Source organism: Bradyrhizobium sp. USDA 4516 (assembly GCF_054055915.1).
In genome coordinates this window covers 5,584,608-5,815,293 of record NZ_JBSRXT010000001.1, presented here as the reverse complement: position 1 = coordinate 5,815,293, position 230,686 = coordinate 5,584,608, and the positions used below count along the sequence as shown (strand labels likewise).

General features: G+C 64.6%; 197 protein-coding genes and 2 pseudogenes (2 of these 199 only partly in view). 91 read left to right on the top strand and 108 right to left on the bottom strand.

What is annotated here, in order from left to right:
* From ACVI1L_RS26495 to ACVI1L_RS26480, 4 genes are all read right to left on the bottom strand, one after another.
* Positions 1–3,263: the 5' portion of an autotransporter domain-containing protein gene (locus ACVI1L_RS26495; RefSeq protein ID WP_456784266.1), read on the bottom strand. It extends 625 nt beyond the left edge of the window; the window shows 3,263 of its 3,888 coding nt (coding positions 1–3,263); the start codon lies at positions 3,261–3,263; its stop codon lies off the left edge, out of view.
* A gap of 246 nt (positions 3,264–3,509) precedes the next feature.
* Entirely contained in the window at positions 3,510–4,454 is a 945-nt protein-coding gene (locus ACVI1L_RS26490; RefSeq protein ID WP_253590479.1) for a DMT family transporter, read from the bottom strand.
* A gap of 233 nt (positions 4,455–4,687) precedes the next feature.
* On the bottom strand, positions 4,688–5,527 hold the full coding sequence (locus tag ACVI1L_RS26485) for an aldo/keto reductase (RefSeq protein ID WP_168859178.1): 840 nt from the start codon (positions 5,525–5,527) through the stop codon (positions 4,688–4,690).
* A gap of 266 nt (positions 5,528–5,793) precedes the next feature.
* Positions 5,794–7,278 (bottom strand): aldehyde dehydrogenase family protein, encoded by a 1,485-nt coding sequence (locus ACVI1L_RS26480; protein ID WP_456784265.1) that lies wholly within the window; start codon positions 7,276–7,278, stop codon positions 5,794–5,796.
* 118 nt (positions 7,279–7,396) lie between these two features.
* Between ACVI1L_RS26480 and ACVI1L_RS26475 the strand changes: the two genes are divergently transcribed.
* Positions 7,397–8,482 carry a substrate-binding domain-containing protein gene (locus ACVI1L_RS26475; RefSeq protein ID WP_057017575.1) on the top strand — a complete coding sequence of 362 codons (1,086 nt, stop codon included), beginning with the start codon at positions 7,397–7,399 and terminating at the stop codon, positions 8,480–8,482.
* Positions 8,483–8,576: 94 nt separating this feature from the next.
* Here ACVI1L_RS26475 and ACVI1L_RS26470 read toward each other — a convergent pair whose 3' ends face one another.
* From ACVI1L_RS26470 to ACVI1L_RS26445, 6 genes are all read right to left on the bottom strand, one after another.
* On the bottom strand, positions 8,577–9,476 hold the full coding sequence (locus tag ACVI1L_RS26470; RefSeq protein WP_253640373.1) for an SMP-30/gluconolactonase/LRE family protein: 900 nt from the start codon (positions 9,474–9,476) through the stop codon (positions 8,577–8,579).
* A 195-nt stretch (positions 9,477–9,671) separates the two neighbouring features.
* Complete coding sequence (locus ACVI1L_RS26465) at positions 9,672–10,097, bottom strand: globin family protein (protein WP_057017511.1); 426 nt, start codon at positions 10,095–10,097, stop codon at positions 9,672–9,674.
* A gap of 115 nt (positions 10,098–10,212) precedes the next feature.
* Positions 10,213–11,007 carry an ABC transporter ATP-binding protein gene (locus ACVI1L_RS26460; RefSeq protein ID WP_057017512.1) on the bottom strand — a complete coding sequence of 265 codons (795 nt, stop codon included), beginning with the start codon at positions 11,005–11,007 and terminating at the stop codon, positions 10,213–10,215.
* 10 nt (positions 11,008–11,017) lie between these two features.
* Positions 11,018–11,920 carry a nitrate ABC transporter permease gene (gene ntrB / locus ACVI1L_RS26455; RefSeq protein ID WP_456784264.1) on the bottom strand — a complete coding sequence of 301 codons (903 nt, stop codon included), beginning with the start codon at positions 11,918–11,920 and terminating at the stop codon, positions 11,018–11,020.
* A gap of 61 nt (positions 11,921–11,981) precedes the next feature.
* Positions 11,982–13,292, bottom strand: coding sequence for a CmpA/NrtA family ABC transporter substrate-binding protein (locus tag ACVI1L_RS26450; RefSeq protein ID WP_456784263.1), 1,311 nt, complete (start codon positions 13,290–13,292; stop codon positions 11,982–11,984).
* Between the two features lie 343 nt (positions 13,293–13,635).
* Positions 13,636–14,550 (bottom strand): intradiol ring-cleavage dioxygenase, encoded by a 915-nt coding sequence (locus ACVI1L_RS26445; RefSeq protein WP_076827021.1) that lies wholly within the window; start codon positions 14,548–14,550, stop codon positions 13,636–13,638.
* Between the two features lie 169 nt (positions 14,551–14,719).
* Between ACVI1L_RS26445 and ACVI1L_RS26440 the strand changes: the two genes are divergently transcribed.
* The 3 genes from ACVI1L_RS26440 (at position 14,720) to ACVI1L_RS26430 (ending at position 19,093) form a co-directional block, all read left to right on the top strand.
* Positions 14,720–15,994: a serine hydrolase domain-containing protein gene (locus tag ACVI1L_RS26440; protein ID WP_456784262.1), complete on the top strand. Its 1,275-nt coding sequence runs from the start codon at positions 14,720–14,722 to the stop codon at positions 15,992–15,994.
* Positions 15,995–16,177: 183 nt separating this feature from the next.
* Complete coding sequence (locus ACVI1L_RS26435) at positions 16,178–17,686, top strand: sensor histidine kinase (RefSeq protein ID WP_456784261.1); 1,509 nt, start codon at positions 16,178–16,180, stop codon at positions 17,684–17,686.
* An 87-nt stretch (positions 17,687–17,773) separates the two neighbouring features.
* Positions 17,774–19,093, top strand: a complete 1,320-nt coding sequence (locus ACVI1L_RS26430; RefSeq protein WP_057017518.1) for a dicarboxylate/amino acid:cation symporter — start codon at positions 17,774–17,776, stop codon at positions 19,091–19,093.
* Between the two features lie 51 nt (positions 19,094–19,144).
* Here ACVI1L_RS26430 and ACVI1L_RS26425 read toward each other — a convergent pair whose 3' ends face one another.
* Complete coding sequence (locus ACVI1L_RS26425; RefSeq protein WP_156436237.1) at positions 19,145–19,459, bottom strand: hypothetical protein; 315 nt, start codon at positions 19,457–19,459, stop codon at positions 19,145–19,147.
* A gap of 564 nt (positions 19,460–20,023) precedes the next feature.
* On the opposite strand from ACVI1L_RS26425, the gene ACVI1L_RS26420 reads away from it, so the two are divergent.
* Both ACVI1L_RS26420 and ACVI1L_RS26415 read left to right on the top strand, forming a co-directional pair.
* The gene (locus ACVI1L_RS26420; RefSeq protein WP_016844123.1) at positions 20,024–20,419 is read left to right on the top strand and encodes a helix-turn-helix domain-containing protein; all 396 of its coding nucleotides are present in this window, start codon (positions 20,024–20,026) and stop codon (positions 20,417–20,419) included.
* A 521-nt stretch (positions 20,420–20,940) separates the two neighbouring features.
* The gene (locus tag ACVI1L_RS26415) at positions 20,941–21,258 is read left to right on the top strand and encodes a hypothetical protein (RefSeq protein WP_456784260.1); all 318 of its coding nucleotides are present in this window, start codon (positions 20,941–20,943) and stop codon (positions 21,256–21,258) included.
* Between the two features lie 39 nt (positions 21,259–21,297).
* Here ACVI1L_RS26415 and ACVI1L_RS26410 read toward each other — a convergent pair whose 3' ends face one another.
* From ACVI1L_RS26410 to ACVI1L_RS26375, 8 genes are all read right to left on the bottom strand, one after another.
* The gene (locus tag ACVI1L_RS26410; RefSeq protein WP_076827029.1) at positions 21,298–22,380 is read right to left on the bottom strand and encodes an isocitrate/isopropylmalate dehydrogenase family protein; all 1,083 of its coding nucleotides are present in this window, start codon (positions 22,378–22,380) and stop codon (positions 21,298–21,300) included.
* A 109-nt stretch (positions 22,381–22,489) separates the two neighbouring features.
* Positions 22,490–23,560, bottom strand: a complete 1,071-nt coding sequence (locus ACVI1L_RS26405; RefSeq protein WP_057017522.1) for an alcohol dehydrogenase — start codon at positions 23,558–23,560, stop codon at positions 22,490–22,492.
* An 84-nt stretch (positions 23,561–23,644) separates the two neighbouring features.
* Positions 23,645–24,613, bottom strand: coding sequence for an ABC transporter ATP-binding protein (locus tag ACVI1L_RS26400; RefSeq protein WP_057017523.1), 969 nt, complete (start codon positions 24,611–24,613; stop codon positions 23,645–23,647).
* On the bottom strand, positions 24,610–25,596 hold the full coding sequence (locus ACVI1L_RS26395; protein WP_057017524.1) for an ABC transporter ATP-binding protein: 987 nt from the start codon (positions 25,594–25,596) through the stop codon (positions 24,610–24,612). The genes ACVI1L_RS26400 and ACVI1L_RS26395 overlap by 4 nt, the downstream gene beginning before the upstream one ends.
* Entirely contained in the window at positions 25,593–26,465 is an 873-nt protein-coding gene (locus ACVI1L_RS26390; protein ID WP_076827031.1) for an ABC transporter permease, read from the bottom strand. Before ACVI1L_RS26390 ends, ACVI1L_RS26395 begins: the two co-directional genes overlap by 4 nt.
* Positions 26,452–27,402: an ABC transporter permease gene (locus ACVI1L_RS26385; protein ID WP_057017526.1), complete on the bottom strand. Its 951-nt coding sequence runs from the start codon at positions 27,400–27,402 to the stop codon at positions 26,452–26,454. Before ACVI1L_RS26385 ends, ACVI1L_RS26390 begins: the two co-directional genes overlap by 14 nt.
* Positions 27,403–27,408: 6 nt before the next feature.
* Positions 27,409–28,950 carry an ABC transporter substrate-binding protein gene (locus tag ACVI1L_RS26380; protein WP_456784259.1) on the bottom strand — a complete coding sequence of 514 codons (1,542 nt, stop codon included), beginning with the start codon at positions 28,948–28,950 and terminating at the stop codon, positions 27,409–27,411.
* A 117-nt stretch (positions 28,951–29,067) separates the two neighbouring features.
* Complete coding sequence (locus ACVI1L_RS26375) at positions 29,068–30,300, bottom strand: CaiB/BaiF CoA transferase family protein (protein WP_057017528.1); 1,233 nt, start codon at positions 30,298–30,300, stop codon at positions 29,068–29,070.
* Positions 30,301–30,453: 153 nt separating this feature from the next.
* On the opposite strand from ACVI1L_RS26375, the gene glgA reads away from it, so the two are divergent.
* The gene (gene glgA, locus ACVI1L_RS26370) at positions 30,454–31,881 is read left to right on the top strand and encodes a glycogen synthase GlgA (protein ID WP_057017576.1); all 1,428 of its coding nucleotides are present in this window, start codon (positions 30,454–30,456) and stop codon (positions 31,879–31,881) included.
* 180 nt (positions 31,882–32,061) lie between these two features.
* On the top strand, positions 32,062–33,120 hold the full coding sequence (locus tag ACVI1L_RS26365) for a class I SAM-dependent methyltransferase (RefSeq protein ID WP_057017529.1): 1,059 nt from the start codon (positions 32,062–32,064) through the stop codon (positions 33,118–33,120).
* A gap of 111 nt (positions 33,121–33,231) precedes the next feature.
* On the opposite strand, the gene ACVI1L_RS26360 is transcribed toward ACVI1L_RS26365, so the two are convergent.
* The 5 genes from ACVI1L_RS26360 to ACVI1L_RS26340 all read right to left on the bottom strand — a co-directional run bounded on the left by ACVI1L_RS26360 (position 33,232) and on the right by ACVI1L_RS26340 (position 41,107).
* Positions 33,232–34,863, bottom strand: coding sequence for a L,D-transpeptidase (locus tag ACVI1L_RS26360; protein ID WP_057017530.1), 1,632 nt, complete (start codon positions 34,861–34,863; stop codon positions 33,232–33,234).
* Between the two features lie 264 nt (positions 34,864–35,127).
* Positions 35,128–36,366, bottom strand: coding sequence for an MFS transporter (locus ACVI1L_RS26355; RefSeq protein WP_456784258.1), 1,239 nt, complete (start codon positions 36,364–36,366; stop codon positions 35,128–35,130).
* Positions 36,367–36,454: 88 nt separating this feature from the next.
* Entirely contained in the window at positions 36,455–36,997 is a 543-nt protein-coding gene (locus ACVI1L_RS26350; RefSeq protein WP_168857915.1) for a PRC-barrel domain-containing protein, read from the bottom strand.
* Between the two features lie 60 nt (positions 36,998–37,057).
* The gene (locus tag ACVI1L_RS26345; RefSeq protein ID WP_456784257.1) at positions 37,058–39,259 is read right to left on the bottom strand and encodes an amylo-alpha-1,6-glucosidase; all 2,202 of its coding nucleotides are present in this window, start codon (positions 39,257–39,259) and stop codon (positions 37,058–37,060) included.
* Between the two features lie 84 nt (positions 39,260–39,343).
* On the bottom strand, positions 39,344–41,107 hold the full coding sequence (locus ACVI1L_RS26340) for an ABC transporter ATP-binding protein (RefSeq protein ID WP_456784256.1): 1,764 nt from the start codon (positions 41,105–41,107) through the stop codon (positions 39,344–39,346).
* Positions 41,108–41,420: 313 nt separating this feature from the next.
* Here ACVI1L_RS26340 and ACVI1L_RS26335 point away from each other — a divergent pair, with 313 nt between their 5' ends.
* The 6 genes from ACVI1L_RS26335 to ACVI1L_RS26310 all read left to right on the top strand — a co-directional run bounded on the left by ACVI1L_RS26335 (position 41,421) and on the right by ACVI1L_RS26310 (position 47,373).
* Positions 41,421–42,488: a glycosyltransferase family 4 protein gene (locus tag ACVI1L_RS26335; protein ID WP_057017535.1), complete on the top strand. Its 1,068-nt coding sequence runs from the start codon at positions 41,421–41,423 to the stop codon at positions 42,486–42,488.
* 302 nt (positions 42,489–42,790) lie between these two features.
* Positions 42,791–44,044 (top strand): ABC transporter substrate-binding protein, encoded by a 1,254-nt coding sequence (locus tag ACVI1L_RS26330; RefSeq protein WP_456784255.1) that lies wholly within the window; start codon positions 42,791–42,793, stop codon positions 44,042–44,044.
* A 16-nt stretch (positions 44,045–44,060) separates the two neighbouring features.
* Positions 44,061–44,930, top strand: coding sequence for a branched-chain amino acid ABC transporter permease (locus tag ACVI1L_RS26325; protein WP_028334343.1), 870 nt, complete (start codon positions 44,061–44,063; stop codon positions 44,928–44,930).
* On the top strand, positions 44,930–45,916 hold the full coding sequence (locus tag ACVI1L_RS26320) for a branched-chain amino acid ABC transporter permease (RefSeq protein WP_057017537.1): 987 nt from the start codon (positions 44,930–44,932) through the stop codon (positions 45,914–45,916). The genes ACVI1L_RS26325 and ACVI1L_RS26320 overlap by 1 nt, the downstream gene beginning before the upstream one ends.
* Before the next feature lie 10 nt (positions 45,917–45,926).
* A complete protein-coding gene (locus ACVI1L_RS26315; protein ID WP_057017538.1) occupies positions 45,927–46,676 on the top strand; it encodes an ABC transporter ATP-binding protein in 750 nt (249 codons plus the stop codon).
* A complete protein-coding gene (locus ACVI1L_RS26310) occupies positions 46,669–47,373 on the top strand; it encodes an ABC transporter ATP-binding protein (protein ID WP_199805251.1) in 705 nt (234 codons plus the stop codon). The genes ACVI1L_RS26315 and ACVI1L_RS26310 overlap by 8 nt, the downstream gene beginning before the upstream one ends.
* Before the next feature lie 120 nt (positions 47,374–47,493).
* On the opposite strand, the gene ACVI1L_RS26305 is transcribed toward ACVI1L_RS26310, so the two are convergent.
* Together ACVI1L_RS26305 and ACVI1L_RS26300 are read right to left on the bottom strand one after the other, a co-directional pair.
* Complete coding sequence (locus tag ACVI1L_RS26305; RefSeq protein WP_057017540.1) at positions 47,494–49,437, bottom strand: alkyl/aryl-sulfatase; 1,944 nt, start codon at positions 49,435–49,437, stop codon at positions 47,494–47,496.
* Between the two features lie 49 nt (positions 49,438–49,486).
* Positions 49,487–51,307: a flavin-containing monooxygenase gene (locus ACVI1L_RS26300; protein WP_082653805.1), complete on the bottom strand. Its 1,821-nt coding sequence runs from the start codon at positions 51,305–51,307 to the stop codon at positions 49,487–49,489.
* Positions 51,308–51,430: 123 nt separating this feature from the next.
* On the opposite strand from ACVI1L_RS26300, the gene ACVI1L_RS26295 reads away from it, so the two are divergent.
* The gene (locus ACVI1L_RS26295; protein WP_057017541.1) at positions 51,431–52,219 is read left to right on the top strand and encodes an IclR family transcriptional regulator; all 789 of its coding nucleotides are present in this window, start codon (positions 51,431–51,433) and stop codon (positions 52,217–52,219) included.
* Between the two features lie 209 nt (positions 52,220–52,428).
* Here the strand turns inward: ACVI1L_RS26295 and ACVI1L_RS26290 are convergent, their stop codons facing one another.
* From ACVI1L_RS26290 to ACVI1L_RS26275, 4 genes are all read right to left on the bottom strand, one after another.
* The gene (locus ACVI1L_RS26290) at positions 52,429–53,532 is read right to left on the bottom strand and encodes an ABC transporter ATP-binding protein (protein WP_456784254.1); all 1,104 of its coding nucleotides are present in this window, start codon (positions 53,530–53,532) and stop codon (positions 52,429–52,431) included.
* 15 nt (positions 53,533–53,547) lie between these two features.
* Positions 53,548–54,573, bottom strand: coding sequence for an ABC transporter substrate-binding protein (locus tag ACVI1L_RS26285; protein WP_456784253.1), 1,026 nt, complete (start codon positions 54,571–54,573; stop codon positions 53,548–53,550).
* Positions 54,574–54,596: 23 nt separating this feature from the next.
* Positions 54,597–56,339 (bottom strand): ABC transporter permease, encoded by a 1,743-nt coding sequence (locus ACVI1L_RS26280; protein ID WP_057017578.1) that lies wholly within the window; start codon positions 56,337–56,339, stop codon positions 54,597–54,599.
* Positions 56,340–56,950: 611 nt separating this feature from the next.
* Positions 56,951–57,313 carry a darcynin family protein gene (locus tag ACVI1L_RS26275; protein WP_016846500.1) on the bottom strand — a complete coding sequence of 121 codons (363 nt, stop codon included), beginning with the start codon at positions 57,311–57,313 and terminating at the stop codon, positions 56,951–56,953.
* 77 nt (positions 57,314–57,390) lie between these two features.
* Between ACVI1L_RS26275 and ACVI1L_RS26270 the strand changes: the two genes are divergently transcribed.
* The 9 genes from ACVI1L_RS26270 to soxA all read left to right on the top strand — a co-directional run bounded on the left by ACVI1L_RS26270 (position 57,391) and on the right by soxA (position 65,652).
* Positions 57,391–58,014 (top strand): TetR/AcrR family transcriptional regulator, encoded by a 624-nt coding sequence (locus ACVI1L_RS26270; RefSeq protein ID WP_253624113.1) that lies wholly within the window; start codon positions 57,391–57,393, stop codon positions 58,012–58,014.
* 100 nt (positions 58,015–58,114) lie between these two features.
* On the top strand, positions 58,115–59,512 hold the full coding sequence (locus ACVI1L_RS26265; protein WP_456784252.1) for an MFS transporter: 1,398 nt from the start codon (positions 58,115–58,117) through the stop codon (positions 59,510–59,512).
* Positions 59,513–59,665: 153 nt separating this feature from the next.
* Positions 59,666–60,115, top strand: a complete 450-nt coding sequence (locus ACVI1L_RS26260) for a (2Fe-2S)-binding protein (RefSeq protein ID WP_016846497.1) — start codon at positions 59,666–59,668, stop codon at positions 60,113–60,115.
* A gap of 10 nt (positions 60,116–60,125) precedes the next feature.
* Positions 60,126–62,312: a molybdopterin cofactor-binding domain-containing protein gene (locus ACVI1L_RS26255; RefSeq protein WP_456784251.1), complete on the top strand. Its 2,187-nt coding sequence runs from the start codon at positions 60,126–60,128 to the stop codon at positions 62,310–62,312.
* 58 nt (positions 62,313–62,370) lie between these two features.
* Positions 62,371–63,642, top strand: a complete 1,272-nt coding sequence (locus tag ACVI1L_RS26250; protein ID WP_253587485.1) for an NAD(P)/FAD-dependent oxidoreductase — start codon at positions 62,371–62,373, stop codon at positions 63,640–63,642.
* A 13-nt stretch (positions 63,643–63,655) separates the two neighbouring features.
* Positions 63,656–64,084, top strand: coding sequence for a sulfur oxidation c-type cytochrome SoxX (gene soxX / locus ACVI1L_RS26245; RefSeq protein ID WP_168857914.1), 429 nt, complete (start codon positions 63,656–63,658; stop codon positions 64,082–64,084).
* A 13-nt stretch (positions 64,085–64,097) separates the two neighbouring features.
* The gene (locus ACVI1L_RS26240; protein ID WP_076827069.1) at positions 64,098–64,562 is read left to right on the top strand and encodes a SoxY-related AACIE arm protein; all 465 of its coding nucleotides are present in this window, start codon (positions 64,098–64,100) and stop codon (positions 64,560–64,562) included.
* Positions 64,562–64,882 carry a thiosulfate oxidation carrier complex protein SoxZ gene (gene soxZ / locus ACVI1L_RS26235; protein WP_168857889.1) on the top strand — a complete coding sequence of 107 codons (321 nt, stop codon included), beginning with the start codon at positions 64,562–64,564 and terminating at the stop codon, positions 64,880–64,882. Before ACVI1L_RS26240 ends, soxZ begins: the two co-directional genes overlap by 1 nt.
* Positions 64,879–65,652, top strand: coding sequence for a sulfur oxidation c-type cytochrome SoxA (soxA, locus tag ACVI1L_RS26230; protein WP_253624118.1), 774 nt, complete (start codon positions 64,879–64,881; stop codon positions 65,650–65,652). Before soxZ ends, soxA begins: the two co-directional genes overlap by 4 nt.
* Positions 65,653–65,773: 121 nt before the next feature.
* Here soxA and ACVI1L_RS26225 read toward each other — a convergent pair whose 3' ends face one another.
* Positions 65,774–66,547: a ferredoxin--NADP reductase gene (locus ACVI1L_RS26225; RefSeq protein ID WP_141341369.1), complete on the bottom strand. Its 774-nt coding sequence runs from the start codon at positions 66,545–66,547 to the stop codon at positions 65,774–65,776.
* Positions 66,548–66,693: 146 nt separating this feature from the next.
* Here ACVI1L_RS26225 and ACVI1L_RS26220 point away from each other — a divergent pair, with 146 nt between their 5' ends.
* The 3 genes from ACVI1L_RS26220 to ACVI1L_RS26210 all read left to right on the top strand — a co-directional run bounded on the left by ACVI1L_RS26220 (position 66,694) and on the right by ACVI1L_RS26210 (position 70,448).
* Positions 66,694–67,890 (top strand): amidohydrolase family protein, encoded by a 1,197-nt coding sequence (locus ACVI1L_RS26220; RefSeq protein WP_456784250.1) that lies wholly within the window; start codon positions 66,694–66,696, stop codon positions 67,888–67,890.
* A 386-nt stretch (positions 67,891–68,276) separates the two neighbouring features.
* The gene (locus ACVI1L_RS26215; RefSeq protein WP_229192289.1) at positions 68,277–69,677 is read left to right on the top strand and encodes a selenium-binding family protein; all 1,401 of its coding nucleotides are present in this window, start codon (positions 68,277–68,279) and stop codon (positions 69,675–69,677) included.
* Between the two features lie 102 nt (positions 69,678–69,779).
* On the top strand, positions 69,780–70,448 hold the full coding sequence (locus ACVI1L_RS26210; RefSeq protein ID WP_456784249.1) for a hypothetical protein: 669 nt from the start codon (positions 69,780–69,782) through the stop codon (positions 70,446–70,448).
* A gap of 191 nt (positions 70,449–70,639) precedes the next feature.
* On the opposite strand, the gene ACVI1L_RS26205 is transcribed toward ACVI1L_RS26210, so the two are convergent.
* From ACVI1L_RS26205 to ACVI1L_RS26170, 8 genes are all read right to left on the bottom strand, one after another.
* Entirely contained in the window at positions 70,640–71,095 is a 456-nt protein-coding gene (locus ACVI1L_RS26205) for a MarR family winged helix-turn-helix transcriptional regulator (protein WP_229192287.1), read from the bottom strand.
* A gap of 14 nt (positions 71,096–71,109) precedes the next feature.
* Positions 71,110–71,814 carry an ABC transporter ATP-binding protein gene (locus ACVI1L_RS26200; RefSeq protein ID WP_038383941.1) on the bottom strand — a complete coding sequence of 235 codons (705 nt, stop codon included), beginning with the start codon at positions 71,812–71,814 and terminating at the stop codon, positions 71,110–71,112.
* Complete coding sequence (locus tag ACVI1L_RS26195) at positions 71,811–72,602, bottom strand: ABC transporter ATP-binding protein (RefSeq protein WP_456781298.1); 792 nt, start codon at positions 72,600–72,602, stop codon at positions 71,811–71,813. The genes ACVI1L_RS26200 and ACVI1L_RS26195 overlap by 4 nt, the downstream gene beginning before the upstream one ends.
* A complete protein-coding gene (locus ACVI1L_RS26190) occupies positions 72,599–74,488 on the bottom strand; it encodes an ABC transporter permease (protein WP_456784248.1) in 1,890 nt (629 codons plus the stop codon). Before ACVI1L_RS26190 ends, ACVI1L_RS26195 begins: the two co-directional genes overlap by 4 nt.
* Before the next feature lie 216 nt (positions 74,489–74,704).
* Positions 74,705–75,919, bottom strand: coding sequence for an ABC transporter substrate-binding protein (locus ACVI1L_RS26185; RefSeq protein ID WP_456784247.1), 1,215 nt, complete (start codon positions 75,917–75,919; stop codon positions 74,705–74,707).
* 28 nt (positions 75,920–75,947) lie between these two features.
* Positions 75,948–76,532 (bottom strand): amino acid synthesis family protein, encoded by a 585-nt coding sequence (locus tag ACVI1L_RS26180; RefSeq protein WP_016842455.1) that lies wholly within the window; start codon positions 76,530–76,532, stop codon positions 75,948–75,950.
* Between the two features lie 16 nt (positions 76,533–76,548).
* Complete coding sequence (locus ACVI1L_RS26175) at positions 76,549–77,451, bottom strand: UPF0280 family protein (RefSeq protein ID WP_456784245.1); 903 nt, start codon at positions 77,449–77,451, stop codon at positions 76,549–76,551.
* Complete coding sequence (locus ACVI1L_RS26170) at positions 77,448–78,887, bottom strand: 6-hydroxynicotinate reductase (protein ID WP_456784243.1); 1,440 nt, start codon at positions 78,885–78,887, stop codon at positions 77,448–77,450. Before ACVI1L_RS26170 ends, ACVI1L_RS26175 begins: the two co-directional genes overlap by 4 nt.
* 275 nt (positions 78,888–79,162) lie before the next feature.
* On the opposite strand from ACVI1L_RS26170, the gene ACVI1L_RS26165 reads away from it, so the two are divergent.
* The 9 genes from ACVI1L_RS26165 to ACVI1L_RS26125 all read left to right on the top strand — a co-directional run bounded on the left by ACVI1L_RS26165 (position 79,163) and on the right by ACVI1L_RS26125 (position 92,763).
* Complete coding sequence (locus ACVI1L_RS26165; RefSeq protein ID WP_253609740.1) at positions 79,163–79,630, top strand: (2Fe-2S)-binding protein; 468 nt, start codon at positions 79,163–79,165, stop codon at positions 79,628–79,630.
* Positions 79,630–83,172: a molybdopterin cofactor-binding domain-containing protein gene (locus tag ACVI1L_RS26160; protein ID WP_456784242.1), complete on the top strand. Its 3,543-nt coding sequence runs from the start codon at positions 79,630–79,632 to the stop codon at positions 83,170–83,172. The genes ACVI1L_RS26165 and ACVI1L_RS26160 overlap by 1 nt, the downstream gene beginning before the upstream one ends.
* 61 nt (positions 83,173–83,233) lie before the next feature.
* The gene (pncB, locus tag ACVI1L_RS26155) at positions 83,234–84,538 is read left to right on the top strand and encodes a nicotinate phosphoribosyltransferase (protein WP_028343682.1); all 1,305 of its coding nucleotides are present in this window, start codon (positions 83,234–83,236) and stop codon (positions 84,536–84,538) included.
* A gap of 108 nt (positions 84,539–84,646) precedes the next feature.
* The gene (locus ACVI1L_RS26150) at positions 84,647–85,942 is read left to right on the top strand and encodes an O-acetylhomoserine aminocarboxypropyltransferase (RefSeq protein WP_283063064.1); all 1,296 of its coding nucleotides are present in this window, start codon (positions 84,647–84,649) and stop codon (positions 85,940–85,942) included.
* 5 nt (positions 85,943–85,947) lie between these two features.
* A complete protein-coding gene (locus ACVI1L_RS26145; RefSeq protein WP_253624129.1) occupies positions 85,948–86,727 on the top strand; it encodes an alpha/beta fold hydrolase in 780 nt (259 codons plus the stop codon).
* A gap of 787 nt (positions 86,728–87,514) precedes the next feature.
* The gene (locus ACVI1L_RS26140; protein ID WP_253624130.1) at positions 87,515–88,495 is read left to right on the top strand and encodes a helix-turn-helix domain-containing protein; all 981 of its coding nucleotides are present in this window, start codon (positions 87,515–87,517) and stop codon (positions 88,493–88,495) included.
* Between the two features lie 55 nt (positions 88,496–88,550).
* A complete protein-coding gene (locus ACVI1L_RS26135; RefSeq protein WP_456784241.1) occupies positions 88,551–89,525 on the top strand; it encodes a helix-turn-helix domain-containing protein in 975 nt (324 codons plus the stop codon).
* A 210-nt stretch (positions 89,526–89,735) separates the two neighbouring features.
* Positions 89,736–91,163, top strand: a complete 1,428-nt coding sequence (locus ACVI1L_RS26130; RefSeq protein WP_253626007.1) for a DUF1254 domain-containing protein — start codon at positions 89,736–89,738, stop codon at positions 91,161–91,163.
* A gap of 58 nt (positions 91,164–91,221) precedes the next feature.
* Positions 91,222–92,763, top strand: coding sequence for a DUF1254 domain-containing protein (locus tag ACVI1L_RS26125; protein ID WP_456784240.1), 1,542 nt, complete (start codon positions 91,222–91,224; stop codon positions 92,761–92,763).
* A 146-nt stretch (positions 92,764–92,909) separates the two neighbouring features.
* On the opposite strand, the gene ACVI1L_RS26120 is transcribed toward ACVI1L_RS26125, so the two are convergent.
* The 4 genes from ACVI1L_RS26120 to ACVI1L_RS26105 all read right to left on the bottom strand — a co-directional run bounded on the left by ACVI1L_RS26120 (position 92,910) and on the right by ACVI1L_RS26105 (position 97,593).
* Positions 92,910–93,932 carry a S1C family serine protease gene (locus ACVI1L_RS26120; RefSeq protein WP_456784239.1) on the bottom strand — a complete coding sequence of 341 codons (1,023 nt, stop codon included), beginning with the start codon at positions 93,930–93,932 and terminating at the stop codon, positions 92,910–92,912.
* 258 nt (positions 93,933–94,190) lie between these two features.
* The gene (locus ACVI1L_RS26115) at positions 94,191–94,640 is read right to left on the bottom strand and encodes a hypothetical protein (RefSeq protein WP_057017567.1); all 450 of its coding nucleotides are present in this window, start codon (positions 94,638–94,640) and stop codon (positions 94,191–94,193) included.
* An 8-nt stretch (positions 94,641–94,648) separates the two neighbouring features.
* Positions 94,649–96,250, bottom strand: a complete 1,602-nt coding sequence (locus ACVI1L_RS26110; RefSeq protein WP_168859085.1) for a GMC family oxidoreductase — start codon at positions 96,248–96,250, stop codon at positions 94,649–94,651.
* 119 nt (positions 96,251–96,369) lie between these two features.
* Entirely contained in the window at positions 96,370–97,593 is a 1,224-nt protein-coding gene (locus ACVI1L_RS26105) for a cytochrome P450 (protein WP_456784238.1), read from the bottom strand.
* A gap of 235 nt (positions 97,594–97,828) precedes the next feature.
* Here ACVI1L_RS26105 and ACVI1L_RS26100 point away from each other — a divergent pair, with 235 nt between their 5' ends.
* Positions 97,829–99,463, top strand: a complete 1,635-nt coding sequence (locus ACVI1L_RS26100) for a flavin-containing monooxygenase (protein WP_456784237.1) — start codon at positions 97,829–97,831, stop codon at positions 99,461–99,463.
* Between the two features lie 197 nt (positions 99,464–99,660).
* Here ACVI1L_RS26100 and ACVI1L_RS26095 read toward each other — a convergent pair whose 3' ends face one another.
* The 11 genes from ACVI1L_RS26095 to ACVI1L_RS26045 form a co-directional block, all read right to left on the bottom strand.
* Complete coding sequence (locus ACVI1L_RS26095) at positions 99,661–102,963, bottom strand: carboxyl transferase domain-containing protein (RefSeq protein WP_456784236.1); 3,303 nt, start codon at positions 102,961–102,963, stop codon at positions 99,661–99,663.
* Between the two features lie 82 nt (positions 102,964–103,045).
* Positions 103,046–103,930: an ABC transporter permease gene (locus ACVI1L_RS26090; protein ID WP_028343670.1), complete on the bottom strand. Its 885-nt coding sequence runs from the start codon at positions 103,928–103,930 to the stop codon at positions 103,046–103,048.
* Positions 103,927–104,883: an ABC transporter permease gene (locus tag ACVI1L_RS26085; protein WP_057015154.1), complete on the bottom strand. Its 957-nt coding sequence runs from the start codon at positions 104,881–104,883 to the stop codon at positions 103,927–103,929. Before ACVI1L_RS26085 ends, ACVI1L_RS26090 begins: the two co-directional genes overlap by 4 nt.
* A gap of 3 nt (positions 104,884–104,886) precedes the next feature.
* Positions 104,887–106,434 carry an ABC transporter substrate-binding protein gene (locus ACVI1L_RS26080; protein WP_057015153.1) on the bottom strand — a complete coding sequence of 516 codons (1,548 nt, stop codon included), beginning with the start codon at positions 106,432–106,434 and terminating at the stop codon, positions 104,887–104,889.
* On the bottom strand, positions 106,431–107,456 hold the full coding sequence (locus ACVI1L_RS26075) for an ABC transporter ATP-binding protein (RefSeq protein WP_456784235.1): 1,026 nt from the start codon (positions 107,454–107,456) through the stop codon (positions 106,431–106,433). The genes ACVI1L_RS26080 and ACVI1L_RS26075 overlap by 4 nt, the downstream gene beginning before the upstream one ends.
* On the bottom strand, positions 107,453–108,529 hold the full coding sequence (locus ACVI1L_RS26070) for an ABC transporter ATP-binding protein (RefSeq protein ID WP_057015151.1): 1,077 nt from the start codon (positions 108,527–108,529) through the stop codon (positions 107,453–107,455). The genes ACVI1L_RS26075 and ACVI1L_RS26070 overlap by 4 nt, the downstream gene beginning before the upstream one ends.
* Positions 108,529–110,961, bottom strand: a complete 2,433-nt coding sequence (locus ACVI1L_RS26065) for a CaiB/BaiF CoA transferase family protein (protein WP_456784234.1) — start codon at positions 110,959–110,961, stop codon at positions 108,529–108,531. The genes ACVI1L_RS26070 and ACVI1L_RS26065 overlap by 1 nt, the downstream gene beginning before the upstream one ends.
* A 173-nt stretch (positions 110,962–111,134) precedes the next feature.
* On the bottom strand, positions 111,135–112,571 hold the full coding sequence (locus tag ACVI1L_RS26060) for an amidohydrolase family protein (protein WP_456784233.1): 1,437 nt from the start codon (positions 112,569–112,571) through the stop codon (positions 111,135–111,137).
* 139 nt (positions 112,572–112,710) lie between these two features.
* Positions 112,711–113,736 carry an ABC transporter substrate-binding protein gene (locus ACVI1L_RS26055; protein WP_057015162.1) on the bottom strand — a complete coding sequence of 342 codons (1,026 nt, stop codon included), beginning with the start codon at positions 113,734–113,736 and terminating at the stop codon, positions 112,711–112,713.
* Positions 113,737–113,780: 44 nt separating this feature from the next.
* On the bottom strand, positions 113,781–114,557 hold the full coding sequence (locus ACVI1L_RS26050) for an ABC transporter permease (protein WP_050425957.1): 777 nt from the start codon (positions 114,555–114,557) through the stop codon (positions 113,781–113,783).
* Between the two features lie 2 nt (positions 114,558–114,559).
* A complete protein-coding gene (locus tag ACVI1L_RS26045; protein WP_456784232.1) occupies positions 114,560–115,414 on the bottom strand; it encodes an ABC transporter ATP-binding protein in 855 nt (284 codons plus the stop codon).
* A 201-nt stretch (positions 115,415–115,615) separates the two neighbouring features.
* Here ACVI1L_RS26045 and ACVI1L_RS26040 point away from each other — a divergent pair, with 201 nt between their 5' ends.
* Positions 115,616–116,374, top strand: coding sequence for a GntR family transcriptional regulator (locus ACVI1L_RS26040; protein WP_225163303.1), 759 nt, complete (start codon positions 115,616–115,618; stop codon positions 116,372–116,374).
* Between the two features lie 162 nt (positions 116,375–116,536).
* On the opposite strand, the gene ACVI1L_RS26035 is transcribed toward ACVI1L_RS26040, so the two are convergent.
* Positions 116,537–116,956 (bottom strand): nuclear transport factor 2 family protein, encoded by a 420-nt coding sequence (locus ACVI1L_RS26035; protein WP_057015148.1) that lies wholly within the window; start codon positions 116,954–116,956, stop codon positions 116,537–116,539.
* A 155-nt stretch (positions 116,957–117,111) separates the two neighbouring features.
* Between ACVI1L_RS26035 and ACVI1L_RS26030 the strand changes: the two genes are divergently transcribed.
* Together ACVI1L_RS26030 and ACVI1L_RS26025 are read left to right on the top strand one after the other, a co-directional pair.
* The gene (locus ACVI1L_RS26030; protein WP_057015160.1) at positions 117,112–118,374 is read left to right on the top strand and encodes an amidohydrolase family protein; all 1,263 of its coding nucleotides are present in this window, start codon (positions 117,112–117,114) and stop codon (positions 118,372–118,374) included.
* A gap of 238 nt (positions 118,375–118,612) precedes the next feature.
* On the top strand, positions 118,613–119,827 hold the full coding sequence (locus ACVI1L_RS26025; RefSeq protein ID WP_076824326.1) for a mandelate racemase/muconate lactonizing enzyme family protein: 1,215 nt from the start codon (positions 118,613–118,615) through the stop codon (positions 119,825–119,827).
* A 193-nt stretch (positions 119,828–120,020) separates the two neighbouring features.
* Here the strand turns inward: ACVI1L_RS26025 and ACVI1L_RS26020 are convergent, their stop codons facing one another.
* The 3 genes from ACVI1L_RS26020 to ACVI1L_RS26010 form a co-directional block, all read right to left on the bottom strand.
* Positions 120,021–121,256, bottom strand: a complete 1,236-nt coding sequence (locus ACVI1L_RS26020) for an ABC transporter substrate-binding protein (RefSeq protein WP_456784231.1) — start codon at positions 121,254–121,256, stop codon at positions 120,021–120,023.
* A 347-nt stretch (positions 121,257–121,603) separates the two neighbouring features.
* Positions 121,604–123,643, bottom strand: a complete 2,040-nt coding sequence (locus ACVI1L_RS26015) for a hydantoinase/oxoprolinase family protein (protein ID WP_456784230.1) — start codon at positions 123,641–123,643, stop codon at positions 121,604–121,606.
* A 7-nt stretch (positions 123,644–123,650) separates the two neighbouring features.
* A complete protein-coding gene (locus ACVI1L_RS26010; RefSeq protein ID WP_076824321.1) occupies positions 123,651–125,303 on the bottom strand; it encodes a hydantoinase B/oxoprolinase family protein in 1,653 nt (550 codons plus the stop codon).
* Between the two features lie 266 nt (positions 125,304–125,569).
* Between ACVI1L_RS26010 and ACVI1L_RS26005 the strand changes: the two genes are divergently transcribed.
* The 4 genes from ACVI1L_RS26005 to ACVI1L_RS25990 are packed head-to-tail and all read left to right on the top strand — an operon-like array spanning position 125,570 to position 128,792.
* Positions 125,570–126,037, top strand: a complete 468-nt coding sequence (locus ACVI1L_RS26005) for a DUF305 domain-containing protein (RefSeq protein ID WP_456784229.1) — start codon at positions 125,570–125,572, stop codon at positions 126,035–126,037.
* 12 nt (positions 126,038–126,049) lie between these two features.
* Entirely contained in the window at positions 126,050–127,507 is a 1,458-nt protein-coding gene (locus ACVI1L_RS26000; protein ID WP_456784228.1) for a YncE family protein, read from the top strand.
* A complete protein-coding gene (locus ACVI1L_RS25995; protein WP_057015143.1) occupies positions 127,504–128,031 on the top strand; it encodes an RNA polymerase sigma factor in 528 nt (175 codons plus the stop codon). The genes ACVI1L_RS26000 and ACVI1L_RS25995 overlap by 4 nt, the downstream gene beginning before the upstream one ends.
* Entirely contained in the window at positions 128,028–128,792 is a 765-nt protein-coding gene (locus ACVI1L_RS25990; RefSeq protein WP_456784227.1) for an anti-sigma factor family protein, read from the top strand. The genes ACVI1L_RS25995 and ACVI1L_RS25990 overlap by 4 nt, the downstream gene beginning before the upstream one ends.
* Before the next feature lie 114 nt (positions 128,793–128,906).
* Here ACVI1L_RS25990 and ACVI1L_RS25985 read toward each other — a convergent pair whose 3' ends face one another.
* From ACVI1L_RS25985 to ACVI1L_RS25950, 8 genes are all read right to left on the bottom strand, one after another.
* A complete protein-coding gene (locus tag ACVI1L_RS25985; protein WP_076824329.1) occupies positions 128,907–130,142 on the bottom strand; it encodes an MFS transporter in 1,236 nt (411 codons plus the stop codon).
* Between the two features lie 251 nt (positions 130,143–130,393).
* Positions 130,394–131,239: a CmcJ/NvfI family oxidoreductase gene (locus ACVI1L_RS25980; RefSeq protein WP_456784226.1), complete on the bottom strand. Its 846-nt coding sequence runs from the start codon at positions 131,237–131,239 to the stop codon at positions 130,394–130,396.
* Between the two features lie 430 nt (positions 131,240–131,669).
* Positions 131,670–132,611: an ABC transporter substrate-binding protein gene (locus ACVI1L_RS25975; RefSeq protein ID WP_456784225.1), complete on the bottom strand. Its 942-nt coding sequence runs from the start codon at positions 132,609–132,611 to the stop codon at positions 131,670–131,672.
* Complete coding sequence (locus tag ACVI1L_RS25970; RefSeq protein ID WP_106328824.1) at positions 132,608–133,702, bottom strand: LLM class flavin-dependent oxidoreductase; 1,095 nt, start codon at positions 133,700–133,702, stop codon at positions 132,608–132,610. Before ACVI1L_RS25970 ends, ACVI1L_RS25975 begins: the two co-directional genes overlap by 4 nt.
* 32 nt (positions 133,703–133,734) lie before the next feature.
* Complete coding sequence (locus ACVI1L_RS25965) at positions 133,735–134,907, bottom strand: acyl-CoA dehydrogenase family protein (protein ID WP_456784224.1); 1,173 nt, start codon at positions 134,905–134,907, stop codon at positions 133,735–133,737.
* Entirely contained in the window at positions 134,901–135,698 is a 798-nt protein-coding gene (locus ACVI1L_RS25960) for an ABC transporter ATP-binding protein (RefSeq protein ID WP_229193070.1), read from the bottom strand. Before ACVI1L_RS25960 ends, ACVI1L_RS25965 begins: the two co-directional genes overlap by 7 nt.
* Positions 135,692–136,708 (bottom strand): ABC transporter permease, encoded by a 1,017-nt coding sequence (locus ACVI1L_RS25955; protein ID WP_253587502.1) that lies wholly within the window; start codon positions 136,706–136,708, stop codon positions 135,692–135,694. The genes ACVI1L_RS25960 and ACVI1L_RS25955 overlap by 7 nt, the downstream gene beginning before the upstream one ends.
* On the bottom strand, positions 136,686–137,780 hold the full coding sequence (locus ACVI1L_RS25950; protein WP_253640415.1) for an ABC transporter substrate-binding protein: 1,095 nt from the start codon (positions 137,778–137,780) through the stop codon (positions 136,686–136,688). Before ACVI1L_RS25950 ends, ACVI1L_RS25955 begins: the two co-directional genes overlap by 23 nt.
* Positions 137,781–138,256: 476 nt before the next feature.
* On the opposite strand from ACVI1L_RS25950, the gene ACVI1L_RS25945 reads away from it, so the two are divergent.
* Both ACVI1L_RS25945 and ACVI1L_RS25940 read left to right on the top strand, forming a co-directional pair.
* The gene (locus ACVI1L_RS25945; protein WP_456784223.1) at positions 138,257–139,243 is read left to right on the top strand and encodes an ABC transporter substrate-binding protein; all 987 of its coding nucleotides are present in this window, start codon (positions 138,257–138,259) and stop codon (positions 139,241–139,243) included.
* A 335-nt stretch (positions 139,244–139,578) separates the two neighbouring features.
* Positions 139,579–140,358: an SDR family oxidoreductase gene (locus ACVI1L_RS25940; RefSeq protein ID WP_456784222.1), complete on the top strand. Its 780-nt coding sequence runs from the start codon at positions 139,579–139,581 to the stop codon at positions 140,356–140,358.
* A gap of 163 nt (positions 140,359–140,521) precedes the next feature.
* Here ACVI1L_RS25940 and ACVI1L_RS25935 read toward each other — a convergent pair whose 3' ends face one another.
* A complete protein-coding gene (locus ACVI1L_RS25935) occupies positions 140,522–140,821 on the bottom strand; it encodes an HU family DNA-binding protein (RefSeq protein ID WP_021077434.1) in 300 nt (99 codons plus the stop codon).
* A 434-nt stretch (positions 140,822–141,255) separates the two neighbouring features.
* Here ACVI1L_RS25935 and ACVI1L_RS25930 point away from each other — a divergent pair, with 434 nt between their 5' ends.
* The 4 genes from ACVI1L_RS25930 (at position 141,256) to ACVI1L_RS25915 (ending at position 146,539) form a co-directional block, all read left to right on the top strand.
* Positions 141,256–142,869, top strand: a complete 1,614-nt coding sequence (locus ACVI1L_RS25930) for an ABC transporter substrate-binding protein (protein ID WP_456784221.1) — start codon at positions 141,256–141,258, stop codon at positions 142,867–142,869.
* A 237-nt stretch (positions 142,870–143,106) separates the two neighbouring features.
* Positions 143,107–144,084, top strand: coding sequence for an ABC transporter permease (locus ACVI1L_RS25925; protein WP_038383993.1), 978 nt, complete (start codon positions 143,107–143,109; stop codon positions 144,082–144,084).
* A gap of 2 nt (positions 144,085–144,086) precedes the next feature.
* Complete coding sequence (locus ACVI1L_RS25920; RefSeq protein WP_016843116.1) at positions 144,087–144,917, top strand: ABC transporter permease; 831 nt, start codon at positions 144,087–144,089, stop codon at positions 144,915–144,917.
* Positions 144,914–146,539 (top strand): ABC transporter ATP-binding protein, encoded by a 1,626-nt coding sequence (locus ACVI1L_RS25915; protein ID WP_229191497.1) that lies wholly within the window; start codon positions 144,914–144,916, stop codon positions 146,537–146,539. Before ACVI1L_RS25920 ends, ACVI1L_RS25915 begins: the two co-directional genes overlap by 4 nt.
* 16 nt (positions 146,540–146,555) lie before the next feature.
* Here ACVI1L_RS25915 and ACVI1L_RS25910 read toward each other — a convergent pair whose 3' ends face one another.
* The 3 genes from ACVI1L_RS25910 to ACVI1L_RS25900 all read right to left on the bottom strand — a co-directional run bounded on the left by ACVI1L_RS25910 (position 146,556) and on the right by ACVI1L_RS25900 (position 150,685).
* Positions 146,556–147,773, bottom strand: coding sequence for a fructose 1,6-bisphosphatase (locus ACVI1L_RS25910; protein ID WP_456784220.1), 1,218 nt, complete (start codon positions 147,771–147,773; stop codon positions 146,556–146,558).
* A 143-nt stretch (positions 147,774–147,916) separates the two neighbouring features.
* Positions 147,917–149,104, bottom strand: a complete 1,188-nt coding sequence (locus ACVI1L_RS25905; RefSeq protein ID WP_456784219.1) for a 6-phosphofructokinase — start codon at positions 149,102–149,104, stop codon at positions 147,917–147,919.
* Between the two features lie 213 nt (positions 149,105–149,317).
* Complete coding sequence (locus tag ACVI1L_RS25900; protein WP_456785614.1) at positions 149,318–150,685, bottom strand: NAD(P)/FAD-dependent oxidoreductase; 1,368 nt, start codon at positions 150,683–150,685, stop codon at positions 149,318–149,320.
* A 77-nt stretch (positions 150,686–150,762) separates the two neighbouring features.
* On the opposite strand from ACVI1L_RS25900, the gene ACVI1L_RS25895 reads away from it, so the two are divergent.
* The 4 genes and pseudogenes from ACVI1L_RS25895 to ACVI1L_RS25880 all read left to right on the top strand — a co-directional run bounded on the left by ACVI1L_RS25895 (position 150,763) and on the right by ACVI1L_RS25880 (position 154,893).
* On the top strand, positions 150,763–151,617 hold the full coding sequence (locus tag ACVI1L_RS25895; RefSeq protein ID WP_456784218.1) for a VOC family protein: 855 nt from the start codon (positions 150,763–150,765) through the stop codon (positions 151,615–151,617).
* A gap of 115 nt (positions 151,618–151,732) precedes the next feature.
* Positions 151,733–153,056 (top strand): annotated as a pseudogene (locus ACVI1L_RS25890) (ABC transporter substrate-binding protein).
* A 164-nt stretch (positions 153,057–153,220) separates the two neighbouring features.
* Positions 153,221–154,072 carry a carbohydrate ABC transporter permease gene (locus ACVI1L_RS25885; RefSeq protein WP_229191509.1) on the top strand — a complete coding sequence of 284 codons (852 nt, stop codon included), beginning with the start codon at positions 153,221–153,223 and terminating at the stop codon, positions 154,070–154,072.
* Positions 154,069–154,893 (top strand): carbohydrate ABC transporter permease, encoded by an 825-nt coding sequence (locus tag ACVI1L_RS25880; RefSeq protein ID WP_456784217.1) that lies wholly within the window; start codon positions 154,069–154,071, stop codon positions 154,891–154,893. The genes ACVI1L_RS25885 and ACVI1L_RS25880 overlap by 4 nt, the downstream gene beginning before the upstream one ends.
* Here the strand turns inward: ACVI1L_RS25880 and ACVI1L_RS25875 are convergent.
* Positions 154,890–155,567, bottom strand: a complete 678-nt coding sequence (locus ACVI1L_RS25875; RefSeq protein WP_456784216.1) for a cysteine hydrolase family protein — start codon at positions 155,565–155,567, stop codon at positions 154,890–154,892. The genes ACVI1L_RS25880 and ACVI1L_RS25875 overlap by 4 nt on opposite strands.
* Positions 155,568–155,791: 224 nt before the next feature.
* On the opposite strand from ACVI1L_RS25875, the gene ACVI1L_RS25870 reads away from it, so the two are divergent.
* Positions 155,792–156,805: a formamidase gene (locus ACVI1L_RS25870; RefSeq protein WP_456784215.1), complete on the top strand. Its 1,014-nt coding sequence runs from the start codon at positions 155,792–155,794 to the stop codon at positions 156,803–156,805.
* A 63-nt stretch (positions 156,806–156,868) separates the two neighbouring features.
* On the opposite strand, the gene ACVI1L_RS25865 is transcribed toward ACVI1L_RS25870, so the two are convergent.
* A complete protein-coding gene (locus tag ACVI1L_RS25865; protein WP_456784214.1) occupies positions 156,869–157,939 on the bottom strand; it encodes a YeiH family protein in 1,071 nt (356 codons plus the stop codon).
* An 86-nt stretch (positions 157,940–158,025) separates the two neighbouring features.
* Here ACVI1L_RS25865 and ACVI1L_RS25860 point away from each other — a divergent pair, with 86 nt between their 5' ends.
* Positions 158,026–158,997, top strand: a complete 972-nt coding sequence (locus ACVI1L_RS25860; protein ID WP_225164370.1) for a LysR family transcriptional regulator — start codon at positions 158,026–158,028, stop codon at positions 158,995–158,997.
* Here the strand turns inward: ACVI1L_RS25860 and ACVI1L_RS25855 are convergent.
* The 3 genes from ACVI1L_RS25855 to ACVI1L_RS25845 all read right to left on the bottom strand — a co-directional run bounded on the left by ACVI1L_RS25855 (position 158,945) and on the right by ACVI1L_RS25845 (position 162,025).
* Entirely contained in the window at positions 158,945–159,166 is a 222-nt protein-coding gene (locus ACVI1L_RS25855; RefSeq protein ID WP_038377517.1) for a hypothetical protein, read from the bottom strand. The two genes, ACVI1L_RS25860 and ACVI1L_RS25855, sit on opposite strands and share 53 nt — an antisense overlap.
* A 149-nt stretch (positions 159,167–159,315) precedes the next feature.
* Positions 159,316–160,554: an ATP-binding protein gene (locus tag ACVI1L_RS25850; protein WP_229191502.1), complete on the bottom strand. Its 1,239-nt coding sequence runs from the start codon at positions 160,552–160,554 to the stop codon at positions 159,316–159,318.
* A 199-nt stretch (positions 160,555–160,753) separates the two neighbouring features.
* Positions 160,754–162,025: an allantoate amidohydrolase gene (locus ACVI1L_RS25845; RefSeq protein ID WP_456784213.1), complete on the bottom strand. Its 1,272-nt coding sequence runs from the start codon at positions 162,023–162,025 to the stop codon at positions 160,754–160,756.
* Positions 162,026–162,398: 373 nt separating this feature from the next.
* On the opposite strand from ACVI1L_RS25845, the gene ACVI1L_RS25840 reads away from it, so the two are divergent.
* From ACVI1L_RS25840 to ACVI1L_RS25820, 5 genes are read left to right on the top strand one after another with little or no spacing between them, the layout of a single operon-like run.
* The gene (locus tag ACVI1L_RS25840; RefSeq protein WP_310881794.1) at positions 162,399–163,508 is read left to right on the top strand and encodes a BMP family ABC transporter substrate-binding protein; all 1,110 of its coding nucleotides are present in this window, start codon (positions 162,399–162,401) and stop codon (positions 163,506–163,508) included.
* Positions 163,505–164,614, top strand: coding sequence for an ABC transporter permease (locus ACVI1L_RS25835; RefSeq protein WP_057015254.1), 1,110 nt, complete (start codon positions 163,505–163,507; stop codon positions 164,612–164,614). Before ACVI1L_RS25840 ends, ACVI1L_RS25835 begins: the two co-directional genes overlap by 4 nt.
* A gap of 1 nt (position 164,615) precedes the next feature.
* Complete coding sequence (locus ACVI1L_RS25830; protein ID WP_456784212.1) at positions 164,616–165,542, top strand: ABC transporter permease; 927 nt, start codon at positions 164,616–164,618, stop codon at positions 165,540–165,542.
* A gap of 19 nt (positions 165,543–165,561) precedes the next feature.
* Positions 165,562–166,245 (top strand): biuret amidohydrolase, encoded by a 684-nt coding sequence (gene biuH, locus ACVI1L_RS25825; RefSeq protein WP_057015253.1) that lies wholly within the window; start codon positions 165,562–165,564, stop codon positions 166,243–166,245.
* Positions 166,242–167,774 (top strand): ABC transporter ATP-binding protein, encoded by a 1,533-nt coding sequence (locus tag ACVI1L_RS25820; RefSeq protein ID WP_456784211.1) that lies wholly within the window; start codon positions 166,242–166,244, stop codon positions 167,772–167,774. Before biuH ends, ACVI1L_RS25820 begins: the two co-directional genes overlap by 4 nt.
* A gap of 13 nt (positions 167,775–167,787) precedes the next feature.
* Here ACVI1L_RS25820 and ACVI1L_RS25815 read toward each other — a convergent pair whose 3' ends face one another.
* From ACVI1L_RS25815 to ACVI1L_RS25805, 3 genes are all read right to left on the bottom strand, one after another.
* A complete protein-coding gene (locus ACVI1L_RS25815; protein ID WP_456784210.1) occupies positions 167,788–168,876 on the bottom strand; it encodes a mechanosensitive ion channel family protein in 1,089 nt (362 codons plus the stop codon).
* Between the two features lie 203 nt (positions 168,877–169,079).
* Complete coding sequence (gene puuE / locus ACVI1L_RS25810) at positions 169,080–170,018, bottom strand: allantoinase PuuE (protein WP_456784209.1); 939 nt, start codon at positions 170,016–170,018, stop codon at positions 169,080–169,082.
* A gap of 1 nt (position 170,019) precedes the next feature.
* Entirely contained in the window at positions 170,020–170,433 is a 414-nt protein-coding gene (locus ACVI1L_RS25805) for a DUF3830 family protein (protein ID WP_016843084.1), read from the bottom strand.
* Positions 170,434–170,629: 196 nt separating this feature from the next.
* Between ACVI1L_RS25805 and ACVI1L_RS25800 the strand changes: the two genes are divergently transcribed.
* The 4 genes from ACVI1L_RS25800 (at position 170,630) to ACVI1L_RS25785 (ending at position 174,852) form a co-directional block, all read left to right on the top strand.
* Entirely contained in the window at positions 170,630–171,364 is a 735-nt protein-coding gene (locus tag ACVI1L_RS25800) for an SDR family NAD(P)-dependent oxidoreductase (RefSeq protein WP_168857967.1), read from the top strand.
* A gap of 1,129 nt (positions 171,365–172,493) precedes the next feature.
* Positions 172,494–173,342: an Npun_R2479 family HD domain-containing metalloprotein gene (locus ACVI1L_RS25795; RefSeq protein ID WP_057015250.1), complete on the top strand. Its 849-nt coding sequence runs from the start codon at positions 172,494–172,496 to the stop codon at positions 173,340–173,342.
* Between the two features lie 226 nt (positions 173,343–173,568).
* A complete protein-coding gene (trpS, locus tag ACVI1L_RS25790; protein ID WP_456784208.1) occupies positions 173,569–174,570 on the top strand; it encodes a tryptophan--tRNA ligase in 1,002 nt (333 codons plus the stop codon).
* A gap of 78 nt (positions 174,571–174,648) precedes the next feature.
* On the top strand, positions 174,649–174,852 hold the full coding sequence (locus tag ACVI1L_RS25785) for a hypothetical protein (RefSeq protein ID WP_456784207.1): 204 nt from the start codon (positions 174,649–174,651) through the stop codon (positions 174,850–174,852).
* Positions 174,853–174,864: 12 nt separating this feature from the next.
* Here ACVI1L_RS25785 and ACVI1L_RS25780 read toward each other — a convergent pair whose 3' ends face one another.
* The 3 genes from ACVI1L_RS25780 to ACVI1L_RS25770 form a co-directional block, all read right to left on the bottom strand.
* Complete coding sequence (locus ACVI1L_RS25780) at positions 174,865–175,734, bottom strand: aldose 1-epimerase family protein (RefSeq protein ID WP_316398473.1); 870 nt, start codon at positions 175,732–175,734, stop codon at positions 174,865–174,867.
* 111 nt (positions 175,735–175,845) lie between these two features.
* On the bottom strand, positions 175,846–176,613 hold the full coding sequence (locus ACVI1L_RS25775) for an enoyl-CoA hydratase-related protein (protein ID WP_456784206.1): 768 nt from the start codon (positions 176,611–176,613) through the stop codon (positions 175,846–175,848).
* Between the two features lie 86 nt (positions 176,614–176,699).
* Positions 176,700–177,125, bottom strand: coding sequence for a MarR family winged helix-turn-helix transcriptional regulator (locus ACVI1L_RS25770; RefSeq protein ID WP_168857975.1), 426 nt, complete (start codon positions 177,123–177,125; stop codon positions 176,700–176,702).
* Between the two features lie 310 nt (positions 177,126–177,435).
* Here ACVI1L_RS25770 and ACVI1L_RS25765 point away from each other — a divergent pair, with 310 nt between their 5' ends.
* From ACVI1L_RS25765 to ACVI1L_RS25730, 8 genes are all read left to right on the top strand, one after another.
* Complete coding sequence (locus tag ACVI1L_RS25765) at positions 177,436–178,335, top strand: CHAD domain-containing protein (protein ID WP_233475682.1); 900 nt, start codon at positions 177,436–177,438, stop codon at positions 178,333–178,335.
* 165 nt (positions 178,336–178,500) lie between these two features.
* A complete protein-coding gene (locus ACVI1L_RS25760; RefSeq protein ID WP_253603054.1) occupies positions 178,501–178,773 on the top strand; it encodes a helix-turn-helix domain-containing protein in 273 nt (90 codons plus the stop codon).
* Positions 178,770–180,785, top strand: a complete 2,016-nt coding sequence (hyfB, locus tag ACVI1L_RS25755) for a hydrogenase 4 subunit B (RefSeq protein ID WP_456784205.1) — start codon at positions 178,770–178,772, stop codon at positions 180,783–180,785. Before ACVI1L_RS25760 ends, hyfB begins: the two co-directional genes overlap by 4 nt.
* On the top strand, positions 180,776–181,732 hold the full coding sequence (locus ACVI1L_RS25750) for a respiratory chain complex I subunit 1 family protein (protein ID WP_229192883.1): 957 nt from the start codon (positions 180,776–180,778) through the stop codon (positions 181,730–181,732). Before hyfB ends, ACVI1L_RS25750 begins: the two co-directional genes overlap by 10 nt.
* Positions 181,732–182,394, top strand: a complete 663-nt coding sequence (locus ACVI1L_RS25745; protein ID WP_016843065.1) for a hydrogenase-4 component E — start codon at positions 181,732–181,734, stop codon at positions 182,392–182,394. The genes ACVI1L_RS25750 and ACVI1L_RS25745 overlap by 1 nt, the downstream gene beginning before the upstream one ends.
* On the top strand, positions 182,391–183,839 hold the full coding sequence (locus ACVI1L_RS25740; protein WP_057015242.1) for a hydrogenase 4 subunit F: 1,449 nt from the start codon (positions 182,391–182,393) through the stop codon (positions 183,837–183,839). Before ACVI1L_RS25745 ends, ACVI1L_RS25740 begins: the two co-directional genes overlap by 4 nt.
* A gap of 18 nt (positions 183,840–183,857) precedes the next feature.
* Complete coding sequence (locus ACVI1L_RS25735; RefSeq protein ID WP_456784204.1) at positions 183,858–185,369, top strand: hydrogenase large subunit; 1,512 nt, start codon at positions 183,858–183,860, stop codon at positions 185,367–185,369.
* Positions 185,370–185,381: 12 nt separating this feature from the next.
* Positions 185,382–185,915 carry an NADH-quinone oxidoreductase subunit B family protein gene (locus ACVI1L_RS25730; protein WP_057015240.1) on the top strand — a complete coding sequence of 178 codons (534 nt, stop codon included), beginning with the start codon at positions 185,382–185,384 and terminating at the stop codon, positions 185,913–185,915.
* Positions 185,916–186,125: 210 nt separating this feature from the next.
* Here ACVI1L_RS25730 and ACVI1L_RS25725 read toward each other — a convergent pair whose 3' ends face one another.
* Positions 186,126–187,136: a LacI family DNA-binding transcriptional regulator gene (locus tag ACVI1L_RS25725; RefSeq protein WP_456784203.1), complete on the bottom strand. Its 1,011-nt coding sequence runs from the start codon at positions 187,134–187,136 to the stop codon at positions 186,126–186,128.
* A gap of 98 nt (positions 187,137–187,234) precedes the next feature.
* On the opposite strand from ACVI1L_RS25725, the gene ACVI1L_RS25720 reads away from it, so the two are divergent.
* The 4 genes from ACVI1L_RS25720 (at position 187,235) to ACVI1L_RS25705 (ending at position 192,021) form a co-directional block, all read left to right on the top strand.
* Positions 187,235–188,107, top strand: a complete 873-nt coding sequence (locus ACVI1L_RS25720) for a phytanoyl-CoA dioxygenase family protein (protein WP_057015238.1) — start codon at positions 187,235–187,237, stop codon at positions 188,105–188,107.
* Positions 188,108–188,247: 140 nt separating this feature from the next.
* Positions 188,248–189,594, top strand: a complete 1,347-nt coding sequence (locus ACVI1L_RS25715; RefSeq protein WP_456784202.1) for an MFS transporter — start codon at positions 188,248–188,250, stop codon at positions 189,592–189,594.
* A 3-nt stretch (positions 189,595–189,597) separates the two neighbouring features.
* Positions 189,598–190,458 (top strand): sugar phosphate isomerase/epimerase family protein, encoded by an 861-nt coding sequence (locus ACVI1L_RS25710; RefSeq protein WP_456784201.1) that lies wholly within the window; start codon positions 189,598–189,600, stop codon positions 190,456–190,458.
* 57 nt (positions 190,459–190,515) lie between these two features.
* On the top strand, positions 190,516–192,021 hold the full coding sequence (locus ACVI1L_RS25705) for a hypothetical protein (RefSeq protein WP_456784200.1): 1,506 nt from the start codon (positions 190,516–190,518) through the stop codon (positions 192,019–192,021).
* 15 nt (positions 192,022–192,036) lie between these two features.
* On the opposite strand, the gene ACVI1L_RS25700 is transcribed toward ACVI1L_RS25705, so the two are convergent.
* Positions 192,037–192,822 carry a division plane positioning ATPase MipZ gene (locus tag ACVI1L_RS25700; RefSeq protein WP_057015235.1) on the bottom strand — a complete coding sequence of 262 codons (786 nt, stop codon included), beginning with the start codon at positions 192,820–192,822 and terminating at the stop codon, positions 192,037–192,039.
* Here ACVI1L_RS25700 and ACVI1L_RS25695 point away from each other — a divergent pair.
* Positions 192,821–193,057 carry a hypothetical protein gene (locus ACVI1L_RS25695; RefSeq protein ID WP_168857948.1) on the top strand — a complete coding sequence of 79 codons (237 nt, stop codon included), beginning with the start codon at positions 192,821–192,823 and terminating at the stop codon, positions 193,055–193,057. The genes ACVI1L_RS25700 and ACVI1L_RS25695 overlap by 2 nt on opposite strands.
* Positions 193,058–193,063: 6 nt before the next feature.
* Here ACVI1L_RS25695 and ACVI1L_RS25690 read toward each other — a convergent pair whose 3' ends face one another.
* Entirely contained in the window at positions 193,064–193,852 is a 789-nt protein-coding gene (locus ACVI1L_RS25690) for a crotonase/enoyl-CoA hydratase family protein (RefSeq protein ID WP_076824401.1), read from the bottom strand.
* Positions 193,853–193,956: 104 nt separating this feature from the next.
* Here ACVI1L_RS25690 and ACVI1L_RS25685 point away from each other — a divergent pair, with 104 nt between their 5' ends.
* The 4 genes from ACVI1L_RS25685 (at position 193,957) to ACVI1L_RS25670 (ending at position 197,601) form a co-directional block, all read left to right on the top strand.
* Positions 193,957–194,526, top strand: a complete 570-nt coding sequence (locus ACVI1L_RS25685) for a TetR/AcrR family transcriptional regulator (protein WP_057015234.1) — start codon at positions 193,957–193,959, stop codon at positions 194,524–194,526.
* Between the two features lie 37 nt (positions 194,527–194,563).
* Entirely contained in the window at positions 194,564–195,322 is a 759-nt protein-coding gene (locus ACVI1L_RS25680; protein WP_456784199.1) for an SDR family NAD(P)-dependent oxidoreductase, read from the top strand.
* A 109-nt stretch (positions 195,323–195,431) separates the two neighbouring features.
* A complete protein-coding gene (locus ACVI1L_RS25675; protein ID WP_456784198.1) occupies positions 195,432–196,355 on the top strand; it encodes a glutathione S-transferase family protein in 924 nt (307 codons plus the stop codon).
* 211 nt (positions 196,356–196,566) lie between these two features.
* Positions 196,567–197,601 carry an LLM class flavin-dependent oxidoreductase gene (locus ACVI1L_RS25670; RefSeq protein WP_456784197.1) on the top strand — a complete coding sequence of 345 codons (1,035 nt, stop codon included), beginning with the start codon at positions 196,567–196,569 and terminating at the stop codon, positions 197,599–197,601.
* An 84-nt stretch (positions 197,602–197,685) separates the two neighbouring features.
* Here the strand turns inward: ACVI1L_RS25670 and ACVI1L_RS25665 are convergent, their stop codons facing one another.
* Complete coding sequence (locus ACVI1L_RS25665) at positions 197,686–199,257, bottom strand: porin (protein ID WP_057015232.1); 1,572 nt, start codon at positions 199,255–199,257, stop codon at positions 197,686–197,688.
* A gap of 737 nt (positions 199,258–199,994) precedes the next feature.
* Positions 199,995–203,000, bottom strand: coding sequence for a DEAD/DEAH box helicase (locus tag ACVI1L_RS25660; RefSeq protein WP_456784196.1), 3,006 nt, complete (start codon positions 202,998–203,000; stop codon positions 199,995–199,997).
* 261 nt (positions 203,001–203,261) lie between these two features.
* Here ACVI1L_RS25660 and ACVI1L_RS25655 point away from each other — a divergent pair, with 261 nt between their 5' ends.
* From ACVI1L_RS25655 to ACVI1L_RS25640, 4 genes are all read left to right on the top strand, one after another.
* On the top strand, positions 203,262–203,531 hold the full coding sequence (locus tag ACVI1L_RS25655) for a hypothetical protein (protein ID WP_456784195.1): 270 nt from the start codon (positions 203,262–203,264) through the stop codon (positions 203,529–203,531).
* Positions 203,532–204,010: 479 nt separating this feature from the next.
* The gene (locus ACVI1L_RS25650; RefSeq protein WP_456784194.1) at positions 204,011–204,478 is read left to right on the top strand and encodes a hypothetical protein; all 468 of its coding nucleotides are present in this window, start codon (positions 204,011–204,013) and stop codon (positions 204,476–204,478) included.
* 14 nt (positions 204,479–204,492) lie between these two features.
* Complete coding sequence (locus ACVI1L_RS25645; RefSeq protein ID WP_456784193.1) at positions 204,493–204,780, top strand: hypothetical protein; 288 nt, start codon at positions 204,493–204,495, stop codon at positions 204,778–204,780.
* 169 nt (positions 204,781–204,949) lie between these two features.
* The gene (locus ACVI1L_RS25640) at positions 204,950–206,089 is read left to right on the top strand and encodes a hypothetical protein (protein WP_456784192.1); all 1,140 of its coding nucleotides are present in this window, start codon (positions 204,950–204,952) and stop codon (positions 206,087–206,089) included.
* Between the two features lie 10 nt (positions 206,090–206,099).
* Here the strand turns inward: ACVI1L_RS25640 and ACVI1L_RS25635 are convergent, their stop codons facing one another.
* The gene (locus tag ACVI1L_RS25635) at positions 206,100–206,330 is read right to left on the bottom strand and encodes a hypothetical protein (protein ID WP_456784191.1); all 231 of its coding nucleotides are present in this window, start codon (positions 206,328–206,330) and stop codon (positions 206,100–206,102) included.
* A gap of 282 nt (positions 206,331–206,612) precedes the next feature.
* Here ACVI1L_RS25635 and ACVI1L_RS25630 point away from each other — a divergent pair, with 282 nt between their 5' ends.
* The 3 genes from ACVI1L_RS25630 (at position 206,613) to ACVI1L_RS25620 (ending at position 209,761) form a co-directional block, all read left to right on the top strand.
* Positions 206,613–207,242, top strand: coding sequence for an FMN-binding negative transcriptional regulator (locus tag ACVI1L_RS25630; protein ID WP_456784190.1), 630 nt, complete (start codon positions 206,613–206,615; stop codon positions 207,240–207,242).
* A 666-nt stretch (positions 207,243–207,908) separates the two neighbouring features.
* Positions 207,909–208,589, top strand: a complete 681-nt coding sequence (locus tag ACVI1L_RS25625; RefSeq protein WP_456784189.1) for an HAD family hydrolase — start codon at positions 207,909–207,911, stop codon at positions 208,587–208,589.
* A gap of 263 nt (positions 208,590–208,852) precedes the next feature.
* The gene (locus ACVI1L_RS25620) at positions 208,853–209,761 is read left to right on the top strand and encodes a TauD/TfdA dioxygenase family protein (protein ID WP_456784188.1); all 909 of its coding nucleotides are present in this window, start codon (positions 208,853–208,855) and stop codon (positions 209,759–209,761) included.
* A 187-nt stretch (positions 209,762–209,948) separates the two neighbouring features.
* On the opposite strand, the gene ACVI1L_RS25615 is transcribed toward ACVI1L_RS25620, so the two are convergent.
* From ACVI1L_RS25615 to ACVI1L_RS25520, 20 genes are all read right to left on the bottom strand, one after another.
* Positions 209,949–210,191, bottom strand: coding sequence for a DUF2274 domain-containing protein (locus tag ACVI1L_RS25615; protein ID WP_456784187.1), 243 nt, complete (start codon positions 210,189–210,191; stop codon positions 209,949–209,951).
* Positions 210,192–210,195: 4 nt separating this feature from the next.
* Positions 210,196–211,407, bottom strand: coding sequence for a TrbI/VirB10 family protein (locus ACVI1L_RS25610; RefSeq protein WP_456784186.1), 1,212 nt, complete (start codon positions 211,405–211,407; stop codon positions 210,196–210,198).
* Positions 211,404–212,429, bottom strand: coding sequence for a P-type conjugative transfer protein TrbG (gene trbG / locus ACVI1L_RS25605; protein ID WP_456785613.1), 1,026 nt, complete (start codon positions 212,427–212,429; stop codon positions 211,404–211,406). Before trbG ends, ACVI1L_RS25610 begins: the two co-directional genes overlap by 4 nt.
* A gap of 5 nt (positions 212,430–212,434) precedes the next feature.
* Positions 212,435–213,118, bottom strand: coding sequence for a conjugal transfer protein TrbF (gene trbF, locus ACVI1L_RS25600; protein ID WP_456784185.1), 684 nt, complete (start codon positions 213,116–213,118; stop codon positions 212,435–212,437).
* Between the two features lie 93 nt (positions 213,119–213,211).
* Complete coding sequence (trbL, locus tag ACVI1L_RS25595) at positions 213,212–214,438, bottom strand: P-type conjugative transfer protein TrbL (protein WP_456784184.1); 1,227 nt, start codon at positions 214,436–214,438, stop codon at positions 213,212–213,214.
* A complete protein-coding gene (trbK-alt, locus tag ACVI1L_RS25590; protein WP_456784183.1) occupies positions 214,435–214,803 on the bottom strand; it encodes a putative entry exclusion protein TrbK-alt in 369 nt (122 codons plus the stop codon). The genes trbL and trbK-alt overlap by 4 nt, the downstream gene beginning before the upstream one ends.
* Entirely contained in the window at positions 214,803–215,534 is a 732-nt protein-coding gene (gene trbJ / locus ACVI1L_RS25585) for a P-type conjugative transfer protein TrbJ (protein ID WP_456784182.1), read from the bottom strand. Before trbJ ends, trbK-alt begins: the two co-directional genes overlap by 1 nt.
* Positions 215,531–217,972 carry a conjugal transfer protein TrbE gene (gene trbE / locus ACVI1L_RS25580; protein ID WP_456784181.1) on the bottom strand — a complete coding sequence of 814 codons (2,442 nt, stop codon included), beginning with the start codon at positions 217,970–217,972 and terminating at the stop codon, positions 215,531–215,533. The genes trbJ and trbE overlap by 4 nt, the downstream gene beginning before the upstream one ends.
* 10 nt (positions 217,973–217,982) lie before the next feature.
* Entirely contained in the window at positions 217,983–218,246 is a 264-nt protein-coding gene (locus ACVI1L_RS25575) for a VirB3 family type IV secretion system protein (protein WP_456784180.1), read from the bottom strand.
* Entirely contained in the window at positions 218,246–218,569 is a 324-nt protein-coding gene (locus ACVI1L_RS25570) for a TrbC/VirB2 family protein (RefSeq protein WP_456784179.1), read from the bottom strand. Before ACVI1L_RS25570 ends, ACVI1L_RS25575 begins: the two co-directional genes overlap by 1 nt.
* Before the next feature lies 1 nt (position 218,570).
* Positions 218,571–219,485 carry a P-type conjugative transfer ATPase TrbB gene (gene trbB, locus ACVI1L_RS25565; RefSeq protein ID WP_456784178.1) on the bottom strand — a complete coding sequence of 305 codons (915 nt, stop codon included), beginning with the start codon at positions 219,483–219,485 and terminating at the stop codon, positions 218,571–218,573.
* Between the two features lie 230 nt (positions 219,486–219,715).
* Positions 219,716–221,044 carry an MFS transporter gene (locus ACVI1L_RS25560; protein ID WP_456784177.1) on the bottom strand — a complete coding sequence of 443 codons (1,329 nt, stop codon included), beginning with the start codon at positions 221,042–221,044 and terminating at the stop codon, positions 219,716–219,718.
* Between the two features lie 132 nt (positions 221,045–221,176).
* The gene (locus ACVI1L_RS25555) at positions 221,177–221,602 is read right to left on the bottom strand and encodes a ribbon-helix-helix domain-containing protein (protein WP_456784176.1); all 426 of its coding nucleotides are present in this window, start codon (positions 221,600–221,602) and stop codon (positions 221,177–221,179) included.
* A gap of 6 nt (positions 221,603–221,608) precedes the next feature.
* Complete coding sequence (locus tag ACVI1L_RS25550; RefSeq protein WP_456784175.1) at positions 221,609–223,594, bottom strand: conjugal transfer protein TraG; 1,986 nt, start codon at positions 223,592–223,594, stop codon at positions 221,609–221,611.
* A gap of 36 nt (positions 223,595–223,630) precedes the next feature.
* Positions 223,631–225,394, bottom strand: coding sequence for a relaxase/mobilization nuclease domain-containing protein (locus ACVI1L_RS25545; RefSeq protein ID WP_456784174.1), 1,764 nt, complete (start codon positions 225,392–225,394; stop codon positions 223,631–223,633).
* Positions 225,395–225,615: 221 nt separating this feature from the next.
* Positions 225,616–225,819: a hypothetical protein gene (locus ACVI1L_RS25540; protein ID WP_456784173.1), complete on the bottom strand. Its 204-nt coding sequence runs from the start codon at positions 225,817–225,819 to the stop codon at positions 225,616–225,618.
* Positions 225,820–225,951: 132 nt separating this feature from the next.
* Positions 225,952–226,689 (bottom strand): transposase, encoded by a 738-nt coding sequence (locus ACVI1L_RS25535; RefSeq protein ID WP_456784172.1) that lies wholly within the window; start codon positions 226,687–226,689, stop codon positions 225,952–225,954.
* Positions 226,690–227,257: 568 nt separating this feature from the next.
* The gene (locus ACVI1L_RS25530) at positions 227,258–227,947 is read right to left on the bottom strand and encodes a lytic transglycosylase domain-containing protein (protein ID WP_456785612.1); all 690 of its coding nucleotides are present in this window, start codon (positions 227,945–227,947) and stop codon (positions 227,258–227,260) included.
* Positions 227,948–228,144: 197 nt separating this feature from the next.
* Positions 228,145–228,657 (bottom strand): S26 family signal peptidase, encoded by a 513-nt coding sequence (locus ACVI1L_RS25525; RefSeq protein WP_456784171.1) that lies wholly within the window; start codon positions 228,655–228,657, stop codon positions 228,145–228,147.
* On the bottom strand, positions 228,654–229,118 hold the full coding sequence (locus ACVI1L_RS25520; RefSeq protein WP_456784170.1) for a DUF2840 domain-containing protein: 465 nt from the start codon (positions 229,116–229,118) through the stop codon (positions 228,654–228,656). The genes ACVI1L_RS25525 and ACVI1L_RS25520 overlap by 4 nt, the downstream gene beginning before the upstream one ends.
* 158 nt (positions 229,119–229,276) lie before the next feature.
* On the opposite strand from ACVI1L_RS25520, the gene ACVI1L_RS25515 reads away from it, so the two are divergent.
* Positions 229,277–229,627 (top strand): transposase, encoded by a 351-nt coding sequence (locus ACVI1L_RS25515; RefSeq protein WP_456785611.1) that lies wholly within the window; start codon positions 229,277–229,279, stop codon positions 229,625–229,627.
* 75 nt (positions 229,628–229,702) lie between these two features.
* On the opposite strand, the gene ACVI1L_RS25510 is transcribed toward ACVI1L_RS25515, so the two are convergent.
* The gene (locus ACVI1L_RS25510) at positions 229,703–229,981 is read right to left on the bottom strand and encodes a helix-turn-helix transcriptional regulator (RefSeq protein ID WP_456784169.1); all 279 of its coding nucleotides are present in this window, start codon (positions 229,979–229,981) and stop codon (positions 229,703–229,705) included.
* 672 nt (positions 229,982–230,653) lie between these two features.
* Here ACVI1L_RS25510 and ACVI1L_RS25505 point away from each other — a divergent pair.
* Positions 230,654–230,686 (top strand): annotated as a pseudogene (locus ACVI1L_RS25505) (HipA domain-containing protein) (its annotated part continues 387 nt past the right edge of the window); the annotation flags it as partial.

Here is a 230,686-nt window from a genome sequence, read left to right as displayed (position 1 = left end):
AACAGATCAGAGCGGCCCCAGCCGAGACCGTTGACGCTGAAGCTGCTCGCGCCGCCGGCGAGCGCAAAGCCGGCAATGGTGTTCGGCGAGAAGCGGTAGTCGGCGCCAACCGCGGTGCCATAGAGGCTGCTGCTGGTGTTGTTCGAGCCCAGCACCGCATTGCCGCTGGTGGTCTGCGAGCCGCCATAGCCCGCCGCCCATACGCTCCAGCGCTGCTCGAAATCGACCAGCCGCGGCGGCGCCTTGGTGTAGATCGCGGCCAGCGCATCGCGCGGCTCGCTCTGGCGCGCCGCATAGGCGAGCGGCATGCTCTTCTCGGCGAACGGCGTCGCCCCCGCGCCGCCGCCAAACCCACCATCGCGCCCGGCGACGAACGGATCGGTCAGCAGACCGAGGAACAGGCCCATCGCGTTGAACGTCGCCTGCTGCGAACCGGTCGCGCCCTCGCCCGAGGCCTGCGTCAAGCCGGCCGGCGACAGCCCGGCGAACACCGCGTTGATACCGCCATTGGCGTTGAAGAAGTTCTGCAGTGTGGCGGCGACGTTCTGCTGATTGACGTTCAGCTTCGACTTCGCGCCGTAATCGAGCGTGAAGTTCAGATAGGTGTTGCTCGCGTCATAGCCGAGCGTCGCGACGAGGTTCGACGGCAGCCCGGTTGAATCGATACCGGCGAACGTGCCGTTGCGGCCGCCGGCCGCCGACAGGATGGTGTATTGCTTGGCAATCGTACTGCCGGCGGCGACGCTGACGCCGACCGATCCGGCCAGCGTCGCACTGCCGCTCACCTTGGCCAAGGTGGACGCCGTCGAATTGAGCCCGACGAGGTACAGTGCCCCCGACTGGAAGGCGAGGTTGCCCGCCACGTTCAGGGATGTGCCTGGTGTCGCGTTGCCGGGCATCAGGATGCCGCCGCTTGCAATCGTCGTGTTGCCGACGGTGCCGATGCCGGAGAGCGCGCCGCCGGCATTCACCGTGGTGAGGCTCGACGAGGCGATCGAGCCGTCGACCTGCAGGATGCCGCCATTGACGACGGTGGTGCCGGTGTAGGTATTGGTGCCCGACAGGGTCAGCGTGCCGCTGCCGGTCTTTTCAAAATTCGCCGGACCGGTGCGACCGCCGCCGAAACAGCCACAGATATGGAATGGGTTCAACGGATCGAAGTCGGCAAGCACGCCGCTGAGCGTCGTCGAGAGATTATTGCTGCCAACGGCGAGGGTGTTGCCTGAGCCGATATAATAGAAGCCAGAGCCTGCGATCGAACCCGCGGTGATGCGTCCGTCGCCGTTCAGCCCCGTGCTGAGCGAGAAATCGACCAGTCCGGTGCCGTTGGTGATGAACTGTGCGTTGCCGCCGGTCGCGTTGTTGAAGAACTTAATGGTACTGCCGGCTTCAGTGGTAATGGTGGCGTCGCCCGCGGTAGCGAACGCCGTGAAGATGTGTTGGCTGCCGGCCTGGTTGTCGATAATCGCATTGCCCGCGGTGGCATAGGCATCGAACTGGAAAACGCCGCCAGCCCGATTGACGATCGTCGCGTTGGCCGCGGTCGGCGCCTCTACCGGGTTGATACCGACAGATCCGAAATAGAGCACGCCGCTGTTGTCGAAACTGGCGTTCGCCGCCGTGCTGTTCTGAAAAAAGGCGACCTGACCGCCCGCGAGCGTAACGATGGTTGCCGAAGCCGCAGATGAGGACTCGAAAAACTGCGTCGAGCCGCCATTGGTGCCGTTGGTGATGGTGGCCTGCCCTGCATTGGTGTGGCCCAGAAACACCGCGGCGCCGCCGTTGGAGTTGTCGATCACGGCCTTGGCGGCCGTGCTGGTGTCGGAGCCGCCGGGAGGACCAAACGCGTCGCCGAACACCACAATGCCGCCGTTGGTGTTGGTGAACCTGGCGTTGCCGGCAGAACTGGTGTCGCGGAACACTGTGAGCGCACCATTGGTGTTGCTCACGGTGGCATTGCCAGCGGTGCTGCTGTCGCGAAACTCCGTAATGCCGAAATTCTGGTTGACGATCGTCGCCGTCGACGCCGTGGTGGAATTGTAGAACGTCGTGGTGGCGATCCCGTTGAAGCCGTCGTTGACGATCTTGGTGATGCCCGCGGTGTTGGCATTCACGATGTCGAACTTGCCGTCGACGGCGACCTCGCCGACGATCGAAGCGGTGTGGCTGGCGTCGCCGAGTTGCAACGTCGCGCAATCGCAGATCGTGGTGCCGCCGGTGTAGGTGTTGGTGCCGAGCAGCACGACGCGGCCGAGGCCGCCTGAATTATCCAGCACCGTCAGCTTGCCGGGGCCGTTGCCGTCGGCGATGTTGCCGGCGATCGTGAGCGTCACGCCATTGGCGTCGATCGCGCTGCCGATCGCCGACGTGTTGATCTTGAAGTTGTTGCTGAAAGTCAGGTTGATGAGGCCGTCGGCCTGAAACGAGGCATTGTCGAGCGTGACGGTGCCTGACCCGACCGAACTGTTGTTGCTGACGACAACGGTCGTATCGACCACCAGCGTGCCGCCGGAATAGGTGTTGGCGCCGGAGAGCTGCACATTGGAGAACGCGGACGCCGACGAGTCGATCAGGCGCAGAACCCCGGCGCCGACGCCGTCGGCGATCACGCCCTGGAGATTGACCTGGGCGCCGTTCGCATCGACCGTGCCGCCGGCCGCATTGACCGCGATGTTGTTGGCGAAGGCGACGCTCGAGACCGTCGGCGACTGCATCTGGAACGTGCCGCCATTGAGCGTGATGGTGCCGGTGCCGACCGAATCCGCATTCGTCACCTGCACGGTCCCGGCGGAGATCAGCGTGCCGCCGGAATAGGCATTGGTGCCCGCGAGCACCAGCGTGCTATTGCCGAGCTGCTGCACCATCGCCGGACCGCCAATGCCGTCGGTGAGGTTGGCGTTGATCGTGATGGTCTGGCCGTTGTTGGCCTGGTTGATCAGGCCGCCGGTCGGCCCGGACAGGCTGAAGCCAACCGGGTTGCCATTGATCGTGTAGGATTGCGAATTGGCGGTGAAGCTCCAGGACCCCGGCAGCATCAAGCCGGGCCCGATGGTGACCGTCGCCGATCCCGATGAATCGAAAATGGCTGACTGGTTCGGGAGGATCGGCGGCGCGCCGGCCGACGTGGTCGACCAGTTGGTCGGGAGTTCGTAGACATCGGTGCTCGTCGAGCTGCCCGTGCCGCCCCAAGTGTAGCTTTGCGCTTGTGCCGAGCCGGTCGGCAACTCGATTGCGCTGGTCAGGGCGCAGAGTGCCAAGGCCATCGCAGCGCGAGACGACCGACCGCCTGACAGGAAAAAGAACGAACCAAAATGCACTTACCCGCCCCCCAAACGCTCTGCGGCGCCCTTGGGGCTAGGGTTAGCACGCGGCGAAGTGTGAGGTTGCCGATCGTTTCCGAAATCCGGTGATTCAGCGATCCGAGATCAAAGATTTCGGCCCGACTGTTGTACCCGCGCAACGCTAGTTGAAGCCGGCTTCGCAACCGACGCACGATTTCGTCCGGACGCTCAGGCGTTCGGCGACGGCTCGCTGGCCACGGTCAGCAGCTGCGACCGTCGGACGCGCTCGCGATGCGCGGTGTAGAGGCCTGAGGCGACGATGAAGCCGGCGCCGAGAATGGTCCAACGGTCGGGCACTTCGCCGAAGATCATGAAGCCGAGGATGCTGACCCACAGCAGCTGCGTGTAGGAGAACGGCGCGAGCACCGAGGCATCGCCATAGCGGAACGCCAGCACCACGATCCACTGTCCGACGGTGGACGCAACGCCGATCAGGATGCCGAACATGATGTCGTGCCAGCTCGGCGTGACCCAGACGAACGGCACCAGCGCGCTGACGATGGCGACGCCGACGATCGACGAATAGGTCATCACGGTGATCGGGCGCTCGCTGCCGCTCATCATACGCGTCAGGATCAACGTAGCCGCCCACGCCAGCGCCGAGACGATCGGAAAGATCGCGGCGGGATGGAAGGCACTGGTGCCCGGCCGTAGGATGATGAACACGCCGGCGAGGCCGACCGCGGTCGCGATCCAGCGTCGCATGCCGACCCTCTCACCGAGGAAAGCGATCGACAGCGCGGTGACGAACAGCGGCGAGACGAAGCTGGTGGCGGAGGCTTCGGCGATCGGCAGGAAGCCGAGCCCCGTGATGAAGATCAGCGAGGAGCCAAGCAGCGCGGCGCCGCGCAGCACGTGCAGGCCGGGACGGCTGCTGCGCAGCGCGAACAGCGGCGAGCCTGGCAGCATCGCCGGCGTCATGATCATCGCAAACACCAGGAAGCGGATCCAGGCGATCTCGATCGAGGGCAGCGTGGAGGAGAGATATTTTGCCGTGACGTCGGAGGTGCCCAGGAACACGGTCGACAGCAGGATCAGCGCGATGCCCTTGAACGGCCGGTCGGTGCGGGCGGGCGCCTTGCTTGTCGCTGCGGGCGCGGTCTTTGCGGGCAATGAAAGGGGAACGCTGTCCAGCCTGGCGGCCACGGCTGCGGGGGGCGGTGTCACGGCAATCTCGAAGGCAAAATAAAGGGAATCTGCTCCTCGTACAAAACGCCAATTCCGCCGCGAGAACAATGCCCGAAAACGGGACTCCGATATGCGCCAGCGCGCGCGACCGCCCGCCGCAGGCCGTGTGCCGCCGCAACTGCAACAGTTTGTTAAGAACTGTGTGGAGCGGAACGCCCTCAGAGCATCGGCAGCGAGCGCGGCTTCGGCCCGCGCGGGAACGCGGCATCGAGCGCGGCGAGTTCATCGCCGCTGAGCTTCAGAGTTCCTGCCGCCGCATTCTCCGCCGCGTGTTCCGCGTTCGACGCCTTCGGAATCGCGAGCACCGACGGCAGCCGCGTGAGGAAACTTAGCGCCACCTGGCGCGGCGTTGCCTTGTGCGCCTGCGCGATCGATTGCAGCAGCGTGCCGGCCCTGCTCGACGACGAAGGAAAATCATTGTGACCGAACGGCGAATAGGCGACGACGGCGACGCCGTGCTGCTCGCACCACGGGATCACGGCGTGCTCGATGGCGCGCTCCTGCAGATGGTAGAGCACCTGGTTGCAGGCAATCTTGCCTTCACCCGCGACATCGAGCAGTTCGTCGAGATCCTCGGTGTCGAAATTACTGACGCCCCAGGACCGGATCTTGCCCGCCGCGATCAATTCGTCGAACGCCGCGACCGTCTCGGCAAGCGGAGTGGTTCCGCGCCAGTGCAACAGATAGCAATCGAGGCGATCGGTCTTCAGCCGCTTCAGCGAGCGCTCGCAGGCGGTAATAGTGCCGCGCCGCGAGGCGTTGCTCGGCAGGACCTTCGAGACCAGGAACAGTTCGTCGCGCCGGCCGGACATCGCATCCGCGATCACGAGCTCGGCGTCGCCATACATCTCGGCGGTGTCGATATGCGTCATGCCGGCATCGATGCCGCGCTTGAGCGCAGCGACGGCCGCCTTGCGGTCACCGCGATCGAGATACCAGGTGCCCTGCCCGATCACCGAGACCTGCGGGCCGTTGTCGCCGAATTTTTTCGTCTGCACGATCGCCTCGTTCTGCGTAGTTCCCTTGTGGCTCCGCGCAGGACGATAAAGCATACCGACGACCATGTCTCCACATCGTCATCCCGGCGATATCTCCACATCATCGTCCCGGCGAAGGCCGGGACCCATACTCCGCAGCAGTCGTCGTTGGCGGGACTCGTCATTCCACCCGTTGTGCAACAACAGATATTCGTGGTTATGGGTCCCGGCCTTCGCCGGGACGACAGCTGTATTGTGACGCGCGCTCTCGCGTCTCTCGACGCGCATCAAACGTTGAGGTTCATCCACACCGCCTTAGGCTCGGTAAAATTGTCGAGCGCGGCGGTGCCGTGCTCGCGGCCGAGGCCGGAATCGCGCTCGCCGCCCCACGGCAATCGCACGTCGGTGTAGCCATAGGTGTTGATCCACACCGTGCCGGCGCGGGCCTTCTTGGCGAAGCGCTGCACGCGACCCATATCCGCGCTCCAGACGCCGGCGGCGAGGCTGTAGGCGGTGCCGTTAGCGATGCGCAGCGCATCGGCCTCGTCCTTGAACTTGATCACGCTGACGACGGGGCCAAAAATCTCCTCCTGCGAGATACGCATCTCGTGCGCAACGTTGGCGAACACCGCGGGGCTGATGAAATAGCCGAGGTCACCGACCCGCGCACCGCCGGTGGCCAGCAGCGCGCCCTCATGCTTGCCGATCTCGACATAATCGAGGATCGAGCGCATCTGCTTCTCGGAGATGACTGGCCCGAGCGCGGTGGCGCGATCGGCGGGATCGCCGATCCGCAACGCTTCCGCACGGTCGACCAGACGCTCGACCACCTCGTCATAGGCGTTCTCCTGCACCAGCACGCGCGAGCCGGCCGAGCAGACCTGCCCGGCGTTGAAGAAGATGCCGGCAGCCGCGGCCTTGGCAGCGGCTTCGAGATTGGCATCGTCGAAGATCACATTGGCGGACTTGCCGCCGAGCTCGAGCGAGACCCGTTTGAAGTTGCCGGCGGCGCCCTTCATGATGCCGCGGCCGACGCCGGGCGAGCCGGTGAACGTCACCTTGTCGACATCGGGATGATTGACCAGCGCGTCGCCGACGACGCGACCGGGCCCGGTCACGATGTTGAGCACGCCCTTCGGCAAACCGGCCTCGAGCGCGAGCTCGCCGATGCGCAGCGCCGACAACGAGGTCAGCTCGGCCGGCTTCATCACCACCGTGCAGCCGCAGGCGAGCGCCGGCGCGAGCTTCCACATGCCGATCATCAGCGGGAAATTCCACGGCACGATCGCGGCGACCACGCCGACCGGCTCGCGCACCGTATAGGTCAGCGCGTCGTCGCGCGCCGAGACCACATCGCCGCTGATCTTGTCGGCCCAGCCGGCGTAATAGGTCAGCGTGTCGATGGCGGCCGGAAAATCCTGGCGCAGCACACCCGCAATCGGCTTGCCGGCATCGAGGCTTTCGAGCGCGACAATCTCGTCGGCATGCTGCTTCAGCAGTTCAGCCCATCGGAGCAGAATGTGGCCACGTTCAGCCGCGCGCATGGTGCGCCACGGCCCCTCGAAGGCGCGGCGGGCAGCCGCCACGGCACGATCGACATCGGCCTCATTGCCTTCGGCAATCGTAGCGATCACCTGCTCGGTGGCGGGATTGAGCGAATTGAAGGTATTTCCGGACAACGAACGGACGCGGGCGCCGTCGATCAGCAGCAGTTCGTCCCTGATGGTCGGGGCGCGGCGGGCGTCACGCTCATAGTCATATGCAACGGACATCATATTTCCTCCTGGTGTTGTCACTCAACCTAGGAGGCTTCGATCAGCAGTAAATATGATATCTTGTGCCGATTGGCATGCCAAGGATATGAAGTCAACTTCATAAGTGGTGACCACGATGCTGCAGATCGAGATCGAGACCGTCTGGCGCTTTCGGAAAGAGGACAGCCCGCAGACCGCGGTCGTGATGCTCGGCATCCTCAACGAGATCCGGAAGACCGGAAAGATCACCAGCGCCGCCAGCGATGCGCAGCTGTCCTATCGCCATGTCTGGAACCTGATCGAGCAATGGACCGAGTTCTTCGGCGTGCCGCTGGTTGAAACCCACCGCGGCAAGGGCTCGAAGCTGACGCCATTCGGCGAGAAGCTGGTGTGGGCCGGCGAGCGCATGCAGGCGCGGCTCGGGCTGCAGCTCGAGAACCTCGCGCAGGAACTGGTCACCGAGATCAAGCCATTTCTCGAGCAGCGACCGTCGGTGATCCGGGTCCATGCCAGCCACGGCTTTGCGGTATCCAAGCTGCGCGAATTCCTTGATCGCGCGGGCGGCGTCGGCGTCGATCTGCGCTATGTCAGCAACCAGAACTCGCTGGTCTCGCTGGCGCAGGGCGCCTGCGATCTCTCCGGCGTGCACCTGCCGCGCGGCGAATTGCGCGCGCAGGGCATCAAGGCCTGCCGCGAATGGCTCGATCCGCGCGAGGACCGCGTCATCAATTTCGTGACCCGCGAGATGGGCCTGATGGTCAAGCGCGGCAACCCGCTGAAGATCACGACGCTGAAGGACCTCGTCGAGCGCAAGGCCCGTTTCGTCAACCGCGACCACGATTCCGGCACGCGGCTGCTATTCGATCAATTGCTGAGGCTGCATAAGATCCCGGAAGGGCGGATCAACGGCGCCCAGCATATGGAATTCACCCATGCGGCGGTCGCCGCCTATGTCGCGAGCGGCATGGCGGATGCGAGTTTTGGTGTCGAGGCCGCGGCGCGGCAGTTCGGGCTCGATTTCATCCGCCTGCTCACGGAAGATTATTTCTTCGTGTGCAAGCGCGCCTTCCTCGAGACCGAGCCGATGCAGCGCGTGCTCGACATCATGAAGAGCAGCGAGTTCCACAAGGCGGTGGGGGCCCTTCCCGGTTATGTCGCCTCCAACACCGGCGCCGTCAGCGGGGTGAAGGAGTTTCTCGAGAAGCTGCATTCCGACCGCTGATCAGCCAGACCCCGGCAACGGCCGACCTGATGGCCGTCGATCCTTCGGGACTCGCGCCAAGTGCGATAACGATGGTCGACAGTCAGGAAGATAGCTAGCCGAGCCCGCTGATGTCGGCGACCAGCACCGAGCCAGTCACCGATTCCGTGATGTAGAGGCGGTCGCGGTCGGCGCCGCCGATGGCGACATTGGTGCAGCTCGGCCCGGCGCAGGACTTGATCCGCGCGATGCACTCGCCGTTCGGCGCAAACACGAAGACATGGCCGAGCGAGGCGTGCGCGACGAACAGCCGACCGGCGACGTCCATCGTCATGCCGTCGGGTCCGCTCGGGCCGAATAGCGAGCAGAAGCGGCCGACCTTGGAGACGCTGCCGTCCTTCATGAACGGCGCGCGCCAGACCGCATTGTCGCGCGTCATCGCGACGAACAGCACCGCCTCGTGCGGATCGAGCACCAGGCCGTTCGGGCTGATGCCGGTGTCGATCAGGCAGTCGAGCGCTCCGTTCACCCGCAGCCGATAGACGCGGCCGGTCGGATCGTGCAGCCCGGTCTGGCCCTGATCGGTGAAATAGATGTCGCCGTTCGAGGCGATGTGCAGGTCGTTGCAGCCGCGGAACGATTCCGAGTTGCGCGAGCGCAGCAGCGGCGTGACCTCGCCGGACCTGGCGTCGAGCTCCATCAAGCCGTGCCGATAATCGGCGATCAGGATGCGGCCCATCGCATCGATCTTCAGCCCGTTCGGCCAGCCGTCATACTCGGCAACCTGCGACCACGACTTGTCCGGCGCGATCCTGAAGATGCGGCCAAACGGAATGTCGACGATGTAGAGATTGCCGTCGGCATCGAACGACGGTCCCTCGATGAAGCAGTCGGTCACCGCGCCCGGGCGGTTGGCGTCGGCCCATTCGCTCGCCACCCTGCGGCGGAATTCCGCCGGCACGACGGAGAAGATTTCAGTCGCGATCAGTTTCGGCGGCGTTTCCAGGAACATCATTGTTGGTTCACCCGTTGGCGGAACGGGGCTAACCATAGAGAAGATTGCTGGCGCCGTCGAATACCCCAAAGCCCACCACGTCATTGCGAGCGAAGCGAAGCAATCCATACCTCCATGCGTGGCAAGATGGATTGCTTCGTCACTTCGTTCCTCGCAATGACGGTTGGACAGCCGTCCTGTGCTTACGACGTTTTCCTATTCGGCCGGCTGCGCCGGGCCATAGGCTTCCGAGATCATGTAGCCGGACAGCGTGCCGTACGCCGCGGTCCACGCGGCGGCGACGTCAGGTGTCCAGGCTTCGCCGAGCCCCTTCTCCAGCGTCCACAACAACGCGCCGCCGACCACCGGATAATGCTCGGGCTTGGCGCCGTAGCTGACATGCCGCTTGGCCAGCGCACTCGCGGCCGGCAGGATCGTGTCGAGATTGCTCAGCCCATTCACGACGACGGCAAGCGTCGTCATCAATTTCTTGCGCTGCTCCTTCATGTCGACCGGAAACATCGCCTTCACGGCGGGCGCGACTTCGAACAAGCGATCGTAGAAAATGACCGCGGCCTGCTCCGAGATCGGCGCGACCTTGCCAAAGCTGTCCTGAACCAGCTTGATTTGGGTCGGATTCATCTCAATTCTCCTCGGTCATGAAATAAGCTCTGAAGCGATTTTTCAAAACGCGAGCATCGGTAACCAAAGCCGGCGCTTCGGTTCAAAGCGGAAACGCTTGCCGTCGACGTGATCATCACGCCGCCTCGACGAAGCTGTGGCGCTCATAGAGGAATTCGAGCACGCGCTGCCGGCACTTCAGGTAGCCCTGGTTGGTCGCGAGCTCGAGCCGCTTGCGCGGCCGCGCCAAGGGCACTTCGAGCACCTCGCCGATCCGCGCGCTCGGACCGTTGGTCATCATCACGATGCGGTCCGACAGCAGCACCGCCTCGTCGACGTCGTGGGTGATCATCAGGATGGTGTTGCCGAGCTTCTGGTGCAGCGCCATCACCGAATCCTGCAGATGCGCGCGGGTCAGCGCGTCGAGCGCGCCGAACGGCTCGTCCAGCAGCAGCACCTTCGGCTCCATCGCGAGCGCACGCGCGATGCCGACGCGCTGCTTCATGCCGCCCGAGATCTCGCTCGGCCGCTTATCCTTGGCATGCGCCATTTGCACCAGGCTGAGATTGTGCATAACCCAGGCGTCGCGCTCGGCCTTGCTCTTGGTCCTTGCAAACACCTTGTCGACGCCGAGCTTGACGTTCTCGTAGACGGTGAGCCACGGCAGCAGGCTGTGGTTCTGGAACACCACGGCCCGATCCGGCCCCGGCGAATTGACCTCGCGGTTCTCCAGCAGCACGCCGCCATTGGTGGCGCCGGTGAGGCCGGCGACGATGTTGAGCAGGGTCGACTTGCCGCAGCCGGAGTGACCGATGATCGAGACGTATTCGCCCTTCTCGATCGTCAGGTTGATGTCCTTCAGCACCTCCGTGGTGGCGTTGCCGCGGGTGAAGGTCTTGTCGATGTGATCGAGCTTCAGATAGGCCTGCATGACTTCCTCCTCAGTTCGCCGCCGTGCCGCGGGTCACCACTTTGCCGAGGCCCGCAATGAGCCGGTCGAGCACGAAGCCGATGATGCCGACATAGAACAGCGCCAGGATGATTTCGCTGATATGCGAGGAATTCCACGCATCCCAGATGAAGAAGCCGATGCCGACGCCGCCGATCAGCATTTCCGCGGCGACGATCGCGAGCCAGGACAGGCCGATGCCGATGCGCAGGCCGGTGAACATGTAGGGCGCGGCCGCCGGGATCATGATCTTGGTGAAGAACTCCAGCGGATTGAGCTGCACGACCGCCGCGACGTTGCGGTAGTCCTGCGGGATGTTGCGGATGCCGACCGCGGTGTTGATGATGATCGGCCACACCGAGGTGATGAAGATCACGAAGATCGCCGAGGGCTGGCCATCGCGGAATGCGGCCAGCGACAGCGGCAGCCAGGCGAGCGGCGGGATGGTACGCAGCACCTGGAACAGCGGATCGAGCCCGCGCATCGCCCAGACCGACTGTCCGACCAGCGTGCCGAGCGCGATGCCCGCAATCGCCGCCAGCGAATAGCCGTAGGCGACGCGCTGCAGGCTGGCGGAGAGATGCCAGAACAAGCCCTTGTCGATGCCGCCATTGTCGAAGAACGGATCGAGGATCAGCTCCTTGGTATCTTTGAACACTTTCGACGGCGGCGGCAGGCTGGAGCCGGCGCGCCGGCAGATCAGCTCCCACACCACCAGCAGCAGCGCGACCACGATCAGCGGCGGCACCACGCGCGCCGCGGTCTCCTTCGCCATCCTGGCGCAGATCTCGGCGCGCGGCGCGCGCTTCGGCGTTATGGTCACGACCGGCGCGGCGGCAGCGGCCGTCGGGATCGCGACCGCCGACACTTCGGTCTTCATGGCAGGCATCGACATTGAACGAAAATCTCCATGGTCAAAAAAAGGAGAGCCGCACTGCTCGCGCGGCTCGCTCAAATCAGACGTCAACACGCTTGATGGACAACGACTTCAGATAGGCCGCGGGATCGGCGGGATCGAACACCTTGCCGTCGAAGAAGGTCTCCTTGCCGCGCGAGGTCGAGGCCGGAATGTCGGACACGCCAAGCTCCTTGGCGGCCTCTTTCCAGAGATCCTCGCGGTTCACCTTGGCGATCAGCGCCTTGGTGTCGAAGCCTGCCTCGTACTTGCCCCAACGGATGTCTTCCGTGAGGAACCAGAGGTCGTGGCTCTGATAGGGATAGGAGGCGTTGTCGCTCCAGAACCGCATCTGCTGCGGCGAATTCTCGATCACGCGGCCGGTGCCGTAGTCGAACTTGCCCTTCATGCGGTCGGTGATGTCCTCGACCGGGCAGTTGATCCACTGCCGCTTGGCGCAGATCGCCGCGGTCTCCGCGCGGTTCTCCGCCTTCTCGCACCACTGCTGGGCTTCCATGACAGCCATCAGCAGCGCCTTCGCGGCCTTCGGGTTCTTGTCGACCCAGGCGGCGCGCAGGCCGAACGATTTCTCCGGATGCTTGTCCCAGAGCTCGCCGGTCGTGATCGCGGTATAGCCGATCTCCTGATGTATCAGTTGCAGATTCCACGGCTCGCAGACGCAGAAGCAGTCCATCGTGCCGACCTTCATGTTGGCCACCATCTGCGGCGGCGGCACCACGATGGTCTCGATGTCCTTGTCGGGATCGATGCCGCCAGCGGCGAGCCAGTAGCGGATCCACAGATCATGCGTGCCGCCCGGGAAAGTCATCGCGGCCTTCACCGCCTTGCCGGAGGCCTTCTTCTTCTCCAGCGCCGCCTTGAACGGCGCGGTGTCGATGCCGACCTTGAGATCGGCATATTCCTTGGCGACCGAGATGCACTGGCCGTTCAAATTGAGCCGCGCCATGATGTACATCGGCGTCGGCTGATTGTTCTGCGTTACCTTGCCGGCCGAGATCAGATACGGCATCGGGGTCAGGATATGCGCGCCGTCGATACCGTTGCCCTCGGAGCCGAGCACGAGGTTGTCGCGCGTGGTGCCCCACGAGGCCTGCTTCTGCACCTCGACATCGGGCATGCCGTATTTGGCGAAGATGCCCTTCTCCTTGGCGACGAACAGCGGCGAGGCATCGGTCAGCGCAATGAAGCCGAGCTTGGCGCCCTTCACCTCGGGACCGGCGCCCTGCGCGAACGCGCCTGCGGGAAAGTTGAGCTTGGCCGCGGCGAGCAGCGCGGCGGCGCCGCTGGTTACCTTCAGGAGCTGACGGCGGCTGAGGCCGCGGCTTGGCGGCTTGTCGGTGGGCTTGGTCATCGGTCGTCCTTTGCGTCGTTGCGTTGCGGTGTTGCGTCAGTGCGTCGAGCGCCGTCCTCCGGATGGCGACGCGCGCAGGGCGCAAAAGGGCGTGCACCGGGAAGGCCCCAGTCTGGCGGCGTCAGAAATCCGATGGGGTAGCCTCGAGGGACGGCTTCAATGGCGTCGGCTAATGATGATTCAAGCCTTGTGCCAATCTACCGCAGTGCAAAAATCGATTTTGATGCAAAGCCTTGCGCAACATGTCGCAGCCCGCGCGAATTTTCCGCGCGCTGCCAAAACTTGCGATTCGCCCAATCCTTGTGCGGCGCACAAGAATTGGGCAGAAGCGTTCGGAAACCGATCAGGCGTCTTCGGTGACCTTGGCGCCGAGCGGCGCGGGCGCCATTCCGCCGCCGGGCTTCACATGGAATTCGTAGGTCATCAGGCTCCACGGCCCATCCGAACGCTGGCCATCGGGCATGACAGGATCGGTGCGGCGCTCGACCTTGGCGATCAATTCATCCTTCACGCCGAACACGACGTCGGAATCGATGTACTTGTCGCCCTCGACGAAGACATGCGTGATCAGCGGCTCGTAGCCCTTGGCGTTGACCAGGAAGTGCACATGCGCCGGCCGCATCGGGTGACGGTTGGTCTGCGTGATCATCTGCCCCACCGGGCCGTCGGTCGGGATCGGATAGCTGCACGGCACGATAGTGCGGAAGAAGAAGCGGCCGTCGGCATCGGTGATGAAGCGCGCCCGCGACGACGGACCTTCGGTGGCATAGCTCGGCTTCTGCGAGTCATAGAATCCGTCATCGTCCGCGTGCCAGATATCGACCGGCACATTGGCCAGCGGCTTGCCGCCGAGGTCGGTGACGCGGCTCTGCACGAACATGCGCTCGCCCGGCAGGCTTGCCGAGATGTCGGTGCCGTGCGGCGTCACCTTGTGCTCGCCGACATAGAACGGGCCGAGCACGGTGGTCTCGGTCGCGCCATCGCGATCGCGATGGTTGACCGCATCGACGAGCATCGACACGCCGAGCACGTCGGACAACAGGATGAACTCCTGGCGAATGTCGGTGCACTTCTGCCCGGTGCGGGTCAGGAAGCCGATCGCCTGGTCCCATTCCTCGAAGGTGAGATCGGTCCTGCGCACATAATCGTGCAGCGACTTCACCAATTCCTGCAGCAGGAACTTGGCCCGTGGATCGGGTGTCTGGTCGAAGCTGCGGATGACGGCGGCGGTGAGCTCGGTTTCGTTGAACTGGGTCATCTCGGCGTTTCCCTTGACGGATACCTTGGCAGATACTTTGGGCCCCTTGGGGGGCGCGATTGCAAGGGCGACGGTACACCACCAGCTCAAGGCCGGTAAGCGGCAGCGGATTGGTGCAGCAGACACTTTTCGGCTATCAAGGCTGCCTTGCAAGCCGGAGAAATGCCTGATGCTAGCCCCCACGCCTGCCTCGCCCGAATCCGCGGGAATGTCGACCACTGCCCTCAACCGTCTCGAAGCGCATCTGAAGAGCCGCTACATCGATGCCGGCCGTTTTCCCAGCACGCAGGTCCTGATCTATCGCCGCGGCAAGATCGTGCATTCCACGGTCCAGGGCTTTGCCGATCTCGAGCGCAAGGCGCCGGTCAAGGACGACACCATCTTCCGCATCTATTCGATGACCAAGCCGATCACATCAGTCGCCTTCATGATGCTGGTCGAGGAAGGCAAGGTCGCGCTCGACGAGCCGGTCGCGAAATATATTCCGGAATGGAAGAACCTCGGCGTATTCGTCGCCGGCACCGCGCCCGCCTTCCTGACCCGCCCACCGACGCGGCCGATGCAGATCGTCGACCTCTTGCGTCACACCTCGGGCCTCACTTACGGCTTCCAGCAGCGCTCCAATGTCGACGCGGCCTATCGCGAGAAGAAGATCGGCGAGGTCATCAAGGCCGGCACGCTCGACGGCATGATCGAGGACCTGGCGAAGATCCCGCTGGAGTTCTCGCCGGGCGAAGCCTGGAACTACTCGGTCTCGACCGACGTGCTCGGTTATCTCGTCGGCAAGATCTCCGGCCAGCCGTTCGAGCAATTCCTGAAGGAGCGCATCTTCAAGCCGCTCGGCATGAACGACACGGATTTCTTCGTGCCGGCCGACAAGGCGCATCGGTTTGCCGCCTGCTATTCCGCCGATCCGCAGGGCGGCTTCAACCCGCTCGCCGCCGAGCGCAAGGGCACACTGACGCTGCAGGACGATCCGACCACCAGCTCGTTCCTGGCGCCGCCTTCGCTGATCTCGGGCGGCGGCGGACTGTGCTCGACCGCGGCCGACTACCTGACCTTCTGCCGGACGCTGCTCAATGGCGGCGAGCTCGGCGGCGTCAGGCTGCTCGGCCCGAAGACGCTGAAGCTGATGACCTCGAACCATCTGCCCGGCGGCGTCGACCTGCCGGCGATGTCGCGCTCGATGTTCGCCGAAGCCGCCTATAACGGCATCGGCTTCGGCCTCGGCTTCGCCGTCACCATGCACCCGTCGCAGACGCTGATCGCCGGCAGCCCGGGCGAATTCAACTGGGGCGGCGCCGCGACGACGTCGTTCTTCATCGACCCGGCCGAGGAGCTGATCACGATCTTCATGACCCAGGTGCTGCCGTCGAGCGCCTATCCGCTGCGGCGCGAGCTGCGCACCATGGTCTACGCCGCGATCACCGAGAGCAATCTCTGACACGACGTCATTGCGCGGCGCACACTCCTCGTTCGAGCATGATCCTTTCGGAAAACCGCTTCACACTTTTCCGGATCATGCTTTGGGCGCCGCGGAACCTTTCTGATATAAAACTATTTCCTTTGGCGAATTTTTCCCGCCTCCCCTAAGCTCGCAGCGAATGGGCACCGACCCGGGGACTTCGTGCCGAAACTGACATTGCCAGTCCGTCTCGCGCTTCTGGTCGCGGGAACGATGTTGCCGCTGATCATCTTCGCGGTCGGGATCGTCTTCCACAATTATCAGCGGGATCGTCAGGCGGCCACGCAGCGCGTGCTGGAGACGGCGCGCAGCATCCGTCTGCTGCTCGATGCGGAAATGCAGCGCATGACCGGCGGGCTGCAGGTGCTGGCCCTGACCAACTCGCTGCGCAACAGCGACTTCGACAACTTCCGCCGCGTCGCGGTCGGTTTCATCGACCAGTACGGCAAGGAAGGCGTGGTGCTGGTGGCAGACCGCGCCGGACGCCAGGTGTTCTCCTCGCTGACGCCGGACACCGCGAGCCTGCCGCCGCGCAACAATCTCGAGATCCTCGAGAAGGTGTTCGCGACGCGGCAGCCGCAATACTCCAACCTGTTCTTCGGCGCGGTGAAGCAGCGGCTGATCATCACCGTCGAGGTACCGGTGATGCGCGACGGTGAGGTGCTCTACGACATCTCCTTCAGCCCGCCGATCGAGGTGTTCCAGGCCATCATCGAGAAGCAGCGCCTCAACCAGGACTGGACCATCTCGATCTTCGGCAGCGACGGCGTCAACCTCGCGCGGGTGCCAAATCCGCAGGCGACCATCGGCCAGCGCGCCTCGCCATCGCTGTTTGCCGAGATGTTCCGCCGCGGCGAGGCGACGCTGCCGACCGTGTCGCTGGAGGGCGTGGCGCTGATCACCGGTTTCACCAGGTCGCGCGTCACCGGCTGGACCGTCGCCGCGGGGATCGCCGAGAACTCGCTGGTGGCGCCGCTGTGGCGCTCGCTGGCGATCACCAGCGTGATCGGCGGCATCCTGCTGCTGGTCGGGCTCGGCTTTGCGGTGCGGATGGCAACCACGATCGCGCGCGGCGAGATGCTGCACGACCTGCTGATCGAAGAGCTCAACCACCGCGTCAAGAACACGCTGGCGATCCTGCAATCGATCGCCACGCAGACCTTCCGCAGCGCAAGCCGCACCGAGCGCGACAAGTTCGAGGGGCGGCTCGGCGCGCTGGCGGAGGCGCACAATCTGCTCTCCACCGACAACTGGCAGGGCTCCGACTTCCAGGACGTCGTCAGCCGCGTGCTGCGGCCCTACCTCTTGAACACGTCCGAGCGGGTCAGGATGTTCGGCCCCCGCGTGCCGCTGTCGCCCCGGCTTGCCTTGGTGCTGTCAATGATCCTCCATGAGATGGCGACCAACGCCGCCAAATATGGCGCACTGTCCAACGACACCGGCACGGTGACGCTGGACTGGGAAATCCTCAACGAGAGCCCCGGACCGAAGCTGCGCATGATCTGGACCGAAACCGGCGGCCCACAGGTCACCGCGCCGGTCCAGCGTGGCTTCGGCTCCCGGCTGATCGAGCGCAGCGCCCGCGACCAGCTAGGTGGCGAGGCCACCGTGGATTTCCTGCCCCACGGCGTCGTCTACACCGTGACCAGCACTCTCGAAATCGACGGCTGACCCGACAGGAGTGGCCGATCCTGCGACATCTTGGCACGCAAGTTGCTATGATTGGCGGGTTCGGCCGGCCAGAAACAGGGGGAAGTCATGTCGACCATCGCAGCGGAAGCGACAGTTGCGCGCAAGCCGCTTTACACATCACTGTTCGTGCAGGTGCTCGTCGCGCTGCTGCTCGGCATCGTCATCGGCATGGCCGCGCCCGATTTCGCGATCGGGTTGAAGATCTTCAGCGATGCCTTCCTGAAGCTGATCTCGATGATCGTGGCGCCGATCGTGTTCTGCGTCGTCGTGCACGGCATTGCGGGTGCCGGCGACCTCAAGAAGGTCGGCCGGGTCGGCGTCAAGGCGCTGGTCTATTTCGAGGCGATGACGACGGTTGCGCTCGTGGTCGGCCTGCTGCTCGCCTATCTGTTCGGCCCCGGCCACGGCATGAACATCGACACCTCGACGCTGGATGCCAAGGCGCTCGGCAACTATGCCAACAACGCGCAGAAGCTGAAGGGCGAAGGCATCGGCAGCTTCCTGCTCAACATCATTCCGACCACCTCGTTCGACGCGCTGTCGCGCAACGACGTGCTGCAGGTTTTGTTCTTCGCCATCATCTTCGGCGTCAGCCTGGCGCTGGTCGGCGGCGAGAAGGGCGAGAAAATCTCCTCCTTCATCGACGCGGTCTCGACCGTGCTGTTCCGCGCCATGGGCCTGATCGTGCGCTTCGCGCCGATCGGCGTGCTCGGCGCCGTCGCCTATACGGTCGGCAAATACGGCGTCGGCTCGCTGAAGCAGCTGCTCTCGCTGGTCGCGCTGTTCTACGTGTCGGTCGCGATCTTCGTGCTCGGCGTGCTCGGCGCCGTGATGGCGCTCGCCGGCATCAACATCCTCAAATTCCTCGGCTACCTGCGCGAGGAGCTGATGATCGTGGTCGCAACCGCATCGTCCGACGCGGTGCTGCCGCAGGTGATGCGCAAGCTGGAGCGTTTCGGCGTCAAGGATTCGGTGGTTGGCCTCGTGATTCCGACCGGCTATTCCTTCAACCTCGACGCCTTCTCGATCTACCTGACGCTTGCGGTCGTGTTCATCGCGCAGGCGACCAACACGCCGCTGTCGTTCGGCGACCTGATGCTGGTGCTCGGCGTGTCGCTGATCACCTCGAAAGGTGCGCATGGCGTGCCCGGCTCGGCGATCGTCATCCTGGCGGCGACGCTCAACGCCGTGCCGAGCATCCCGGCGATTGGCCTCGTGCTGGTGCTCTCGGTCGACTGGTTCATCGGTATGGCGCGCGCAGTCGGCAATTTGATCGGCAACTGCGTGGCCACCGTCGTGGTCGCGGCATGGGAAGGTGACCTCGACCGCGACAAGGCCCGTCGCGTGCTCGAAGGCGCCGAGGCGGTTGACGTGACCGCGGGCTGAGCCGCGCGCCCCAAGCCGAGCGGCGTCCCGCGCGTGGCGCGGGGCGCTGACTTACTTGATCAGCCTCAAATACGGCGGCAGTTGCCGGGCCGTCGATTGTTCCAGCACGGGCTCATCCGAAGCGATCATGTCACAGAGGGCCTTCAGCTCGGAATCCGTCACCTTGTGGAGCTCCATCCGAAGCTCGAGGATGGCGAGGGACAACAGCCGTGCCGTCTCCGTGTTCGCCCGGTCGGTCAGGAACGCCTGACATTCCTCCAGCGTTGCAAGCAGCGCCAGCAACCGTTCTTCCGTGTTTGCGACCGGCATATCTTCAACTCCCGAAGCCGCGAGGTAGAGTCGAGGCGTTCCCCTCTTTCGCTTCATTGGCCCCTCCCGCCAGAGTTCGCCGGCTTGTCGTAGGCACACATTTGTTCCAGATGATTGAGAACTTTTGGGCAATTGTCCAGCAACATTCCGAAAGCCTGACTTGGACTTACGTCAAACTCTTGCAAATCGGATGATTCAGTCAAGCACCCGCCGGCCCCTTCTCGACCTCAGGCTGCACTAGCTGGGGTTGCATCCGTGCAACGACGCCCGTACAATATAGTGGCCCGTAGAACTACGGGCGCTGTGCATTGACGCCTATTATGCATGTGCGCAAAATCTGTGTCGATCAAACTCGCGCTAGTTGTGGTTTGGTCAATATTTTGCCAAATGTAGAGGGCGGGGTGTCGACAGACACCTTGGCGCGGTCGACTTCAGGTAGTCGACCGAGTCGGTACTAGGGTGTTTCCTTGCGCGTTTGCGTTTGGATACCATCCCGCGATCTTCCTGGATTTCGTAGTTCAGACGAACTGGCGATCCACTCGAGCTTAACGCGGTACATCATGAACGTGTCCCTGACCCAGCCGGGCCAGGGATTCTCGATTTGAAGGACGGGTCACAAGAATGAACAGATCAGCAGCAAAGAAGATGAAGCAGCGCAGTGCCGGCAAGCCGGACATTGAGTTGGGCAAGCGGATTCGCCTGCGCCGTGTCGAGCAAAAGATCTCGCAGGCCGAACTCGGCGACAAGCTTGGCGTCAGCTTCCAGCAGGTTCAAAAGTACGAGAAGGGCGTCAACCGTGTCGGCGCTGCCCGCCTTCAACAGATCGCGACCGCGCTGGATGTGCCGGTCACCTTCTTCTACGACGGCGACAATAAGGCCCGCGAAGTCGAGAGCCTGCTGTTCCTCGACAGCGCGTTCAGCCTCCGGTTGCTGCGCGCCTACAGCAAGATCAAGGATCAGACGGTGCAACGTCAGCTGGTGTCGCTGATGGAATCGATCGCCGCCAACGAAGACTGAGCGCGGATCGGGTCGCGTCGCCGCGAACGCGATCCCACCACACCGCAACGGCCGGTCACCGGCCGCTGCGGCTGCACACGCCGGTCGGGCCAGGAAGACGTCGAAGCGCTGCCATCGCCGATGGTAGCGCTTTTTCTTGAGGCGCGGCTGTCTTTCAAGATTTTGTGATCCAGGCGGATAGCTTCAGTACCGCCGGATGCGCGGTCATGAAGCGGCGACGAGCATCGCGTCATGATCCCGCCGCTCCACGTGAGCATGATCTTCGCGCAGGTAGCCGCGCATGCGCGCCGCTCTTTTCAGCTCGCGCTTCGACTGCCGATCTCGCGCAGCGCATGCGCGCGCAATGCGTCCCTATTCTGTCGCGCGGCGAATTGTCGCCCGCACATCAGGCGACCTCATAACTCCCGCATTTCCTCAGTTGAACCGGCGCCGCCAGAACCAAGTGCACGAGCTTGTCTTTTTTGTCGCAGCAACGAAGTGGCCCGCATGGACGTTCTCAGGCTTCAACCAAGGAGATCTCGATGAATATCAAGCTTGCCGTTATTGGACTCGCCGCGCTTGGAAGCGCAGCGTTGATGTCCGGCGCGGCATCCGCGATTCCCAACGGGCCTCCGCAAGCCGGTCACATCGCGGGCGAAACGTCCAATGTCGACAAGGTGCGCCAGGTCTGCGATCGCTGGGGCCGCTGCTATTGGCGACCGGGCGCATACGGCTACTACGGACCGCGCCATCACGGATGGCATCATCGTCCGCAATTCCACCATCGCCCGCATCATTACGGGCACCGCCCTCATCACGGCGGACATCATGGTGGCCATCACGGCGGACACCATCGCTAATCATCAGCGAGGGGGCTTCGGCCCCCTCACCCTTCCGCGCTAGAGCGCTGCCAATACCGCCTTCGCGACATCGGTCGTGCCGTTGCTGCCGCCGAACTCAAACGGCTTGATGCCGTCGGCGTAGACCTTGTCGACCGCGCGCTCGATCCGTTCGCCGGCTTCGGCGGCGCTTTCGAGTCCATGCTTGTCGGCGAGCCAGTCCAGCATCATCGCGGCCGACAGGATCATCGCGGTCGGATTGGCCTTGCCCTGCCCCATGATGTCGGGCGCCGTGCCATGACACGGCTGAAACACCGCGTAGCGGTCGCCGATGTCGGCTGACGGCGCCATGCCCATGCCGCCGATCAGACCGGCGGTGAGATCGGACAGGATGTCGCCGAACATGTTCTCGGTCACCATGACGTCGAAGTCCCACGGACGCTTCACCAGCGCAGCCGCGGCCGCATCGATGTAGAGGTGGTCAGCCCTGACGTCGGGATGACGCCTCGCAGTCTCGTCGAAGATGTTCCGGAAGAATGCGAACGCCTTGAACACGTTCGCCTTGTCGACGCAGGTCAGCCCGCCATTGACCTTGCCGCGCGCCTTGCGGCGTTCGGCGAGCCGGAACGAGAACTCGAACAGCCGCTCGGAGGTGTGGCGCGTGATCACCATCGTCTCGCGCGCCTCGCTGTCGGTGACGACGCCCTTGCCCATCGAGGCGAACAGGCCCTCGGTCGATTCCCTGATCACGACGAGGTCGATACCCCGCTGGTCGGCGCCGACGATCGTGCTCGATACGCCGGGGATCAACCGCGCGGGCCGCACGCCGGCGTAGAGATCGAAGATCATGCGCAACTCGATCTGCGGCGCGATCTCGGTGTTGTCGGGGTAGCGCACCGACGGCAGGCCGCAGGCTCCGAGCAGGATCGCGTCGGCCTCCTCGCACAGCCGGATCGTGCTCTCCGGCATCGACTTGCCGGTTTCCTTGTAATGGCCCGCGCCGGCCGGCGCCTCGGTGAAGCGAAATTTGAGACCGGCCGACGCCTCGATCTTGCGCAGCACGTCGAGCGCCGGCGCCATCACCTCGGGGCCGATGCCATCGCCACCGAGGACGGCGATGTGGAGTGCGTTGTTGGCCGACATGAGATTCTCCGGAGCACAACAGTCATTCCGGGGCGATGCGGAGCATCGAACCCGGAATCTCGAGATTCCGGGTTCACGCTTCGCGTGCCCCGGAATGACGGAAGGGAGACTACGGCGTCAGCACCGCGCGGCCGACCAGCTGGCCCTTCTGCAGATTGGTCAGCGCCTCGTTCGCCTTTGCCAGCGGCATCGGCGTGACCGGGATCGCCGGAATCTTCTTGGTCCGCACCAGGTCGAGCAGCTCCTGGGTCTCGCGCAGATTGCCGACATAGCTGCCCTGGATGGTGACCGCCTTGATCGGGATCAGCGGCAGCGCCCAGGGCGCGCCGCCGCCGAACAGGCCGACGATCACGAGCTTGCCGCCCTTGGTCAGGCAGTCGAAGCCGAGCTGCGAGGTCTGGGCGTTGCCGACCAGATCGATCGCGGCACGGATCGGCTGGCCGGCCTTCTTGACAAGCTGTTCCAGCGCGTCGGGCGCCTTGCCGTCGACGGTCGCGAGCGCGCCGGCGGCTTCGGCCGCCTCACGCTTCCTGGCGTCGATATCGACCACGATCGCACCCTTGCCGCCCATCGCCTTCAACAGTGAGAGCGCCATCAGCCCGAGACCGCCGGCGCCGAAGATCACGATCGGTGTGTCGAGATCCTTCTCGACCTTCTTCAGCGCGCTGTAGGTCGTGACACCGGAGCAGGCATAGGGCGCGGCCGTGACGGGATCGAGCCCCTTGAGGTTGAGCAGATACTTCGGATGCGGCACCGTCATGTGGTCGGCGTAGCCGCCGTCGCAATAGACACCGAGCGCATTCGGCTTGATCGCGCACATGTTCTCGTCGCCGCCGAGGCAGGTCGGGCATTTGCCGCAGCCGAGCCAGGGATAGGCCAGCGCGATATCGCCGACCTTGAGGCCGCCCTTGTCGGCGTCCCTGACGTCGGGCCCGAAGGCCACGATCTCGCCGACCGTCTCATGGCCCATCGTGCGCGGCAGCGAGACGCCGCGATCCTTCAGGGACAGCGGCTTGCGGCCGTGGCCGAGATCATAGCCGCCCTCCCAGATATGCAGGTCGCTGTGGCAGACGCCGGCGGCCTTGACCTTGATCAGCACCTGCGTGCCCGACGGCTGTGGCGTCGGCTGATCGACCTCCTTCAAGGGGGCGTTGAAATCGACGACCTGGAAACTCTTCATCGCTGTTCTCCCGTAGCTTGTTCTTGCGGCGGACCTTGCCACGCCTGCCCGTCCGGGACAAACGCGGTGTCGGCCTCCGGATATTTAGATCAGGGGATGATGGCAAGCCGCGAACTGGCCGGGCGCAACCACGCGCAGTTCCGGCACTTCGCTGGCGCAGCGCGCGTCGGCCCGCGGGCAACGGGTGCGGAAGCGGCAGCCGGAGGGCGGCGCGATCGGCGACGGCGGCTCGCCGACCGGCACGCTCTGGGTCGGGCGGACATCCGGATCCGGCACCGGGATCGCCTCGATCAGCAGCGCGGTATAGGGATGCGCCGGCCGTGCAAACAACTGCTCCGACGGGCCGACCTCGCAGAGCCGGCCGAGATACATCACCGCGACGCGATCTGAGACTGCCTTCACCACGGCGAGGTCGTGGGCGATGAATAGCAGGGTCAGGCCGTAGCGCGCCTTCATCTCCTCCAGCAGATTGAGGATCTGGGCGCGGATCGAGACATCGAGCGCGGACACCGGCTCGTCGCAGATCACGAATTCCGGATTGAGCACCAGCGAGCGGGCGATGCAGATGCGCTGGCATTGTCCGCCGGAGAATTCATGCGGCAGGCGTCCGCTCACCAGCGCCGGATCGAGGCCGACCGCCGACAGCACGTCACTGACGCGCCGCCGGCGTTCCTCGGGATCCTTGACGCCCGCGATCACCAGCGGCTCGGCGACGATGTCGCCGATCCGCCGCCGCGGATTGAGCGAGGCAATCGGGTCCTGGAAGATCAGCTGCACGCGCCGGCGCATCTTGCGCAGTGGCTCGCCCTTCAGTGTGGTGAGATCGTGCCCATCGAACAGCACCTTGCCGGAGACGGCCTGGCGCAACTGCAGCACCGCGCGGCCAAGGGTGGACTTGCCGCAGCCGGATTCGCCGACCAGCCCCAGCGTCTCGCCGCGCGCGATCTCGAGACTGACATCGGAGACGGCATGGATGGTCTTGCCTCCCACCGAATATTCGACGACGAGGTTTTCCACCTTCATCAGCGGATCGGGTGCTGCCTGCAGCATCATGCGCGGACCCCCGCGGTGATCGGATGGAAGCAGGCGTAGAGATGCTCCGGCGTTTCGGCCCGGCTGAGCTGCGGCTTCTCCGCGCCGCAGCGCTCCGCGGAATAGCGGCAGCGCGGCGAGAACGAGCAGCCCTTGAGCGGCCGGGTCGGATCGGGCGGCCGCCCCGAAATCGCCGGCAGCGGCGTATGCGGCGCGACGTCGAGCTTCGGCAGCGCGGCGAGCAGCGCCTCGGTGTAGGGCATCCGCATCTGCTTGAACAAGGCAGGCGTCGGCGCGCGTTCGACGACGCGTCCGGCATACATCACCGCGACCTCGTCGGTGCGGCCGGCGACCACGCCGAGGTCATGCGTGATGATGATCATCGCCATGTGACGGCGCTGCTGCTCGCGCGCCAGGAGATCGAGGATCTGCGCCTGGATCGTGACGTCGAGCGCGGTGGTCGGCTCGTCCGCGATCAGGAGCTGTGGCTCGCAGGACAGTGCCACCGCAATCGCGACGCGCTGGCGCATGCCACCGGAGAGCTGGTGCGGATATTGCGCGAGGCGCTGCTCGGGCGCGGGAATGCCGACCGCCGCCAACAGTTCGATGCTGCGCTGCCGGGCCTCGGCGAGATCGAGCTCGAGATGTTCCACAATGGTCTCGATCAGCTGGGTGCCGATGGTCAGCACCGGATTGAGCGAGGTCATCGGGTCCTGGAACACGACCGCGAGCGAGCGGCCGCGCAGCTTGCGCAATTTCTCCGCCGGCAGTTTCGTCAGATCCTGCCCGTCGAACATCACGCGGCCGGACAGTTTCGCCTTCTTGGGCAGCAGCTGAAGGATCGCGCGCGACAGCATGGTCTTGCCGCACCCGGACTCGCCGACGATGCCGAGCGTCCTGCCGGCGCCGACGGCGAGATCGACATGATCCACCGCCCGCAGATTGCCGCGCGGCGTCGGCAGGTCGACCACCGCATTCTCGACCGAGAGCAGCGTCCGGCTCATAGCGCCCCCTGCCTGGGATCGGTCAGCGCACGCATCGTATCGCCGATCAGGTTGAACGAGAGCACGGTCAGGAACATCGCGATCGCCGGAATGAAGGCGAGCCGCGGCGCCACCTCGAGGCTCTCACGCCCCTCCCCGATCATGCTGCCCCAGCTCGAGATCGGCGGCGGCACGCCGAGGCCGAGGAACGACAGCGAGCCCTCGACCACGATGGTGACGGCGACGCCGAGCAGGAAGAAGGCGAGCAGCGGCAGCATCACATTGGGCAGCAGCTCGCGCAGCAGGATGCGCGCATGCGTGGCGCCGAGCGCCTGCGCCGCGATGACGAATTCGCGCCGCGCCAGCGACAAGGTCGCCGCCCGCGCCACCCGCATGAAGGCTGGAATGCCGAGCACGCCGAGGATGCAGGTCAGATTGAAGATCGACTGGCCGAGGTAGGCGGTGACCGCAAGCGCCAGGATCAGCGGCGGGAACGCCAGCAGCACGTCCATGCTGCCGACCACGAAGGATTCGAAACGGCCGCGGAAATAGCCCGCGAGCATGCCGAGCGCGCCGCCGATCGTGACACCGATCATCGGTGCGCAGAGACCGACGATCAGCGAGATGCGCGCGCCATAGATCAGCCGCGACAGCTCGTCACGGCCGAGACCGTCGGTGCCGAGCCAATGCTCGGCGGAGATCGGCGCCCGCCGCTCCAGCATGTCCATGTCGGTCGGGCTCGGCAGCGGCAGCAGGTCGGCAAAGATCGCGACCGTGAACACCAGCGTCATCCAGCCGATCGCGATCCAGAACAGCATGCCGAGCCCGCGGCGGCGCCGAGCCGGCGTCGCACCGGCCTCTTCCTCGAGGCTGAGCTCAAGCGTGGCCATGGCGGATCCTCGGATCGAGAAGGGCGTAGAGCATGTCGACGATGAAATTCATGATCACGAAGCCCGCGGCAACCAGCAGCACCACGCCCTGCAGGATGATCAGATCGCGGGTATAGATCGCGCCGACCAGGAGGCGGCCGATCCCCGGCAAGGCGAAGATCGACTCGACGATGACGGCGCCACCGATCAGGCGGCCGATATTGATGCCGGTGATGGTGACGAGCGTCAGCGACGACGGCTTCAGTGCGTGCACGAACAGGATGCGCGACGGCTTGAGGCCCTTCGCCTTGGCGAGCGCGATGTAGTCCTCTTGCAGCGCCGCGATCATGTCGGAGCGCAGCACGCGCATGATGCCCGGCCATTCCGCAAGCCCGAGCGTCAACGCCGGCAGCACCATGAAGCGCAGATTGGCGACCGGGTCCTCGGTGAACGGCACGTAGCCAGTCGCCGGCAGCAGGCGCAGCTCGACCGCAAACAGATAGATCAGCAGGATCGCGGACAGGAAGGTCGGCACCGACAGCATGCCGAAGGCCGAGCCGGTCATGAAGCGGTCGAACGCGCTGCCCGCCTTGGCCGCGCAGGCGATCGCCAGCGGCACGCCGATCGCGAGCCCGATCAGCTCGGCCAGGATCATCAGCTCGAACGAGACCGGGACGCGGTCGCTGACAGCCTGCAGCACCGTCTGCCCGGTGCGGAAGGATCGTCCGAAATCACCCTGCAGGATGTGCCACAGCCAGCCGAGGTAGCGCAGCCAGATCGGCTGATCGAGCCCCATATCGTGACGCAGGGCCGCGACGTTCTCCGGCGTCGCCTGGTCGCCGAGGATCACATAGGCCAGATCGCCGGGCAACAGCGAGGCGATCACGAAAGTCAGGACCGAGACCGCGATCAGCACCGGTACCAGGTACAGGAGCCTGCGCGCGACGAAGAACAGCATGAAAGGCTATTCCTTCCAGGCGTCGGAGACGTCGAGCACCCCGTTGAACATCTTCGGCACGCCCTTCACCTTCGCGCTCGATATTGCGTAGTAGGTGTTCTGGAAAGTCCAGAACCAGATTGCTTCCTTGTTGATCAGGCGGCTGATCGCGCAATAGTCCTCGGTGCGCTGGGCGACGTCGGCCGTGGTCCGCGCATGCTCCAGCAACCGGTCCAGCTCTGGATTGGAGTAGTTCGCGAGCGCCACCGGGCTGCCGGTGTGGAAATTGGCGTACATCTGCGGATCGGGATCGGCGAGATCGACGATGCGCCACGGCGTGAGCTGGAACTGGCGCATGAAGGCGCGCGGCGGAATGGTTGCCTGATCGACCTGCTCGATCTCCATGTTGGCGCCGATGCGCTTCCAGAATTGCTGCAGCACCTGGCCGCCGGTGCGGCCGCGCGGCGTCGCCGTGACCAGCATCTTGAATTCGACCGGCTTGCCGTAATCCTTGATCAACGCCTTGGCCTTTTCGACATCGTAGGGCAGCGCGCCGTCATCCTTGCACTTCACCCAGGACCCGTCGCCGTAGGGATTGCTGGCCGGTCGCGCCAGGCCATTGGTAATCGCCTGCGACATCTTCGTGCGGTCGAGCGCCATCACCAGCGCCTGGCGCACGCGCACGTCGTCGAACGGCGGGATCTTGGTGTTGAAGGCAGCGACCGCAGCCCCCGAGCCTTCATAGGTATGCACGGTCAGGCTCGTGTCCTTGCGCGCCCTGATGATGTTGTCGGCATCGGCTTCGTCGTCCCAGATGATGTCGGCCTCGCCCGATTGCAGCGAGGCAAAGCGCGACTGTGCATCCGGCAAGGGCTTCAGGACGATGCGGTCGAGATACGGCTTGCCCTTGTTCCAGTAGTCCGGGTTCTTCTCGAGCACCATGCGGTCGCCGGCGGTCCAGGACTTCAGGATGTAGGGACCGGTGCCGACCGGGTTGCGGTTGTAGTCGTCGCCCTTGGTCTTCCATGCGGTCGGCGACTGCATGACGTTGTTGGAGCTTTGAATGGTCTGCGTCGCCGGGAAGTTCACGGCCGGGTCGCTGAAATTATAGACCACCGTCAGGTCGTCGACCGGGTTCACGCTGATGATGTTCGTGATGTAGAAGGCGCAACGGCATTTGTTGGCGGGATCCTTCTGGCGGTCGAAATTCTCCTTCACCGCCTGCGCGTTGAATGGCGTGCCGTCATGGAATTTGACGCCTGGCCGCAGCTTGATGGTCCAGGTCTTGAAGTCTTCCGAATGCTCCCATGACAGCGCGAGCTTCGGCTTCACCTCGCCCTTGTCGTCGAGTGTGGTCAGCGTGTCGAAGATTGCGGCCGCCGCGGTATTGGCTGAGGTGTCGTAGACGCCGACCTTGAGCGGGTCGAAGCCGGGAATGTCGAGTTCCTGGCCAACGTTGAGCGTGCCGCCCAGCTTCTGCGCATTGGCCGATGCAGCGAATGCCGCGGCACTGAATCCCGCCACAAGAAATATGCGCGCAACGGCGTGCGCGCGCCCGACCAGCTTCATCAATGCTCCCTCCCAGGTGGGCGACGTCCGGTGTTCCGGATCGTCGTCTGTTGGGCGGCAGATTGTCCGGAATCGCCGCGCGCGACAAGACCGTAATGCGGATGAAAAGCCGCAGGCTTAATGACGCGCCGTCTTCGCCGGTTGCGCTGCGAAGCCTGCGATCTGATCCTCGGAGAGCCCGATCTCCTTCAGATAGGACAGCGTGTGCTCGCCGAGCGTCGACATCCGCTTGCGCGCACCGACCGTGGCGCCTGACATGCGGAATGGCAGATTGAGCACCTTGAAGCTGCCGCCGCCGTCCGCAACCTCGGCCAGCGCGCCGCGATGGGCGATTTGCGGATCGGCGAGCGCCTCGCGCACGGTGCGATAGGCCGATGACGGCACGCCATACTCGTTGAGCGCGGCAAGGCAGGCCTGCGTGCTGACCGAGCGCGACCACGCCTCCACGCCCTCCATCAGGCCCGCCCAGTTCTCCCGCCGATCGGCATATTTGGCGAAGCGCGGATCGGACACCCAATCGGGACGACCGATCACCTGCATCAGGTTCTGGAACGTCTTCTCGCTGGCGATCGCCACCATCACGTAGCCGTCGGTGGTCTCGATCGGGCCGAACATCGGGCGCTGGGTTTGCTTCACCTCGAATTGCGACCATTGCAACTCGTTCAGGGTCAGGCTCAGCATCGATTCCAGCATCGAGACGTCGATGTGCTGGCCCTTGCCGCTGGCGGCGCGCTGGTAGAGCGCCGCCGAGATCGCACCGAAGGCGTAGACGCCGGTCAGCACATCGGCGTGGTAGATGCCGCAATAGTCCGGCCGGCTGCGGCCCGGTTGGTAGGCGAGATGCGCCATCTCGTAGCCCGAGGCGGCATGGATCACCGGTGCATAGGCCGGCAATTCCGCCGACGGGCCGGTCTGACCGTAGCCGGAGATCGAGCAAAAGATCAGTTTTGGATTGATGTCGCGGATAGAGGCATAGTCGAGCTTCAGCCGCCGCATCACGCCGGGACGGAAATTCTCCACCAGCACGTCGGCGGTGGCGATCAGCCGGCGCACGGCTTCGACGCCCGCCGGCGACTTCAGGTCGAGCACGAGGCTGTTCTTGCCGATATTGAGCTGGCCGAACGCCGTCGAGCAATTGTTGCGCACCGGCGGCCGCGTCCGCATCGTCTCGCCCTCGGCGGGCTCGATCTTGATCACCTCCGCGCCCATGTCGGCGAGCATCCGCGTGCAATGAGGTCCGGCGATCGTGGTCGAAAAATCGAGCACGCGAAGGCCGTCGAAGCTCCGTGTCAAATTCCCCTCATCGTCAGCGGCTATGGTCGTCGGCAAGGCTTCCTCCACCTTCGTCATTGGTTGTTCGGCGTCGCGTGACCCTAAAGTGAGCCGCCCTGGCAGGAAAGCGTCTCGTCCAGACCGGGAGCGCGGGCCGTCTTGCATTTTACTCAAAGGCAGATTGGACCCGATCTTGCATAGCCATGTCACGGGCTGGAACGAGGGCGCTTGTTGAAGGTCTTATTCGTCACGACGGAGATGGACGATTTCGTCCGCGTGGGCGGGCTCGCCGCCGTTTCCGCCGCCCTTCCACGGGCGCTCCGCCCGTGGAGCGACGTCAGGATCATGCTTCCCGGCTACCGGGATGTGGTCGAACAGTTCACGCATATTGAAATCGTTGGGCAATGCCGAGCGCTCGCCGAGATGCCGGCCTGCACGCTCGGGCTTGCGTCGACCAGGGACGGACTTCCGGTCTATGTGCTGCTGTGCCCGCAACTCTACGAGAGGCCGGGCAATCCCTATGGCGATGAGTCCGGCCGCGACTGGCCCGACAACGACATCCGCTTCGGCCGCTTTGCCTCCGCCGCTGCCGAACTTGCAGCCGGGATGCTGGACAAGAATTGGGCAGCGGACCTCGTACACGCCAACGATTGGCAGGCGGCGCTCACACCGGCCTACCTCGCCTGGCGCAACGCGCGGATTCCGTCGATCCTCACCATCCACAATCTCGCCTATCAGGGCCTGTTTCCGAAGGACTCGCTGCGGCGGATCGGCGCACCGGAAAGCTCATTCCACATCGACGGGCTGGAGTTCTACGACAAGCTCTCCTTCCTCAAGGGCGGCCTCGTCTACGCCTCGCATCTGACCACGGTCAGCGCGACCTACGCCAGGGAGATCACAACCGCGGAGCTCGGCTGCGGTCTGGAAGGCCTGCTCCGCGTGCGCTCCGACGCCGACCAGCTGACCGGCATCCTGAACGGCATCGACGAGAGTTGGGATCCGCGCCATTGCGCGCAGCTCGCACAGCCGTTCGGCTCCGGCGACTGGAAGGGCAAGCAGGCCAACGCCGACTATGTCCGCCGCCAGTTCGGCCTTGCGGTCTCGCGCGGGCCGATCTTTGGCCTCGTCGCCCGCCTCGTGCATCAGAAAGGCGTCGACCTCGTGCTGTCGGCCGCCGACGAGATCGTCAGGGACGGCGGACAGATCGTCGTCACCGGCAGCGGCGAGCCGGCCATCGAGGATGCGCTGGTGGCCGCGCATCGCCGCCGGCCCGATGCGATCGGCGTGATCATCGGCTTCAACGATGGGCAGGCGCGCCGAATCTTCGCCGGCAGCGATTTCACCCTGATGCCGTCGCGCTTCGAGCCCTGCGGCCTCAGCCAGATGTATGCGCAGCGCTTCGGCTCGCTGCCGATCGGCCACCAGACCGGCGGGCTTGCGGAAACCATCGCCGACGGCGAGACCGGCTTCCTGTTCGCGCAGCCGTCGGCGGAATCCTTCCTCGGCGGCGTCAGGCGCGCCTTCGACGCCTACCGCGCCAAGGACCGGCTCAACGCCATGCGCTCCAGCGCGATGGCCAAGTCCTACAGCTGGGACCTGTCGGCCGCCTGCTACGGAGCGCTGTACAAAAGGCTGATCATGCCGCGCGTGATGGCGTAGGCGGCTCGCCTCGCGGGCTTGTGAAGCCGGGCGGCTGTGGGATCCCACCGGCCCGGTAACAATCGGGTCATTGCACCGAACCTTTCAGGCAATCACGTCGCCACACGGCTGGACGACGACGCATGCGTGAAATTGCGAATGATGACTTTTGCCCAAACGCGATTGCGATGGAGGAACATCATGGACGTCAACGAAGAGCGCCTCAATTCATTCATGGGAAAGATGATCGGCGATGTCGGCGCGGCGATGAATGCCTCGTTGATGCTGCTGGGCGACAAGCTCGGGCTGTACAGGGCCCTCGCGCAGGGCGGGCCGATGAATGCCGCGGCCCTGGCCAAGGCAACGGGAACGGCCGAGCGCTACATCCAGGAGTGGCTGTCGGCGCAGGCGGCCTCCGGCTACATCGAGTACGACAAGGCATCCGGAAAATTCTCGATGCTGCCCGAGCAGGCGCTCGCGCTGGCCGACGAGGACAGCCCGGTCTTCCTCGGCGCCGTCGGAAGCCTGGTCGGCGCGACCTTTCTCGATGAGCCAAAAATTACCGACGCCTTCAAGACCGGCAAAGGCGTCGGCTGGAACAGGCGCAGCGAGTGCCTGTTCTGCGGCACCGCCCGCTTCTTCCGCACCAGCTACAAGCACTATCTGGTGCAGGAATGGCTGCCGGCGCTCGAGGGCGTCGTCGACAAGCTGAAGAAAGGCGCCGTCGTCGCCGACGTCGGCTGCGGGCACGGCGTCTCGACGCGATTGATGGCGGAGGCGTTTCCAAAATCAACCTTCTACGGCTTCGATTATCACGAGGGCTCGATCGAGGCGGCGCGGAAGTCCGCGCGGGAGGCGGGATTGTCGGACCGCGTTCATTTCGAAACGCATTCCGCCAAGACATTCCCGGCCAAGGGCTATGACCTGGTGTGCTTCTTCGACTGCCTGCACGACATGGGCGATCCGGTCGGCGCCCTCAAGCATACCCGCTCCACCCTCGCCGACGACGGCACCTGCATGCTGATCGAGCCGTTCGCCAACGACCGGCTGGAGGACAACCTCAATCCGATCGGGCGCGTCTACTACGCCGCCTCGACGATGATCTGCACGCCGGCGTCGCTGGACCAGGAGGTCGGGCTCGCGCTCGGCGCGCAGGCCGGAGAGGCAAGACTGCGCGAGGTGGCGCGCCAGGGCGGCTTCTCGCGGTTCCGCCGCGCCGCGGAAACGCCGTTCAACCTGATCCTGGAAGCTCGCCCGTAAGACGGGCAACCGCACAATGCGATTGGGCGGCGACATCACGCCGCCGCCCAACGCTGCAATGCTGATCTCACGCCCCGGCCGCTCGTTGCGGCCTGCGTCCTCGACGCCCCGCTACCAGTCCTGTTGCGATTGCCAGAAGTACTGGCCGCCGCGCCGGCGCGGATTGGCCGCTTGCGGATTACCGTAAATCTGGGGATTGCCGTACTGAGGATTGCTGTATTGGGGACTGCCATACGGAGTACCGTATTGGGTGCCCGATTGGGGATTCCAGCTGCGCTGATAGAAGAAGCCGAAACCGTCGTCGTCTCTGCTCGCAACCATGTCGTCGGTCATCATGGGCCGGGTCGGCTTGCGCGTGATGAAACCGCCCTGAGGCTGGTTGCTCAGAACGGCGACGAATTCGGTGCGATAGTTGGTCTCGGCGCTCAATGGCTCGTCCGAGATGATGATCGAAGAGCGCGCAACGGCGGTCGGCGCGATGCGATCCAGCACATCCTGCGGGATGGTGATGCGGTCGAGCGCGTTCCTGGCGCTGTCGCCGTCGTCGATCGACACCTCGGTCCAGCGCAGACCGCCCGCGTCGTTGCGTGCCATCGCCGTGTAGATGTGCGTGCCGATCGGTTTGTCCGGATCGCGAATCGTGACTGGAACCTCGATGCTCGAGTCGAACACTTCGCCGCCATCAGCCCACGGCTTGTGGGTGTTGCGCCGAACGTAAAGCTTCTGCGTCGCGCGGCTGATGTAGACGGACACCGGCTCCAGCGCGAGCTTCGCCTCGGTCGCCGCCTTCTGGGTATCGGCTTTCCTGGTCTCGGCCGCCTTGGTGGCGTCCTTGGCGGCGGCTGCGGCGTCGAGCTTCGGCTTGGCGTCGCCCTGGGCGGCCTCGAACTGCGTGGTCGCTTCCGCGGCCTTGGCCACCGCCTTCTGCTTCAGATCCTCGGCGCGCGCCTTGGCCTGGTCGGTCTTGGCCGCGGCGAGCGTCTTGTCGGCCAACGCAACCGCAGCATCGGCACGGGTCTTGATCTGTTGCAATTTGCGCAGCGACGCCGGTGTGAACAGTGCGGCCTCCTTGGTCGCGGCTATCGAAGCCTTCTTCGCCTCGTCGGCTGCCTTGGCGGCATCCGCGGCCTCGCGGCTGAGCTTCTCGGCGCGCGCCGGAGCTGCCGCAATGGCTTGCGCGTTCGGCACGAACAGTGCCGGATGGGTGAAATCGACCGGGGCCGGGTCGTTCGGCGCGATGATCACCCGCATCCCGATCCGGGTCTTGTCGAACAGCTTCTCGGCAAAATCGTAGGGCATCCGGACGCAGCCGTGCGAGGCCGCATATCCCGGCAGCGGCCCGCCATGCAGCGCGATGCCGTTCCAGGTGATGCGCTGCATGTTGGGCATCCAGGCATCGTCATACAGGGTCGAGTGGTGGTCCTTGTCCTTCTCGATCAGCGCAAAGACGCCGGCCGGCGTCTCGCGTCCCTTGACGCCGCTCGAGACCGGCGCACGGTAGATCCAGCCCTCGGCGTCGTAGAGCGTCACCTTCTGGGCCTTGATCGACACGATCGCCATGATCGGCTCGCCAGCGGTGCGCGGCGCGGTCGCCTCGACGGCTGCCGCGGGACGCTGCTCTTTCGCCGCGACGCCACCGGTCAGTGACGCAAGTGTGACCATCGCTGCGAAAGTCACAAAGGCGGGTTGGCCCCAACGCCGCATCGCTCCGGTGGTTTGCGCCGTCGTCGTTCGATGTACCATGCCGCTCCTCGGTCGAAATGCCTGCCCGCGCTCCGTCAACCCCGTACCAGACCGCGATTTTGGATTGATTAATCGCCGCCACGGTCCAACGCGCGAACTCGCTCCTGGGGACCATCGGACTCGTTCCAGCAGCAAATCACTTATGTATTCACTCATATATGACGGCACATGCAGGAGAAAGGGTGCCGCGCAGCAAAACCGGCCGGTAGCCGCATCCCGGGTCTGGTCGGTGGCAGCCAATGGTGCCGCGGTTGCGCCCTGCCATCATGCCGTCCGCCGCGTCTCCGGCATCACCAGCCAGATCACGAACAGCCCGAATGCGGCGATCCCGGCGAGGCCCATGAAGGCCGTGCTGCTGCCGAGCTTGTCGCTGACATAGCCGGCCAGCACCGTGCTGAGCGACGCGCCAATGCCGACCGCGGTGCCGACAATGCCCTGCGCCAGGTTGAAATGGCCGCTGCCGAAGGCGATGTCGGCCACGATCAGCGGCACCATTACGCTGAAGATCGCCGCGGTGATGCCGTCGAAAATCTGCACCATGACCAGCACATAGGGGTCACGCACCGTCGCGAACAACAGGCCGCGGATCGCCAGCGCGGCGAATGCGATCAACAACAGCGGCCGCCGCCCCCAGGTCTGGGCCTTGCGGCCGACCGACGGCGAGGAAAGCGCGACGATCGCCTGCGGCACAATGATGCAGGCCGCGATCAGAACCGGCGCCCATTGGCTCGACCGGGTCGTCACCACGCCCGCCATCAGGGGCAGCATCGCGGCATTGGCGAGCTGGAACAGCATCATCGCGCCGGCGAAGATCAAGAGCGGCCGCTGCCGCACCAGGCCGACGACGCTGGTGGCGCGCTTGTCGGGGACTTCCCGTTTCACCTCGCCATGGGCCTGCGCGATGTCGATCTCGCGCTCGCGGATCCGGGCCAGCGACAACAGCGTCGGGATCGCCAGGATGAAGGTGACGAGGAACACCGAGCGGCTCGACAGCAGATAGCCGCAGGCGCCCATCAGTGCTGCGGCCGAGCCGCTGCCGAGCGAGGCGAAGCGCGCATTGCGGCCGAGCCGCTCGCCGATCGCAAGCGGCCCGACCAGGCCGAGGCTGATCGCGGCGATCGCCGGACCGAGCACGCAGCTCGCGAGCGCGTGCAGCGTCGCGGCGAGCGTCACCACGGGAAAGATCGGCCAGAGCGCGTAGGCCAACGCGCTGGCGCCAATCGCGGCCACCGCACAGCCCGCAACGACCCGCTCGGAGCGCGCCGCATCGACGATCGCTCCGCCGGGCATCTGGCCCAAGAGTCCGATAATGCCGCCGATCGAGAGCACGAAGCCGATCTCGACCTGGGTCCATTTCTGCGTCGTCAGATAGACCGCGACGAACGGGCCGAAGCCGGTCTGCACGTCGGCCAGGAAGAAGATGAACCAGTCGAGGCCGCGCTGGCTTTCCCGCGACGGCCCGCGCGGTTCCTCCGGAGTGGGCTGATCGGGGACAATTGACACAACGTTGGTGCTGCCGGCTGATCGCTCGCCACGATCGTCGCCAACCGTCTCTAAAGAAGAGTTCGGACGCGCGACCAGCTCTACCCCCCTAATGTTCGTAATCCCATGGATGCAGGCTTCCCGCCGCGCCCAGCACGATCAGCGGCGTATCTTCCTTGTACTCGGGCGCAGCGCTCACCTGCTGCTTGTTGAGGTCCAGCGTGATGCTGTCGCTCTTGCTGGAAACACCGGCGAAACGCAGCGCGTTCCAATCGACCACGATCTTGCGGCTGCCGACGCCGAGGAAGCCGCCGAAATCGATCACTGCGGCGCGGACCTTGCCGTCGCGGTCGACAATGACGTCGACGATACGGCCCATGTTCTCATTGGCGGAACTGCGAACGTCGCGCCCGAGAATGCCGTGCGCATCGCGAGCACCGATCACGGTCACCGACGGCGGCGGCGACGGTTCCTTGGACGGTTCCTTGGACGATTCCTTTGAGGGCTCCTTCGCCTGCTCCTTCGGCGTCGCAGAGGCTGCTGGCGGCGCCTGGGCTGCCGGCGGCGATGGTGCAGGCGCCGGCGCTTCGTCGTCGGCGGCCCGGACACCCGCGCATGCCAGCAGCGCCGCTGCGACCAGCATCATCATCATCCTCGGACGCATGTTACTCTCCCCGCGATTTCCCGGCGCGCGCATGCCGCGCGACGACGCTCAATGCGTCAGCACGATAGACACCTGGATCTGGCCGCGCGTTCGCAACACTTCGAGCGACACCTCGTCGTCATGGCGGCGCAGCCTCAGATCGACACTGGAAGCGCCGAGCCTGAGGTCGCGCAGCACCACGTCGTTGAGGAACTCCGGCAGCCGCGGATCGCGCAAGCGAATCTCGCCGCGCGCGGTGTCGAACTCGAGGCCGAGCGCAGCCTCCAGCAGCGTGAACGGCGTCGCGCTCGCCCAAGCCTGCGGTGCACAGGCCACGGGATAGAGCACTGGGCCGCGCCGGCGCTCGCGCCGGAAGCCGCAGAACAATTCCGGCAGCCGCCGCAGTTCCATATAGCTCGCGGCGTCGAACAGGCCCTTGAACAGATGCGCGACCGAATGCTTGAGGCCGTAGTGCGCGAATCCGAGTGCGATCAGCGCGTTGTCATGCGGCCAGATCGAGCCGTCGTGATAGGACATCGGGTTGTAGCGCACTTCGCCCGCGGCGACGGTGCGGATGCCCCAGCCCGAGAAGAACTTCTGGCTCATCAGGTCGGCGGCGACCCGTCGCGCGCGGTCTTCCCGCACCATGCCGGAAAACAATGTCTGGCCGGCATTCGACGTGCGCACCTTGCACGGCTGCTTGGCGCCGTCGAGCGCGACCGCATAGGTGCCGAGCTCCTCACACCAAAATGCTTCCTCGAACCGCTCGCGCAGCCGCTCGGCCTCGGCTTCCAGCTTCGCAGCCTTGTCGGCAAAGCCGAGCTTGCGCGCCGCGCGCGCGGCAAGCTGCTTGCCGGCAAATACGTAGCCCTGCACTTCCGCGAGCGCGATATTGCCCTCGGCAAGCGTTCCGTCGGCGTGGAAGATGGCGTCGAACGAATCCTTCCAGCCTTGATTGCGCAGCCCCTCCTCGGTGGCGCGCTGATATTCGACGAAGCCGTCACCGTCGGGATCGCCCGGGCCGTCGATCCATTGCAAGCCGGCCTCGACCGCGGGCCACAGCTCGCGCAGCGTCTCCAAATCGCCGGTGCGCTCCAGATAGAGCCCGGCGAGCAGCACGAACAGCGGAGTCGAATCGACGCTGCCATAATAATGCGCGAACGGCACCTCACGAAGCGCGGCCATCTCGCCGCCGCGCATCTCGTGCAGGATCTTGCCTGGCGCGGCATCGGCCAGCGGATCGACCGCCTTGGCCTGGAACAGCGCGAGCCGCTTCAGCACGCCCTTGGCGATCCGTGGATCGACCCACAGCATCTGCAACGCGGTGATCAGCCCGTCGCGGCCGAACGTCGTCGAATACCAGGGAATGCCGGCATAGGGGTAACGGCCCTGCGGGGTCTCGGTCATCAGCATGTTGAGGTCGGCCATCGCCTGACACAGCACCTCGTTGAAGATGTTGTTCGAGGTCTCGATGCTGGCTGCGCCGGCCGACGACGTCCGCATCTCGCGGCGATGCGCCAGCAGGCCGCGGAAGAACGGCACCGGCTTCTGCATGATCGGCTTGTTGCAGGAGACCGCGACGAACAGCGACGTGACCTGCCCCGGCTCGAGATCGAAATGATAGGTCGCCGCGTTGACCGACAGCCGCGTCGGCCGCGGATCGAAATGCAGCGCGGTGATCCGCGTCTGCTCGTCGAGGCCGCAATATTCCAGCACCACGTCGGTCGGGCCGAGCAGCTTGCTCGAGCCGATGCCCCGCCGCGGCCGGCGCTCGCCGCGCACTTCGAACAGATCGGCAAAGTCATTGTCGAACAGCAGCGTGAGATCGAAGCTTGCGGCATGATCGCCGTGATTCTGCAGGCCGATGCGCTGATAGGCCGTGCCGCGCCACAGAAAGATCGAGCGCACGATATGCAGCGTGTCCTTCGGCAGCGTGAGGCGGTCGTCGCGATAGACGTCGGAATTGGTAAGGTCGACCGTCAGCGCCGAATTGTCGTCGCGCATGTTGGAGCCGAGCAGGAGCGGCTGCACGTCCTCCAGCACCATTTCCAGCCGCGCCAGGTAGCGGGTGTCGGCGTTGAACAGGCCGTCCGGCCCGCCGGCCGAGGCGCCGATGTCGCCATGGCTGTCGAGCACGATGAAGGTGTCGTCATGCTTGAGCGAGCGCCGCGGCCGCGCCGCGGGCCCGGTCATCGGAATGTAGAACGGCGATTCGGCGACGTGCTCCGTGATGCGAGCGGTGATGATCTGCGTAACGACGTCAGCTGCCATCTGAACCTCTGGCGACTTTGCTTGGCCCGTATCCTGGTTCGAACGAACGCACCGGAACGCACAAACGCACTTGACGACGCGGGGTCAGGCCGCGCTGGTGGAAAGTCGGCCCATTTCACGCGCGACCAGGTCGCGGTAGGGGCCCCTTCCCTTCACGAGGATATCGGGCGGACCGTCCTCGACGATCCGGCCGCCCTGCAGCACAAGCACGCGGTCGAAGCTGCGCAGCGTCGCGAGGCGGTGCGCGATCGCGACCACGGTACGCCCGCGCATCAGCCGCGACAACGCCTCGCGGATCGCCTCCTCGGAATCGGCATCGAGCGCCGCGGTGGCCTCGTCGAGCAGCAGGATCGGCGCATCCTTCAGGAAGGCGCGCGCGATCGCGATGCGCTGGCGCTGGCCGCCGGAGACCTTGACGCCGCGATCGCCGACGATGGTGTTCATGCCCTCGGGCAAAGTTTCGATGAAGTCGCAGCGCGCCGCGATCGCCGCCCGCAGCACCTCGTCGTCGGTGGCGTCCGGCCGGCCGTAGCGGATGTTCTCCAGGATCGAACGGTGGAACAGCGAGATATCCTGCGGCACCACCGAGATTGCGGCGCGCAGGCTTTGCTGCGTGACGCGCGAGATGTCCTGGCCGTCGACGGTGATGTTGCCCTGCTCGACGTCGTAGAAGCGCTGCAGAAGGGTAAACAGTGTTGACTTGCCTCCGCCGGAGTGGCCGACCAGGCCGACCCGCTGGCCGGGCTGGATGCGCAGGCTGAAGCGCTCGAACACCTGCAGGCCGCCGGGATAGCGGAACGAGACGTTGTTGAAGGCGATCGCGGCGCCGCTCTTCACCAGCGCCTCGGCCTCCGGATGGTCCTTCAGCTCGTGCGGCTGCAGCAGCGTCGCCAGCGCCTCGGTCAGCCGCGCGACATGCTGGGTGACGTCGACCAGCGCGACCGCGAGATCGCGGGTGGCGCTGAGGATCGAGATGCCGAGCGTGCAGACCAGCACGACGTCGCCGGTGGTCGCCGCGCCCTGCTGCCAGAGGCTGAGCGCCCAGGCCAGCATCGCGATGGTCAGGATGACGGTCACGCCGGCGTGAATGAGACGAAGCTTCTCGAGGTAGCGCAGGGAACGGCCACGCGCGACGAGTTCCCGATTGACGGTCGCATCGAAGCGTTCGTGCTCATAGCCGAGGCCGCAGAACGCGCGTACCAGCGGCAGGTTGTTGATGACGTCGACCATTTCGCCGTCCACGGCGGCCGCCCTGTTGGCGAAATCGTCATGCAGCGGCCGGCCGGCGGCGGCGATGCGGAACATGGCCACCACCATGGTTCCGGCGATCAGGATCAGCACTGCTGACATTGTCACGCTGACTGTTCCAACCAGGGCGATCGCCGCGAAGGTCGCGATGCAGGGCGGCAACACGTTCCATACGAACATATTCTCGACGGTGAACACCGCGTTCGAGGTCGCCGTGATCCGGCTGGTCAGCATGCCCGGCAGCCGGTCCGTGAAATAGCTCGGCGCGTGGCCGGTGAGATGGCGGAACATGTCGCGGCGAAGATCGCCGGTGACGCTGACAAAGGTGTAGCTCGCGGTCCAGCTCGCGATCCGCCACAGGAAGTTGTCGGCTGCAATCAGTGACATGAGCAGAGCGAATGCCAGCCATACGCCGCTCGCGGCCGACGGCCCTGCCGACAGCGCATCGACCAGATTCTTCACGCCGTATTGCGTGCCTACCGAGCAGGCAACCGCCGCAACAACGGCTGACAAAATCACAACATGCGACGGCAGACGCCGGCGCAGATAGCGCAACACAAAGGGAAACGGACGATGCGCATATCCTGACAGATGGTCCATGACGTCCTGCAAAGCTGTTGAAGGTGAACGAGAAAATTCTAGTCGAAGCTCTCGCGCACGATGACGTGAAGGGCGGCGGTGGGATTCCTTGATGCAGCCATCACTGCGCAACAATTTTGCAACGCTGGCATAGGCAAAACCGTGTTGGAGCGTGATGGCATCAGCAAGACCACAGTGTGATGGAAGAAAGAAGCGGCAGATCTCCCACATCTAAGGAACCTCGCACGTGCGAGAACGTTCCCGTCTTTGGCATGTCGGTGCCATCTGAGGGCTGAGGGTAGTTCATTCCACATTACAAACAGGAGACGGAGAGATGCGCATCGCGCAGGTTGCCCCGCTGACGGAGGCTGTTCCCCCCAAGCTCTACGGCGGCACCGAACGGGTCGTGCACTGGCTGACCGAAGAACTTGTAACACTTGGACATGACGTGACGTTGTTCGCCAGTGGCGATTCTCAAACCTCCGCGAAGCTCGATGCGACCTGGCCGAAGGCACTGCGGCTCGACGGCTCGGTCCGCGATCCCAATGCGCTCCACATGGTGATGCTGGAACGCGTGCGGCAGAAGGCCGACGACGAGGAGTTCGACTTCCTGCACTGCCATCTCGACTATTATCCGTGGTCGCTGTTCGCGCGGCAGCCGACGCCGTTCGTCACCACCTTGCACGGACGGCTCGACCTGCCGGAGCATCAGCCGGTCTTCAACACCTTCTCGAAGATTCCGGTGATCTCGATCTCCAACGCGCAGCGGCGGCCGGTGCCGCAGGCGCATTGGGTGCGCACCATCCATCACGGCCTACCGGAGAATCTGCTGACGCCGCAACCGGCGAAGCCGTCCTATCTCGCGGTACTCGGGCGCATCGCGCCGGAGAAAGGCGTCGATCGCGCGATCAAGATCGCAACCCGCTGCGGCATTCCGCTGAGGATCGCGGCTAAGGTCGATCGTGCCGACCAGGAATATTACGATGAGTTGATCAAGCCGCTGATCACCAGCAACCCGTTGGTCGAGTTCATCGGCGAAATCAGCGACCGCGAGAAGCCGGATTTTCTCAGCGGCGCGATCGGGCTCCTGGTTCCGATCGACTGGCCGGAGCCGTTCGGCCTCGTGATGATCGAAGCGATGGCCTGCGGCACGCCCGTCATCGCCTATAACCGCGGCTCGGTGCCGGAGATCATCGAGGATGGCCTGACCGGCTTCATCGTCGAGGACGAGATCAGTGCGATCTCCTCCGTCGGCCGCCTAGGAACGCTCAATCGCGACGCGATCCGCAAGCAGTTCGAGACCCGCTTCACCGCGCGGCGCATGGCGCTCGACTATCTCGCCGCCTTCCGCGGCCTGATGGAAGCCGAGCCGCGCTTCAAGCTGGTGGCCAGCGCAGAGTAGCAGTTGCAGCGGCCGATCGAATGATCCGGCGGGCCGGCCGGCACCATCCGTGCCGGTCCGTCGGGTCGTTCGATTGTCAATAATACCGTCGTGAGCGGCGGCAACTCTCACGCAGCAAAACACTACGCATGCCCGCGTCGCACGATTGCTGCGACGCACCAGCGATGACAGGTTTCCCCATCAGTTCGGCTGATATCGCCTTTGCGAATGCCGAATTACGTGCTCTTATGCGCCGCGCTTGAGCAAAAAATAATAAGCGAGCGGACGGAGCAACCGTGCCGTGATCGCGCAGGGGGAACGCCATGACAGGGGACCGCAAGCCGTCGGCCATTAATAATGCCGCACCGACCAGAGCCTCACAAAACAAGCTGAACCGCCGCAAATTCCTCGCCAAGACCGGCGGCGTGCTGGCGGCAGGCGCGTTCGGCGCCGTTCCGCTGCGCGGCTGGGCGGCCGATCCGATCAACATCGGCGCGCTCTATCCGACCACCGGCAGCATGGCGCAGATCGGCGTCGGCTGCGTGGCTGCGTCCAAGCTCGCGGTCGACATGGTCAACGAGGCCGGCGGCATCAAGTCGCTCGGCGGCGCCAAGCTCAACCTCATCGTCTCGGACGTGCAGAGCGACACCACGGTGACGCGCACCGAGACCGACCGCCTGATCACGGGCAACAAGCTGTCGGCGATCCACGGCTGCTATGCCAGCGCGCTGACCTTGATCGCGAGCGAAGTCTGCGAACGGGCGAAGGTCCCGATCATCACCGGATCGAGCTCCGATCAGCTCAACAAGGGACGCACCTACACCTTCACGCCGTTCGCGCGCGCTTCGCAGTTTGCCAAGGCGCAGCTGCAGATGGCCAAGCTGGTCAGCGAGCAGGCCAAGGTCGCCGTCATTTTCGAGAACACCGCGTTCGGCACCTCGACCTCGAACGGGCTGAAGGAGCTGGCGCCGGGCGAAGGCGTCGAGATCGTGATGTTCGAGCCCTACTCGGCCGGCTTCACCGATGCGAGCCCGCTGATCAACAAGGTCAAGGCCTCCGGCGCCAACACGCTGTTCTCACTGTCCTATCTCAACGACCTCATCCTGATCGTGCGCACCGTGAAGCAGGTCGGGCTCAACATCGCGATCAACGGCGGCTCCGGCGGCTTCGTGATGCCGGACTTCTACAAGAATGTCGGCAATGCCGCCGAGGGCCTGCAGGGCGTTGCGCACTGGAACCACGACGTCAGCGACGACGCGCAGAAGGTGAATGCCGAATTCAAGAAGCGCACCGGCGAGTTCGCGTTCGAATATGCCGGCGGCCTGGTCGCGCAGACCTTCATGCTGGCCGACGCGCTGGAGCGCGCCGCCTCCGCCGATCCCAAGAAGGTGCGCGAGGCGCTCTCGACGCTCGATGTTTCCTCGGGCTTTGCTGCGATGGCGCCGGGCGGCAAGGTGAAGTTCGGGCCGGACGGCAAGAACGTCTACGGCCGCCCGGTCGGCGTGCAGTGGCAAAACACCGATCTCGTCAGCGTCTTCCCGAAGGAAGACGCCCGCGCCCCGCTGATGAAGACCTGAACCGCGGTCGCATCGCATGTGGGAGACACTGGCCCAGGCCGTGATCAACGGCCTGCTCATCGGCGGCATCTACGCGCTTGTCAGCATCGGCGTCACGCTGATCTTCGGCGTGGTCAAGATCGTCAACTTCGCCCAGGGCGAGTTCGTGATGATCGGGATGTATATCTCGTTCTTCCTCGCCACCCAGTTCGGCATCGATCCACTGGTCTCGCTCGTGGTCTCGATGCCGGTGCTGTTCCTCGCCGGCGTCCTGATCCAGCATTTCCTGATCCGCAGGGTGCTGGGGCCGAACGACATGCCGCAGATCTTCCTGACCTTCGCGCTGTCGCTGTTGCTGCTCAATCTCTCGCTGATGTTGTTCAGCGCCAATTACCGCACAGTCCACACGTCCTATTCGGATGCGGCGTGGCATATCGGCGGGCTGTACATCCCGGTGGCGAAACTGATCGCCTTCGCGGTCGCGATGGCGCTGAGCGGGCTGCTGTGGGTATTCCTGCACACCACCGATCTCGGCCGCGCGATGCGCGCCGCATCGCAGAACCGCGACGTCGCGATGCTGATGGGGATCAATCCGAACCGCGTGTTCGCGGTCGCGTTCGGCACCGCGCTGGCGCTCGCGGGCGCCGCCGGCTCGCTGCTGATGCCGTTCTATTCAGCCTATCCGTTTGTCGGCCAGGTGTTTGTGCTGATGGCGTTCGTCGCCGTGGTGATGGGCACGCTCGGCAATGTGATGGGCGCGCTGATCGCAAGCCTGATGATGGGCGTCGCGGAATCGCTCGGCATCCAGTTCGTCGGCGCCGATTCCGGCCTGATCGTGGTGTTCGCGCTGCTGCTGCTGACGCTCGCGTTCAGGCCGAGCGGGCTCGGCGCCAGGAGGGGCCGGTGATGCAGACGTCCAGCAACATGAAATGGCTGTGGCTTGCGATCGGGGCGGTCGTCATGCTCGCCTTGCCCCAGCTCGTCACCTCGTCATTCGCGATCGACATCTTCATCCGCATCCTGCTGTTCTCCTTCATCGGCGTCGCCTGGAACCTGATGGGCGGCTACGCCAAGCAGCTGTCGCTTGGCCACGCCGCCTATTTCGGGCTCGGCGCCTACACCTCCACCATCATGCAGGTGAACTACGGCATCTCGCCCTGGATCGGGATGATCGCGGGCGGCGTGGTCGCGATGCTCGCAAGCCTGCCGATCGGCTGGCTCTGCTTCCGCCTGCGCGGCCCCTATTTCACCATCGCCACCATCGCGACCGCCCAGGTGCTGATGCTGATCTTCCTCAAGTTCCGCGACTTCGCCTGGGGCGCCGAAGGCACCACGATCCCGAACCTCGGCAGCGCGCCGCTGATGATGCAGTTCGAGGAGAAGTCGTCGTACTATTACGTCGTGCTCGGCCTGCTCGTGGTCGGGCTGTGGATCACCCACAGGATCGAGAAATCCTGGATCGGCTACTATCTCGTCGCGATCGGCGAGGATGAGGACGCCGCCGAGGCGGTCGGCGTCAACGCGCCGAAGGTCAAGCGCGACATCTACATGATCAGCGCGTTCCTGACTGCGCTCGCCGGGACTTTCTACACGCAGTACATCTACTTCATCGATCCTGCGACCGCGTTCAGCTTCAACGTCTCGATCGAGGCGGCGCTGGTGTCGATCGTCGGCGGCATCGGCACGCTGTGGGGCCCGGTGATCGGCACCGTGCTGCTGGAGACCACCTCGGCGCTGCTGCAAAGCTGGCTCGGCAGCTCGGTCGGCGGCATCCAGCTCACGGTCTACAGCCTGATCCTGATGGCTGTCATCCTGTGGCGGCCGACCGGGCTGATCGGGTTCGCGACCGATATCTATCACCGCACCGCCCGGCGCAAGCCGGCGCGCGCCTGAGGTCGTCGCGATGGCAGAAGCACTCGTCATCAAGGGTCTCAGCAAGCGCTTCGGCGGCCTGCGCGCCGTGCAGGACGTCAGCTTCACGGTGCAGGAGAACGAGACGGTCGCGCTCATCGGGCCGAACGGCGCCGGCAAGACCACGAGCTTTCATTTGATCACGGGATTTCATCGACCGGATTCCGGCTCGGTGCTCGCCTTCGGTCACGAGGTCGTGGGGCTCAAGCCGCATGACGTCTGCGCGCTGGGCCTTGCCCGCACCTTCCAGGTGGCAAAGCCGTTCGGCGCGATGACCGTGCTCGCCAATGTGATGACCGGCGCGTTCCTGCGCGACCGGCATATCGCGGCCGCGCACAACAAGGCGCTCGAGGCGATCGAGTTCGTCGGCCTCTCCGCCAAAGAGCAGACCCCGGCCAAGGACCTCACCACCATCGACCAGCGCCGGCTGGAAATGGCCCGCGCGCTGGCAACGCAGCCAAAAATCCTGCTGCTCGACGAGGTGATGGCCGGACTCAACCCGGCCGAGATCGACCAGGCGGTGGCGCTGGTGAAGAAGCTCTCCGCCAGCGGCCTCACCATCGTGATCGTCGAGCATGTGATGCGCGCGATCATGGCGGTGGCTCGCCACATCGTGGTGCTCGACCACGGCCAGAAGATCGCCGAGGGCGCGCCGAAGGAGATCGTGGAGAATCCGGAAGTGATCCGCGCCTATCTCGGCTCCTATGTGCATCCGCCGGCGCAGGGAGACGCCCATGCTTGAGCTCTCGCGCGTCAGCGCCAGCTACGGCTCGGTCCCTGCCATCACCGATGTCAGCATCTCCATTGGCGAGGGCGAAGCCGTCGGCCTGTTAGGTGCCAACGGTGCCGGCAAGAGCACGACGCTGCGCGCCGTCTCCGGCCTCGTCAAGCTGTTCGGCGGCAAGGTCACGTTCGACGGCGTCGACCTCGCCACGCTGCCGCCCTACCGGATCCCCGAGCTCGGCATCGCGCATGTGCCGGAAGGCCGCCAGGTGTTCCCGGAAATGACGGTGCAGGAGAATCTCGAGATCGGCGCCTACACGCCGAAGGCCAAGGCGGATCGCGCGCGCACGATGGAGCTCGTCTACAGCATCTTCCCGCGGCTCGCCGACCGCAGGAGACAGCTCGCCGGCACCATGAGCGGCGGCGAGCAGCAGATGGTCGCGGTCGGCCGCGGGCTGATGCTGAAGCCCCGCCTTCTGATGCTGGACGAGCCCTCGCTGGGCCTCGCGCCTGTGATGACCGACGTCACCTTCGAGAAGATCGGCGAGATCCACAAGATGGGCACCGCGATCCTGCTGGTCGAGCAGAATGTCAGCCGCGCGCTGTCGCTGGTGCAGCGGGCCTACGTGCTGGAAAGCGGCAATGTGATCATGCAAGGCAGCAGCGCCGAGCTCGCGGGCAACAAGCAGGTGCAGGCGGCGTATCTCGGGATTTGAGATACTTGCCAACTCAGTGCGTAAGTTAAGTGCCACGTCATTCCGGGATGGTCCGAAGGACCAGACCCGGAATCTCGAGATTCCGGGTTCGATGCTTCGCATCGCCCGGGAATGACTTCGTCAAGTCACCGCCGTCCGCTTCGGCTCGACGATCTCGAACATCCGCGGGAATTCGTCCATCAGCGCCATCAATTCATCGAGCCGCTGCAGCTCGCCGGATGTCTTGATCCTGCCGGCATCGACGGCGTCCGGGAAAGTGGTCAGCTTGGCGATGACCTCGTCCAGCACGCTGCGCGCCAGCGTGAAGCTCGCCTGCGCATCGGCCGCCTGCGCACCCCTAACGTAGGTCAGGGCTGAATTCTCGAGATTGAGCACGAAGGTCTCGCCGGTATCGGTAAAGCTCCAGTTCAGCACGATGCGCTTGCCTTCGGCCTTGGGGCCGTTGAGGCGGATGCCGAGCACGTCCCAAAGCTGCTCGGTGCGCAGCGCAGCCAGCGTCTCGCGCGGCATCGGCGAGCGCGGCGGCGTCTTCGGCATGCCCTGCCGCAGCTCCTGCGCACCGAACAGATAGGCGTTGCGCCAGGTCGAGCTTTCCGCGGCATAGCCGAGCTGCTCGAACGTGTCGGCGAGGAGCGAGCGCGCGGCCTGATTATCAGGCTCGGCGAACACGAGATGGCTGACGGCCTGCGCCACGAAACGGAATTCGCCCTTGGCAAAATCCGCCGCGGCGCGTTTCAGGATCGCGTCGGCGCCGCCCATATACTCCACATATTTCTTGCCGGCCTCGACCGGCGGCAGCGGATCGAGGTTGACCGGATTGGCATCGTACCAGCCGAGATATTTCTGGTAGATCGCCTTCACATTGTGCCTGATGTGGCCGTAATAGCCGCGGCCGTGCCAGGCGCCCTCCAGGCTCTGCGGCAGGCGGATCGTCTCGGCGATCTCGGCTGCATTGAGCCCATGGTTCATTAGACGGATGGTCTGGTCGTGCGCGTATTTGTAGAGGTCGCGCTGCTCGCGGATCATGGTGTCGATCCGCGCCTGCCCCCACACCGGCCAGTGGTGCTGGCCGCACATCGCTTCCGCCTTGCCGCCCCACATCTGCAACGCCTCGCCGAGATATTTCGACCAGGCCAGCGCATCGCGCACATCCGCGCCGCGGAACGGCAGCAGATTGTGGAAATTGTGCGTGCAGTTCTCCGCAAGATTCAGGAGCTTGTAGCGCGGGATGAAGAAATGCATCTCCGCCGGCGCCTCGCTGTTCGGCGCCATCTGGAATTCGAACTCGACGCCGTCGATCACGCGCTTGTCGCCGGTCGCGATGATCAAATCGGTCGGCCGCAGCAGCGCCACGCCGCCCGCCGCCATAGTCTTGCCGAGGCCGCAGTCGACATGGCCGCGCACGCCCCTGGCGAGGAACGGCCCGAACTGGTATTGCGCACGGCGCAGCATCGCCGGCCCCGCGATGATGTTCTCGGAGACCGCATGCTCCATGAAGAGGTTCGGCGCGATGATCGGCACGCCCGCCGCCAGCATAGCGTCGTCGAGCACACCGCGGGCGCCGCCCCAATGGTCGGTGTGGGTGTGGGTGAAGATGACGGCGGCGACCGGCCGCTTGCCGCGGTGCCGGAAGTACAATTCCATCGCGGCGCGCGCGCCCTCGATCGAGGTCAGCGTGTCGACCACGATGACGCCCGTGTCACCCTCGATCAGGGTCATGTTGGCGATGTCGAGGCCACGCACCTGGTAGACACCCGGCACCACCTCGAACAGGCCGTGATGCATGTTGAGCCGCGACTGCCGCCACAGGCTCGGATCGACGGTCGCGGGCGCTTTCTCCTCGGACAGGAATCCGTAGGGCTCGAGACTCCAGACCACCCTGCCCTGGGCCGAGGTGACGCGTGCGTTCTCGATGGTGCCGAGAAAGCCGCGCGCGGCGTCGTCGAAGTCCCTGGTGTCGGCGAACGGCAGCGCCTTCAGCGTCGCCGCGTGCTGCGCGATGACCGGCGCGGATGCCGCCTTCGGACTTTCATGCGACGTTTCGCTTGCGGTTGTCTGGGCCATACTCAAGCACTCCCTCGATTGGCGGAAATCGGTTCCGATCGCGCTTCCCTCAGCGGAATTGCACGCCCTCGAACTGGCCGCTACGGCGCCAGCCGTCGATATATTTGAAGTAGGCCAGCGCGCCCGAGGGATGGCCGACACTGAGCTTGGCCGCGGAACCGGGCTCACGGCCCTCATTGTTGTAGTAACCGGGCGTGCAATCCGGCCCGCCGATCATCCGGCCGACGCCAGTCAGCAGCAGTTCGACCCAGCGATCCTCGGCTTCCTTGCTGACCTCGATTTCCATGAAGCCGTTGTCCTGCGCGTGGCCGACCATCAGCGCGATGGTGCGCGCCGCTTCGGTCAGATTGTGTGGCACGTTGGAGATCAGATTGGCGCCCTGGGTCGGCTGCACGAAGAACACGTTGGGGAAGCCGTGCACGTGGATGCCGTGCTTGGTACGCATGCCCTCGGCCCAGTGCTCCGATAGCTTGATGCCGTCGCGGCCGGTCAGATCGAAGCCCGCGCGCCGCTTGTACTCGGTACCGACCTCAAAGCCGGACGCATAGATGATGCAGTCGAGCTGATACTCCTTGCCCGCAACGACGATTCCGTTCTCGGTGATCTCCTCGACGCCCTTGCCGTCGGTATCGACCAGATGGGTGCCCGGCGTATTGAACGCCTGCAGATAGGCGTCGTGGAAGCATGGCCGCTTGCAGAGCTGGCCGTACCAGGCCTTGAGATTCCTGGCAGTGTCGGCATCGCGGACGATGGTGTCGACCCGGTTGCGGATTTCCTCCATCTTCTCGAAGTCAGAATCCTCGAACGCGGCCCGCATGTTCTCCACGCTTCGCTGCTCGCGCGGCAGCAGCATGATCTTGGCGCGGATCCGCTTCGACAGGTCGGTCCAGCCGTCCTGCACCAGATCTTCCTCGGCCGATCCGCCGGCCTGGTTGGCGGTGAAATTCTCCAGCCAGCGCTGTTGCCAGCCCGGCGTCGCGATCTCGGCAAACCAGTCGGGATCGATCGGCCCGTTGCCACGCACATCGACCGACGACGGCGTGCGCTGGAATACGTAGAGCTCCTTGCAGGCGCGCGCGAGGTGCGGAATGCATTGCACGGAGGTCGCGCCGGTGCCGATGATGCCGACGCGCTTGTCGGCAAGCTTGTCCATCAGCGCGCCCGCAGGGTTACCGCCGGTGTAGTCGTAATCCCAGCGGCTGGTGTGGAACGAGTGGCCCTTGAAGCGCTCGATGCCGGGTATGCCGGGCAGTTTCGGCACGTGCAGCGGGCCTGTGCCGATGCCGACATATTGCGCGGTAAACGCGTCGCCCCGCGTGGTGCGGATGATCCAGCGCGATTGCGCGGCGTCCCAATCGAGGCTCGTGACCTCGGTGTGGAACAGCGCGTTGTCGTAGAGACTGAATTGCCGGCCGATCCGCTGGCAATGCGCGAGGATCTCGGGCGCATGCGCGTATTTCTCGGACGGCATGTGGCCGGTCTCTTCCAGCAGCGGCATGTAGACCATCGACGCCGTATCGCATTGCGCGCCGGGATATCGGTTCCAGTACCAGGTGCCGCCGAAATCGCCGCCCTTCTCGACAATGCGGACGTCCTTGATCCCGGCCTCGGTCAGCCGCGCCGCGGTGGCGAGCCCGGCGAAGCCGCCGCCGATAAAGGCGAAGGTGACGTGATCGGTCTTCGGCGCGCGCTCAACGACCGGCGTGTAGGGATCGTCGAGATAATGCGCGAGCTGGCCCTTGATCTGGAGATACTGGTCATTGCCGTCGGGACGCAGCCGCTTGTTGCGCTCCTCCTGATACTTCAGGCGCAGCCTCTCCTTGTCGATCGCGGCGGGCTTTGCGTCTCGGGCTTGCTCGGTCATCGTCATCGGAAGTCGCCTCGCTCCAGCGGTTCCTCGTCCTTATTCCCGGCAGATAAGCCGATATCGACACGATTTGCAAATTCATTCCGATATATTGACAAATCAGGCGATCTGCGACCAATATTCCGTATGATAGCATCTTCCCCTGCCGAGACTCAGGCGGACCCGTCCTTTGCGACCACCCTGGCGCATGGGCTCGATGTACTGGCGGCGTTTCGCCGTCATCCCGGCTCGCTGTCGAACGCCGAACTCGCGTTGCATACCGGCCTGTCGCGGCCGACGGTGTCGCGGCTGACCTACACGCTCGAGCAGCTCGGTTATCTCAGGCGCGACACCAAGGGCCGCTTCGTGCTCGGGCTGGGTGCGCTCGCCGCCGCCTATCCTGTGTTGTCCGCGCTGAAGGTGCGTCAACTGGCACGTCCGCTGATGCGCGACTTCGCGACCTATGCCGGCGGCACGGTGTCGATCGCGATGCCGTTCGGCATCGACTTCATCTATGTCGAGACGCTGCGCACGACGGATACGGCGCCGCACGTGCCCGACGTCGGCTTTGTCAGCACGCTGGCGCCGACCGCGGTGGGACGCGCCCTGCTGTCGCTGTTCACCGAGGACGAGCTCGGCGCCTATGTCGCGCGCGTCAAGGCCGAGCGCCCCGACGAATTCGATTACGTGCAGAAGCGCACCTTGCCCGACATCGAATTGTGCCGCGAGCGCGGCTTTGCCGTCTCGCTCGGCGAATGGCGGCGCGAGATCTTCGGCGTCGCCGCCCCGCTCTATCGCACGCCGACCGGCGAGTGCCTGTCGGTCAATTGCGGCGTCCCCTCCTTCCGCTTCAGCGCCGAGCAGATCGAGCGCGAATGCGGCCCGCGCATCCTCGGACTAGCCCGCAGCATCCGCGCGCTGGTGGAGGAAGGCTAGCCCGAGAACCGGCGGCCGCCGCTTCACCTCGCCCCGCGTGCGGGGAGAGGTCGGAACGCATCGTTAGATGGGTTCCGGGTGAGGGGAGCCTCCGCAAACGCAACTATCACTGTATTCGCGGAAGCAGCCCCTCACCCCACCCTCTCCCCTGCGAAGAGCGGGGCGAGGGAGCCCAGCCCCTTCGCCACTCGACGCGACAATACCACGCTCTACTCATGCGATGCCGGCCCGCTGTCGCGATAGGCCCACAGGCATTCGCGCGGCAACGCGACCTGTGCCTCGACGCCGACCTGATGGCGCGCGGCGGTGCCGAGCTCGATCGCTTCCAGCCGTTTGCCGAACAGCTCGATGCCGTAGGCGGTCTGGGTGCCCTGATATCTGCGGTCGAGCACCTTTGCCGCGAACGTGTTGGCGCCGTCGGGCCGGCCGATCGCGATGTTCTCGGGCCGCAGCGCGATCCGCACTTTCTCGTCGGGCTTGAGCGCCTGGCACAGCGCGACCTCCCCCTGCCGGCCGTCACCGAAATCGACCACCCCATAGCGGCCATTGCATGTGACGAGCGTGCCCGCGAGCTCGTTGGTGGCGCCAGTGAAATTGGCGACGAACAGATCGGCCGGACGGTTGTAGATCACGTCGGGCGTGTCCATCTGCAGCAGCTTGCCGTCGCGCATCACCCCGATCCGGTCGCCGAGCACGACCGCCTCGGCCTGGTCATGGGTGACGTAGAGCGCGGTCATCCCGGTCTGCTTGAGGATGACGCGAAGGTCGTCGCGCAGCCGCAGACGCAGTTTGGCATCGAGGTTCGACAGCGGCTCGTCGAGCAGGAGGAGTTGCGGCCGGTACACCATGCTGCGCGCCAGCGCGACGCGCTGCATTTGGCCGCCCGACAGCGCCACCACCGGCCGGTCGGCATAGTCGGACAGTCCGACCAGCGCCAGCGCCTCCTCGACCATGCGGGCAGCATCGGAGCGCCCGATCTTGCGGTGCTTCAGCGGATAGATCACGTTCTGCCGCACCGTCATATGCGGCCACACCGCATAGGACTGGAACACCATGCCGAGATCGCGCGAACGCGGCGGCACGAGGATGCCGCTTGCCGGCGAGGAGACCACCCGCCCGGAAATGCTGATCTCGCCACCGGTCGGATGCTCGAGCCCGGCGACGCAGCGCAGCGTCGTGGTCTTGCCGCAGCCGGACGGCCCCAGCAGCACCACGATCTCGCCGGCCGGCACGCCAAAGCTGACGCCGTCGATGGCCGGGCGGCCGATCGAGAATTGCTTCCTGAGATCGGTGACTTCGAGCGTCGCCGTCATCGCTGCACCATCAGCCTATTGCCGGTAGCCAAACGTCTTGTCCCAGTCCGCGACCCACGCCGCGTGCAGCTTCACATACTCGTCGAACTTCGGATACCAGAGCTTGACCACCTTTGGATCGAACCCCTCCGGATATGCCGGCGGCGCCTTCAGGGATGTGAGATTGCCAAGCTCCTTGATCATGAAGGTCTGTCCTTCCTTGGACAGACACCAGTTCAGGAACAGCTTTGCTGCATTGGGATGGACCGCCGTCTTCGGAATGCCGGTCGCGTAGGGATTGACCGGAGCGCCTTCGGGCGGAAAGAAGATCTCGATCGGCGCGCCGTCCTTCTTCTTTTGGTAGATCACGTTGTAGAGCAGCGGCGCGATCGCGATCTCGCCGCGCACCAGCGCATCGGCCGTCGGCGCGCCGGAGGGATACAGCACCGGATGGGTCGCGGCCTGCTTTGCCCAATAGTCCTTGCCGAGCACCTGGCGCTCGAACATGATCCGCGTCCAGGTGGTGCCGCCGGACTGCGCGAACACCTGCCCGATCAATTTGTCATACTGCGGCTTGGTCAGGTCCATCCAGGATTTCGGCGGGTCCTTCACCAGCTCGGTGTTGTAGGCGATCGACCAGGCGATCGTCGCGCGCGGCCAGTATTTCGGCGAGATCAGCGCGTGCGGATCGTAATCGGCCGCGTTCGGCGGCGCGTAATCCTGGAACAGGTCTTCCAGCGGCTGCATCAGCGCGCGGTCGGAATGGTCGACGACGTCGGCGATCAGCTTGCCGGCCGCGGCCTCAGTCTTCACGCGGGTGATCAGCTGGCCGCCGGGCGCCCGGACCATCTCGACCTTGATCTCGGGAAAGCGCTTATTGAAGGCCTTGATGACCTGCTGCTCGATCTCGGCGAAGTTCGCGGTGTAGTAGACGAGCTTGCCTTCGGACTTGGCCGCCGCGATCAACTCCGCCGAGCCGAACTCCTGCGCCTGTGCCGCAGGCGCCAATGCAAGCGTCGCCACGCTTGCCAAGGCCAGTGTGGTGAAGGTTCGTCTATCCATCGCAATCCTCCCCTTATTCGTTGTTATCCGGTCCGCGCCACGTTGCCCTGCGCCGATCCGCGCGACAGCCAGTTGGCGCCGCCGATCAGGACACCGAGCAGCACGGTCTGCACCAGGCTGAAGGCCGCGGTCTTGCCGATATTGCCGCCCTCATAATAGTCGAGCAGCAGCACCGACATCACCATGGTGTTGCTGGTGTAGAGGAACAGCGACGAGCCGAGCTCGCGGATCGCCAGCACGAACAACAGCGTCATCGACGCCAGCACCCCCGGCCGCGCCAGCGGCAACACGATCGTCCTGATGGTGCCGAGCATGCCCTTGCCGCAGACCCAGGCGGCCTCCTCGAGTTCGCGGTGGATTTGCAGGAACGAGGTCGACAGCGCCTTCACGGTGTCCGGCATGAAGCGCGCAATGAAGGCCAGCGCGAGAATCCAGATCGTGCCGTAGAGCCCGCCCGGCACGCCGATCCAGGCCCAGAGATAGGCGACGCCGACCACCAGCCCGGGGATCGCGACCGGCAGCGTCGAGATCAGGTCGATGGCGCCGCGTCCACTGACGCGGGTGCGATGGATGGTGTAGCCGATCGCAAAGGCGAGCCCGCCGCCGACAACAGCCGTGATGACGCCGACCTCGACCGCATTGTAGATCGAGCGCATCGTCAACGGATTGTCGAAGATGCTCTCGAAATGCGTCAGCGAATATTGCCGCATGTCGAACAGGCTCGCGACGTCGCGGATGAACATGAACTTGCGGAACGCCGCGACGATCAGCGCCAGCGACGGCAGCACCACGACGATGAGGAGGTAGACGATCCCGATCGCGAAGGTGAGCCAGCGCCATGGGCCGAGATCGAGGCTGCGCGGCCGGAACGCCTTGCCCGCGACGGTGGTATAGCTGCGTCCGCTCAGCAATTTCTGCTGCAGATAGACCAGGAGCCCCGTGACCACCATCAGGATGATCGCGACCGCAGCCGCGGTGTTGTAGAGCGGCGGCGACCAGTTGGTGAGCTTGAAGATGTAAGTGGTGAGCACGTTCAGGTTGGTCGGCGCGCCGAGCACGGCGGGGATGCCGTAGATGCCGAGCATCACGATGAACGACAGCAGCATGCCCGAGACGATCGCCGGCATGATCAGCGGGAACGTCACCGTGAACAGGGTCGCGACCGGGCTCGCGCCGGAGATCTCCGCGGCCTCCTCCAGGCTCGGGTCCATGTTGCGCAGCGCCGACGAGGTGAACATGTAGACATATGGCGCGTAGTAGATGCCGAACACGAACACCAGGCCCCACATCGAATAGAGATCGACGCGCAGGTCGGAGCCCATCCACTTGAACATCGTATTGATCAAGCCGGTCTTCGGCGAACCGAGAATGGCCCAGGCCACCCCCGCGACCAGCGGCGGCGCGAACAGCGGCAGGATGCTGGCCGCGGCGATGAAGCCCTTGAACGGCGTGTTGGTGCGCACCACGATCCAGGAGAACAACAGCCCGATCGCGACCGCGATCACCGTGCCGCCGCCGCAGGCAATCAGCGTGTTGAGCAGCGCTTCGGCGACGTTCGGATTGGCCAGCACGGCGAGGAAATTTGCGATCGACAAATGGCTCAGGCTGAGACGGATGCCGTCGACCACCGGATTGGTGTCGGTGAGCGCGCCGAGCAGCAGCATGAAGACGGGATAGATGACCAGGAAGGTCAGGATCGCCAGCAATGCCGCGACCCAGAGGCCGGTGAACGCGCGGCGGCGAGTTCCCTCGCTGGCGCTTCGCATGGCTTCGCTGCGCCGGTCGGCCTGTCCGTGCAATGCGCGTTCCCTCTTGCGGCCCGATCTGACGCCGGGCCTGCTTGTATACCAAGGGTAGTCGATCGCGACTGTGACGCAAGCTATCCGAAAGTCGCTTCGGCGCGATTCTGTGACGCACCGCGGGAACACGAAATCGATTGATCGCGTTCGCACGCTGCTCCACCGCCGTCGTCCCGGCGACGGCCGGGACCCATACTCCGCGGCGGATGTCTTGAACGGGACTCGTCGTTCCAACACGCCCGATAAGCAGCATCGGTGGTTATGGGTCCCAGCCTGCGCCGGGACGACGATGCGGGTGGGGCGGAATTCGAGATGCCAAAACAGCCACTCGGTGTCATCACCCGCGCAAGCGAAAGCGGGTGATCCATCACTGACACCTCACTCCAAGGCATGGACGGCCTCCCGAATCGGACCAATCCAGCCAATGTTGATGTGTCAGCTATGTCTCCGAACACCCGTCAGTGATCTGTCCGGGCTGAACATCGAGCCGGGCGATGACAGATGTGGATGGGACGCAGTTGCGTCGCCACAGGCTGCCGGGACGCCGGCCCGGAACGATCCGGGCCGGCGTCGGCATCCTAGGCAAGGTAATTGCCTTCGAGCGCCGGCATGATGTCGAGCACTTCGAAATAGTGGTCCCAGAACCTCGTCTCGCGCAGGTGGTCGCAGAACCACGCCCAGGCCGAGAGGTCATCGGTCTCGCAGATCATGACGTCGGTCGCCCTGGTCGAGAAGGCCTCCGGCTCGAACCAGCGCACCTTCAGCTCCGGGCGACGCCGGAGCAAGGGAATGACCTCCTCGTGCAGGAAGGCGAGACGCTGCTCGGTCTTCAGATCGAGCCAGTGCCGCGTGGTCTTGACCATGACGAAGATATGAAACCTGTGCGGATCGTCCTCGTGCTCGGGAAGCACGGGAGACGAGGTCGTTTGCAGTGTCACCATTGATCGGTTCTCCTTTCACGGCCATAATGTGAGTAATTGCTCATATTTCACAACTCGCGTTTTGGGAGATGCCCCTCATGCCGGCGAAGCGGCGCATCAAGGCCCGGAAACAGCCGCTTCAGCAGCGTTCGCGGGAAACCGTGGCGGTGATTCTGGAAGCGGCGGCTCGCGTTTTGGAAGCGGGCGGGCTCGAGGGCTACAACACCAATGCGGTCGCCGAGCGCGGCGGGATCAGCGTCGGCTCGGTGTACCAGTACTTCCCGAACAAGGACGCGCTGACGCTGGCATTGATCGCCAGATTCGAGGACGCGCTGCTGGCGAAAGTACGGGATGCGGTCGCGGCATCCGAGGGCAAGAGCCTGACGGCATCGCTCAACCTGATCGTTCGGGCCCAGCTCGAGGCGCATGCCGAGCGGGCCGGGCTCAATCGCATTCTGGAGGCCGAGGAGGATCGCCTGCGCGCGGCGTCATCGGGCACGTCAGCGGCCGGCGAATTGAAGGAGTTGGTCGCCGCCCTGCTGGCGCGGCATCGTCGTGAGATCGCAAGGCCAGTCGATGATGACGCCATCGAGGACTTGATCGTGATCAGCCGCGCCATGGTCGACCATGCGCTTCAAAACGACCTCTCGCAGGCTGCGGCCAGCCGCCGGGTGCTGCGCGCCATCGAAGGATATCTGTTCGGTCCGCGGCGGGACTTCTGACGCTTCCGGCAAGGCCGCTTCGCATACGCATCATGCAATGGCGCGGCTGGGGAACGGGATGCCGGCGTAGTACATGGCGGCCCCGGAGACATTTTCAGGCATGCTCGAGAAGACCCCGACCACCGCGGCTGCGGCACCGATCACCGATGGTTTGCCTTGGGAGACCCGCCGCTGGGCGGTGGCCGCGATCTTCACGGCGCTGGCGATGGCCTCGCTCGATACCGCGATCGCCAATATCGCGCTGCCGGCGATCGCGAGCGATCTGCATGTCAGCCCTGCGGAAGTGGTCTGGGTCGTCAACGTCTATCAGATCGCGCTGGTCGCGACGCTGCTGCCGCTCGGCGCGCTCGGCGAGATCGTCGGCCACCAGCGAATCTATCTCGGCGGCCTGCTGCTGTTCACATTGGCGTCACTCGGCTGTGCCCTGGCGTGGTCGCTGCCAAGTCTGCTGGTTGCGCGCACCTTGCAGGGGCTCGGCGCCAGCGGCCTGATGAGCGTCAACACAGCGCTGGTGCGCTTCGTCTATCCGAGCCGGATGCACGGCCGCGGCTTCGGCCACAATGCGCTCGTGGTCGCGACCGCCTTCACGCTGGGGCCGACCATCGCCTCCGGAATCCTCGCGCTCGGCCCATGGCCCTGGCTGTTCGCCGTCAATATTCCGTTCGGCGTCGTCGCGTTGCTGATCGGCATGAAGACGCTGCCGACGACGCCGCGCGCCACCCACGCCTTCGATTTCGCCGGCGCGGCGCTGGCCTGCGCCTGTCTCGGCCTCTTCATCATCGGCATCGGCAGCGCCGCGCACAAGGCCGCGCCGGCGCTTGTCATCGCCGAGCTTGTCGTCGCCGTCCTGTTCGGATGGATCCTGACCCGGCGGCATGCCGACCATCCGGCGCCGATGCTGCCGATCGACCTGTTCCGGCGGCCGATCTTCGCGCTGTCCGCCGCGACCGCCGTCTGCTCGTTCGCTGTGCAGGGCCTCGCCTTCGTGTCGCTGCCGTTCTACTTCGAGGACATATTGCACCGCTCGCAGGTCGAGACCGGCTTCTTCATGACGCCCTGGCCGCTGGTGGTCGCCTTCATGGCGCCGATCGGCGGCCGGCTGTCGGACCGCTATCCGGCCGGCATCCTCGGCGGCATCGGCATGCTGCTGCTCGGACTTGGCATGGTGCTGCTCGCGACCCTGCCGACCGAGCCCAGCGTCGCCAACATCGTCTGGCGCACGATGATCTGCGGCATCGGCTTCGGTTTCTTCCAGACCCCGAACATGAAGGCGATCATGTCGAGCGCGCCGTCGCATCGCAGCGGCAGCGCCAGCGGCATCGTCGCGACCGCGCGGCTGACCGGGCAGACCACCGGCGCCGCCCTCGCCGCGCTCTGCTTCGCGCTGGCCGACCGCGAGGGCGCCACCGTGGCGCTGGCGCTGGGTGCCGGATTTGCCGCGCTCGGCAGCGTCATGAGCTTCCTGCGTTTGGCCGTAGCTTCACCGCAAAAGTCATGACAGGTATGCGGCGCGCACAGTCCGCGGCCAAACACCACAGCATCAACTTTCTTTCGCGCTGCGAGCGCATTTTCTTGATTTGAACCGTTCCAGTTTCAAGGCCAACATCGCGCTGCAGTCCGGTCGGAGGATCGGACCATTCAGGGGATCGCGATGGCAAACCTCAAAATTAACGGCAAGACAATCACTGTAGACGTCGAGGACGATACGCCACTGTTGTGGGCTATCAGAGAGAACGTCGGACTGACGGGGACCAAATACGGCTGCGGCATCGCCCAATGCGGCGCCTGCACCGTGCATATCGACGGCGTCGCGATGCGCTCCTGCGGCGTCACGGTGAGCGAAGCGGCCGGCAAGGAAATCACCACGATCGAGGGTCTCGCGGCGGGCGGCGTGATGCACAAGGTGCAGCTCGCCTGGATCGCCAGCGACGTGCCGCAATGCGGCTATTGCCAGAGCGGCATGATCATGGCCGTCGCGGCGCTCTTGAAGGACAATCCGAAGCCGACCGACGACGACATCAACGACGCCATCACCAATATCTGCCGCTGCGGCACCTTCCAGCAGGTGCGCGAGGCGATCCATGCTGCCGCGAACGCATAAGGACGCAGCGATGAACCAGCACGTCATGCCAAAACTGAATCGCCGCGCCTTTGTGATCGGCACCGCAACCGCCGGCGCCGGCCTCGCGCTCGGCCTCGACCTGCCGTTCGGCGGCCCCGCCGTGGTGCGCGCGGCCGACGGCGCGCCTGAAGTCAACGCCTGGGTCGTGATCCGGCCCGACGACACCGTGGTGATCCGCATCGCCCGCTCCGAAATGGGCCAGGGCACGCTCACCGGCCTCGCCCAGCTCGTCGCCGAAGAACTGGAATGCGACTGGTCGAAGGTCACGACAGAATATCCGACGCCCGGCCAGAGCGTCGCCCGCAAGCGCGCCTGGGGCGACTTCTCGACCGGTGGCAGCCGCGGCATCCGCACCTCGCAGGATTATGTCCGCAAGGGCGGCGCCACTGCGCGCGTTATGCTGATCCAGGCGGCAGCCAACGAGTGGAAGGTGCCGGCCTCGGAATGCAAGGCCGTCAACAGCGTCATCACCCACACGCCCTCGGGCAAGACGACGACCTACGGCAAGGTCGCGGAAGCCGCGGCCAGGCTCGAGCCGCCGGCCGACGTCAAGCTGAAGGACCCGAAGGACTGGACCATCGCCGGCAAGGGCCTGAAGCGGCTCGACACCGTCGACAAGACCACCGGCAAGATGGTCTACGGCATCGACATCAAGCTGCCGGGCATGCTGAACGCCGCGATCAAGGATTGCCCGGTGTTCGGCGGCAAGGTGAAGAGCTTTGACGAGGCCAAGGTCGCCGGCATGAAAGGCGTCAAGAAGGTGGTGCAGGTCGGCGACAGCGCGGTTGCCGTCGTCGCCGACACCTGGTGGCACGCCAAGACCGCGCTGGATGCGCTACCGATCGTCTGGGACGAAGGCCCCAACGCCAAGGTCTCCAGCGAGACGATCGCGACATGGCTCGCCGAAGGCCTCGACAATGCGCAGCCGGCCTACATTGGCAACCAGAATGGCGACGCCAAGGCGGCGATCGCCGGCGCTGCCAAGAAGGTCGAGGCGGTCTACAGCTATCCCTACCAGAACCACGCCACGATGGAGCCGATGAACGCCACCGTGCTCTATACGTCTGACAAATGCGAGGTCTGGTGCGGCACGCAGAATGGCGAGGCGGCGTTCGCGGCGGCGCTGGAGGCCTCCGGCCTGCCGGCGGAGAAGGTCGACGTGCACAAGCTGATGCTCGGCGGCGGCTTCGGCCGGCGCGGCATGACCGACTATGTGCGGCAGGCGGTGGCGATCGCCAAGCAGATGCCGGGCACGCCGATCAAGCTGCTGTGGTCGCGCGAAGAGGACATGCAGCACGGCAAGTATCACCCGATCACGCAGTGCAAGCTGACCGGTGCGTTCGATGCCGACAACAACCTGGTCGCGCTGCACTACCGGCTGTCGGGTCAATCCATCCTGTTCTCGGTGCGCCCGGAAGCGCTGCAGAACGGCATGGACCCCGCCGCGTTCCAGGGCGTCGCGCAAGCCGGCGAGGCCGCGATCGGCTATTCGGTGCCTAACCTGCTGGTCGAGCATTCGATGCGCAACCCGCACGTTCCACCGGGCTTCTGGCGCGGCGTCAACGTCAATCACAACGCGATCTACATGGAATGCTTCATGGACGAGCTGGCGCTGGCGGTCGGGCAGGACCCGCTCGAATTCCGCCGCAAGCTGATGGGCAAGCACCCCAAGCATCTCGCCGTGCTCAACGCCGTGGCCGAGAAGATCGGCTGGGGCACGCCGGCGCCGCAGGGCGTCTATCGCGGCATCGCGCAGGTAATGGGCTATGGCAGCTATGTTGCCGGCGCCGCCGAGATCTCGGTGACCGACGGCAGCAAGATCAAGGTGCATCGCATCGTCGCCTCCACCGATCCCGGCTATGTCGTCAACCCGGCGCAAGTCGAGCGGCAGATCGCGGGCTCCTTCGTCTACGGCCTCAGCGCGCTGTTCTACGGCGGCTGCACCGTGAAGGACGGCCGCATCGAGCAGACCAATTTCGACACCTACAACTCGATGCGCATCAACGAGATGCCGAAGGTGGAATCGGTGATGGTGCCGAGCGGCGGATTCTGGGGCGGCGTCGGCGAGCCGACCATCGGCGTTGCGGCGCCGGCGGTGCTCAACGCCTATTTCGCCGCGACGGGAAAGCGCATCCGCAGCTTCCCGCTGCGCAACCAGAACATCAGCTTCGCCTGATCAAACCGGAAGCGGCGGCCCCGACCGGCCGCCGCCTCCTTTTTTCGGATTCTCGTGCATGGCCGTCACGCGTCATCAGACGCGCAGGGATGTGATCCGTGGCGCCGCTGCCGTCGCAGCGGCCGCCTTGGCGCGTCCGGCGTTGGCGCAGGCGGCGCCGCGCATCGCGGTGATCGGCGGCGGCTTCGGCGGCGCGGCCTGCGCGCGGGCGCTGCGGCGGCTCGACACCAAGCTTCAGGTTACGCTGATCGAGCCGAACAGGACTTTCACCGCCTGCCCCTTCAGCAACGAGGTGATTGCAGGTCTGCGCGAGCTTGCCGCGCAGCAATTCACCTATGACAAGGTTGGGGCCGACGGCATCACGATTGCCGCACAGGCGGCGACGAAGGTCGACGCGCAGGCGCGCAGCATCGCGCTCGCTGATGGGACAACGCTGTCCTATGACCGGCTGGTGCTGGCCCCCGGCATCGACATGCGCTTCGACGCCCTCTCCGGCTATGACGAGGCAGCGGCCGAGAAGATGCCGCACGCCTGGAAGGCCGGCGAGCAAACCATGCTGTTGCGCAAGCAGCTTGAAGCCATGGACGATGGCGGCCTCGTCGTGATCGCAGTGCCGGCTGCGCCGCTGCGCTGTCCGCCCGCGCCTTACGAGCGCGCCAGCCTGATCGCGCATTATCTGAAGGCAAACAAGCCGAAGTCGAAGATCCTGGTGCTCGACGCCAAGGACAATTACTCGCAGCAGAAGCTGTTCGAGAAGGCCTGGACGGAGCTCTATCCCGGCATGATCGAACGGATCGCGCTGTCGCAGGGCGGACGGGTGACGTCGGTCGATCCGGCGACCAACGAGATTGTCACCGACTTCGGCAACTACACCGCCGCGGTCGCCAATGTGATCCCGCCGCAAAGGGCCGGCCGCATCGCTGACATCGCCGGCGCCGCCGACCACACCGGCTGGTGCCCGATCGATCCCGTCACATTTGCTTCAAAGCTCGTGCCCAACATCCACGTCATCGGTGATGCCGCGATCGCCGGCGGCATCCCGAAATCCGCCTCCGCGGCGGCAGCGCAAGGCCGCGCCTGCGCGGCCGCGATCGTGAGCGCGCTTGCCGGCAAGGCGCCGGAGACGCCGCGGCTGGATGGTGCCTGCTACAACACGGTCGCGCCGGGCTACGCCTTCTCGCTGAAGGGCATCTATCAGCCGAAGGAAGATCAGTACGCCGAAGCGGAGGTCACCACGAGCCCGGTCGATGCGCCGCGCGAGCTGCGCCAGCGCGAGGCCGATCAGGCGCTCGACTGGTTCAAGAGGATCACGGGAGATGCCTTTGGCTAGGCTCGCCCTCACAATGCTTCTCGCCGCGGGACTGTTCGCGGCCTGCTGGCCCGTCGGCGCCGAGGAGCTGCGGAATTACACCGTCGTGGGCGATGCGATTCCGGCCTCGCTGACGGGAACCAGGGGCGATGTGGCGCGCGGCCGCGCCCTGATCGTCGAGCGTTCCTCCACTTGCATCCTCTGTCACAGCGGCCCATTTCCCGAGCAGGCGTTCCAGGGCGACCTCGCGCCGAACCTTGCCGGAAGCGGCAGCCGCTGGTCGGAAGGACAGTTGCGGCTCCGCCTGGTCGATGCGTCGCATCTCAACGCGGCGACGATCATGCCGTCCTACTATCGGGTCGAAGGGCTCGTGCGGGTCGGTACCTCTTGGCGCGGCAAGCCGATCCTGTCGGCGGAGCAGATCGAGGATCTCGTGGCTTACTTGACGACACTGCGGAACTAGGACCAATCAATCGATGGCGAATTCGGACCACACCACACGCCGGACGTTTCTGAGCCTGACTGGCGGCGCCGCCGCGCTGGTGATCGTGCGCCCCGTGGACGCGACGCCGGCGATGCTGTCCGCCGCGATCCGCAATGTCGTCGGCGAGGCCGATGTGCACACCGGCAAGGTCAAGCTCGACATTCCGCCGCTGGTCGAGAACGGCAACACGGTGCCGATGACGGTCAGCGTCACCAGCCCGATGACGGCGGACGAGTATGTGAAGAGCATCCACGTCTTCAACGAGAAGAACCCGCAGCCGAACATCGGCAATTTCCATCTCGGGCCGCGCGCCGGGCGCGCCCAGGTGTCAACCCGCATCCGCCTCGCTGACAGCCAGAAGGTCACCGCCATCGCGCGGCTGTCCGACGACACGTTCTGGTCTGCAACCGCCGACGTCGTGGTGACGCTCGCTGCCTGCACCGAGGAGGCGATCTGATGCCGTCGGCCCTGATCAATGTCCCGGCCAAGGCCAAGCGCGGCAGCGTCATCGAGATCAAGACGCTGATGTCGCACATCATGGAGACCGGCTACCGCCACACGGCCTCGGGCAGCGTGGTGTCGCGCGACATCATCACGAGCTTCACTTGCCGCTTCAACGGCAAGGAAGTGTTCCGCGCCGATCTTTATCCTGCGATCGCGGCCAATCCGTTCATCACCTTCTTCACCACGGTGACCGAGAGCGGCAAGTTCGAATTCGAATGGATCGGCGACAAAGGGTTTTCGGAGACCGCGCAGGCTTCGATCACGGTCGAATGAGGATTGCGGTCTGCATCGCGCTGCTGACGGCGATGGCGGGCGCCGCGCTCGCGACCGAGATCCCGCGATCCGAACGCCGCTCCGGCTACAGCTTCATGAGCGCCGACAGCAAGGCGATGCAGGACGAGGACACCGCCAATCCCGGCATGCTGTCCGTGCTCGACGGCGAGGCCTTGTGGACGCGCAAGGCCGGTACCGCAAACAAGGCCTGCGCCGACTGCCACAACGACGCCCGCGTCAGCATGAATGGCGTCGCGGCGCACTATCCGGCCTTCGACAAGGCGCTAGGCAAGCCGGTCGACCTCGAGGGACGGATCAACCTCTGCCGGACCAACCACCAGCAGGCCTCGCCCTTCGCCTATGAAAGCCGTGAGCTGCTGGCGCTGACCGCCTATGTCGCACGGCAATCGCGCGGCATGCCGATTGTGGCCGACGACGATCCGGAGCTCGCGCCGTTCGTCGAACAGGGCCACGCGCTGTTCATGCAGCGGCAGGGCCAGCTCAATCTCGGCTGCACCAACTGCCACGATGATAACTGGGACAAGAAGCTCGCGGGCAGCGCGATCACGCAAGGGCAGCCGACCGGCTATCCGCTGTACCGGCTGGAATGGCAGGCGCTCGGATCGTTGCAGCGGCGGCTGCGCGCCTGCATCACCGGTATCCGCGCGCAGGCTTATGATTACGGCTCGCCCGAGCTGGTCGAGCTCGAGCTCTATCTGATGACGCGGGCGCGTGGCATGCCGGTCGAGACGCCGGCGGTCAGGCCTTGACTACACAGCTCCATCCGCGTCATTGCGAGGAGCGGAGCGACGAAGCAATTCATCCCTCCGCGCGCTGGGTAGCAATGGATTGCTTCGCTTTCGCTTGCAATGACGGCGAAATGTGCGGGCTTCAGCGCTCGGCGAACGCCTTCTCCACCACGAACTGCGCGGGCTCGCCGTGATTGCCCTCGACGAAGCCGCGGCCGTTCAGCAACGTGCGGGTGTCAGCGACCAGCGCCGGCGAGCCGCAGATCATGACGCGGTCATGCGCGGCATCGAGCGCCGGCAGGCCGATGTCGGTGAACAGCTTGCCCGAGGTGATGAGGTCGGTGATGCGGCCGCGGTTATGGAACGGATCGCGCGTCACGGTCGGGTAGTAGATCAGCTGGTCGCGCACCAATTCGCCGATCAGTTCGTCCTGCGGCAGCTTCTCGGTGATCATCTCGCCATAGGCGAGCTCCTTGACGCGGCGGCAGCCGTGCAGCAGCACGACCTTCTCGAACCGGTCGTAGGTCTCGGGATCCTTGATCACGCTGAGGAACGGCGCGAGGCCGGTGCCGGTGCCGACCAGATAGAGGTTGCGACCATCCTCGAGGTTGTCGATGACCAGCGTGCCGGTCGCCTTGCGGCTGACGATGATCTCGTCGCCTTCCTTGAGGTGCTGGAGGCGTGAGGTCAGCGGGCCGTCCGGAACCTTGATCGAGAAGAACTCCAGCGTGTCCTCGTAATTCGCGCTGGCGACGCTGTAGGCCCGCAGCAGCGGCTTCTCGCCGACCTTGAGCCCGATCATGGTGAACTCGCCGTTGCGGAAGCGGAACGACGGGTTGCGCGTGGTCTTGAAGGAGAACAGCGTGTCGGTCCAGTGGTGAACGCTGAGGACGCTTTCCTGGTTGAAATTGCTCATCGTCAGTTTCCTTGACGCGCGGGCCGGATTGGCGGCAAAATCATTTGTACACGATCGTTCGTACACAAATGAATAATCCAGCTTGATCCGGCCGTCAAGCCACGGGCACAATGGCCGGCGAAGGCGTTGAACCAAAAGGAAAAACCATGGCGCACGATGCACCCCAGGCGACCGGTCCGAGCAAGCTGGTGATCCGCAATATCGGGCTGATGCTGTCGGGGGCCCTGGAAAAGCCGATCCTGGATGCCGACACCATCGTCGCCGAGAACGGCAAGATCACTGCGATCGGCCGCCTCAAGGATGTCGACACCGAAGGCGCCACCACCATCGTCGATGCCAATGGCACGACGGTCGCGCCCGGCCTGATCGACAGCCACGTCCACCCCGTCGCCGGCGACTGGACGCCGCGGCAGAACCAGATCAACTGGATCGACAGCTATCTGCATGGCGGCGTCACCACCATGATCTCCGCCGGCGAAGTGCACATGCCCGGGCGGCCGCGCGACGTCGTCGGGTTGAAGGCGATGGCGATCTTCGCGCAACGCGCGTTCTGGACGCTGCGTCCGGGCGGCGTGAAGGTGCATGCCGGCGCGCCCGTGATCGAATGCGAGATGGTGGAGGACGACTTCAAGGAGATGGCCGCCGCCGGCGTCAAGCTGCTCGGCGAGGTCGGGCTCGGCGGCGTCAAGGACGGACCGACCGCGCGCAAAATGGTCGGCTGGGCGCGCAAATACGGCATTCAGAGCACGATCCACACCGGCGGCCCGTCGATCCCGGGCTCCGGCCTGATCGACAAGGACGTGGTGCTGGAGGCCGACACCGACGTGGTCGGTCATATCAATGGCGGCCACACCGCCCTGCCCGACGACCAGATCCGCTGCATCTGCGAGGGCTGCAAGCGCGGACTCGAGCTGGTGCATAACGGCAATGAGCGCTCGGCGCTGTTCACGCTGCGCACCGCGCGCGAGATGGGCGATTTGCACCGCGTCATCCTCGGCACCGACGCGCCCGCCGGCTCCGGCGTGCAGCCGCTCGGCATCTTGCGGATGGTCTCGCTGCTGTCCTCGCTCGGCGAGCTCCCGGTCGAGCTGGCGTTCTGCCTGGCGACCGGCAACACCGCGCGGATGCGCGAGCTCGATTGCGGCCTGATCGAGGTCGGCCGCTCGGCCGATTTCGTGCTGATGGACAAGGCACAGCATTCGCCGGGCAAGAACATCCTGGAGAGCGTTCAGCTCGGCGATCTCCCGGGCATCGGCATGACCATCATCGACGGCATCGTCCGCACCCAGCGCAGCCGCAACACGCCGCCCGCGGGCAAGGTGCCGGAGGTGGTGGCGAAGTGACGTGCACCAAAGCCGTTGCGCGGAGGTGACGGGGTGAACAGCGGTGCAACATATCCGGTGTCGCCCCGGCGAAGGCCGGGACGGCGCTGAGCGTTTGGTGCCACTCGTCAGTCATACATTCACTTGCTCTCAGGCTGATGTGCTGGATCGGTTGCTCAACCCCTTGAGCAGGCTGCCAGATCGCGCGCCCGGCGGCGCGCGGCTTTGCCGCGCCAGCGCCGTCACCGAACCTTGTTTTCAGCTGTCACCGTTGAGGTGTAGTCTGCCCGCAAGCGAACCTTAGCCGGCAGCACTCGCAAGAGGCATTTTTCGATCCGGATTTAAGTTCTTGCTGCTGCATGCCGCCGTGCCGTGTCGATCCACATCACACAATCAGGAGGCAGCCGATGACGATGAGGCCAGATCCTACGTTCCACGCCTCGCCGAAGCTCGCGATGGAAGCGCCGGCCGAGAGCTTTGCCTACACCGTGCTGCTCAGTCCGGATTTTTCAAAGCCGGACGCACTCGCGGTGATCGACGTCAAGCCCGGCTCTCCGACCTACAGCAAGATCGTCCACACGGTGACGATGCCCAACAAGGGCGACGAGTTCCACCATTTCGGCTGGAACGCCTGCTCGTCGGCGCTGTCCCCGCTGGCCGGACACGCCTTCCTCGAGCGTCGCTATCTCATCATCCCCGGCATGCGATCCTCCCGGATCTATATCGTCGACACCAAGCCGGACCCGACGCAAGCCAAGATCCACAAGATCATCGAGCCGGAGGAAATCTTCAAGAAGACCGGCTATTCGCGACCGCACACCATCCACTGCGGGCCGGAAGGCATCTATGTCAGCACGCTCGGCGGGAGCGGCAAGGACGGCACCGATGGCCCGCCCGGCATCTTCATCATGGACTGCGAGACATTCGAGGTGCTCGGCCGGTGGGAGATCGATCGTGGGCCGCAGACCAAGCATTATGACTTCTGGTGGAATCTGCCGCGCGACTACATGGTGAGCAGCGAGTGGGCCTTGCCGCCGCAGTTCGAGAACGGCATCGTGCCGGAAGACCTGCTGTCGAACAAATACGGCCATCGGCTGCATTTCTGGGACCTGCGCGCCCGACGCAATGTCCAGACCATCGACCTCGGCGCCAATCATCAGATGGCGCTGGAGGTGCGTCCGGCGCACGATCCGGTTCGCGAACACGGCTTCGTTGGCGTAGTGGTCGATACCACGAACCTCGAGGGTTCGATCTGGACCTGGTGGCGCGAGGGCGGCAAGTTTCACATCGAGAAGACGGTGACGATCCCGCCCGAGCCTGCATCGAAAGACCAGCTGCCGCCGTTGCTGCAGGGTTTCGGCGCCGCACCTCCGCTGGTGACCGATATCGACTTGTCGATGGATGACAAGTTTCTCTACGTCGCCTGCTGGGGCACCGGCGAGATGCGCCAATACGACGTCAGCGATCCGCGCAAGCCGAAGCTCGCCGGATCGGTCCGCATCGGCGGCATCGTTCATCGCGCGCCTCACCCGAACGGACAGGCCTTTGCCGGCGGGCCGCAGATGGTCGAGATCAGCCGCGATGGCAAGCGGGTGTACTGGACCAATTCGCTCTACTCGACCTGGGACGACCAGTTCTATCCGCAAGGCATTCCCGGCGCCGAGGTGATGGCGAATGCAAGCCCGGGCGGTGGGCTCGAACTGGCGAAGGACTACTGGGTCAGCTTCCCCGACGGCTACCGGGCGCACCAGATCCGGCTCGATGGCGGTGACTGCTCCACCGACTCCTTCTGCTATCCGTCGGTCTAGAGCGTTTTCGAGCGAAGTGGGTACCGGTTCGCGTGAAGAAAACGCGTCAAAACAAGAATCCAGAGCCCGTTCCGATTCGATCGGAACGGAAAGGGCCCTGACGTGAGCCCGGCCGACTGGACTCCGGCCTGGCTGTGGCTGGCGGTCATCGCGAGCGGCCTCTACCACGGGATCAACCCGGGCATGGGCTGGCCGCTCGCGGTTTCTGCGGGGTTAATGCAGAGGAGTTCGCGTGCGCTGGTGACCGCGCTTGGCCCGCTCGCGATCGGTCATTTGCTGGCGATGCTGCTGGTGATCCTTCCGTTCGCGCTCTTGATCACCCTCGTCGAATGGCAGCGCACGATCCGGATCGGCGCCAGCCTGCTCGTCATCCTGTTCGGCGTCTACCGGCTGATCGACCGACGCCATCCGCGCGCCCTGGCGCGGATACCGCCGACGCAACTCGCTTTGTGGTCGTTCGCCGTGGCGATCGCGCATGGCGCGGCGCTGATGCTGGTGCCGATCTATCTGGGGCTCTGCCGCGAGGCTGAAGCGGACCAAGGCCATGCGGCTGCCAACAGCCTGATCGATACCAGCCTCACGATGGCCGTACTGGTCTCGATCGTCCATGCCGGCGCGATGATCGCCGCCGGCGGATGCCTGGCGTGGCTGGTCTACCGCTATCTCGGCCTCAAATTCGTATCCCGGAGCTGGTTCAACCTGGACACGGTTTGGGCGCTCAGCCTCGTGCTGGTGGGTGTCGTTGCGCTGGTGCTTGGTCTTGCAACGTAGTCCGGACGCGGCACCCTGCCCGTAGGTAAGACGCTGGAGATCGCACGAAGCAGTAGCGGCGACCCGTCACCCTGAGGTGCACGCGCAAGCGTGCCTCGAAGGGTGAACGGCCCACGGCAGAAGTCGGGGCCGTCGACCCTTCGAGACGCCACGCTGCGCGCGGCTCCTCAGGGTGACGGGGATAGATAATGTCACCGCAGCCTGCCGAGCAGCGCGATCAGCGTCTCGCGCTCCTTGGCGTCCAGCGGCGCCAGCGTTTCCCTGGAGATCACCAGCGCATTGGGCGCGGCCTTGTCGGCCATTTGCTGGCCGGCGCGCGTCAGGCTCACCAGCAGGCGGCGGCCGTCGTCGGGATCGGGCGAGGTCTCGGTCAGGCCCCGCGCGGTCAGGCGATCGATCACGCCCTTGATGGTCGCAACGTCCATCGAGGTCAGCCGCCCAAGCTGGTTCTGCGAGCAGGCGCCGACCTCGGACAGCTTCGACAGCGCCGCCCACTGCGTCGGCGTCAGATTGATGCCGATCTCGCGGGCGAAGATCACGGCGTGGCGCTGCGACACCTGGCGCAGGATGAAGCCGATCTGCTCGTCCAGCACATATCCCGGCCTGGTCGCCTTCCCGTTTCGCTTCGGTGCCGCACTCCTTGCCATTGTCCACCCCGCCCTTACAGCGACAGATGCGCGTCACGGATATCCGGACGCGCATCGAGTTCCGCCATGGTGCCGCCAAAGCAGATCCGGCCGCGCTCGATGATGTAGGCGCGATCCGAGATCAGCCGGGCGAAATGCAGATTCTGCTCGGAGACGACGATGCTGACGCCCTCTTTCTTCATCGCCAGGATCGCATCGACCATCTGCTCGACGATTTTCGGCGACAGCCCCTCCGAGGGCTCATCGAGCAGCACCAGCGACGGATTGCCCATCAGCGTGCGCGCGATCGTCAGCATCTGCTGCTCGCCGCCGCTCATGCGTCCGCCGGGCCGGCCGCGCATCTCGCCGAGGTTCGGGAATAGCTTGAACAGTTTTTCGCGATCCCATTGCGGCGCGCCTGCCCGCTTCGGCTGACGGCCGACCTCAAGATTCTCCTCGACCGTCAAATCCGTGAAGATGCGCCGCTCCTCCGGGACATAGCCGAGCCCGCCCCGCACGATCGCATGCGTCGGCAAATCGGAGACGTCCCGGCCCTCGAACATCACGCGGCCGGAGCGGTTCTCGACCAGGCCGACGATGGAGCGGAACGTGGTCGATTTGCCGGCGCCGTTGCGCCCGAGCAAGGCGACCACCTCGCCCTCGCCGACCTCGAGTGCGATGTCGAACAGGATATGCGCCGGGCCGTAGAAGCTGTTGAGATCCTTTACCGTCAGCTTCATGCCGATGCTCCCTCGCGGTGCCGCGCATCGTAGACGAGGCCCTCGCCGAGATAGATCGCCCGCACCTGGGCATTGCCGCGCACCTCTTCGGGCGAGCCTTCGGCGATCAGGAGGCCGCGGTTCAGCACCAGGATGCGGTCGGCATGCTCGAACACCACGTCCATGTCGTGCTCGGTGAACAGCACGCCGATCGACTGCTCGCGCGCGATCCGCGCCGTCAGCCGCATCAGCTCGACGCGCTCGCGCGGCGCCATGCCGGCGGTCGGCTCGTCCATCAAGAGCAGCTTCGGCTGGTTGGCGAGCGCGATCGCAAGCTCGAGCCGCTTGACGTCGCCATAGGCGAGCTCGCCGCAGGGCCGCTCCGCATAGGCACCCATGCCGACCAGATCGAGCAGCCGCCCCGCCTCGTCGCGCGCGTGGCGGGCGGTCGAGGCCCACAGGTTGAACAATTGCCCGCCATGCGAGACCAGCGCGACCTGCACGTTTTCGCGTACCGTCATGGTGGGGAATGTCGCCGCGATCTGGAAGGTGCGGCCGACGCCCATGCGCCAGATCACGCGCGGCTTCTTGCCGGTGGTCTCCGCGCCCAGCACGCGGATGCGGCCGCTATCGGGAATGTTCTGGCCGTTGAGCATGTCGAAGCAGGTGCTCTTGCCTGCGCCGTTCGGCCCGATCAGCGCCAAAATCTCGCCGGCGCGCAGTTCGAAGGAGACGCCGCGCACGGCATGCACGCCGCCATAGGATTTGGTCAGCCCCTCAACCGACAGCAATGTGGGAACCATGCTCATTCGGCGCTCTCGATGCGGGAGGTCAGCAAGGGCGACACCGACGACGAGGATTTGCGCCGGCGATGCATGAAGGCTTCCAGCGTGCCGACGATGCCCTTCGGGAACGCGACCACGATCAACACGACGAACGCGCCGAGCACGAGTTTTGACCAATCGGTCTGGCTGACCAGCCAGATGTTGAGCGCCTTGTAGACGATGGCGCCGACCACCGCGCCCGACACCGTCTCGACACCGCCGAGCAGCACCATGACCAGCGCATCGACCGACAGCGAGATGCCCATATTGTCGGGGAACACGCTGCCCTTGAGATAGGCGAACAGCGCGCCGGCAAGGCCGGCGACCGTGCCCGCGATCACGAAGGCGGTCCACTGGATGCGCTTGCCGTCGATGCCGATGGCTTCGCTGCGCAGCGGCGAATCGCGCGTCGCGCGCAGCGCAAAGCCGAACGGCGAGAACACGATGATGCGGAGGGTCACCACCGCGAGCGCAGCGATGCCGAGCGACAGCCAGTAGAAATGCGACGGGCTCGCCGCCCATTTTTCCGGCCAGACCCCGAGGATGCCGTTGTCGCCGCCGGTGACCGATACCCACTGGAACGCGATCGACCAGACGATCTGGGCAAAGGCCAGGGTCAGCATCGCGAAATAGACCCCGGCGAGCTGCACCGCGAAGAAGCCGAACACGGCCGCACCCAAGAGCCCGAGCAGCGGTCCGAGCAGCAGGCAGGCGATCATCGGCAGGCCGGCCATCTTGGCAAGCAGCGCCACGCCGTAGGCGCCGAGCCCGAAATAGGCCGCATGGCCGAACGAGGCGAGCCCGCCGACCGACATCAGGAAATGCAGGCTGACCGCGAAGATCACGAAGATCGCGATCTCCGAGCCGACCGTGAGCAGGTAATTGCCGGCGACGAACGGCAGCGCGGCGGCGAGCACGAGCACCGCAATCGCGGCGAACCGCTCGTTCATCGTCAGCGGCCGCCACGGATTGACGGTGAGACCAGGCGTGCGCCGTGCCGGCGCCTCCGGCTTGCCGAACAGCCCCCACGGCCGGACGATCAGCACCACCGCCATCACCAGGAACACCAGGATGATGGAGATCTTCGGGAAGATCAGGATGCCGAAGGCGTTGAGCTCCGAGACCAGCACCGCCGCGACGAAGGCGCCGATGATGCTGCCGAGGCCGCCGATCACGACCACGACGAAGACCTCGACGATGACGCGCAAATCCATCGCGTGATTGACCGCATCGCGCGGAATCTGCAGCGCGCCGCCGAGCGCGGCGAGGAAGACGCCGAGCGCGAACACGCTGGTGAACAGCCATTTCTGATTGACGCCGAGCGCCGCGACCATGTCGCGGTCCTGCGTCGCCGCGCGCACCAGCACACCCCAGCGGGTGCGCTGGAACAACAGCCAGAGCACGCCGAGCACGACCGGCCCGAGCACGATCAGGAACAGGTCGTAGCTCGGTATATTCTGGCCGAAGAAATCGATCGCGCCCTTGAAGCCGGGCGCGCGGCGGCCGACCAGATCGTCCGGCCCCCAGATCAGCACCACGAGATCCTCGACCATCAGCGTCAGGCCGAAGGTGGCGAGCAACTGGAACAGCTCCGGCGAATGATAGATCCGGCGCAGCAGCACCATCTCGACCAGCACGCCGATCGCAGCAACCGCCAGCGCCGCGACGACGATGCTGCCCCAGAAGCCGAGCGCGCCGGAAAAGCGCTCGGTCAGCGTGAAGGCGACATAAGCGCCGAGCATGTAGAACGCGCCATGTGCGAAATTCACGATCCGCGTCACGCCGAAGATGATCGACAGACCCGAAGCGACCAGGAACAGCGACGCCGCGCTGGCAAGACCGGTCAGGAACTGGACGACATAGAAGGCCATGGGCGGTCCGCGTTGGAGTTTCCGTTCACCTCGCCCCGCCTGCGGGGAGAGGTCGAATTCAAGCGCCAGCTTGAATTCGGGTGAGGGGGACTCTCCGCGCGCTCGTTCGCGGAAATAGCCCCTCACCCCACCCCTCTCCCCGTAAGAACGGGGAGAGGGAGAAGTTCAAGCCTCTCCCCGCAAGAGCGGCAAGAGCGGGGCGAGGGAGAAGACAGTTCAATCCTTCGGCCGCAGCTTCTCGATCTCGGCATCGCTGGGCAGATAGTCCGAGCCCTTGCGATAGGCGGTGTCGACCATGATGCCCTTGCCGTCCTTCAGCGCGGTCTTGCCGGTGAAGGCGCCCAGCGTCGACTGGTGGTCGATCTTGCGGAAGGTGATCTCGCCGAACGGCGAGGGCGTCGAGATGCCTTCCGCCGCCGCGATCAGCTTCTCCGGATCGCTCGAGCCGGCCTTGGCGAGGATCGCCGCCGCCGCCTTGATGGTCTGGTAGCCGACGATCGAGCCGAGCCGCGGATAGTCGTTGTACTTGGCCTGGTAGGCCTTCAGGAATGCGTCATGCTCCGGCGTCTTGATCGCGTACCAGGGATAGCCGGTGACGATCCAGCCCTCCGGCGTCTCGTCCTTGAGCGGATCGAGATATTCCGGCTCGCCGGTCAGGAAGCTCACCACCGTGCGGCCCTTGAACAGGCCGCGGGTGTTGCCCTCGCGCACGAGCTTGACGAGGTCGGCGCCGAAGGTGACGTTGAGGATCGCTTCCGGGTTCGCCGCCGCAACCGCCTGCACCACCGGGCCGGCGTCGATCTTGCCCTGCGGCGGCCACTGCTCGTCGACCCACTGGATGTCGGGCCGCTTCGCCGACATCAGCTTCTTGAACACCGCGACCGCCGACTGGCCGTATTCATAGTTCGGCGCGATCGTCGCCCAGCGTTTTGCAGGCAGCTTCGCCGCCTCCTCCACCAGCATCGCGGCCTGCATGTAGTTCGACGGACGCAGGCGGAACGTGTAGCGGTTGCCCTTCGACCACGTGATGGCGTCGGTCAAAGGTTCGGCCGCAAGGAAGAACACCTTCTTCTGGTTGGCGAAGTCGGAAACGGCGAGGCCGATATTGGAGAGGAACGTGCCCGTGAGCATCGCGACGTTCTCGCTCGACACCAGCTCGTTGGCCGCGGTCTGCGCATCCGCCGGCTTGCCGCCGTCGTCCTTGGAAATGACCACGAGCTTCTTGCCGCCGATGCCGCCCGCCGCATTGATCTCCTCCACCGCGAGCTGCCAGCCCTTGCGATAGGGCTCGGTGAACGCCGGCAGCAGCGAGTAACTGTTGATCTCGCCGATCTTGATTTCGCTCTGCGCCATGGCCTGCGTTGTGATGGCACTCGTCGCCATGGTCGCGACCGCGATCGCCAATCCCGCCCCTACGAAATAACCACGCATCCCGTCCTCCAGTTTTTCTTCAAAGAGATTATCGCAATCCGTCTTCGCCCTTGATCTCGCCGACCGTCAACCCGCCGACGCGCGGCAGCGGTCGCCCGCTGTCGGTTACCGCGACCGCGACCATGATCTCGTTGGCCCGCGGCGCGTCGTTGATCTGCACCTCCATGCCGTCGAAATGGCTGCGCACGAAAGCCGCGTCCTTGTGCCCGAGCGGAATATCCAGCGTGGTGCCGGGGCCCGAGCGCTTCTTCGACGACGGGATCAGCGCCGCGCCCTTCGACAGCACCTTGCGCACCGGCGCGCCCATCTTCGGATGCAGGATCGCCGCCGCATGCTCGAGCTCGCCATTCTCACCGACGGCGGCGGCCTTGCCGTAGCTGTGCGCCTTGGCGCCGTCGATGCCGAGCGCGGCGACGGCCCGCTTCGAGAGCAGTTCGCCGAGTTCCTCGCCGATCGCGATCAGCGGCGACAGATCCTCGACATAGCGGCCGGCAAAGGGGTTCTCGATCACGGCGATGGCGGCGGCACGCCTTGTCGGCGGTGCGATGGTCTTGCCCATCTCCAGATGGGTCTCCTCGACCACGGTGACGATCTTGCGAATGACGGCGCTCATCTTGCCTCGCTTCCAGTCATGCCCGCAGCATGTGTTCTATCGTTTGTCCCTGAAACGCGTGCGACGCCCCAATCCCAGTTGCACCGACAAGCCGCGTTTCGCCCAGTAGACGCAATGCCGCGCCCTCGATCAATCCCGACATCAGGAGGTCGCGCGCCCGCGTCGCCCCCACCTCGAGCGCCTGCTCAACCTCGTGTTCCGCCAGCCGCCCGACATCGCGGGTCACCAGCCGCGCGCCGAGGTCGCTGTCGGGCTGCAGCTCGTTCGCCGCAACGCGCAGGATCGCGGGATGATTGGGCAGATCGACCGCATTGGCGATCACCGTCGCCGCGGCATCCGCCTGCGACGCCGTCCGCGCCAGCACGGTGACGGCATCGGCGATACCGAGCGAAAAGCTGCGGCCGTGCCGGCCGCTGGTCGCGATGCCGCGGACCGGCGTCTCGGCATCGACCGTAATGGTGCGCATCACGCCGTGGCGGTCCGGCCGGTCCATCAGGCCGACGGTGAATTGTTCGCCGTCGCCGAGATGCAGGGTAATGTCGCCGCCGTTGTTGACATAGGCACGGTCGAGCGGCGCGGCCTCAAGCATCGTGCCCAAAACTTCCTCGGCGACCGAGCCCGCGACCGCTGCCATCGGCGTGATGAAGCAATCGGCGGCAAACGGCGCGACTGCCGCATGCATCCGCCGCGCGACCACGCCTCTCAACACGCAACGGTGCGGATCGGCTGCACTGCGCAGCTCGGTGAGTTCCGCGCATAGCTCGTCGAGCAAACCGGTGAAGCGCTCGGCCGCCGCTCGATAGGCGGCGCTGACGTCGTCGTCCCTGCCCTTCGCCTCGATGACCAGATCAATCGGACCGTCCTGCAAATGCAGCCGCTTGCCGTCAGGAAGAAGCGCGATTTGCGGAAGCCTAGTCATGCGCGCCGCCCGGGCATCGGCCGGACCTCAGCGCTGTCCCGCAGTGACGACAGCGGCCGGACATAGTCCATGTGGCCGCCCAGCGCCGCATAATCGGACCTGCGCATCGTGAATTCAATCGGCGCCACCAGTGCCGGGGTCGGCACATAGCCGAAGGCACCGGCCGGCATCTGCGTGACATCGACCATGTAGGTGATGCCGCCGCCGGGCCAGACATAAACCGGCGCGCCGCCGCTGGTCACCCGCGTCAGCGCGTCCTTCACCGAGCGCGTCAGCCGCACCGGATTATCGGTGACGCCGGCGCGCAGCGATCCGCCCGCGCCGCCCATGAACAGCACGGTGCACAGCGCCGGCTCGCAATTCTCCTGAATGCGCTCGACCGAAAATTTGAGGTCCGCCGGCATCTCGGTCTCGACCGGCTTCAGCGCCTCGTCGAGCACGTAATAGGACGCATGCTCGCCGGTGGTCGAGACCATCAGCATGGTGAGCCCGGGCCGCGCCTCCTTCGCATTGAAGGGGCCGAGGATCGACAGCGGATCGGAGATGTTGGTGCCGCCCCATCCGGTGCCGGGATCGGCGACCTGGAAATAGCGGCCCGGCGTCGAGCGCCGCCCCTTCATCTTGATCCCGGTGTCGGCGATGTCGAGCAGCTTGCCGGCCTGGTGCTCGCTGAGCACGCCGGTGATGTGATCGTCGACCACCACGACCTCATCGACCTTGCCGTGCCATTGCTTGGCGAACATGCCGATCGTCGCCGAGCCACAGCCGACCCGCATGCGCTCTTCTGCCACACCATTGACGATCGGCGGCCTGCCGGCCTGCACCACGACGGTGGCGCCGCCGTCGATGGTCAACTCGACCGCCTTGCAGTTGGAGAGATCCATCAGCGTGTCGCAGGTGACGCGGCCTTCCTTCTTGGAGCCGCCGGTCAAATGATGCACCCCGCCGAGCGAGAGCATCTGCGAGCCATATTCGCTGGTCGTGACATGGCCGACCGCCTCACCGTCCGAGCGCACGGTCGCGGTTTCCGGGCCGAGGTAGCGGTCGGTGTCGATCTTCACCTTGACGCCGCAATAGGAGAAAATGCCTTCGGTCACCACGGTGACCATGTCGACGCCGTCGACCTCCGACGACACGATGAAGGGCGCCGGCTTGTAATCCGGATAGGTTGTTCCTGCGCCGATCGCGGTGACGAACAGTTCGGGCTGGCGGACGATCTTGCCGTCCCAGTCGCCGCTCACCTGGAACGGAACCAGCTTGCCGCCATGCGACACGGTGCGCTCCAGCACGACGTGCGGATCGACACGCACCAGCGTGCCGTCATGATTGGCATAGCGGTCGCAGGCGCCGGCCGCGCCCGGCTTGATGTAACACATCACCGGACAGGCATCGCAGCGGATCTTGTCGCCGGCGGCGACGGTCATTGTGTCAGCCATCGTGACCAAGCCTGGACTTGTGGCGGCGGTCGATCATACTGCGCTTCCGCCTCCCATGCATATCGTTCGTATACGAATGATCCTGCGCGCGAGCCCGGGAGCTGTCAAGCGGCCTTTGCAATCAAACCCTGCCCTTCGCTTGCGCACCCTGTTCATAAAGCGGGCACGCGCTGCAGCGCGGCATGCCGCCGCTTGCACGTTTGTATACAAACGTTATCCTCGTCGGCGGTCCGACGCTGGCGTTGCAGCGCAAAACATCAGGGAGAACCGGGGCAATGCGCCTGACCGTGAACGGCAGGAATCATGATGTCGACGCCGCTCCCGACACCGCATTGCTTTACGTGCTGCGCAACGACCTCGAATTGAACGGACCGAAATACGGCTGCGGGCTCGGCGAGTGCGGCGCCTGCGCGGTGCTGATCGACGGCGTCGCTGCGCGTGCCTGCGTGATTCCGATCGAAGGCTGTGCGGACCGCAACATCGTCACGCTCGAAGGCCTCGGCAGCCGCGAGCATCCCGATCCGGTGCAGGATGCCTTCATCCACGAGCAGGCCGCGCAGTGCGGCTATTGCCTCAACGGCATGATTATCACCACCAAGGCCTTGCTGATGCGCAATCCCAATCCGTCCGAGCATGAGGTGCTGGAGGCGTTGCGCTACAATCTCTGCCGTTGCGGCGCGCATATCGAGATCATCCGCGCGGCGATGCGCGCGGCCGGTCACGCCCTTGAGGCGCGCGATTGATGGTGGACGCACGGGCTCCTGAGCAACGCCAGCGCGGCTCGCTGTCGGTCGTCCGCCCTGCGGTGCTGGGCGCCGAAGATGAGTTCGAGACCTTCATCACCATCACGGCCGACGGCACGGTCAATGCCTATAACGGCCATGTCGATCTCGGCACCGGCATCCGCACCGCGCTCGGTCAGATCGTTGCCGAAGAGCTCGACGTCTCCTTTGCCCGCGTCGTCGTGATCCTCGGCGACACCGCCGTGGTGCCGAACCAGGGCCCGACGATCGCAAGCGAAACCATCCAGATCACCGCCGTTCCCCTGCGCAAGGCCGCCGCGCAAGCGCGGCATTTTTTGCTCGCGCGGGCCGCCGAACGATTGGAGCTAGCTGTCGACGAGCTCACGATCGAGGACGGGCTGATCCGCGGCCACGACAACCGCAGCGTCAGCTATGGCGAGCTGATCGCGGACGAGATCATCCGGCTCGATCTTGCCGATGAGGTTCCGGTCAAGGCCGTGAGCGCCTATTCGGTGGTCGGCAAGTCGATACTGCGCGTCGATGTGCCGGCGAAGGCGACCGGCGAGCTCGTCTATGTCCACGATGTGCGCGTGCCCGGTATGCTGCATGGCCGCGTGGTCCGCCCGCCTTACGCCGGCGTCGATGCCGGCCCGTTCGTCGGCACCAGCCTGATTGCGGTCGATGAAGCCTCGGTGCGCGATATTCCAGGCCTCGTCGCGGTGGTGCGGATCGGCGATTTCGTCGGCGTCGTTGCTGAGCGCGAGGAGAATGCGACCAAGGCTGCCGCGCAGCTCACGGTGAGCTGGAAGCCCGGACCGGCACTGACCAATCTTGCCGACGTGGAGAAGGCGCTGCGCGCCAATCCCTCGACGCCGCGCCAGCTGATCGACAAGGGCGACGTCGACGCCGCGATCAAGGCGGCCGCCAAGCCGATGCAGCGGACCTATCTCTGGCCCTACCAGATGCACGGCTCGATCGGGCCATCATGCGCGGTTGCCGATTACAGCGAGGGCGCGATCCGGGTCTGGTCCGGCACGCAGAACCCGCACATCCTGCGCGGCGACCTGGCGCTGCTGATCCAGCGGCCGGAGTCCGAGATCGACGTGATCCGGATGGAGGTCGCCGGCTGCTACGGCCGCAACTGCGCCGACGATGTCTCTGCCGATGCATTGCTGCTGTCGCGCGCGGTCGGCCGCCCGGTGCGCGTGCAGCTCACCCGCGAGCAGGAGCATGCCTGGGAGCCGAAGGGCACCGCGCAGCTGATGGACGTCAATGGCGGGCTCAACGCCGACGGCAGCGTCGCCGCTTACGATTTTGCCACGCGCTATCCCTCGAACGGCGCGCCGACATTGGCACTGCTGCTCACCGGGCGGATCGCGCCTGAAGCCGCGGTGTTCGAGATGGGCGACCGCACCGCGATCCCGCCCTACGACTACGAGAACATGCGCGTGATCGCCAACGACATGCCGCCGATCGTGCGCGCGTCATGGTTTCGCGGCGTCTCGGCGCTGCCGAACACCTTTGCGCATGAATCCTACATCGACGAGCTTGCGGCGGAGGCGAAGGTCGATCCGATCGAGTACCGGCTGCGCTATCTGAAGGATAAGCGCGCGATCGATCTCGTCAATGCCGTTGCCGAGCGCGCCGGCTGGACGCCGCGCCCGGTGTGGAAAGAGCCCGAGGCGGACGGCGACATCGTGCGCGGCCGCGGCTTTGCCTATGCGCTCTACGTGCACAGCAAGTTTCCCGGTTACGGCGCGGCGTGGTCGGCATGGATCGCCGACGTCGCTGTCAACAAGGCGACCGGCGATGTCAGCGTGACCCGCGTCGTCGCCGGCCAGGATTCCGGATTGATGATCAATCCGGAGGGCGTGCGGCACCAGATCGAAGGCAACGTCATCCAGTCGACCAGCCGCGCGCTGATGGAGGAGGTCTCCTTCGAGCGCGGCGCGGTGGCGGCGCGGGAATGGGGCGCCTACCCCATCATCAAGTTTCCTGAGCTGCCGAAGATCGATGTGTTGATGCTGCCGCGGCAGGATCAACCGCCGCTCGGCGTCGGCGAGTCCGCCTCGGTGCCGAGCGCCGCCGCGATCGCCAATGCGATCTACGACGCGACCGGCGTCCGCTTCCGCGAATTGCCCTTCACACCGGAACGCATCCTGAAGGGATTGCGCGGCGAGCAACCGGTCGCGCCCGCCCCGCTCCCGCCGCCTGCGCAGACGGCAGACCTCAACAGATGGCAGAATCCCTTTGCAAAGCGCGGCGGCGTGCTCGCCGGCATTGCCGCACTCTGCGCAGCGGCGATCGGCATCGGCGCGGCCGTGCTGCCGTGGCGCGCGATCGCGCCGATCGCCCGGCCCGACGCGTCGGTGTATTCCGCCGCGACGATCGCCCGTGGCAAGGAGCTTGCAGCGCTCGGCGCCTGCGCCGTCTGCCATACGTCGGAGCATGGCGCTTCGAACGCCGGCGGCCGGCCGCTGGAGACGCCATTCGGCACCATCTACACCACCAACATCACGCCCGATGTCGACACCGGCATCGGCACCTGGTCCTATCCGGCGTTCGAGCGCGCGATGCGCGAGGGCATCCATCGCGACGGGCGCCATCTCTATCCAGCGTTCCCGTACACGCATTTCGCCAGGACCAGTGATGCCGACCTGCAGGCGCTCTATGCCTATCTGATGGCGCGGCTGCCGGTGCGCGCCGAAGCACCGAGCAATACGCTGGCCTTTCCGTTCAACCTGCGGCCGCTGCTCGCCGGATGGAATGCGCTGTTCCATCGGCCCAACACGTTCCAAGGTGATCCCACTAAATCGGAAGTGTGGAATCGCGGCGCCTATCTGATCGAGGGGCTCGGTCATTGCAGCGCCTGCCACTCGCCGCGCAATGCGCTCGGCGCCGAACGGCAGCGCGCCTATCTCGCCGGCGGCTTCGCCGAGGGCTGGGAGGCGCCGGCGCTGACGTCGCTGTCGAAGGCGCCGATCCCCTGGAGCGAGGACGAGCTTTACGCCTATTTGCGCACCGGCGAGTCCCGCCTGCACGGCGTCGCCGCGGGACCGATGGCGCCGGTCGTGCAGGAGCTCGCCGCGCTGGCCGACCAGGACATTCGCGCGATGGCGGTCTACCTCGCCTCGTTCAACCAGGGCACCGATCGGCCGGCCCACGATGCCATTGCCGCGAAGCTCGAAGCCGGCACCGTCGTCACCACCGCCGCCTCGGCGGGGGCGCGGATCTATCAAGGCGCCTGCGCGGTCTGCCATGAGGTCGGCGGCCCGCCGCTGTTCGGCAGCCGGCCGTCGCTGGCGCTGAACAGCAATTTGCACAGCGACGCGCCCGACAATCTGATCCAGGTGATCCTGCACGGCATCGCCAAGCCGGCCGTGACCGATCTGGGCTACATGCCGGCGTTCAAGGACAGCATGAGCGACGGCCAGGTCGCCGAGCTCGTCACCTTCCTGCGGCGGCAATTTGCCCCTGACAAGCCGGCCTGGGCCGACGTCACCGCCACCGTCGGCCGTATACGGCAGACCATAGCGCGCTGACCTGCCATGTTCCGCCCGATACCCACTGGGCGGGCGGCGCCCGGCAGGCTAAGGTTCCCGCATGACCGTGACAGATATCGCGACCCGGACCTACAACCACGGCTGGCGGCTCGACCCGATCGTGCGCAGCCTGCTGGACACCGATTTCTACAAGCTGTTGATGCAGCAGATGATCCGGGAATGCTATCCGGACACCCGCACGACCTTTTCGGTGATCAACCGCTCGACCCATATCCGGCTCGCCGAGGTCATCGACGAGGCCGAGCTGCGCGCCCAGCTCGACCACGCCCGCACCATCCGCTTCACCAAGAAGGAGCTGATCTGGCTCGCCGGTAACACGTTCTACGGCAAGACCCAGATGTTCTCGCCCGACTTCATCAACTGGCTCTCGAACTTCCGGCTGCCCGAATACGAGCTGCACAAGGTCGACGGCCAGTATGAGCTGCATTTCCACGGGCCGTGGACCCACACCACGATGTGGGAGATCCCGGCGCTCGCGATCCTCAACGAGCTGCGCTCGCGCGCGGCGACCAAGACCTACGGCCGCTTCGCGCTCGACGTGCTCTATGCGCGCGCCAAGGCCAAGCTGTGGGCCAAGGTCGAGCGGCTGCGCAAGCTGGACGGCTTGCGGCTGTCCGATTTCGGCACACGCCGCCGCCACGGCTTCCTCTGGCAGCGCTGGTGCGTCGAGGCGGTGAAGGAAGGCCTCGGCCCCTCCTTCACCGGAACGTCGAATGTGCTGCTCGCGATGGACAACGACCTCGAGGCGATCGGCACTAACGCACATGAGCTGCCGATGGTCGCGGCCGCGCTCGCCAATGACGACGAGGCGCTGCGCTGGGCGCCCTATCGCATCCTCGACCAATGGCGCCACACCTATGGCGGCAACCTGCTGATCGCGCTGCCCGATGCCTTCGGGACAAAACCGTTCCTGCGCGACGCGCCCGATTGGGTCGCCGACTGGACCGGCTTTCGTCCCGACAGCGCGCCGCCGATCACGGCCGGCGAAGAGATCATCAAATGGTGGAAGCAGAAGGGCCGCGATCCCAAGGAGAAGCTGCTGGTGTTCTCCGACGCGATGGATGTCGGCTCGATCGAGGAGACGTTCCACCATTTCAAGGGACGCGTGCGCGTCAGCTTCGGCTGGGGCACCAATCTCACCAACGATTTCGTCGGCTGCGCACCCGACGGCACCGCCGAGCTCGACCCGATCTCGATCGTCTGCAAGGTGACGTCGGTCGACGGACGCCCGGCCGTCAAGCTCTCCGACAATCCGGAGAAGGCGACCGGCATCCCCTCCGAGGTCGAGCGCTATCTGCGCGTGTTCGGCAATGTCGGCCGTGTTCGCACCGCAGTTCACGTCTAACAAAGCGTTTTCAAGCGAAGTGGACACCGGTTCGCGTGAAGAAAACGCGTCAAACAAAGGACTCCTCGCCAACCCACCACTCCCATCGACTGACCTGACGAGTTTCGCATGCCCGCACCCAAGCCGCCTGCCTTCGAAACCCTGAGCCTGCACGCCGGCCAGCGCCCCGATCCCACAACCGGCGCGCGCGCGGTTCCGATCTATCAGACCACGTCCTACGTGTTCCAGGATGCCGATCATGCCGCGGCGCTGTTCAATCTGGAGCGCGCCGGCCACATCTACACCCGCATCTCGAACCCGACGACATCAGTGCTGGAGGAGCGGATCGCCGCGCTTGAATGCGGCGTCGGCGCGATCTGCACCGCCAGCGGCATGGCCGCGATGCATCTTGCGATCGCGACCCTGCTCAATGCCGGCGACCACATCGTCGCCTCCGCCTCGCTCTATGGCGGCACCATCAATCTGCTGGCGCACACGCTGCCGCGGTTCGGCATCACCACGACGTTCGTGAAGCCGCGTGCGCTCGACGAATTCCGTGCCGCGATCAAGCCGAACACCCGCCTCGTGATCGGCGAGACCATCGGCAATCCCGGCCTCGAAGTACTCGATATCCCCGCGGTGGCTCAAATCGCGCATGACGCGAAGATTCCGCTGCTGATCGACAACACCTTCGCGACGCCCTATCTCAGCCAGCCGATCGAGCTCGGCGCCGACATCGCGATGAACTCGGCGACCAAGTGGATGGGCGGCCACGGCATCGCGATCGGCGGCGTCATCGTCGATGGCGGGCGGTTCGACTGGCGCGCCTCCGGTAAATTCCCGCAGCTCACCGAGCCCTATGCCGGCTATCACGGCATCGTCTTCGACGAGCAGTTCGGCAAGGCCGCCTTCATCATGCGCGCCCGCACCGAGGGCCTGCGCGATTTCGGCGCCTGCCTGTCGCCGACCAACGCGTTCCAGCTCTTGCAGGGCATCGAGACGCTCGGCGTCCGCATGGATCGCCATGTCAGCAACACCCATGCGGTGCTGGACGCCCTCGCCGCGAACAAGGCGGTCGACTGGGTGCTGCATCCCTCGCTGGAAACGCATCCGGATTACGCGCTCGCCAAGAAGCTGTTGCCGCGCGGCGCCGGCTCGATCGTCAGCTTCGGCATCAAGGGCGGCCGCGCCGCCGGCAAGAAGTTCATCGAGTCCTTGAAGCTGATCAGCCATCTCGCCAATGTCGGCGACGCCAAGACGCTGGTGATCCATCCCGCCAGCACCACGCACCAGCAGATGGATGCCGAGCAGCTCAAGGCCGCCGGCATCGGCGAGGAGCTGGTGCGGCTGTCGGTCGGCATCGAAACCGCGCAGGATATCATCGACGATCTCGGCCAGGCGCTGCGCGCCTCGCAAAGGACTTGAGCACCATGCAGCTTTCCGTGAACGGATCAGACACCTTCATCGCGACCGGCGGCAAGCCGTTCGATCCGTCGCTGCCGGCGGTGGTGATGATCCACGGCGCCGGCTTCGATTCCTCGACCTGGGCGCTGCACAGCCGCTGGTTCGCCCATCATGGCTATTCCGTGCTGGCGCCGGATCTGCCGGGCCACGGCCGCTCCGCCGGCAAGCCGCTCCCGACCATCGCCGAGATGGCCGACTGGATCGCGGCGCTGATCACGGCAGCCGGCGCGTCGAAAGCGCGGCTGATCGGCCATTCGATGGGCTCGCTGATCGCGATCGAGACCTCGGCGCGGCATCCCGACAAGGTCTCCGGCCTCGCGCTGATCGGCACCGCCGCGACCATGACGGTTGGCCCCGATCTCCTGAAGGCCGCCGAAGCCAATGACGTCGCGGCGATCGACATGGTCTCGATCTGGGGCCTCGGCTTCAAGGCCGAGCTCGGCGGCAGCCTCGCGCCCGGCCTGTGGATGCACCAGGGCGCGCAGCGGGTGCTGCAGGAGGCGAAGCCGGGCGTGCTGTACAACGACCTCAACGCCTGCAACGCCTACCAGAACGCGCTCACGGCGGCGGCCGCGGTCAAGGTGCCCGCGACCTTCATCCTCGGCGAGCGCGACATGATGACCCCCGCCAAGGCCGGCAAGACGCTCGCCGCCGCGACGCCGAATGCGCGCACCGTGGTGCTGCCAGGTGCCGGCCACATGATGATGGTCGAGCAGCCCGACGAGCTGCTGGCGGCGCTGCAATAGCGCTACCGCGAACTCCACTTCCCTTCTCCCCTCGCGGGAGAAGGTGGCGCGGGCGCAGTCCGCGACGGATGAGACGTCCGCGTCCGCGGATGCAGCCCCCTCGGCCGGCTCCGGTGCTTTCCGTTCGAAGTGCCCTTTGCCGCCCCCACCCCAAAATATCGAAAACAACCCCATGCAAAGGAGCAGGGCGGCCGCCGGCGCGTCGGACAAGCAACTTGACATGTCGGGCAACTCAGCGATATCTTCTATTATTCCGAAATTTCGCCACCGCTGCAACAGCGTACGCGTCCGCCGCAATTGCGGCCGAAAACTCTCACCACCATGCCATTGCAAGGCGACGTGGCGGGTGTAAGCCCCCGATCCGTATCTATGACCAATGGCGGGTCGTATTCCCGTGGACCGACGCGGGTCCGAAGGACGTGGAGATCATCGACTATCACTAGACTAGCCAGGACTCATAAATCGAGACGGGGTCGGAACACGCGCGCTGGACGTCTGCTATGGCCCTGACAGGAGCGCGAAAGCGGACATTGCCGTAAGTCCGAGAGGGGCCCAATAGGCGACCTCGCGGTATCTCGGAGATTCTCATGATCGTGAGCTGTCGATTACCGCTGTAGCGTCTTGCAAGGCGGCCGGCTTGGCACTTCTGTTTGCCCTTGTGCGACAATAAAGCCTCTTCAATTTACGATTGTTCCCCGTAGACGGTGCTAGTTCATCGGGTTATCGTCACATCAGCCGCCGCCCGCTTCGTTTGCAGTTCTTTGCTCCAAGAAAATGGAGGCGCCGAATGGAAGTCGACCATCCTGCCGGAGCATGGTCACGCCTTCCGATATCGAGCATCGAGGACCTCAGCGATGCGGTACGCGGGGCTGGCCTCGAAGCCACGCAAATGTCTACCGGGCGCCTGTCGGGAGTTCTTGCGTTCAGCGAAGTTGATGGAATTGTCTGCAGCAGTGGATCGATCGAGGGGCGGGTCTCGCTGTTCGGGCCGCTGTCGAGCAATTGCATCACCACCGGCGTTGCCATTCGGATCGGAAGCGGCGCGCGTCACTGGCTCAACGAAATCGAAGCAGGCAGTGTCGGCGTTTTCCTGCCGGGCGACGAACACGACGCGCTCTACACGCCCGGATCGCTCTATGCAGCCGTGACCTTGTCCGCAGAGAAGCTGGAGCATGAGGCCGCCGCGGAAGAGCTTGTCCTCGACCGGCACAGTTTGGGTGGATCTGGCATCCACGCACGTTGCATGGCTCCGGAAGTCCTGGCGGATTTGCGGCACGCTTTCGAAACCGTTCACGGCAGCTCCGATGGCTTCGGCCCTTCAGGCCTTACTAAACATTTGTTGACGACGTTGATTGCGCATCTCGCGCGTCCCCCGCGCCGGGAAAACAGGGGGCGGCATCCCGATTTGCATGGTAAGATCGTCGAGCGGGCGCGGACCTACATTTACGACCACCTCTCCGAGCCCATTTCCATCGATGAACTCGCGGCCGCCGCATACGCGTCGCGACGTACGTTGTTTCGCGCCTTTTCGGATATTCTCGACGACACCCCTCAAAACTACGTTCGGAGGCTGCGCCTCCATCGCATCCGGCATGACCTCGCAAGCGATGCCGAGAAAGCCTGTACAATTGCACTCGTTGCCAATCAGTGGGGCATAGGCGATCTGGGGCGGATGTCCGGCTGGTATCGCGAACTTTTTGGAGAACGGCCGCGCGACACGGTTGCAGGCTCGCGGATAGCTTCCGGAAAATTGGCACAAACCACGTAGAAATCATCCGCCACGCCCCTATCCTTACCGACAAAGTCGGTCCAGGAGCCAGGATTTGTCGGCCGTCGCTCTCGAAACGTGGCATCGCTTCGACATTGCCCGAGTGGACGATCTCAGGAACGCCGTGTTCGATGCCGGGCTTGACGCCGTCCAGATGCCGGGCGCTGGCGTCCGCGGCAGCCTCGCGTTTGCGGCCCGGGATGGCATTATGTTCAGCAGCGGGCTGATCCAGGGCAATGCCGCGATCTGCGGCCCGCTTTCGAAAGACGCGATTACGGTCGGAGTGGGCCTCGAGATGGGTCCGGGCTCGCTTCTGTGGCTCAACCCGGTGATTGCGGGGAATGTCGTGGTCGTGCTGCCCGGCGACGAATGCGACGTCCTGTTGAGGGGCAATTCGCTCTACGTGACCGCAACCCTCACGGTAAAACAACTGAAAAAGGAGGTCGAACAGGAGAGACTCGCTCTCCGTCGCAACCTGACGAGCAGAACCGGGCTTCACATTGAACCGCTACCGCGTGATGCATTGATCTCGCTGAGGGAGCAGGTCGTAACCGTTCATACACCCGGCGACACTCGGGACAAGAGACTTGGAATTGGGAGGCGAATGCTGCGCACTCTCGTCTGTCACTACGCACAACTGCCCGATATCGGGGACGGCCGCATGCGGCCCGTTGGGCAGGCGCTGATCGTTCACGAAGCCCGTGACTATATCAGGCGGCACCTGACCTCGACGATCTCGGTTGATGACATCGCACGTGCCGCACAAACGTCGCCGCGTACCTTGTTTCGCGCGTTCTCAGAAATCCTGGGAGATACGCCCCGCGATTACATTCGTCGACTACGGTTGCACCGGATCAGGCGCGAATTGCTCTCGAACAGAACGACGACGGTGTCGCTTGCTGCGCAAAATTGGGGAATGGCCGGAGACCTCGGGCGACTGTCCAAGAACTATCGGGAATTGTTTGGAGAATTTCCGAGTTCCACGCTTGCGTCCGCTCGTGCGCTGCAGCGCAACGACACACTGGCGTGAGTGACGTGAGTGAGATGGCACGAACTACGTAGATGATTGGCACGAACTACGTAGACCGTTGCCTATCGTGAGCTAGCCTTCTCGCGACACTATCAACTCGCTCACCGTGCGGATAAGCCGGAAATCGGCGATTGTGGAGGATACGAGATGCTGAAACGTTTTGCAGTCGCGCCTGTCGTCCTGTCGACGTTCGTTGGACTCGTCGGATCGATGCCATCGGTTCAAGCGCAACAGGCCGACGCACCTCCCTTGGTCAAGCAGCTTAACAACGGAAACTGGCTTCCGCAGAAGGAAGCCGAAGACCTTCGGGACGAGTTGTTCTATCAGCGCGCCGTCCATTCCTACATGACGATGCTTCCCGTCTTGAACACCATCGGCATGCGCGATGGATCGGAGGCCGTGTTTGGGAAGGGCTATAACATCCTGCCGATCTGGAAGGACCGGATGGACGCGCGCACTTGGGTGCCGACCCCCAACGCCGACGTGATCTATTCCATGAGCTATCTGGATCTGAAGGAGACCGGTCCGCTCGTCGTGGCGGCCCCGGCGAACGTGATCGGCATGTTTACCGATTTCTTCCAGCGCACGATCACCGATGTCGGCCTGATCGGACCGGATCGCGCACGCGGCGGGCTCTATCTGCTGCTCCCGCCGGACTACGAAGGGGAAATTCCGCAGGGCTACTTCGCATTCAAGTCGCGTACCTACAATGTCCTGCTCTTCTTCCGGACCGTCATGAAGAAGGGCGAGAGCGCGCCCGATCCGAAGGCGGCCGTAGCCGCAGCCGAGCAGACGCGGGTCTATCCACTCTGGACTCCAGAGAAGGACGTCAAGCCGATGCAGTTTCCGAACGCGAGCGGCAAGCGGATCGATATGATGTATCCGGTCGACAACAAGTTCTGGAGCAAGCTCAAGGCATTCATCGATCATGAGCCGGCTTCCGCCATCGACCCCGAACTGCGCGGTGTGCTGGCGTCGATCGGTATAGTCAAGGGCCAGCCATTCAATCCAAGTCAGAAACAGCAGGCGTTGTTGCAGAAAGCGGTCGAGACCGCGCCGAAGATGATCCTGGCGATGCGGCAACTCGGTCGGCCGGACGAGCGCGACAAGTATTACAAGGACCGCCAGTACCTGAACACGTGGGCATCCGGCACTGCCGAATGGCTCCAGGACGGCTATCTCGATGTGAACCAGCGCGCGAGCTACTTCCAGATCGCGTTTTCGACGGCGTCCGCGATGGTCATGCGGACGCTCGACGCCGGATCGAAGTATCCGTTCACCATCCGCGATGCGAACGGCGATTTCCTCAACGGCTCGAATACTTACAAGCTCCACCTGCCGCCGAACCCGCCCGCAAAGCTGTTCTGGGCCGTCACCGCCTACAACATCACGGATGGGACGATGGTCGAGACGCCACAATTGCTGCCGTCGATCAACAGCCTTGGCAAGGTTGCGACCAATAGCGATGGGTCCATTGATGTCTGGTTCGGCCCGACGAAGCCTGCCGAAGCTGCCGATACGAACTTCGTCCAGACGGTCAACGGACGAAACTTCCTCGCCGCAGTGCGTCTTTACGGTACGGGCGTCGAGTTCTTCGACCAGACCTGGAAGCCGGACGACGTCGTGAAGGTGAAGTGATGCGAACCCGCATCCGAACGTGATCCAGCTCAGCCTTTAAACTGAAACGGAGAATGCAATGAAGACCACGATCAATCAATCCGGAGCCAGTCGGCGCGACGCGATCAAGGGCGGCATTGGAGCGGCATCATTGGCCGTGTTGGGGAGCGGCGCCGCCGTTCCTGCTGCGGTCACAAGCGCTGCAGTTGCTGGCTCAATCGCCCCCGCGCAGGCTCAACGCCTGCCCGAGCCAGCGGGGCCGGATGTCACCGAGCCCGCGACTGGCGTCATCATGCAGCCCGACTACGCAAGGACGATTGCGCAGATGGCCTACGTTTGGGGCTGGCCGCTCGTGAACATGATCAACCGGCGCACAGCGATCACGCAGGCTCCGCATCCCGGTCATCTCAACGGCGTGCTGCCCGTTGCGCCGCGCGGCCAGATCGCGATGCTGGCCGATTACATCGAGCCGTCGCAAACCTTCGTCACCTGTCCCAATCAGGACGTGGTCTACGGTCTCGGCTTTTTCTCGCTCGATGAGGAGCCGGTCGTGATCCAGGTGCCAGATTTCGGTGACCGTTTCTGGGTCTACGCGCTGTATGACGCACGCACCGATCAGTTCGGCAAGGTCGGCAAGCCATACGATACCAGACCCGGGTTTTACCTGCTTGCCGGTCCGAACTGGAAGGGCCTCAAGCCGGCCGGCATTACCGAGATCGTCCGCTGCCCGACATCACTCGCCAACGCGATTCCGCGTGTGTTCCAGGATGACACACCCGAGGACAAGAAGGCGGTCCAGTCGGTGGTCAACCAGATCGTCGCTTATCCCCTGAAGGACTTCACCGGCAAGATGAAGACGATCGAATGGGCCAAAGTGCCGGATATCCCTGGGCCGAAGTCGAATGGTGAGGAAACCAAATGGGTGGTGCCGGAAAAGTTCTTCGATGAGTTCGGTCAGGCGCTCGACATTGTCGATCCGCTACCCGGTGAAGAGGCCATGTATGGGCAGTTCCGCCTGCTGCTCGACTCCGCGGCCAAGGATCCGGCGCTCAAGAAGGTGCTGATCGATACCGCGAACGAGACGGAAGAGAAGGTCATCAAGCCCTTCTTCCAGTGGAAGCATAACGGCCGGCCGGCCGGCAACGGCTGGAATCGCTCGACCAATAATGCGCAGTTCGGGATCGACTATTTCAACCGGACCGGAACATCTAAATCGAACATGTTCGACAACAGGCCCACAGAGACGCAGTATTTCTACACCGACAGCGACGCTTCTGGAGGAGAGCTCAACGGCGGCGGCAGCTACGAGATCACGTTTCCGAAGGGCGAAGAGCCGCCAGTCAACGGCTTCTGGTCGCTAACGTTGTACAACGACAAGCACCTCTTCCATCCGAACGACCTGAAGCGCTATTCGCTCGGTACCAAGAACAAGAACCTCAAACGCAACGCCGACGGATCGCTCACACTATATGCGAGCGCGAAGTCGCCAGGCGGAGACAAAGAAGCAAATTGGCTGCCCGCGCCGGGTGGACATTTCTCGCTCTATCTCCGCGCCTATTGGGGTAAGGAGGGCATCCTCAACGAGTCCTGGAAGCCGCCGACTATTCGGAAGGGTACTTAAGGCTGACGCGATCGATGAGGTCTACTATCCGCGGAGACAGACCCCTCACCCCGCTTCGCTGCGCGAAGCGACCCTCTCCCACATCCGCCTTCGCCAAGGCTACGGCGGACATGAGGGGAGAGGGTGCATCACGCCTGACGAGAGCCTCACTGCTTCGCCGGCTTCCTCCCGATCGGATGGATCTCGATCGCGCGCAGGCGGCCGAGGCGGAGCACGTCCATCGACAGGGTCCGGTCGATCCGGCTGTGGTCGAGCGCGCGGATCAGATCGTCGACGCCGTTGATCTCGATGCCGTCGAGCCTGATCACGACGTCGCCCGGCAGCAGCGCGGCGCGCGCGGCCGGGCTGTCCGGCTCGATCTGCATCAAGAGCGCGCCCATCTTGTTCTCGACACCGGCCAGCACCGCGTGGCGCCGCGGCACCGGCGCGGTCTGGCCGGCGACGCCGATATAGGCGCGGCGGACATAGCCATGGCGGATGATCTCCGACAGCACGAACTGCGCGGTGTTGCTGGCGACCGCAAAGCAGATGCCCTGGGCGCCGTTGATGATCGCGGTGTTGATGCCGATCACCTCGCCCTTCGACGACACCAGCGGCCCGCCGGAATTGCCGGGGTTGAGCGCGGCATCGGTCTGGATCACGTCCTCGATGGTGCGCCCGCTCACCGAGCGGATCGAACGTCCGAGCGCCGACACCACGCCGGCGGTGACGGTCGATTCGAAGCCGAGCGGATTGCCGATCGCGACCACGAGCTGGCCGCGCCGCAGCGTCTTGGAGTTGCCGAGCGACGCGTAAGGCAGATCGCGCGCGCCATCGGCCCGCAGCAGCGCGAGATCGGTGTCGGGATCGACGCCGAGCACATGGGCGTCGGTGACGAAGCCCTCGGTGTCGCGCAGCCGGATCTCCTTCGACGATCCGACCACGTGGCTGTTGGTCAGCACGAACCCGTCGGGCGAGATCACGATGCCCGAGCCGAGCCCGCCGCGCTCGCGCGCATTGCGCACTTTCGGCCCGGTTTCGACCCGGACCACGGCGGGCCCGACGCGGTCGGTCACGTCGATCACGGCATTCGAATAGGCATCCAGCAACGCCCGGTCGTTATCCTGGGCAGCATCGGCCGTTCGCGGTGACGGCGTGTCACCGGCGGTATCTGAGGTAAAATCCAGCATGGCGAGAGTCCTTTGGTCTCCTCAGATGGTGACCGGCTCCCCGCGCCGCAAGTGGTTACGCCCTGCACCTGCCCGGATGGCTAGGGCTGCTTCTCTGACGCGCGATTGACTCAGTGTCATTCCGGGGCTCGCGAAGCGAGAACCCGGAATCTCGATGCACGACCTCTGGATTCCCCGATGCGCGATTGCGCATCTGGGGTTCGCGACTTCGTCGCGCCCCGGAATGACGGAATGGACTGTCAAGTCACGGACACAACGCTAGGTCGCCCGCCGCAGCGTGCCGCCGCGCGCCCTGACCGGATCGAGCAGCGACCAGTCGCCCTCCGGCAGCACATGGCCTTTCGGGAACGGCGCGCGCAGCTCGAGGCCGAGCGAGCGCAGCACGCGGTCGTCGCGGTAGTAGCATTGCAGCACCACGCGGACGAGCGTCGCCGCGGCAGCACCGCCACGGCTACGAAACTCCCGCGCCACCGCATCGCGCCCGGCATCGTCGAGCTCGGCGAGCGGCTTGCCCGCGAGATCAGCCAGATGATCCAGCGCCTGCGCGACCAGCGCGGTGTCGCGGCCGAGCGTCGCCAGCATGTCGGCCTGGATCGCGGCATCGTCCGCACCCGGCACCTTGTACTCGTCACTTTCGGGAACGATCATCGCGGCGACGGTGCGCAGATCGGCGCGCTGGGCTGCGGTCAGTTGTTTTGCATCGGACATGGACGGTCTCAGTCGAACAGGTTGGCGAGGCGCTGCTTCATCTGGTCGGCGATGTAGAGCGCAAGGGCCTGGATGGTGGAGGTCGGGTTCACGCCGCCCGAGGTGACGAAGATGCTGCCGTCGACGATGAAGAGGTTCTTCACGTCGTGCGAGCGGCCCCATTCGTTGACCACGGAGCGCGCCGGATCGGTGCCCATCCGCGCGGTGCCGAGCAGATGCCAGCCGCCCCACGGGATCGGATCGTTGATGCAGATGTCGGTGGCGCCGGCGGCCTCGAGAATCTCCCGGCCGCGCGCCAGCCCGTGATCCATCATCTTCCGGCTGTTCGCGCTGATCGTGTAGTCGATCTTCGGCGCCGGGATGCCGTGGCTGTCCTTCAACACGGGATCGAGCGTGACGCGGTTGTGCTCCTCCGGCAGATCCTCGCAGATCGCCGATACCGCGAGACGATGGCCGTTGAGCTTGCGGAACACGCGGTGATGATCCTTGCCCCAGGGCAGGATGCCCTTCTGCTCGCTCGCGACCGCCTCGAACACCGGCCCGGCGCCGCGGCCGAACTGGATGCCGTAGCCGCGGACGAAGCCGCGCGACAGATCGGTGTCGTAGAACTCCTTGCTCCACAGGCAGGTCGGCGGCGCGCGGTTGCTGTCGGTCGGCTCCTTCACGAAGCCGTAGATCTGCGCGTAGGGGTGGAACATCAGGTTCTTGCCGACCAGGCCCGACGAGTTGGCGAGGCCATTCGGGAATTTGCCTGACACCGAATTGAGCAGCAGCCGCGGCGTGCCGACACCGTTGCAGGCGATGATGACGACTTCGGCCGGCTGAAACTGCTCGACGCCGTCCTTGTCGTAATAGACGACGCCGGAGGCCATGCCGTGCTCGTTGGTCAGGATCTCGCGTACCCGGCAATGGGTCTTGAGCTCGACCCCGGCGCGGACCGCGTGCGGCCAGTAGGTGATGTCGGTCGAGGCCTTGGCACCCTGCGCGCAGGCCGGCGTGCAGTGGCCGAGATTGATGCAGCGCGCCCTGCCCTCGTAATCCATCGTCGCCACGGTCGTGTCCGACGGCCACCAGTGCCAGCCGAGCTTGTTCATGGCCTTGCCGATCAGCGGGCCGGATAGCCCGAGCGGCTGCTGCGGCATCGGCGGGTGGCTCAGCGGCGACAGCGGATCGCCCGACAGGCCCGAGACGCCCATCATCCGATCGTTCTCCTCGAAGAACGGGGTGAGCGCGTCGTAGTCGATCGGCCAGTCATCGGCGACGCCGTCCAGCGTCTTCACCTTGAAGTCGGACGGATGCAGCCGCGGCCAGTGCGCGGTGTACATCACCGTCGAGCCGCCGACGGCGTTGAAGTTGACGACCTTGATCGGCGAATTGTCGTCGTTGATCGGATAGTCCTCGGGCCGCTTGCGGACATTCGGGCTCGACGACCACTCGCCGTAGAACTTCGCCTCCCAGTCGCGCCCGGTGCTCGGATATTCGGCCGGATTCATCCAGCCGCCCTGATCGAGGCAGAGGATATGCATCCTGGTATCGGCGAGGCTCCAGGCCACCGCGGCGCCGGAGGCGCCGGCGCCGATGATCAGGACGTCAACGGGATCGTTCTTCATTCTTGTTCCTTGATCTCAGATGACCCCGTCATTCCGGGATGGTCCGAAGGACCAGACCCGGAATCTCGAGATTCCGGGTTCGATGCTCTGCATCGCCCCGGAATGACAACCCCACAACTTCAATTGACGATTCTCACCGGCAAGCTTCGTATACCGCGGATGAAATTGGAATAGAGCCTTTGCGGCGGGCCCATCATCTCAAAACGCAGATCGCGCGCCAGAACCTCCTCCCAGAGGATGCGCAGTTGCTGCTCGGCCAGGCGGTCGCCGACGCAGCGGTGGACGCCGGCGCCGAAGGCGAGATGCTGGCGCGGCTTGGCGCGGTCGATGATGAATTCATCGGCACGCTCGATCTTGTCCTCGTCGCGGTTGCCGGAGATGTACCACATCACGACCTTGTCGCCCTTCTTGATCCGGCGGCCGGCAAGCTCGACGTCGTTGCGTGCGGTGCGGCGCATGTGCAGCACCGGCGTGTGGTAGCGGATGGTCTCGGACACCAGGTTCGGGATCAGCTCCGGCCTCGCGCGGACCAGCTCGAACTGCTCCGGGTTCTCGCACAGCGCCATCAGCCCGGCCGACATCGAATTGCGCGTGGTGTCGTTGCCGCCGACGATCAACAGCCCGATCGTGCCGATGAACTCGCGCGGCTCCAGATTCCTCGTCGCCTCCGAATGCGCCAGCATCGAGATCAAATCGAAGGTCGGCGGCGCATCGACCCGCGCGTCCCACAGCTTGCGGAAATATTCTCCCATCTTGACCAGCTCGGCGGTGCGTTCCGCCTCCGAATGCACCACCGCGTCGGGGGATTCGACGTTGGCGATCGCGACATCCGACCACCAGGTCAGCTTGGCGCGGTCTTCCGAGGGAAAATCGAACAGCGTCGCCAGCATCATGTTGGTGAGGTCGACCGAGACCCGCTCGGCCCAGTCGAAGGTCTCGTTGCGCGGCAGCGCATCGAGCACGGCTGAGGTGCGCTTGCGGATCAGGGCGTCGAAATTGGCGAGGTTCGACGGCGCCACGATCGGCGCCACCGTGCGGCGCTGCGCGGTGTGGCCGGGCGGATCCATGCGGATGAAGCTCGGCCGTTCCTGCCCCTTCGGCTGGTCCGCGACCTGGATACCGCCAAGCTCGGAGGCCGACGAATAGTTCTGGTGATCCAGCTCGACCGCGAAGATGTCGTCGTAGCGCGTCACCGACCAGTAGGGGCCGTAGGCCGACGCCTCGCAATAATGCATGGGATCGTCGCGGCGGAGCTGCGCGAACAGCGGCCGCCAGGTGTCGTCCTGATAAAGCCGGGGATTGCTGACGTCTATGGACGTCGGCCTGCGCAGCGCCTCTCCCATCGCTTCACTCCCGTTAGGTTCCGTCGCCGCTTGGCGGGCGATCGTCGTGTCGGGCCGACGATAAAGGGAATCCCGCGGCCGAGTAAAGCCGCGGGGCGGACAGTCCGCCGCGCGGAATGCGCGCGGGCCGACGCACCCGGCAAATCCCGATAGCTGCTCCGCTCCGCGATGTTTGTCGGCAGCAGGAAGACCGGTTAGCCTTGCGGGCAATCAATCCATCGGGGAGCAACGACAGGTGGCCGAATTGCGCCAGGACAACACCGCCCAGACGGCTGCGCTGGACTACGACGTCATCATCATCGGCGCCGGCCTGTCCGGCATGTACCAGCTCCACCGGCTGCGCGAGCTTGGTCTCAGCGCGCGCGTGTTCGAGGCCGGCACCGGCGTCGGCGGCACGTGGTACTGGAACCGCTATCCCGGAGCGCGTTTCGATTCCGAGAGCTATTCCTATGGCTACTCGTTCTCGAAGGAGCTGCTCGAGGAATGGGAATGGTCGGAGCATTTCGCCGGCCAGCCCGAGACCTTGCGCTACTGCAACTATGTCGCCGACAAGTTCGACCTGCGCCGCGACATCCAGTTCGAGAGCCGCGTCACATCAGCGATCTACCAGGACGCCACGCGAAGCTGGCGGATCACGCTCGAAAGCGGCGCGCAGCACTCCTGCCGCTTCCTGATCACCGCGATCGGCCCGTTGTCGACGCCGACCCTGCCGCGCATCGAGGGCCGCGACGATTTCAGGGGCCAATCGTTCCACACCGCGCGCTGGCCGAAGGAAAAGGTGGATTTCACCGGCAAGCGCGTCGCCGTGATCGGCACCGGCGCAACCGGCATCCAGACCATCCAGACCATCGCCGGCGAGGTCGGGCATCTCACCGTGTTCCAGCGCACCGCCAATTGGGCGGCGCCGCTGCACAACGGCAGGATCGACGCCGAGACGCAAGCCAGGATCAAGGCCGGCTATCCCGAGATCTTCGCGCGCTGCAAGGAGACCTTCGCCTGCTTCGTGCATACGCCCGATCCGCGCGGCGCATTCGAGGTGAGCGAGGCGGAGCGCGAGGCGTTCTACGAGAAGCTCTATGGCGAGCGCGGCTTCGGCATCTGGCAGGGCAACTTCAAGGACATCCTGATCGACCGCGCGGCGAATGCCACGATCAGCGATTTCGTCGCGCGCAAGATCCGTCAGCGCGTGAAGAACCAGGCGGTCGCCGAGATGCTGATCCCGAAGAACCACGGCTTCGGCACGCGGCGGCTGCCGCTCGAGACCTTCTATTACGAGGTCTACAACCGCGACAATGTCGAGCTGGTCGATATCAAGGAGACGCCGATCGAGCGGATCACGCCCGAGGGCATCCGCACCAGCGACAAGGACTACGCCTTCGACATCATCATCTACGCCACCGGCTTCGATGCCATCACCGGCAGCTTCGACAAGATCGATTTTCGCGGCGCGCACGGTGCGCGGCTGAAGGAGAAATGGACGCACGGCCCGGAAACCTATCTCGGGCTGATGGTCGACGGCTTCCCCAACATGATGATGCTGATGGGCCCGCACACCGCGCTCGGCAACATCCCGCGCAGCATCGAATACAGCGTGGACTGGGTCACCGGGCTGATCCGCTTTGCGCAGGAGAGAGACCTGACCTTCCTCGACGCCACGCCCGAAGGCACCGCCGACTGGACCGAGCATGTCAAGGCGCTCGGCGTCGGCCTGCTGTCCAACGAGGTCGATTCCTGGATGACCGGCATCAACCGCAACGTCGAGGGCAAGCAAACCCGCATCGTCGCCCGCTACAGCGGCAGCGCCCCGGCATATCGCGCGCGATGCGACGAGGTGGCGGCGAAGGGGTATGCGGAGTTGCGGTTGGGGTAACTCTCTCAATGACGCGAGACGCCCGCCCACCGCCGCCGTCGTCCCGGCGAAAGCCGGACCCATAACCACAGGGTTGGGTTGTTGAAGGAGGCTATGGCCCCAGCACCGTGCAACAATGACCATCGGTGGTTATGGGTCCCGGCCTTCGCCGGGACGACACCGAGTTTGATGCACGATCTGACTCGCCCTACGCCACCCTACCACGCATCGATGCACGGCCGCTTGCGGTGGGTCCGCGGCTCAGCTTTCGGCACCGAGCGCAGGCCGGCCATGATCCAGTGCCGGGTGTCGGCGGGATCGATCACCTCGTCGATCTCGAGCACCGAGGCGATCGAGACCGCCTTGCCGTTGGCGTAGAGCTCGGCGACCTTGGTCTGGAAATACTTCTCGCGCTCGACCGGGTCCTCGATCGCCTCCATCTCCTTGCGGAAGCCGAGGCGGACATAGCCTTCGAGGCCCATGCCGCCGAACTCGCCGGTCGGCCACGCCACCGTGAAGAACGAGGCGTGGAAGCCGCCGCCGATCATCGATTGCGCCCCTAAGCCATAGCCCTTGCGCAGCACGACGCCGAACAGCGGCACCGTGATGCTGGCGCCGGTGACGAACATCCGCGCGACATGGCGCACGATCGCGGTCTTCTCGGCCTCGGGGCCGACCATGAAGCCCGGCGTGTCGCAGAGCGAGACGATCGGGATGTCGAAGGCGTCGCACAGCTGCATGAAGCGCGCGGCCTTGTCGCCGGCAGGTGCGTCGATCGCGCCGCCGAGATGCTTTGGATTGTTGGCGATCAGGCCGAACGGCTTGCCCTCGATGCGGATGAAGGCGGTGATCATGCCGACGCCGAAATCGCGCCGGATCTCCAGCACCGAGCCTTCGTCGGCGATCAGGTCGATCACGTTGCGGATGTCGTAGACCCGCAGGCGATTTTCCGGGATCGCACGGCGCAGCAGCCGCTGGTCCGGCGCCTTCCAGTCCTGCACCGCGCCCTGGAAGTAGGACAGATATTTCTGTGCCACCGTGGTCGCCTCGGCCTCGTCCTCGACCAGGATGTCGATCACGCCGTTCGGCGACTGGAAGGAGACCGGGCCGACCTCGGCCGGATGGTAGACGCCGAGCCCGCCGCCCTCGATCATCGCCGGACCGCCCATGCCGATCGACGCATTCCGAGTGGCGATGATGACATCGCAGACGCCGAGCATCGCGGCATTGCCGGCGAAGCAATAGCCGGAGACCACGCCGACCACGGGCACCAGTCCGGAGAGTTTTGCGAACTGCACGAAGGACGGGCCGTCGAGGCCGGTCATGCCAAGCCGGTCGGTATCGCCGGGACGCCCGCCGCCGCCCTCGGCATAGAACACCAGCGGCATGCGCCACTGCTCGGCGAGGCCGAGCATGCGGTCGATCTTCTTGTGGTTCATATGGCCCTGGGTGCCGGCGAGCACGGTGTAGTCGTACGAGATCACCATGCAGCGCGCGCCGTCGGCGCCGAAATCCTTGGCGTTGACGGTGGCGACGCCTGATATCAGGCCGTCGGCCGGCGTGTTCTTGATGAGATCCTCGACCTTGCGGCGGCGGCGCTGCGCCGCGATCGCGAGCGACCCGTATTCGACGAACGAGCCCTCATCGACCAGCTGCGCGATGTTCTCGCGCGCGGTGCGCTGGTTGGTCTTGCGGCGGCGCTCGACCGAGGCCGGGCGGTTCTCGTCCAGTGTGATCGCCTTACGCGCGATCAGCTCGGCGAGGTCAGGCCGGATGTGATCGAGATCGATCGCGGCCTCTTCCGCCGCGTGATGGCCGTCGACCTCGGCAGGCTCGAGGAACAGGATCGGCTCGCCATGCATCAGGGTGACACCGATGCCGCCCGCGATCCTGGTCACCCGGCCGCCATGTGGTGCGGTGACGAGATGCTCCATCTTCATCGATTCCAGCACCGCGATCTGCTGGCCGGGCCGAACCAGATCGCCCTCCGCGACCTCGATCGCCACGATCGTGCCCTGCAGCGGCGCGGGCACCGGGAGCGATCCCTCGGGGGCGGCTTCGACAGCAACGGCCTTGGTCGCAGCCGCCTCGCTCACCTCGATCAATGGTGCGGCGAGATCCTGCGCCGCGCCGACCAGCGCCGCAACATGGGTGTCGATGAAATTGGTGCTGATCTTGTTCCGGCCAAAGCTCTGGTGCGCCAGGATGGCGCCGAGGAACGGGATGTTGGTGGCGACGCCGCCGATCCGAAATTCGCGCAAGGCGCGCGATGCCTTGTGCACCACGTCGGTCCACTTTGGGCTCGGCGAATGCACGATGACTTTTGCCAGCAGCGAGTCGAACGCGGCAGAGGTCCGGTAACCGGAATAGCCGAACGTATCGACGCGAACGCCGGGGCCGGACGGCAGGTCGAACACACTGAGCGTGCCGCCGGTTGGCTTTGTGATGCCCTTCTCGTCCATCACCTCCATGTTGACGCGAAGCTGCATCGCATAGCCGCGCGGCAGCGGCACGGTGGCCTGCGCCAGCCCAAGCGAAGCGAGCGTGGCGCCGGCGGCGACCGCGAGCTGCGCGCGCACGAGGTCGACGCCGAGCACCTCCTCGGTGACGGTGTGCTCGACCTGCAGTCGCGGATTGGCCTCGATGAAGGCGAAGGCACCCTCACCTTCGCCGGCTTCGTCATCGACCAGGAATTCGAAGGTGCCGAGGTTGTCGTAGCGCGCAGCCGTGGCAAGCTGCTTCGCCGCCTCGATGATGCGCGCGCGCATTCCCTCGCTCAGCGACGGGCTCGGCGCCACCTCGATGAGCTTCTGGTTGCGGCGCTGGATGGTGCATTCGCGCTCCCAGAGATGGCTGATGGCGCCGTAACGGTCGCCGATGATCTGCACCTCGATATGGCGGGCCTTGCGGATCAGCCGTTCGACATAAACGGCATCGCTGCCGAACGCCGCTTTGGCCTCCGACTGGCAGCGCGCATAGGCCTCGTCGAGCTTGGCGGCATCCTCGACCACCCGCATGCCGCGCCCACCGCCGCCGGCGATCGCCTTGATCATCACGGCGGCGCCGGCGCCGAGCGCGGCGAAGAACGCCTTTGCCTCGTCGAGACTGGTCGCGCCTGATGTGCCGGCAATGATCGGGACGCCGCATTTTTTCGCCAGCGCCTTTGCCTTGGCCTTGTCGCCGAACAGATCGAGCGCCTCTGGCGACGGGCCGACGAAGGTGATCTTGTCCTCGGCACAGCGCCGCGCCAATTGGGTGTTCTCGCTGAGGAAGCCGTAGCCTGGATGCAACGCGTCGCAGCCCGCGGCCTTGGCCGCCGCAACCACCGCCTCGATGTCGAGATAGGCCCGCGCGCCGCGGCCGGGAATCTCGCGCGCCTCGTCGGCGGCGCGGACATGCAGAGAGGCGGCATCATCGGCGGGATAGATCGCGACCGTGGCGAGGCCGCTGTCGGCAGCGGCACGGGCAATCCGGATCGCGATCTCACCGCGGTTGGCAATCAGCAATTTCTTGAAGGACATGATCGGTTCCGTAAGTTTGCTACCTCGCCCCGCCTGCGGGGAGAGGTGAAGAAATCGTGCGCGACCGGCCGACGTCTCACAGTCAGCGATCCTTCATGGTCGGATCGAGCACGACACGCAAGGATTCCCCGAGCGCATTGAACGCCAGGGAGACGACGAGAATGGCAAGGCCCGGCGCATACATCTGCTCCGGGGCGATTTCCATGTATTGATAGGCGCGCGCCAGCATGGCGCCCCAGCTCGGGTCCGGCGGCTGGATGCCGAGGCCGAGGAACGACAGGCTGGCTTCGGCCAAGAGGGCAGCGGCGAGCAAGAGCGTCACTTGCACGATGACCGGCTGCAGCGTGTTCGGCAGCACGTGCCGCCACAGCACATGCCATGTCGGCGCGCCGAAGCCTCTGGAGGCGTCGACATAGAGCTCCTGCCGCACGATCAGCGTGCGGGCGCGGACGATGCGCGCCAGCGCCGGAAACATCGTGATGCCGACCGCGATCATGCCGTTGGTCAGCCCGATGCCGAGCGCGCCGGTGACGGCGATCGCCAGCACGATGGCGGGGAACGACAGGAAGGTGTCGATGATGCGGCTGATGATGTCGTCGATCCAGCCGCCGAAATAGCCGGCGATCAGGCCGACCGGCAGCCCGATCAGGACCGCGACGCCGACCGCAAGCAGGCTAGCATAGACGGTGGCCGGCGCGCCGTAGATCAAGCGGGAGAAGATGTCGCGGCCGAGATCGTCGGTGCCGAGCAGATGGGCCGGCCCCGGCGGCGCCAGCATGTTGTTGACGTCCTGCGCGGTTGGCGCATAGGGCGCGATCCAGGGCGCGCCGATCGCGACGACGACGAGCACCACGAGCACCAGGATCGACAGCGCGGCGCGGAGGTCGCCGGCGAGCCAGCGCGCAAAGCGCCGTAGCCGCGTCGGCCGCGCCGGTGCCTTCAGGGGAGCGAGCGCCACCTCGGTCATTGCTCGATCCTCGGATCGACCGCGGCGCAGAGCAAATCGGTGATCAGGTTCACCGCGATCACAACCACCACCATGGTGAAGACGACGCCCTGCACGATCGGGAAATCGCGCTGGATCGCGCCGCGCACGATCAGGCTGCCCAGGCCGGGAATAGCGAACACCGCCTCGATCACCACGGTTGCCGCCAGCATGCGGTTGACCAAAAGGCTGATGATGGTGAGCAGATTGACGCCGACATTCTTCAGGCCGTGCTGCCAGAGGATGCGGGACATCGACAGCCCCTTGGCATGCAGCGTGCGGACATATTGCGATGACAGCACCTCCAGCAGCGCCCCGCGCAGCTGGCGCGCGACCTCGGCCATACCGTAGGCCGCGATCGCGATGCCAGGCAGTAGCGCATGCCTGATCGCATCGACCGGCGAGGCGCTGAAGGATTTTGCGCCGGTCGCCGGCAGCCAGTTCAGCTTCAGCGAGAATTCCGCCACCAGGATCATCGCGAGCCAGAAGCCGGGCACCGCGACGCCGAGCGACGCCAGCATGCTGATCAGCTTGTCGATCCAGCCGTTCGGCTTGATCGCGGCCATCACGCCCATCGGGATGCCGGTGACCAGCGCCAGCGCCAGCGCGATCACGACGATCAGCAGCGTGTTCGGAAACGCGCGCCCGATCGAGTCCGCGACCTTCTCGCCGGTCAATAGCGATTGCGAGAGATCGCCTTGCGCGACATTGCCGAGCCAGGCGCCGTATTGCACCAGGAACGGGCGGTCGAGGCCGTAGATCTTCCTGATCTCGGTGATCCGCGCGTCGGTCGCGTTGTCGCCCGCCAGCGTCACGGCGATGTCGCCGGGCACCAGCTTGAGTAGCGCGAACACCATGAAGGTCGCGAGCAGGATCACCGGCAGCGCCTGCACGAGGCGGCTGCCGACGACCTTGACCGGTGACCGCCGCGCCATCGCCTAACTCCCGAGCCAGACGTCGTCGTATTTCGGCTTGCCAAGCAGGTTCGGCCGATAGCCCTGCACCTTCTTGTTCATGGCGACCAGCTCGAACTGGAACGCCAGCGGCGCGACAAAGGCGTTCTCCATCACCAGCCGCTGCACGGTGGAAAACGCCTTGCGCCTGGTGTCGATGTCCTCCGAGGCGCGCGATTCCTTGATCGCGGCCTCGAGCTCGGCCGGCACCGGCGCGCGGCCGCCATTGTAATAGGCGTCCTTGGTGAACATCAGCGAATAGGTCAGGCTCGGGTCGGGCCGGCCGGTCCAGGCCGAGAGCAGCCCTGCCCCCTTCTTCTCCGGACCGAAGAAGGCCGCGGAAGCTTCCGCGATCGGGGCGTTGACGAAGCGCACACCGATGCCGGCCTTGCGCAATTGCTCGATCAGGATCTCCTGACGCTGCACCGAATCCTGGTCCGGATAGCCGCCGAGCTCGATCTGGGTACCCTCCTTGAAGCCGGCCTCGGCGAGCAGCTTGCGCGCTCGGTCGGGATCATAAGGATAGAGTTTTGCGACCTCCGCGTCGTATGCCCAATGCGCCTTCGGCAGGTTCATGTAGGCGGGCTCCGCAAGACCTGCGAGCGCGGCCTTGACGAAGGACTCGCGATCGATCGCGAAGTTGAGCGCCTGACGGACCTTGAGATTGTCGAACGGCGGCTTGGCCCAGTTGAGGAAGATCTGAAGCACGTACAGCGTCGGGCCATGCACCACCTTGACGCTCGAGGCGCGCTCGATGATCACCTTCTGCCGCGGCGGCAGCTGGTAGATCAGATCGTTCTGCCCGGCGGTGACCGAGCGGGCGCCGGTGGTGAGCTCGGGAATGATCGAGATCTCGATGGCGTCAGGAAGCGGCCGCTCCGGCTTCCAGTATTTCTCGTTGCGCTTGACCACGATCTTCTCGCCGTCGGCCCAGCTGACGAACGAATAGGCGCCGGCGCCGACCGGCTTGCGCGTCACGACGCCGCCCTCGGCCGCCTTCAGCGCCGTCGGCGACACCATCATGCCCGCGCGGTCGGAGAGAATCCCGGGCAGCGCGGTATCGGGTGTCTTCAGCTTCAACGTCACCTGCTGCGGGCCAGTGACCTCGACCGCGGCGACGGAGAGCAGGTCGGCCTTGATGTTCGACTTCGCATCGCTGCGGTTGCGCTCGAGATTGAACTTGACCGCTTCCGCATCGAGCGGCGTGCCGTCATGGAAGGTGACGCCGGCGCGGATGTTGAGCACCAGCGTGGTGGGGTCGGTGAACTTCCAGCTTTCGGCAAGGCCGGGCTTCGGCTTCAGCGTGTCGAATTCCCATTCGGTCAACGTATCGTACATCGTGAACAGGAAGGCGTGGTCGGAGCCGGCGCCGCCGGTCGCCGGATCGAGGCTCGACGGATTGGCCGGCGCCGAGATGCGCAAGGTGCCGCCCTTCTTCGGCGCGCCTTCCGCAAACGCACGGCCGCTGAGCGTGGTGCTGGCCAATGCGCCCGAGATCAGCGCCATGGCCTCGCGTCGTGTCGTCATTGTCATGGCGTCGTCTCCGGTTGTGAGTTCGGCGAAAAATTCAGGCGGTCGGCGAAATGGCAGGCCACCCAGTGATCGGGCTTCAGCTCGCGCCACTCCGGCACGCGGTCGGTGCAGAGCGGCTGCGCGTGCGGGCAGCGGGTACGGAAGCGGCAGCCCGAGGGCGGATCGATCGGGCTCGGCACCTCGCCCTGCAGGACGATGCGGCTCTCCTGCCGCATCGTGGATGGCAGCGGCCGCGGCTCGGCTGACAGCAGCGCGATCGTGTAGGGATGCAGCGGGCGCTCGGCGACCTCCTCGGTCGGCCCGAGCTCGACGAACTGGCCGAGATACATCACCGCGACGCGCTCGCTGATATGCGAGACCACGGCGAGATCATGGGTGATGAAGACGTAGGTCAGCCCGAGGTCGCGCTGCAGATCGGCAAACAGATTGAGCACGTCGCCGCGGATCGACATGTCGAGCGCGGCCACCACCTCGTCGCAGACGATCAGTTTGGGTTTGAGCGTCAGCGCGCGGGCGATCACGACGCGCTGCTTCTGGCCGCCGGACAGCTGATGCGGGTAGCGCGCACCGAACTCCTGCGGCAGGCCGACGCGCTCCAGCGCCTCCCGCGCCTGCCGCTCGCGCTCGGCACGGCTGCCGACACGCGCGAGCTCCAGCGGCTCCAGCACCGAGGCCAGAATGGTCATGCGCGGATTGAGCGCGGCGTTCGGGTCCTGGAAGATGATCTGGTAGTCGCGGCGATGGTTTTGAAACTCCCGGCGTGGCAGCGCCGTTGGATCGATGCCGTCATGCAGGATGGCGCCGGCGCTGGGATTGAGCAGGAACACCAGCGCGCGGCCGATCGTGGTCTTGCCCGAACCGGACTCCCCGATGATGCCGAAGGTCTCGCCGCGGCGGACGTCGAAATTGACGCCGTCGACCGCCTTCACGGTGGCGCGGCGGTCCGAGGTCTGGAAGCGGACCTGAAGGTCGCGCACCGAAACGATGGCGTCGCGGCGCGGCTCGGCATCGGCTGTGGTCATTGCGTCGCGACCTTCGCAGCGGCCGATGCGCCGGGCGGATGCAGCGCGCCCGGCAGATTGAGCTCGGCAAAGCGCCAGCAGCGCACTCTTCTGCCGCCGCCGGCGTCCTGCAGCTTCTGCTCGGCCTCGCAACCCTTCACCGCATACGCGCAGCGGGCCCGGAAGCGGCAGCCATTCGGCATCTCCGCGATCGACGGCACCCGGCCCGGGATCGACGGCAGCCGGCCGTGGCGCGGGCTCAAATGCGGCAGCGAGCGCAACAGTCCGGACGTGTAGGGATGCAGCGGCCGCACCAGCGCCTCGTCGACCGTGGCGTCCTCGATCACCTCGCCGGCATACATCGTGATCATCCGCGTGCAGGTCTCGGCGACGACGCCGAGATCGTGGGTGATCAGCATCAGCGCGGTCTTCGAGGTCTCGCTGATGTCGCGCAGCAGCTCGAGGATCTGCGCCTGCACGGTGACGTCGAGCGCGGTGGTCGGCTCGTCCGCGATCAGAAGCTGCGGCCCGCAGATCAAACTCGCCGCGATCATCACGCGTTGGCGCATGCCACCGGACAGCTGGTGCGGATAGTCGTCGATCCGCCGCTCGGGCGAGGCGATGCCGACGCGGCGGAGCATCTCCAGCGTTTTGGCGCGCGCCTCCTCATGGGAAACGTCGGTATGGACGCGCAGCGTCTCGGCGATCTGGTGGCCGACGGTGAAGACCGGGTCGAGCGCGCTCATCGGCTCCTGGAAGATCATCGCGATGCGCTTGCCCCGGATCGCGCGCATCTGCCGCGCGCTGCAGGAAGCGAGATCGACGCCGTCGAACAGGATCTTGCCGTCGAGGCCGGCAAAATTGCCTGGCAACAGCCGCAGGATCGACAGGCCGGTGATGGTCTTGCCGCAGCCGCTCTCGCCGACGATGCCGACGCGCTCGCCGGGCGCGATGTCGAAGTCGACGCGGCGCGTCGCCTGCCAGACGCCCTGCCCGGTCTTGAAGCGGATGCCGAGCCCGCGCACGGACAATAGCGGCGGCGCGCCGTCGCGCGCACCCTCCGCCCTGCGCTGTGCCGGCTGGCCTGCGTCCATCAGCCCGCCGCCCGCTTCTTTTCTTTCACCAGTTGCTCCTCCATCAGCATCTCGGTGCCGATGATGCCATCGCGGGCGAGTTCATCGAGCTCGGCGTCGGAAAGCCCGAGCATGCCGCCGAGGATCTCGCGGTTGTGCTCGCCGAGCGTCGGCGGCACCGAGCGGATCGCGAACGGCGCATCGCTCTCGCGAAACGGCATCGATGGCTGCGGATGTCGTCCGATGAACGCGCGGTCGACATGCTGGATGAAGCCGCGCGCGTGGAGCTGCGGATCCTCCAGGAGATCGATCGGCAGCCGCGCCACGCCGGAGGCAACGCCGGCAGATTGCAGCGCGGTCATCGCCGCATCGGCATCGCGCGCCGCGGTCCAGGCCGTGATCGCAGCCTCGATCTCGCCCTCGATAGCGCGGCGGCCCGTGGCCGTCTTGAGTGCCGCGTCCGCTGTCCAATCCTCGCGGCCGAGCAGCCGGGTGAGCTTTGGCCACATCGCATCGTCGGACACCGCGACGACGATCCAGTTGTCTTCTCCGGCGCAGCGAAAGCAGCCATGCGGCACGAAATCGGGATGGCGGTTGCCGTATTTGGTCGGCGGCTCGCAACTGGTCGAATGCGCCACGATCCAGGGCGCGGCGAACGGCATCATGCATTCGATCTGGGCGAGATCGATGAACTGCCCCTGTCCCGTCAGTTTGGCGTGGATCAGCGCGGTCAGCACCGCGGCGGCGCCGTTGAGCCCGCCGACGGCGTCGCCGAACGCGGTATGGCTCATGACCGGCGGACCATCGGGATCGCCGACCACGCTGGGCAGGCCGGAGCCCTGCTCCAGCGTCGAGCCGTAAGCGCGGCAGTCGCGATGCACGCTGCCGGCACCGAACGCCGACATCGACATCATCACCAGCTTGGGATTGATCTTGCTGAGCACGTCGTAGCCGAGGCCGAGCTTGGGCAGCACCTCGACCGAATAATTGTCGACCACGAGGTCGGCATCGGCGAGCAGGCGCTTGGCCAATTCAAGCCCCTTCGACCGGGTCAGATCGAGCGTGATGCCGCGCTTGTTGCGGTTCATGATGCAGTAGCGCACCGACTTCTCGTACATCTGCTCCAGCACATAGGCCGGACGGCGGTCGACGCCGCGCCACCAGTCCGGATACTGGGTCGCCTCGATCTTGATGACGTCGGCGCCGAGATCGGCGAGCGTGCGGGTGCAGATCGGCCCGGCCCAGCCCATCGAAAAGTCGACGACGCGGATGCCCTCGAGCGGCAAGCGATCGGTTGCAGCGGGCTTGGGCGCCGGCACGCGCGGCGCAGCCTCGCGCCTCGCCTGCTGCTCGCCGAGATCAGGCACCCGGCCGCCGCGCAGCGGCGGCGTTGCGGTCAGCCGCTGCATCGTGCCGGCGGAAAAGCCGGTCTCGTCACCGATGGTGATCGGGACGATGGCGCCACGCGCACGCTTCTCCTCATCGGCGATGAGATCCGCGACCTCCGGCACCGGCACGATCGGAATCTTGCGCTTGAGCCCTTCGGCGAACCATTCCTGCGCGGTGCGCTGCTTCAGCTTCGGCAGGATCTTGGCTTCGATCTCGGCGACATGGCGCAGCCGGTCGACCCCCATGACCAGTGTCGGATCGTCGCGCAGCTCGTTGAGCCCGAGCATCTCGCAGAACGCGCGCCACTGCGCCGGGGTCACCGTGGTGACGCCGAGCCAGCCCTGCTTGGTCTCGTAGATGCCGACCGGAAAGGTCGGCCAGAACCGGTTGACGCCGATCCGCCGCATGATGTCGCCGCGCTGGAATGCCTCGAACATGATGTATTCGGTGACGGCGATAGAGGCCTCGAACAGGCTGAGATGGTTTTCGCGCCCGCGCCCATCGTGCATGCGGCCGAGCACCGACGAAGCGGCCGCGATGAAGCTCCACAGCCCGCCCAGAATGCCGGTCTGGAAATCCGGCGCATGCATCGGCGGCCCCTGCTCCGGACCGACCAGCTTCACCAGTCCGGTCAGCGCGCGGATCGTGGAGTCCGTCGCCGCGAAATTGGCGTAGGGACCGCGATCGCCGAACCAGGCGAGGTCGAGATGGATCAGGCCGGGATGGTCCCGCCTGATCGCGTCGAGATCGATCTCGGGACAATCCGCCGCAGCGATGCCGCGCCCGTCGAGCAGGATGTCGCAGCCGGCAATCAGCTCCCGCAAGCGCGATACCGCACCCGCATCGCGCGTGTCGAGCACGACACTCGACTTGTTGAAGTTGAGGAACGCAAACCACGCGCTCCGGCCTTTGGGCGTCAGCGGCGCGGTGCGGCGAAGCGGATCGCCGTGCCGCGGCTCGACCTTCTGCACATCGGCGCCGAAATCGGCAAACAGCCGCGCGCAATAGCTCGTCGCCGCAGCACTTCCGATCTCGACAATCCGCAGATGCGATAACGCGCCCATCAGGCTTCCTCGCGACACATGACCAGCCGGTGACAGCGACTGATTCAGTCTTCTTGTTGGGTGAACTTGAAGCCGCGCGACGAGTGTGATGCAAGTGGAATTTTCTTCCGCTTGACGGAATTATCGAGCGTTTGACCGAAGCTGCTGCTCAGCGCGAAGCGAAGATTGTGCAGCTAATTGCAGGTGAGCTGCGCTTCGAACCAGTGTTGCACTGAGTTCGACAATCGCGGCCATGCGCGCAAGACATGCGCGTATGTGGCCGCGCTCGTGCGGGTGATGCCGCGCAGTTCCTGCTCAATGGCGGGAAGATCAACACCGAGGCACCGGCCGGCCCTGGCGACAGTGCGACCATCGACCACAAGCTCTGAGATCAGCGACGCATTGCCGCGCGCGAACAAGAGGTCGAGCGGATCGGCATCGAGAATCTGATCACCCTCGAGGCGATCGAGATCGATGCTGACGAAATCGGCCGGCGCACCGACCGCGAGCTCGCCGGTGCCCGGCGCGCCGGTGGCGCGGCGGCCGTTGCGGATCGCGAGCGTGAAGAATTCCTGAGCAGTCCATGTACGTTTGAAGCCGAGACCACCGTGCATCATCTGCACCAGCCGCATCTCGCGCAGCACGTCGTCATCCTCATCGAGCGCCAGGCCATCGACGCCGACGGCAATTCCGCAACCGCAGGCGTGCGCCGCGGCGATCGGCGCGAGCCCCGAGCGCAGATGCAGGTTGGAGGAAAAATTGGTGACGATGCGTGCGCCCGACGCCGCGATCATCTCGAGCTCGTCGGGCCGCGCGTGGATGCAATGCGCGAGCGTCAGCCGCTCCGAGAGGAAGCCGATATCGCGGAGATAGCGCACGATGCCGCCGGGAAAATGCTGGTCGGCCCAGGTGCGCTGGTAGGTGGTCTCGAGCAGATGCACGTGGATGCGGCGGCCGGTCCGCGCCGAGTTCTCCGCGACCGCCTCCAGCAGCGGCTTCGAGCACCACTGCACCCCGGCCGGCCCAAGCTGCACATCAACCTTCGGCCCGCCGATCGCAGCCGCGATCGCGTCGGTCAGCTCGATATACGCTTTTGGCGACATCGGGGCCCGCACGAACAGCTGCTCGATCGTCTTGCGGTCGTCGGCCGGAAGGTCTGACAGCACCGGTTTGCTGTCGCCATAGACGATCGGGTTCTGGTCGCGCACCGCGATCGCAAAGGCGATGCGGATGCCGACATCGCCGGCGGCGCGAGCGATCGCCCTGGCTTCATCGACGAGCGGCATGGTGCCACTCGGGCGGGTGTAGTGCACCATCATTGCCGCGCAGCCGGCCTGCGCCGCGCGGGCAAACGCCGAGGCCGCGGTGAGATAGGGATCGACCGGCGTGCCGACCACCGTGCGCAGGATCCAGCTCTCCAGCGGCATGCCGACCGCGCCGAAGCTCGAGGCGCGCGGGCGGGCGTGGTCGTGGGCGTCGACGAAGGCGGGAAGGACAAGGGAACGCGGGCCTGTCGCCGGGCGCGCGGCTTCGGAAATATCGGTGATGACGCCGCCGTCGTGACGGAGCACGACGTCGTTGCGGATGTCGTGGTCAGAACCGCAGAACAGACGGGTTGCCGTGACGTCCATCGGTCCCTCCGCCGTCATTGCGAGCCACCCGGTCGGCGCGAAGCGCCGCCGAATGACAGGCTCCGCGAAGCAATCCATGCCCCCGCATGCGGAAAGATGGATTGCTTCGCCGCTTCGCTCCTCGCAATGACGAACTGCGTCAATTCGCCGTATACACCAGCTCCCGCTCCGCGCGCGGCGGCAGGAATTCCCGCGAAAACACTTCGGCCGGGGCCGGCGTGCGGGTGAGCTGGTAGCCTTCGACGATGAAGCCGATGGCGCGCGCCATGCGGTCGTCCTTGACGTCGCCGATGCCGATGTCCTTCATCTCCGGCGAGACGATCAGCTTCTCGAAGGAATATTGCAGCCGGCGCTTCTCGACATCGACATTGATCAGATTGTCATAGTTCAGCGCCGCCTTCATGGCCGCGTTCTGGTCCTTGGCGACCGCGACCGCGCCCTTGTTGATGGCGCGCACCAGACCGGCCACCGCCTTCGGGTTCGAGGCGATCAGCTTGCGCGAGACCATCACGCCGTTGGAATAGAGGTCGAGCCCGTAATCGCCGAACGAGAACCATTTGAAGTCCTTGTCGGGGTCCTGGCGGTTCAGCACCAGGTTGAAATAGCTCGTGATATTGAACACCAGCGCGGCGTCGATGTCGCCCTTGATCAGCATCGGCTCCTGCAGGTTCGGCGCCATGTTGGAGACCTTGATCTTCTCGCCATCGAGCCCGTTCTTGTGCACGAACACCGGCAACAGCCGCGTGGTCGGCGTCCCCTGCGCGCCGCCGAGCGTGTGGCCCTCGAAATCCTTGATCGTCTTGATGCCGCTCGAGTTCTTGGCGACGATCGCGAATGGCGGCTGGTTCCACATCATGTAGACCATGACCGGCGCATCCTGCGGCTTGGTCGCGGCGTTCTGGATGATCGCATTGACGTCGCCGAAGCCGGCGTCATAGGCGCCCGACATGATGCGCGTCACGGTCGCGCCGGAGCCTTCGCCCTGGTCGATCACGACGTTGAGGCCCTCTTCCTTGAAGTAGCCGTTGTCCTTGGCGTAGAAGAACGCGGCGTCCGAGCCTTGCGTCTTCCAGCCCAGCGTGAACTTGATGGTGGTGTCCTCGGCGCGCGCGGGACCGGCGACCAGGGCCAATCCCAACAGCGCGGCGCTTACTTTTCTCAGCATCGAGATCTCCTTAAGCTTCATTGCTTGACGGTCGACGAAGTGTCTCAAGTGGCGATGACATTGTCCTTGCGTGTCGCCCAGCCGGTGACCTGGCCCTCGATCAGCGAGAACAGGACGTAGAGCGCGACGCCGAGACCGGCGAGCACGAACAGCCCGGCGAACACCAGCGGCACGTTGAAATTGGAGGACGCGGTCATCATGACGTTGCCGATGCCGCGGTTTGAGGCGACGGTTTCCGACAGCACCGCGCCGACGAAGGCGTAGGAGACCGCGACCTTCAGCGAGGCGAAGAAGAACGGCATCGTCCTCGGCAGGCCGACGTTCCAGAGGATGTCGAACTTGCTGGCGCCGAGCGCCTTCAGCACGTCCTCAAGCTCGGGCTCGGTGGTGGCAAGGCCGGTGGCGATGTTGACGACGATCGGGAAGAAGCAGATCGACAGCGAGGTCAACACCGCCGGCACGGTGCCGGAGCCGAACCACAGCACGAAGATCGGCACCACGGCGACCTTGGGGATCGACGAGAAGCCGACCAGCAGCGGATAACAGGTGTCGTAGGCGGTTTTTGACACCCCGATCACGGCACCGAGCGCGACGCCGAGCGCCACGCCGAGCACGAAGCCGATCATGGTGGTGACCAGGGTCTGCACGATGTGCGGCCACAGGATCGGGAATTTCTCGAACAGCGTGACGAAGATTTGCGACGGCCGCGGCAACACGAGGTCCGACATCCCCGTCATCAGGCAGAACAATTCCCAGGCGACGAAGAACAGCACGATCAGGGCGGCGGACCAGGCCTTCTGCCTGATGTCTGACACGGACATGGTCAGGCTCCCTCGCGCGCCGCGCTGCGCGCATCGACGATGAAGGCGCGGAGCTTCTGGTTGAGCGCGACGAAGTCGGGCTCAAAGGTCATCGCCACGGTGCGCGGACGGGCGAAGTCGACCCTGGAGTCGTCGAGGATGCGGCCGGGCCGCGCGCTCATCACGCAGATACGGCTGGCGAGGAAGCCGGCCTCGCGCAGATCATGGGTGACCAGCAGCACGGTCGGCCTGTGGGTCATCCAGAGCTGCTGAAGGATTCCCCACAGCTCCTCGCGGGTGAACTGGTCGAGCGCGCCGAACGGCTCGTCGAGCAGCAGCATGCGCGGCTCGTGGATCAGCGCGCGGCACAGATTGGCGCGCTGGAACATGCCGCCGGAGAGCTGCCACGGATAGCGGCCGCCGAACCCCTTCAGCCCGACCTGCTCGAGCAACGCATTGGCCTTGTCGCGGAACTCGGTCTTGCGCAGCTTGCGGAACTGCGAGCGGAACGGCTCGACGATCTTCAGCGGCAGCATGATGTTCTTTTCGATCGTCATCCACGGCAGCATGGTCGGGTTCTGGAACGCCATGCCGACCCGCACCGCGCGCGCCGCGACCTCGCGGCCGCCGACGATGACGACGCCGGTGGTCGGCCGCGCCAGGCCGGAAACCAGCCGCAGGATGGTGGACTTGCCGCAGCCGGACGGGCCGACCAGCGCGACGAACTCGCCGTCGGCGATCCGCAGCGTGGTTGTCGACAGTGCCGGCACGGCGCGGGCGCCGCGGCCGAAGGTCACGGAGGCGTCCGACAGCTCGATCGCGGTCGGCGCGGATCCGGCGGCCATCGGCTCGCCGGCAAATTCGGAGTTTGGTTGCATGCGCATCACGAGCAAAGTGCATGCAAGCCGGATGCCAGCGGCCGTAGCGTTGAAAATCAAGGAGATCGCGCGTTCCGCGCCTCAAAGGCCGGATTCCTTTTGGGCAATCCGCGGCTCAAACTGCATGCAATTCGAGCGCCCGATTGCTCTGGCGGTATGATAAAGAGGTGTTCGAAGCACCTTCGAGAAGGATTCGCGGCAATGGCGGGGCGCGCCGACAGCAGCAAGACGGCTGAATCGTCAGACAAGGTCAGCGTGATCTGCCGCGCGCTGCGGCGCGCGATCATCGAGCAGGCGCTGGAGCCCGGCGCCAAGCTGCCCGAGGATTCGCTCGGCGAGCGCTTCGGCGTCAGCCGCACCATCGCACGGCATGCGCTCGGTCAATTGGCGGCCGAAGGCCTGGTCGAGCTGCGCCGCAACCGCATCGCCGTGGTGGCGACGCCGAGCTGGCAGGAGGCGCGCGATGCCTTCGATATTCGCATCGAGCTCGAGCGGCTGGTGGTGCGGCAGCTCGCGGGCAAGCTGACCAAGGCGCAGATCGCCGAGCTGAATGCCCATGTCGACGCCGAGGATCGCGCCCGCGACGGCACCGACGCGGTGTCGATCCGGCTCGCCACCGAATTCCACATCCTGCTCGCCCACATGACGAACAGCCCGATCCTGGTGCGCTATGTCAGCGAGGTCGCGTACCGCTGCTGCCTGACGCTGTCGCTGTACAGCCGGCCGCATTCGTCGGAATGCGCGATCAACGAGCACCGCGCGATCATCGCCGCGCTGGCGAAAGGCGACGTCGACAAGGTGATGGGGCTGATGCACAGCCATCTGGATTCCGTGGCGACCCGTGCGCTGGTCGCGCCGAGCCCGCAGCGCGGCCGCGATCTGCTGGATATTCTGGCCCCCTATGCCGACGAGGCAACCGGCGAAAAGGTGGTGAAGCTGCCGAAGGCGGCGCGGCGCTGATGCTCTTACCTCGCCCCGCCTGCGGGGAGATGTCGGATCGCATCGCAGATGCGATCCGGGTGAGGGGGTACAGGTCTATCCGCGGCCGATACTCGCGGATGCAGCCCCTCACCCCGACCCTCTCCCCGCAAGAGCGGGGCGAGGGAGAAGTGGCACCGCTTCCTACGCCTCGATCCCCCGCTGCATCAAAATCCACTCGGCGCTGTCGTTCCAAACGTCCATCTTGACGATCTGCCCGCCCCGCACCACGAAGCGATCGACATAACGGTTGCCTTCGAACGGCGTGCCGTCGGTCCATTCGCCGTAGAGCGTGCCGACGCTATAGACGACGGTCTCGTCCGTGCCGGGGCAGACATCGAAGCGGTCCATCTTCTTCTTCACCCAGCGATAGCGCTTCGCGTTGAAGCCGGTCGGCCCGCGCGGATGGTCGAATTTGCGCCCGCCGGTGAAGGTGATCACCGTGCCCGGCTTCATATAGGCCGCAGCCGCATCCGGATCGGGGATCATCGACGCCGTCAAATAGGCCTCGACGATCTCGGCATCGGACATCGGGCGGGCATCGGCTTTGGCGGGTGCGGACATGGCGGGTCTCCGGGGATAATCAGGACTCTACAATCTGGTCATCAAAGTGTATGCATATTTTTTAGACAATCGAACCATAAAACTGCACACAATCTGGTGCTGCCGGATCCTGGCCGTTCCGCTAGGCTCAGACCACCCTGATGTTTCCCTCGCCGATGATCGCGAAACCTGCCTTCGACCTCGTCTTCCGCAATGCCGTGACGCGCAGCTCTGCCGCCGCGGTCGATATCGGCATCGCCGGCGGCAGGATCGCCGCGATCGCGCCGCGCCTCGTGTGCGAGGCGGTCGAAGTCGACCTCAACGGCCGGCTGGCGTTGCCCGGCTTCGTCGACACCCATATCCATCTCGACAAGGCCTGCCTGCTCGGCCGCTGCGGCCACGATCACGCCAGCCTCGGCGAGGCGATCCGCGCGGTATCGGCGATGAAGCGCGACTTCACGATCGAGGATGTCCATGCGCGCGGCTCAAAAGTGATCGAGCGCGCAATCACGGCGGGCACCACGCGGATGCGGACGCATGTCGAGATCGACCCGAGGATCGGGCTGCGCGGCTTCGAGGCGGTCAAGGCCTTGAAACGCGACTATGCCTGGGCGCTCGACCTCTCGCTCTGCGCCTTTCCGCAAGAGGGCCTGACCAACGATCCCGGCGCCGACGAGCTCTTGGTCGCGGCGCTCAACGACGGTGCCGAGGCGGTCGGCGGCTGCCCCTATGTCGACAGCGATCCGAACGCGCATATCGCGCGCATCTTCGACCTCGCGCAGGAGTTCGACGTCGATGTCGACCTCCATCTCGATTTCGACCTCGATCCCTCCTGGTGGCACATGGAGGAGGTCTGCCGGCAGACCGAGCGGCGCAACTATCATGGGCGCGTCGCGATCGGGCACGCCACCAAACTCTCCGCGCTGCCGCCTGATCGGTTGAAGAAAGCCGGCGCTCGGCTCGCCGAGGCCGGTGTCGCGGTCACCGTGCTGCCGGCGACCGATCTCTATCTGATGGGCCGCGACGCCACCCACAACGCGCCGCGTGGGCTGACCGCCGCGCACCGGCTCGTCGCCGATGGCGTGCTGTGCTCGGTCGCGACCAACAATGTGCAAAATCCCTTCACGCCGTTCGGCGATGCTTCGCTGCTGCGGATGGCCAATCTCTACGCCAATGCGGCGCATGCCGGGATCGGCGAGTTCGACGCCTGCCTCGATCTCGTCACCGATCTGCCGGCGCGGCTGATGAACCTGAAGGATTACGGCATCACGGTCGGCAATCCCGCCGACATCGTCGTGCTCGATACCGACAGCGGAACCAACGCCATCGCCGAGCTGCCCGACGTGCTGATGGGCTTCAAGCACGGCCGCAAGACCTTCGAACGGCAGCGGCCGACGCTGTTCCGGCCTGACACCGAGATGTTTGTCCCGTCACCCTGAGGCGCGAGCTCTTGCGAGCCTCGAAGGATGCACGGCCCCGTGAGATCCACACGGAGAGAGCCGGCCCGTCGACACTTCGAGACGCGCGCAAGAGCGCGCTCCTCAGGGTGACGGTGAACGAAGAGGCGAGTGCCGCCTTGCCAATACGCATTGTCGCCTTGCCCTGGCGCGAATTGACGCGTCCGCCGATCCGTTGTTGGTATCCCGCCAACAGCAACAAACAACCGGGCAGGAAACCATGAGCAAATCCACCACAATCAAAAGCGTCGAGACGCTCGCCTGCGATGCCGGCTGGCGGAATTATCACTTCGTCAAGGTGACGACGACGGACGGGCTGGTCGGCTGGAGCGAATATGACGAGGGCTTCGGCGCGCCCGGCGTGACGGCGGCGATCGAGCGGCTGTCGGCGCGGGTGGTCGGCAAGAACGCGTTCGAGCACGAGCGGATCCATGTCGAGCTGTTCGCCGCGACGCGCCCTGCCGCCGGCGGCGTGGTGGCGCTGGCGCTCGGGGCGATCGAGAACGCGCTGCTCGACGTCAAGGCCAAGGCGCTCGGCGTGCCCTGCTACGACCTGCTCGGCGGCAAGATCCGCGACCGCGTGCGGGTCTACTGGTCGCATTGCGCGACCTGGCGCATCAATCATCCCGACTGGTACAAGCCGGCGATCACCGATCTCGACGGCGTCAAGGCGATCGGGGCCGAAGTGCGCGAGAAGAAATTCACGGCGATGAAGACCAACATCTTCGTCTATACCGACGGCAAGCCGCAAGGCTGGCGCCCCGGCTTCGGTTCGCCGTTCCAGCCCGAGATCAATATCGACCGCACCGTGCTGCGCAATCTCTGCATGCACCTGGAGGCGATCCGCGACGGCGCGGGGCCGGATGTCGATCTCCTGCTCGACCTCAACTTCAACGCCAAGACCGAGGGCTATCTCAAGATCCTGCGCGCGATCGAGAAGATGGACATGTTCTGGGTCGAGATCGACACCTTCAACCCGCAGGCGCTCGGCTACATCCGCCGCCAGAGCCCGCACCCGATCTCATCCTGCGAGACGCTGCTCGGCCTGCGCGAGTTCCTGCCCTATTTCACCGAGCAGGCGATGGACGTCGCGATCATCGACACGCCGTGGAACGGGGTCTGGCAGTCGATGAAGGTCGCCGCCGCCGCCGAGCATTTCGAGGTCAACGTCGCGCCGCATAATTTCTACGGCCACCTCTGCACCATGATGAACGCGCATTTCTGCGCCGCGGTGCCGAACCTGCGCATCATGGAGACGGACATCGATCGCCTGGCCTGGGACCACGAGCTGTTCACCCACGTGCCTGAATTCGTCGACGGCCATCTGGTGATCCCGGATCGCCCGGGCTGGGGCACCGAGCCGAACGAGGAAGGCCTGCGCGCGCACCCGCCGAAGAACAAGGGCGGGCTGCTGAATTATGGATTGAAGAAGTAGGCGTTTGTTGCGCCGGCCCACACCCCATCGTCGTCCCGGCGAAGGCCGGGACCCATAACCACCGCTGCCTGGTGTGTAAGGGATTATCGCCCCAGCAGAGCAAAACAATGCGCAGTTGGGGTAATGAGTCCCGGCCCCCCCCTGCGCAATTGCGCACTAGGCCGGGACGACGCATGACCCAACTCAACGGCCCTCAATTATCCTCGCGCACCGCCGTGAACGCGCTGTCGATCACGTCGCCGATCGGCTGCCAGGCATTGCCGTCGAACTGCACCAGCCGCATCTGCTTGATCGGGCGGAAGTCCTTCGGTCCGGTGTTGATCACGATCCCGGGCAGCGCGATCGGGCTCTGGTAATCCTTCAGCGACGCGGCCTGCCGCATGATGTTCTCGCGCGACAGATCGTCGCCGCACTGGCGCAGCACCTGCATCAGCGTATCGGCGGCGGCGTAGCCGAACACGGCGTAGATGTCGTCCTTATCGCCGTCGGGATAATACTTGTCCATGAAGGCGAGCCACGCCTTGATCTGCGGATCGTCCTTCCAGGAGGCATCGCCGGCATCCTTGAGGAACGAGGTCGAGATCACGCCGAGCGAGTTCTGCAGGCCCGCCGGCCGCAAGGCGCTGGCGATCGAGGCCGACGCATTGTCGAGGATGAATACCGGATGCCAGTCGAGGTCGGCCGCAACGCGGATCGCGCGTGCCGCGATCGCCGGCGCGCCGTCGAACACCAGGATATCGGCGCCGGAGTTCTTCAAAATTCCGATCTGGTTCTGGATCGCGGTCTCCGATGCATCGAAGGCGAGATCGGCGACGATCATGCCGGCGGTGTCGCCGAGCCCCTCCTGCAATCCCTTGAACAGGTCGCGGCCGAACTGGTCGTTCTGCCAGAGCACCGCGATCTTGCGCGAGGGATAGGCGGCCTGGATGTAATTGGCGTAGATCCGCCCCTCGGCGCGGAAGGTCGGCTGCCAGCCCATGGTCCAGGGAAAGGTCGCAGGATGCGCCCACGCCTCGTCGCCGGAAGCGACGAACAGCTGCGGGACCTTGTTCTCGTTGAGGTACTTCCGGACCGCGAGGTTGCTCGGCGTGCCGAACGAGCCGAACATCAACAGCACATCCTGCTTCTCGACGAGATCGCGGGTCTGCTCCATCGCGATCTTCGGATTGGAGCTGTCATCGACCGAGACGAACCTGACCTTGCGGCCGTTGATGCCGCCATGCTCGTTGACCATGTCGAAATAGGCCGCCTCCGCCCGCCCGATGGTCGCGAACGCGGCGAGCGGCCCGGTATAGGGCATGACGTTGCCGATGCGGATCTCGTTGCCGGCCGCCGCCGTCTGCGCCTGCTGCGCGCGCAACGGCGCCGCCGCGAGGACAGCTGTGAGGACGAGGGATATCGAAAGCGCAGTTTGTCTTTCTGTTTGCATCAACATCGCCACAAACGCGCCGGCACCAGGCCGGCGCTCCTCCCGAGCGAGCGGAGTTTATCGCCCAAGCCAATGCCGGAAAAATGAAATGTTGATGGCGGAGGCAGGCCTTCTTTCACCTCCCCCGCAAGCGCAGGGCAATCGCATATGGCAGCGAAAAGCTTGGCGGCGCTATTTCCACATCGTCATGGCCGGGCTTGTCCCGGCCATCCACGTCTTTTTCGCGCGGAAACCAAGACGTGGATGCCCGGCACAAGGCCGGGCATGACGAGTCTGTGGAGGGATCGAGCGCACATGCGATATCCCTGCCCGCAAGCGGGAGAGGGAGTGCAGTTCCGACTTGACGATCAGCGCAATATTATATCGAGCCAGCCCAGCGGGTTGACCGCGACGCGGTCGCCGCTGTCGACCAGGACGGTCGTGGTTTCGGCCTCAATGATCGCGGGACCGGCCAGCGCTTGGCCCGGCCCGAGATCGTCGAGCGCGTAGACCGGCACCTCGCGCCAGGCACCGAACCAGGCCTGCCGCTTGCCGCGCGGCGCGCAGGGCGCAGCCGAGCTGGCCTTTCCGGCATCACTGCTGCCGCGCGCCACCTTGCCGACGGCGGCAACGCGGGCGTTGACGAACACCACCTCCTGCCCGCGCGAGGCATAGGTGTAGAGCTCCTCGTGGCGGCGATGGAAGCGTTCCTCGATCTGCGCCACCAGGTCGGCGGCGCCGAGATCGAGCTCGCCGAGCGGCACGTCGATCTCGAACACCTGCTCGCCGTAGCGCATCTCGGCCGAGCGCTCGATGCCGATATCGCCCTTGAACCAGTCGCGCAGCCGCCCCGCCGCCTGCTCTTCCAGCCCGGCGAACAAGGCGCGAACCTCGTCGGCGGAAATCCGGCCGGTGCCGTAATGGGTGCGGCTGACCTCGTAGCGCAGATCGCTGGTCAGCATGCCCCAGGCCGAAAGCACAGAGGCGACCGTCGGCACGATGATGCGCTTGATCTCGAGCTCGCGCGCGACCTCGGCGGCGTGCATGCCGGCGGCGCCGCCGAAGCTGAGCAGCGCGAATTTGCGCGGATCGACGCCGCGGCGCAAGGTCATCAGGCGGATGCCGTCGGCCATCTTCAGATTGATCATCTTGTAGATGCCGGCGGCGGCCTCGATCCGCGACAGCTCGAGCGCTGCGGCGATCCGGTCCACCGCGGCTTCCGACGCCGCACGGTCGAGCGGCCGCGCGCCGCCCATGAAGGCGGCGGCGTCGAGATAACCGAGCACGACATTGGCATCGGTGACGGTGGCAGCCGTGCCGCCATTGCCGTAGCAGGCCGGGCCCGGCACCGAGCCCGCGCTCTCCGGCCCGACCCGCAGCGTGCGGCCGCCGTCGACGCTCGCGATCGAGCCGCCGCCGGCGGCGATGCTGGCGATGTCGAGGCTGCGCAGCGCGATGCGCTGGCCGGCGAGCATGCCATCCGCCGACAGCGAGGCCTGGCCATCTGCGATCAGCGAGATGTCGGTCGAGGTGCCGCCCATGTCGAACGGCACGAGATCGGGGATCCCGAGCATCTCGGCGCAGCGGCGGCTGCCGGAGATGCCCCCGGCCGGCCCCGATAGCACCGTGCCCGCGGCGAGCCGCGAGGCTTCCTTCACCGGCGCCATGCCGCCATGCGACAGCACGACGAACAGCGAGCCCTTGAAACCGGCTTCCGCGAGGCTGCGCTCCAGATTGGTGAGATAGCGCCGCACCGTCGGCGCGACATAAGCGTTCACGATTGTGGTCGAGACACGCTCATATTCCTTGATCTGCGGCAGTACGTCGCTCGAGCGCGACACGCTGACGTCGGGCAGCTCCTTCGCCAGCTGCTCGACGGCGGCAAGCTCATGCGCCGGGTTGAGATAGGCATGCAGAAAGCAGACCGCGACGGAATTCGCACCCGAACGTTTCACTTCCGCGATGACGTCGCCGAGCGCGGCGGCATCGAGCGCAACCGCAGCGCTGCCGTCGGCCTTCAGCCGCTCGCGCGCGCCAAAGCGGCGCTCGCGCGGCACCAGCGGCTCGGGCGGCGGCGTGCGCAGATCGTAGCGGTCCGGCTTCAACCCCTCGCGCATCTCGACGACGTCGCGATGACCTTCGGTGGTCAGCAGCGCAACTTTGGCGCCCTTGCGCTCGAGCAGCGCATTGGTCGCAACCGTCGTGCCGTGCACCAGGCGATCGGTCGCGGCGAGCATCGCCGCGCGCGTCACGCCGAGGCGGCGCGCCAGCTCTTCCAGTCCCGCCATCACGCCGATCGACTGATCGGCCGGCGTGGACGGCGATTTCGCGAACACGGTGCGCCCGCTTTGATCCGTCGCAACCAGGTCGGTGTAAGTGCCGCCGACGTCGACCCCAATCGTATACATCGCTGCCCTACACCGCTTTCGAAACCAAACCTTGCGCAAGATCGCGCGCCCGCGCTTCCGCCGAGCGCTTCTCGGGTGGACCCCAGCCGCCGCCGCCGGAGGACCGGATCTCGAGGCAGTCGCCGGGGCGCAGCTCGATGCCGACTTCCTTCGTCTTCAACACGCGCGGCGCGCGGCCTTCCGAGAGCAGCCGGTAATGATGCGGCTCGCCGTCCTTGCCGCCGAGCATGCCGCAGGGACCATGGCGCGCGCCGTCGCCGGCGGTGTTGCCCTTGGCCGGCTTCTGCGTCTCCAGCACCATGTCGAGCGCGACGCCAAGGCCGCCGCGATGCTGGCCGTCGCCGCCGGAGTCCGGCCGGAATTCGTGCTGGCGGAAATGCAGGGGAAAGCGCACCTCGGCCACCTCGATGCTGCCGAATTTGAGACCGCCGACCGAGTGCCATTCGCCGATCGACGAATAACCGTCGCCGCCCGGCGAGGCGCCGCCGCCGGGCCGAGCCTGGAACATGTGCCAGATGAAATTGCGTCCGTTGCGCGGGTCCTCGCCCTGGATCGCGATGCGGAAGCGGCGCCCCCACCCGCCCATGACGCGATCTGGACAGGACGCCGACATCGCCTTGATGATGGCTTCAACGATCTCGTTGGAGGGATGGCTGGTGCACAAGGTGACGGGACGGCCGGGATCGGCCCAGACAATCGTGCCCTGCTTCGCCACCACCTTCAGCGGCCGCAGCGCGCCGGTGTTCTTCGGAATGTCGGCGTCGATCAGATAGGCAAAGGCCATCGCGACCGCTGCCTGCATGTTGGCGTGTGACGAATTGACGAAACTGGTCGACTGCGGATCGGAGCCGGTGAGATCGACCTCGATGTCGCTGCCCTTCTTGGTCACCTTGGCGGCGATCTTGATGTCGGTGCGGCCGTGGCCGTCATCGTCGAGCAGAGCTTCGCCGTAGAACACGCCGTCCTTCCAGGCGGACACCACGGCGCGGGTCTGCTGCTCGGTCGCATCGAGAATGGCCTCGATCGCGGCTTCGACCGTATCCGCGCCGAACTCGCTGAACAGTTTTGCGACACGGCGCTCGCCGAGATGCGCAGCGCCCAGCATCGCCGCGAGGTCGCCGCGGAATTCCCTGGGGTTGCGGATGTTCAAAGCCAGCAGGTCGAGCAGATCCTCGCGCGGCTTGCCGGCCTCGTAGAGCTTGATCGGCGGAATGCGGATGCCTTCCTGATAGATCTCGGTGGCGGCTGGATTGTAGGCGCCGTGGGTGGCGCCGCCGATATCGCTCTGATGCGCGCGCACGATGGTCCAGAGCAGCCGCTTGCCACCGTCGAACACCGGCACGAAGGCAGTGAGATCGGGCAGATGGCTGCCGCCCTGGTAGGGATCGTTGAGCAGGATGACGTCGCCGGGCGCGACATCCTTGAAGCGCTCCTCGACCGCCAGCGTCGCCCAGGGCAAGGCGCCGACATGAACCGGAATGTGGTCGGCCTGCGCGATCAGCCGCCCGTTGGTGTCGCAGATCGCCAGCGAGAAATCGCGGCTGGAATTGAGGATCTGCGAATACGAGGTGCGAAGCATGGCTTCGCCCATCTCCTTCACGATCGACGACAGGCGGTGCTGGACGACGGAGCGGGTGATCGGATCGATCTTGGCGGACATTTTGGCCTTCTTGGCGCGAGGACTTGCGCAGGGAGGATCGTGGAACCGGTCGATCGAAACCGGAATTCCTTCTTATAGCCAGTGGCTTGCGGATCGCAAATCGGCTGGCCCGGCCAAAACGGATCATTCCGGCGATCAGCAAGTCGTGATCGACAAGAATCTGCCTGACGAAGGAATAGAACTCACGCTGCTGCGTCCCACCCATGCAAGCCGGCCCAAGCCCGTAACCGCTCGGGCCTCCCCGACAACTCCCAGGGTGAACGCAAATGCTTCCTCGATTCCTTAAGTCCGGCCTCGCGCCGCTCGCCGGCGCCGCCCTGCTTGCTTTTGCAGCTGCGGCGGCTGCTTTCGCGCATGACGACCATTATCCGGTCCAGACCGGGCAGACGGCCGAAGAGAGCGCCTTCCTTGCTGAAAACGATACCGCGATGACCAAGATGATGAATGACATGGCGGCCAAGCCGAGCGGCGACATCGACCGCGACTTCGTCGCGATGATGCAGCCGCATCATCAGGGCGCGATCGACATGGCCGTGATCGAGCTCCGCTACGGCAAGAACGAGCAGCTGCGCCGGATCGCGCAGGAAATCATCGTCGAGCAGCAGCAGGAGATCGACGCCATGAAGCTCGCGATCGGAGATCCGGTTACGGCGTCCGCGCCCGCCCCAACACAGCAGACCCCGGCGCCTGCCGCTCACGATCATATGAACATGTCCCACGGAATGAAGAACTAGGAGCCTCAAACGATGAACCGTCAAATCCTCAAGAGCCTGCTGGCCACGACCGTGCTGGCGATGTCGAGCCCTGCTTTCGCCGGACAGGCGCCGGGCGCTGCGTCCGCGCCCGACATTCCGGTCAGCCATCACGATCGCGTCTACGCCGCCGAGCAGTTCTCCAACACGGTGTCGGTCACCGACCCGGCCGACAACAAGCTGCTCGGCGTGATCCGGCTCGGCGACCCGCAGCCGGGCAATTTCAGCCCGCTCTACAAGGGCCAGGTGCTGGTCCACGGCATGGGCTATTCGCCCGACCACCGCACCCTCGCGGTGGTCTCGATCGGTTCGAACTCGGTGAGCTTCATCGACACGGCAACCAACGCGGTCAAGCACGTCACCTATATCGGGCGGTCACCGCACGAGGCGTTCTTCACGCCCGACGGCAAGGAAGTATGGGTCACCGTGCGCGGCGAGAATTACATCTCGGTCATCGACGCGCAGAGCTTCAAGGAAACGACGCGCATCGAGGTGCCCGCGGGACCCGGCATGCAGATCTTCTCGCCCGACGGCAAGTACGGCTACATCTGTTCGTCGTTCAATCCGGAGACCGACGTGGTCTCGGTGGCAGACCATCAGATCGTCGCGAAGGTGAAGCAGGAAAGCCCGTTCTGCCCGAACATCGCGGCCTCGCCCGATGGCGACCAGGTCTGGTTCACGCTGAAGGATGTCGGCAGGACGCAGGTGTTCAACGCCAAGCCGCCGTTCAACCTGATCAAGACCATCGACAGCGGCCCGATCACCAACCACGTCAATTTCGCGAAGACGCCTAAGGGCACGCTCGCCTATGTCACGATCGGCGGCACCAATGAGGTCAAGGTGTTTCGAACCGACGACTTCTCGCAAGTCGCGACCATTCCCGTCGGCAATCTGCCGCACGGCGTCTGGCCGTCCGGCGACGGCACGCGGGTCTATGTCGGTCTCGAAAATGCCGACGCGCTGGCCGCGATCGACACCGCGACCAACAAGGTGATCGCCAACATCCCGATCGGCCAGGCGCCGCAGGCGATCGTCTATGTGCCGAACGCCGCGCCAAATCCGGAAGATCGCCAGAACCTGCAAGCCCTCGGCGTCGCCGGCCAGGCCGCTCACCTCGCGCTCGCACCGAAAAAGCAAGCCAAGGACGAGAAGCCGCCGACCAGCGTATCGCTGTTCGATCAAGGGCTGATCCAGGTGCTGCAGGCTTCCGTGACCGGGCTCGAGCCGAAGCAGCGCTACGTGCTGGGATTGGCCGAACACGCTGACGGTGGCGGCATGGTGGAGCCGCTGGCAGCCTTCATGACCAATCCGGCCGGCTCCGCGATCGTCAACGCGGCCGGTCCGATCCGGCAGATCGTGCAGAGCGCGGCCAGGGCGGAGCGACGCTACCTCGTCATCGCAGCCGGCGAGCCGGCGAAACTCGGCGCGGTCGTGCAGGTACAAGCGCCATGAGCGACATGCTGCACCTGGTCGAGCCGCTGATACCCGCCTTGCGGCGTTATGCGCGGGCCCTGGTCCGCGATCACGCCGCGGCCGACGACCTGGTGCAGGACTGCCTGGAACGCGCCGTCATCCACTGGGAGCAGCGGCGGTCGGACAATCCGCGCCCGTGGCTGTTCGCGATCCTGCATAATCTCGCCATCAACCAGTTTCGCCGCGCAACGGTGCGCGGCGTTCATGTCGCGATCGACGAAACCAACGAGGGTTCGTTCGGCCAGGAAGCGGCGCAGGAGCACAAGGTGATGTATCGCGACGTCATGGCGAAGCTCACCAGGCTTCCGCATGACCAGCGTGCGGTGCTGCTGCTCGTCGGCGTTGAGGATTTGTCCTACGCCGATGCCGCGAAGGTGCTTGGGGTGCCCATTGGCACGGTGATGTCACGCCTCGCGCGCGCCCGCGAGCGGCTGCATCACGAACTGGAGGGGACTCCCGGCGACCGGGATCATAATGTCGTGCAATTGCGGAACAAGACATGAGCAACCGACCCATTACAGAAGACGATCTGCACGCCTATGTCGATCGCGCGCTCGAGCCGGAACGCGAGGCCGAGGTCCGTGCCTATCTGGACAAGCATCCGGACGTGGCCAAGCTCATCGCCGCCTACTCCGATGAGCGTAACCTCTTACGATCGGCGCTGCTGCCGATCGCCGAGGAGCCGCTGCCGCCGCGGCTCAACCTCGCCAGGATGATCGAGAGCCCACGACGCCGCCCCTCGTCGTTGCGCTGGGCCATCGCAGCGATGCTGATGCTCTCGATCGGCGGCCTCGGTGGATGGATGATCCGTGGCGCGACACAGACACCGGTCGGCGGAATTGTGGCGCTCGCCGAGGAGGCCAGCGATTCCTACAGAGTGTACGCCTCCGATCGCACGCGGCCGGTCGAGCTGCGCGACAGCACCGAGCTTGTGCAATGGGTCTCCAACCGGTTGCATCAACCGGTGAAGCTGCCGGATCTCACCAAGTCGGGATATCGCTTGATGGGCGGACGGGTAGTGCCGACCGCACATGGTCCTGCGGCCATGTTCATGTACGACGACGATCGCGGCGAGCGGCTTGTGGTTCTCACCCGCCCGATGACGTCAGACCAGAACGCGCCGATGGCCGCGCATTCGGGTGGCGATGTCGCGGGCTTCTCGTGGGCTGACGGCGGTACGGGCTACTCCCTGGTGGGGCCGCGCGGGGGCGATTCCCTGCGGCCGCTTGCCAACGAGATTCGCAAGCAGGCGCAGACGATCTGATCGGAACGGCGCGCTAAAGCATGATCCGGAAAAGTGCGAAGCGGTTTTCCGAAAAGATCATGCTCAAACAAAGAGCCAAGGCGCGATGACGATTCAACTCAATCTCATCGCGCTTTAGGGCCTGGTGTAGATCAGGAACAGCACGGTCCCGATCACCAGCGCGCCGGCGATGAACAGCAGCACCGCAGGCAGCCCGAACAGCGCCGCAACGCCGGCGGTGCTCGATTGCAGCAGCGCTGCGCCAAGGAAGAACGCGAGATTGACCGAGGACAGCGCCTTGCCGGTGTTCTGTGCGGCGACAAGCTGCCGCGTCATGCCGTAGATCAGCGGCTGCGCCGACGTCGCAAGCCCGATCAGGATCAACAGCACCAAGTCATATTGCGTCGGCATCACGGCAACCCCGAAGAGGTTCGAGACCGGGAAATGCGGCGCACCGGCCGCCATCAAGACGAGCAGCAGCGCGGCGATGGCGTGCGTCACCGCCACCATGGCACGGCGGTGCCCGAACTTGCGATCGAAAGCGCCGATGCAGGCTGGGCCGACGATCATCGCCAGCGTGAACAGGCCGAGCACATTGCCGGCCTCGATCCGGCTCAGCCCTTTCTCGTCCATCAGCCACGGGCCGCCCCACAAGCCGCGCAAGGTCAGCGACGCGCCGAGCGACACCAGCGACAGCGCGATCAGACCACGCAGGCCACGCGACATGCCGAGCCGCAGCACCTCGGCCATCTGGTGCAGCGGCGAGGAATCATCCGCATGCGCCGCCGGCTGCCGCGGCACCAGCGCGAACACCGCGATCAGCACGACAATGCCGAAGCCGGCCGAAACCCAGAAACCGGCGCGCCAGCCGAACTGATCGACCACGAACGCCAGCGGGCTTGCCGACAGCAGCATGCCGATATTGCCGATTGAGAGGATCAGGCCGGACCACAGGCCGAACTTCGCCGCCGACATCTGTTTCGCCGCGAGCGTCATCGGGCACATCAGCATGCCCGAAGTGGCGACGCCGAGCATGAGCTGGCCGAGCACAAAGCTCGCAGGCCCCGTCGCCAGCGCCGAGACCAGCGTTCCGATCACGGTACCGGCGAGCAGGCTCAGCGACACCGGCCGCACGCCGAAACGATCCATCGCGGCGCCGACCGGGATTTGCGAGGCGGCAAAGGAGAAATGATAGATCGAGGTGAGGCTCGCGAGCGCCTGCGGCGAGGTGCCGAAATCCGACGCCATCAGATCGAGGCTGATCGCCGGGATGGTCCGCAGCAGCGTCGACAGCATGTGGCCGGAGGCCAATGCCAGAAGTGCAAGCACCAGGGCGCGGAACCCGATCCCCGCCTCTTCCTTCGTCACCACGCCGTCCACGAATCGCCTCTTCCCCGAGCGGTTTGGCGACGGGCGTAACATTATTGGGCGGAGGGTGCCAATCAGTTAGCCTTCTCCCCGTTCTTCACGGGGTCGAGACGAGCGAAGCTCGTTCTTAGAGGGCTGGGTGAGGGGCTGCACCCGCGAACACGGTGACAATTGGATGTGCGGAGGCTCCCCCTCACCCGGAACGCATCTAACGATGCGTTCCGACCTCTCCCCGCACGCGGGGCGAGGTGACTTCACTGCTTATGGAACACCAGCGTGCGCAGCTCGATGCTCTCGCGCGGCGCGGCATCCGCCGGCGTGGTCGGATCGACGAACGCCGTATGCGGCCCGAACCGCGTGCGACCGTCGGTCGCCGAGTCGTAGCATTTCAGCAGGATCGCCTCGTCCGGCGTCATCTCGGGAATGTAGAACCAGCGGTGGTTCGGATTGTACTTCACCGAGTAGGTCTCGCCGCTGCGGTTCGGATAGATCAGGTCCGAAGCAATCAAATCCTCCGGCGCGACCGTGGTGCCGTCGGCCATCGCCAGCGGTGAATCCCGCAGGGGACCGCGGATCGGGCGCCACAGATTGATCACCTGGACGCGGCCCTTGACCAGCTGCTCGGCCTCGTCGGGCAGGTGCTCGAACACGCGGTTGCGGCCGGAGACGGGGGTCTGGTCGACATGGACGCGGGTCGCCGGCTGGCGCGGACCACCGCCGCGGATATCCGCCGCGCCCTCGACGCGCTTGCGCACGGTGTGATCGAAGATGAAGACACGATCCGCCTTCAGCGTCGCCTTCAGGAAGGCTTCCACGGCCGGGTAGTAGACGTTGCGGACTTCGTTCTCGTCGTAATAGTCCTTGACGCTGGTCGGATGCTTGACCAGCGCAAAGCCCTCGCGATCGAGCGAGAAGCTGTCGGCGATCAAACGCCCGTCAAATATCGGAACATTGTGGGCTTCGGGCAGCGCGGTGGATTTGGGTTCGCCGGGCGGCGGATCGAAGGCGTAGGTCCGGGGCTTGCCCGGCGTCGGCGCGAGATAATTCAGTTCAGCGGTCACAAACGGCAGCGACTCGATGCGAGTTTGTTGAAGGCCCATGGTGATCTCCCGGACTCGATTGTTCGTGCTTTTGATCTTGGCGGCGCCGGGCGGGGTGGCAAGGTCGTGGCGAAAATAGCAACGTTGCGGTTTTGGAATGTGCCAAACGGGGAAAATCCTTGCCGCGCGGCAGCCGGCGGACGAATGGATGTTTTGAATCACGGGTTCGTTAGCGGTGCAATAGTGCGGAGCTGAATCGCTTCCGCGCAGACGGTCCACATCTCCCGCCTGCAGGGCCGCCGCAGGTGCGCCGGCAAAATATCGAAAACAACCCCATGCAAAGGACCTCGCGGCTGCCGGCCTTCGACAGGGCAGCTTGACACGTCGGGCAAATCAGGGATACATTTCCAATATTCCGAAATCGTGCGAGCACCGCCGTCCTGGCGAAAGCCAGGACGACGCTGAATGTTTGGTGTCGCTTGCAAATTGCCTACAGTCCCGCGCCCTTCCCGACGGCCGCACCAAACGAGCGGTCGACGATGTCGGCGGCGTTGATCTTCTGCCGGATCAGGCCCCAGCGGTCGTAGAGGTCGATGGTCTTCTGCTCGTCGGCGACCACGCTGTCGTCGATCGGCGCGATGCGGATCTTGGCCCGCGTCAGCCAGTTCACCGCCACCGCGGGCGGGATGTTCATCAGCCTGCCCCAGGTCGCAGCGTAGCCCTCGACATTGTTCTGCGACCATGCGCGCGCCGCGGCGAGGCGACGCACGAAATCCTCGAGCTCGGCGCGCTTGCCCTTGATCGCATCGGGCGTTGCGACCTGGAAGCCGAGGCCGGGCGTGATGCCGTCAGCCGTGATGACGCGGCGCGACTTGAACAGCACCTCTTCCTGGCTCACATAAGGCTCCCAGGTCGACCAGGCGTCGACCGAACCTTGCGTGTAGGCGACCTTGGCATCCGACGGCGCGAGGAACACGATCTGCACGTCGTTCGCCTGCCAACCCCTGGATTCCAGCGCCGCCAGGATCAGCTGATGGCCGATCGAGCCGCGGCCGGTTGCGATCTTCTCGCCGCGCAGATCGTCGAAGCTCTTGATCGCGGAGTTCTCCGGCACCACGACCGCGAGCCCGTCGCGCGACTGCCGCACCGCGGCGATCGCCTTGACCGGAATTTTGGCGGCCGCCGCGAAGGTGAACGGCGCGTCGCCGACCAGCCCGGTATCGATCGCGCCTGCGCCCAGGGCCTCCAGCAGCGGCGCGGCTGCGGCGAACTCCTTCCACTCGATCTTGTAGGGAACGTCCTTGAGCACACCGGCCGCTTCCATCACGGCCTGCGAATTGCCCTTCTGGTCGCCGACGCGCAGCGTGGTCTGCGCGAAGGCCGCGTCGACGGCGACGAGCGCAAGCACTGCCGCAACAATGAGACGGATCATTCGGCGGCAATCCCCCGCTGCTGGTCGCGCGCTTCGATCAGCTTGCGGGTCAGCGGGATCAGCGCCCGGCCATAATCGATCGCATCGACCAGCGGGTCGAAGCCGCGGATCAGGAAGTGGCTGACGCCGAGATCGTAATAATCGCCGAATACCTCGGCGACCTGCTCGGGTGTGCCGACCAGCGCGGTGGTATTGCTGTTGGCGCCCGTCAGTTTGGCGATCTCGGTCCACAGCCGCTTGTCGATGCGCGTACCCTGATCGGCGAGCGCCAGCAGCCGCTTGGCGCCGTCGGTCGCGTGGTTGGGACGGCGATAGCCGGTCTGGTCCTGCAGCGCGGTGGCGCGCTCGAGGATATGTTCCGCCTTCTTCCACGCCTTCTCTTCGGTGTCGGCGAGGATCGGCCGCACCGACAGACTGAAGCGCGGCGTCGGCCTTCCGTGCCTGGCCGCGGCGGCGCGCACCCGCGCGGTGACATCGCGCACCTGCGCGTAGGACTCGCCCCACAGCGCGAAAGTATCGGCGTGCTTGCCCGCGACCTCGACCGCGGCGTCCGAGCCGCCGCCGACGAAGGTGTAGATGCCGCCCTTCTGCAACGGCTTCACCTGCGAGAAGCCGTTCTCGACGTTGTAATACTTGCCGCTGTAGTTGAACGGCTTCTCGCTGGTCCATTCCAGCCGCACCACGTCGAGGAATTCGCTGGTGCGGGCGTAGCGCTCATCCTTGTCGTCGAGCGTGTTGCCGTCCTGGCGCAGCTCGATGGCGTTGCCGCCGGTGATGACGTGCAGCGAGACGCGGCCGCCGTAGAACTGATCCAGCGTCGCGAGCTGGCGCGCCAGCAGCGTCGGCGCGGTGAAGCCCGGGCGCTGCGCGATCATCACCTTGAGCTGCTTGGTGATGGTCAGGACATGCTGCGCGACCTGCAACGCATCCGGCGTGGTGGAATGGAACGCCAGCAGCGCGCGATCGAATCCGGCGAGCTCATGCGCCTTGGCCACCGTCTCGATATAGGGTGGATCGAGCACCGGGCCTGAGCGGACGATGGTCTCGGAGGCATTGTTGTTGGTGATGAAGCCGATGAACTCGACCGGCATAACGGGAACTCCGTTGTTGTTGGCTGTTGTTTTCAGACGCCCAGCGCGGAGCGTCCGGCGGAGACACGGGTGGCATCGTCTTGCGGGGTATGGACGCGGCCGCACAGCACGTCACGGTAATGCCGCTCCAGCGGATTGGTGCGCGACAGGCCGTGATTGCTGGTCAGCGACAAGGCATCCTCCACCACTGCCGCGGCGTTATTGGTCACCGTCAGCTTGATGATGTTAGACTCGATCGCGGACAGCGGGAAGCCGTTATCGAAATCGGCGGCGAAGCTGTCGATCAGGCGGGCATTGACCGCAAGCCGCGCCTCGATCGCGCCGACGACCTCCTGCATCCGCGGCAAGGTCGCGAGCGCCGCGCCGAGATTGGCGGGCACCCGCTGCTTCAGGAATGTGACCAGCCAATCGCGGGCCGCGCGGGCGATGCCGTCATAGATCGCGGCGACGAAGATCGCATGCACGGTCGCCTGGGTAACGTCAGGAACCTTCCAGTCGTCGGGCGTGCGCACGTCGATCTCGTAATCCAGCGGAAACACGACGTCGTCGAAGATCACGGTGTGGCTGCCGCTGGCGCGCAGGCCGAGATGGTCCCAGGTCTCCTCGATCCGCGTTCCCGGCAGACCGGCGGGAACCAGAAACAAGCCGACACGGGTCTCCGGCTCATCGGTCTTCGCCCAGACCGAATACCATTTCAGGATCGGCGCGCCGGTCGAATAGATCTTCTTGCCGGTCAGCCGCCAGCCGGTCTCGGTGCGGCGCGCCGTCGTCGCCGGCAGGCCACCGCGCGCGGGCGAGCCGAGCTCGGGCTCGACGCGCAATGCATTGATCAGCGCCACGCCCTCGACCGTCTCCTTGGCGAGCTTGCGCGACAGCCGGCCCGGCCAACGCGTGCTGCGCGCCATCACCAGATGCTGGATGTAATGCATCGACAGCACCAGCGCGGTCGACGGATCGGCCTTGCCGATGATGCCGAGCACGCGCGTGGCGTCGCGGGCGCCCGCTCCGCCGCCGCCGAGCGCCGCCGGCACGGTCAGCGCCAGCAGGCCTTCGCGGGAGAGATCGACGAAATTCTCGAAGGGAAAACTGGCGTCGCGGTCGTGCGCCGGCGCACGCGGTGCAAAGACGTCGGCGAGCCGCAACGCGCGCGCGATGTGCTCCGGCCCGTCCGCCGGATGCAGCTCCCTCGCCGCAGATCTCACCATGTCGCCTCCAGTCCGAGCAGGCCGAGAATCTGCTTGCGCAGCTCAGCCAGATAAGGATCGCCGCGATGCCGCGGATACGGCCGGGCGACAGCGATGTCCGCCTTGATCCGCGCCGGCCGATCGGAGAGCACGATGACGCGGTTGGCGAGCACCAGCGCCTCCTCGACGTCATGGGTGACCAACAGCGTGGTGAAGCCTTTGCGCTGCCACAGCGCGACGAGTTCTGACTGCATGGCGATCCGCGTCAGCGAATCGAGCTTGCCGAGCGGCTCATCGAGCACCAGGATCTTCGGATCGTTGACCAGCGCGCGCGCCAGCGCCACGCGCTGCGCCATGCCGCCGGACAGCTGGTGCGGATAAGCGTTGCGGAACGAGGACAGGCCGACCAGCTCGATGACGTCATCGACGCGGTGGCGCTGCGCCTTCAGAATGCCCTGCGCTTCGAGGCCAAGCGCAACATTGTCCCACACCGTGCGCCACGGAAACAGCGTCGGGTCCTGGAACACGACAACCCGCGACGGATGCGGTCCGGCGATGCGGACTTCATCCTCGCGCAGCGTGCCCGCGCGCGGCTTCTCCAGCCCGGCCACCAGCCGCAGCAAGGTCGACTTGCCGCAGCCGGACGGGCCGAGCAGCGCGACGAACTCGCCCGGCGCGATCGCGAGGTTGACATTGTCGAGCACCGGCAGCGTGGCGCCATCGATATCGAAGGCGTGGCTGACGCCTTCGATATCGAGCTCGGCGCCGACCGCCGGATAGGTGATCGCCTCAGCTGCGGACTGCGCTACCATTTGACGACGCCCTTCTGCCAGACCAGCAGGCGGTCGCGGGTGCGGAACAGGAGCGTGATCGCGCCGGAGCAGAGCAGCGACATCACGATCAGCGCCGCATACATGTTGGCATACGCCGCCCAGCCCTGCGCCCATTGCAGGTACCAGCCGAGCCCGGCCTTGACGCCGATCATCTCGGCGACGACGAGCACCGCGAAGGACGAGCCGAGCCCCATGAACAGGCCGACGAACACATGCGGCAGCGCGGCGGGGATCGCGACCTTCAGCACCAGGAATGACGGTTTTGCGCCGAGCGTGCGCGCGACGTCGTAATAGGCGCTGCTGACGCTCGCGACGCCCGACCAGGTCAGGACCGTCACCGGAAAGCCGGTGGCAAGCGCGATCAGGAAGGTCGAGGCGCTCCAGCTCGACGGAAAGGTGAAGAAAGCGATCGGCAGCCAGGCCGTAGCCGGCAGCGGGCCGATGAAGCGCAGCACCGGATGCACCCAGTAACCGATCTTCTGCGACCAGCCGATCGAGACACCGGTGATAAAGCCGACGGTTGCGCCGATGATGTAGCCGCCGAGCTGCAGCTTGATCGAGGCGAACACGCTATCGAGCAGTTTCGGCAGATCGTCGGTATAGACCTCGAGGATCGACTGCGGCGGCGGGAAGAACGGCAGCGGCAGCCAAGCGAACTTTGCGGTGGCCACCTCCCACAACGTCACGAAGGCGCCGAACGCCACCAGCCATGGCGCGCGCTTGCGCAACGCCTGCCCGGCGCCGCCGAGATAATCCGCGCTGAATGTGCCGAACAGGATGAACGCGGCGATGACGATCGCGCCGATGCCGAGCGATCCGGTCCGCGACCAGTCGCCGACATCGGGCCAATAAAGGCATGCGAGGCCGAATGCGAGCCAGACGAGGCTCGCCGCAAGGCCGACACCGTAACTGCCGGAGAGGTTCGAGAACGTGACCGCCGCACGCGGCGCGGCCGCGGCCGTCGCGTCAGACACTGAATACGTCGACATAGATCCGCTCCGCGAATTTGGCCGTGTCGGTGCTCTGCTTGAACACCTGCACCGTCTTGAGGTCGTCGGCGTAGCCCTTCAACTCGCGCTTGAGCACCTCGCCGGTCGGATGATGGTGATGGGTGTGATAGCGCGCCATTGCCTCGAGATCGGCGAGGCTCGCCGCCTTCGGCGCATAGGGCTGGAACGACTTCGCCGCCTTGTCCGGGTTCTGCGAGGTGAACATCGCGGCGTCGAGCAGCGCCTGCGTGATGGCGCGCGCGACTTGAGGCTCCTCGCGCACCAGGCTGCCGCGCAGGCCGACGATGCAGCAGCTCTTGTCGCGATATTCGCCGTCGAGGTTGGAGGCGACCTCCTTGTACTGCGCATCCTTCAGCCAGAGATAGGCCAGCGGGTCCGACGACAGGAAGGCCTGCACCTCGCCCTTCTCGACCGCGACGTTCAGGAGATTGCCGGGATAGGCGCGCCAGTCGACGTCCTTGATCGGGTCGATGCCGAGCTTGGCCAGCTGGATTGAGAAGAAATTCTTGTCGGGACCTGCGAGATCGCCGACCGCGACGATCTTGCCCTTGAGATCGGCGAGCTTGTCGACCCCGGAATTGGTGCGGGTCAGGACGCGCATGCAGCCGCCATGGGTGCCGGCGGCGATCTTGACGTCAAAGCCCTGCTCCAGCGGCTTCAGCCAGCGCAGCGCCATGCCGAGACCGGCGTCGCTCTTGCCGGTGGCGATCGCCTCCAGCAGCTGGTCGGTCGAGCCCGAATAGTTGATCAGCTCGACGTCGAGATTCTGCTTCTGGAAGAAGCCGTGGTCGATCGCGACCGGCAGCGGCGCAAGGCAGACCGCGCCGGCGTTCCAGGACAGCTTCAGCTTGCGCGGCGCGCCGGTCAAAGCCGGTGCATCGGATGCGGTCTTGCAGACCGGGAATTCCGAGAAGTCGATCGCCGGCGTGATCGCCCGTGGCGCGAAGGCCTGCGCACTATACGCCCCGATCGGCGCGGCAAAGGCCGCGGCGGCGCCCGCACGCAGCAATGTGCGGCGATCCATCACCGTCTTCTTGTTATCCGTCGACATCTTCACTCCTGCATTTCGGCAAGGCTCCGCCCCGCGCGCAAAACGTCTCCGTTTGAACGCCCCGTCGTTCGAAGCACATGGTTCAGAAAAAAGCGGATTTCTCCGGCGCGATTGCACTCAAAGCAACATGCAAATGATGCGGCGCGACAAGATCATCGTCAATGAAATGGAATTTCGAATGTTGTCGGCGCCACAGCTGAACTCTCCACGATCGCATCGCGCGGCGATGAAAGGATTTTCACGATCGTCCCAGACGGAGATGCGGCGCGATCACCCGTGACTGCATCAAATCTAGGCGTTTTGCGGCCGCATGCGCGATGTCTTCTACGCGCGGCCTGCTTGACGAGATCATCCTTGCCGCGCAGCCGGCGAATTCAGATTTCCGTTTCGTTGACGGCGAACGGCTTGCTCATAGACTTGATCGAACGCTGCCGCGCGTTCCGCGGCGCAGCGAATGAATCAGGAAGAAAATTCATATGCGCAAACTGACCCGCTCGGGCCCTGCCTATTCTCTCACCCGCCGCACGGCGGCAGCGCTGATCACGGCCGTGATCACGCTGTCGACATCGGCTGCGGCGCTCGCGGCCGACGCGATCGTGCTGCGCGTCGGCGACCAGAAGGGCGGCAACCGCTCGCTGCTGGAGATTTCCGGCCTCGCCAAGGATCTGCCCTACAAGATCGAGTGGTCGGAATTCCCCGCCGCAGCCCCGATCCTGGAAGCGATCAACGCCGGCGCGCTCGACGTCGGCTACACCGGCGATCTGTCCTTCCTCACGGTCTATGCGTCGGGCGCGCCGATCAAGGCGATCGGCGGCACGCGCTCCGATGCGCGGACGCAGGCGATCCTGGTGCGCGGGGATTCGCCGATCAAGACCGCGGCCGATCTGAAGGGCAAGCGCCTCGCCGGCACGCGCGGCGGCTGGGGCCAATTCCTGATCAACGCGACGCTGGAAAAAGCCGGCAGCAGGATCGAGGACGCGACCTTCGCCCCGCTCGGCCCGGTCGACGCCAAGATCGCGCTGCTCGCCGGCTCGATCGACGCCTGGGCGGTGTGGGAGCCGTATGTCTCCTACGCCACGCTGAAGGACAAGGCGCGCGTCGTCGCCGACGGCGAAGGGCTGACGCCGACCATCACCTTCATCGTCGCCTCCGACAACGCGATCGCAACCAAGCGCGCGGCGGTGCAGGACCTGGTGCAGCGGCTCAACAAGGCGCGGCTGTGGTCGCTCGACCATCTCGCCGAGTACGCCAGGAACACGGCCGAGCTCACAAAACTGCCGGAGGACGTGCTGCTCGCCGCCTACACCGCTCAGAAGACGAGCCCGATCGCGATCGACGAGGCCGTGGTGAAGGAGGTGCAGGCCGCCTCCGATCGCGCGACGCGCTACGGCATCCTCGGCAAGACGCTGGATGTCGGCAAGGCCGTCGACCGCAGCTTTACGGCAAGCGCGAGCTCGAACTAGCGGCGCGCGTGAACGGGGCACGCTCTTTCCTCACCTCCCCTTGCAAAGGGAGGTCGGTTTGCGCGCAAGCGCAAGCCGGGTGGGGATCCTGCCTCCGCAAGCGCCGGCGCCCGTGGAGAGCAACCCCCACCCCGCCCTCCCCCTTTCAGGGGGAGGGAGTCAGGCGACGGTGCTCGCCTGACGACAAATAAGATGCGCACCACCATGGAGATCTCCGATGTCCGGTCCGCTCCATCTCGCACTGATTGTCACAGCACACCTGCTCTGCATGACCTTGTTGGTCGCGCTGTCGGTTTGATAGCGTCCTCTCCGGGCCAGCCCCAGGGAGAACAACAATGAACCTATCAATGAAGGACCGCGTCGCGGTGGTTACCGGCGGCAGCAAGGGCATCGGGATCGCGGTGGCGCGGCGGTTTGCCGAATCCGGCGCCAGGGTCGCGATCCTCGCCCGCGGCGCGGCCGACCTCGCTGCGGCGCGCGAAGCGCTCGCTAGGGACGGCCTTGTGGTACGCGATTATGTCTGCGACGTCGCGAAGGCTTCCGATATCACCAAGGCTCACGACCAGATCGTTGCCGATCTCGGCAAGATCGACGTGCTCGTCAACAACGCCGGCACGGCGCGCACGCTGGCGTTCGAGAGCATCAGCGACGAGGCCTGGCAGGAGGACCTCGACCTGAAACTGTTCGCCGCGATCCGCTTCAGCCGGCTGGTGTGGCCGGGGATGAAGCAGCGCAAATGGGGCCGCATCATCAATGTGCTCAACACCTTTGCCAAGGCGCCGGCCGGCAATTCCGCGCCGACCTCGGTGTCGCGCGCGGCCGGCATGGCGCTGACCAAGGTGATGGCCAATGAAGGCGGCGAGCACAACATCCTGGTGAACGCGCTGCTGGTCGGCCTGATCATGAGCGATCAATGGGTCAAGCGGCATGCTGCCCAGGCGCCGAACACGGATTTCGGGGAATTCGCCAAGGGCCTTGCCAAGGGCACCCCGCTCGGCCGCATCGGCACGGCGGAGGAGTTCGCCAACCTCGCCTGCTTCCTGGCCTCGGAGCAAGGCTCCTACATCACCGGCACCGCCATCAATGTCGATGGTGGCCGGTCGCCGGTAGTCTAGAGCCCCGGTCCCGGTTCAACCCGGTCCGGAGCTCCAGATTCTGCTTTGGCGCGTTTTCTTCACGCGAACCGGTGTCCACTCGCTGGAAAACGCGGGCTGGCAACCAACGGCAGGAAGCGACGGCTCAAAAGCAAAAGGCCTCCGTCACCGGAGGCCTTTCATCTTAAACCGCGTCCTTGGCGGCCTTGACCGGCCGTGCGCGGACGATCTTCCGGGCCGGCTTGGCCTTGAACATCATCTCTTCGCCGGTGAAGGGGTTGGTGCCCTTGCGCGCCTTGGTCGCAGGCTTCTTGACCACAACGAACTTCGCGAAGCCGGGGACGAGGAACACCCCGGCCTTCTTCAGCTCCTTGTGGCCGACATCGACAAGCGAGTCCAAAACGTTCTTGACGTCGCGCTTGGAGAGTTCGGTGGTGGTCGCGATCTTCTCGATCACTTGCGACTTCGACAGTTGGGTAGCCATGGTTGCTCCATTGATTCTGGAGTGGGCACGATATGGCGGAAAACGCCGAGAAAAACAGTGTTTTCTGCACTCCCCACCACAATATCGCTGTGGACAGCCGCCGAATCAGGGTTTTTTCCAGTGTTTTTTCAAGTCAAGGCGCTTCCGACCCCTAAAATTACAGGGTTTGCGCGGCTTCGGCGCTCCCGAAACGTCCCTTCGAGAGAATCACCAGACGCAACTCGCGCGGCCCAAACTGCGACAATGCGGCGCCCGATCCGGGTTGCGAAGCGTCGCAATGCGCCACTTCAGGTTTCGGAAACGATCCTCCAAAAGGCCGAGGCATTAGAAAATGACTCGGGTTCCGATTCCATCGTAACATCGCAAAGGGGCGCCACGACCGATCCGGCTGGTCGCCCGATGCAAGCCTTTATGTAAGTACCGGAGACCTGCGTATGGATTTGAGCCGCCTCGAGATCAACCGCCGCACGGCCCTTCTGACCTCGGCCGCGATTGCGGCCAATGTCATCAATCCGATGCGGGCCTTCGCGCAGGAGGCCCCGCGCAAGGGCGGCGTGTTCAACGTCCATTACGGCGCCGAGCAGCGCCAGCTCAACCCGAGCATCCAGGCCTCGACCGGCGTCTACATCATCGGCGGCAAGATCCAGGAGAATCTGGTCGACCTCGACGCCAACGGCCAGCCGGTCGGCGTGCTCGCCGAGAGCTGGGAGGCGACCCCGGACGGCAAGACCGTCACCTTCAAGCTGCGCAAGGGCGTCACCTGGCACGACGGCAAGCCGTTCACCTCTGATGACGTCGCTTTCACCGCGATGAACATGTGGAAGAAGATCCTCAACTACGGATCGACGCTGCAGCTGTTCCTCACATCGGTCGATACGCCCGATCCGCAGACCGCGATCTTCCGCTACGAGCGGCCGATGCCGCTGAACCTGCTGCTCCGGGCCCTGCCCGACCTCGGCTATGTCTCGGCCAAGCATCTCTATGAGAGCGGCGACATCAGGCAGAACCCGACCAATCTGGCGCCGGTCGGCACCGGTCCGTTCAAATTCGTCAAGTACGAGCGCGGGCAATATATCATCGCCGACCGCAACCCTGACTATTGGCGGCCGAACGCGCCCTATCTCGACCGCATCGTCTGGAAGGTGATCACCGATCGCGCCGCCGCGGCCGCCCAGATGGAGGCCGGCGAGCTGCACTACAGCCCGTTCTCGGGCCTGACGATCTCGGACATGGCGCGGCTCGGCAAGGACAAGCGCTTCATCGTCCAGACCAAGGGCAATGAGGGCAACGCCCGCACCAACACCATCGAGTTCAACTTCCGCCGCAAGGAACTGGCGGACATCCGGGTCCGCCGCGCCATCGCGCACGCGATCAACGTGCCGTTCTTCATCGACAATTTCCTGGGCGATTTCGCCAAGCTCGGCACCGGCCCGATCCCGTCGACCTCGACCGACTTCTATCCCGGGCCGAACACGCCGCAATACCCCTATGACAAGGCCAAGGCGATCGCGCTACTCGACGAGGCCGGCTTCAAAGCCTCCAGCGGCAACCGCTTCTCGCTGAGACTCCTGCCGGCACCGTGGGGCGAGGACATCTCGCTGTGGTCGACCTTCATCCAGCAGTCGCTGGGAGAAGTCGGCATCCAGGTCGACATCGTACGCAACGACGGCGGCGGCTTCCTCAAGCAGGTCTATGACGAGCACGCCTTCGATCTCGCGACCGGCTGGCACCAGTATCGCAACGACCCCGCGGTCTCGACCACGGTATGGTACCGCTCCGGCCAGCCCAAGGGCGCGCCGTGGACCAACCAATGGGGCTGGGAGGACAAGATCGTCGACAAGACCATCGACGATGCCGCCACCGAAGTCGATCCGGCCAAGCGCAAGGCGCTCTATGCCGATTTCGTCAAGGAGGTGAACACCGAGCTGCCGGTCTGGATGCCGATCGAGCAGATCTTCGTCACCGTGATCACGGCCAAGGCGCGCAACCACTCCAACACGCCGCGCTGGGGCTCGACGAGCTGGCACGATCTTTGGCTGAGCGCATGAGGCCACATCTGCGCTAGGCGTGGCGCCCTCTTCTCTCTCGCCCCGCTCTTGCGGGGAAAGGGTCGGGGTGAGGGGCTCGCTCCACGATATTGCTCCATCGATAGACCTGTACCCCCTCACCCGGATTGCATCTGGCGATGCAATCCGACCTCTCCCCGCAAGCGGGGCGAGGTAAGAAGGGGCCGGTGCCCACCCCGAACCGGTGTCCACATCGTTCGAAAACGCTATAGATAAAATATGCGTATCCTGAGCCTTGCGGGGCGGCGGCTCGCCGCCTCGATCCCGACCCTGTTCCTGATCCTGATCGGCGTGTTCCTGCTGCTGCAGCTCGCGCCGGGCGACACCGTCGATGCGCTGATGGCGCAGATGGGCGGCGGCGACGCCGCGACCGCCGAGGCGCTGCGCAAATTCTACGGGCTGAACCTCTCGGTTCCGGCGCAGCTCGGGAACTATCTGTGGCACCTGGTCCGGCTCGACCTCGGCTTCTCCTCGATCTACGGCAAGCCGGTGGCGACCGTGATCCTGGAACGGCTGCCGCCGACCATCCTATTGATGACGGCGTCGCTGTCATTCGCGTTCTTCTTTGGCCTCGTGTTCGGCGTGATCGCCGCGCGCGGCGTCAACCGCTGGCCGGACACGATGATCTCCACGCTCGGCCTGATCTTCTACGCCACGCCCTCGTTCTGGTTCGGGCTGATGGCGATCGTGGTGTTTTCGGTCTATCTGCAGTGGCTGCCGCCGGGCGGCTTCGAGGACATCGGCAACGTCCAGACCGGAATCTGGCGCGTGCTGGATATCGCCGCCCATCTGGTGCTGCCGACACTGACGCTCGGGCTGATCTTCCTCGCGATCTATTTGCGCATCATGCGCGCCTCGATGCTGGAGGTCTTGAACCTCGATTTCGTCCGCACCGCCCGCGCCAAGGGGCTGGATGAGACCCATGTCATCACCCGGCACGTGCTGCGCAACGCGCTGCTGCCGATGGTGACGCTGATCGGATTGCAGGCCGGCACCATGCTCGGCGGCTCGGTCGTGGTGGAGAGCGTGTTCTCGCTGCCCGGCCTCGGCCGTCTCGCTTATGAGTCGGTGGTGCAGCGCGACCTCAACACCCTGCTCGGCATCGTCTTCGTGTCCGCGCTGCTCGTCATATCCGTGAACTTCGTCGTCGATCTGCTCTACGCGCGGCTCGATCCGCGCATCGCGGCGGAGGGCTGACGATGGATGCCGTGAAGCGCTACTTCCGCAGCCCGGCCGCGGTGATCGGCCTGATCCTGCTGCTGCTTGTCATCGCGATGGCAATCAGCGCGGGTCTCCTCTATCCGCGCGATCCGCTCGCTCTCGCGGGCCGGCCGCTGATCTGGCCGTTCTCCAACCCGCGCTTCCTGCTTGGCACCGACAATTCCGGCCGCGACATCGCCGCCCAGATCTTCTACGGCGCGCGGATCTCGCTGCTGATCGGCGGCGTCGCCACCGTGATCGCGATCCTGATCGGCATCCTGGTCGGCGCCTTCGCCGGCTATTACGGCGGCTGGGTCGACAATGTGCTGATGCGGATCACCGAGGCGTTCCAAACCCTGCCGAACTTCGTGCTGCTGCTCGTCCTGGTCGCGGTGTTCGGCTCGACCCTGACCACGGTGACCATTGCAGTTGGCGTGGTGTCGTGGCCGGCGCCGGCACGGCTGACCCGCGCCGAATTCCTGTCGCTGCGCAACCGCGAATTCGTGCAGGCCGGCAAGACGCTCGGCATGAAGGACGTCCAGCTCATCCTCGGCGAAATCCTGCCCAATGCGCTGCCGCCCGTCATCGTCTATGCCAGCGTGGTGATGGCGGTCGCGATCCTGCTGGAAAGCGCGCTCGCCTTCCTGCGTCTGTCCGATCCCAACGTCGCCTCCTGGGGCAATCTGATCGGGCTCGGCCGCGACGTGCTCCGGGTGCAATGGTACGTCTCGGCAATCCCTGGCATTGCGATCCTCGTCACCGTGCTCGCGGTGTCGCTGGTCGGCCAGGGCCTCAACGATGCGCTCAATCCGAGGCTGAAAAGCCGATGAGCGACACGGTCCTTTCCCTCGACGCCCTGACGGTGCGCCTGCCCAAGGGCGCCGACCGGCCGCATGCGCTGTCCGACGTTTCGCTTTCAATTGCGTCGAACGAGATCCTCTGCGTGGTCGGCGAGTCCGGCTCCGGCAAATCGATGATGGCGAACGCCATCATGCGGCTGCTGCCGAACGAGGTGACGATCGAACGGGGCCGCATGATGTTCGACGGCCGCGACCTCTGCGCCGCCGACAGCGCCGAGATGCGCGATGTGCGCGGCGCCGGCATCGCGATGATCTTCCAGGAGCCGATGACCGCGCTCAATCCGCTGCGCACGATCGGCGACCAGATCGGCGAGATGTTTGCGATCCACACCGCTCTCTCGAAGGCCGAGATCAATGCTCGTGTGCTGGCGCTGCTCGAGGACGTCCGCATCCCCGACCCCAAGGCTGCCGCAAAAGCTTACCCGCACGAGCTGTCCGGCGGCCAGCGCCAGCGCGCGATGATCGCGATGGCACTCGCGCTCGACCCCAAGCTCCTGATCGCGGACGAGCCGACCACCGCGCTCGACGTGACGACACAAGCACAGATCCTGAAGCTGATCCGCGATTTGCAGCAGCGCAAGAAGACCGCGGTGCTGTTCATCACCCATGATTTCGGCGTGGTCGCCGAGATCGCCGACCGCGTCGTGGTAATGCAGCATGGCGCGATCGTCGAGCACGGCACGGCCGACAAGGTGCTGAACGATCCGCAGCATGCCTACACGAAGCAGCTGATCGCAGCCGTTCCGCCGCTGAAGGCGCCGCCACCGCGCATCCTTTCCGGCAAGGACATCCTGACCATCGACGGCGTCTCCAAGACCTACCGCACCGGCGGCTTCCTCGGCCGCGGCGCGCGGATCACGGAGGCCGTCAAGAACGTGTCGCTGCACCTGCCGCGCGGCGCGACGCTCGGCATCGTCGGCGAATCCGGTTCGGGCAAATCGACGCTCGCGCGCTGCATCGTGCGGCTGATCGATCCGGACACCGGGTCGATCGTGCTCGACGGCAAGGACTGGGCAAAGCTCGGCCGCGACGATATCAGGCGCGAGACCCGCCACATCCAGATGGTGTTCCAGGATCCCTTCGCCTCGCTCAATCCGCGCCGCAAGGCGGCCGAGCTGGTGGCGCAGGGACCGATCGTGCACGGCACCGACCGCGCCACCGCGATTGCGGAAGCGCGAAAGCTGTTCGAGCTGGTCGGCCTCGATCCGTCCGCCGGTGACCGCTACCCGCACGAATTCTCCGGCGGCCAGCGCCAGCGCATCGGGCTCGCCCGCGCGCTGGCGCTGAAGCCGGATGTGCTGGTGGCCGACGAGCCGGTCTCGGCGCTCGACGTCTCGGTGCAGGCGCAGGTCTTGAAGCTGCTCGCCGGGCTGCGCCAGCAGCTTGGCCTCTCCATCATCTTCATCACCCACGATCTGCGCGTCGCCGCCCAGATCTGCGATCTCGTCGCCGTCATGAAGGACGGCGCCGTGGTCGAGCATGGGCTGACCGCCGAGGTGTTCGGCAAGCCGCGGCATCCCTATACGCAGGCGCTGCTGTCGGCGATCCCCGGCGGCGCGTTTGCGCGCGAGCACGGCACCGCAACCGTGTAGCCGGGCACGCGCGGCCCTACTCCGCCGCTTGTGGCTTGGGCTCCTCGCGCAGCCGGAAGCGCTTCAGCAATCCGGATACCGTGTCGCGGAAGCCGCCATATTCCAGCTCTGAATAGGGCAGCATCGCAGCGCCGGACCAGCCCTGGCTGCGCATCTCGATCGCCTTGCGCTGCGCGCGCTGGCGAACCTCGTCCCAGGCAAGGTTGTCAAAGAAGTCGGTATAGGACTCCGAGAACTTCCCGTCCCGGTCGATCGAGAAGCCGACGCAGGACACGATCGGCAGGCAATACATCCCCGTCACCGGGGTGTTGAGCGGCACCGGCATGAGCGGCATCACATGCGAGCCGCGCGCATCGCCGCCCACGAAGTGCGCCTTGGCGAAGGGCGAGATGATTTCTTCGGGCGCCGCGAAAATGCCCTGGTTCCTGACGACCGCGACCGGATCATCCTTGCCGGTGTACTTGCCCGCGATGGAGTGAAGGCGCTGCGCCGAAACGGCGACGGCGACTTCGCCATAGGTTTTCGAGACGATACGATCAATGCCGAAGCGCTCGTTGTCGCGAAGCAGCGCCGCAATGTGGTAGCCGTCCGCGGGCGCATCGAGTTCGATCACGCTGTCGCCGGCCGTGTTGTCCATATCGATGATATGGAAACGGAAGCCCTTGATCATCGGGGGCAGCATCAGCCCGGCGCAATACATGGGATCGGCAAAAGCCAGATAGAGCGGCAGGTTGTAGGCACCGGGGCCGCACTTGTCTGCGGCGAACACCATGAAGGACTCCGCGGGTCTCGCGCCCGAGAGGCTGTGGTCGAAGCTGAGCTCGGCGACAGCCGGGCCCGCGCCGCGAACGTTTCCGGACGGGGCGTCGACGAGAAGATCCTGGCCGGCGCCGTAGAGCCCGGAGGTCTTCGCGACTGCAGCGGCCGCGAGAAACGTCTTCCAGGCGAATTGGTGGACTTCGGAGCTCCCTTCGCCCCGCGTGTGCGTCATGATGATCGCAATATCGTCGCCGGTATGGCGCACGAAACCGTCGATCAGGAGACCGTTTTCGATCGCTTTCGCGACCTCCCCTTCGACAGCCGCCATCATGCGCGCAGATGGTTTCGTGTGGCCCCCGACGGAGCCAATGTCAGCCTTGATGACCGAAATGGTGAGTTTCATGAGCATCCCTCCGACCGCAGCGCAGCGCCTTCGCCTCGGCGCTCGCTGCGCCGGGGGCGACGGCGCGCTCATTTGCAAAAAAGAACGTCGTGTGGTGCGACAGGTTCCCTGCGCATATTGCTTGCGGAACTATGGCCCCTCCGTCACCGCGTGTCGATACGGGCTATCGACGCATCTGGAATAGCTCGCCCTGCCCGATGGGGTTACCACCCGCCCTATGAAGCGCGGTTGAGAAAGATCGGCAGGCCCCGCTTGTTGGAATAGAGAGGACGGTAGCGCTCGGTGTTGTACGCGCTTGCGACGTCCAATTTGCGTGGCCCGAGCTTGGCGTCGGGGATCGGCACGAGGTCGTAGCGGCCCTCGACCAGCGCCGACATGAGGCCGGTTTTGCCTTCCAGGATCGCATCGTAAGCCATGTTGCCGAACGTCAGCGCCACAAGCTTGTCGATGAAGTCCGGATCGCCTGACCGCAGGTCGTAGGTGAGGTCAGAGACGATGGTCTCCTCGCCGGTGCGCCGCTTGATCTCGTCCGCGAACGCTTCGGCCACGCTCGCCTTCCTGCGGTGACCGTAGGCGTCAGGCTCGCCGAATTCCTGCACCTTGTAGCCCTCCCACTCGGCGCCCTCGCTGAGCACGATCAGCGCGTAGTTGCTTGGGTTGCCGTGCTTGTCATCGAGGAGAAGCTGGATCAGCTTGTCGAGATTGACCTTGTACTCCGGTATGGCGCATCGGATCGAGGTTGCGTATGCGGTATAGAGTGCCGTAAAGCCGGCATCGCGACCAAAGACGCGGAAGATGCCGATTCGCTCGTGCGAGCCGACGGTGGTGCGCTGGCGCTGGATGGCATCGCTGGCACGGGTGATCGCGGTCGAAAAGCCGATGCAGTATTCGGTGTTGCGAACGTCGTTGTCCATCGTCTTCGGGATGGCAATGATCTTGACGCCTCGCCTGTTGAGCTTGTCCGCGTAGCTGAGCGTATCGTCGCCGCCGATGGCGATCAGATGCTCGATACCGAGCCCCCCGAGGTTCGCGAGCACCTCGTTGGTGAGGTCCCACGTCGTGGTTGCGATGCCACCCTTGGTGCTCTGGGAAGCCGGAAAGTCGCGGCCCGCGAGATGATCGGGCAACTTCTTCATTTTGGAGGGATTGGTGCGGCTCGAGTGCAGCACGGTGCCGCCGCGCCGGTCGATGACGCGCGTATTTTCGCGGTTCAGCGGGATGATGTAATGGGACTTGCTCGACGGGTCGTCGAGGTTCAGGTGCGTGAGGGCCTCCCAGCCTCGGCGGAGACCGACAACCTCGATGTCGTCCTCGCTGCCGCGATAGGTCACGCTCTTGATCACCGCGTTAAGGCCGGGGACGTCACCGCCTCCCGTGAGAATACCAATGCGCTTCCTCGCCATGCCCACCTCCCAGGGTTGCTATCTGGCAATAACGCCTGCGTCGCGTCGGGGTTTCCACAACGCTATCCGCCAACGGCGGAATCCTCGTGATCGCGGCACCCACCCGAACCTGCTTGGGCCCCAATCTTCCAGCGACGTCCTCTCACCAGTCCCCAACTCGGGCGGCTTGCCCCTCCATGCCTCTCGCGTGCATGGCGCGACGTTGCTCCGCGCCTACCGCGAACGGCGCGAGGCGAGGAAATACTCCGCCCATCGCAGCAACTCGAAACGATCGCCCTTGACCAACTCCTGTGCATCGCGGCGCCGGTAGAGCACCAGCATCCAGGGCGCGAGCTTGCGGAGCACGCCGTGCGCCATGTACTGCACCGGCTCGGAGAACGGCAGCGCCAGCTCGCTTTCCGGCACGCCTTGGACCGCGCGCGCCAATTCGCGGCCGAGCGGGATCGTCAGCGCGACGGCACGGCCGTTGCAGCCGGTCCAGCCATAGGCGTTCGGTCCCAACCGGTGCATGCGCGGCAGGAAATCCGCCGTCATCCCGACATAGCCGTTCCAGACATAGTCGAACGAGACCTCGCCAATCTGCGGCCACAAACGCTGCAACCGCTCGGTCACCCGCGCCTTCAGCCGCCCGGTCTTGTCGCCCGGACCGAGCACGGCACCGCCGGTGACGAGGCGATTGCGGGCATCGTAGCGCGCGAAATACAGCTCGCCATGGGTGTCCGACATCGCCTGCCGGCCGGGGATGATGGTCTTGCGCACATTGTCCGACAGCGGCTGCGTCGCCATCTGCCAGGACAGCACCGGCATCACCTCGGTTGCGATCTCAGGCACCAGCGATTTCGCGAACTCGCCGCTATAGGCATTGGTCGCGACCACCAGCGCGCGGCCGGAGATTTCACCCTTTTCCGTCTTCACCACCCAGCGATCGCCGCGGCGCTCGAAACTCGTCGCAGGCGAGCGGGCATAGATTCGCGCACCGAGGCCGAGTACGGTGCGCGCAAGGCCGCGCGCCAGCGCCAGCGGATTGACGTGACCGCCGGTCCTGTTCCAGAAGCCGCCGTACCACGCATCCGAGCCGAGCATGTCCCGGGTCTGATCGCGCGACAGCAATTCGACCGGCGCACCGAATTTCGACCATTGCTGCACCCGCCGCTCGGCGATCTTGATGCGGCCCGGCGAGTGCACCGGCTGCACCCAGCCGGCCTGCTCCTGCTCGGCCTCGATGTTGTAGCGTTTGACGACGTCGAACAGATCAGCGGCGCTGTCGCGCAGCATCGCGACGAAGCGCTCGCCGGCCGCTCCGTGCCTCGCGATGATGTCGTCCGGATCGGGACGCGACAGTGTCGGGATCACCTGGCCGTTGTTGCGCCCCGAGGCACCCCAGCCCGGCTCGGCGGCCTCGACGATCGCGACGTCGACATTGGCCTCGCGCAAATGCAGTGCGGTCGACAAGCCGGTGAAACCGCCGCCGATGACGACGACATCGGCCTGCTGCGCGCCGGTCAGCTCGGGGCAATCAGGGCCGAAGGGCGTCACTGCTGCCCAGAGCGAATTGGGCCAGCGCACGGCATTGCTGTTCATCATGATCCTTTCTTGCGGGCGCCCGGTCATTCTGGTTAGCTAATTCTACTCTCCTATTCCAGCCGGGAAGACAACAAGTGGCACTCAAGAACGTCATCGGAATCGATCACGCCGTGGTCATGGTGAAGGACCTCGACAAGGCGGCCGAGAACTACAAGCGGCTCGGCTTCACCGTGTCGCCGCGCGGCACCCATAGCGCGCATATGGGATCGGGCAATTACACCATCATGTTCGACCCCGATTATATGGAATTGCTCGGCGTGCTGACCCCGACCGAACACAACGCTCCGGCGCGCGCCTTCCTCGAGAAGCGCGGCGAGGGCATCGAACGCATCGCGTTCACCGCGGTGGATTCCGCTGCTGGCGCCGAGGAGATTCGCGCGCGCGGCTATGCGCCGATCGGGCCGACCGATTTCGAACGCCCGGTGACCTTGCCGAACGGCACGACCTCCGCGGCGAAATTCCGCACCTTCCAGTGGCCGACCGCGGAGGCGCCCGGCGGCGTCCGCATCTTCGCCTGCCAGCACAAGACCCGCGAGACGGTGTGGATTCCCGAATTGATGACGCACGCCAATGGGGCAAAACGCCTCAAGCAGGTGCTGATCGTCTCGCCCGATCCCGCAGCCGATGCCGCGCATCTCTCCAGGATGATCGACGTCGCCGTCAGGAACGACGCCGACGGTGCGGTTGCGGTGCCGTCCGGCGGCAACCGCGCCGACTTCGTGTTCCTGACCAGGGATCAGCTCGGCAAACGTTATCCCGGCGTATCGCTGGATGGCCTGCCCGACCGCGGCGGCGCCGGCCTCGTGATCGCGGCCGACCTTGCCGCGACCGAGAAAGCGCTGGGCTCAGCCGGCGTGAAGAGCGGCAATAGCATCACCGTGCCGCCGGCTTCCGGCAACGGCACCCTGCTCGCTTTCGTCAAGGCATAGCTGCCATACCATGCGCGGCGCAGCGTTATGCAACGGCGCCGCGCATGTGGGACTAGGCACAGAAAGTTGAGGCGCTAGTATCTCTCCCAAACAAGAACCGTCCAGGGAGAGAAACATGTCGCATCACCTGATCTCGCGCCGGCAGATGCTGGCCGGCACCGCGGCCGCCGGCGCGGTTGGACTGACCGGATTTCCGGCCCGCGCCGACGTCAACTGGAAGAGATATTCCGGCACCACGCTCGAGGTGATTCTCGCCAAGGGGCCGCGCGGCGACAATCTGCAAAAATACATCAAGGAATTTACCGAGCTCACCGGCATCAAGGTCGAGTCGGAACAGATCCCCGAGCAGCAGCAGCGCCAGAAATGCGTGATCGAGCTGTCCTCGGGCAAGCCGAGCTTCGACGTCGTGCACCTCAGCTATCACGTGCAGAAGCGGCAGTTCGAGAAGGCCGGCTGGCTCGCCGACATGTCGGGCTTTCTGAAGGATCCGAGCATGACGCCGCCGGACCTCGTCGAGAGCGATTTCTCGGCGGCCGGCCTCCAATATGCGCGCAACGACAAGGGCCAGATGCTGTCGCTGCCATGGTCGGTCGACTATTTCATCCTCTACTACAACAAGGAGCTGTTCCAGAAGAAGGGCGTCGAGGTCCCGAAGACGCTCGAGGAGGATGGCAATCGCGGCCGAGAAGCTGACCGATCCGAAGGAAGGCATCTACGGCTTTGTCGGCCGCGGCCTGCGCAACGCCAACATGGCGATGTGGACCAACTTCTATCTGAACTATGGCGGCGAATTCCTCGATGCCAAAGGCAACATCCTGACCGACGGCCCCGAGGCGATCGAAGCCACCAAGCTCTATCAGCGCCTGCTGACAAAATGCGCGCCTCCCGGCGTCGCCGGCTTCAACTGGATGGAGTCGATGGCGTCCTTCACGCAGGGCAGGTCCGCGATGTGGATCGACGCCGACGGCTGGGCGCCGCCGCTGGAAGATCCCGCCGCCTCGCGCGTCGTCGGCAAGGTCGGCTACACGCTGGTACCCGCCGGTCCCAAGGGCAAGTTCTCCTCGACCTATGGCGACGGCGTCGGCATCGCCGCGGCGAGCAAGAACAAGGAAGCCGCCTATCTGCTCTGCCAATGGGTGGTCTCGCGCGGACAGGGCGCGCGCCTGCTGCAGGCCGGCGGCGGCGTGCCGTTCCGCAACTCCATCGTCGACGATGCCGAAGTCGCCAAGGGCGTGAAGACCAAGGAATGGCTGCAGTCGGTGGTTGACTCCGCCAAGATCTCCAAGCTCGGCCTGCCCGTCATCATCCCGGTCGCCGAATTCCGCGACATCGTCGGCGCCGCGCTGACCGCGACGCTGTCGGGCGCCGATCCGGCCACCGAGCTGAAAAAGGCGCACGAGCAATTCCGCCCCATCCTGGAGCGTAGCGAAAAAGCGTGAGCGTGGTGACACAGACTGAGCCGGCGGCGGCCAGCAAAGCGTTTTCAAGCGAAGTGGGTACCGGTTCGCGTGAAGAAAACGCGTCAAAGCAAGAGTCCAGAGCCGCAGGCTCTGGAGAGGCCGCCCCGGCGCGTGAATGGCGTCCGCCGTCCTATTGGCCGTTCGTGATCCCGGCGCTCGTCGTGGTGCTGGCGGTGATCATCTTTCCGTGGGTCTTCACGATCTGGATGAGCCTGCAGGAATGGAAGGTCGGCTCGCCGACCGTGTTCGTGGGGCTCGCGAACTATCTGCGGCTGCCGACCGATCCGCGCTTCGTCGAGGCGGTCGGGCACACGCTGTCCTATACAGCGCTGTCAGTGCTGTTGCCGCTGGTGTTCGGCACGCTGGCGGCGGTGGTATTCCATCAGAAATTCGCCGCGCGCGGTTTCCTGCGCGGCATCTTCATCATGCCGATGATGGCCACGCCGGTGGCGATCGCGCTGGTGTGGACCATGATGTTCCACCCTCAGCTTGGCGTCTTGAACTATCTGCTGTCGCTGGTCGGGCTGCCGCCGCAGCTCTGGGTGTTCAACCCGGCGACGGTGATCCCCTCGCTGGTGCTGGTCGAGACCTGGCAATGGACGCCGCTGGTGATGCTGATCGTGCTCGGCGGCCTCGCCGCGATCCCGACCGAACCCTACGAGAGCGCGCAGATCGACGGTGCCAATTTCTGGCAGGTGTTCCGCTTCATCACGCTGCCCTTGATCATGCCGTTCCTGTTCATCGCCGGCATGATCCGCATGATCGACGCGGTGAAAAGCTTCGACATCATCTTCGCGATCACGCAAGGAGGGCCGGGCTCGGCGTCGGAGACCATCAACGTCTATCTCTACAGCGTCGCCTTCGTCTATTACGACCTCGGCTACGGCTCGGCGATCGCGGTGGTGTTCTTCCTCCTGATCGTGGCGCTGGCGGCACTGCTGCTTTACTTGCGCAAGCGCCTGCTGTGGACATCTGAACTCGGGGGCGAGGCATGAACCCGCGCCAGATTCTCGGGCGGATCGGGCTTTGGCTGTCGGTGTTCGTCATCGTCTCGCCGGCGATCCTGTTCTTCCTCTGGATGGCCTCGCTGTCGCTCAAATTCGAGATCGACAACGCCTCCTACCCGCCGGTGTTCTTTCCGGAGCATATCGCCTGGAAGAACTATGCCGACGTGTTCGCGTCCAACCGGTTCCTGACCTATTTCAGCAACAGCCTTGTGGTCACCGGCTGCGCCACGGGGCTTGCGATGCTGGTCGGCGTGCCCGCCGGCTACGGCATCGCGCGGATGGCGGCGCATAAATCGGCGATCGTGATCCTGATCGCGCGCATCACGCCGGGCCTGTCGTATCTGATCCCGTTGTTCCTGCTGTTCCAGTGGCTCGGCCTGCTCGGCACGCTGGTGCCGCAGATCATCATCCATCTCGTGGTCACGGTGCCGATCGTGATCTGGATCATGATCGGCTATTTCGAGACCACGCCGCTGGAGCTGGAGGAAGCTGCGCTGATCGACGGCGCGACGCGCTGGCAGGTGTTCCGCCATGTCGCGCTGCCGATCGCCAGGCCGGGACTCGCGGTTGCCTTCATCCTCGCGGTGATCTTCTCCTGGAACAATTTCGTGTTCGGCATTGTGCTGGCCGGGCGCGAGACCCGCACGCTGCCGGTCGCGGTCTACAACATGATCTCGTTCGACCAGCTGAGCTGGGGCCCGCTCGCCGCCGCCGCCTTGATCGTGACGGCGCCGGTGCTGCTGCTCACCGTGATGGCGCAGCGGCAGATCGTGGCGGGACTGACGGCGGGTGCGGTGAAAGGCGGCTAGTCCCCGAGCGCCTCCAACACGGCAGCTGAATCGGTGACCCAACCAAAGATGCCGCCCTGGGCCTTGATCATCTTCAGACCCATCTCGTGGAATTCCGGGAAGTAGGACGCGCAGCCGTCGGAGATCACGACGCAGCGGTAGCCGCGATCGTTGGCCTCGCGCACTGTGGTGTTGACGCAGACCTCGGTGGTGACGCCGCAGACCAGGAGATTCTCGATGCCGTATTTCTGCAGGATGTCGCCGAATTCGGTGGCGTAGAACGCGCCCTTGCCGGGCTTGTCGATCACAATCTCGCTGTCGAGGGGATAGAGCTCGGGAATGATGTCGTGCCCCGCCTCGCCGCGGATCAGAATCCGTCCCATCGGTCCGGGATCGCCGATCCGAAGCGACGGCGCGCCGCGCTCGACCTTCGCCGGCGGCGCGTCGGAGAGATCGGGCAGATGGCCCTCGCGGGTGTGGACCACGAGCAGCCCGGCGTCGCGCACCGCCGCGAGCACCGCGGCGATCGGCTGCACCGCGCGGGCAAGCCGGCTGACGTCATTGCCGAGCGTCTCGCCGAAGCCCCCTCGCTCCATGAAATCGCGCTGCATGTCGATGATGACGAGCGCGGTCCTGCTCCAGTCGAGCGTGATCGGCTCCGGCTCCGCCGCGATTGTCCCGCTTGAATTCGCCATGACGCACGCCCCGAATGCGAGAAAACCCGCATTGATTAAGCAAACCGCGTGCCATTGCGCAATGATGCGGCGCATCGCGGCGATCCCGATCAGCATGCGACCGTACGCTGCATTTGCGCATTCTGCGATCTTGCTGGCATGATCGTTGCTAGCTGGGAGCCCGACCGAACGAAGATCATCGTTCGCGAAATGACAGCCCATTTCAAACAGGCGGGAGGACAGGCATGAATGGACTTGGCGGTCTCAACAAATCACCGAATGGCGTCGTGATCGGACTGGTGCAGCTGCAGTTGCCTGTGGTTGCGACAAGGTCCGACCTGGCACGGCAGACGGAGCGCATCGTATGGATGGTCGGCAAGGCGCGGCGCAACCTCGGAACCATGGACCTCGTCGTGTTCCCCGAATACTCGCTGCACGGCCTCTCGATGGATACCAATCCGGAGATCATGTGCCGGCTCGACGGGCCTGAAGTCGCGGCTTTCAAGCGGGCCTGCATCGAGAACAAGATCTGGGGCTGCTTCTCCATCATGGAGTTCAACCCGCACGGCAACCCCTACAATTCAGGGCTGATCATCGACGATCACGGCGATATCAAGCTGTACTACCGCAAATTCCATCCCTGGATTCCGGTCGAGCCGTGGGAGCCCGGCGACATCGGCATTCCCGTGATCGACGGACCGAAAGGCGCCAAGATCGCGCTGATCATCTGCCATGACGGCATGTTCCCGGAAATGGCCCGCGAATGCGCCTACAAGGGCGCGGAGATCATGATCCGCACCGCGGGCTACACCGCACCGATCCGCGACAGCTGGCGCTTCACCAACCAGGCCAACGCGTTCCAGAACCTGATGGTGACGGCCAATGTCTGCATGTGCGGCTCGGACGGGTCGTTCGACTCGATGGGCGAAGGCATGATCGTCAATTTCGACGGCAGCATCATCGCGCACGGCACCACGGGACGGGCCGACGAGATCATCACCGCCGAAGTGCGGCCCGACCTCGTGCGCGAGGCGCGGATCAACTGGGGCGTCGAGAACAACATCTATCAGCTCTGGCACCGCGGCTATGTCGCTGTGAAGGGCGGCGCGATGGATTGCCCCTACACGTTCATGCAGGACATGGTGTCCGGCCGCTTCCGCCTGTCCTGGGAAGATCAGGTCAAGATCACCGATGGCACGTCCTGCGGCTTTCCCGCACCGACGCGGATGTTCGGCAAGACCGCGAAGGCCGCCGAGTAGCCGGCCCTTTGATGTGAGCATGATCTCTTCGGAAAACCGCTCCACACTTTTCCGGATCATGCTCTACTTGAAGAAGTGCACGAGACCGATGCTCAAGCCCAGCAGCAGCATCAGCGACAGCGTGACGGCGGCCGTCACCCGGCCGCCGACGGTCGAGAGCACGCGGACATCGACGCCGAGCCCGAGCGCTGCCATCGAGACGACGGTGAGGATCGCCGCCGTCTTGGTCACCGGCGCGATCGCGATATCGGGCACGAGTTGGAACGAGCGCAACGCGGCCAGCACCAGGAAGCCGATGATGAACCAGGGCACCAGCTTGAACGGGCTGATCGAGGCGGCCTTCGAGGTGCCCTCCCTGGCGGCGCCGGCCTTGCGCCGCCGCGCCACCAGCAGCGAGAGGCCGATCACGATCGGGCCCAGCATCAACACCCGCACCAGCTTGACCAGCGTGCCGATCTGGGTGCTGACGATGCCCGCCGGCACGGTCGCTGCCAGCACCTGCGGCACGGCATAGACGGTGAGGCCGGCGAGGATGCCGTATTGCGTCGCCGTCAGCTTCAGCAGCGGGATCAAGAGCGGCAGGCCGAGCACCATCAGCACGCCGAGAATGGCGGTGAACGAGATCGACGAGGCGATGTCGTCGCCATCGGCCTCGATCACCGGCGCCACCGCCGCGATCGCCGAGTTGCCGCAGATCGAATTGCCGCAGGCGATCAGGATCGCGAGCTTGGTCTTGAGCCCGAGCATCCGGCTGAGGCCATAGCTCACCGCCAGCATGATCGCGACGGTCACGGCGATGGCGCCGATCAGCAGCCCGCCCGACGCCACGATCGCGGCAAAGCTGATGGAGGCGCCGAGCAGCATCACCGCGACCTCGAGCAGCTGCTTGGCGCTGAAGGCAATGCCCGAGCGCCAGCGCGCCGACGGCTCCCAGGCGGTGCGCACCGCCATGCCGAGCAGGATCGCGACGACGAGGGCCTCGATATAGGGATGGTCGAAAACGCGCTCCTCGGCGGCCTGGATGCCGAGCGAGATGACCGTGACGACCCCGCAGAGCAGAATCCCCGGAATGAGCTGGAATATGCGCCGCAGCGCCCCCTGCTTCTGCCCCTGGTCTTGTTTTTGTTCCGGCACAAAATCCTCTTTTCGGAGAAGATTTTATGCGCCATGGCACCCCTCTTGGCTAATATATTTTCGGACTGCCCCGATAGAGAGAAGTTATGTCCCTCAACCTGCATCTGCTCCGCCTGTTCGCGGCCGTGGCGAGAACCGGAAGTTTCTCCCGCGCCGCCGACCTCCTGCACATCAGCCAGCCGGCGATCTCCAAGGGCGTGCGGGATTTCGAGCTGCAGGTCGGCTGCCGGCTGCTCGACCGCACGCCGAAGGGGGTGCGGCCGACCCGGGAGGGCGCGGCGCTGGCGCGGCATGCCGAGACGCTGTTCGCGGCCGAACGCGCCGCCGAGGACGAATTGCAGGCGCTGCGCAACCTCGACAGCGGTTCGCTGCGGATCGGTGCCAGCACCACGATCGCGACCTACATGATCCCGGAATATCTCGGCGTGTTCCACCGTGCCTTTCCCGGCATCGATCTGCACGTCGTCAGCGCCAACACCAGCGACATCGCCGCGCTGATGCTGGGACACGAGATCGAGATCGCGCTGGTCGAGGGCCCCGTCGAGGACGAGAATTTGATCAGCGAAGCCTGGCGCACCGACGTGATGGCGCTGATCGCAGGTCCGGATCATCGCTTCGCAGCGGTCCAGGGGCCGATCGACATCCGGTCGCTGAACGACGAGATCCTGATCGTGCGGGAACCCGGCTCAGGCACGCGCGAGGTGGTCGCGCAGGCGCTGGCGGCCCACCACGTCGAGCCGCAGCGGACGCTCGAGATCGGCAGCACCGAGGCGATCAAGCAGGCGGTGGCATCAGGCGTCGGCGTCGCCATCGTGTCGATCGCAACGATCGACGATCAAGTGAAGCTCGGAAAGCTGAAGGTGATCCCGATCAAGGGCATCCATATCGAGCGCACGCTCTGGCAACTGAAATCGCCCGGCCGGCTCGAGGTGCCAGCGGCGGTCGCGTTCGAGGGGATCATTCGGGAGGCGCAAAGGGCCAGGACGGCGCCGCGCGGACCTGCGGCTAGAGCGCGGCGAACAGACCCTGCGCCCAGGCAACGGCATGCTCGAAGCTGAACACGCCGGGCTCGAAATAGACGGCCCGTGCCAGCACGATGCCGACCACCAGCACCCAGAACACGCTGGTGCCCGCGGTCTTCAGCCATTTCGACACGCCCTCGCTCGCGATCGAAGGATCGACCGCGGGGACCGGCTCGCCGAAGGGATCGAATGCGGATTGGCTCATCGTCGTAACCATCAGGAATACCCTGAGAATGTCGCGACGACGGGGGCAGAAGCAAGGGTAGTGGAATGCCTTTTGCGGCGGTTACTTGGAAGGACGTTTTCCGGTCCGAAAACCGGGGAGCATTTCCTTCTCGTCGCCCCCTGTAGCCATCAACCATCGGTCACGCGCCGCGGCGCCACGCGTGGCAGCGTGATGCGCATGCGTGTCCCCATGCCCGGGGCACTGTCGAGATGGAGCTCTCCACCCAGCCGGTTCGTGACGATGTTATGAACGATGTGCAGACCAAGCCCGATGCGGCCGATGTCGCGGCGCGTGGTGAAGAATGGATCGAAGGCCTGCCGCAGCACGTCGTGATCCATCCCGCAACCGTTGTCGGCGAACAGGATCTCGACCTGGTCCGCGCCTGAGGCGCGGAGCCGGATCGCGATGATGCCGCCCTTGCCATCCGGGAACGCATGCGCCACCGAATTGACGAACAGGTTGGTCAGCACCTGGCCATAAGGGCCGGGATAGCTGTTCATGGCAAGACCGGGCGGGCAATCGACTTCGAGCGCCAGATTGTTCTTCGGCAAGGCCGGACGCAGGCTCGAGAGAACCTGCTCGGTCGCCGCGCCGAGATCGAACTGGCTCCGGTCGAAATAGCTGCGATCGACGGCCACCTGCTTGAACGATTGCACCAGGTCCGCCGCGCGCTTGAGGTTGCCGACAAGCAGCGACGAGGCGCTTTCGACGACCTCGATGAAATCGCTCAGGCTGGATCGCTTCAGCTTGCCGCGCGCAGCCTCGGCAGCGAAGTCGGCGCATTTCTGCTCCAGCACCGAGGCGACGGTGAGACTGGTGCCGACCGGACTGTTGATCTCGTGCGCGACGCCGGCCACCAGCCGGCCCAGCGCCGCGAGCTTTTCCGCCTCGATCAGCGACGCCTGGGTCTCCTGCAGATGGTGCAAGGCCTTCTCGGCTGCATCGCGCGCGGCGCGGATCTCGCGTTCGCTGCGCTTGCGATCGGTGATCTCTTCGGCCGCAACGTTGACGCCGACGATGCTGCCGTTCGGTTCGCGCTGCGGATGCCAATGCGTGATCCAGCATCGCTCGTCATTGTGGCCGGGGCGCTGGCCGTAAACCTCCACGTCGGTGACGGGCTCTCCCGTCTCCATGATCGAGCGAACGATACCCTCGACGGCCGAAGCCAGCGCGGGCACGCAATCATGCACCGTGCGCCCGAGGTGACCTTCGACCGAAATGCCGCAGATCTCGGTGAGCCGCTGGTTGATCTGAAGGTAACGGCAATCCGGTGAGAGATAGGCGAGCCCGATCGGTGCAGTGTCATAGATCAGCTGCAGCGCCGGTTGTTTTGGGAACTGAACGTCCTGGACGACGGACGACCTCATGTCCACTACCCCCCGTTGCACCAAGTCTAGCGCTTCACGCCCGGCCCGCAAATAGGCCAGCTGAGCCGGAAACGGTGGTCTGATCTGTCCGGATCAGGCATGGGTCGGGCCGGCAGCGGCCCCTGACCAGTGCCTGCGGCGTGCTGACGCAACGTGGGCAGCAAGCGCCCCTCGGCGCAGGCCTGCGAAGCGCGCAATTTTAGCTATTCACTGCAACGTGCGGACGAAAATTCTCGACGACGCGCAGCAGCACCCGCGCGCCGATGTCGGCATCGGCGAGTTCGACATGCTCGGCCGGATTGTGGCTGATCCCGCCGCGGCAGCGCAGAAAGATCATGCCGATATCGGCGACATCCACCATCGCCATCCCGTCATGCCCCGCCCCGCTCGGCAGCTCGAACGCGGCATAGCCCTCGGCCGCGACGGCCTCGGCGATCTGCGCCTTGAGCCACGGCGCGCAGGGCACGCTGCGGTTCTCGTGGGTGACGTCGATCTGCAAGGCGAGGTCGCGGCGTTTTGCGATCGCCTCGATCTGCCGCACGATGTCGGCGACGGCGCGCTTGCGATGCATGTCGTTCTGCGAGCGGATATCCATGGTGAAGGACACCTTGCCCGGGATCACATTGGTGGCGCCCGGCATCGCGTTGACATAGCCGACGGTGCCGACGAGGCCTTGTTCGTCGGACCTGCAAAACTGCTCGATCGCAACGATGCATTCGGCAGCACCCGCCAGCGCATCGCGCCGCAGCTTCATCGGCACCGTGCCGGCATGGCCGGCGACGCCGGTGAGACTGGCGGCAAGCCTTGTCGCGCCCGAAATCGCGCTGACGACGCCGACCGGCAGCGCCTTCTCTTCCAGCACGGGACCCTGCTCGATGTGCAGCTCGACATAGCCGAGCAGTTCGCGGCGGGCGCGCGCCGCCTTGCCGATGTGATCGGGATCGAGCCCGAACTGGATCAGCGCGTCGCGCATCGACGTGCCGGCGCGATCGCGCGTGTTGAGCACGCTCTCGTCGAAGGTGCCGGCGACCGCGCGGCTGCCGAGCAGGGTCGAGGCGAAGCGCACGCCCTCCTCGTCCGCAAAGCCCACGATCTCGATCGCGAACGGCAGCCGCCTGCCGCGCCGGTTCAGATCGGCGACGCAGGCGATTGCGGTGATGACGCCGAGCGGGCCATCCCATCTGCCGGCGTCGCGCACGGTGTCGTAGTGCGAGCCGAGCATCAGCGCCGGCAGCCCCGGCCGCTCGCCCTCGTAGCGGCCGCAGACATTGCCGATCGCGTCGAGATGCGCGCTCATGCCGGCCTCGCGCATCCAGGACAGGATGAGATCGGCAGCCTTGCGGTGCTCGTCGGTAAGGAAGATTCGCGCCAGATGCTCCGGCGTCTCGGAGATCGTCGCGAGCTGATCGATCCGCGCCACGATCTCTTCGCCAAGGGAAGACGATTTCGAGGACGGTTTTGTCTCGCTCATGCTGTTTCCCATCAGTCCAACGCGTCCGGCGGAGCCCGCTTCACTCGTAGCAGGCCCGATCCGATTCACCAGCCGGCAATTGGCGCCTCGTGCACCGTCCCCGACCGGGCTCGCACCGGCTGTCCGGCGGTTAGCGACTGCTTAACGGCATTGCATACAACAGCGATCGATCGCTCATAAAATAGGCAAATCGATCTCAATCGGCTTTCGAACGTTCCGTGGCCAATCATCATTCCAACGTATATTCAAATACTTACTGAGAACTGATTGCCAAACATGCTCTGGCATGAAGCTTGCGACACTTCCCCCAAGCTCCGCCGTCAGGCGGCTGCGACAAGGACAGGCGGGCCGGACCCGCTGGAGGGAGCAGGCGATGGATTTTGGCAGGATTTCAAGAAGGCATTTATTGCAGGGCAGCGCCGCACTGGCGCTCGGCGGCACGCTTGGCATTCGTGGCGCGGCGGCAGCGGAAACCACGATCGGCTTCATCTATGTCGGGTCGCGCGACGACTACGGCTACAACCAGGCCCACGCGCAAGGAGCCGCGGCGGTGAAGAAGCTTCCCGGCATCAAGGTCGTCGAGGAAGAGAAGGTGCCGGAGACCGATGCGGTCGAGAAGACGATCGAGTCCATGATCAATCTCGACGGCGCCACGCTCATGTTCCCGACCTCGTTCGGCTACTACAACCCGCACGTCCTCAAGATGGCAGGCAAGTTTCCAAAACTGCGCTTCGAGCACTGCGGCGGCCTGTGGTCCGACAAGGACCCGAAGAACGCCGGCAGCTATTTCGGCTATATCGACGAGGCGCAATACATCTCCGGCATCGTGGCCGGCTATTCGACCAAGAGCGGCAAGCTCGGCTTCGTCGCCGCCAAGCCGATCCCGCAGGTGCTGCGCAACATCAACGCGTTCACGCTCGGCGCCCGGCTCGCCAATCCGAAGGCGACCACCCAGGTGATCTTCACCGGCGACTGGTCGATGCCGGTCAAGGAAGCCGAGGCTACCAACAGCCTGATCGACCAGGGCGTCGACGTGCTGACCTGCCATGTCGACGGACCGAAGACGATGGTCGAGAACGCCGCGCGCCGCGGCGCTCTCGTATGCGGCTATCACGTCAACCAGTCGCCGCTGGCGCCGAAGGCCTATCTCACCGGCGCCGAGTGGAATTGGGAGGCGCTCTATCCGAAATTCGTCAAGATGATCACCGCCGGCGAAGCGATCCCGAACTTCTATCGCGGCGGCCTCAAGGAAGAGATCGTCAAGGTGTCGCCCTATGGCGAGATGGTGTCCGCCGAGGCACGCAAGCACGCCGACGACGTCAAGGCCAAGTTCATGTCCGGCGAGTTTACGATCTTCAAGGGCCCGCTCGTCGACAACAAGGGCAAGACGGTGATCGCTTCCGGCACCGATCGCGGCCAGCAGGATCCCGAACTCGAGAAGATGGACTATCTCGTCGAGGGCGTGATCGGAGCCACCGCGTGACGACCGAGACGGCGGAATCGGTGGAGGCGGCCGGAATCGCTCCGGCCGCCGATCCCGGATTCCTCCAGCGCCACGGCGCGAGCATCGAATACATCCTGATCCCGGCCGCGGCGCTGGTCGGCGCGCTCGCGGTGTTCGGCGGCTTTGTCGCGCTCTACGGCAAGAACCCGCTCGATCTGTATTTCTACATGTATTACGGCGCGTTCGGCACCGCCTTCTCCTGGCAGAACACGCTGACCCGCGCCGCGCCGCTGATCCTGACCGCGCTGTGCACGGCGCTGCCGGCACAGCTCGGCATGGTGATCATCGGTGGCGAAGGCGCCCTTCTGATCGGCGCACTGTCGGCGACCGCGGCGGCGCTGGCGCTGCAGGGCGCGGCGCCGATCGTGGTGCAGATCGCCATGGTGATCGCGGGCATGATCGGCGGCGGCCTCTGGATCACGCTGTCGGGCGGCCTGCGGCAATATCGCGGGGTCAACGAGACGATCTCGAGCCTGCTGCTGGTCTATATCGCGCTTGCGATTCTGAACCATCTGGTCGAGGGGCCGATGCGCGATCCGGCGAGCCTCAACAAGCCGTCGACGCGCGAGATCGGCGCCGCCAACATGATCGGCACCATTCCCGGCACCGACGTGCATTGGGGCCTGGTGTTCGGCCTCGTCGCCGCCATCGCCGCCTACATCCTGATCTATCACACCACCTTCGGCTTCGCCGCGCGCGTCGCCGGAGGCAACATCCGCGCCGCCAAGATCGTCGGCCTCAGTGTCGGCAAACTGATCCTGACCGTGTGCTTCCTCGCCGGCAGCTGTGCCGGGCTGGCCGGCATGATCGAGGTCGCGGCCGTGCAGGGCCGCACCAACGCCAACCTCGCGGCGGGCTACGGCTTCACCGGCATCCTGGTTGCGTTCCTGGCGCGGCAGAATCCGCTGGCGATCATTCCGGTGGCGATCCTGCTCGGCGGCATCTCGGCCTCCGGCGGCCTGTTGCAACGCCGGCTCGGCCTGCCCGACGCCTCCGTGCTGGTGCTGCAAGGCATCATCTTCGTGTTCGTGCTGGCCAGCGACGCGCTCTACGGGCGCATCGGCTTCCTGAAGGGAAAGTCCTGACATGGCGGACGCATCGCTCGGCCTCTGGACCGTCCCGCTCGCCGTGTTCGGCGGCGCCATCCGCGTCTCGACGCCGTTCCTGTTCGTCAGCCTCGGCGAGTGCATCACCGAGCGAAGTGGCCGCATCAATCTCGGCCTCGAGGGCACGCTGGTGATGGGCGCGATGAGCGCCTACGGCATCTCCTATCTGTCGGGCTCGCCGTGGCTCGGGGTGCTCGCGGCCGGCGTCACCGGCGCGTTGTTCGGCGCGCTGCATGCCGGCATCTGCTCGCTGCCGCGCGTCAACGACATCGCGGTCGGCATCGCGCTCATGCTGCTCGGCACGGGGCTCGCGTTCTTCCTCGGCAAGCCGCTGATCGAGCCGACGGCGGCCCGGCTGCCGGCGATCGATTTCGGCTGGTGGAGCGACATCCCGCAGGTCCGCGCGGCGCTGCGCATCAACGTGCTGTTCCTGATCGGCGTCGCGATCGCGCCGCTGCTCTATTGGGCCTTCAGGACCACGCGCTGGGGCCTCTTGATCCGCACCGCCGGCGAGAGCGCCGATGCGGCGCGCGCGATGGGCCATTCGGTGCTCTTGATCCGGTTGCGCGCCACCATGGTCGGCGGTTTCCTCGCCGGCATCGGCGGCTCGTTCCTGTCGCTGTTCTATCCCGGCAGCTGGAACGAGGGCCTTTCCTCGGGACAGGGCATCACGGCGGTGGCGCTGGTGATCTTCGCGCGCTGGGACCCGATGCTGTGCCTGTGGGCCTCGCTCGCCTTCGGCGGCGCGGCCGCACTCGGGCCCGCGCTGCAATCGGTCGGCATCACCTCCGGCTATCATTTGTTCAACGCCGCGCCCTACATCCTGACGCTCGCGATCATGATCATCACCTGCTCGCCGAAGCGCACGCTGACCGGCGCGCCCGCCGAATTGTCCATCACCCGATAGCATCTCGAAAGATCATTTCATGCCCGAGCGCTTCATCAAGTCCGAGCCCTACGCCTGGCCCTACAATGGCGATCTGCGGCCGCAGAATACCGCGCTCATCATCATCGACATGCAGACCGATTTCTGCGGCGTCGGCGGCTATGTCGACAAGATGGGCTACGACCTCTCGCTGACCCGGGCGCCGATCGAGCCGATCAGGAAGCTGCTCGCGGTGATGCGCGCGCAGGGCTTTCACATCATCCATACGCGGGAGGGGCACCGCCCCGACCTCGCCGACCTGCCCGCCAACAAGCGCTGGCGCTCGCGCCAGATCGGCGCCGGCATCGGCGACCCCGGCCCCTGCGGCCGCATCCTGGTGCGCGGCGAACCCGGCTGGGAGATCATTCCCGACCTCGCGCCGCTGCCGGGCGAACCTGTTATCGACAAGCCCGGAAAAGGCTCGTTCTGCGCCACCGACCTCGAACTGATGCTGCGGCTGCGCGGCATCGAGAACATCGTGCTGACCGGCATCACCACCGATGTCTGCGTTCACACCACGATGCGCGAGGCCAACGATCGCGGCTTCGAATGCGTGCTGGTCGAGGACTGTTGCGGCGCGACCGACAAGGGCAATCACGACCACGCGCTGAAGATGATCAAGATGCAGGGCGGCGTGTTCGGCGCGGTGACCAAATCCGCCGACCTGATCGGGGCGCTGTCGTGATCATCGGCGAGCCGCCCGCACCATCAGGCGCGTTCGGCGTCGACGCCATCGCCATGACGATGCGGTTCGGCGATTTTACAGCGCTCGACAATGTCGAGCTCAAGGTGCGTCCCGGCTCGTTCCACGCGCTGCTCGGTGAGAATGGCGCGGGCAAGAGCACGCTCGTCAAATGCATCATGGGCTATTACCACGCCACCGAAGGCGACATCCTCGTCGGCGGCCGCCAGCAGGCCATTGCCAATCCGAAGGACGCGCATGCGCTCGGGCTCGGCATGGTCTACCAGCACTTTACACTAGTGCCGGCGATGACGGTCGCCGAGAATTTGGTGCTGGCGCGCGACGACGTGCCTGCCGTGGTCGACTGGCGCAAGGAGAAGAAGGAGCTGGAGGCCTTCCTGGCGCGGATGCCGTTCAAGGTGCCGCTCGATGCAAAGGTCTCCGACATCTCCGCCGGCGAACGGCAGAAATGCGAGATCCTCAAGCAGCTGTACCTGAAGCGCCGCTTCCTGATCCTGGACGAGCCGACCTCGGTGCTGACGCCGGACGAAGCCGACGAGGTGCTCGGCATGCTGCGCGCGATGGTGGTCGCGGGCGAGCTCACCATCCTGATGATCACGCACAAGTTCCGCGAGGTGATGGCCTTTGCCGACGAGGTGACCATCCTGCGTCGCGGCAAGCTTGCCGGCAGCGGCCGGGTCGCCGAGCTGACGCCGGACGAGATGGCCCGCACCATGATCGGCGCCGAACAGCTGACGGTACAACCGCCGCGCACCGGCGAGACCGGAGCGGCCCGGCTCGAGCTCGACAAGCTCACCGCGCTTGACGATGCCGGCGCGATTGCCGTGCACGGCGTATCGCTGACCGTGAAAAGCGGCGAGATCGTCGGCATCGCCGGCGTCTCCGGCAACGGCCAGCGCCAGCTCGTGGAGGTCCTGGCCGGCCAGCGCGAGGCCGAGAGCGGCGTGATCCGCGTCCAGGGCGAGACCTATGCGGCGAGCCGCGCGGAGATGCGGCGCCACAGGATGTCGCTGTTGCCGGAAGAGCCGCTGAAGAACGCCTGCGTCGGCGGCATGAGCGTCGCCGACAACATCGCATTCCGCGAGTTCGATCGCGCCCCGTTCGCGCGCGGCGGCTGGTGGCTGAACCGTGCCGCCTTCCGCAACGACGCCGAGCGCAAGATCAACCGCTACAAGATCAAGACCCGCACGCCGGAGACGCCGATCGCGGCGCTGTCGGGCGGCAATGTGCAGCGCACGGTGCTGGCGCGCGAGCTTTCGGGCGACGTCGAGGTGCTGATCGCCGCCAATCCCTGCTTCGGGCTCGACTTCGCGGCGGTGGCGCAGATCCACGCCGAGATCATGGCCGCCCGCAACCGGGGCGCGGCGGTGCTGTTGGTCAGCGAGGACCTCGACGAGCTGCTGGAGCTGTCGGACCGGCTGGTCGTGATGTTCCACGGCGCGTTCGTGCATGAGGCCCGCGCCAGCGAGGCCGATCTCACCGAGATCGGCCGGCACATGGCAGGGCACTAGAGCGGATCACGGATCAGCTGCGCGCCGGCGCCGCCGCGCGCTGCCGTGCCGGCGCTCCGCGCAGGAACGCCCGGCCGAAATCATCGACCGCGGGCGCCAGGATCGCCCGATCGCGCGGCAGCGCGTCTGGCATCTCGTCACGGATGAACGCCAGCAGCTTCTCGCGGATCTCGCAACGCAGGTCCCAGGATTGCGGTGCATTCCGTGCACTGATCAGCGCGCGCAGCTCGATGGTGCGCGGGTGGGTGTCGATCACCTGCAGATTGACCACCGCGCCGTCCCAGAGCCGCGACTCCTTCGCCGCCTGCTCCAGCCTTTTGCGGATCGCCGGCACGTCGGCGCTATAATCAACATGCAGCGCAATCGCACCGATCAGGGATTGCGCGTCGCGCGTCCAGTTCTGGAACGGGCGCTCGATGAAATAGGACAGCGGTACCACCATGCGCCGCCAGTCCCACAGCCGGATCACGACATAGGTTGAGGCGATATCCTCGACCCAGCCCCATTCGTTTTCGATGATGACCGCGTCCTCGATCCGGATCGGCTGGGTGACGGCGATCTGCACGCCGGCGATCAGATTGCTCAGCAACGGCCTTGCGGCAAGACCGACGATCAGGCCGGCGGCGCCGGCGGAGGCGAACAGGCTGACGCCGTATTGCCTGACCGAGTCGAACGTCATCAGCGCGGTGGAGACCGCGATGATGACGATCAGCGTGTCGGTGACCCGCTTGAAGACGCGCACCTGGGTGACGTGCTTGCGTGCCAGGAAATTCTCGGCAACGTCGAGGCGAAATTTATCGAGATATCTAGCCGACGCCATGTCGACGGCGCGGATCGAGATCCAGCCGATCAGCGCGATGACGGCGACGCCGAAGAAATGGCTGAGTGTCAGCCGCAGCAGATCGTTGAGCGGCGCCAATGGCAACACCAGCGCGACGGCGGCAAGACACAGCGCCAGCCGTGACGGACCGGCTGTCCGGTCAAGCAGCATCGGCGCGACGGAATTCTTTGGTCCCACCATGCGATGGACGATGCGTTGCGCGATGGAGTGAACGACGAGCGCAACGGCGATCGCAGCCGTGATCAGGACGAGGCCGACCACCTAATCCGGAACCCAGCGAAATGTGTGTTCCAATCCGGTTACGATCTCCTGGACGTCTTGCATGAAACCGCCTGCTCCCGCATTGCAGGCTGCTAACGCGTGGAATCCGGGATCGCTTCTGACGTCTGTGCAACGCAGCAATTCACCCGATGCAATTCGAATGCGCAGGATGTTGCGTCAATTCGGCTGGAGTGGCACCGGCGCTAGCCGATCTCAAACGCTTCCGCGGCGAGATGCTTCATATTGGCGTGCCAATGCTCGGCGATCTGAAGCCGGGTCGGCGCCCAGACGTGCTCGTGCTTCTGGATATAGTCGAAAAAGCGCATCAGCGCCGCGGCGCGGCCGGGACGCCCGACGACGCGGCAATGCAGACCGATCGACATCATCTTCGGTGAGGTTGCGCCCTCGGCATAGAGCACGTCGAAACTGTCCTTCAGGTAGGTGTAGAACTCCTCGCCGCCGCCGAAGCCCTGCGCGTTGATGAAGCGCATGTCGTTGGCATCGAGCGTATAGGGGATCACGAGATGCGGCTCGGTGCCGGCTGCCTTGATCCAGTACGGCAGATCGTCGGCATAGGAATCGCAGAGATAGCGCAGGCCGCCCGCCTCCATTAGAAGCCGCAGCGTGTTGATCGAGGAGCGGCCGGTGTACCAGCCGAGCGGCCGCGCGCCGGTCGCCTCGGCATGCACGGCAATGGCGCGGGCGATCTCCTCGCGCTCCTCGTCCTCCGACATGTCCTTGTGCTCGACCCAGCGCAGGCTGTGGCTCGCGATGTCCCAGCCCGCCTCCTGCATCGCGGCGACGACGTCCGGATTGCGCTTCAGCGCCATCGCGACGCCGAACACCGTGGCCGGCAGCTTCCGCTCGGTGAATATCCGCCACAGCCGCCAGAAGCCGGCGCGCGCGCCATATTCGAACATCGTCTCGATATTGGCGTGCCGCCGGCCGACCCAGGGCTGCGCGCCGAGCACGTCGGACAGAAACGCTTCCGAGGCGCGATCACCGTGCAGGATGTTGTTCTCCCCGCCCTCCTCGAAATTGACCACGAATTGCACGGCGATGCGCGCCGCGTCGGGCCATTTCGGATCGGGCGGATTGCGGCCGTAGCCGCGGAGATCGCGCGGATAGCGGGCCTCGGTCACATCAGATTTCCTCGAAGCGGATGTTCTGCGCGCCCTTCCACAACACGGTCTTGCCGAACGCGGTGAGGTTCTCCAGCCCCGAGGTCAGCGTGATGAAGTGATTGCCGGCGAGCTGGCCCATCTTGCTGGCGAAGTGCACGCCGCCATAGGCGAGCAGGATCTCGGTCTCGCTGATGCCGCCCGGATAGAGGATGATCTGGCCCGGCGCCGGATAGCTGGTGTGGTTCTCGTAGGACACGCCGAAGTCGAGATCGCCGAGCGGCATCCAGACGCCCTCGCCGCTCCAGCGCACGTGGATCGCCTGGCTCTCGAACGGCATCGCCTTGCGGAACGCGGCGACCGTCTTCGGCGCCAGCTGCTCCTCGAAACGGGCGTCAAAGGTGAACTCGCCGGCGCGGACAATCAGTTTGCTCATCGATCTCTCGTGGGTGGGCTAAGAAGTGATGTCCCAACCATTGCCGCCGGCCCGGGCCGGACGCAAGGCCGATTCCGGCCCCGGAAGCCGGTTTTTCGCCGCGCGGCGGCCTCCAACGCAGATTTGAGCAGAGTTGCATTGCGCCGCGCCTTCCCGTTTGCGAGCCTGCGAGGGTACGTCGAACAGGGTGACCTTGATGACAACAAGCAGTCTGCACGGACATGTGGCGCTGGTGACCGGCGGATCGCGCGGCATCGGCGCGGCGATCGTCAAGATGCTGGCGGATGCCGGCGCAGCCGTCGCCATCAATTATCGCGAGCGCTCGGCCGAGGCGGAGACGCTAGCGAAGGGCATCATTGCCGCCGGCGGCCGCGCCGTCGCGATCGCCGCCGACGTCTCGGAAGCTGCCGCCGTCACCGCGCTGGTCGAGCGCGCCAAATCCGAGCTCGGCCCGGTCGACATCCTCGTCAACAATGCCGGCATCGCGATCGTCAGGGGTGTCGACGACCTCACCGAAGAGGATTTCGACCGCACCATCACGGTCAATCTCAAATCGGCGTTTCTCTGCACACAGGCGGTGCTGCCGATGATGCGCACCCGGAAATGGGGCCGCATCGTCAACATCTCCTCCGGCGCGGCGCGCGGCGCCGGCTCGATCGGGCCGCACTACAACGCATCCAAGGCGGCGATGGAGGGGATGACCCGCGGCTATGCCGCACGCCTTGTCAAGGAAGGCATCACCGTCAACGCCGTGGCGCCGTCGCTGATCGAGACCGACATGATGAAGGGACAGAGCGAGCTCGTCAGCCGGATCCCGGTCGGCCGCTTCGGCACAGCGGAAGAGGTGGCACAGGCCGTGATGCTGCTGGTCAACAATCCCTACATGACCGGACAGACCATCGCGATGAGCGGCGGCATGGCGTTCAACTAGGGCACGTACCCATAAGCCCAGCGGCATCATGCGATGAAGCTTACGTCCGCTTTGTCCTTATAGCGGTCATTTTGTGCAGCATCGGAATATGTCGCGGTGGGCCAACTCCGGACTCACGCGCCGCAGAAGAGTGCCGCAAAATGACAGGCCAATTCAAATGTCCGCCCGGAGTGGCACCTGCTACTTGCAGCCGCGGCAAATCGTAAGCTTGCCCTTTAGTTTGTCATCGTCCCCGGGATCGACCGATTGCTGCCGAGAGACGTGATCCGCCTCTTGATCGAGCTTGGGCTGCTTTGCCCGGTGTGACCTGACGGGTCGCGTCGTCCGGCTTGACGTGTCGTCGTCGATGCCGACGCTAAAACCATCGTAATCGGGGACCGGTCCAGCCGACGGCGGCGACCTGTCGATCACTTGTGCTGGCGAAGCGCTGCCTGACTCTACCGGCGTGTGTTCGACAGTGGCAGATCGCGGGGCAGTGGAGCGTGGCAAAGAATCTTCAGCGGCCCGGGGCGGTACCGATCTCTTAGCGGTCGCCGTCGGCGGCCAGACGCTGTTGGTTGCGCCCGGAGATGCCGATCCCTCATCCGGCGGCGGCGGCGCAAGCGAAAGCGGAGGGGAAAGCGAGGTCTGACATCTCGCGCTGTCTTGTGACCAAACTCCCGCCGCCAACAAACCAAGGGCCAACAGTGTTGCGTTCTTCATTACTCGTCCTGCAAATCACTTGGAATGAAAGCATTGATCGCGTGACTCCTATCGCCACGCTTCGGCAAGAATTTCCACATCTGACATGGCGATCAAAAATTGACGGAAGTTGGGAGCCATGGGCGGATACATGCGCGCTTCGGTCCACCCTCGTTCTGGCCCCACTGCCCGCTTCGGGTCCAATCGCGACCGTTTGGCCCCGGTCTCGGCAAGATCCGGTATGCACCTCGCAGCGGACCGTTTGGCGGTCGGGTGCATTGATCGCGATGGGCCATCAGCGGTGGTTCAGCCTTGCCTCATCCCGGTAACCCTCAAAACCAGGGCTCGACAGGCCTCCGGGCCACCAGGCTCCGGCCCAATTCGCGGGACCAACAACCCGGTGACGAAATACCCAAACCGGCATAGCATCCGCGCATTGGAGGCGATCATGTTCAACCCAACTCAAATTGTCATCCAAGCGTTTGTCGATCAGCTTAAGGGTACATACGGCCAAATCTACGGAATCCTCGAGCCCGCCTATCCGGACATCATCGGTTTCGTTGGGCGCCTCGCGTTGGAGAATATTGCCAATAGCGATGCGGCCTACCACGACATGAACCACACCATCATGGTGACGTTGGTCGGACAGAACATTTTACTCGGCAAGCATACGAGCGAAGGCGGCGTCAGGCCGCGCGACTGGCTCCATTTCATGATTTCGCTCTTATGCCACGACATCGGCTATGTACGCGGGGTATGTCGAGGCGACCGGGACGGACTTTATGTTTGTAACGAAAATGGTGATCGCGTCCGGATATCTGCTGGAGCCACGGACGCATCCTTGACCCCCTATCATGTGACACGATCCAAGCTCTTTGTCCGCGAGCGTTTCGGCAAGGTGAGCTTGACCTCCATCGACACAAAGGAAATCGAGGCGAACATCGAGCACACGCGCTTTCCGGTACCGGGGGAAGAGGAGCATACCAGTACGGCGGATTATCCCGGCCTGCTTCGTGCCGCGGATTTGATCGGCCAATTGGCCGACATTGACTATTTGCGGAAGACGTCAGCCTTGTTTGCCGAATTTCAGGAGACTGGCGCAAGCGAGAAACTCGGATATCAGACTCCCGATGATCTACGTGCAGCGTATCCTGCTTTCTTCTGGAAGGCCGTCTGCCCCTATATCGGCGACGCACTTCGATATCTGCGGGTCACGCAGGAAGGTAAGCAATGGATCGCCAACCTTTACGCGCACGTGTTCTCGGAGGAGCACAGGGGAGCGATTACTCGAGCATAGCGGGTGGAAGAATAACTGGCTATGCCGTCTTGACCGGCTCGTTCGATTGCCTTACGCCTCACGCCATGAACCGCTCGATCCTGATCGCCAATCTCTGGTGGCTCGCCGACTGACAGGCGGGCCGAACGCGTTCATGCATTTCGGGGCCGCCGCATTGGGCGGCCTTTTTCTTTCACCTCATCCAGCCCGCATGCGGTGTCCCCATTCAAACGAATGGAGATAAGCCGTGACCAAACCGATCATCCTCACCGGCGACCGCACCACCGGGCCGCTGCATCTCGGCCATTACGTCGGCTCGCTCAGAAGCCGTCTCGCGTTTCAGGACAGCCATGAGCAATACCTGCTGCTCGCCGACATGCAGGCGCTGACCGACAACGCGCACGACATCGGCAAGGTCCGCGGCAACGTCATCGAGGTCGCACTGGATTATCTCGCCGTCGGAATCGATCCCGAACGGACCTCGATCTGCCTGCAGTCGCAGCTTCCGGCGCTCGCGGAATTGTCGATGCTCTATCTCAACCTCGTCACCGTCGCGCGGCTGGAGCGCAATCCCACCATCAAGGACGAGATCCGCGCCCGCGGATTCGGACGCGACATCCCGGCGGGCTTCCTGTGCTACCCGGTGGCGCAGGCCGCCGATATCACCGCGTTTCGGGCGACCGTCGTGCCGGTCGGCGAGGACCAGGCTCCCCTGATCGAGCAGACCAACGAGATCATCAGGCGTGTCAACGCGCTCGCCGGTCGTGCGCTCCTGCAGGAGGCGGTGGCCGTCATACCGCGCGCGGGACGGCTGCCAGGCGTCGACGGGCGCGCGAAGATGAGCAAATCCGCCGGCAATGCGATTGCGCTCTCGGCCTCGCCCGGTGCCATCACGGCCGCGGTGCGCGCGATGTTCACCGATCCCGATCATCTGCGCGTCGGCGACCCCGGCAAGGTCGAGGGCAATGTCGTCTTCAGCTATCTCGACGCGTTCGACGACGATCACCACGCCGTCGAGGAATTGAAGGCACGCTATCGGCGCGGCGGTCTCGGCGACGCAGCCGTCAAGCGGCGGCTGGAGGACATCCTGCAAGCCCTGATCGCGCCGATCCGGGCCCGGCGCGCCGAGCTGGCGGGCGATCGCGACCATGTCGCTGACGTGATCAGGCGCGGAACCTCGAAAGCCCGGGAGATCACCGAGCGCACCAAGCGCGATGTGATGGCGGGACTCGGCGTGTTCCAGCTCTGAATGCGCCGTCATCAAACCATGGCAGGAACTGTGCTTGCCTGTAGCAGTTGTCCGCTTGGCGAAAACCGGATTTGGAGCTTGTCGATCGATCCGAAAACGCTTCTCGAACGCGCCGCGCAATTGGCCGATCAGGCCAAGGGCGAGGAAGACGCCGGCATCCGCGAGCGGCTGCTACGCATGGCCGAGCATTACCGCGACCTGGCCGCACATGAGGCCTGGGCGAACGAGAACCCGCCATCGGTCGGCGCGATCACCAGTGCACTCAGCCCCCGCACCCATTGACCTGTTCTTTCGTCAGCTCACGCGGATGCGATAGCCCAGTGACTGCCGCGCGCCCGGCGCGATGTGCATCAAGCCGGGCTTGCCGGCGAGTTCGCCATCGTATGCGACCGGGCTGGCGAAACCGTGCCACGGCTCGATGCAGAGGAACGGCGCGCCGCCGACCTTCGACCAGATGCCAAGTTCGCGAAAGCCGCGCCACGACACCTCGATCGCAGGCCCCTGCGCAGCAGCAAAGCGGACCGATGCGCTCGCGACCTGATCGAGGATCATGGCGTCGTCGTCGAACAACTGCTCCGACAACGCCAGCACGCTGCCCTTGATCGGACTCGGCTCGGCTTGCGGCCGCATCAGTCCCTCCGTCAGCCGCCGGATCGGCGCCGGCTCATCCTTCGCGAAGGTCAACGCGTACGCCTCCTTTGCCAATCCCGGAAGCAGCGGCCAGTTGAAGGCAGGATGACCGCCGAGAGAGGCCGACAGCGTCTCGGCGCCGGTGTTGACGATGTCGAAGGCGACATCGAGATCGGCGCCATCAACGGTATAGGTGACCTCGAGCCTGAACGCGAAGGGATAGCGCGCACGCGTCTCCGTATCGTCGGTGAGCGCAAGCTTGCAGGATCGGGGCCCCTGCTCCACCCAGGCAAAGCGGCGATCCCGCGCGAAGCCGTGCTGCGTCATCGGATAGGTCTTGCCGTTGTGGCGCAGCGTATCGTTCTTCAAGCGGCCGACGATCGGGAACAGGATGGGGGCATGGCGCGGCCATTGCGGGCCGGCCTGCCACAACAGTTCGGTCCCGTCGGCATTTCTGAGCGACGACAATTCGGCGCCCTGCGCCGAAATGGTCGCGGCGATTCCTTCGCCGCGCAGCGTGTGACTGTCGCTCATGCCTCGCCTCGCCGGGTTGCGCTATGCCCCGACAGGAGATGTTCGAAGCCGGCGAGGCCGTCAACCCCAAAGCAATAGCGCCGCCCACGCGTGGCGGCCCACGCTCCGGGCCTAACCGGTAATCTTGGAGAAATCGGGCTGGCGACGCTCGGCAAAGGCGGCAAAGGCCTCGCGTGCTTCCGCACTCATCAGTCGCTCCTGGAAGATCTCGCCCTCGCGCGCCATTTGCGCGCTGATCCTGGCGGGGTCGCGCATCAGCGCCTTGGTGTGCTGGAGCGAGCCGAACGGCCGCTTCGCCAGCGCGTCCGCCGCCGCGCGTGCCTTGGCGCGCAGGTCCGCGAGCGGCACAACCGCGTTGGCGAGGCCGATCGAGACCGCCGTCTCCGCCTCGACCGGTTCGCCGAGCGCGAACATCGCATAGGCCCGCGCATAGCCGATGCGCTGCGGCAGCAGATAGGTCGAGGCCGCCTCCGGCACCAGCGCCAGATTGACGAACGGCGTGATCAGCCGCGCAGTCGGCGCGAGGTAGACGAGGTCGCAATGCAGCAGCATAGTGGTGCCGATGCCGACCGCATTGCCCTGCACGGCGGCAACCAGCGGCCGCGTCGCCTTGGCAAGTCCGGCGAGGAAGCGCGTCACGTGGCGCTCGCCCTGCACGCCGCGCGACACCGCCGCGAAGTCGGCGAGATCGTTGCCGGCGGTAAAGCTGTCGCCGTCGCCCTGCAGCAGCACGGCGCGGATCGCGGAATCGCCCTCCGCGCGCTCGAGCGCATCGGCCATCGCGCCATACATCGCGTTGGTGATCGCGTTCTTCTTGTCCGGGCGCGCCATCGTCATGGTGAGGACACCGCCGTCCAGCGCTACGACCACTTCACTCATGCTTCACTCCTGTTGCTCGCTTCTTGCTTGACGCGTCTTCTTCACGCGAACCGATAGCCACTTCGCTTGAAAACGCTCTAGCTGTCTTAGTCCTTCGGAAACTTGTCTTGCAGGCTGGTCAGCCAGCGCGACACCACGTCGATCTCCGCGTCCGAGAACCCGTCCATCAGACGGTTATTGATCGCCCTGGTCCGCGTCGCGGCGCGTTTGCCGAACTCCTGCCCCGCCGCGGTCAGATGGAGCCGCTGGCTGCGGCCGTCCTCGCCATCGCGGCGGCGCTTCACGAGGCCTGCACGTTCCATCCGGTCGGCGAGCCCGCTCATCGCCGACGGCACGATGTCGAGCGCCTGCGAGACGTCGCCGATCAGCGCGCCGTCATTGCGCCCGAGAAAGAACAGCACGCCGGCCTGGGCCGACGTCAGATCGTGCGTGGCCGTCTCCTGCTCGATGGCGCGTTGCAACCGGCGATAGGCCACGGTCAGAAGAAAGATCAGCCGGTGTTCCGCTTTCATGCCGTCCGTTATATATTTCGCACGCGAAATATCAAGATACTTCGTGCACGAAATATCTGGTGCTGCAGCGAAGTCCGCTGGCTGGTTTTGCGGCGTGCTCGAAACCATGGTGTTCCCTCAAAAGCCCGGCCTGCATATCGACTGGAATGAGCTCCCGCCGACGGGTTGATTGCGACATTTTGATCCTGTCGCTGGATCGTCGCACTGCGGCCCAGCAGAAAATCCTTGATCGACATCGATCAAACGGGAAATCTTCCCACCCGAAAGCCGCCCGGTTGCGTTGCGGCACCGGCGGGGTCACGAGAGTGTCATGACGTTAGCGGCAAGTCCGGCCAAGGAGCGTGTTGTCCGCCCAAAGCGGCCGCGCCATCTAAGCGAAGCCATGCGCTGTGAGACCGCGTTTCGCCTGATCCTGTCCGAATGCCTCGAGGAAGTCGCCACCAATCACGAGGCCATAAGTTCCGGCGATTCCGCCGCGCTGCACCAGACCCGTATCGCGCTGACGCGGCTGAAGGCGGCGATCGCCTTCTATGGGCCGATGGTGGCGGACACCGAATGGACGCGACTGAAATCCGAGTTGAGATGGCTGAGCGCCCATCTCGGCGCCACGCGCGACCTCGACGTCGCGATCGAGAACAGCAAGGGCCTGCCTGAAGAAGGCATGCTCCAGACGGCGCGAACCGACGCGTTCGAGGCGCTCAAGGAGGCGTTGCAAAGCGATCGATACTGGCGATGGTTCGACGGCATGTGGGACTGGGTCGGCAGCGGACCCTGGACCACGCGGCAGGACCCCCGCGCCGCGCAGCGGCGAGCCGTGCCGGTCGCGGTGTTTCACGCGCGGCGGCTAGCGCGATGGCATGGCAAGCTGTGCCAGAAGAGCCGCGGGCTGCAAGGCATGGGCAAGAACAAGCGCCACCGCGTCCGTCTCGCCAGCAAGCGGCTGCGTTACGCGATCGAGTTCTCGGAGGGCGGCTTGCCCCCCGACGAATACGCGTCATGGCGGATCATCCTGAAGCATCTGCGCAAGGGACAGCAATTGCTCGGCGAATTGAACGATGACGAGGTGCGTCGCGGGCTGCTCGAGAGCGTCGATGCACCCGCGCAACGCGCCCACGAGCGCAAGGCCAAGCACCAGCGCGTGCACGAACGAAAGCGCAAGAGCCGGCTGCTGCGCCACGCCGCGGCGGTCTATCGAAAAATCTCCGACTGAACGCGCGTCAGCGCAACTCCGTCGGCGCGCGGATACCGCTCGCGCTGAGGACTGCGCCTAGGAATGATGTATAAAACATCACTTATTGCCCTTGTGCCATCATTACTTGATGTGCATAAATAACATTCAAATAGACGCGAGTCTCAGATCGACGGCCATCAATCGATGATCACCGCGGCGCAGCTACGAGCGGCCAGAGCCTTGCTCGGCATCGACCAACGGCAGCTCGCCGAACTGTCCGGACTTTCGGTGCCAACCATCCAGCGGATGGAGGCGAGCGAAGGAACCATTCGCGGCAACGTCGACTCGCTCGTGAAACTGATCGACGCGCTCGGCACAGCCGGCGTCGAGGTCATCAATGAGGGCGCCGTCAGCAGTGGCGGCGGCCGCGGGGTGCGATTGAAGGCCGGATCAGGCTCACCGAAGGTGCGGACATGATCCCGGCGGTCACTCAGCAGATCTGGTGTGTAGCCGCCCTGCTAGGAACGACCGCTCTCGCGATTGCAACCAGCAGATCGCGCCAATCGACAGCCATCGTCTACGGCGCGACTTTCGCGATTTCGCTGATCGCGCTGGCCGGGGCCATGATTTCGCTCATCTCCCGTACCAGCGCGACGGAACTGGCTCTGCCGATCGGGTTGCCCTGGCTGGGATCGCATTTCCGCCTCGATGCGCTCGCCGCATTCTTTCTCGTCGTGGTCAATCTCGGCGGTGCGGCCGCAAGTCTTTATGGCCTCGGCTACGGCAGCCACGAATCCGCGCCGCAGCGCATCCTTCCCTTTTTCCCGGCGTTCCTGGCCGGCATGAATCTCGTCGTGCTCGCCGACGATGCGTTCACCTACCTCTTGTGCTGGGAATTCATGTCGCTCGCCTCGTGGGCGCTCGTCATGGCGCATCACCGTGACGCGGATAATGCCCGCGCAGGCTACGTCTATCTCGTGATGGCAAGCTTCGGAACGCAGGCTCTGTTGCTTGCCTTCGGCCTGCTGGCGGGAGCGGGCGGCAGCTACAGCTTCGCGTCCATCCGCGCTGCTCAGCACACCCCGTCCGAAGCCGCACTGGTGCTCGCGCTGATGTTGCTCGGCGCCGGGTCGAAAGCCGGCCTGATCCCGTTGCACGTGTGGCTGCCGCTGGCTCATCCCGCCGCGCCGAGCCATGTCTCGGCGCTGATGAGCGGCGTGATGACGAAGGTCGCGATCTACGGATTCATCCGGGTCGTGTTCGATCTGCTCGGGCCGCCAAGCTGGTCGGCGGGTGTCGCGGTTCTCATCCTCGGCGGCGCCACCGCCGTCATGGGGATCCTCTACGCGCTGATGGAGAAGGATCTCAAGCGCCTGCTCGCCTACAGCACGATCGAGAACATCGGCGTCATCTTCGCAAGCCTCGGCCTTGCGCTGGCATTTCAGGCGAACGGCCTCGGCCTCGCGGCGGCCCTCGCCTTCACGGCCGCATTGTTCCACGTGCTGAACCATTCGTTCTTCAAGAGCCTGTTGTTCTTCGGGGCCGGCGCGGTGCTGACGTCGACCGGCGAACGCGACATGGAGAAGCTGGGCGGCCTGATCCACCGCATGCCGCTCACGAGCTTCGTCTTTCTGGTCGGCTGCGTCGCGATCTCGGCGCTGCCGCCGTTCAACGGGTTCGTGTCGGAATGGTTGATGTTTCAGGCCGTCCTGCAGAGCCCCAACCTGCCGCAATGGCTGCTGAAGATCATGGTGCCCGCGGTCGGCGCCTTGCTGGCGCTGGCCGCGGCGCTCGCCGCCGCATGCTTCGTCAAGGCCTTCGGCATCACGTTCCTCGGCCGCGCGCGGAGCCCGGCCGCGGAAGCCGCCGGCGAAGTCGATCGCTATTCGCTCGCCGCGATGTTCAGCCTTGCCGTGCTCTGCTTCCTCGCCGGCATTTTGCCCGGCCTGGTGATCGACGCGCTTTCGCCGGTCGCGCAGACCGTGATCGGCCACCGGATGCCGCTTCAGGCGGACGATCCCTGGCTCTCGATCGTGCCGATCGAGGAGAGCCGCAGTTCCTACAACGGATTGCTCGTCTTTGCTTTCATCACTGCCGCGGCGTCGCTCGCGGTGTACTTTATCCATCGCTTTGCGTCGCGCGCGATCCGGCGCGGACCGGCCTGGGGTTGCGGCTTCTCCGACCCGACACCGGCGACGCAGTATTCCGGCGTGAGCTTTGTGCAGCCGATCCGCCGCGTGTTCGGCACGCTGGTTTTCCAAGCCCGCGAGCATGTCGACATGCCCTCGCCGGGCGAACTGCGGCCGGCCCGCCTCAGGGTCGATATGCACGACCTGGTCTGGGAGCGGCTCTACACACCCGTGACTGAACTCGTGTGGGTCTTCGCCGATCGGCTGAACCAGCTCCAGTTCCTGACCATCCGCCGCTACCTCAGCCTGGTGTTCGCAACCCTCGTCACATTGCTGCTGGCGCTCGCGATATGGTCGTGATCTCGGACATCCTCGTTCAGCTCGGCCAGATGGCGCTCGTGCTGCTGCTCGCGCCGCTCCTGACCGGCGTCGTGCGCAAGATCAAGGCGCGGCTGTTGCGGCGAAAAGGACCGTCGATCGTCCAGCCCTACCGCGACCTGCTGCGGCTGCTGCGCAAGGAGGTCGTGCTCGCCGAAAACGCGTCCTGGCTGTTCCGTGTCACGCCCTATGTGACGTTCGCGGCCATCTGGGTCGCGGCGGCGCTGGTCCCGACATTCGCGACCGGCCTCCAATTCAACTGGAGCGCCGACCTGATCGCGATCGTCGCCCTGCTCGGCAGCGCGCGCTTCTTCCTCGCGCTTGCCGGCATGGACGTCGGCACCAGCTTCGGCGGCATCGGCTCCAGCCGCGAGGTGATGATTGCCGCCCTCGCCGAGCCGGCCATGCTGTTGATGGTGTTCTGCGTCGCGCTGATTGCCGGCTCGACGCAGCTGTCGACGGTCGCGACCTTCATGGCGTCGTCGGAAGTCGGACTGCGCGTCTCTCTCGGCATGGCGATGATCGCCCTCATCATGGTGGCGCTCGCCGAAAACGCGCGCATCCCGGTCGACAACCCGGCGACGCATCTGGAGCTGACCATGGTGCACGAGGCGATGATCCTCGAATATTCCGGACGTCACCTCGCCATGATCGAGTTCGGCGCCTTCCTCAAGCTGCTGCTCTACATCTCCCTGATCATCTGCGTGTTCTTCCCGTGGCAGATCACCACCGAAGGCGCGGGGCCGCTGTCCTATCTCGTCAGCGTCGCCGTCTACATCCTCAAGCTTGCGGTCGCGAGCTTCCTCCTTGCCGTGTTCGAGACCGCGACGGCCAAGATGCGGGTGTTCCGCGTCCCCGAATTCCTCGGCGCGGCGCTGATGCTCGGCCTGCTCGGCACGCTGCTTCGGTTCGTGTCACGGGGCTTCTGATGCACAACCTCGCCTTCGACATCGCCCATCTGCTCGCCGGCGGGCTCGTGCTGATCAGCTTCATGATGCTGTACCAGGATCGCCTGTATGCGCTGCTGAACATCTTCGCACTTCATGCCGTGGTGCTCGCAGCTTCCGTCGCCTGGCAGGCCTTCATCCAGAATGCGCCGCATCTCTACGTGACCGCGGCGATCGCACTGGTCTTCAAGGCGATCGTCATCCCGGTGGCGTTGCATCGGATCATCAAGCAGCTCGGCATTCATCGCGATATCGAGACCGCCGTGAGCATCGGTCCGACCATGCTTGCGGGCATGGGGCTCGTCGCCCTGTCCATGGTGCTGATGCTGCGCGTGACCGGCGCGGCCGATCCGCTGGCGCGGGAAGACCTTGCCTTCGCACTGTCGGTGGTGCTGCTGGGATTGCTCGTCATGGTGACGCGGCGCAACGCCGTCAGCCAGGTCGTCGGCTTCATGTCGCTGGAAAACGGCCTGGTGCTGGCCGCGACCGGCGCCAAGGGCATGCCGCTCGTCGTGGAGATCAGCGTCGCCTTCTCGATCCTGATCGCATTCATCGTGATCGGCGTGTTTTTGTTCCGCATTCGCGAGCGGTTCGACACCGTCGACGTCGGCGCGCTCGATGAATTCAGGGGGGAGCGCCGATGACTGCCGCGTCGGATGCCGTCACCTGGGTCCTGTTGATACCGATCACCGCCGCGGCGGTGCTGGCCGCGCTGCCCGGTTACCGGCTGACCGCGGGCCTCAATGTCCTGGCCAGTCTCGGCACCTTGCTGGCCGCGCTTTCGCTGCTCGTGGTCGAGCGCCCGCAACCCGGCCAGTACCTGCTGATCGACGATCTCAACATCGTCTTCATCGTGCTCAACACCTTCGTGGGATTCACCACGAGCGTGTTCAGCGCAAGCTATATCGCCCATGAGCTCGAAACCGGACGGCTGACGCCGGGCTATCTGCGATTCTACCATGCCATGTATCAGGTGATGATGTTCGGCATGAACCTCGCATTCGTGTCGAACAATATCGGCCTGATCTGGGTCGCGGTCGAGGTCGCGACGCTCACCACCGTGCTGATGGTCGGCATCTACCGGACCCATGCGGCGCTGGAAGCGGCCTGGAAGTATTTCATCCTCGGCAGCGTCGGCATCGCGCTGGCGCTGTTCGGCACGATCCTGGTGTACATGGCCGCGCTGCCGGTGGTCGGCGAGGGTCAGGATGCCATGGTGTGGACGGTGTTGATCAACCGTGCGGCGACGTTCGACCCGGCATTGCTCAACGTGGCCTTCATCTTCCTGCTGCTCGGATACGGCACCAAGGTCGGCCTGGCGCCGCTGCACGCCTGGCTTCCGGATGCGCATGCCGAGGGCCCGACCCCGATTTCCGCCGTGCTCTCCGGCCTGCTGCTCAACGTCGCGCTCTACGCGGTGCTCCGCTTCAAGATCCTGCTCGCCGCCAATCCGGATGCGATATCGCCGGGCCCGCTGATGGTGACGATGGGGCTGACTTCGCTGTTGTTCGCGGCCTTCATGCTTTACCGCCGCCGCGACATCAAGCGGCTGTTCGCCTACTCTTCGATCGAGCATATGGGCATCATCGTGTTTGCGTTCGGCATGGGTGGCCCGCTCGCCAACTTTGCCGGCCTGCTGCACATGGTGATGCACAGCCTCACCAAGTCGGGAATCTTCTACGCGGTCGGCCACATTGCGCAGGTGAAGGGCACGCAGCGGATCGCCAACATTCGCGGCCTGACCGAGTCGCATCCGGCACTCGGCTGGAGTCTCGTGATCGGCGTGGTCGCGATCGCCGGCCTGCCGCCGCTCGGTATCTTCATGAGCGAATTTCTCATCGTCAGCTCCACCTTCGCGCGCCAGCCGCTGCTCGCCATCCCGCTGGTGTTCGGCCTGCTGCTCGCCTTCGGCGCGCTGATCCTGCGCCTGACCAGCCTTGCGTTCGGCGAGCCGCGCGGCAATGCCGCGCCGGCGGATGCGTCCTATTTGCCGATGTTCGCACATTTCGCACTGGTGCTGACTGCGGGCATCTACCTTCCGGGACCGCTGGTCGTCTGGTTCCAGCACGTCGCCAACCTGCTGGGTTAGCGCGAGGGAGAGCAGGATATGCCGAGGTTGATCGATCTGATCCGGGCGGGCCACAGGATCGAACGACATCATCCATGGCCGCGCGCCGTGGTCGACGGCGATACCTGGCGCGCCGCCGCTCACGCGCTTGCGGATGGCGGCCTGAGCCTGCTCGGGCTGTGGGGCGAGCCCTCGCGCGTGCACATGGCCGTCCTCGACGACCGCACGTCCGATATCGGCGTGATCAGCCTGGATTGTCCCGATCGCCAATTTCCTTCGGTTGCGGCCCATCATCCGCCGGCGCTTCGATTGGAGCGCACCCTGCACGACCTCTTCGGATTGCAGGCGACAGACACACCGGATTCCCGTCCCTGGCTTGATCACGGCCGTTGGCAAACGCGCTTCCCGCTCGGCGAACATCGCGATGCATCGGCGGACGCAGCGCCTTATCAATTCCTTCCGGCCGAGGGGGACAGCCTGCATCAGATCGCAGTCGGTCCGGTGCATGCCGGCATCATCGAGCCCGGGCATTTCCGCTTTACCGCGAGCGGAGAGACGGTCGTCCGCCTCGAGCAGCGGCTCGGCTACACCCACAAGGGTGTCGAAGGGCTGATGACGGGCAGCACGATCGAGCAGGCCGCGCGGCTCGCCGGCCGGGTCTCCGGCGACAGCACAGTCGCCTATGGGCTGGCGTTCGCGCAAGCCGTCGAGGCCGCGCAGCGGATTGCCGTGCCGCCGCGCGCGCTGTTGCTGCGCGCGCTGATGGCGGAACTCGAGCGGCTGGCCAATCATCTCGGCGATATCGGCGCGATCTGCAACGATGCGTCATTTGCGTTGATGCAGGCGCATTGCGCCGTGCTGCGCGAATCCGTGCTGCGCGCGGCCGACGCTGCATTCGGCCACCGCCTGATGCGCGACCTTGTCGTGCCCGGCGGCGTCGCGCGCGATATCGCCGGCGATGGAGCCGACACGATCCGGGCCGCGCTCGACCAGATCCGCCGGCATTTCCCTGCGCTGGTCGAGCTCTATGACAATACCGCCTCGTTGCAGGACCGCACCGTCAGCACCGGCATCGTTGCTCCAACGCTCGCCCGGCAATTCGCCGCCGGAGGCTATGTCGGGCGCGCGAGCGGCCGCGATCATGACGCCCGACGCAAGCCCGGCTATCTCCCCTATGATGGCCTCCGCTTCGAAGTCCCCGTCCTCAGCGACGGCGACGTCAACGCCCGGGTCTGGATCCGGATCCGCGAGGTTGAGCAGAGTCTCGCGCTGGCGTACCAGATCCTCATCGGCCTCGAGGCCGGCCCGGTGCAAGTGCCACTGCGCAATACGGCGGAGCCTTGCGAAGGCATGGCGCTCGTCGAAGGTTTCCGCGGCGACATCCTGGCCTGGCTGCGCCTGAACGGCGATCGGATCGAGCGATGCCATCTGCGCGATCCGTCGTGGTTTCAGTGGCCGCTGCTCGAGGCGGCCATCGAAGGCAACATCGTGGCGGACTTCCCACTCTGCAATAAGTCGTTCAACTGCTCCTATTCCGGGCAGGATCTCTGAGGGCTTGAGGCGATGCGCAAACTTCTGTTCCAGAGCCTGTTTCGCCAGCCATTGACGGAGCAGGCGCCGCGCCCGGACGACGCTGCGCTCGCGGAGCTCGCGGCCATGGTCGGCCGCACCGCACGACGACGCCTCGGCCGCAGCCTCTCGATCCGCGAGGTTGATGCAGGCTCCTGCAACGGATGCGAGCTGGAAATACACGCGTTAAGCAATGCGTATTACGACGTCGAACGATTTGGAATCCGGTTCGTCGCCTCGCCCCGTCACGCCGACGTGCTGCTCGTCACGGGTCCGGTCACCAAGAATATGCGCGAGGCGCTGGAGCGCACATACCGTGCGACGCCAGATCCCAAATGGGTCGTCGCTGCGGGCGATTGCGCCAGGGATGGCGGATGCTTCGCCGGCAGCTATGCCGTGGTTGGCGGAGTCTCCGCGGTTGTTCCGGTCGATCTCCATATTCCGGGTTGCCCGCCTTCGCCGATCGCCATCCTGCGGGGCCTCGTGACCTTGCTCGAGGCGGTCGACGCCGGCGTCGCGGCAAGGTGAAGGCACGGAAAGAAACGAGCACCTCCGCCCGCACCGTGGGCGAGGCGCGCTAGTGTCCCGAATCCGAAGTTCGCATCATTTGCCGCACCTTCGGAGCGAACTTCGGATTCGATAAGGACACTAGCAAACTTATGATTCTAGTGTGCTTTATGAATGCGAAGTTCGTGAAAGTGGCTGCCGCGAAATCACACGAACTTCGCATTCAGCACACTAGCCGCTGTCGCGCAGCACCAGCTCGAAGCCGAGATCGACGCGGCGCTCGCCGCCGCGCTCCAGCGTCAGCGTCGCCGCGGTACGGCCGATCGCGTCGCCATGCACGCTGATCGTGCTCAGGGTCGGCGAGATCAGCTGGCCCATTTCGAGATCGCCAAGCCCGATCACGGCGACCGGCTGCGCCGATGCAGGCCCGTCGCGCAGCAGCCCGGCCTTGCGCAGCCCGGACATGAAGCCGATCGCATGCGCATCGTTGGCGGCGAACACCGCGTCGACACCAGGCAGGCGTGCATGCGCCGCCACGCTGCCGGAATCCTTGCGGTCTAGGATCAACCGGCGCGGCTCGGCAAGGCCGCCGGCCAGTGCCTCGTCCCTGAAGCCGAACCAGCGGCGCGTGCCGCGTGGATCGTCGCCGCCGATGAAGGCGAGCTGCTTGCGGCCCTGCGCGACCAGATGCTTCGCGACGGCGACACCGGCCTTGTAATTGTCGAAGCCCGCGACCGCGTCGATCGGGTTTGCCGGCAGATCCCAGGTCTCGACGATCGGGATGCGCGCATTGCGCAGCAGGCGGCTGCCCTCCTCGGTCGCCGGCGAGCCGACCATGATGATCGCCTCGGGCCGCCGCGACAGCAGCGCCGCCAGCATGCGGTCCTCGCGCGCCGCGTCATAGAGCGACTGCGCCAGGATCACGGAAAAGCCGAGCGGCTCGAGCTTGTCGGACAGGCCCTGCACCGTGTCGGCGAAGATCGAGTTGGCGATGGTCGGTACCAGCACGCCGACCGAATTGGTCCGCGCGCTCGCCAGCGCGCCCGCCACCAGGTTCGGGACATAGCCGAGATCGCGCATCGCCCGCTCGACCCGCGCCCGGGTCTCCGGGGCGACCAGGTCGGGCATCCGCACCACCCGGCTCACCGTGATCGAGGAGACGCCGGCGCGCTTGGCCACCTCTGAAAGGGTGGGCGCGGCACCGGCCGGGCCGGTCCCGGGGGCGGTCAGTTCAGAGCTCATGGGCCGGAGCCTGCACGATTCCGGGTTGCCAAGCCATGATGTTAGCGCTAGCATCACCCCATGTTAGCGCTAACATGAAACAAAAAGGGAGAAGCGGCATGATTTCGGACGAACAGGCCCAGGCTTACAAGCGCGACGGGGTGATCGTGGTCCCCGAGGTGCTGAACCAGGAGACCCTGGCGAAGGTGCGCACCGTACTCGCGCAGCTCGTGGCCGGCGCCGCCAGCGTGAGCGAGCACACCGACGTCTACGACCTCGAGCCGGGCCATTCGCCTGACAATCCGCGCGTCCGCCGCATCAAGGCGCCGCACAAGGTGCACCCGATCTTCGACGAGATCGTGCGCAGCCCCGCCGTGATCTCGATCCTCACCAAGCTGATCGGCCCCGGCCTTCGCCTGCACGGCTCCAAGCTCAACATGAAGTCGGCGCAATACGGCTCGCCGGTTGAGTGGCATCAGGACTGGGCATTCTATCCGCACACCAATGACGACATCCTCGCGATCGGCGTGCTGCTCGACGATTGCGATATCGAGAACGGTCCGATGCTGGTGACGCCGAGGTCGCACACCGGCGCCACGATGTGGGATCATCACGGCGAGGACGGCCACTTCGCAGGCCTGATCGATCCGGACCAGATTCAGGACGACATCAAGCGCGCGGTGCCCTGCATGGGCAAGGCCGGCAGCATGTCGTTCCATCACGTGCGCGCGCTGCACGGCTCGGCAACCAACACGTCGAATCGGCCGCGCAACCTGCTGCTCTATGAAGTGGCCGCGAGCGACGCCTGGCCGCTGATGGGCGTCAAGGACTTCGACGAATTCAACAGCCGCCTGCTGGCGGGGCCGCCGGTGGTCGCGCCGCGGCTCACCGACGTACCGGTGCGGATGCCACTGCCGCCGGCCAAGCGACAGGGATCGATCTACGAGACCCAGTCGGCGTCGAAGAAATCCTACTTCACGCGCGCCGCTTAAGACCGACCACAATGCCCGCGGCCAGGCCGCGGGCATTGCTGCTTTCACGAGCACGATCCGCCGCGACAACGCAGCACGTGTTTGCGCGGAGATCGTGCCCGATCAAGACGACCATAAAAACAGACATAACGGGGAAACGAATGACCGAGATGGCAAGAGATGGCGCTCGCACATCGCGCCTGCGTGTGATCCTGGCCGCAAGCATCGGCTCCGCGCTCGAATGGTACGACTTCTTCCTCTACGGCACCGCAGCGGCGCTGGTGTTCGGCGAATTGTTCTTTCCGAAGAGCGATCCGGTGGTAGGCACGCTGTTGTCGTTCCTGACCTTCGGCGTCGGCTTCGTGGTGCGGCCGTTCGGCGGCCTCTTGTTCGGCATCCTCGGCGATCGCTATGGCCGCAAGCCGGTGCTGGTCTCCACGCTCCTGATGATCGGCATCGGCACCACCGCGATCGGCTTCCTGCCGACTTATGGGCAGATCGGGATCTGGGCGCCGATCCTCCTGGTCGCGATGCGCGTCATCCAGGGCCTTGGCGCCGGCGCCGAATATGGCGGCGCGGTGATCTACCTGGTCGAGAACGCACCGCCGAAGCATCGCGGCTTCTGGGGCGGCTTCGCGCCGCTCGGCGTCTCCGTCGGCAATCTGCTTGCGGCCGGCGCCTTCGCGCTGGTGACCATGCTGCCGCGCGAGGATTTGATGAGCTGGGGCTGGCGCCTGCCCTTCCTGGCGAGCTTCCTCCTGATCGTGGTCGGCATCTTCGTCCGCATGCGCATCACCGAGACGCCGGTCTACACCGAGGCGGTGGTCGCGCGCGGCAAGGTCGAGAGCAATCCGGCGATGGAAGCATTGCGCCGGCACCCGCGCAACTTCTTCGTCGTGCTCGGCGCCCGCATGGCCGAGAACGGGCTCGGCTATTTCTTCCCGGTGGTTGGGCTGAGCTACGTGATCACCACGCTCGGCGTGCCGAAAGCCGAGGCGCTCAGCGCGCTGATGCTGGCATTCACGGTCGAACTGTTTGCGATCCTCGGCTTCGCGGCATTGTCGGACCGGATCGGACGGCGGCCGGTCTACATGTTCGGCGCGCTGGCCGGCGTGGCGCTCGCCTTCCCGTTCTTCTGGATGGTCGGCACCAAGGAGTGGATCATGATCGCGCTCGCCTTCATCCTGGCGCGCGCCGTGGTGACGGCGGCGATGTTCGGGCCGCAGGCGGCGTATTTCGCCGAGCTGTTCCCGCCGCAACGCCGCTTCGCGGGCTTTGCCTTCGCCCGCGAGCTCGGCTCGCTGCTGTCGGGTGGTCCGGCGCCGTTCGTCGCAACCGCACTGGTGGCGGCCTATGGCACCTGGTGGCCGGTCGCCTGCTACGCGATGTTCCTGTCCGCCTGCACCGTCGTTGCGATCTGGATCGGGCCCGAGACCTACCAGGAGAATATCGCCGCCGACGAAGGCGAACAGGCCGAGCTGCCCACGGCGATCCCGGCGCGGGCCTGACCGGTGGCGCAGCAACTGCGCGTCCTGCAGTCGCTCTGGGCGATGGGGCGACGGCTGGCCGATGAGGGCGAATGGCCGCTGCAAACCCAGCTCGCGATGATCCGCGATGCCGGGTTTGACGGCGCCGGCGTGCGCTTCATCGATCCTGTCTTTGCGCGCGAGGCGACGAGCTTCCTTCGCGCGCATGGCATGATCTGGCAGGCGCAATGCTACCCGAAGAGCGTCGGCGACCTGAAACCGGTGCTCGAGCTGGTCGCCCGGCTCGGCGCCGATCATGTCAACCTGCAGCCGGACGTTCGGCCGCGCCGGCTCGCAGATTGCATTCCGCTGCTCGAAGGCTGGCGGCGGCTTGCCGCCGAGGCCGGCGTTGCCGTGCATGTCGAGACCCATCGCGACCGCATAACGACTGACCTGTTCTTCATGCTCGACCTGCTCGACTGCTTTCCCGATCTGCGGCTCACCGCCGATCTCTCGCATTATCTGGTCGGCCGCGAATTCGCCTGGCCGGTCGACGACGTCAACCACGCGATGATCCATCGCATCCTCGACAATGCCTGGGGCATCCATGGCCGTATCGCGAGCCGCGAGCAGGTGCAGATCTCGCTCGGCTTTCCGCAACACCAGGGCTGGGTGTCGCTGTTCATGGGCTGGTGGGACTACGGTATCCGCTCCTGGCGCAAGCGCGCCGGTCCCGACGCGACCCTGACCTTCCTGTGCGAGCTCGGTCCCCCGCCCTATGCCATCACCGGGCCCGACGGCAGGGAACTGTCCGACCGCTGGCAGGATGCGCTGGTCATGAAGGACATGATCCGCGCGCTGTGGGATCGTATCGCGAACGAGCCGCAAGGCTCGCTCCCGCATTGATTCAAGCAAGCCACGGCGGCATCCTGAACGCCACAATCCGGAACGCCGCGAGGACTTGTGCGCGACCGCTGGGCTTATCCGCTTCGATGCCTCGCCGCCGTCTCGGCCATGGCAGCCTTCGCGCATACGAAAGCGGCCGCGGCAGAGCTCGCCCTGAATGTCGCGACCCTGCCGCGCGTCGCGACCATCGACCCGCGTTTTCAGTCCTACAACATCGAGATGGTCGAGGTGACCGGCGGACGGTTCTGGAAGCCCTATGCCACCGCCGCCACGCGTCGGCGTGCAGAGACGGAGCGGTTCGCAGCTCGCACTCCGATCGACCTGCACGATGGCAGGCTTCGCAAGCTCGCGGCAGCCCTCTCACCCGTCTATCTGCGCGTCAGCGGCACCTGGGCCAACAGCACGTTCTTTGCGGATTCCGAGACGCCACCGGCTGCACCGCCGGCCGGCTTCAACGGCGTGCTGACGCGACGGCAGTGGCGGGACGTGATCGAGTTCTCGCGTGCCGTCGACGCTCCGATCGTCACGTCCTTTGCGATCAGCGCGGGCGCGCGTGACGCCGAGGGGCAATGGAGCCCCGAGCAGGCCCGGCAACTTCTCGCTTTCACGCGATCGGCCGGCGGGCGTATCGCCGCAGCCGAGTTCATGAATGAGCCCGATCTGCCGACCATCGGCAGCGCCCCTAACCGCTACGATGCTGCGGCCTACGGCCGGGATTTTGCAGCGTTCCGCGCCTTCATGAAGGACACCGCGCCCGACGTGACGATCCTCGGCCCCGGCACGATCGGCACCGGCGCTGAGGCCCAAGCGCTTTTCGCCGTATCGGCAGCCGGCGTCGACGCGGCCTCCTATCATCACTATGGCGCGCTGTCGGCGCGATGCGGCGGTGATCGCAGGGCAAGGCATGCATTGTCGGACGAATGGCTGGCGCGAACCGGCGAGAGCCTCGCCCTCTACGAGACGCTGCGCGACCAGCTTGCGCCGGGCAAGCCGGTCTGGCTGACCGAGACGGCCGAGACCGCATGCGGCGGCAATCGCCTGGCCGCAACCTTCGCCGACACGTTCCGTTACCTCGATCAACTCGGGCGGCTGGCCAAGGCCGGCGTCCAGGTGGTGATGCACAACACGCTTGCGGCGAGCGACTACGGGCTGCTGGACGAGCGAACTCATCTGCCGCGGCCGAACTATTGGGCTGCGCTGCTGTGGCGGCGGTTGATGGGCACCATTGTGCTCGATGCCGGTATCGCGGAGCGTCACGGCTTCCATGTCTATGCGCATTGCGCGCGCGACATGCCTGATGGAATAGCCCTGCTCGTCATCAACAATGACCGGCGGATGCGGCACAAGCTCACGCTGTCGGCCGCCTCGCAACGTTACACGCTCGCGAGCGAAAAGCCTGCCGACGGCAACGTTCAGCTCAATGGCGCGACGCTCTTGCTCGGGACCTCTGACCGTATCCCCGCCCTCAACAGCGACGCGGCTGTCGCCGGAACGATCGTCTTCGCACCCAGAACGATCACGTTCCTGATCGTCGCCGACGCCGGCAACGCCAATTGCCGGTAGCGGCCCGACGTCGCCTTACGCCGCGTCGCGGCTGGCGTCGGAGGATTCCGGCGGGCGCGCCACCAGATGGCCGAGCATGATGGCAGTCATCAGCCGCTCCATCTCGAGCCGCGCGGTGACATGCGACATGGTCGGCCGGCTACCGAGTGCGAGCTGGCTGACGTCGTCGATCGCCGTCAGTCCGCGCGGATAGAATTCGCGGAAGATCACGCGTTCGGCCAGGCCATCGACCAGGCGGAAATTCAGCGTCTTGGCCAATTCGCTCAAGGCTTCGCCGACCAAGCGCTTGTTGCGTGACCCAAGCGTGGAGAGGCGGTTGCGCAGCACCACCCACTCGAATGCCGGCTGATCGTGTGTGCTGCGCTGGCGCCGCGCCTCCTCCACCATCTTCGAATAGTGGCTGATGCCGGTCACCTTGAACTCGTTCGGATCGACGGTGCCGAGCACGTCGAAATCGAGGAAGCTGTCGTTGAGCGGCGTGATCAACGTGTTCGCCAGCGAATGCGTGAACGTCGTCAGATAGGTGTCATGGCCGGGACAGTCGATGACGACGAAATCGTGCGACCGGCCGAGCCGCTCGACGATCTCGGCAAGCGCGCTGCGCCCGAGCGTCTCGACCTCGCCGCTCCTGCCGCTCACCGTCTCGAAGCACATATGCGCGGGAACGCCGAGATCCAGCGAGGTTTCCCGCGCCCAGTCCCGCCGGTTCTCGACGTAGTGCGTCAGCGACTTCTGCTTGTTATCGAGATCGATGGTAGCGACGCGCTGACCCGCCTTGATCAGCGCGATGGCGATATGCATGGCAATTGTCGACTTGCCCGAGCCGCCCTTGTTATTTCCGACAACTATTACTCGTGCGTTTGTCATGGGAATCCATACCGGACGCTTGAGTGAAAGCAGGACGAAACAGAATTTAATGAATGGATCGAATCTCCCTGATTCGATGAATCTCGACAAGAGTCGCTGCTACATTGTCGTGATCGAAATCAAGAAGCTGCGACATCATTGTCACAGCTTCTTCGAGCACGTATCGTGAACGCAACTAGCGTCCCTGAAACACCGCGGCGCGGCGCTCAACGAACGACTTGATACCCTCGGCCGCATCTGATGTGTTGAGCACACGTTCGCGGATCTGCGGAATGATCGCGATTGCCGCCTGCTCGCCGGCTTCGATGAACTTGCGGCCCGCCTCCTTGGTCACCTGGATTCCAAGCGGCGCATTGCGCGCGATGATCTCCGCGAGCGCCATCGCGCGCTCGACCTGCTGGCCCGCCGGCACGACTTCCTGCACGAGACCGATCCGATGCGCCTCGGCGGCGGTGAACTCGTCGCACAGCAACAGGTGATACATCGCATCGCCCCACCCGGCGCGGCTGATATAGCGGAAATGCGCGCCCGCCAGCGGCGCGATGCCGCGCTTGGCTTCCATCTGGCAGAAGCGGCTGTCGTCCGCGGCGATCACGATATCGCCGGCCAGCATCATCTCGATGCCGACGGTGAACACGATACCCTGCACCGCCGTGACGATCGGCTTCCGGCAGCGCTTCGACAATCCGAACGGGTCGACGTTGCCCTCCGGCAGCGGCTTGCGCGTCGCCGTCGGACCGAAGAATTTCGGCATGTCGAGACCCGCGGTGAAACTGCCGCCGGCGGCGCAGAGCACCCCGACCCAGAGGCCGTCGTCATTGTCGAGCAGCGTCAGCGCGTCGGAAAGCTCAGCCATCATCTCCGGACTGAAGGCATTCTTCTTCGCGGGATTGTCGATGATGATCTTGAGGATGTGGTCGTGCCGCTCGTGGCGGACCCGCCCTTCGCTCGCGCTGCCGGACATCAGTTCCTCCCTGCTTTGTGACTGGATAATTTCTGGATGATGGTTGTCATCCAGATGCATGATGGTCATAATCCAGAAAGAGAGTCAAACGGGGGCGAGGCGAGATGGGCCATTCCCAGGCCGACAAGGCCAGGAGCCGTGAGCGTATTCTGAACGAGGCTGCGACGCAGATCCGCGACAAGGGCCTCGACGCGCTCAGCATCGGCGGCCTGATGCAGCAGGTGAAGCTGACCCATGGCGGTTTCTATGGGCACTTCGCCTCGCGTTCCGACCTGATCGCCGCGGCTCTGGAACAAGCGCTGCATGCAGGCGAAGCGTCGGCTCACGCGGCGCGCGATCCCGACAAGCCGGGCAATATCAACACACTGGTGCGGAGCTATCTCAGCCGCGCCCATCGCGACTCGCCCAAGTCGGGCTGCGCGATCGGCGCGCTGATCTCGGATGTCGGTCGCGCCGATGCGCAGTGCCGCGCGGTGATGGAGCCGCACATCGAATCCTTCATCGCCAAGGTCGCCGAGACGTTCGGCGACGATGACGACGGCAACGCAATCCTCGCGGTGAGTGCGATGGTCGGGGCGCTGGCGATCTCGCGCGTCCTCACCGACCAGAAGCGGTCCGATGCCGTCCTGCGCACCGTGCGCGACAGCATCATCGCGATGGCGTCCGACGAATGATTTCGCCCGCGCCGCGGGCACCTTGATGGAGCAAGCCATGAACGACCGATCCGCCCTCGAGCCGACCGCCGTACAAGGAAGCGTGCTGATTGCCGGCGTCGGCGCGTCGAACGGCCTCGGCGCCGCGATTGCGCGTCGCTTTACCGCCGGCGGCTATCCCGTCGCGATCGCCGGCCGCAACGCCGACAAGCTCGCCGCGACCGCGGCCGAGCTGGCCGCAAGCGGCGCAACGGTCGCGCATGTGGTCGGCGACGCCTCCACGGCGGCCGACGTCGCGCGCTTCGTCGCGGCGGCCGAGCGGCTCGCACCGCTCGCGATGGCTGTGCACAATGCAGGCTCCAACCGGCCGGCACCGTTTCTGAAGGTCAGCGAGCAGCGCTTCGAGGAGCACTGGCGCGAACACGCGCTCGGCGGTTTCCAGCTGGCACAGGCCGCGATCCCCGCTTTGCTTGCGCGCGGCGGCGGCACGCTGGTCTTTACGGGCGCCAGCGGTTCGCTGCGCGGCAAGGCCAACTACTCACCGTTCGCCGCCGCCAAGGCCGCGCTGCGCGCGCTGGCGCAGAGCGTGGCGCGGGAATTCGGGCCGCAGGGCATCCATGTCGGCCATGTCGTGGTCGATGGCGGGATCGAGGGCGACCGCCTGCTGAACATGCGTCCGCAATTGAAGGACGAGCGCGGGCCGGACGGCATGCTCAACATCGCGGCCATCGCCGACGCCTATTGGGTGCTGCATCACCAGCATCGCAGCGCCTGGACGCTGGAGCTCGACCTGCGGCCGTGGGCGGAGCAGTTCTGAACGCGCTGCGCCGCCCTCCCGCCCGTGAATATAGGTTGCGATCGGCCGGAATCTTGTCAGCTTATGCGGCAAGGTCCGTCGAGATCGCACCCTGTCCCGGGAGAAGGCCATGTCGCAGCCCACGCCGATCCTGCACCATTTCGATCAATCGCCGTTCTCCGAGAAGATCCGCATCATCTTCGGATTCAAGAAGCTCGCCTGGAGCTCGGTACGGATCTCGCGGATCATGCCGCGGCCGGACCTGATGCCGATGACCGGCGGCTATCGCCGCACGCCGACGATGCAGATCGGCGCCGACATTTATTGTGACACCCAGATCATCATCCGCGAGCTGGAGCGGCGCTACCCGACGCCGACGCTGTTTCCGGCAGGCAATGCCGGCGTGCCCTGGGTGCTCGGCATGTGGGCCGACCGGCCGTTCTTCCAGAACACGGTCAACCTCGTGTTCGGCTTCGTCGGCGACAGGGTCCCGCGGGATTTCATCGAGGATCGCGAGAAGTTGCGCGGCGGCAAGTTCGACGTCGCCGCCATGACCGCGGCGCTGCCGCAGATGCGCGACCAGTTCCGCGCCAATATCGACTGGATCGAGGCGCAACTCGGCGACGGCCGGCCGTGGCTGTTCGGCGAGTTCAGCCTCGCGGACGTCAGCGCCTACATGAACGTGTGGTACGCGCGGCAGAGCCTCGCCACGATGGACGAGATCATGAATTCCTTTCCGCGCGTTGTGGCATGGGAGGAGCGCATCCGCGCCATCGGCCACGGCACGCGCACCGAGATGTCGTCGGCCGACGCGCTCGAGATCGCGGCGAAGGCGCGGCCGGAGTCGCCTGTGTGCGGCGACCCCAGCGACCCGAACGGTCGCAAGCCCGGCGACGTCGTTGCCGTGATGCCGGATGACTACGGCAAGATCCCGGTGCGTGGCGAGATCATCTCGCTGTCGGCGCAACACATCGCGATCCGCCGGTCGGATGAACGCGTCGGCGAGGTGGTGGTGCATTTCCCGCGCGCCGGCTTCCTGGTGGTCCCGGGCTGATTGCCGCGGGCGCTCTATATCTGGCCTGGAAACGCTGCGTTTCGCGGCGTGACCTTGCCGGCCCGCTGAACCGGCAATAGCTCCCCGTTATCTCCAACCCAAGGCTCCACAGCGCAGGCTTGCGGATCGATCCGCAGCAACCCGGCCTTTCGGCCTGCGTGCGATGGGTGGCCCGTGGCGGATCTCCGCCACGCCGACAACCGGACTGACCATGACGACCTCCGTCGAATTCGGGCTTGATACGTTTGGCGACGTCACCAACGACGCCGCCGGCACGCCGCTGCCCCATGCCCAGGTGATCCGCAACGTCGTCGACGAAGCGGTGCTGGCCGATCAGCTCGGGATCGATTTCATCGGGCTCGGCGAGCACCACCGCGCCGATTTTGCGATCTCCTCGCCCGAGACCGTGCTGGCGGCAATCGCGGCACGCACCCAAAACATCCGCCTCGGCTCGGCGGTGACCGTGCTGAGCTCGGACGATCCGATCCGCGTCTTCCAGCGCTTCGCCATGGTCGACGCGGTCTCGAACGGCCGCGCCGAGGTGATCCTCGGCCGCGGCTCCTTCACCGAGTCGTTCCCGCTGTTCGGCTTCGACCTCAGGCAATACAACGAGCTGTTCGAGGAGAAGCTCGATCTGTTCACCGAACTGCTCAAGCAGGAGCCGGTGACCTGGCAGGGCAAGCTGCGGCCACCGCTCAAGAACCAGTCGGTCTATCCGCCGGTCGAGCACGGCCGGCTGAAGACCTGGATCGGCGTCGGCGGCAGTCCCGAATCGGTGGTGCGCGCGGCGCATTACGACCTGCCGCTGATGCTTGCCATCATCGGCGGCGATCCCAAGCGCTTTGCACCTTATGTCGACCTGCACCAGCGGGCCTACCAGCAGTTCGGCCGCGAACCGAAGCCGATCGGCGTGCACTCGCCGGGCTATGTCGCCGAGACGGACGCGCAGGCACGCGAGGAGCTGTGGCCGGACTACAAGGTCATGCGCGACCGTATCGGCAAGGAGCGCGGCTGGCCGCCGATGGGCCGCGACGAGTTCGTGGCCGAGGCCGAGCACGGCTCGCTCTATGTCGGCGCGCCGGAAACCGTTGCTCGCAAGATCGCGGCGACCGTCAAGGCGCTCGGCGCGGCGCGCTTCCAGCTGAAATACTCGGCGGGCCCGCTGCCGCACGACAAGCTGATGAAGAGCATCGAGCTCTATGGCCGCGAGGTGGCGCCGATGGTGCGCGAGATGCTGGCCGCGTGACGCGCCAGAACCGGCATGACAAAGCAAAACCCCCGGCGTTTTCGCGCCGGGGGCTCTGTTAGATCGCAATCAGATCAACCGGTATTACCAGTTGCGCTGAGCGCGGAGCAGCAACATGTAGGTGTTCTGGTCCTTCAGCTCGTAGATTGCGCCGGGCTTGCCGATCGTCGGGCTGCCGGGGAAGGCGACCGTACCGGCGAAGCTCTGGTCCAGACGGGTGTAGGTGAAGTCGGCCGAGAAGGTCAGGTTCTTCACCGGGGTCCACTGGGTCTGCGTGCCGAGCTGCGCGATGCTGTAGTCGGGGTTGCAGGACGTCAGAGCCGAACCAGCACCGAAGAAGTTGCTGAGCGAGCCACCCACGCCGTTGCCGGCCGGACCGCAGATGTAGCCCTTGGCCGTGCTGTTGTAGTTAACCTGGGCCCAGGCACCGTAGATGCTGGTGTTCCAGTTCGGGTTCCAGTTGTGCACGTAGGCACCGCGGAAGCCGTAGGTCGTGATCAGCTGCTGCTGACCGCCGGTCACGAAGATCGAGTCCGGCGCGATGCCGAAGCCGATGCTCTGATAGGCGCCCGGAACGTTGGTTCCGCCGAAGATGGTGTTGCCACCAGCCGAACCGGCGAGGTCCTGGATGTTGTAGCGGGTTGCACCGTTGGTGTAGACACCCTGCAAGTTGATGGTGTCGCCAGGTCCGGTCGGGATGTTCTTGATCGACAAGGCCAACGCACCGGCCCAGCCCCACTTGTCGTCCGGATGACCGGTCAACTCGGTGCCGCCGTAGTAGGCCGCGTGGTTGTTATGCGCGGCGAACGATGCCTGGAACAGACCCCAGGCCTGATCGACGCGCAGCATCGCGACGAGATCCGGAGCGATCGTGCCGGCGTAGTCGCTGATACCGAACACGTTGGTGTTGCCGGGAACGCCGAAGGTGACCGGCGCGCCGAGGTTGACCACGCCAGCCTGATAGTAAGCCGTCTGGTCCTGAGCCGACAAAGACAGCGACACGCCGTTGCCGAACTGCGCGGTGTAGGTGAACTGGTTCACACCAGTGATCGTGCCGCCGCCGCCGACGAGACCGTCGTAGCTGTTGCCCGGGTAGTTGGCCCACGGAGCCGAGAACTGCGAGACCGCCTTACCGATGGTGAAGCCGGCGAACTGAATGAATGCGTAGTAGACACCGACCGTACCAGCGGCGACGTTACCAGAGCCGGCATTGTTCGGAGCCGCAGACGTACCGATCGGCGAGTAAACGGTCGAGCCGTTGCCCAGACCGGCATAGTTGTCTGTCGTCCAGGAGAACGTCGCATCGAAGAAGGTGCGGACCACGCCGTATTCGGTCGCGGTGCGCGTATCGATGTTCAGATCTTCACGCGAACGCCAGGTGTAGCCGTTGGTGAAGCGGTTGTTCGCACCACCAGCACCCGAGGTGTTGCCGGTGTGGTCCGAGTTGGTGTTCGCCAGAACGTCGACGCGCAGGTAGCCGCCCAGCTTGATACAAGTGTCGGTGCCCGGGATGTAGTAGAAACCGGGACCATACAGGGAGCAAACCTTCACGTACTCGACCGCTTTGGCCTTGACGGGAAGATCGGCCGCCTGAGCTCCGCCGACCGCGACGAGAGCCGCCGCCGAGCCGAGGATAAGGCTCTTAACCATCTTCATGTTAAACCTCCAAGTTGCTCTATCTCAGGGAAGGTTCCGGATCCGCCGGGTAAAACACCCTCAGGTTGGTTCCCTTGTCCCTTAAATCCCCGCTTAGTCGCTTCGCGTCTTCGGACACACCCGCATGAACGCGAGGGACTTAAGCGAACCACCTAGAACGGGACGACCTCGGGATGCCCCCCTCCGTCGTAGTTCCATATGAGACAGAAGGCCCCCGATCACGCAACAAAAGACCGCTCGGTTTGGGGCGAGTTGCGGCTGTTTTCGGGCAAATGTTGCACAAATATCACGGACTTTTGAATTGCGGCATTTCCGCAAGCCATTGAAACAAAATACGAATATTTCAGTTACCGCTATCGGGCACAAGATTGGGCAACACCACGCGGAACGGTGTGCAAAACGCGTAGTCCTACTGAGAAAGCGATTGCTGAAGCCGGCTTCGGCAGCGCTGATTCCGGTATCCGGGCACGACGTTTCGGCCCAAAACGCCGCGATTTGAACAACATAACCCGCCCTGAATACCGTCGACTCGCGCCTGGAAGGGCTTTCCGATGGCTCGGAGCAGGCCGAATGACGGCGGGCGGTTCGCCACGCATGTGCAGTAACGATGCTACATGTCACTGGGATGTCAGCACGCAGAATCGGTCGATTTGTTCTCCGCAGCTCCGGCGCGCTGAAATATCTCTACTGCGCGCGGCGCACCCGCAAGGCTCGTCTCCGACGGAGCCGCGTCGCCCTCACTCGTCCAAAATGTCCAGGAGATCCTCGATCCGCTCGAAAGGCGGCTCGTGTATGTTGTCCGAATAGAACACGCGATCGCCGTCGCGCTGGAGCGAACGTGCTCTGGATTTGGGCAGCCTCCCGGGAAGGAACGTCGCCGCGACGGCCTCCGGGCCGACATCGAGCCTCACGATCCCTCGCCGCTTGCAATCGATCCTGAGCCTCGCCGCGGCGAAGAAGTCCCGCCCCGCCGACGGCAGCCTGCCGAAGCGGCGCGAGGTCTCTTCCTCGAGATCCTCCAGATCGTCTTCGCTCCGGCACCTCGCGGCACGGCCATAGATTTCAAGCCGCACGGATTCCGATTGCACATAGCTCCTGGGCAGCAGATCCGCGAGCGGAAGGTTGAGATCGGGCACCCACATATCGGCGGACCGGTCGTTGGTCTTCTCCGAGGCTTGCTTCAGAAGGTGGCTGTAGAGCACCGGACCGAAAACCTGCACGTGGCCGGATTGCCGCTCCGAAAGCAGATCCCCGGCGCCTCTGAGGTCGAGATCCCGCTCGCTGATCGCAAAACCGGCGCCCGGTCTGCTGAACTCCTCCAGAACGGCCAAACGCCTCCCGGATTGTTCCGAACTGGATTCGGTCAGCATGTATGCGAAGGCTCGTGTCCCGCCGCGTCCCACCCGGCCTCTGAGCTGGTGGAGCTGTGCCAGACCGAACTTTTCCGGCCAGCAGACCACGATGGCGTTCGCCCGGGGGATGTCGAGACCGCTTTCCACGATGTTGGTCGCCAGGAGGACGTCCGCCTCGCCTTCGACGAAGCTCATCATTCGATCGTCGATTTCGTCGACGGGTAGCTTGCCATGCAGGCAGACGATGCGGAGCTCCGGGGCCATCGACTGCACGCGCGCCAGCATCGGATCCAGATCCTGGATGCGCGGACAGATCAGAAAGCTTTGCCCGTGACGTCGCTGCTCGCGCAGCAATGCTGCGGCGATGGCGGCGTCCGAGAGCGGAGCGATCTTGGTCGCGACCGGAAGCCGATGAACGGGCGGGGATGCGATCACGCTCAGCTCCCTGAATCCCGCAAGGCCCGCCGCAAGTGTGCGCGGAATCGGCGTGGCACTCATCCACAGCGTATGGGCGCCCTTCGCCAGCCCTGAAAGCTTCGCCTTCTCGGCCGCGCCGAAGTGCTGCTCTTCGTCGACAATGACCAGGCTCAGCTTGGCGAACCTCACGTCCTTCGATGCGATCGCCTGCGTGCCGACCACGACCTTCATCTTGCCGCTTCGCAGGCCCTCCTTGGTCTCCTTCATCTCCGGAGCCGACGTCGCCCGCGACAGGCTTCCCACTTCGATGCCAAGCGGAGCAAACCGTTTGCGGAAGGTTGCAACGTGCTGCCTTGCCAGAACAGTCGTCGGCACGACGACGGCGACCTGCTTGCCCGACAGCGCAACGGCCGCCGCCGCGCGCAATGCCACCTCGGTCTTGCCAAACCCGACGTCGCCGCAGACGACCCGATCCATCGGATGACCGGACGCCAGATCATCGAGGACGTCGCGAATTGCCTTCGCCTGGTCGACGGTCGTGAAATACGGAAAGCGCGCGACGAACCGCTCATAGGCGGGACCGGGAGCGACCAGCTTGGGAGCGCGCCGGCGGCGCCGTTGCGCGATGTGTTTGGCAAGCGCCTTGGCGGCAGTCTGGATTTCCCGCTCCGCCTTGCCACGCCGCGTCCACCACGTACTGCCATCGGCCCTGTCCAATGCCAGCTTGCCGAGCTCCGCGGCATACGGCCAGATCAGCGCAAGATCGGCCGGCGGAACGAGGACGGCATCATCCCCCGCGAATGCCAGCCTGATCATCTCGCGCGATGATCCCTTCCCCATATCGAAGGTCTGCAAGCCATCGAGCACGGCCAGCCCGCGCTGCAGATGCACGACGACCGCGCCGCGCTCCGGCACGTCGGGATGATCGAAAGCCGAGCTCCAGGCTCGCGCCATGGGCTGCGGATGATGCGCCCTGCTGCCGAGCACGTCGGTCGCCGTCACGACGACGAGCGGCTTGCGCCCTGAGCCGATGAAGCCGGTGTCGAAGTCGGCCAGCAGCGCGCCTTCGCCGCCCCGCCCCTTCGCCGCCTCGTTCCAGTCGGCGAAGCGCTCCGCCTTGATCCCGCTCATTCGCTCCATCGCGCGCAGGTCATCTTCGACCGCCGCGACAAACAGCAGCCGCGATCCGGCGCGCTCGGTGTCGGCGACAAATGCGCGAAGAGCCTTCCGCGATGAGGCGACCTTCGAGAAATCAGGCGTGGCGGTGAAAGCTGCCTTTCGGGGCAGCGAGCTCATCCGTTTGGTCAGCCGTTTCCAGTCAGCGGGCCCCAGATACTCGCGCTCCGCCTCCCTGCGGCCGGCCGCCTCCTTGATCGTGCTCAGCCAGCTATCGGCGTGGCCCGAAACGCCGGCGTCCGCGATCCAGCGCGCGCGCTGACAATAATCCGGCAGCGCCGCCCGCTGTGCCCGCTTGCCTCCCAACGCGATCCGTTCGGACATCGGGTCGATGTGCAGTTCCTCCGCGTCGAACACGACGTCGTGCTCGTCCGGATCGACACCGGCGATTCTGCGGATCACGCCACCGGAATGCTCAATTCTGAACGGCCCCAGCGCGCCCGCGGGAAATACCTCGAACGTCATTCCGTGGAACAGAGCGCTGCCGGGATAATCCGCCTCTTCGTCGAGATCGTATCCCAGAGCTTCCAGACGATCCTTGAGTTCCTGCTCGGAATAGCCCGCCCCCACCTTCAGGCTGATGCTGAGGCGCGCCGAGCTGGCGGGCAACGGCAACCGCTCCATGATCGCCTCGGCCGTCGACACCAGGAAGACCGGCTTCTTGCTCCGGGCGAGGCGCCTCAACACCGAACTGCGCCGGCCGGCGATCTCTCGTGACGGCTCCAGCCCGTCAAAGGGCAAGGTATTCAGCCTCGGGAACACCAGCACCTCGAGCGAGGGATCGAGCGAATGCAGCACGCTGCCCAGACGCTCTGCCCTGTTCTCGCTTTCCGCAAGGAAAACGATGCCGTCCCGCCCGGACTTCTTCCATTGCTCGAGAAGATGAAGCGCCAGCATGCCAAGCGGTGAGGAAGACGAGATCCCGGAACGCGCCGCTCCCTTGCTTTTCTTCTTCGCGCCAGCAGCAGCGCGGGCCTTCTTGGTATTCGCCACGTCAGATCCGTCGTTATGTCGTGATTACGATCGCCCGTTGACCTGGATCTCCGGGCGACTCGGGGCTTGTCGCCCGCCGCCATGGAAGCGAAAGCGGCACAGATTTCCAGCCAAGCCGGCCCAATCCGCCCGAAATGGCGGCGGGGGCGGCCGGCAAAAAACGATTCCTCTCTTGAAATCAACGGCTTGCTTGCTGGCTGGGGCGGGAGGGATCGAACCTCCGAATGGCGGAATCAAAATCAGTTTGATTATTCAACGATTTCAAGGGGCATTTGGAAAAAAAGCGGAAAATGGGCCTCCAACGATATCAATAGCTTGGGAGCCGTTTCCAAATAAAAAGCTCGCACCGTGGCAGCGCAGCGCTTTGTCACGGTCCATCCCTTTGCGGGCACATCGACCGGCGTAGTCGCTGCCAAGTCGTACCGGCGGGTTAAGTTCGTAGCGAGATTATCCAATTCCCGCGGCTTAAGCTTTGCCCAATTCCGTCGCAGGCCCAGCGAAGCTGGGCGCGACTCAAACCCTGCGTCGGATACCAGTTTGAATCGCTCGCTATCAAGCGGTTTGTGACGATTGATCTTTACCAGCCCCGAATGGCGCGAAAAGCTGATCGCCTCTCTCGACATCTTCGTGGACGCGGGCCTGGCCGGCGGCGCGGCGCCTGCTTTATCGGTTGCCAGAGCTTCTGTGATGGGGTCGGAGCCCGATCAAGCCGTTGAAGAATCGGCTTGCCTCTGTAAGCTACCCAGCGTTGCACTGCCCCTTTCGCACTTCTCTGGCTTCGATTTTATTGTAGCAACGCATTCAAGGAGCGCTCTATGCCGAGTTTTACGGCCCCCAACGGCTCACCGGTCAGTATTCCGGCAGCCACTGTTGTGCGGATACGCGATGCCTATCCGGAGGAATCGACCGAATCCAATGCCAAGTGCCGGATCGATCATCCCGACGTGCAGTTCGTCACCGAAGATTCAAGCGCCGTCGTTCCTGTCGTAAGGTCTGAAAACACCCATATCGGCCAGCTCACCCTGCCAAACAGCAAACCCGTGTGGTTCAACGGTGCGGTTTCGCGGGGACCAGTTCGTCTTGTCGGCGGCCATCCGCCCAAGGCGCAGTCGGCGCTCTACATCACCGACAAGATCCAATACGTGACCGAGACGCCGGAGGCGGTCAGAACAACAGTCGCGGCGGCGGGAGGCAATGCTTTGCCCATCCCCACCGAAGGCTTCCTTGCGACCATCGCGAACGTATTCAGCAAGTTCAGCGCGCCGCCGGCAGTATGGGACTGACGCAACCGTGCCTGATGAAGTTGTTGCCGCCGCCGCTTGGGATTAGCGGCATCCTCTATCGGCTGTCCGTGTTCGGCAATTCGGCTTGGGAGATCCTCTATAACGATCCTGACGAGCGATTTTCCCGTCGCGATCGAAGCCTGCGGCAAGTCGGCATTGTGGATCGCATCTTGCCGCCCGCGCCGGACCTTGCCATCCGCATTCTTCCCGACGTCACCCGCGCGCGGGCCAAACCCGACCTCACCTCTCCGCTTTCGATACCGGCGGCCGCGCCTTGCGCGAAGGGATGTATCGGCGCTTAATCGCCTCATGGTGCGATGCGCCGACATCGTCTTTCACCGTGACGCGCATGCCTGAATCCCAGGCTTCGTCTCGAAAAACCGGCGCTGCCGCTTCGAGTGCGTCACGACCCGAGTGCCATATGATCATGAATATCACGACGCACTTCGTGGTCGCGGCAGGCTAGGCGGCATGACCAGTCCTTTGAAACGTGCGCGGTTTGTCTCGCTCGATTCCTCACATCTGGTCAATCTGGCGCGCGGGCTCTATGCGCCGGATGCTGCAACGCGCACGGCCGCCCTCGCGCTCATGGAGGTGCTCACGACGGGAAACGAGATCCTCGTCCTCAGTTTCCATCATTTTCAGGAGCTCTTAGTCTATGGCGATGCGCGCGTGGTGGCGGAGCGAGTCCGCGTGCTGGAAGCGCTGCCGCTGGTTGCGCTCGTGACGAACCAGCGCGGAGACGGCGTCGCTGGATCGATATTCGAACTCCAGGTGGCAGAAGTTCTTGCGGCGTTTCGTAGTCCAAACGCAACGCCGCGCATGGTTCGCGACGCGGTCGCGAGGGGGATATTCCGGCTGACGTCGGGCGCCGAAGCCGTCCGCGTATTTCAGCGGGAGCTGCCGCTTCTGCAGCCGGAGTTTGTCCGCATGGCGGCGCGTAGTCGGGAGATTGTCGCAATAGCGCAATCAGACTTTACCGGCGTCGCGCACCGAAAGATAAGCGAGTTTCTGAGCGGCAAACTTCGCGCGCCGCTCGACATCCGGCGCCATATCTCCCGGCTCGGCGCGGCCCTGGAGTCCGACATTCAACAACACGGGGACCAAAAGATTCCCGATAAAAGCGCGGTCTCCGCGGCCTTTATGGCGGATATTGCTGAACGCGGCCGCGCTTTGGCTGGCAGCGATAATCCTGGCCTTCAGATCCTGGCCTGGAGCGATGTTGATCGAGACGAGATCACGCCGGACACGACGATTGGCGAGGTTAGCGACTGGGCCGCGTTCCGCACCAAGCTCAAGCAGATGAATGGGACGCTGAATCTCCCCTGGCAGGAGCTGAAGCGAAGCGTCAGCGAGAACCGGATTCCATCCGGCATCATTGATCGGGCGTTGAAGCGGTTCCGGCCCCGTTCAGCCGAATGGAAGGGAAGCGACCTCATCGATACGCACCTCGCCTGTCTTGCATCCTATTGCGATATCACCTTCATGGATAAACGGACGCATGAGGGATTGCAGGTCGCGCGCAGGAAGATGAAAGATCTGGATTCCGTCTTGCGCCGCGTCGAGAAAGCGAAGAACATGCGGGTCGTCATCGAACGGCTTACGCGATGATACTGTAGGGTCAGACGATTGCGAGCGGGTCGTCGAAAGGCGGTGTGCGGCGTGCCGCGGTCATCAGCTGGACCAACCGATGCCGCGCTTCGGCGAACGGAACGTGGATCAGTCGGCCCGATACCGCATCGAGCGCGAGAAACTTCAGCTTTTCCTCATCCTCATAAGCTTGGAAATAGCGTACTGGCGCGTGGCTCACCACGATGGCTGATGCGTAAAGATCAAAGATACGCAGCGCCACAACTACCTGCCCTGGCAACACAGTCCAAGTGAACCCAGACGTTCAGAGCGACGAATAAAACCGAGCTACCGGTGCACCCGGACTTGCCGCCTGGTCCATCACAATTGCTTGCTCAGCTTCGTCAAGGCCCCAGAAGTGCGTGAGGGGTTGCGATCGTCAGCCGGCCGGGCCACGAGCAAGGCGGCTCGATCCAACGTGGAACCCCTACGGGGCGACTGAAACTGGCAGTTTTCTAGCATACTGACTTGGGTTTATCTCGACGACCTCCAACGGAGAACCTTCATGTACATACCACCCCACTTTCGAGATGACGACCTCGAGAACATACGAGCGACGATCCGCTGCGGCCGATTGGCCAACCTGATCACGGCCACGTCAGACGGGCCCCTTGCGACGCCTCTTCCGCTCTTTCTCGATGAGAGCGAAGGCGAACACGGTGCGCTGTACGGGCACCTAGCGAAGGGCAATCCGCAATGGCGCACGCCCCCGATCGGAGAAGCTCTTGCGATCTTTGCTGGCGCAGAGGCTTATGTGACGCCGTCCTGGTATCCCAGCAAACGACAAGCTGAACGTGTGGTGCCGACATGGAATTACATCGCGGTCCACGCCCATGGGCCGACCGAGTTCTTCGAGGATCCTGATCGCCTGCTTGAAATCGTGACGCGTCTGACGAATATCCATGAGACGTCACGTGCGACGCCTTGGGCCGTCAGCGATGCTCCCGCGGATTTCATCGCCGCCCAGTTGCGTGAGATCGTCGGCGTGCGCATCCCCATCACCAGGGTCGAAGGCAAGCGCAAGATGAGTCAAAACCGCCCCGCGCCTGACCGCCTTGGTGTCGCCACCGGCTTGGCGACGAGCAAACTGCCACGGGATCAGGAAGTTGCAGCTCTTATCCTGGTTCAGGGCTGAGGCGACAATGTGCATGACTGGCGCCAACAGGGCCGGTCGACAGAGAGCGAGCCTACATCTGCAGCTCTCACCGGCTCCAGCGGCATTAGTCTTGCCGTGACGACGGTCGAGGCATTGAGGATTGGCTGCAGCGGCGTTCTCTCAGTCAAAAGTTGTTCAACACCCCGGAGCTTCGACTTAATATTCCGAGTACTGAGAACCCAATTTGCCTCACCAGAGTGAACCGATCTCGGAGAGATCAACCTGGGCCATCGATTAACTCGCAAAATTCACTTACGGAACGGTCAGCTCGAACTTACCGCACCGTGTAGACTCTTGTCCGCATTCTGACAGAGACGCAATGTCGTGTCAGGTCCAGTACAGCGCGCATAGTAAGCGTTGAGACCTTCCAAAGCCTTCCGGCCTTATTGCATGCCAGCGCTGACTGGCATGGCCATTGCTTCAACCAAATCGATCCAGAAAAAGAGCTACAGAAGCAGCAATGCTCACGCTCTCCACCCGTCCTCTCGCCTCGGAAGAACGGTCCGCCCGTTCAGCTCACCGGCACGCGTTGCACCCGTGACGACTCTGTTCGAACCACCACGATAGCCCCAGACATGTAGACCAGTAAATATCTAAGTCTCGAACACATTCCATCGCACGATGACATTTGCCTTAGGTTGACGCATGAAATCCGCGATTATTTTCGACTGGAATGGCACGCTGCTCGATGATGCCAACGCGGTGCTGCAAACCATCAATGCGATTTTGAGCCGCTTCGGTCGCGCAGCTGTGGATATGCACAAGCTTCGAGAGAAGTTCGAACTCCCACCTTCGGTTCTTTTCCGCAACCTGGACATGTCGAAAGATGAAATCGAAGTCGTACAGAGCAACGACAACGCCATTTTTCACGACACTTATGAGTTCCTGGCGCGCAACGCGGCCTTACGTAAAGGGGCTCGAAATGTTTTGCTCGCCGCTGATCAGCGAGCCATCCAAACCGTCATTGTCAGCAACCACATTGTTGGACCAATTCGCACACAAGTGCGAAGACTTGGGATCAAGACTCATGTCACCGACATTTTGGCATTTGAGAGCCGCGCAACTCAGTTTAGGAGCATGAGCAAGCAAGAACGGCTGCGCTTGTATATGCAGGCCAATGATCTGTCCCCAGAAAGAACCGTCATCGTGGGCGATATGCCAGTTGAGACGGAGATTGCCCGCAATCTTGGCCTTATCAACGTATCAATCGTGGGAGGATATGTTTCCGAAGCGCGCTTACGCGCGGCAGGGCCCGACTACATGATTTATGATCATCATGAATTACTACCAATCTTACAGAAGCATTGCCTTTTTGAGGGCAGTTGAATGATTGCAATAACATAACTGAATATCTTCCGTCGGCACGCTCCTGCTGCCGCTCTCTTCACGATTGCACCATATTCGGTGGGTGAGGTCGACGATCGAGCTTCTTTGTCACTCGGTAGAATCATCGGTTAGTCCGAGAACTCGCTCCAAATAGCGCAATTCGTCACCATGGGGAGCTACATGTTCTTCTTTCGCCTGGCACGATGCTTGCTGAAGACCATCCGCTCCGAGAAGCAGAAACTTCAAGGGTTTGGAAAAACAACATGAGCACAACGGTTTTGATCGGTGATGTCATTCCGGGCGCCGATGTTCTGAAACGTGCAGCGCGCATCGGTGCCGAAGTCAAAAATATCGAGCTATCGGGCGATCTACCGGACCGCACGATCGCTGCGATCAACAGCTTGCTGCTCGAGCACAAGGTGATCTTCTTCCGCAACCAACGACATCTCAATGACGTTGAACAGGAGCGCTTTGCCGCTCGTCTTGGAAAGCTAACGCCGCATCCGATGCTCGGCGCCGCCAGGGGGACGGCCTCGCTCCTCGAACTGGACTCCACTCGCGGCGGCGGTCGCGCCGATGTTTGGCATGCGGATGGCACCTTCGCCGACGCCTATCCCAAGATTTTAGTCCTGCGGGCCGTTGTAATGCCAACTTTCGGAGGCGACACCGTGTGGTCGAACACAGCTTCCGCTTATCTCGATCTGCCGCCGCCGCTACAACGGCTTGCCGAGGAGCTATGGGCCGTTCACAGCAACGTTTTCGATTACGCCGGGATCGCGCGTGTCCGCGAGGTGGACAAGAAACACTTTGACGAGGTATTCACCAGAACGGTTTTTGAGACCGAGCATCCCGTCGTGCGCGTTCACCCCGAAACAGGCGAGCGCACGCTAGTGCTCGGCGCTTTGGTGAAGCACTTTGTTGGGATCTCCAAATACGACGGACAAAAGCTGTTCGATCTGTTCCAGTCTCATATCACCGCGCCCGAAAACACTGTGCGCTGGAGCTGGTTAGAGGGCGATATCGCGATATGGGATAACCGCGCAACGCAGCATTACGCCGTTAACGATTACGGGGACCGGCATCGCGTCGTACGTCGGGCGACGATCGAGGGTGACGTGCCTATCAGCGTCGATGGCCGGAGCAGTGTAACGCGCCTGAAGGTGACCGAATAAATGCCCATCGACGCCCAGCGCTCTTGATTTGAAAACAGAGAAAGCCTGGTAATCGGAGTTATTTCGGGGCAGACGCAGGAACACACCTTCCGACACGATATCTTAGCTCTCGGGCCAAACCCGGCAGCGTCTAGGTTGATGCATCGTACTATTAGCTTTGGCCGGCAGCTTCGAGAAGCCTTGAGCATCACAGTCCTTCGCCCGCGACCGGTACGTGGCCTTCACGTTTCAATTTAGAAAATCCTCGATCCGTGGCCATAAAGCGCGCCAACATGGGGGCGATGAGCTTAGTCGGTTCGACCACTTGACCACCTTGACGCGTAAGGGCTTCTGCATATGCAATGAGATCGCGATGCACGGCCGCCGGCAGCTCCGCACTCACTTTGACCGGCTTGTCGTCTGGAAGCTCTCCTATTTTGAGCTTTGGCATGTTGTCACCCTCTATACGGCGTAAGTATGAGGTCGCGATTGACAAGAACACGAACCGGGAAACCAGGTCGTACGGTCAAAGTAGGCTGGATGTTGAGACTGCGTCGAACCACCTGCTGTCCGGTTTGGTTTAGTGAGTCGGAGGCACCGTGTCGTAATGCTTGAATGATGGCGCTGTCGTTGCTGTTGGTGTCCGAGCCGGCACCCAGTTCAGTCCCGACCGCCAGAAACGTCGATAGTGCCGCAGCCTTGAAGAGCTCGCCCCAGTGATTGTCGACCTGGTCTTCCAGGCCTGCATACCCTGCAGTGTCAGCGCCAGGCTGCCGCTCGAGAACGATAGAACGTCCATTTGGCATGATCAGCCGGGTCCAAACAAGCAGGACACGGGACTGGCCGAAAGTGACCTGGCTATCGTAGATTCCGATCAGACGCGCACCTTGAGGCACTAACAAGAACCGACCGGTGGGCGTGTCGTATAAGTTTTCGGTGACCTGCGCGGTTACTTGGCCTGGAAGGTCTGATCGAATCCCAGTGATCAGCGCTCCCGGGATCACCGTTCCAGCCTGCACGATGTAGGGTGAAGCAGGTTTGGTGACGCGGTCAGGGCTCACCGCGCGACGGTCCGCAGAGGCGTTCACGAAGGCAAGCTTGCGGTCCTGGCCGTTCTGCGCCGATCCATCGTCGCCAGTGCTCGTTGCGCTCGCCGGCACGACGCGGTCGCTTCCAACCGCTGCAGCGGTGGGCGGACGCATTTCTCGTCCATTGCTCGCAGCGAACAAATGGCTAGTGCGGGCTGCCTCGGTCTCTTGATCTCGGCGCTGCTGCTCCGGATCACCGCCGATCGTCGGCGACTGGCCTTGAGCGGCAAGGATCGGTCGACCGAGGTCCCCAGGGAGCGGCGGGCCAAGCTGCGGGATTGGCTGGCGCGGTACGCCAGCATAATCGTTCGGCAGCGTCGTAATGCCGTCAGCCATATTGTGATGGTCGGTACTGTAAAGCTCATCAGCCGCCTGATTACGGGAGCGATTGCTCTGCAGCGACCACAGTACCGCTCCGCCGATGACAAGCAGGGCAACCGCGCTCCCGCCGGCCAGGACTTTCCGCGACAATCGTGTCACGCGCGGATGCTCTGCTCTCAAGCGGAAGCTTTCGGACTGCTCCTCTCGTGTCTCCGGCGGAACTGCTTGCTCGTGATCATTTACGTTCTGAGTGTTCATGACGACGGCCTCCCGTCGGTCCTGACAATACGGACCCTCTGCTGGTGCTCGCCGCCGAGCCGCAGTTCGGCGGCTGCAAACAGCCGATCGACGATCAGCACGTTGCCGTACGCGCGATAGTTGACGAGTTCGGTCTTGCCGTCTGGACCGATGACGAAGAGCGGAGGCATCTCGCCCTGCACGATGCCTTGCGGGAATTCGACATAGACCTTGCGGCCATCGTCATATGCGGCGAGCGGCCGCCAGGGCGGACTGTCTCCTTCAATGGCATAGCGGGAGATGCGCTGCGCCGGGTCCGGAAGAATAGGCTTCAGAGCGACTGAACGCGATCGTTCCCGCGCAGTTTCTGGGTAATACCAGGCAACAGACGGCATGTATGGCCGCTCGCGGGAGCGGAGCTCGATCAGGTAGGTGCGCCGGTCGGTATTGACCACCAGATTGGTCTCGATCCAAGCTCGGGTCGGCTTGACAAGGATATGGACGCGGCGTGTGTCGCCGTTCCCGCTCTCGGTATCTCCTACGACCCAGCGTACGGTATCTCCGGCCGCGATAGGCCCTGATCCGGTCAACTGTTCTCCTTCCTCGAGCGCGATATCCGTAATCTGCCCCGGTGCGGCGTAGATTTGGTAGAGGGCCCCAGGACTGTAGGCGTAGATTTGCGCCGCGTTAAAATATCCTCGCTTGCGCGGTTCGACCCGCGCTGCGCTGTTTGCCGTCTCAACCCGGTTCACGGGTTCGGGCTCTTCCTTCCCAGCCGACTTGCCACCGAGAGCGGGCTTCCAGAGTGGTGGAACGTGAAGCAGTCGCGATCTGTCGTCGGGAGCCACTGGCGTCGCCGGCAACGGAGGAACTTCAGCGTCATAGCTGATCTCCGGAGGAATGTAGGTCGCGCACCCACCCAGCGCCGAGGAGCCCAGTAAGAGCGCGGACAGAAATGCTCGTTTTGCGGTCACGAACTCGGACCAAGTCGAATTGAGCTTGCGAAGTTGGATACGACGCTTCGCAGATACTTCTGACATCATATCGGTCACTGGCTCAACTCCTTCGACCAGTTGATGGCGCGGACATAGACGCCAAGGGGGTTTTTGCGCAGGCGTTCGGCATCGCGCGGCGTCTCGATCACGATCGTGAGGATTGCAGTCCAACGTTCGGTCGAACTCAGCGTGCCGTTGTCGTAACTGCGTTGGGTCCATGCGACCCGAAAACTTTCCGACGACGCGCGAATGACGCTCGAGACGTCGACGGAGATCTGCGTCTTACCCAGCTTGGCAAAGGGGTCATTGTTCCGCGCGTAGTCGTTGAGCGCAGCGGCGCCGCGATCGGTCGTAAAATCATAGGCCCGGAGCCAGTTTTGGCGTAGAACGATGCCGTCGGCTGGCAGACCTCTGACATCCTCGATAAAGCGCGCTAGATGGTAGGCGATCTGCGCATCAGTGGGTTGATAGTCCATGTTGGCCGGCGCAACCATTTGGGCTTGGCCGAGATGATCGACTTCGACCACCCAGGGCGTGATCGATCCTTGATTTGACTGCCAGACAAGCCCACCAGCGAGACCGGCTGAAAGCGTCAAGCAACCGAACGCCATCAGGCGCCAATTCTTGGCCTGCAGACGCGCTGATCCAATGCGTTCGTCCCAGACCTGCGCTGCTTTCTGATACGGTGTGACCGGTTCGGGCATGCGCCCGTAATGAACGGAAGTGCGCTTAAACATCGATGGCTGCCCCTGGTATCGAGTGATCGGTTTCGAGTCGTGCGATGGAGGGATTTGAGGCGCTGCTGTGCGGCGGGGGTGCAGTGGTGCGTCTTAGCGCTCTCCTTCGGACAAATCGACGGAGGAGCCGCTGCCACCATGATCGCCCGAGCGAACCGCGTGGCCAGCAGCCGAGGCACCATGCCGGATGGTCTGAGCACGCTTCATGCGGCGCGCCCAATCGGGCTGCCCTTCGGCCGAGGTGCTTGCGGCCTGCTCGCCCGCTTGCCCACCGCCGAAGGCAGCCGCTGCGCGACGCAAAGGACTCATGGCAGATGAGCTGCCGCCCTCCGCGACACCAGCAAGGCCGCCGCTTCGATAGGCGGCTGATGCTCCGCTCATGACAGCGCCGCCACCGCGCGAGGCGCCTGCAATCGCGCCGCCAGCAAGACCAGCGCCACCGGCGGCAACACCTGCGCCTGCCGCAACAATGCCGCCGGCAGCAAGGCCTGTTCCAATCGCGGCACCGGCGCCGAGCTGGGGTCCGCCCGACACCAGGCCGTTTGCGATACCCGGACCGAAGATACCGAGGCCCAGCAAGGACAGCGCCGCAAGCACCAGTGTCATCGCGTCTTCGATGGTTGGCTGATTGCCACCAAAGCCAGCTGTGAACTGCGAGAACAGGGTCGATCCAATCCCGACGATGACGGCCAGGACCAAGACCTTGATTCCAGAGGATATGACATTGCCAAGGACCCGCTCTGCGGCGAAGGCGGTCTTGGCAAACAAGCCAAAGGGAATGAGCACGAAGCCGGCCAGCGTCGTGAGCTTGAACTCGATCAGGGTGACAAAGATCTGGATCGCCAGAATGAAGAAGGCGAGCAACACCACGACCCAGGCGAACAGGAGAACGACGATCTGGACGAAATTCTCGAAAAAACTGATGTAGCCCATCAGGTTGGAAATCGAATCGAGCAGTGGTCGGCCGGCGTCGAGGCCGACTTGAGCGATCTTTCCCGGTCGCAGGAAATCGGATGCGGACAGGCTTGCACCCGATGCTTTCAGTCCAAGACCGGCAAAGCTCTCGAAGACGATACGCGCGAGGCTGTTCCAGTTACCGATGAGGTAGGCAAAGACGCCGACGAAGAGCGTCTTCTTGACGAGGCGCGCGATGATGTCCTCGTCAGGACCCCAACTCCAGACCAACGCAGCGAGCGTGATATCGATTGCAGCAAGTGTCGTTGCGAGATATCCGACATCGCTGCCGAGCAGCCCAAAGCCGTTGTCGATATAACGCGTGAACGTTTCCAGAAACTGGTCAATGATCCCCGTACCCGTCATGGCTTGTTCGCCTCGGGTGTCGCCAGGTTCGGATATCCCTGCGGGATCCGGCTTTGATCCTTCGGGGCCGATATCGAACTGGCTGAGTCATCGTGGCCGGGAGCTGCGGCACTGCCTTTTTTGCCAAAGAAGCGACGCCGATTTTCGGCCCACACTTGCTGGCAATGGCGATAACCCGCTGTTTCCTCCGGAGTGACGCCACGGCAGCGTGCGAGGTCGGCGTTGGCTGCATCGGTCGTCTGCCCCGCCTTCGGTGCCGGCGAAGAATCGTCTCCGCCACGCAGCTGGATCGTGCAGGCCGCGACCGCCACTAGGCCGATTGTCGTAAGCAGCGAAAGCGCCTTGAATGCCTTTACGTCGGTCATCAGTGAAACATCTGCACGTTGGAGGATTGATAGCCCTGTCCTGGGGTCAGGAACCGCCTGAGCTGCTCTCGCCCCTGATCCTGGGCCGAGGCGCGCTGAGCTGCTTCGAGGCTCTGCGCCCTGCCCTGCGCCGCCGCGGCCGCCGTGAGATCGGCAAGTTGTTGCGCTTGAAGCGCGAGGATCTGGTTGCCGGCCTGAGTTGCCTGCAAGGCGCCACTGGCACTCTGGCTCGAGGTTACGAGGGCAGACGTCTGGATGCGATTGGTGTCGAGGTTGCCAACGATACCGGCCTGGACACGAAGCGCGTCTTGCGTCGCTGCATAGGAATTCTGCCATCGCGATTGAGCGTTGGAGATCAGCAACTGGTTCGACTGGCTGCTGGTCGCTGGCGCGTAGCTTGTCGAGAAGGCATGATCGATCTGCTGCACGTCGTAGGCAATGCGCTGAGCCTGGGTCAACAATTGCTGGGTCCGCTGGATCGATGATTGCAACTGCTGCAGCGACGAATACGGCAGGCTTGCCAGATTCTTGGCCTGATTGATCAACATCTGCGCCTCGTTCTGCAACGAGGTGATCTGATTGTTGATCTGCTGCAGCTCCCGCGCGGCAGTCAGGACATTCTGAACGTAGTTGTTGGGATCAAAGACGATCCACTGTGCCCGCGCAGGTACCGTGACGCAAAGCATCAGCGCGACGGTGCCAGCGGCGACCAATAGGCCATGACGCCTCATAGGGATTTCTCCAGATTGACGAGATTGGGGATCAGGTCTAGGGCCCAAGCGACATCAAGGTGCTGAAGCCAGGCCGGCACGAAGCCATCAGGTCCATGTTCGGCGAGGAGTTGCGCGATCGCGGCTTGGTCTGTCTTGGAAGAGGCTGCGGTAAAGGCAAGCGCGACCTCACCAAGCCCAAGTTCGAACATCCGGTTGCCCCGACGCGACTGGCAATAGTAGTCACGCTTTGGCGTTGCCCTGCTCAGTAGCTCGATCTGGCGGTCATTGAGGCCGAAGCGGCGATAGATGGCGGTGATTTGCGGTTCGATCGCCCGTTCGTTCGGCAGCAACAGGCGCGTTGGGCAGCTTTCGATGATAGCCGGCGCAATCGCAGAGCCATCAATGTCCGAAAGCGACTGGGTGGCGAAGATGACGGACGCGTTCTTCTTCCGAAGCGTCTTCAGCCATTCCCGGAGCTGCCCCGCAAAATCCTCGTCATCGAGGGCAAGCCAACCTTCGTCGACAATAAGGAGTGTTGGCCGGCCATCGAGACGATCACCAATACGATGGAAGAGGTACGCCAACACGGCCGGCGCAGCACTCGTTCCGATCAAGCCTTCGGTCTCGAACGCCTGGACCGATCCCTCGCCGAGACGCTCGAATTCGGCATCGAGCAAGCGCCCGGACGGACCGCCGAGGCAATAAGGTTGCAAGGCGCGTTTTAGAGAGTTCGATTGGAGCAGGACTGACAGGCCCGTCAGGGTGCGCTCCTGCCTCGGCGCCGAAGCGAGAGACGTCAGCGCCGACCACAGGTGATCCTTGACCTCCGGGGTGATCTCGACCTTTTCCCGTGCGAGGATCGCGCCGATCCATTCCGTCGCCCATCCGCGCTCGGAGGGATCATCAATCCAGGCCAGCGGCTGCAGGGCGACGGGTTGTTCACCTCCGTCAGACAATGCGCCGCCGAGATCATGCCAATCACCGCCCATGGCGAGGGCGGCCGCCCGAATCGAACCACCGAAATCGAACGCAAAGACCTGAGAGTTCGGGTAACGCCTGAACTGTAGCGCCATCAGCGCGAGCAGCACTGACTTGCCAGCGCCTGTCGGCCCCACCACAAGGGTATGACCGACGTCGCCGACGTGGAGCGAGAATCGGAACGGCGTTAATCCCTCGGTCTTGCCGAACAAAAGCGGCGGACCCTTGAAGTGCAGATCCCTCTCCTCGCCCGCCCACACGGCCGACATCGGAATCATATGAGCGAGGTTGAGGGTCGATACCGGTGGCTGCCGTACGTTCGCATAGACATGCCCCGGCAGGCTGCCAAGCCAGGCTTCGACGGCGTTCACTGTCTCGATCATGCAGGTGAAATCACGACCCTGGATTACCTTCTCGACCAGCCGCAGCTTTTCATCAGCAGCACTGGGATCACCGTCCCATACGGTGATGGTTGCGGTGACAAAGGCTTGCCCGATCTGATCTGACCCCAGTTCCTGCAAAGCCGCGTCAGCATCTATCGCCTTGTTGTGGGCGTCAGTATCGAGCAGCGTCGACGCCTCGTTGGTCATGACCTCCTTGAGAATGGCGCCGATGGATTTTCTCTTGGCGAACCACTGCCGGCGAATCTTCGTCAGCAGCTTCGTGGCATCGGTCTTGTCGAGCATGATTGCTCGGGTCGACCAGCGATACGAGAACGGCAGGCGATTGAGGTCATCAAGAATTCCTGGCGTCGTCGCGCCCGGAAAGCCGACAATCGTCAGGACCCGGAGGTTGGCTGAGCCCAACGTCGGCTCGAGGCCGCCGGTCAGTGGCTGGTCGGCCAACAGCGCATCGATGTACATCGGAATTTCTGGCACTCGAACCCGATGACGCTTGGTCGAGATCGTTGAGTGCAGGTAGGTCAGCGTGTCCTGATCATCGAGCCAGATGCATTCCGGCATGAACCCTTCGATGAGTTGAAGCACGCGGTTTGTTTGGTCGGCAAACCCGCGGAGGATTTCGCGCGCGTCTGCGCCAACAGTCCGATCGCGGCCCTCATAAAGCAGGCGCTCTGCCTTGGCGGCTCCCTCCTCCGGCGGCAGATAGAGGAAGGTTAGGAAATAGCTGGACTCATAGTGAGCGCCGGCCTCTTCGAACTGAGCCCTGCGTTCGGCATCGACCAGTGCGGATGCGACATCTGGAAATGTACTCGGAGGATAGGACCCAGCAAAATGACGCTGCGCCTCGACAAATACGGCCCAACCAGATCCCAGACGGCGCAGGGCGTTGTTCAGGCGACCGGCGACGCCGACAAGTTCGGCCGGCACCGCGCTGTCGAGATCAGGCCCCCGGAACTTTGCCGTCCGCTGGAACGAGCCGTCCTTGTTCAGGATGATTCCCTCGTCGACAAGGGCTGCCCAGGGCAGGAAGTCGGCGAGACGCGCGTTGGAATGACGATATTCGGCAAGGTTCATCATGACCGAGAACTCAGAGATTGAGATGACCGGGAATGCGCAGATGTCGGCGCACCACATCGACAAAAGCGGGATCGCGCTTGGCGGCCCAGACGGCGGCCATGTGGCCGATGAACCAGAGGACAAGACCCGCGATCCAGAGCCGCAATCCCAGCCCCAGGGCTGCCGCAAGCGTGCCGTTGACGATCGCGACCGACCGCGGCGCGCCACCCATCAGGATTGGCTCAGTGAGCGCGCGATGAACGGGGACCACGAAACCCGTGACCGGTTCATCCATCAGACCACCACGCCGCCGCCGAAAGAGAAGAACGACAGGAAGAAGCTCGAGGCGGCAAACGCGATCGACAGACCGAACACGATCTGGATCAGCCTGCGGAAACCACCTGACGAGTCCCCGAACGCGAGCGTGAGCCCGGTCACGACGATGATGATGACGGCGATGATCTTGGCGACCGGACCTTCAACCGACTGCAAGATCTGATTGAGTGGCTGCTCCCACGGCATGTTCGAGCCAGCCGCCAACGCCGGTGCCGACGACAAAAGCACCGCGCCGAAGGCGGCCAACGATGCACCTCGAAGAAAGCGAAATTGCTGACGCATGTCAGTCTCCTGCTGATGAAAGGTTGTAGTCACTGGCGGCCCCGAGCCCGGTGACGATGGCAAGTTCAGCGAGGCGACGGTCACCGCCGCGCCCGGCAAGCACAGCAACGAGGTTGATGGTCTCGGCGATCAGGGCACGCGGAACCGTGATGACGGCTTCCTGGATGAGTTGCTCAAGCCGCCGCAGCGCACCCAGCGCGCTGCCCGCGTGAATGGTGCCGATGCCGCCGGGATGACCGGTGCCCCAGGCCTTGAGCAGATCGAGCGCTTCGGCACCGCGAACCTCGCCAACCGGAATGCGATCCGGACGCAATCGCAGCGATGAGCGAACCAGGTCGGAAAGCGTGGCCACGCCATCTTTGGTCCGCAAGGCTACGAGATTGGGCGCCTTACATTGGAGTTCGCGCGTATCCTCGATCAGCACGACCCGATCGGAGCTCTTCGCCACCTCGGCCAGGAGCGCGTTCGTCAAGGTGGTCTTGCCGGTCGATGTCCCGCCGGCGACGAGGATGTTCTTCCGTGCGGCGACCGCGTCCTTCAGGGTCCTGGCCTGCTCCGAGGTCATGATCCCCCCAGCGACGTAGTCGTCGAGTGTAAACACGGCCACAGCCGGTTTGCGGATAGCAAAGGCCGGTGCCGCAACGACCGGCGGCAACAGACCTTCGAAGCGCTCGCCGGTCCCAGGCAATTCGGCCGAGACCCGTGGCGCGCCGGCATGCACCTCGGCGCCGACGTGATGCGCCACCAGGCGAACGATGCGCTCGCCATCCGCAGCCGACAGGGTCTCGCCTGTATCGATCAGCCCATTCGACAACCGGTCGATCCACAGCCGCCCATCCGGGTTGAGCATCACCTCGATGATCGCTTCGTCCTCGAGGTAGCCGGCAATCGCGGTGCCAAGCGCACTGCGCAGCATTCGCGCACCGCGCGAACTCGCTTCCGATTGAATGGAATGGATTGTCACCGTTCGCCCCCACCGAATGAGGACGTCCAAAGAGCGTCCTCAGATGGGGATGATTAGAAAAGGCACCAACGGACTTGGTGCAACAATGGCTTTTAGTGATCGTAGATTGGCGTAGAAAAAGAAAGCCTGAGAACTGATCTTTGAGGCCAACTCAATCGTATCGGTTCGCTGCGAGTTACTGCTCACCACTCGGCATCATCATTCGCGGGTATGAGGATCGGCGAGTTCTCATACGAGCTTGCTGACTCGACAACGTCGAAAACATTAGCCGGCACGAGAAACGGAATTGGCCTCATCCGTGAAGCTAAGTATCGGCCCCAAGGCATCGAGAACCAGACCAACGCCGCGATCTGCAGCGCTACGCTAACGCCGAACGCCACCTGATAGGCTTGGACGGTCCTATGGCCATCATTCGTGGGCCATTGCTCCAGGATCAGGCCTGTCGCGTATTGTGCCAGAAACGCCCAGCCAAAGTGCAAGACGTTCAAGGCGCCGTTGGCACGACCAGCAAGCTCCGGTGGAAAGTAATCTGCTATCACCGCGAAGCTGACCACCGTCGCCGTTCCCACAATTGCGATAGCAGACCAGGGCCAAATGGACGGCAGAGGCACCTGCAGAATCAAGACTAACTCCGCTGCGATGAACAGCACTGCTACCATGGCCATTATCGCCTCCGCCCCGATTCCTCTTCGTTTGGTGTTGTGGACCGCCATACCGAACAACCAGGCACCACCGCTCAATACGGTCGACATTATGAACAGCTGTCGGACCAGACTGGCGCGATCAAACCCCTCTACGTCTATCAACCACGGCGACGCCCACAAACCCTGCAGTGACCAGGATGATCCAATGCAAGTCGCCGATAACGGGGCCATTCGCCAGAACCTTCGATCGCTGAAAACGGAGCCAAGGGTGGCGCGCGCTGTTGATGGGACAGCGCCTCGTTCAGGCACCACGACATAGATGAGAATGGCTATCGCACCAGTAGCGGCTGCCAGGATCTCAAAGAGCTGCCGCCAGCCCATCCAAGCGAGCAGATGTTCGACGGGAGCAGTAGCGGTCACCGCTCCTAGCGAGCCCAGCATGACCATGTAGCCGTTCAGCAAGGCAACTCGCTCCCTGGGGAACCAAAGGACGATGGACTTCAGTCCTGCGGTCAGCGCCGCCGCGACGCCAAGCCCGATCATTGCACGCGCGATCAAAAGGGACAGAAAGCCGGTCGACACCGCGAACAGTCCGGCGCCCACTGCTGCGAGCAAGAGTAGAACGCTCTGGACGCGACGCGGACCAAAGCGGTCCAATAAGATACCGACGGGGATCTGAGCCGCCGCGAAAATAAGAAAATAGACTGACGTGAGCAATCCGAGGTCGGCAGTCCCAAGCCCGGTGTCCGAGCTGAGATGGCTGGCGATCAGAGCGTTGATCGTTCGAAACAGATACGAAAGATAGTACCCGGCAGCAAAAGGGAGAAAAACGCGCGCGATTCGACGCCATGCTGGTGAGTTTTGCATGCTGGCCCCTTTGCTCTCAGCTCGCTCGAGCCGATAGCGCGTCCAGCTTTTGTCAGTTCGGCTAAATCGCTGCGTTCGTAGGCTGGCGTAGAAAAAGAAGGACCGGCGAAATGGTCTTTCTACATGGTTCAATCAGGTTTCTTCGGCCGGTTCCTGACGGCGGATATCTTCTGGAATCTCGCGCAGAAAGCTTTGGCCTTTTTGCAAACGGCGCCCGAGCGCCTCGACAAATCCTTCAAAGCGCTCCCTGCCCTTTGCCTGTGCGGCCACCTGGGCATCGTTGGGCAATGGTGGCGTAATTGTCAGCCAGAAACGGATGAAGAGGGCCAAGGTCTCCGCCGTCAAACCAACGTCACGCTCCAGCCTCTGCATCTGACGAGAAAGCCGATCCAGACGGCGGGTAAACGCCGCCTCCCGCCTGTCCGCTCCGTCCGGTGAGAGAAAAGAAGCGACAGCCGCTTCCACGATCGCAGACCGGGAAAGCTTCCTGCGATCGGCGAGCTCCGAGATCTGTTTCAAGAGCTCTGGCGGGAAATAAACGTTCATCCGGTCGCGCATAGTGCCTTAGAGCTCCATACTGTCATTCGGGTCCATAGCGACCTGACGCGCGACGCCACGCATCTGTTGGCGCATGAGTCGAGACTGGCGGACCGCATCCTCGTCGTCGTCAAGAACGACGGCAAATTCTTCTGCCGGCGTCGGCTCGGTCGTCTCCTTGGCAATCGCGACATGATCAGGGAGTTCGGGCTCACGGCGGAGACCGCTGTTCGCCGCATCTTCCTCTCCATGCCCCCTGTCGTTTGGAGGTGGCGCCGGCTTCAGAGTTCCAAGTGTTGACCATCCGTCCGTTCGCGATGATCGGCCGGCGCTCGCCGGATCGGGCGGCGGCAAGACCCGTTCGGTGAACCGCCGATCCTCGTAGTAGCGGACCTTCTTCGCCCGGATCGGCGGCGTGCCCGCCAACATCACGATTTCATCCATCGGCGGAAGCTGCATGACTTCGCCCGGGGTCAAGAGCGGCCTTGCCGTCTCCTGGCGCGAGACCATCAGGTGCCCCAGCCAGGGGTTCAACCTATGACCGGCATAGTTCTTCATGGCCCTCATCTCGGTCGCCGTACCGAGCGCGTCGGACACTCGCTTCGCCGTCCGCTCGTCATTGGTCGCAAAGCTGACGCGGACGTGACAATTGTCGAGGATCGCATTGTTGGGCCCATAGGCTTTTTCAATCTGATTAAGCGATTGCGCGATCAAGAAACTCTTGATGCCGTACCCCGCCATGAAGGCGAGCGCAGACTCGAAGAAATCGAGCCGCCCCAGCGCCGGGAACTCGTCGAGCATCATCAGGACTCGATGCCGGCGGTCGCGGGCGTGTAAGTCCTCGGTCAGGCGTCGGCCGATCTGATTCAGCACCAGACGGATCAGGGGCTTGGTGCGCGAGATATCGGAAGGTGGCACTACGAGGTAGAGCGTCGTGGGGCGGCTATCTGCGATCAGATCTGCGATCCGCCAGTCGCACCGGCAGGTCACCTTGGCCACCACGGGATCCCGGTAAAGCCCAAGGAACGACATGGCGGTGGACAGAACGCCTGAACGTTCGTTCTCGGATTTGTTGAGGAGCTCGCGCGCGGTTGAGGCGATCACGGGATGGGCGCCCTGCTCACCAAGATGCGGTGTGGTCATCATCGCCTTCAACGTTACGTCAATCGGCCGCTTCGGGTCGGACAGGAAGGCGGCCACACCGGCCAAAGTCTTGTCCGCCTCGGCATAGAGGACATGGAGGATGGCACCGACCAGGAGCGAATGGCTGGTCTTCTCCCAATGGTTCCGCTTGTCCAGCGAGCCTTCGGGATCGACCAGGACGTCGGCGACGTTCTGGACGTCGCGGACTTCCGATTCCCCACGCCGGACCTCGAGCAACGGATTGTAGGCTGAGGACTTTGGGTTGGTCGGGTCGAACAACAGGACGCGGCCATGCCGCGAGCGGAAGCCGGCGGTCAGCTGCCAGTTCTCGCCTTTGATGTCGTGCACGATGGCCGAGCCGGGCCAAGCCAGCAGCGACGGGACGACAAGACCGACACCCTTGCCCGACCGGGTGGGCGCAAAACACAAGACGTGCTCCGGTCCATCATGGCGAAGGTAGTCACGGTCGAGTTTGCCCAGCACAACACCATCCGGACCAAGAAGTCCGGCCACTCGAACCTCCTCCAGACCAGCCCAGCGCGCCGAACCATAGGTCTCGACATTTTTGGCTTCGCGAGCGCGCCAGACCGACATGCCGATCGCCACCGCAATCGAAATGAATGTCCCACATGCCGCGATGAACGCCCCTTCGACAAAGACCTGCGGCGCATAGGCGTCGTAGACGAACCACCACCAGAAGTAGATCGGTGGGTAGTAGAATTTCCAACCCAACAGTTCGAACCAGGGCCGCCCAAGCTCCGGTTGCCAGGCGAGCCGCCAGGCGGTCCACTCGGTGGCACCCCAAATGGCCAGCAAAACAATCAGGCCGACAACGACTACCTGTCCCCACAGAATCTTGGTTCCAGACATCCCGAACGCCCTTCCGCAACTAAATTGACGAGATAGCTAGAGGCCGAGGTCGCGCTTCCGGCCAAGGCCCCATTCGATGCCGCCGCCGTCCTTCACGACGCCGGTGACGTGTTGGCCGAGTTTCTTTTCGAGTTCGCGCGACCAGGGCACGAGCTGGAAACCGAGGCCATTATCGATCATGGCGAAGCGTCCCGAAGTGAGCGTCAGCCGCTGGCGAAACGTGCCCGCCACATGCTCCCCTGACGCGGCGCTCACATAAGGCAGGCCCGTCTCGGCCGAGACCTTTGCGGCCACTTCGTTCAGTTCACGTCGGCGCAAGGTGTTCAGGAGGTCGCGCTGCAGGATGATGCGTTGGCCCTGCCGCTGCGCCAGGCCCTCCTGGATCAGATGCTCGGTACGGGCTTCCATGGCATCGCGGGTCTCGCGGCCGAATCCGCCCATGGCGAGCGGCATGGGGTCGCGTTCGACCAGCCTATGGTCGAGCCAAGTCGCCCCGTTCGCGGTAACCTGCCCAGGTAGATCAAGATCGGAACGGGTCGCAAGGAGCAAGGTGGGCTGCGCATCGCCGGGTTGGCCGAAGCGTCGGACTTCGACGATTCCGCCGATCGGCGGTGCGTGGTCGAAGGCCTCGAGCCCTCGGAAGCGCACGTGATGCGCGCGTCCGTCCGTTCCGTCGATCAGGGCGTAGGCCTCGCCAGTCAGTTCGTCATGCAATCCACGGTCGATCAATCGTCCGACGATCTGAGACGCCGGTTGTCCGCCTTCGATGACGTAGTCGGCAACGCCGCGCGCTTCCCCACGCTCGGTGAAGGCACGGTGCATGGTCTTGATGATGTCGCCGCGCATGCCAAGGTCGCGCAAGCTCCGCTCGGCCTCGAGCCCAACCATCCATTCCCCCGGCGCGGTGGATGCGGCAAGGCCCATCTTCTCCAGGTGCTGAAGGCGACCGACCATCAGCCGCCGGATCTCGGGATCGGACTTGCCGAGATTCTCCGGGCGAAGATCGATAGAGCCGGTCTCATCGGCTGCCAGCCGGATCTCCCGATCGAGCCGCGTCCATCGTTCCGCCGTGACTTCCCTCTCCAGCGAATTGCGGATCTCGTGCTTGGGCTTTGGACCCAGTTCGATGGCGACCAGTTCCTCGGCGCGCGAGCGCAGGCCCTGGCTGATGTAGTCACGGGAGATCACGAGATCCGCCCCCTCCGCATCTACTCCCCGAACGAGAAGGTGGACGTGAGGGTTGTCGGTATTCCAATGATCGACAGCCACCCAATCGAGCCGCGTGCCGAGATCGGTTTCCATCTGCCTGGCGAGGTCGCGGGTAAAGGCCTTGAGGTCGGTCATCTCGCCGGCATCCTCGGGCGAGACGATGAACCGGAAATGATGCCGGTCGTCCTTGCACCGTTCTGCGAAAGCCAGGCCATCAGCACGCTCGCTGCCGGCATCAAACATCTCGGCCCGCTCACCACTCCGGGTCACGCCGTCGCGCTTCAGATACGAGAGATGGGCGGTCAGTGGTGCTGAGCGGAAGGCTCGCCCTTTGTGCCGGACCACGCGCGCTTTCAGCACAACGCGCCGCGTCGAGCTGAACAATCTGGCGCGGCTAAACGCGAAGCGACCACGGCCAAACGTCGAGCGTCCATGGGCCGCCGATCGCCTGCCGGCTACGGTCTGACCCGAGGTGTGTCCGGCTTTCTTCGCCGCCCGCAGCACCTGGTTGATGAAGCTCTTGGGCTTCGGCGCGCGTGTACTACGGATGCGCCCAGGCCGAATTCGCAGGTCGCTATCGCCTGCGGTCATGACCGGCCTCGAAGAACGCAGCGACACCTACAGTGCCGAAAACATCTTTGAATGTCCTGGGGAAAGTCTTAGACGCGGCACGCGCCCCGACCGACCGGCACGCCGGAACCCAAGCCATGTCAATGGCTTGTGGTTCGACCGGCGAGCCCCTTTTATCTCGCCGTCTTAATCGGGCGGCCAAAGTCCACTCGTTCCTACGCTTTTCTTCAACTCTTCGCACTTCAATCATTACCGACTCCCTGCATCAACAACGCACAAGCGTCACCACAACCGCGCTCGCGACCGGCATTCACGGCGGGATCCATGCGTTCCTTCGCGTTCAGCACGTCGGCCGTCGCATGCTCTTCATCAGGTTCATAAACAGGGCTATCCAAGCAATCCGGCACGCTCGTCCCGAAGGGCAGCAGGCAAGGGATAGCGGACATTGCCCGTTTCGCGGCCCCGCCAGGGGACGCTCACCGCGCGCGCGGACTCTCTAGTTTCGTTCCTCCTCAACATGCCGGGCACAAACGCAGCGCTAATTTGTCGTCATCTGCACCGCGGCTACCGTGCAGGTTTCACTGCAGCCGCCGCGCCAAAACCAACGTGGAAATCGGTCTCGCTGACCCACATTCGGTGCAGAATGCTTGCGAGCTTGCGCGCGGCGGTGGTGATCGCGCACAGCATGCTCGACCGTTGACGATCCGCAGGCCCCACGCTCGCGGTGCCGACCATTTCCTGACCGGCAGCAACAGGCTTGCGGCCGCCTCGCAAAGCGACTCGCGCGCTGCGACGTCGCCCTGTTTGCTGATGCGCACTTCGTGATCGATCGACGTGCCGGACTGGTGCGGCCTCGGCGCCAAGCCAAAATGCGCGGCTACCGTTCGCGATCGGGCAAAGCGCCGGGAACCATCGAAGCCGACATTAAACGACAGGGTCGCAACGGGGCCGACGCCCGGAACCGTCATCAGGCGCCGGCAAACAGCGTCATGCTGGACCACCTGCAGCAGCACACGATGCAGCCGATCGTAACGCTCAAGGATGGCGCGGCGCACATCCAACATGGCCCTAATGGTCATTACGAAAATCTGATCGCTGCGCTCGATCAGCTCGCGGACGCGGACCTCCAAGGCGCCACGGGCGACCGCTCCAACGAGCAAACCATAGGCCCGCAGCGCACGAATGTTGTTTTCGAAGTCGATCAGTTTGCGCTTGAGCAGCCTAACCTTGACCTCGCGAACGGCGAGACCCTCGCCATCGATGATGCAAAGACTGGTTTCTTCAAGGCCGACGTCCAATCCAACGCACAGCTTCATCGAAGCTCTCCTGTGTGGTAACGACCACCTACGTCGTTGCACCGGGCTGGATTCGGCCACACGGCGGCTGTCCCCGTGAACCGGTTTCTCGAAGCCCGATTTGAAGGGCCGCTCTGCCGTCGTGTTCCGTAGCCAATTGCAATAGTCATTTATTGCGACGATATTGCCTAACGGTTCACAATTGCGATGCGGTGAGTCTAAAGAGGTGACGCGGTCTTCCCGCGATGCGTTGAACGCCAAGCTGCTCGCCGAGGCCATTGCGGTGCTTCGCGAGTTGGTCTCACGCGCGCAACAGACGAGTCGTAGGATGACGGCCATTCGGTTGATACTTGAAAGAGCGGGGAATTCCGCGCCGCGATGGAGCGCGCCAATGCAGTGATCGCGAAGGCGGCAGCTGCCATGGCAGGGCCCCGCACACAGCAGGAGCTGGCCGAGTCGACGCATTGCCGGCCGAGGCCGCTCGTCTCGTCAAGACATGACGTCCTGTGCAGCCCCCGGACGCAGATGTCGTGCCTGCCCACTGCGCTCGCTCCTCCGCCGATTGTTTGCTGAAGCAAGCCATTGCTGGTCATCGTAATGCCCTCGAGTCCGATCGAGCTACAAAAACGCCAGTACGCCTAGGGGCCATCTGCGTAACATCGCGCGCCGAGATTGCGATCGTTGCGTAGCGCGAGAGCACGAGCGCTGTCGGCCTACCGCGCGCTTCCATCTGGTCAGCTCGCTCAACGAACAGCGTCGCAGCTGCTGATGATCTCCAGCTCGCGGCACACGACGGCGGCGGTTGGACGCTAAGCAAATTTGCAAGCTTTGCCACATATGCTCGCGTCTCGTCTGGCAAAGGGGCTCCCGCGAGATGTTTTTCGTAGCGAGTTGGTCCCGCGTTGTACGCAGCAAAAGCGCCGCGCGAACCGTAGCGGTCGAGCAGTTCACGGAGATACGCCGTGCCGGCCAGAATGTTGTCACGCGGATCGTACGGATCGCTCCCCAGATCATAGCGTTGGCGCAGTTCCGCCCAAGTCGCCGGCATGATCTGCATCAGTCCCATTGCGCCCTTGGGCGACCTAGCATGCATGTCTCCAGCAGTTTCGATGCTCAATACCGAGCATATCCACCGCGCCGGGATCGCAAAGCGTCGTGAGGCTTCTTCGATGAAGGCCGGAAGCGTGTGGTTGGTTCGACAGATCGCTGGGAGCGCAGCGGACCCGTTTTGGGCCAGAGCGGTAGTGTCCGATGCGGTCAGAGCAAGCAGCAGCGACACGACCACCCAAACAGGCACACCTGACCGAGCCAAGTCTGCTATCGTGCTCGCGCCCGTGCAGCGTAAAGCCGCTTCGCGCCGATCATTTGGACCACCGCTGCGCCCGCCAGGCTTGCGAGCGTTGGCTGGGACGGAGGAATGGTCCCGCAACCGATCCAACCGAGGAATGGCGGGATAAACACGTAGAACCCGCACGGTCAATCCTCCCAGGTCCAGACCGGGAGCGCACAGCCAATCACCGCCGACGCCGGAAGAAAGCCAAAATATCGGCCGTCCATGGAGTCGTCCGACTGCCAATTCATGAGAAAGAGCTCGCCCTCGCCGACGACGCGGCAGCCCTGCCATTTGGGCAGCGGCCGGCTGCGACCGTCGCGGTCCTTCGCCTCGCCCACTGGAACATCATCCACCGAAATCGTGAGCCCGCTTCTGCAGACCGTCTGCCCGGGCAGTGCCAAGACCCGCTTTAGCATGGGGACGCCGACCGGCAGATAGCCGTTCAAATCGAGGAGGGTCGCAAGCGGCTCCGGCGGCTGAACGGCGACCAGCTCGGTGACATGGAAGCGCTTCGTCGGTCGTATGCTGTAGAGACCGATTGGCACGCTTGCCGATGCATTCCAAATGTAGAGTGGAAACGGCTCCAGAACGATCGTCGCGATGAGCGCGGCAACGGCCGCAAGCGTCGTGGTCAGCGTCATCAGGCGGCTCGTCATCGCATCACTCTGCGACGATGGAGCCAGGCCTGGTGGCGCGTTCTCGTGTATGGACGCGGGTTTTCGTTGACGGACAGACGGTTATGAACGTGATGCCAATGATCGGGAGCGACGTCAGCCGGATCGATTTCAAGCGCCTCGACGGCATCGATCATCTGCAACACGCGCTCGACCTTCGGCCAGCCAGACAGCCGCAGGACGATCTCCGCACCGGGCCTCACATAGGGTACGGTCGAGCAGCGCTGTCCCGGTGCGACAGCGCGCAAGATGTCAATCCGCGAGATGATCGTGCCAAAGTCGTTGGATGTCCAACGGACGAAGGCAAAGATGCTGCCCGATGCAAATGATAGGACACGCCGGTGACGATCAAGCTTTCGTTCCTTGACAACATGACCGAACCGAATGCGGTTTTCGATACGCTTCTCGAGCCACAAGACTTCGACTTCCGTGAGATCGTTCATGCCGCCGCTCCCTGACGCTCGAATCGGGAACGGTATGCTTTGGGCTGAGCGAAGCGCGTGTGCCTCTTGTGAAGGTGAGCAGGCCTGGCGGCCTGACGTTGCCAGTCAGTTCCCAAGAAAGTTGAGGCTTGGTTCGCCAGAAAGAAGCCCAAGTATTTATGGCTAGCAGCAGTACTGGGCTGTGCCCCCTTGCATGCCACGCTACGGCGACGATGCCGCGCAACGATTCGCGGCTGGAGCGCATCGCGCATTCCAGACGTCGGCGACGAAGTCGAACGTTGCACGCAGGGTTCGACGTGTCGCTGGATCCCAGACGATTCAGGAAGTCGACCAATGTCCGGGCCCATTTCCGATTGGCGCCACGGCGCCATCAATCCGGGCAAACCGGTCGCATCGGGAGCACCACCAAATGCGGCGACGAACTGACGCGGGCGATGCCGCACAAGGCGGCCATCACGATCCTGTCGAGCATTCCCGACAATTTCAATCCGCGTCTCGGGGGCCCTTAGCTCGCCGGGAAAAAGGGTCCGAAGTGCGCCGCGACACTGGCGGCGGTGCGCTGAGGATTTGCTAACGGACATGGCCTAGCGCCGCTCTTTGCCCGCATAGGGAATTGGCGCACGCCGTTTTGCGGGCGGTACGGTGCCGACACCAGGATCCGAGGTCGACTTCTTCTTGCCGAGCTTGGCCCACGCTGTCAGGTCAGCTACTGAATAAACCACACGCCCGCCAATCTTGTGATACTCGGGACCGGTTCCGTAGGTTCGGTGTTTCTCCAACGTGCGGCCGGACAAGCTCAAGAAGCGCGCGGCTTCGGACGTGCGTAAGTAACGCGGCGGCTTATCCGTGTTCGGATCGGACATTTGAAAAGCTCCGTGCTCCTTTGGAGCGCGTACGAGGTTCGCCGCGCGTCGACTGCCACGATCGCGAAGTAGAGGTGCTTAGGGGGATGCCGAAGATGATGCGGTGATTTTCGATACCCCCATCGAAGGCGCTCGCCGCAGAAGCCTTGCAATAGCCGCCGATCTATCAGAGCGAGGCTCCGTCCCCTCGGATCGTTCAATTGCGAGGGCCGGTGTCTTCTAAGCGCGGTCGGAATGCATTTTTTTGCCGAGCAGCGCTCCGGCGATGATTCGATAGACGCCATCGGCAGCAATGCGCGGCGGGCGCTCAGACATCCGCAACTCGTTGCGGAGGGCGAGCTGCCGCTATGGGAGCGTCGGCTATTTGACACGCTATGTCGGCGAAGTGGCCTCGACGCCGGTACGCGCTTCCACAATCGCTGGATATCCGAGAGCTTGCGTTCCGCAGCATACTTGATGCGCGATGCGCAGAAGCGGGAGCGAAATTCTCGCGGTCCACAGAAGCGCTCCGGCGGTGCCTGAGATGATCGAGCAATATCTTCCGCTGGTCCGTGGCACGGTCATGCCCGGAACAAGAGTGGGGCTCCGCGTGCGGTGACGCTCGGCAGCTATTTCTTGCTCAAAATTGAAATGATCCGCCTGGATCGACACCGTGCCCTGGCATCGACTTGTCAACACGGCGCACAAGGGAAAACGGATGCCCAT

Bases quoted from the DNA above. Each gene is read 5' to 3' on its own strand.
- ACVI1L_RS26275 (WP_016846500.1), bottom strand. From the start codon at position 57,313: ATGGTGACACTGCAAACGACCTCGTCTCCCGTGCTTCCCGAGCACGAG.
- ACVI1L_RS25975 (WP_456784225.1), bottom strand. From the start codon at position 132,611: ATGATCCGTCTCATTGTTGCGGCAGTGCTTGCGCTCGTCGCCGTCGAC.
- ACVI1L_RS25870 (WP_456784215.1), top strand. From the start codon at position 155,792: ATGAATGGACTTGGCGGTCTCAACAAATCACCGAATGGCGTCGTGATC.
- ACVI1L_RS26280 (WP_057017578.1), bottom strand. From the start codon at position 56,339: ATGCGAAGCGCCAGCGAGGGAACTCGCCGCCGCGCGTTCACCGGCCTC.
- ACVI1L_RS25775 (WP_456784206.1), bottom strand. From the start codon at position 176,613: ATGAGTGAAGTGGTCGTAGCGCTGGACGGCGGTGTCCTCACCATGACG.
- ACVI1L_RS26440 (WP_456784262.1), top strand. From the start codon at position 14,720: ATGCTAGCCCCCACGCCTGCCTCGCCCGAATCCGCGGGAATGTCGACC.
- ACVI1L_RS25805 (WP_016843084.1), bottom strand. From the start codon at position 170,433: ATGAGCAAACTGATTGTCCGCGCCGGCGAGTTCACCTTTGACGCCCGT.
- trbK-alt (WP_456784183.1), bottom strand. From the start codon at position 214,803: ATGACCGACGTAAAGGCATTCAAGGCGCTTTCGCTGCTTACGACAATC.
- ACVI1L_RS25735 (WP_456784204.1), top strand. From the start codon at position 183,858: ATGCCGAGGTTGATCGATCTGATCCGGGCGGGCCACAGGATCGAACGA.
- ACVI1L_RS26000 (WP_456784228.1), top strand. From the start codon at position 126,050: ATGAACCGTCAAATCCTCAAGAGCCTGCTGGCCACGACCGTGCTGGCG.
- ACVI1L_RS26160 (WP_456784242.1), top strand. From the start codon at position 79,630: ATGGTGGACGCACGGGCTCCTGAGCAACGCCAGCGCGGCTCGCTGTCG.
- ACVI1L_RS26430 (WP_057017518.1), top strand. From the start codon at position 17,774: ATGTCGACCATCGCAGCGGAAGCGACAGTTGCGCGCAAGCCGCTTTAC.
- ACVI1L_RS26290 (WP_456784254.1), bottom strand. From the start codon at position 53,532: ATGACGGCGACGCTCGAAGTCACCGATCTCAGGAAGCAATTCTCGATC.
- ACVI1L_RS26015 (WP_456784230.1), bottom strand. From the start codon at position 123,643: ATGTATACGATTGGGGTCGACGTCGGCGGCACTTACACCGACCTGGTT.
- ntrB (WP_456784264.1), bottom strand. From the start codon at position 11,920: ATGTCGATGCCTGCCATGAAGACCGAAGTGTCGGCGGTCGCGATCCCG.
- ACVI1L_RS25570 (WP_456784179.1), bottom strand. From the start codon at position 218,569: ATGCGTCAGCAATTTCGCTTTCTTCGAGGTGCATCGTTGGCCGCCTTC.
- ACVI1L_RS25850 (WP_229191502.1), bottom strand. From the start codon at position 160,554: ATGAGGTCGTCCGTCGTCCAGGACGTTCAGTTCCCAAAACAACCGGCG.
- ACVI1L_RS25965 (WP_456784224.1), bottom strand. From the start codon at position 134,907: ATGGTGAGATCTGCGGCGAGGGAGCTGCATCCGGCGGACGGGCCGGAG.
- ACVI1L_RS25760 (WP_253603054.1), top strand. From the start codon at position 178,501: ATGATCACCGCGGCGCAGCTACGAGCGGCCAGAGCCTTGCTCGGCATC.
- ACVI1L_RS26470 (WP_253640373.1), bottom strand. From the start codon at position 9,476: ATGATGTTCCTGGAAACGCCGCCGAAACTGATCGCGACTGAAATCTTC.
- ACVI1L_RS26345 (WP_456784257.1), bottom strand. From the start codon at position 39,259: ATGGCAGCTGACGTCGTTACGCAGATCATCACCGCTCGCATCACGGAG.
- ACVI1L_RS25560 (WP_456784177.1), bottom strand. From the start codon at position 221,044: ATGCAAAACTCACCAGCATGGCGTCGAATCGCGCGCGTTTTTCTCCCT.
- ACVI1L_RS26405 (WP_057017522.1), bottom strand. From the start codon at position 23,560: ATGAAGAGTTTCCAGGTCGTCGATTTCAACGCCCCCTTGAAGGAGGTC.
- ACVI1L_RS26090 (WP_028343670.1), bottom strand. From the start codon at position 103,930: ATGACCGAGGTGGCGCTCGCTCCCCTGAAGGCACCGGCGCGGCCGACG.
- ACVI1L_RS26460 (WP_057017512.1), bottom strand. From the start codon at position 11,007: ATGCAGGCCTATCTGAAGCTCGATCACATCGACAAGACCTTCACCCGC.
- ACVI1L_RS26140 (WP_253624130.1), top strand. From the start codon at position 87,515: ATGGAAGTCGACCATCCTGCCGGAGCATGGTCACGCCTTCCGATATCG.
- ACVI1L_RS26125 (WP_456784240.1), top strand. From the start codon at position 91,222: ATGAAGACCACGATCAATCAATCCGGAGCCAGTCGGCGCGACGCGATC.
- ACVI1L_RS25840 (WP_310881794.1), top strand. From the start codon at position 162,399: ATGGATTTTGGCAGGATTTCAAGAAGGCATTTATTGCAGGGCAGCGCC.
- ACVI1L_RS26070 (WP_057015151.1), bottom strand. From the start codon at position 108,529: ATGGACGCAGGCCAGCCGGCACAGCGCAGGGCGGAGGGTGCGCGCGAC.
- ACVI1L_RS26115 (WP_057017567.1), bottom strand. From the start codon at position 94,640: ATGTCCGATGCAAAACAACTGACCGCAGCCCAGCGCGCCGATCTGCGC.
- ACVI1L_RS26120 (WP_456784239.1), bottom strand. From the start codon at position 93,932: ATGCTGGATTTTACCTCAGATACCGCCGGTGACACGCCGTCACCGCGA.
- ACVI1L_RS26480 (WP_456784265.1), bottom strand. From the start codon at position 7,278: ATGTCCGTTGCATATGACTATGAGCGTGACGCCCGCCGCGCCCCGACC.
- ACVI1L_RS25540 (WP_456784173.1), bottom strand. From the start codon at position 225,819: ATGTCCGCTATCCCTTGCCTGCTGCCCTTCGGGACGAGCGTGCCGGAT.
- ACVI1L_RS25745 (WP_016843065.1), top strand. From the start codon at position 181,732: ATGCACAACCTCGCCTTCGACATCGCCCATCTGCTCGCCGGCGGGCTC.
- ACVI1L_RS26305 (WP_057017540.1), bottom strand. From the start codon at position 49,437: ATGGCCCAGACAACCGCAAGCGAAACGTCGCATGAAAGTCCGAAGGCG.
- ACVI1L_RS25830 (WP_456784212.1), top strand. From the start codon at position 164,616: ATGGCGGACGCATCGCTCGGCCTCTGGACCGTCCCGCTCGCCGTGTTC.
- ACVI1L_RS25990 (WP_456784227.1), top strand. From the start codon at position 128,028: ATGAGCAACCGACCCATTACAGAAGACGATCTGCACGCCTATGTCGAT.
- ACVI1L_RS25765 (WP_233475682.1), top strand. From the start codon at position 177,436: ATGACGTTAGCGGCAAGTCCGGCCAAGGAGCGTGTTGTCCGCCCAAAG.
- ACVI1L_RS25510 (WP_456784169.1), bottom strand. From the start codon at position 229,981: ATGTCCGATCCGAACACGGATAAGCCGCCGCGTTACTTACGCACGTCC.
- ACVI1L_RS26205 (WP_229192287.1), bottom strand. From the start codon at position 71,095: ATGGCAAGGAGTGCGGCACCGAAGCGAAACGGGAAGGCGACCAGGCCG.
- ACVI1L_RS26250 (WP_253587485.1), top strand. From the start codon at position 62,371: ATGGCCGTCACGCGTCATCAGACGCGCAGGGATGTGATCCGTGGCGCC.
- ACVI1L_RS26425 (WP_156436237.1), bottom strand. From the start codon at position 19,459: ATGAAGCGAAAGAGGGGAACGCCTCGACTCTACCTCGCGGCTTCGGGA.
- ACVI1L_RS25695 (WP_168857948.1), top strand. From the start codon at position 192,821: ATGGCAATTGTCGACTTGCCCGAGCCGCCCTTGTTATTTCCGACAACT.
- ACVI1L_RS25770 (WP_168857975.1), bottom strand. From the start codon at position 177,125: ATGAAAGCGGAACACCGGCTGATCTTTCTTCTGACCGTGGCCTATCGC.
- ACVI1L_RS25720 (WP_057015238.1), top strand. From the start codon at position 187,235: ATGATTTCGGACGAACAGGCCCAGGCTTACAAGCGCGACGGGGTGATC.
- ACVI1L_RS26195 (WP_456781298.1), bottom strand. From the start codon at position 72,602: ATGAGCATGGTTCCCACATTGCTGTCGGTTGAGGGGCTGACCAAATCC.
- ACVI1L_RS26300 (WP_082653805.1), bottom strand. From the start codon at position 51,307: ATGACGATGACCGAGCAAGCCCGAGACGCAAAGCCCGCCGCGATCGAC.
- ACVI1L_RS25925 (WP_038383993.1), top strand. From the start codon at position 143,107: ATGCGTATCCTGAGCCTTGCGGGGCGGCGGCTCGCCGCCTCGATCCCG.
- trbF (WP_456784185.1), bottom strand. From the start codon at position 213,118: ATGTTTAAGCGCACTTCCGTTCATTACGGGCGCATGCCCGAACCGGTC.
- ACVI1L_RS26080 (WP_057015153.1), bottom strand. From the start codon at position 106,434: ATGACAATGACGACACGACGCGAGGCCATGGCGCTGATCTCGGGCGCA.
- ACVI1L_RS25665 (WP_057015232.1), bottom strand. From the start codon at position 199,257: ATGAAGATGGTTAAGAGCCTTATCCTCGGCTCGGCGGCGGCTCTCGTC.
- ACVI1L_RS26065 (WP_456784234.1), bottom strand. From the start codon at position 110,961: ATGGGCGCGTTATCGCATCTGCGGATTGTCGAGATCGGAAGTGCTGCG.
- ACVI1L_RS26260 (WP_016846497.1), top strand. From the start codon at position 59,666: ATGGCAAACCTCAAAATTAACGGCAAGACAATCACTGTAGACGTCGAG.
- ACVI1L_RS25780 (WP_316398473.1), bottom strand. From the start codon at position 175,734: ATGAGCGACAGTCACACGCTGCGCGGCGAAGGAATCGCCGCGACCATT.
- ACVI1L_RS25730 (WP_057015240.1), top strand. From the start codon at position 185,382: ATGCGCAAACTTCTGTTCCAGAGCCTGTTTCGCCAGCCATTGACGGAG.
- ACVI1L_RS25545 (WP_456784174.1), bottom strand. From the start codon at position 225,394: ATGACCGCAGGCGATAGCGACCTGCGAATTCGGCCTGGGCGCATCCGT.
- ACVI1L_RS25920 (WP_016843116.1), top strand. From the start codon at position 144,087: ATGGATGCCGTGAAGCGCTACTTCCGCAGCCCGGCCGCGGTGATCGGC.
- ACVI1L_RS25700 (WP_057015235.1), bottom strand. From the start codon at position 192,822: ATGCATATCGCCATCGCGCTGATCAAGGCGGGTCAGCGCGTCGCTACC.
- trbL (WP_456784184.1), bottom strand. From the start codon at position 214,438: ATGACGGGTACGGGGATCATTGACCAGTTTCTGGAAACGTTCACGCGT.
- ACVI1L_RS26380 (WP_456784259.1), bottom strand. From the start codon at position 28,950: ATGAAGCTGGTCGGGCGCGCGCACGCCGTTGCGCGCATATTTCTTGTG.
- ACVI1L_RS25685 (WP_057015234.1), top strand. From the start codon at position 193,957: ATGGGCCATTCCCAGGCCGACAAGGCCAGGAGCCGTGAGCGTATTCTG.
- ACVI1L_RS26400 (WP_057017523.1), bottom strand. From the start codon at position 24,613: ATGATGCTGCAGGCAGCACCCGATCCGCTGATGAAGGTGGAAAACCTC.
- ACVI1L_RS26315 (WP_057017538.1), top strand. From the start codon at position 45,927: ATGGCAGAAGCACTCGTCATCAAGGGTCTCAGCAAGCGCTTCGGCGGC.
- ACVI1L_RS25675 (WP_456784198.1), top strand. From the start codon at position 195,432: ATGTCGCAGCCCACGCCGATCCTGCACCATTTCGATCAATCGCCGTTC.
- ACVI1L_RS26415 (WP_456784260.1), top strand. From the start codon at position 20,941: ATGAATATCAAGCTTGCCGTTATTGGACTCGCCGCGCTTGGAAGCGCA.
- ACVI1L_RS26340 (WP_456784256.1), bottom strand. From the start codon at position 41,107: ATGGACCATCTGTCAGGATATGCGCATCGTCCGTTTCCCTTTGTGTTG.
- ACVI1L_RS26285 (WP_456784253.1), bottom strand. From the start codon at position 54,573: ATGGATAGACGAACCTTCACCACACTGGCCTTGGCAAGCGTGGCGACG.
- ACVI1L_RS25525 (WP_456784171.1), bottom strand. From the start codon at position 228,657: ATGACGAGCCGCCTGATGACGCTGACCACGACGCTTGCGGCCGTTGCC.
- ACVI1L_RS25900 (WP_456785614.1), bottom strand. From the start codon at position 150,685: ATGAACAGCAATGCCGTGCGCTGGCCCAATTCGCTCTGGGCAGCAGTG.
- ACVI1L_RS26465 (WP_057017511.1), bottom strand. From the start codon at position 10,097: ATGAATCCGACCCAAATCAAGCTGGTTCAGGACAGCTTTGGCAAGGTC.
- ACVI1L_RS25855 (WP_038377517.1), bottom strand. From the start codon at position 159,166: ATGAGCCAATCCGCATTCGATCCCTTCGGCGAGCCGGTCCCCGCGGTC.
- ACVI1L_RS26055 (WP_057015162.1), bottom strand. From the start codon at position 113,736: ATGCTGAGAAAAGTAAGCGCCGCGCTGTTGGGATTGGCCCTGGTCGCC.
- ACVI1L_RS25670 (WP_456784197.1), top strand. From the start codon at position 196,567: ATGACGACCTCCGTCGAATTCGGGCTTGATACGTTTGGCGACGTCACC.
- soxA (WP_253624118.1), top strand. From the start codon at position 64,879: ATGAGGATTGCGGTCTGCATCGCGCTGCTGACGGCGATGGCGGGCGCC.
- ACVI1L_RS26365 (WP_057017529.1), top strand. From the start codon at position 32,062: ATGGACGTCAACGAAGAGCGCCTCAATTCATTCATGGGAAAGATGATC.
- ACVI1L_RS26165 (WP_253609740.1), top strand. From the start codon at position 79,163: ATGCGCCTGACCGTGAACGGCAGGAATCATGATGTCGACGCCGCTCCC.
- ACVI1L_RS26255 (WP_456784251.1), top strand. From the start codon at position 60,126: ATGAACCAGCACGTCATGCCAAAACTGAATCGCCGCGCCTTTGTGATC.
- ACVI1L_RS26385 (WP_057017526.1), bottom strand. From the start codon at position 27,402: ATGCTGTTCTTCGTCGCGCGCAGGCTCCTGTACCTGGTACCGGTGCTG.
- ACVI1L_RS26075 (WP_456784235.1), bottom strand. From the start codon at position 107,456: ATGACCACAGCCGATGCCGAGCCGCGCCGCGACGCCATCGTTTCGGTG.
- trbB (WP_456784178.1), bottom strand. From the start codon at position 219,485: ATGCTGCGCAGTGCGCTTGGCACCGCGATTGCCGGCTACCTCGAGGAC.
- ACVI1L_RS25940 (WP_456784222.1), top strand. From the start codon at position 139,579: ATGAACCTATCAATGAAGGACCGCGTCGCGGTGGTTACCGGCGGCAGC.
- ACVI1L_RS26475 (WP_057017575.1), top strand. From the start codon at position 7,397: ATGCTGCAGATCGAGATCGAGACCGTCTGGCGCTTTCGGAAAGAGGAC.
- ACVI1L_RS25935 (WP_021077434.1), bottom strand. From the start codon at position 140,821: ATGGCTACCCAACTGTCGAAGTCGCAAGTGATCGAGAAGATCGCGACC.
- ACVI1L_RS26025 (WP_076824326.1), top strand. From the start codon at position 118,613: ATGAGCAAATCCACCACAATCAAAAGCGTCGAGACGCTCGCCTGCGAT.
- ACVI1L_RS25750 (WP_229192883.1), top strand. From the start codon at position 180,776: ATGGTCGTGATCTCGGACATCCTCGTTCAGCTCGGCCAGATGGCGCTC.
- ACVI1L_RS26050 (WP_050425957.1), bottom strand. From the start codon at position 114,557: ATGTCCGTGTCAGACATCAGGCAGAAGGCCTGGTCCGCCGCCCTGATC.
- ACVI1L_RS26060 (WP_456784233.1), bottom strand. From the start codon at position 112,571: ATGGACGTCACGGCAACCCGTCTGTTCTGCGGTTCTGACCACGACATC.
- ACVI1L_RS25955 (WP_253587502.1), bottom strand. From the start codon at position 136,708: ATGTCGACGTATTCAGTGTCTGACGCGACGGCCGCGGCCGCGCCGCGT.
- ACVI1L_RS26110 (WP_168859085.1), bottom strand. From the start codon at position 96,250: ATGAAGAACGATCCCGTTGACGTCCTGATCATCGGCGCCGGCGCCTCC.
- ACVI1L_RS26130 (WP_253626007.1), top strand. From the start codon at position 89,736: ATGCCATCGGTTCAAGCGCAACAGGCCGACGCACCTCCCTTGGTCAAG.
- ACVI1L_RS26175 (WP_456784245.1), bottom strand. From the start codon at position 77,451: ATGACTAGGCTTCCGCAAATCGCGCTTCTTCCTGACGGCAAGCGGCTG.
- ACVI1L_RS25640 (WP_456784192.1), top strand. From the start codon at position 204,950: ATGACCAGTCCTTTGAAACGTGCGCGGTTTGTCTCGCTCGATTCCTCA.
- ACVI1L_RS26005 (WP_456784229.1), top strand. From the start codon at position 125,570: ATGCTTCCTCGATTCCTTAAGTCCGGCCTCGCGCCGCTCGCCGGCGCC.
- ACVI1L_RS25875 (WP_456784216.1), bottom strand. From the start codon at position 155,567: ATGGCGAATTCAAGCGGGACAATCGCGGCGGAGCCGGAGCCGATCACG.
- ACVI1L_RS26030 (WP_057015160.1), top strand. From the start codon at position 117,112: ATGATCGCGAAACCTGCCTTCGACCTCGTCTTCCGCAATGCCGTGACG.
- ACVI1L_RS26395 (WP_057017524.1), bottom strand. From the start codon at position 25,596: ATGAGCCGGACGCTGCTCTCGGTCGAGAATGCGGTGGTCGACCTGCCG.
- ACVI1L_RS26375 (WP_057017528.1), bottom strand. From the start codon at position 30,300: ATGACGAAGGTGGAGGAAGCCTTGCCGACGACCATAGCCGCTGACGAT.
- ACVI1L_RS26330 (WP_456784255.1), top strand. From the start codon at position 42,791: ATGACAGGGGACCGCAAGCCGTCGGCCATTAATAATGCCGCACCGACC.
- ACVI1L_RS25995 (WP_057015143.1), top strand. From the start codon at position 127,504: ATGAGCGACATGCTGCACCTGGTCGAGCCGCTGATACCCGCCTTGCGG.
- ACVI1L_RS26185 (WP_456784247.1), bottom strand. From the start codon at position 75,919: ATGCGTGGTTATTTCGTAGGGGCGGGATTGGCGATCGCGGTCGCGACC.
- ACVI1L_RS25575 (WP_456784180.1), bottom strand. From the start codon at position 218,246: ATGGATGAACCGGTCACGGGTTTCGTGGTCCCCGTTCATCGCGCGCTC.
- ACVI1L_RS25515 (WP_456785611.1), top strand. From the start codon at position 229,277: ATGGCTAGCAGCAGTACTGGGCTGTGCCCCCTTGCATGCCACGCTACG.
- ACVI1L_RS26035 (WP_057015148.1), bottom strand. From the start codon at position 116,956: ATGTCCGCACCCGCCAAAGCCGATGCCCGCCCGATGTCCGATGCCGAG.
- ACVI1L_RS26240 (WP_076827069.1), top strand. From the start codon at position 64,098: ATGGCGAATTCGGACCACACCACACGCCGGACGTTTCTGAGCCTGACT.
- ACVI1L_RS25960 (WP_229193070.1), bottom strand. From the start codon at position 135,698: ATGGTAGCGCAGTCCGCAGCTGAGGCGATCACCTATCCGGCGGTCGGC.
- ACVI1L_RS26360 (WP_057017530.1), bottom strand. From the start codon at position 34,863: ATGGTACATCGAACGACGACGGCGCAAACCACCGGAGCGATGCGGCGT.
- ACVI1L_RS26390 (WP_076827031.1), bottom strand. From the start codon at position 26,465: ATGGCCACGCTTGAGCTCAGCCTCGAGGAAGAGGCCGGTGCGACGCCG.
- soxX (WP_168857914.1), top strand. From the start codon at position 63,656: ATGCTTCTCGCCGCGGGACTGTTCGCGGCCTGCTGGCCCGTCGGCGCC.
- ACVI1L_RS26445 (WP_076827021.1), bottom strand. From the start codon at position 14,550: ATGACCCAGTTCAACGAAACCGAGCTCACCGCCGCCGTCATCCGCAGC.
- ACVI1L_RS25620 (WP_456784188.1), top strand. From the start codon at position 208,853: ATGAGCACAACGGTTTTGATCGGTGATGTCATTCCGGGCGCCGATGTT.
- ACVI1L_RS25800 (WP_168857967.1), top strand. From the start codon at position 170,630: ATGACAACAAGCAGTCTGCACGGACATGTGGCGCTGGTGACCGGCGGA.
- ACVI1L_RS25915 (WP_229191497.1), top strand. From the start codon at position 144,914: ATGAGCGACACGGTCCTTTCCCTCGACGCCCTGACGGTGCGCCTGCCC.
- ACVI1L_RS26295 (WP_057017541.1), top strand. From the start codon at position 51,431: ATGATAGCATCTTCCCCTGCCGAGACTCAGGCGGACCCGTCCTTTGCG.
- ACVI1L_RS26020 (WP_456784231.1), bottom strand. From the start codon at position 121,256: ATGCAAACAGAAAGACAAACTGCGCTTTCGATATCCCTCGTCCTCACA.
- ACVI1L_RS26320 (WP_057017537.1), top strand. From the start codon at position 44,930: ATGCAGACGTCCAGCAACATGAAATGGCTGTGGCTTGCGATCGGGGCG.
- trbJ (WP_456784182.1), bottom strand. From the start codon at position 215,534: ATGAGGCGTCATGGCCTATTGGTCGCCGCTGGCACCGTCGCGCTGATG.
- ACVI1L_RS25625 (WP_456784189.1), top strand. From the start codon at position 207,909: ATGAAATCCGCGATTATTTTCGACTGGAATGGCACGCTGCTCGATGAT.
- ACVI1L_RS26270 (WP_253624113.1), top strand. From the start codon at position 57,391: ATGCCGGCGAAGCGGCGCATCAAGGCCCGGAAACAGCCGCTTCAGCAG.
- ACVI1L_RS25630 (WP_456784190.1), top strand. From the start codon at position 206,613: ATGTACATACCACCCCACTTTCGAGATGACGACCTCGAGAACATACGA.
- biuH (WP_057015253.1), top strand. From the start codon at position 165,562: ATGCCCGAGCGCTTCATCAAGTCCGAGCCCTACGCCTGGCCCTACAAT.
- ACVI1L_RS25950 (WP_253640415.1), bottom strand. From the start codon at position 137,780: ATGTCGACGGATAACAAGAAGACGGTGATGGATCGCCGCACATTGCTG.
- ACVI1L_RS25740 (WP_057015242.1), top strand. From the start codon at position 182,391: ATGACTGCCGCGTCGGATGCCGTCACCTGGGTCCTGTTGATACCGATC.
- pncB (WP_028343682.1), top strand. From the start codon at position 83,234: ATGACCGTGACAGATATCGCGACCCGGACCTACAACCACGGCTGGCGG.
- ACVI1L_RS25550 (WP_456784175.1), bottom strand. From the start codon at position 223,594: ATGTCTGGAACCAAGATTCTGTGGGGACAGGTAGTCGTTGTCGGCCTG.
- ACVI1L_RS26350 (WP_168857915.1), bottom strand. From the start codon at position 36,997: ATGATGATGATGCTGGTCGCAGCGGCGCTGCTGGCATGCGCGGGTGTC.
- ACVI1L_RS25930 (WP_456784221.1), top strand. From the start codon at position 141,256: ATGGATTTGAGCCGCCTCGAGATCAACCGCCGCACGGCCCTTCTGACC.
- ACVI1L_RS26180 (WP_016842455.1), bottom strand. From the start codon at position 76,532: ATGAGCGCCGTCATTCGCAAGATCGTCACCGTGGTCGAGGAGACCCAT.
- ACVI1L_RS25945 (WP_456784223.1), top strand. From the start codon at position 138,257: ATGCGCAAACTGACCCGCTCGGGCCCTGCCTATTCTCTCACCCGCCGC.
- trbG (WP_456785613.1), bottom strand. From the start codon at position 212,429: ATGATGTCAGAAGTATCTGCGAAGCGTCGTATCCAACTTCGCAAGCTC.
- ACVI1L_RS25680 (WP_456784199.1), top strand. From the start codon at position 194,564: ATGAACGACCGATCCGCCCTCGAGCCGACCGCCGTACAAGGAAGCGTG.
- ACVI1L_RS25795 (WP_057015250.1), top strand. From the start codon at position 172,494: ATGTTCAACCCAACTCAAATTGTCATCCAAGCGTTTGTCGATCAGCTT.
- ACVI1L_RS26190 (WP_456784248.1), bottom strand. From the start codon at position 74,488: ATGGCCTTCTATGTCGTCCAGTTCCTGACCGGTCTTGCCAGCGCGGCG.
- ACVI1L_RS26105 (WP_456784238.1), bottom strand. From the start codon at position 97,593: ATGGGAGAGGCGCTGCGCAGGCCGACGTCCATAGACGTCAGCAATCCC.
- ACVI1L_RS26085 (WP_057015154.1), bottom strand. From the start codon at position 104,883: ATGGCGCGGCGGTCACCGGTCAAGGTCGTCGGCAGCCGCCTCGTGCAG.
- ACVI1L_RS26225 (WP_141341369.1), bottom strand. From the start codon at position 66,547: ATGAGCAATTTCAACCAGGAAAGCGTCCTCAGCGTTCACCACTGGACC.
- ACVI1L_RS26325 (WP_028334343.1), top strand. From the start codon at position 44,061: ATGTGGGAGACACTGGCCCAGGCCGTGATCAACGGCCTGCTCATCGGC.
- ACVI1L_RS25715 (WP_456784202.1), top strand. From the start codon at position 188,248: ATGACCGAGATGGCAAGAGATGGCGCTCGCACATCGCGCCTGCGTGTG.
- ACVI1L_RS25615 (WP_456784187.1), bottom strand. From the start codon at position 210,191: ATGCCAAAGCTCAAAATAGGAGAGCTTCCAGACGACAAGCCGGTCAAA.
- ACVI1L_RS26265 (WP_456784252.1), top strand. From the start codon at position 58,115: ATGCTCGAGAAGACCCCGACCACCGCGGCTGCGGCACCGATCACCGAT.
- ACVI1L_RS26145 (WP_253624129.1), top strand. From the start codon at position 85,948: ATGCAGCTTTCCGTGAACGGATCAGACACCTTCATCGCGACCGGCGGC.
- ACVI1L_RS26095 (WP_456784236.1), bottom strand. From the start codon at position 102,963: ATGTCCTTCAAGAAATTGCTGATTGCCAACCGCGGTGAGATCGCGATC.
- trbE (WP_456784181.1), bottom strand. From the start codon at position 217,972: ATGATGAACCTTGCCGAATATCGTCATTCCAACGCGCGTCTCGCCGAC.
- hyfB (WP_456784205.1), top strand. From the start codon at position 178,770: ATGATCCCGGCGGTCACTCAGCAGATCTGGTGTGTAGCCGCCCTGCTA.
- ACVI1L_RS25690 (WP_076824401.1), bottom strand. From the start codon at position 193,852: ATGTCCGGCAGCGCGAGCGAAGGGCGGGTCCGCCACGAGCGGCACGAC.
- ACVI1L_RS26450 (WP_456784263.1), bottom strand. From the start codon at position 13,292: ATGACCAAGCCCACCGACAAGCCGCCAAGCCGCGGCCTCAGCCGCCGT.
- ACVI1L_RS25610 (WP_456784186.1), bottom strand. From the start codon at position 211,407: ATGAACACTCAGAACGTAAATGATCACGAGCAAGCAGTTCCGCCGGAG.
- ACVI1L_RS25880 (WP_456784217.1), top strand. From the start codon at position 154,069: ATGAACCCGCGCCAGATTCTCGGGCGGATCGGGCTTTGGCTGTCGGTG.
- ACVI1L_RS25910 (WP_456784220.1), bottom strand. From the start codon at position 147,773: ATGAGCGCGCCGTCGCCCCCGGCGCAGCGAGCGCCGAGGCGAAGGCGC.
- ACVI1L_RS25905 (WP_456784219.1), bottom strand. From the start codon at position 149,104: ATGGCGAGGAAGCGCATTGGTATTCTCACGGGAGGCGGTGACGTCCCC.
- ACVI1L_RS26150 (WP_283063064.1), top strand. From the start codon at position 84,647: ATGCCCGCACCCAAGCCGCCTGCCTTCGAAACCCTGAGCCTGCACGCC.
- ACVI1L_RS26410 (WP_076827029.1), bottom strand. From the start codon at position 22,380: ATGTCGGCCAACAACGCACTCCACATCGCCGTCCTCGGTGGCGATGGC.
- ACVI1L_RS25535 (WP_456784172.1), bottom strand. From the start codon at position 226,689: ATGAAGCTGTGCGTTGGATTGGACGTCGGCCTTGAAGAAACCAGTCTT.
- ACVI1L_RS26010 (WP_076824321.1), bottom strand. From the start codon at position 125,303: ATGTCCGCCAAGATCGATCCGATCACCCGCTCCGTCGTCCAGCACCGC.
- ACVI1L_RS26335 (WP_057017535.1), top strand. From the start codon at position 41,421: ATGCGCATCGCGCAGGTTGCCCCGCTGACGGAGGCTGTTCCCCCCAAG.
- ACVI1L_RS25725 (WP_456784203.1), bottom strand. From the start codon at position 187,136: ATGAGCTCTGAACTGACCGCCCCCGGGACCGGCCCGGCCGGTGCCGCG.
- ACVI1L_RS25970 (WP_106328824.1), bottom strand. From the start codon at position 133,702: ATGCCGGTCGAGTTCATCGGCTTCATCACCAACAACAATGCCTCCGAG.
- ACVI1L_RS26215 (WP_229192289.1), top strand. From the start codon at position 68,277: ATGACGATGAGGCCAGATCCTACGTTCCACGCCTCGCCGAAGCTCGCG.
- ACVI1L_RS26170 (WP_456784243.1), bottom strand. From the start codon at position 78,887: ATGGCTGACACAATGACCGTCGCCGCCGGCGACAAGATCCGCTGCGAT.
- soxZ (WP_168857889.1), top strand. From the start codon at position 64,562: ATGCCGTCGGCCCTGATCAATGTCCCGGCCAAGGCCAAGCGCGGCAGC.
- ACVI1L_RS26220 (WP_456784250.1), top strand. From the start codon at position 66,694: ATGGCGCACGATGCACCCCAGGCGACCGGTCCGAGCAAGCTGGTGATC.
- ACVI1L_RS26310 (WP_199805251.1), top strand. From the start codon at position 46,669: ATGCTTGAGCTCTCGCGCGTCAGCGCCAGCTACGGCTCGGTCCCTGCC.
- ACVI1L_RS25650 (WP_456784194.1), top strand. From the start codon at position 204,011: ATGCCGAGTTTTACGGCCCCCAACGGCTCACCGGTCAGTATTCCGGCA.
- ACVI1L_RS26420 (WP_016844123.1), top strand. From the start codon at position 20,024: ATGAACAGATCAGCAGCAAAGAAGATGAAGCAGCGCAGTGCCGGCAAG.
- ACVI1L_RS26200 (WP_038383941.1), bottom strand. From the start codon at position 71,814: ATGAAGCTGACGGTAAAGGATCTCAACAGCTTCTACGGCCCGGCGCAT.
- ACVI1L_RS25860 (WP_225164370.1), top strand. From the start codon at position 158,026: ATGTCCCTCAACCTGCATCTGCTCCGCCTGTTCGCGGCCGTGGCGAGA.
- ACVI1L_RS25845 (WP_456784213.1), bottom strand. From the start codon at position 162,025: ATGAGCGAGACAAAACCGTCCTCGAAATCGTCTTCCCTTGGCGAAGAG.
- ACVI1L_RS25980 (WP_456784226.1), bottom strand. From the start codon at position 131,239: ATGGGCCTTCAACAAACTCGCATCGAGTCGCTGCCGTTTGTGACCGCT.
- ACVI1L_RS25555 (WP_456784176.1), bottom strand. From the start codon at position 221,602: ATGCGCGACCGGATGAACGTTTATTTCCCGCCAGAGCTCTTGAAACAG.
- ACVI1L_RS25645 (WP_456784193.1), top strand. From the start codon at position 204,493: ATGAAGTTGTTGCCGCCGCCGCTTGGGATTAGCGGCATCCTCTATCGG.
- ACVI1L_RS26040 (WP_225163303.1), top strand. From the start codon at position 115,616: ATGGCGGGGCGCGCCGACAGCAGCAAGACGGCTGAATCGTCAGACAAG.
- ACVI1L_RS26045 (WP_456784232.1), bottom strand. From the start codon at position 115,414: ATGCAACCAAACTCCGAATTTGCCGGCGAGCCGATGGCCGCCGGATCC.
- ACVI1L_RS25520 (WP_456784170.1), bottom strand. From the start codon at position 229,118: ATGAACGATCTCACGGAAGTCGAAGTCTTGTGGCTCGAGAAGCGTATC.